Origin of the sequence: Methylacidiphilum infernorum V4, from assembly GCF_000019665.1 — a bacterium.
GTDB lineage: Bacteria > Verrucomicrobiota > Verrucomicrobiia > Methylacidiphilales > Methylacidiphilaceae > Methylacidiphilum > Methylacidiphilum infernorum.
Window position 1 is genome coordinate 690,028 of the sequence record NC_010794.1, and the last position, 230,686, is coordinate 920,713.

Here is a 230,686-nt window from a genome sequence, read left to right on the forward strand (position 1 = left end):
CGGCCACGGGAGTCGGAGGGATATTCAGGGATATTTTAACCATGGGGGCACAACCCCTCTGTTTTATGAACTCCTTGAGATTCGGAGAAATAAGGGAAGAAAAAAGTCCAGGGGCAAACCATAATGCTTTTCTTTTGCGCCACGTTGTAGCGGGCATAGCTCATTACGGCAATTGTGTGGGTGTGCCGACCGTGGGAGGAGAGCTGGCTTTCGATAAAAGCTACGAGGACAATCCTCTTGTTAATGTATTTTGTCTTGGCGTGGTGAAGACAGAGCGGATCCAGCGCGGGGTGGCTCAAGGCATAGGCAATCCTGTTTTTATTGCGGGTTCAAAAACAGGCAGAGACGGGCTAAAGGGGGCTGCTTTCGCCTCCCGGAAGCTTGAAGAAAATAAGGCTGAACAGAGGCATTCGGTGCAGATCGCCGATCCTTTCATGGGAAGGATACTGATGTCTGCCTGCTTGGAACTTTTCCAGATTCCTGGCGTAGTGGCGGGAATCCAGGATATGGGTGCTGCAGGGCTTATCTGTTCAACGTCGGAAACGGCGGCAAGAGCGAAGAGGGGCATGGAAATCAACTTGGACGAGGTCCCGGTCCGGGAGGAGGATATGAGTGCTGAAGAAATCCTTCTGTCTGAATCCCAGGAAAGAATGCTCTTGATCATCTCCAAGGATAAGGAAGAGGTGGCCAAGCGGGTCTTCGATAAATGGGCTGTGCCCTTTTGCCGGATCGGGAAAGTGATCCAGGAAGAAAAACTGCGGTTTTACCGTTGGGGAAAGCTTGCCCTGGAAATTGCTCCTGGGTTGATTGTTCACGAGGCCCCGGTATATACCCTGCCAGTCCATGAACCTTCCCAAAAAGATTCTCTTCCTTCAAGGCGGTGGCCTGAACCTAAAGATTACAAGAATCTCCTTATAGAATTTTGTTCTTTACCCCAAAATTGTTCTAGAAAGTGGATTTATAGCCAATTTGACTACATGATAGGATTACGTACTGTTGAAGATCCCGGATCGGATTGCGCCGTGATGCGTCTTTTCTTGGAGGATAAACCGATCCGGCTGGGTCTTACTCTTGATGGTAACGGCCGTTATTGCGGGATCGATCCCTACAAGGGGTCAATGATGGCTGTAGCTGAAGCGATGAGGAATCTCGCCGTTGTAGGTGCAATCCCTTTGGGTATTACCGATAATCTTAACTTTGCCGATCCCAATGATCCTTTTTCTTATTGGCAATTTAAAGAAGCGGTTAGGGGTATTGCCGAAGCCTGCCGCTTTTTTGAAATTCCCGTAACGGGAGGCAACGTCAGCTTTTATAATTTTTCCAAGCAAAGTTCCATATTGCCCACCCCTGTCATTGGGGCGGTCGGTCTTATTGAAACCGACAAAGCTTTAGCCAAGATGGCCTTTCAAAACCCCGGAGATGTGATTGTTCTATTGGGCGGTTGGGGAAATGGACTTGAAGGCTCTTTGTATCTTCAAGAATATTTTGGGGAAAGTGGCCAGAAACTTCCCCATTTTAGCTTGGAAGCAGAAAAAAAACATAACGAGTTGCTGTACTCTTTGGCTAATGAAGGCATAGCCAGCAGTATCCATGATCTTTCCGAAGGGGGGCTCGGGTTGGCGCTGGTGGAATGTAGCGTGAGCGGGGATAAAAAACTGGGCTTTTCGATCTCTTTGCCCGCGGAGTTGCGTCTTGACGAGCTCTTATTTAATGAGGCGGGTGCAAGGTCTGTTGTTTCACTCCCTGGAGAAAACCTTTCTTCCTTGCTCAAGATTGCCGAGGGCAAGGGAGTGCAAGGAATAGTTCTGGGAGAGGTGACAGAAGAGTACTTTCTTAAACTACGTCATGGAGAACAATCAATTGAAATTGATGGAGCGGAAATCGAAGAGGAATGGGAAAAGGGTCTAGAAAAAATTTTGGAAAAGGACTGATATCGATCCACTGCCCTAGCTTCCTTTCGGAATTTAGGCAAGCGGCTTAAAAAAATGAACCCAAATTCATGGAACTAGCCCCGGGAAGAAAGAAAGCTCAAGATTTGTTCGGCGAGTTTTTTCCCTATTCCCTTTACCGCCGCAATTTCTTCGACGGAAGATTTCTTGATTTTTTCTATGGAACCAAAAGCGCGAATCAAAAGCTTTTTTCGATTTTCACTTATCCCCGGGCAATCATCCAGAATACTTTCTCTCATCCTTTTCTTAAGAAGGAGCTGGTGATAAGAATTGGCCACGCGGTGCGCCTCATCTCTTATTCTTTGCAGTAGCCGCAAGGCCTTGCTCCTTTTGTCCAGAACGAGAGGATCGGGAAGAGCTTCGCGGTAGATCTCCTCGTTTTCTTTAGCCAGCCCAATGACACATAGGTCGTTTAACTGCAGGGAATGCAAGGCCTTCAGGGCGGATGAAAGTTGGCCCTTGCCCCCGTCCACGACGATTAAATCCGGCAGCCTACCCCCTTCATCGAGAACCCTTTTATACCTTCTGCGGATGACTTCTTGCATGCAAGCAAAGTCATCTTGTCCGGCAACGGTTTTTATCCGGTATCTCCTATAGGAGGACCGATCGGCCTTCCCCTCTCGGAACGTGACCATGGAAGCTACTTTGTGGGTTGAAGATATGTTGGATATATCGAAACATTCGATGAGATGGGGAACTTGGGGTAGAGCAAGAACAGCCTGGAGTTCTTCCAGGTCTTCAAGGGGAGAAGACACTTTGGGGAGTTGTTTAACAAAACGCCGAGCGGGCCTCGTCGTTTCCTCCAAGGCTTCCAAGAGATTTCTAAGTTCAGCGGCTTTCTCGAAATCCTGGGCTTGGGCAGCCTCTTCCATTTTCAGTCGTATTTCATCAATCATTTCCTTGGATTTACCCTCTAAAAAGGCACAGGCCATTTTCACCCTTTCGAGGTATTCGGCTTGACTGATCTTGGCGATGCAAGGAGCCGAGCAGTTCTTGATAATGTGATCTAAGCAATGTTTATAGTCTTTTTCAGAAGGGATAAGGGCGCTACAGGAGCGCAAGCCAAACTTTTTTTTCATGAGATTGAGGGTGGTTCTTAGGGCACTAGAACTGGCAAAGGGTCCAAAATACCTGGCATTGTCCTGTTTTTTCAGCCGCGTGACTTGGAATCTGGGGAAAGGTTCGCTCAAGTCAACTTTTACAAGCAGGAACCGTTTATCATCTCGAAAACTTACATTGTAGCGGGGTCGAAATTCCTTGATCAACCTTCCTTCCAAGAGGACAGCTTCGGCTTCAGAATGCACAACGTAATATTCGAGATCAACAGCGGCCTCGACAAGGGCATTGAGTTTTCTATCGGCTCGAAGTCTCCTGGAAGGATGAAAATACTGGCTTACCCGTTTGTGAAGATCTACGGCTTTACCCACATAGATGACGCGGTTGAACCTATCTTTGAAAAGATAAACTCCCGGCTTGTGCGGAAGATCTCGGATTTTTTCTTGCAATGACATGATCAAACTTTTAAAAAGCTCCCTTAAACAAAAAGCTTTTTTATTTTAATCTCCTCTAATTTAAGCCACTTTTAAGTAAAGATAAGTAAAGAAAGACCTATATTTTCTCTATTTGATTGTTATGATTACTTTTTTCAAAGAAAAAGATCATCTAAAGTGTCTCTTTCATACTCTTATGCATGGGATTAATCCAAAAAGACTCTTGTTTGTTCTTTTTTTACCCTTTAGCCTGTTTTTCGTTCAACTGGGGATGGCGGCGACTTCAAGTTCTGCCCGAAGCCGTCATGTTGAAGTGAGCTTGCTTTCCGAACTCGATGCGGTAAGCCCCGGGAGCCATTTTTACGTAGCTTTGCGGATGAAAATGGATGAAGGATGGCATACCTATTGGCTTAACCCTGGAGATGCAGGTTCCGCAACAAAAATTGATTGGACTCTTCCCGTGGGTGTTCATGCCGGACCGATTCAATGGCCAAGCCCTAGCGTCATATCCTTGCCTCCGCTTACAAGCTTTGGCTATGAAGGAGAATGCTGGCTCTTGATCCCGATGGATATATCCCAGGAGCAACAGCTAGGCAGTTCGGTGAACATCAAGGCTTTCGTGCAATGGGTGGAATGTGCGCAAAGCTGCCTGCCGGGAAGCGCTGAGTTGAACTTGACTTTGCCTGTTGAAAGTAGTCCCAGGGTGGATGAGTCTTTGAAAGAAGGCTTTCAGAAGGCCAAGTACGAGATTCCCCGGAGTCCGCCTGAATCGGTTAGTATCAGCTTTATGGATACGGGTAAGAACTTGATCATTTTTTTCCAGAACAAATCGGGCAAGATCCTTAATTTTGAGTCCGCCCATTTTTTCCCCTTTCAAAATGGAATCATCCAGTATTCAGCGCCCCAACAATTGCGCTTGCGGAAGGAAGGAGTATCCCTGGAGATTGCCCGTCCCAGCAACAATGCTTCGGCTTTGACCGAACCCTTAAGCGGAATATTTACGGCCAAGCTTTCGGGCTTGAAAGGGATAGAGAAAATTAACTGGGATATAAGGGCAAGAAAATATATTCCACCGAAGGTGGAGACCCAGAAGACAGGAGCTTCCCCTTATTTTAATAAGAAGTTTTTCTCCTATCTTGGGCTGAGCTTTATTGGGGGATTAATTCTCAATCTCATGCCTTGTGTTTTACCCGTTATTTCTTTAAAAGTACTTAACTTGGTGGGGGCCGCCAAGGAAGGAGGCGGTTCTTCTATTGCCCATGGATTATCCTTCGTGCTGGGGGTGTTGTTTTCTTTTTGGATCGTGGTGGGGCTGTTAATCCTTCTGCGACAAAAAGGGTTGGAGCTTGGATGGGGTTTTCAACTCCAGTCTCCTCCCTTCGTTGCTTTCATGGCTCTTTTCTTTTTCCTGATCTCCTTGAATCTTCTTGGAGTATATGAAATTGGGGTTTCCCTGGTTTCAGCCCAATCTCTTGTCGAAAAAGCCAAAGGCCTATTGGGATCCTTTCTCAATGGCATGCTTGCAACACTGGTGGCTTCCCCTTGTACCGCCCCTTTCATGGGATCAGCCGTGGGATTTGCTCTTTCTCAACCCCCCCTTGTCATCATCCTGGTCTTTAGCTCGCTCGCCTTGGGCATGGCTTTCCCGGTGTTCGTCTTGTCTATTTTCCCCGGTCTTCTCCGGCTGCTCCCCAAGCCCGGCCCGTGGATGGTCAGTTTTAAACAATTTCTTGCTTTTCCCATTCTCGGGGCGGTGATCTGGCTCATCTGGGTTTATGGCAAACTCAGGGGAGTAGATGGGGTTCTGGACATCCTGTTGGCCTTGCTCTTTGTAGGCTTGGGATCTTGGATTTATGGCAAGTTCAGCGGTCCTTTTCATCCCCTTGGCGTGCGTGTGCTCTCTATACTCTTATCCCTCGCTATCCTCTTGAGCAGTTTTTATTACGTGGTCGTGGAAATAGAAAGGTCCTTTTCCACAAAAGTGGCTAAAAAAGAGGAATGGGTTCCTTTTTCGGAAAGCAAGTTAGAAGAGTACCTACAACAGGATGTTCCCGTATTCGTTGATTTTACGGCTTCTTGGTGCCTGACCTGCCAAGTGAACAAAAAAGTAGCCTTGGAGAACCCCGAGGTGAAGAAGAAGTTCGAGGAACTCGGAGTGATAAGGATGGAGGCAGATTGGACTAATCGCGATCCGAAAATCACCGAAGCCTTGGAAAGTCTCGGTAGAAGCGGGGTTCCCACCTATGTTTTTTATGGCCTTGGTTCTGCTTCTCCACTCCTCTTGCCGGAAGTGATTACCCCAAAAATGCTTTTGGATGTATTGAACAAGATTGAGAAAGAAAAAAAACAGAAGGAAGCCCAGGCTAAAAGTGGGGAGTTTTTCCAGTAAATTCTTATGCCCAATCTCAAGGATTTCGGAGACTTTCTTCCGGGATATGGAGTGTTTGAAACCCTTAGGGTGGAAGAAGGAACCGCGTTTTTTGTCGAGGAACATTGGAAGAGCCTTCTGCAAAGCGCCAAAATGCTCGGCCTTTGCCCTCGGCAAGATTTTCGCAGGTGCGTCGGTCGTCTTCCCAAGAAGGCAACCGGAAAATGGCGGTGGATAGTGAGCGGAGGAGAAGAAAAAGATTTTTTTGATTCCCGGGCAAAAGAGCCCCAGGAGGTTTTTAGCTTGGCTGTTGCCGAGACAAGGGTGGGCTCCCGTAATTGGGACAGTCGACTCAAGACTTTAAGTTACCTTGTCCATTACCAAGCCAGGCTTTCGGTGGAGGCGGATGAAGCGGTCATTTTAAACGAGCATGGCGAAGTGGTATCGGGAGCAATGAGCAACCTTTTTTGGGTTAAAAACGCAAAGATCTATACCCCTTCTGTTGAAACAGGATGCCGTAAGGGGATAATCAGGGGATGGGTCATGTCCGAAATGGAGGTGATTGAAACAAGGATGGGACCAGAAATCCTCCAAGAAGCCGACGAGATTTTTTTGACCAATAGCTGGATAGGGATTAGACCCGTCGTGCGGTTCCAAAACAGGATCTTAGAAAAAGGGAAAATCGCAATGGAGCTGTCAAAGAAGCTTAAAGCCACCTATAGCTTATTTAAAAGTTCATCTTCGCTGGATGGAATTTCTTCCCAGATTTTTAACCAAGGGGCAGAAGAGCTGTCGGAAGGGGCCCGGTAATCCCCCCTGGGACTGAGAGAGCCTCCGGAACCGACTTTAGGAGCATTGGCTATGCAGCTCCTTTTGAATTGACTGGTACGGAAAAAACGGTCGAGAAAGACTCTCAGCCAATATTTTATCTGATCAATGGAGTATGCTTCCCTTTTCTTTTCCATTTCAGGCCACTGACCCCTATTTTTATCATGCCAAGCAGACCAACAGAGAAAAGCGGTTTTTGTGGGTAAATAGCCGTATCTCAATGTATAATAAAGATTAAAATCCTGGAGATTATAAGGGCCGATTTGTTCTTCTGAGCTTTGGAGAGGTTCTTGAGCGTTTTCCCCGGGAATAAGTTCTGGACTGATGACCGTATCAAGGATCTCATCGAGAACCTCACTCACCTTCTCGCCTAGCTCTTGGGTCTTGGAGACCCACCTAATTAGAAACTTAATCAAGGTTTTAGGAACACTGGCGTTGACATGATAATGAGCCATATGATCGCCTACCCCGTAGGTCGACCACCCGAGGGCAAGTTCACTTAAATCGCTTGTGCCCACGACCAGGGCGTTTTCAAAATTGGCGAGCCTAAAAAGATGATTCGTTCTTTCACCGGCCTGGACATTTTCGAAAGTCACATCATAGAGTTTTTCGCCCCTGGCAAAAGGATGCCCAATATCCTTAAAAAGCTGCATGCAACTGGGTCGAATATCGATAAAATATTCCCGGCATCCAGTAGCCTCGATGAGCCTGCGTGCCTGCTCGAGGGTCTTTTTAGTCGTTGCAAACCCGGGCATGGTACAGGCCAAAATATTTTGCCTGGGAAAGCCTAAAATATCCATCGCCTTGGCACAAACGATAAGGGCATGAGCCGAATCCAGCCCTCCGGATATACCGATGACCGTTTTGCGAATGGAAGTAGCCTTGAGCCTCTGGATAAGCCCCTGGGTCTGGATAGCATAAACTTCCTGGCATCTCTGGTCCCTTGTTAGTGGATCGCTGGGGACATAAGGGAACCGTTCCAGGACCCTTTCCAACAAAAGGATAGATTCCTTGTTGACATCAAGGGAAAAAGTCAAGGTTTTAAAGGAGCTGATCTCTTTTTTAAAATGGACTTTTGTTTGACCGAAACTGTTTTGTCTCATTCTATCTGCTTGGAGCCGGTCAAGATCGACGTCGGCAAAAACCAGCTGTGAATCGTAGGCAAAACGTCGGGTTTCGGCAAGCTTGGTCCCGTTTTCATAAATCAACCCTTCGCCGTCCCATGCAAGATCGGTCGTTGATTCTCCAAAGCCCGCTGCGCTGTAGATGTAGGCGGATATACACCTTCCCGACTGGCTGGCTACCAGCAGTTTCCTATAATCGCTCTTTCCAATGGTAATGTTGGAAGCTGAAAGGTTGACAAGCACGGTGGCTCCCGCCAAGGCGGCAAAAGAAGAAGGAGGTAGAGGAACCCAGAGATCTTCGCAAATTTCAATGGCCAATTTGAAAAGGGGTTGCTGCTCCCATTCAAAGATAAGGTTGGTTCCAAACGGAATCGCCTTTTGTCCCAGCAGATCGACGTATTCCTCCGTGGCCAATGCAGCTTGGCTAAACTGCCTGGACTCGTAAAACTCGCGGTAGTTAGGCAGATAACTTTTAGGGATAACCCCTAGGATTTTTCCCCGGCTGAAAAGACAGCCGCAGTTGTAAAGCAGCTGGTTAACCCTTAACGGAAGGCCTACTAGGGTGAGCAGGGAAAGGGGAGCGGTTTCTTCAAGAAGGTATTCTAAAGCCCTCAGTGAAACTTCAAGGAGAGCGGATTGGTGAAAGAGATCTTCGCAGGAATAGGCAGAGAGGCATAGCTCGGGAAAAACGACCAGGGTGGCTTTCTTATCGGCTGCTTGCCTACATAATTCGGCGATTTGGGTAGCGTTATAAAATGGATCGGCCACCTTTCCCACCGGAACTCCAACGGCAACCCGGACGAAATTGTGGGTATATAAATTAAAAAAGCTTTCTTTCCCCATTATCAAAATATTTTTCGATTATCTTAGAGGACAAAAAGAAAAGAAAAGAAAAATTGGTTAAAAAGACAAAAATTGAAGAAAAAATTTTCTTTTTTTCAATTTTTTTGGAGTTAAATCCGCTCCTTCATTCAAAACGTTAACAAAGCTGACCCGAAGCGAAGAGTTCCTGGTTTTGGTTTTTTATCCTGTCTACCCCTAGCTTTTTTTTGTCCTTCGATTGTCCCGGAGTGGGGACTACAAAACGGTCAATGGGCCTTTCTCCCCGCTTTTTCTATAAAAAGCTAAAAGGAGGGTAAAAAAAAGAGGCGCCACCGAACGCAGGGGGAAAGGGAGCATTTTGAGAAACAAAGCCAATGGGCAGTCGGGAGTGCAAAAGGAGGAACAAGGAAAAAAAGGGTGCAAGCCTATTGATAGAGTAAGATTTCAACAAGGAATGATGAATGAAAGAGAATAAAACCATGCTGTTCTTTCTTTTTTTCTTTTTTCCAATCTTGTCCCTTCCCCTTTTGGGAAAATCGCAAGCGGGGCGGCTCATTGCCCTGGTCAATAAAGAGCAATTGGACCTTTCAGACTTAAAGGAAATAAACCGGATAGTCCAGTATTATTTTTTTCAAGCCGGCCTTGAAAAGATGGGCGAAGAAACCCCTATTTTTGTTTCCCATAAAAAAAGATCGCTTTTGGGTCCTCGTCGTCCTATCCCTCCCGATTACCCTGCCAAGCTTATGTCATATGGTCATGCTCATGAGGAAACCCAATCCTATTCCTATCATTCGCCCGCTCATGCCCAAAGAGCGATCCGGAGCATCGAAGCGGAGATTAAAAGTAGGGAAAGTACTGACTGGGCGGCAATATCAGCGGGGCCATATTTTCTAACACCAACGAACTCCTCGGTCCATAGGCGCTTGACGGTGAGTTTTGATCCCCACCAAGTGGCCTGTTCTTTTCCCGAAATCCGAAAACTTTATGCCATCAATGGAAATCTCACCCGAAAAAATGCCTTGGATTATGCCGAAGGCAAAGCAGGAAAGATGGATGTCAGTTGTGTCTTCCAATCCGGTAGGCTAGTTCGGTTAACCTTTTATTAATATAAATGCTTCCGGGCAAGCTTCCGGCCAAACAGAAAGGCGCTCAAGGACAATCCATCGTTTTAAAATGCTGGATAAAGGAGGGTCAAAAAAATGAGCATTTTCTTTCCTTTTAGAAAAGAAACTTGGGTCAGAGACTTTCGGATCGACTTACTTCAATGAAAGAAAGAAAGATCGGAGCTATGCCATGAACCGGGATTTAAAGAAACTCAACGCCCTTGTGGTCAGTTGCGGGGAAATTCACGACCATGACCATTATCAAGCTTTGATTCGATCCCTTCCGGAACTTGCCCGGAATCACTTTGTTTTAACCCTGGAGTTACCCCGGGATTTTAATCCGTTGATGAGAAAATTTATCGATAAGGCCACCTCCCTTTATGAAAAAGTAGCGGCTCATGAAATCCTTCCCGAAAAAGCGGAAAGAAAGGTCGATCAGCTTGAACTGGAGTTGATCGATAAAATGGAAAAAAAATACCCCAGTTCATTAAACTGGGAGTATGGGTTTTTCAAGTCTAGGGGAAGTCATTGCAGGAAAGAAAAAGGCAAATGGGTCATGGACGATCCGGTGGAAGGGAAGATAGTTTCTTCTATCGGTCATTACACGGACATCATGAGAGAGGTGGCTCGATACAATGCCGAGCATGGAAACCGACTCGGAGTTTATGCCGTTGATATCACCACGCGGGAAATGAAAGCCCAACAAAGGAAAAAAAACCTTTTTGTAGAAATCAACCTTCCCAAGGAATGTCAAAAAGCGGTGGACGACTATTTAGCGAAAGCAAAAAAAAGCGCCTTTTTGAGGAAAATACCCAAGGAAGGGTTAAAGGCAAAGTTTTTAGAAAACATAGAAAAAGAAGGGATTCCGCTCGAAAAGGAGCAAAAAGAGATTTTATTAGGCAAGTTAGATTTTCTAGCCAGGCTGCAAAGAAAAGACAAAAGCCTTACTGTTTTGACGAAGAACCTAGACAAAACGGCATTTCGATATTTCGTTGAGAATTACCCCATAAAAGAGAAAGCGGGAGACATGAACACCCGATTGAATTCTGCTTTTCTTGACTACAGGGACCGGAGGATGGCGGGCAATGATCCGAAACCCGAAGACAGGCGGTTCGGCCCTTGTGATATAAAAAAAGTGGCTTTATCCTATCCTTATCATTATCCCGGACCTCGGATATTGCATTGGGGCGGAGCTGCACACCTTGGTGAATGGAAACGGAAAACCAACCTGCCGTTGGAATTAGGAAAAGCGGGTTTTCCCCACGGGCTAACCGCCGATGCTTACACGGTTGACATTCTCTCCCCGGAGGCTTCTCTCGATGAGAAGGGAAGATGGGAAAGGCGTTATCCAACGGACTTTGTCTTTGAGAGCCAGAAGGGTTTACTTAAGGCCGTGCAAGAGGGGATCAAAGGACAGGAAAAAACGGCCGCTGGGCATGCGACTATCTCTACCGCCGGGTCAATAACGGGAAAGCAAAAAAATAGCGAAAAACAAAGGTGATTTACCTGTACCAGGCGTACCATTCGACCTGTATTTTTTGATCGATGTGGTGAATGTTTTGCCATAGCCAGTAGGCCTGGCTGCCGAAAATCTTGTATCCTAGAGGAGAGAGCATAAAAAAGCTGTTGCATAACCACTGGAGAAAATAGGGAGAGGTAGTTTTCCCGATGCCCGGGATAACCCTGAACATCTGGCCAAGATCAAGGACGAAGGTGAAATACAAGGGTTGGTCGCTATCCCCGTTGACTATGTAATAAAACTTATCGATTTTTTCATAAGCTTGGTCGGGAAGAACGTTAAATTCAGCCTGTATTTGTGAAGTGTATCCCCCGTAAGAATGGAAAGGCTCTGAAAGCCAAACGTATTCGGCATAAGAGGAGGCATAGTGTCGAGCAAATATTTTTTTTGCTTCTTCTCGTGGATATCTTCTCATGGTTACAGGAGAGCCGTTGAACCAGCCTTTGACCCACAATGCAGGAAACTTGGGATCTTCGGGTAAAAAAAGATTGCCGACTCCGCCGAAAGGCATTGGAGGGAGCACCGAAGAGTATTTCCAGTCAAAAAAAACGTGGGGTTCTTTTATCGGAGATCCGGGCTTTTGGGTAAGGAAAAGCCGGGCATAAATGTCCACCCTCTCGTAATAAGAGGCAAAAAAATAAAAACAGAAAAGGATCGAAGGAATCGACAATAACCCCATGACTCTTAGAGTATAGGGAAAATGCTTGTGGTAAGAGAATAAAAAATTCCATCTTTCCTGTGCTGCTTGCACGGGATAGAATAAAAGGAGGTTTAAATACAACTGCATCCGCTTTTTGCGATGTAGTCTGTCCGCTAGAGATCACAGGAATGAATGAGGGGACAAGAATCTATAGGGTTTCTTTTCTTTTTTCCTTTTATAACAGTTGATCTTTTACCTATACCAGGCATACCACTGGACTCGGATTTTCTGGTCGATCCGGGGGACGTTGGTCCAGCGCCAGCTCAAGGTTGATCCCACCCGTTGGTAACCCGGGGGCTCGAGCCTGAAGAACGTCCCGTAAAGCCACTGGACGTAATAGGGGTTGGATTGCCGGCCTATGTCCGGGATCGCCATGGTGATCCCTCCAAGATCCATGGTAAAGGTCACTTCCTTTATGGGCCTGTCCAAGTCATCCCAGTTTAAAATACAGATATACTCATCGATCTTTTGAGCTCCCTCGGCGGGAAGAACGACAAACTCCGCCTGCTTGTGAAGCTCCCCATTTTCTTGGTAGCTAGAAAGCCACACGTAGCGGGAATGGCGTGAAGTTGTTCCCGTCATCCTTGATTGTGCGGCGGTGTACCTATGCATGGCGAGAGAACGGTCGTTGATCCAGGCCCTAGCCCAGAGAGCGGGATACCGGGGATCTTCGGGGATGTAGGCACGCATCCCATTATCTAAAGTGATTACTTTTTGGTCAAACCTGACATGGGCTTCAAGGGCATAAGGATAGGTTTTTGACCTGGTTAGGAACAACTTGGCATAAGTATGAGTCGATTCGATGACATGGTAGAGAAAGAAAAAAGAAAAGAGAGGAAAAAACCCAAAAACCATGGTTCTTGAAGAATGTGTATTATACCTGATTTAATTATGGGGGTCCTTGTCCACCCTTCCCCGCTAGTGCCCTGATCACGCCGCCGACCCGGCCCTGGATGTTTTCTCCCACACCACGCAGTCCCTCGATTCCTGCGCTGTGGACCCTTCCGAAATGCCCGCTAAAGCCTTCGAGGAGGGCTCCGGCCATGTCCGCAAAAGCCGAGGACCAACCGTAGGCGATCCTTACGGCCACGAGCGGAAACATGGACCCTGCGTAAATGAAAGCGGCCACGATGTTAATGCCCAGGGAATAAAGCACCCAGGCTCCCGAGGCTTGCAAAAGCCCAAGGATCGTGTAAACCACCGCACAGAGGAAAGGGGGCTGACCGCCGGAAATTGGGGATAGTTTCAATTTAATTGTCAATTTTTTTAATGGATAAGGCATAATCTTCTATTATTCATACAATAGTCCTTTCCATGGTTACCTATACCAGGCATACCACTGGACTCGGATTTTCTGGTCGATCCGGGGGACGTTGGTCCAGCGCCAGCTCACGGTTGACCCCACCCTTTGGTAACCCGGGGGTTCAAGCCTGAAGAACGTCCCGTAAAGCCACTGGACGTAATAGGGGTTGGATTGCCGGCCTATGCCCGGGATCGCCATGGTGATTCCCCCAAGATCCATGGAAAAGGTCACTTCCTTTATGGGCCTGTCCAAGTCATCCCAGTTTAAAATACAGATATACTCATCAATCTTTTGAGCTCCCTCGGCGGGAAGAACGACAAACTCCGCCTGCTTGTGAAGCTCTCCGTTTTCTTGGTAGCCATTAGAAAGCCACACGTAGCGGGAATGGCGTGAAGTACCTGACACCATCATTCTTGCTTGGGCGGCGGAATACTTATGCATGGCGAGAGAACGGCCGTTGATCCAGGCCTTTGCCCAAAGGGCGGGATACCGGGGGTCTTCGGGGATGTAGGCATGGCTTATCCTTACCCCATCGTAAAAATAATCGACCCTTTGATCAAACCCAACATGAGCTTGTAGTCCGTAGGGATATGTCTTTGCCCGTGTTAAGAACAGCTTGGCGTAAGTATGGGTCGATTCGATGAAATAATAGAGAAAGAAAAAAGAAAAGAGAGGAAGTAGCCCAAAAAGCATGGCTCCAAATAAAACTTTTTATCCTTGGTTCTAAGGTATTATATCCTTCCCCGCTAGTGCCCTGATCACGCCGCCGACCCGTCCCTGGATGTTTTCTCCCACACCACGCAGTCCCTCGATTCCGGCAGAATGGACCCTTCCGAAATGCCCGCTGAAGCCTTCGAGGAGGGCTCCGGCCATGTCCGCAAAAGCCGAGGACCAACCGTAGGCTATTCTTACGGCCACGAGCGGAAACATGGACCCTGCGTAAATGAAAGCGGCCACGATGTTAATGCCCAGGGAATAAAGCACCCAGGCTCCCGAGGCTTGCAAAAGCCCAAGGATCGTGTAGACCACCGCACAAAGGAAAGGGGGCTGACCGCCGGAAATTGGGGATAGTTTCAATTTAATTGTCAATTTTTTTAATGGATAAGGCATAATCTTCTCTTATTTATACAATAGTCCTTTCCATGGTTACCTATACCAGGCATACCACTGGACGCGGATTTTCTGGTCGATCCGGGGGACGTTGGTCCAGCGCCAGCTCAAGGTTGATCCCACCCGTTGGTAACCCGGGGGCTCGAGCCTGAAGAACGTCCCGTAAAGCCACTGGACGTAGTAGGGGTTGGATTGCCGGCCTATGCCCGGGATCGCCATGGTGATTCCCCCAAGGTCCATGGTAAAGGTCACTTCCTTTATTGGTCTATCGAGATGGTCCCAATTAAGGATGCAAACATACTCATCGATCTTTTGAGCTCCCTCGGCGGGAAGAACGACAAACTCCGCCTGCTTGTGAAGCTCTCCAGTTTCCTGGAAATCGTTGGAAAGCCACACGTAGCGGGAATGGCGTGAAGGTGTTCCTGTCATCCTTGCTTGTGCTACGGAATACTTATGCATGGTAAGGGGACGACCGTTGATCCAGGCCCTAGCCCAGAGGGCGGGATACCGGGGGTCTTCGGGGATGTAGGCATTGGAGTTCCCAGCATAAAAACAATCAACTCTTTGATCGAACCCAACGTGAGCTTCAAGGGCATAGGGATAAGTTTTTGACCTGGTTAGGAACAACTTGGCATAAGTATGAGTCGATTCGATGACATGGTAGAGAAAGAAAAAAGAAAAGAAGTGAAGGAAACATAAAAGCATTGCTTCAAATTGATCTCAAAAACAAATTTAATAACAATCTCCGATCTTCCTTGATTATTTATCAGGTCCAATCCTTCCCCGCTAGTGCCCTGATCACGCTGCCGACTCGGCCCTGGATGTTTTCTCCCACTCCACGCAGTCCCTCGATTCCTGCGCTGTGGACCCTTCCGAAATGCCCGCTAAAGCCTTCGAGGAGGGCTCCGGCCATGTCCGCAAAAGCCGAGGACCAACCGTAGGCGATCCTTACGGCTACGAGCGGAAACATGGAGCCTGCGTAAATGAAAGCGGCAACGATGTTAATGCCCAGGGAATAAAGCACCCAGGCTCCCGAGGCTTGCAAAAGCCCAAGGATCGTGTAGACCACCGCACAGAGGAAGGGGGGCTGACCGCCGGCAGCATTTGCTTGTTCTAAGCATTGTTGGATCGGTATACCTCCTAAAGCCCCGTTATTGGTAAAAATGCTTTGGAGAAAAACCTGTAGGAGGCTTGAAAAGTTCCCGATGCTGCCTCCAAAAAGATTGGAAAGACTGAGCCCGTTGATGGGCCAACCTATGGTCGCCTCGATGATCATCGGGATCATCGCTCCCAGGGTAGTGGCCCCCGCCACAAATCCCATATCCCCACTGGCACTTATGCCAAAGAGGGTATTGAAAATGATATCCGCCATCATGTAGCCCAGGCCGGCCAGGATACAGTAAAGGGTGGGGACGATGGAAACGGCGACAAGACCCATGAGCATCGGTCTCCAGAGCCCACGGAAGGAAGCAAAAAAGGTCAGGGGGACAAGGGCGATGCCGAAACCCGTTAAGGCTTGGTAAGCCGCTTCGCTTCCACCCAAGAGAACGATTTGGCTGAAGATGATGGTAAAAATTGCTCCTATGCAAAGCAGGGCAGCCGCAAGCACGAGGGCGAACACCCAGCCGATGGAAGTCATGAGGGGGACGGCCCATATCTGCATCGCGGTGATGGCCTGGGTAGCCGGTGCGGAGGGATCGGCTTTGACGACGTTCATCCAGGAAAGAAGCCCTTGGAAAGCTTGATTGAGGTACTTGTAGACCACGGGGTTGAAGATCGCCAGGTTGTTGGCCAGGCCAAACATCCGGCTTACAAATATCGGGCCAAATTTAAAGTCGGCTATGTTGCCCGGGCAGACCGCCCCGGGAGAAGCGACCACCCCCACTCCACTCGAAGGGGGAACGTGGATCCAACAGATCCACCATTGGGTCGGGGTACTGCCCATTGGGGGATCGAACGCCAAATTGGCTATCTCACGGCCCCACTGTAAGCCCCCTTGGATCAAGGCCTGCCTGCCGTAATCGATCAGGTGTTGGGGGAACTGCGCGTAGACGACGATCCAGATAATCACCGCATGAATGGTGTAATCGATCAGCTCATCGATGATCGGTCTTCCGAAAGCAACGCGGAACCCTCCCATGGCCGCAGCCATGAAAAACAGAAAAGGAGCGATCGTTACAGCGATCGCTTGGCCTTCCTGCCTTGCCTGTTGGCCAAACTGAAAAACTTTTTGGATAAGGGGTCCTAGGCTTGGATCTACCCCGGAAAGAGCCCCGTTAGGTTGGTAGGGTTGCTGTTGGCCATAGGCTAGGGGAATAAAAAATAAAAAGAAGAACAATAAGAAGAGAGCCTTTTTAGCCATGAATGAATTCCTATGTTTATTTAAATAGGCAATTTTTTTGGGGATGCCTTTACCCAAAAGGCTTCTTTTTTCTTTGATCGTGAAAAGAAAAGAATGCGCCAACGAACGCATTCCTCTGCCTGGATTTTTTATTTGTAACTCAACTAAGAAGGAGTAATTATTATAGCTGTGGATCCCTTAGAAGAAAGAGCACAGAGAGCGGCAAAGATAATTGCTTCTCCCGGTGATTATCAAGTCTGCGAAAGCTGCGGATCGATCGTGTCTAAAAAGGTCGTCTTTTGTCCAAACTGTAACGGCTACCGCTTTGATTCCTCGAGGGAAAGGGTTATAGAACAAGCTGAAATTTTGGGCAAACGGGCGCCGACTTCAATCTCTTTTGAAGATTATCTCTAGGCCCCCTGTTGCCGATATCCTGGCACAGTTATTGCTTATTCAATCCCGTTTTATGAAAAAAATCTCTTTTATTCTTTTTGTATGACTGGGTTTTTATTTTCTTGGACGCGGAGCGGTAGTTCAGACCCCTAAAGGGCAGAGATTGACCATTCTCAGCGGTATTGAAGAAGCCAAGAACATTCCACCGGGAAAAACGTTTGCGTTCATATGTGGAAAATGTAAAGGGGTTTGGATGACAAAAGTCAAAAAAGAGAGCCGTGAGCATCTTCTGTGGTTTAATCCTGACCAATCCCAGGATTGTCCCGGGTTATGCCAGGGATCGGTTCGATCCCAACAAACAAAAGATCGCAAGACCCTTTTTCTTTGCAGCCGTTGTGGAGATCAATCGGCTTTTGCTTGTTGCGGTGGTTAGCTGAAAAAACCTCTCTGCTTGGAAACACGGCAGCCGCTTTTTTTAAAGGATTTTTCCACGCCATGGAATTCCCAAGGATCCAAGATGAGCTGGAAAATCAGGAAAGTTGAAGTTTACGAAAAAGCCGAACTTTTAAAAAATCAACAATCGCCATGTAAAAAACGATGATGCCGAGGAGAACAAGAAATGGACCCAGTCCTATTTTTTCCATGCCTATGCCCAAGCTGGCTTGGATCGCTAGGCTTAAAAGGACGAAGGCGGAAGTCAGGACCATACAAGAGCTCGGCCATGAGTTCCAAAAATGGCGGCGTTCCCTTACCAGATATAGGGTGGCTTGTCCTTCCAAGGCGAGCACCAAGAAGCTCAATGACTGAAGATGGTTGGTGTCAAACCCCAGAACCTGTTTGGCAATTAAAAAAAGGCTAAAAGAAAAGGCAAGGAGCATTAAACCGATGGCACCTCCCCCGATCACTATGGATCGAATGGGCCATTTTTTAATCTTGGACGAAGGCTTGACCCGGTCGGTGACGAGGGATAAAGTCAGCACATCGTTATACAGAACGAGGATGACTCCCAGGAAAGGATTGAGCACGAAGGTTTTTCCCGCAACCAGTCCTAGTGTCATGAAAAAAGCGACTTCAATGGTCTTGACTATCTTGTTAAGAATGTAGGTCAGGATCCTTTCGAAGATGACGCGGCTGAGCATAATGGCGGGGATGATATCCATGAGGCCTGGGTTGGTAAGCACAAAACTGGCGGCCGCCTTGGCCACGTCAACCGCATTGGATACGGCAATTCCCACTTGGGCTTGACGGAGAGCGGGAGCATCATTGACTCCATCTCCGGTCATGCCCGTTACATGGTTTTTCTTTTGAAAAGCCTGGACGATCATGTACTTGTCTTCAGGGAAAACCCCCGCAATAATGTCGTACTTTTCTATTTCCTGGAGTTGTTCCGTCGAGGCGTTGGGAAGGGTAATTGAATTTTCACCGATCCCCACTTTTTTCCCGATGGATTTTGCGGTGAGTTCCTGGTCTCCCGTGACCATGACGACCTTGATCCCTAGGCTCTTGATTTTCCGAACCAACACCGGGGATTCCTCCCTTAGAGGATCGGTAAAGCTAATGAGTCCCACAAGGTTGTTGGGCTGGGAGTAACCATAGGCGACGGCAAGGACGCGGGATCCATCTGCCTCTAGTTCCTTGGCTCGATTAAATATTTCGGTGGAATAGGCGGGTATATTTTTTAAGACGGTAGAAAGAGCACCTTTGACCACCGTTACCGATTTTCCCTCTTTATCAAGGTAGAGAGCTTTGGACATTTTCGTTTTGGGATCGGCCGGGGTGTAACGTTTGAAGTTGAGGAGAAGGGCTTGGGTCGAAAGGTTGTTTTCGGCCAACTTTTTCAAGATAGCCTTATCGATTGGGTTTTCAGCGAGGGGATCAGAACATAGGGCTGCCCAGATCAAGAGCTCTTTTGGGGTGTAGGGGGAGGAGGGGATGAGATTATTGATTTCCAGCTCGTTGCGAGTTAAGGTGCCTGTTTTATCCACTAGGAGAACGTCCATGACCGATGCATCTTCCAGGGCGGAAAGTTTTGAGGTCAACACTCCCTTGGCAGCCAATTCCTTGGATCCTATCGCCGTGGCCAGGGTAAAGATTGAGGGTAGAGTTGCCGGGACGGAGGCGATGAGGATGACCAGGGCATAAGGAAGCAAAAGGGAAAAGGGAAGGACTGCAATCACGCTATAAAGGGATATGCAAGCGATGAGCAAGCTATCTATCCAGAACAGGGATTTTACAATGTCAAAGACGACTTTTTCAGCTTGACTGGGAGGGTGAGCCTTTTCAATCAAGCGAGCCGTTTTCCCTAGGTGGGTCTGGGCCCCTGTAGCGATGACTATCCCATGAGCTTGTCCGCTTTCAATAAGCCCTCCTCCAAGAAGAATTTCCCCTTCGTGGACGGTACGGGGAAAGGATTCCCCGGTAATCATCGATTCGTTGACTTCTATTTCCCCGTCGATAACCCGAAGATCGGCAGGAACGATGTCCCCACTGCGCAGCAAGACCAGGTCTCCCCTGACGATTTCCTTGGCGGAAATAGTCGTCCACGTTCCTTCTCTTAGTACCCGGCAGCGGGGAGAAAGTCGGCTGATGAGAGAGTGGAGCGCCCGCTGCGCTCGAGATTCCTGTACAAAAGAGATGATTGAAGAGCCGATGAGGAAACCGGCAATGGCTATGCCATCGTGTATTCGCTGAAGCAGGATTTCCAAGATAATGGTGATCTCGAGCATCCAGGGGATGGGGGCCCAAAACTTGGAGAGGAAAAGTAAAAGGGGATGGCGCTTTTTTTCAGGGAGGGCATTAAACCCTTCTTGAGAGAGCCTTTTTTTTGCTTCTGCCCAAGATAACCCCAATTGGAGGTTGATGTCAGTATCAGGCACGAAGACCTTCCTCGACGTGGAAAAAGGGTTCGGACAGAGAGGGATTCGAACCCTCGAGTCGGTTTCGCCGACTACACGCTCTCCAGGCGTGCCCGATCAACCACTCCGGCATCTGTCCTCGGGACTTAATTGTTATATTATAACTGGAGGTGGAAAAAACAGAAAATTTTATTTTCTTGCCCTTGCCTTCTTTACCAGCTAGGCCCCAAGGTACTCGATGGAGTGCCGTAGTAAGCATCCTGCTTTTCTAGGTACGAAGAAGGAACAAATCCCTTTTTGCCTCGAGTCGTTTCGACACGAACGAATCCTTCTCCTGTAGTTCCGAGAAGTTTTAACCGGGTTCCTTTTTCAAGATAACTGTCGGGAACTTCTTCTCCCGGACCTTGAGTATAGAATGGTGTTCTATCCTTGGTGATGAGATTATACTCGTAGCCGCCAATCGTTGAAGAGCAGGAGAGAAAAGAAAAACATAAAGAAACGAAAAAAACCCAAAGGAGGTTCGATTTTTTCATCGAATGAGTCTTTTTCTTCCCGCCAAGCACCGCCAGTTACTCCACTATAAAGGGTTACAAAAATTCTCGGGGATCGGTAATTTTGCCCGTTATGGCCGAAGAAGCCACGGTTAGGGGGGAGGCCAAGTAAACCTGTGAAGATTTGTCTCCCATCCTTCCCGGGAAATTGCGGTTTGTCGAAGAGATACATACAAGGGGCTTGTTGACCCTTCCGAAGGTATCCATGGGGCCTCCAAGACATGCTGCACAAGAAGGATTTTCGGTGATTTGAACTCCCGCCTCCCTCAACGTGTCCCAAATACTTTTGCCCTCAATCTCGATTTTATGGAGCTGGTCGACGACTTCCGGGGTAGAAGGAACGGCAAAAGTTTCTACGCTGACCGTTCGATTTTTAAGGATGGAGGCAAAAGCGATGAAATCGGACAGTTTACCCCCTGTACAGGACCCAAGATAGGCACGGTCGATTTTAACCGAACCCAGTTCTTTAGCTTTCATCCTGTTGCCGGGATTATGAGGGGCGGCAACGGTGGGTTCTACCAGGGAAAGATCGATAAAGTAAGAGGCGAAGAAATGTTGATCCTTGTCGGGATCGACCACTTCGAACTCTTTTTTGGTACCGTTTTTCAATACCTTTTGTCTTACAAAATCGATGGTTTTTTGATCAGCGGGGAAAATGCCATTTTTGGCTCCCGCTTCTATAGCCATGTTGGCTACCGTCATGCGATCTTCAATTTCCAGGGTAGAGACACCGGGTCCTTCAAACTGCATCGCCATGTAGGTAGCTCCATCGAAACCGATTTCCCCAATGATATGAAGGATCAAGTCCTTGGCCATGACCCCCTTTTGAAGTTCCCCATCGAGGTAAAACTGCAGGGTTGGGGGCACCTTGATCAGCAGCTTGCCCGTCCCCATTACAAATCCCGCGTCGGTGTTACCGATACCGGTTGCAAACTCATTGAAAGCTCCAGCCGTACAGGTGTGACTATCGGTGCCAAAAAGGACTTCTCCGGGACGCACGTGCCCTTTTTCGGGAAGGGCTGTATGGCAAACTCCGGCATATTTCGTTCCGTATTGGCGTCTGAAATACCCTTTAGCCGGATCAAACTTCCATGTTCCCCTGGGATCGTCGATGACGTCGTAGAAATAAACGATTCCCTGTTCCTCGGCAAAAGCCCTGAGAACATCAACATTGCGGTTGGATAAGGAGTCGGCGGTAAAAATGTAGTGATCGGGCATCATCACGATTTTGTAAGGATCCCATACCCGGGCCTTTTTCCCGAATTCCCTGTAGAAAACCCCAATGGTTCCCGGTCCGCATACATCATGGGTAAGGAGAATATCCGCATCAACCCAGATATTGTCTCCAGGGGAAACTCGAGATCTCTTACTGGCTTTAGCAAGTATCTTTTCTGTTAAAGTCATGACTACAATTTCTCCATTTTAGGTGTACCGTTCAACAAAAGGAACAATTTTTTTTATGCTTTTTTAAAGATCAATGCTCCAAAAGTGGGCGACGCTAACTACTCAAGTCCTGCCTTCCACGATTTGCAGGGCTTTTTCTATCAAGGGAGGAATTTGGTGGCGTGGGAGGGAAGAAGAAAAAGATTCGGTAAAAGAAGGATCTTTTAATCCATGCCCGGTAAGGGTCATAACGATGGTGGAACTTGGCCTTATCCGGTTTTCTTTGCAAGCTTTTAAAAATCCGGCAACGGATACCGCCGAGGCGGGTTCGACAAAAATACCCTCCTTATCGGCCAAAAAACGGTAGGCTTCACAGATTTCAGCATCGCTCACGGCATCAATATTGCCGGATGATTCTCTTGCCGCTGCCAATGCTCCTTTCCAACTGGCCGGGTTACCGATTCTTATGGCCGAAGCGATCGTCGTTGGGTTTTCAATGATCCTTCCTTCTACAAGAGGAGCAGCTCCCTCGGCCTGGAACCCTAGCATTTGGGGAAGTTTCTTGGACAACTTGCTTTCGTAATATTCTTTGTAGCCCTTCCAGTAAGCGGTGATGTTTCCCGCATTGCCCACGGGTAAAATATGATAGTCGGGTGCATCTCCAAGCACGTCACAGATTTCAAAGGCGGCCGTCTTTTGTCCTTCGATCCGGCTTGGGTTAACCGAATTGACGAGTTCAATTTCAGGTTTTAGTGTCGCCAACTTTATAACAAGGCGCATCGTGTCATCAAAGCTTCCTTCCACTTCCACGATTTCCGCGCCATGGACCATGGCTTGGGAAAGCTTGCCTAAAGCGATTTTTCCCCGAGGAAGAAAAACAAAGCATTTTAAATCGGCCCTTGCGGCGTAGGCTGCTGCAGAAGCTGCGGTATTGCCGGTACTGGCGCAAATCACCATCTGTTTTTTTTGTTCCAAGGCCTTGGTCATGGCCACGACCATTCCCCGATCTTTAAAGGAAGCGGTAGGATTGAGGCCTTCATACTTGAAATAGACTTTGAGGTCTTTTCCCGCAAGCCGGGATAGTTTTAGAGAAGGGATTAAAGGGGTATTCCCTTCAAGAAGGGTGATGTCGGCCGTAGTACCGCTTAAGGGAAGACGGTCGCGATAACGATTGATTATGCCTTGCCAGGACTTTAAGTTATTCTCCTTGAACATGAAAATCCTCTACCCTGTAAACGATAGGTTCACATTTAAGAAAGGGAAGCCTAGAAATTTCCAAGCAGGCTTCTTGAAAAAATTTTTCTTTCGCGTCATGGACCATTATAACCAGAGGGACCCCCTGGGCAAAACTCGAAACTTCGGGTTGGACTACTGAAGAAATACCGATATTTTTTTTACCCAAAATTTCGGCAATCGAAGCCAAAACACCGGGCTTGTCCACGACGTTCAGCCTTAAATAATATCGAGAAACAATCTCGGAAATGGGCATGACCTTGTATTCGCTCTCCGTATCGGCAAAAAAGAGCCGGGGAGCACATTCAACATAGGGATAGCGGGCAAGTTCTACCAGATCGCTGAGCACGGCACTGGCCGTGGGATCTCCTCCAGCTCCCCTTCCATAGAAGAGCTGGTCTCCCACAATATCTCCCTTGATAATGACCGCGTTGAATGACCCTGAGACTGAACTCAAGATGTGGTCTTTTTTCAGCAAGGTCGGATGGACTCGAATTTCAACCTCTTTGGAGCACTGGTGCTTTTTTATAATGGCCAACAACTTAAAAACGTAGCCCAGCTCACCGGCATATTGGATATCAAAAGGATCAACCGATTCGATCCCCTCGGTGTAAATTTCGCCTACTTTTGGCCAGAACCTGTAGGATAAGGCACAGAGAATCGCTGCTTTGTGGGCGCTGTCTTCTCCGCTTACATCCAGTTTTTCATCCGCTTCTGCATATCCCATCTCTTTTGCCTTTTTGAGTGCATCGGCATAGCTCATCCGACCGTTGGTCATTTCCGTGAGAATGTAATTGCAAGTGCCGTTGACGATTCCTGAAATCATAAGAAAGCGGTTGGCTACAAGGCCATCTTGTATAGCTTGCAGAAGGGGAATGCCACCGGCAACGCTGGCTTCAAAGAGGATTCTTCTTTTGTGCTTGGAAGCCAGGCTGGCTATCTCATGACCATGGAAAGCTAAAAGAGCTTTATTGGCTGTGACCACATCTTTGCCTTTTTGCAAGGCCTGGGTAATAATTTCATAAGGGACATCGATACCCCCGATCAGTTCGACGACGGCGTCTAGACCTGGATCGTTCACAATTTCTCTCCAATCCGTGGTGAGCCTTTCCTGGGGAACGCCTACTTTCAAGGCTTTCTGGGGTGAACGCACGGCGATTTTTTTAATTTCGATGGTTTTTCCCGACTTTTTTGTCAGTAATTCCTTGTGGGTGAGCAGGTTATGCCACACCCGGGACCCTACATTGCCAAGACCGATTAATCCCACCTTGAAAGAATTCATGAACCAGGAAAATTACTCTTATGAGTTATAGGGATCCGCCTCGGGTCGAGGACTGTCTCCGTCGTATTTTTTTTCTAATTTCTTGAGCCTTTCCCACAACTCGGGAAGCTTGTTATAAAGAACCTCCAACTTATGGGTAAGGTTGATGGGGCGGGCATGGCGGCCCGAAAGGACGGCCCGCGGGGGAACGTCTTTTGTCACCCCGGATTGGGCCGTGATGGTGGCCCCATCACCGATATGAATGTGGCCGGCAATGCCTACCTGTCCGGCTAGGGTTACATGTTCTCCTAAAGAGGTGCTGCCGGAAATCCCCGTTTGGGCGGCAATGATGGAATTTTTCCCGATGATAACATTATGGGCAATCTGGACAAGATTATCGATTTTGCAGCCTTCTTGAATCCATGTTTTGCCGAATCTTCCTCGATCCACGGTAGTGTTAGCCCCAATTTCGACATCGTCATCAATCTGGACTATCCCTACCTGGGGGATTTTTTCATGGCGGCCGTTTGTCTGTTCATAACCAAACCCGTCAGATCCGATAACAGCTCCCGGATGGAGAATCACCCGTTTACCAATCCGACTCCTTTCTCTTATGGTCACGTGGGGATAAAAAAAAGATTTCTCTCCGATGATACTTTCCCTCCCAATGAAAACGTATGCGCCTATGACACATCCATCCCCGATCTTCACCTTGTCTTCGATCACGGCATAGGGCTGGATGCTGACCTCTTTCCCTATTTCGACTTCCCGGCCTATGAGCGCCGTGGGATGAATGCCGGGTTCATAGGAAAAAGGTTGAGGACTAAACAGTGAAATGATTTGAGAAAACGCTAGGGAAGGAGAATCGACACGAATTAGGGTAATAGGGGAGGAACTTTTGTAGCTTTTTGACACCACGATGGCCGAGGCCTGGGTTTTTTCGACAGCCGCCTCATAGCGAGGATTACTCAGGAAAGTGATTTGTCCTTTTTTGGCATCCAGAATATCGGAGATGCCGGTGATTTCGATCTCAGGTTCTCCTTCGACAATGCCTCCAACAAGTGAGGCGAGCTGTTTTACCGAATAAGAGATCACTTTTTGTTCCTTCTCCAGTCGTGTAAAAGTTAGGGACTATCCCGATAAGCTTCCTTATGGAGAGGTAGATGCGGCCTTGGTCTGCGGCTTCGTTGCGTTTATTGTTCTAATGACTTCATCGGTGATGTCTTTGACATCCTGCGAATAGAGAAGAACGTTTGTTCCGCTCAAGCTTTTCCCGGACTTATCGAAGACAAGGGTAAACTTTTCGCGGCTGCTGATTTCTAAAATCGTTTTTGTTATGTCATCGATGATGCTCTGGCGTATTCTCTGTGAACGATCTTCCAGTTCCTTCGTCCGAATGTATTGAAATTCTTGGAATTTCCTCTGCATCGCTTGAAAATCTTGCGCCTTGGCCTCAAAAGCCTTTTGTTTTTCGGCTCTTGCAGCTTCCGAAAGGGTCTTGTCTTGGGCGGCATCGTGCATCTTTTTTGCCTCTTCACCGATTTTGTTCAAGTCGTTGGCCATCTCTTGGCGTTCCTTTTCAAAAGCGGCGACTTTGGATTTCATTTCGGAGTCCGCCTCCTTTGTTTTATAAAAATCGTTGAATGCTTTTTGAAGGTCGACAACGGCTATTTTTAATACCTGTTGGGCATGGAGCGAACCGATCGATAAGGCACTAATAATGCTAAAGACAAAGATAAATGGTTTCATAGGTATTTCATTCTTTATTAAAAATAGAAATGTTTTAAGTTCAATCTTGATTGATTAGCTTCGAGTTTAGATCCTTTCCCATCCTTAATTGGATCTCTTTTCTCCCTCTTTTGCAAAGCAAAGAAAAGTATAATGAATTTCAGTGATAACACAAGAAATTCCTTCTTTATCCAACCTGAAACTTTTATAGCTTCGAAGCTAGGAACAAAAGGAAAAAGTGCTTTTTTGTGGAGCGCAGCCTTTCCTAAAAACCGGCTTAAGGATAGAAAAAGGGAGGTAAGCTTTTCGCCCTTATCTTGGCCTGTAGAACTGCCGGCAGGATGGCCCCTTGGTTCTTTTTTCAATAGGGTGGTAATGACACGGCCCAAGAGGATACCCCCCCTTACGGATTTTCCTTAATCCTACTCGCATTCATCTCGAGGAGCTATGCTTTATTTCCCCTGCTTTTTATCGCTAAAGCCTGTTTTTTTGTGAAGGGCAGAAAGTCCTGGAGTACCGGCCAGTCCGCTTAGAAAGAATACCCGACGTCGAAGTAAAACCTCCCCGTTTTATTGAGCCAACTCTGCCTTAGGTAGGGAATACCGTAGTCGAGCCTTAAGGGCCCGATGGGTAAAAACAACCTTAAGCCAAAGCCATAATCGGCATCGATGTTAATCCCTTGGCCTGCTACTATGGGGGTAGGAACATATTCATTGGGACCGATGAGAGAGCCGGCATTAAACCCCATGTCATTAAAAACAGCAAATCTTACCCTGTCTACAACCGGAAAGGTAAATTCGAGATTCCAGACCGCCATGGTTTGACCGCCAACCGGAAAATCAAGGGGAAGATAGTTGGGACCTACAAGGTTATAATCAAAACCTCTCAACGAACGTGGACCGCCGACAAAGTAGCTGTCAAAAAGGGGAACGAAGCTACTTTTGCCATATTGCTGGACAAACCCGGCCGTCAGGTGATTCCACATGATTATATCCCACAAGGGAAAGTTTTCAAAATGGGATACATCTATCTGGAGTCTGTAGATATCGGTTTGCCCAAGTAGAGGACCTCCCGCACCGAGGATGTTGAAATCTAAATAGGTTCCATGCCTCGTAACAAAGACGCTATCCCGGCTGTCATAAATGAGATCCATGGTAATATCGCTTTGGGTACGCGATCCTCTATTCTGGGCAAAAACGGGGATATTCTCAATTTCCGGCAGATAGCCCCAAAGATCGTAAACATTAAAATCGTACCGGGTCGAAAGGGTGAACCACTGGTTGAGTCTCTTGGCCAGTCGCAGATCCAGTCCATACTGGGTTTCGTTAAAACCATTGTAAAACTGCAGGTAGGTCAACTGATTGAAAAAGAGGTCAAAGCCGACCATCAGAGGTTGGTCCATAAACCAAGGCTCGGTGAAGGATAACATGGCGCTTTCCATGAAAATTCCTAGCTGCAACCGAAACCTAAACTTCTGGCCGGCGCCCGTAAACGAAGGGGGATTGGCGATATCAAAGTTCCCCTGGTTGAGCTCGACAAAACCAAGAAGGCTTTCTATCGTGCTGTAGCCTAATCCAAAAGTCACATTTCCCGTTCTTTTTTCCTGGACGGAAATGACCATGTTTTTCCTGTTCGGAATGTTGGTGTCTTGAGGATTGATCTCAACCTTTTCAAAGTAGCCGAGATTTTCCAGCCTCTTCTTGCTCGCTTCTACCCGCACGCTGTCATATACATCCCCGGGCGTTACCGCCAGTTCCCGGCGAATAACCTTATCCTTGGTCTGGTTGTTGCCTTGGATTATAATTTTATCGATATAAGCCTGGCTGCCTTCGGATATTTTAAAGAGCAGGTCAATGCGGCCATTTTCAATGTTGGCCAGTCTTTCGGGTTTAATTTCGGCATCTATATAACCTTGTTTGCCGTAAAGATCCCTGATCGCCTTGATGTCGTCATCCAGACCCTTTGGAGAAAACACACTGCCTTCTTTCATTTTGATCGAGTCAAGCAGATCGCTATTGGTATGAATGAGGTTTCCCTGGAATTGGATGGTCCCCACTTTATATTGGATCCCTTCAAAAATGGTGATGGTAACGACCATTTGCTCTTTTTGTGGGGTGGAAATTTTAACATCCTTGATCTGCATGTCGATGTAACCATGATCTTGGTAAAATTCCTTGAGTTTTCTTAAATCTTCCTGGAGCTGATCTTCTTTGAAGATTCCCGACTTGTTAACAAAGGAAAGAATATTCTTCTTTTTCGTTTTGAGTTGTTTTTGCAGTTCGGCGTTGGTAAAGGCCTTGTTCCCCACGAAATTCACCATAACGATGAACTGCTTTTCTCCCTCAGAAATGGAAAAGCTGACGATGGCTCTTCCGAATTCTTCGTTAACGTCGATCTTGTAAGTGACTTGGGCATTCCCGAACCCATGATTCTGGTAGTATTCCCGGATCTTTTCCGCATCCGCCGAAACTTGAAATTCGCTTAGGGGATCTCCAATCTTCGTTTTGACTTGTTTTCTAATCCTTTCTACAGGGATCTGCTTTGCTCCTTGAATGGTAACCTCTTTGACCAAAGGTTTAGGCTGGACAATAACTATAACCTTTATCCCTTCGGCGAGCTGTTCGGTCGATATTCTCAGGTTGGTAAAAAGCCCGGTGGCATAAAGATTCCTGACATCCTCTTCTACGGTCGTTGCCGAATAAGGTTGACCAACCGTAGTATGCATGTTGGAAAGAATCATCGAACGGTTGACCGACTTCGGTCCCACATAGACGATTTCGATTTCCTTGACGGGCGGCCCTTTCTTCTGGCTTTCGGCTCCGCTTGGAGGACCGACTACCTTTTTAGGCTTTTTTTTGACCGGGATGGCTTGGGGAGGGGCTTGGATTTCTTGTTCTGGAGGTTTTTCTTCTTCAGCCGGGGGAGCTTCGGGAGGTTGGGGAGGAGCAAGACGGGGAGCAGAGGGAGTAAGTTGTTCTCCACTTTCCTGGGCAAGGTTCGAAGAACTTCGTGCTGAACTCGAAGGGGCTGTATTATCCGTGGATGGGTTGTCCGTTTTTTGGGGTTGTGTATCGATGGAGGAAGGCAAAGGAGGAAGATTGAGCCCTCCTGAAGGCGATGGGGATTGGCAAAAAGCATTTTCTAATAGAAGGATAAAAAAAGGGAAGCTGAAAATGATGAAGCAAACCCTCGAAAGCCTTAGACCAATATATTTCTCTATTCTATTTCTAGATAAAAAGAGAAAAACATTGGGTTTCACAGAGCTTTCCTTTCCCTGCTATCCCCACAAAAGCGAAAACCATAGCAAAAAGTCTTCCTGAGTTGTACTTTTTATCGAAATCCCTTAACCGCAGGGCTTCTTTAGACTTATTTTGAAGAATCTTCAGCTTTCTTTGCCTTTGTTTTCTTTGCCTGTTTCTCCTTTTTTTCTTTCTTATCTTTCTTTTTTTTGTCGCCTTTCTTGGCTTTTTCCTGGTCAGCTCCCGTGGTCGATTCTTTTTCTTTCTTAGGGAAAATCAACTCCACTTGGAGCTGGGCGAGAACTTCTGGATGAACATGGATGGGAACCACGTGAAGACCGGACTCCTTGAGTGGCCTATCGAGGGAAATTTTTTTCCGGTCTATCTCTATGCCTTCCTGAAGAAGCCTCTGGGCGATATCCTGCGTGGTGACCGCTCCGAAGACTTTGTTGGTTTCTTTTTCACCTAACAAGTTGAAGGTGAGTCGAAGAGAACCGATTTTGGAAGCCAGTTCTAAAGCTTGCTCTTTTTCTTTCTCTTCTCTTTCGGCACGTATCTTTTTCAGTCGCTCAACTTGAGCCTTTGTTGCTGATGTGGCAATAGTGGCCAGGCCACTGGGAATCAAGTAATTTCTTGCAAATCCCGCTTTGACTTTTACCAGGTCACCTTCAAAACCAAGTTTATCGAGTTTTTTATGAAGAATAACTTCTATATCCATAATTAATCCTCTTCCGATGGGAGACTTTTATTTCTTTTCCCTTCATGGGATGTCAAGACTTAAAATGGAACTTCTTCTTCGCCTTCTTGTTGCTCTTCATGAGAAGAAAAGGAAGTAGGGGACTTGGAAGGTTGGGTTTCCATTGCCGCACTTGGAGCTGATCCCTTGGCCTTCCCAAGGAATTGAATCCTGTCCGCTCTCACTTTCATGCGGGTTCTTTTTTCTCCTTCTTTTGTTTCCCACTGCTCCATTTGCAGTCTTCCCTCAACGAATATGAGAGAACCCTTTTGGAGATATTCCTTGCACGTTTCGGCCTGCCTTCCCCAAATGACCACATCGACAAAACAAACTTCATCTTTGATTTGACCATCCTGGGATCGGAACGAACTGTTTATAGCCAGGGAAATATCGCCCACGGGTGTCCCTTTTGGGGTATAACGGCATTCAGGATCCCGTGTTAAGTTACCAATGAGGAAAACCTTGTTGAGATCAGCCATAAAATTAAGTCACGATATTTTGCAGCTGGTCCTTTGGAGTAGGCTGCAGGCTCTGTTTTCTTTTAACATAAAATTGTCTGAAAACCGAAGGATTGTTCTTAAGCTTGGCCTCAAGTTCCTTAAGGGCATAAGGAGATAATTCAATTCCCATGTTGAGGTAATAGCCCGAATCGATTTTTGTAGCCACTCTTTCAAATTTTCTTTTATCCATTTTTTGGAGGCTGATGACCTTACCGCCAAGTTGGGTTATCGTTTTTTCGATCTGTTCAATCATCTCTTTGAGGGAATCTTCTTTAGCTTGAATATCGAGAATGTAAAGAGCGTCATAAGTTCTATTCATGGCGTAGTTCCCTTGCGAAAAATCTTCGACAAGTTAATTATTAATTAATACTTTTATGCACTCAATTTGTTCAATGCAATTTCAATTCCTTCTTTTTGCAAGCACTCAAAAAATTGGATAGCCTTAAGGATCATCTCTTCAACTTTATCTTTTTCTTCTTCGAGAAAGGGTTTTAGGACATAGTCCGCCAACTGTTCCCCTTCAGGTAATGGACCGATACCCAAGCGCAACCTTGGAATGTCCTCCGTATGCAACTCCTCGATTATGGACTCCAATCCCTTGTGTCCGCCCGAAGAGCCTTTCGGTCTAAACCTCAATTTTCCCAAGGGAAGAGAGATGTCATCAAGGATAACGAGGATGTCTTTGGAGCTGCATTTTTCTTTTTGTAACAAGTAAGAAAGAGCTTGACCGCTTAAATTCATATAAGTCAGGGGCAGGACAAAAACCAGCTTTTCTTTAAAAGCAACCTTTGATTTTGCTTTTTTGTCTATTTTAAAAGAAAGGTTTTGTCTTTTTACCAGCTCTTCAACAACCCTCCAGCCGATATTATGCCTCGTCTTTTCGTATTCCTGTCCCGGGTTTCCCAGACCCACCACGATATGAAACACGCCCACTATCCTTTAGCTTTAGAGAAAACGTTTATCCCTTTATTGTGAAGACTCTTCAGCTTTTGGTTTCTTTTCCTTGATGATTTCCGGTTCAGCTGTTTCAATTGGAGCGGTTTCCACTTCTTCTCCTCCCTTGGCCGCGACAAGCGAAAGAACGACTTGGTTTTTGGGATTCATAGACTCCACTCCCGGGGGCAAGGGAATATCCCCTACATGAATAGATTCTCCTGTTTTTAAATGACCGATTTCTACTTGGATAGAGTCGGGAAGATCTTTAGGAAAACAGCTTATTTTGAGCCTACGCAAAGATATATCCAAGTTGGCTGTGCCCGACTTTAAGCTTTGAGGCTCACCGAGGAAAACCAGGTCTATTTCCGCGTGGACTTTCTCATCGGCAGACAGCTCATGCAGGTCCAAATGGAGAAGCTTGTCGGTGATCGGATGCAGTTGGATTTCTTGAAGAAAAGCCAAGGTTGACTTCTTTTCTTGGTCGGCTGCGATTTCCAAGTTTAAAAGGACTTTTTCTACTCGTTTCCCATGAAAGAGATTTTTGAATTCGGTTGCCGAAATTTCCAAAGGAAGAAGCGTTTTTTTGCCGTAAAGGATAGCCGGGATATTATCCTTGGACCGAAGTTTTTTGACTGCGGATTTCCCAACTGCTTTCCTAATGCTTGCCCTCAGTGTAATAGGTTGTGCCATAGTCTTTGCCCCTTTTCCAGTGCTGCTGTGTTCTTATTTACAGGTTAAAACGTTCTTGATAAAAGCGTACAAGATAATTGTCGAATTATTCTACAATAAGTAATAAAATTTTCAAAAAAAAGCCTGTTCATTTTATTTCATTTGGCTTTGTCCCTATTCATAGCTTCTATTTTGTATAATGCAAGAGCAAATAGATAACCGGCCTAATCCTGACGCTTTGCTTGAAGTAGTACAAAAAGAGGAGGGGGAAAAAAACCGCGGGAGCTTAAAAATTTTCCTCGGTATGTGTCCCGGAGTGGGCAAAACCTATGCCATGCTCCAAGCAGCCCAGGTTGAGCTTACCAATGGCAAAGACGTGGTCATTGGATACGTGGAGACGCATGGGCGCAAAGAAACCGAGCAGTTGACTCGAGGTATTCCCATCATTCCAAGGAAAATTGTCCATTATAGAGACATGGTATTGGAAGAGATGGACCTGGATGCGATTCTGGAACGCAAACCCCAGCTTGTCATCGTCGATGAGTTAGCCCATACCAATGCTCCCGGGATGAGGCATCTGAAACGTTATCAAGATGTTCTCGAAATCCTCGATGCGGGTATCGACGTGTTTACCACCCTTAATGTTCAGCACATTGAAAGCCGGACGGATACGGTGAGTTATATCACCGGGGCCCCGATTTACGAAAAGGTTCCGGACAGCATCGTGGATATCGCTGAAATAGAACTTGTTGATCTTTCCCCGGAAGACCTTCTCAAGAGGCTTGCCGAGGGTAAGGTGTATATTCCTGATCAAGCTAGGGCGGCGGCCCTGAATTTTTTTAGGGAAGGTAATTTGAGGGCGCTGCGGGAAATCGTCTTGCGACTCGCCGCAGAAAAAGCCGGCAAAGACGTCCAGGAGTATATGCAAATAATGCATATACAAGGACCTTGGAAGATTTCACACCGCTTATTAGTGGCTATAAGCGCAAGTCCTTCATCGGAGACTTTGATCAGGTGGACAAGGAGAAATGCAGAAAGTCTAAAGTGCCCTTGGTATGCGGTCTATGTGGAAACGAGCCGAGTGTTGTCCGAGGAAGACCAACAAAGGCTTTCAAAAAACATGGAATTGGCTAAGCATCTTGGAGCCGAAATTATTACAACGGCAGACGAGGATATCGTTCGAGGCATTCTGCGGATCGCCAGGCAGTGGAATATCACGCAAATAGTCTTTGGGAAACCCCGGGGAAGAGGATTGTTGGAATGGTTTAAAAGCCGGTCCTTGCTGCACCGATTGGTGAGGGAAAGTGGACAGATAGACATCCACATCGTGGGGGAAGATGAAAAAGAGGAAAAAAGAAAAAAGCGGAAATTTCTTCTTATTCCCGAATCCGGTTTGTCCCAATATGGGCTCACCTGCTTGGTTATTTTCGTCATTACTCTTTTTTGCTTATGGGCTAACCGATGGATAGGGAGCCGGTCCATCGGAATGATTTATCTTCTTGGCATCGTGATCATTGCCCTTTTTGTGGGCAGAGGTCCTGTCATTGTAGCGGCCTTGCTGAGTGCCATAATCTGGGATTTCCTTTTTCTTTCCCCCAAGTTCTCCCTCGGAATCCAGGGGATAGAAAACAGTTTCGTGGTATTTAGCTATTTTGTCGTGGCCCTGGTTTTGGGTCAATTTATTGCAAGATTGAGAGCCCAAGAAAAAGCCGAAAGAAGAAGAGAGGCGAGGATTTCAGCCCTTTATATGCTAAGCCAGGAGCTGTCTCAAGCTGCCGGACTCGATGAAATCGTCATTAAAGTCATCGAGCAACTCTCCCACTTTTTTCAAGCCGAGGTGGCGGTCTTCCTTGTCAATCCCTACGACAATAAGCTTTCTGGCCTTCCCCATTGGGCCAGCACGCTAAAGGTTACAGAAAAAGAAGCCGGAGTAGCCGCTTGGGCCTTTGAGCATGGCAAAGCGGCGGGAAGGTTTACAGAAAACCTTCCTCTTTCCAAGGCTTATTATGTTCCCCTTTCTACCCATAAGGGTTCAGTAGGGGTCCTGGGGATCAACATCCCCGGTATACAATCCCTTTCTTTTGATCAGAAAAGTTTGATTCAAGCCTTTGCCAATCAGATTGCCCTTGTCATCGACAGGCAAAGATTAGCCGAACTGGCCGAACATGCCCGGGTTGTCGCGGAATCTGAAAGGCTTAGCCGAACGTTGCTCAATTCTATCTCTCATGAAATGAAAACACCCATTGCGGTGATTACAACCGCTATTGAGTCTTTGAGCAAGGAGGATCAATCGATAAAAACGGCGGATAGGGCTCAATTAATTGAGGAAATCCGCTCGGCTACGCTGCGGTTGAATCGGATTGTGAGAAACCTTCTTGATATGGCGAGAATCGAGTCGGGAAGATTCAAACTGAAAAAGGAATGGACCGATATCCATGACCTGTTCAATCTTTCTCTTAAAGAAACGGCAAAAGAATTGGCCGGCAGAGAAGTCAAGGTGGATATCCAGCGGGATATACCCCTAATCCGAATCGATTTTTCGCTCATGTTGGAAGCATTGAATAATTTGCTGCTTAATGCGGCCTTGCATACCCCTGCTTCTTCTCCCGTGGAATTGAGTGCGTCGGTGAAAAAAAACTCTCTTGTCATTCGGGTTGCCGACCGGGGGCCGGGAATCGATCCCGAGATTTTGAACCGAATCTTCGAGAAATTTTATCGAGGCACGGGAGCTCCTCCAGGGGGGACGGGCTTGGGCCTTTCCATAGTCAAAGGGGTGGTGGATGCTCATGGAGGCAAGGTCCTCGTTCAAAATAGGCCGGAAGGAGGAGCGGTTTTTTCCATCATTCTCCCCCTTGAGAGTGTTCCAGAAGTCCACCCGATGCCGTTGGAAGAATCCGCGAAAAAATGAAGCCCTTCTATGAACAAGGATAAACAGATTCCGCTTTCCGTCCTGGTCATTGATGATGAACCGCAGATACTCAAACTTTTAAAACTGATCCTTGAGTCAAAGGGCTATAGGGTCTTTCTGGCCTCGACGGCTAAAGAAGGGATTTTGGAAACGGCCCAAAGAAGACCTAATATTATCATCCTCGATCTTCTCTTGCCGGACATGAACGGAACGGAGGTAATCCAGAGAATAAGGGAATGGAGCCAGGTCCCGATTCTTGTGCTTTCGGCTGTCGATCAAGAAAGAGAGAAAGTCCAAGCTCTAGACAGTGGGGCCGATGATTATTTAACGAAGCCTTTTGGAGAAGAAGAGCTCATGGCCCGAATTAGGGTGCTTTTACGGAGGCTTCAGCCTCAAGCAGATCTCCAAGTTTTTCGTACGGGTGGTCTTGAGGTGGACCTGGTTAATAGGAGGGTTTTTTTTCAAAAAAAGGAAATACGGCTTACGTCGACTGAATATGGAATATTGAGACTGCTGGTTCGTCATGCAGGTAAGGTATTAACGCATCGGCAGATATTACAGGAGGTTTGGGGACCACGGGGCGTGGACCAGGTCCATTATCTGCGGGTCTATATGGCAAGGCTGAGAGAAAAGATTGAGGAAAATTCTCTTCAACCTAAACTTCTTCTCACCGAACCGGGAATCGGGTATAGACTGATGATCTTGGATCCGGATCAAAATGGCATAAAATAAGCTTGTTTAGGGCTAAAACAATGAATCTTTTAAAAGTTGAAGAAGGTGCCTGGAAAGATATTTCGGGTAGGTGGAGACAGTTGGCCGGGGGGTTTTATTCCCATGGCTGGAGCTTGGAGCTTGTTGAATCCCGTATCGACGGTCCCTTTGACTGGGCAAAAAGTTTTCATCATAACAGCCTTGAAATCTGTATTAACAATCTAGGACACGGTATCGTTTATTCCGATCATTCCCAACTGGAATTTCGCCCGGGAACCGTCGGTTTTTATGCCATTGCAAAGAAGAAGTTAAATGCGCAAAGAAGGGCTGGAGAGTACACGCAGTTTGTAACCGTAGAATGGTCAAGATCGGCCCTAGCCAAAGAACTTAAGGGCATGGAAGAATGGCTGCTTCCCCCTGTAAAAGCCTGGCTGGAGGGAAAGAGAGAGGAGCCCTTGATCGGTTCTCCCCGTCCCATTTCTCCATCCCTGAGATCACGCCTAGAAAGCCTTTTGTCTGGAAGCTTTTCTCAACCCTCCCTGGCCTTGTTTGCCCATGCCCTATCCTTGGAAGCTGCGGCAGAAGTCCTTTTTGAACCGAATCAAGCCGATGTTAAAATGTGCCCTTTTTCTCCGGCCCATAAGTTGATCGTTGAAAAGGCCAAGGAGTATCTTAAAGAACATTTTACAAGCTCCATTCGGCTTCATGACCTTGCCCGGCATGTTGGGGTCAGCCCTTCCTACTTGAGCAGGCTTTTTTCAAAAGAAACCGGGATGTCCATTTCGGACTATGTGCGCAATTTACGAATAGAAAAAGCGGCGGAACTCTTGAAAAGGGGTGACTACAATGTCACGGAAGCTGCTTTTGCCGTTGGCTACTCCAGCCTAAGTTATTTTAGCAAGGTATTCTGCCAGGTCATGGGTTGTTGTCCTTGCGTATATCCATCGCCAAAAAGACTCGTCAACAAGCGATCTACCCCTTGAGTTATCGATCAAAAGGATCCGGTCAAAACAGAAAAAAACCTAAGCGGTCAACCTTTAGAAAAGAATTTTATCCCGTCCAGGTTGCGTTTTTCGAAAAATCCCATGAAAAAATTATTTAGCTCATGCTTGTCAACCTGGCCCGGTAACGTTTTCAAGGCTCCATGAAAAAGGTGGCTCTTTTTCTTGTTTCTCTTTTTTTTTATACAGAATGTCGGCTTTATTGCCAGCCTAAAAGTTATTCCTTTGACTCTCTTCAATTAGCTGCCGAATACGATCGATTAAGCGATCCTCAATTCAATCAAGGCAGGGAGCTCGTCTCCTTGCTCAAGATTAAAAGGGCAGACCGGGTATTGGATATAGGCTGTGGCACGGGCAGGCTTGCCGCCTATGTGGCGGGCATAACAGGAAAAGAAGGAAAAGTCATAGGGATCGATCCCTCTCCTTTTAGAATTGCTATAGCCCGCCGCAGAGAAAAAAGCAATCTTCTCTTTAAGGTAGCGGGCACGGAAGAGCTTTCGTTGTTCGAGGATAATTCCTTTGATGTCGTTTACCTCAATAGTGTTTTTCACTGGATAGGCGATAGGGCCCAGGCGATGGTGGAGATCTACCGGGTACTCAAACCGGGAGGAAAATTAGGTATCGCCATGGGAGCTAAGCATCAAGATTCTCTTTTAGTTTCGATCCTCAGGCGATCGGCTCAATCGGTTTTGGGCTATATACCCAAGGAATTCGCCCTCAACGAATACCAAAGGGAAGCGGATGAAGCCTTGGAGCTTTCTAGGGAAAGCGGTTTTAAAATCCAAGAAATAAAAACTAGGCACTACGTGGATCTTTTTAGGAGCGGGGAGGAATGTATCCGTTTTTATGAAGCGAGCAGCGGGGGCAGCCTCTTAAGGGAATTTCCCGATTTTCAAAGAAAAAAGATTCTATCTCAAATCGAAGAGCGGTTGGAGAGATTAAAAACGGCCAAGGGTATTGAGATTCCCCACAACATCTTATTTCTGATCGATGAGAAACCAAAATGAAAACATTTCAACTAAAAGAAATGGGATTCAATCTTCGGCCTGCCGGCAAAAAGCCCGGATAAAACAACGCCAACAAGCTGATCTTTTGCTGAAAAAAAAGAACTCGCTCATTTTTTGACTCATTAAACAAAACAAGTTAAGCTGTTGTAAACTCAAGGGGAGCCTATCCCCTTTTTTTTGGCTCCTGTCAAAAAATAATAAAGGAGATCAATCGTGGAAAATCATTGTTGTTGTGCGCATGAAAAAGAAGCTTCCTTAAAAGTAAAAGAAGGGGAGCAAAAAAATTGTCCATCCTCTTCTGCAAACCTTGTAGACCGACTTGTCGAAGGTTGGCATGAAGCGGCATGCCAGGCTTGGGAAGAGGTTCTCAAGGAGATCCTTAAAGAAAAAATAAGGCTCAAATGGGGAGCGGAACTGGAGAGGGGAGCCCAAGCCTACGTTGAGTCGATGGACAAAAGTTGGCTGGCTAAAATTACTGCGGCGAAAGCCGAACAGGAGTTTCGCCAAGGAATGATAAAAGCTTTATTCAAGGAATAGATCCTAAGGCACAAAACAACTGAACTTCCCCTACTTGGGGTTTTTGCCTGGAGTTGGAATAAAGCAGCGAATAAAGCGGGGCTCAACCTCCGAGGATGACCACCGCGCTGCTCGCTAGCGGGGTATGCGTAAAGGATAAATAAACGGAGCTTACTCCCCTGGCCGAACAAAGCTTGAATAGATTTCCATAAAAGAGGAGTGTTGGAGGAGAATTTTTTCGGGATGCCACTTCAATATCTTTCCAATGGGCAACGGGGCTTCCCAAGGCCTTGATGGCTGCTTCCTTGGCTGCAAATCTTGCGGCAAGATGGGGGATAGGGTTGGCCATCGAAAAGCAGTAAGAGAGCTCCGCTTCTCTGTAGATTTTTTTCAAGAAATGTTCTCCAAAACGATTATAGAGAGATTCGATACGGCTATTTTCGACCAGGTCGATACCCAACCCGAGGATATTCATGGGACGGCGGCTTACTGTTTTTCCAGCAGTTGGAGCATTTTCCTAACGGCGTTTTTAAGCCCGGAAAAAAGGGCTTCGGAGATGATCGCATGGCCGATGTTCACAGTATGCAGAAAGGGAACGGAGCGAATGTAGGTTGCCAGGTTGCTGTAGTTGAGGCCATGGCCGGCATTGACTTGAAGGTTGAGATCCTTGGCCAGATAAGCGCAAAGCTTGTGTTTTTCAATTTCCTCTTCGATGCGTTTTTGTTCGGTTGCCAAAGCATATTGGCCGGTATGCAGTTCGATGCAGTGAGCTCCGGTTTGTTTTGCGGCTTTCAGTTGGATCGGATCGGGATCGATGAAAAGGCTGACCGTTATGCCGGCCTGGGAGAGCTCTTGAACTACTTTTCTGAGCGTTGATTCGTTGCGGGAGACGTCTAGTCCCCCTTCCGTCGTGATTTCTTCCCTTTTTTCAGGAACCAGGCAGACTTCATTGGGCTTAATATCGATCGCCTTTTCAACCATTTCGCTTATAGGAGCCATTTCCATGTTCAGATGTTTTACGGCTTGCCGAATAAGTCTCATATCTTCGTCTTGAATGTGCCTGCGGTCTTCCCTAAGATGAGCGGTGATAGAATGGGCGCCGGCTTCCTGAGCAATTTTTGCTGCTTGAAGAGGAGAAGGCTCGGCAAACGAAGAAAAGGGAGCATGCTTGTATCTGGCTTGTCTCAAAGTGGCCACATGATCAATGTTAAGTCCTAGACGGATCATTTTACTGTTCCTTTTTCTATTGTTGAGCAAGTTTTGGAAAGATTGAAGCGTTGAGTTATGATAAATGCAAAGGGTTGAAGTTGCAAAAGCAAGATGAGTCCATTTGATAAGTCGTTGAGAGAAATTGAGAAAGAATGGAGCCAGAGCAAGAGAAAACCTAAAGATCTTGTCTTATTTTACAAGAACTTCTTGAAAAAACAGGCTCATCATCTCCGAATGGAGTACGCCTTGGGCTTGAGCGGGAAAACAATCGCTTATCAGAGGGCCGAGCTTTTTCGAGCGGTGCTGACCCACCTGTGGACACTGGCCCTAGAGCAGGTTTTCCCTTCGACGTCTTCGAGAGATCCTTCCGTAGCTCTTTTAGCCGTTGGTGGATTTGGAAGAAAAGAGCTTTCTCCAGCCAGTGATATCGATCTTTTTTTTCTTTATGACCCCCAACAGGAGAGCGAAGAGTGTATTTTTGCTCTCATTCACCAGATTCTTTATTTTCTATGGGATATAGGGCTGGATGTGGGTCATTCGACCCACCAGCTCGAAGAGATTATCGCTTCGGCAAACAAGGACTTGCAAACTAAAACCGCACTTCTTGATGCCGACCTGGTTTGCGGCTCAAAAGTTTTATGGGAAAAGTTTAGGGATGTTTTTGAACCCTCCTGTATCCAAGGGAAGGAAAAGGAGTTTATCGAGTGGCGCCTGGAAGATTTAAAAGAACAACATCAAAAATATGGCGGTACGGTCCTTGTCCAGGAACCTAACATTAAATGGGGTTGTGGAGGCTTAAGGGATTATCAGAGCTTGTATTGGATCCTCCGAGTTAAAGAAAAAATAGATCAAAAAATAGATCAAAAAGAATATCTTCTAAAAAACCGGTGGATTGAGAGCAAGGACTGGGAAAAACTCGAAAAGGGCTATGATTTTCTTCTTCGCGTCCGGGAAGAATTGCATTACCGAGAAAAGAGAAAGTTCGATCTTTTAACCTTGGGCAACCAAGGGAAAGTCGCCACCGCCTTTGGCTATCCTCACAAAGACATCTTGAGACGCATCGAGGAGTTCATGCGGCAGTTCTATGATCATGCCCTTCAGATTTATCTTATTGCCAATACGACGGTGGAGGCTTTAGCTTATCAAAAGAAAGGATTTTTCTCTCGAGGAGGAACGAGAAAAAAAGTGGGTTCTTTTGCCATAGAAGATCATTGCCTGGAGGTAGTCAATCCGGAAAAACTCACCGAAAATCCCCTTCTTATTCTTAGGGCCTTTTCTTTTATCCAGAGGTGGGGATTAAGGATTGGACCAACTCTTAAGATGCAGATTAAAAACCGGCTCCATCTCCTAAACGCTTATTTTTTGCGTCGTAAAGATGCCAGGAATCTGGTTCGACTTATCTTTTCCCGCAAAGGACAGGTGGGAGAAATTTGCCGCCAGATGCATGAAATCGGATTACTGGGGAAGCTTTTTCCCGAATTTGCTCCGCTTAGGTGCCTTGTTCAGCACGAGTTTTTCCATCGATACACGGCTGATGAACATACCTTGCGTGCCCTTGAAGTTATCGATTCGCTCATCGGAGCAACGGAAGCCCCTTACAAAAACTTTTCTTCCCTTTTTCAGAACCTACAAAATCCTTTCATACTCTACTTGGCGATCCTCTTGCACGATACGGGGAGGGCGGGCAGCCATAAAAAGCATCATGAGGAACTCAGTGCGGTCAATGCCATGAATGTGGCCAAAAGGTTGAAGTTATCTTCCGAGGAACTTTCCCAACTTGTTTTTCTTGTCGATCAACATCTTTTAATGGGGCAGACCGCCGTGAGGCGTAATCTCGAAGAGGAAGAAACCATCTTGGAGTTCGCCCGGGTAGTCATGACCCAGGAAAGATTAGATATGCTCATGTTGCTGACCTTTGCCGACCAGGAAGGAACAGGAGAATCGAGCAACTGGTCCAGTTGGAAAAACCTCCTCTTGTGGGAGCTTTACCATCAAACCTCGCGGGCTTTATCAAACAAAGAAGAATTCATCGTGGCACGCAGGAAATCGATCGAACAGATAAAAGAAAAAGTCAAGGAAAGGCTTTCGGCAAAAATTGATCCCGAAGAAATCGATGCCCATTTTAACAACCTTCCTTTACGGTATTTTCAAGCCTTTTCCGAGGAATCGATCTCGGTTCATATCGAGGTCATCCATCATTTCTTATTGAACCAGGTTGATTCCTATTCCAATGTATTGGCGCCGGTGGTTAAGTGGATAGACCGGCCTGAATTTGATCACTCCGAGGTCATTATCGTAACTTGGGATAGGCTGGGAGTATTTTCTCGGATCTGTGGGAGTTTTGCCGTTGTCGGCCTTTCTATTTTAAGTGCGGATATTCATACCCGGACCGATGGCATCGTGCTGGACGTTTTTAAAGTCTGCACTTCAAGAAAGGAATATGCTTGCAGGGAACAGTATAAAGATAGCTTTTGCAAGGTACTCGAAGAAGCCTTTCTTGACGAAAGCTATGATATCTTTAGTCGTATCCCCAAGCCTGGGATCATGGAAAAAAAAGAATTTGAAGGAGAATTTCCGACGTCGATCCAGTTCGACCAGCAATCCTCGAAAAACTATACTATTTTAGATATTCAAACCCCGGACAAACCCGCCCTGTTGTATAGAATAGCTAATGCCCTTTTGGATTTAGGAATAGAAATCGTTTCCGCCCGTATAGCCACGGAAAAAGGGGCTGCCTTGGATACCTTTTACATTTTAAACAGCAGTGGAAATAAGGTGACAAAGGAAACCGAGATTAAAGAAATATTAAAGAACCTGCGCAAGGCCATAGGTATTTAGAATAATTATGAATTCCCCCTCAACGGGCAAATCGCCTTCTCCCCGCGGAAGAAAACGGAGAGAAATTTCCATTGAAAAGGTAAAGAAGTTGCTGACGGTTCCGGGAATTATCCGGCATTTTTTAAAAATAGCCATAGGCAGGACACAGTCGGATAGCGGCTCCTTTGTACTCTTTAATCCCAATACAGGCTTGCTTGATATAGAAGCCAGTTATGGACTGAAACATAAAGCCAAAAAAACCAAGCTCAAAGTAGGCGAGGGGATTACCGGATGGGTGGCTACTTCTGGAAAGCCCATGCGCATAGATGATGTGTCCAAGGATTGGCGTTATGTTTCGATAGATCCCAGGATTCAATCCGAACTGGCCGTTCCTATTGAATGGCAGTCGACCATTATTGGCGTGCTTAACGTCGATAGCCACGAGAAAAGCCATTATACTTTAGAACATGAAAAGGAGATGGAAGCTTTGGCTGCTGAGGCCGCACAGTGGCTGTCCTACGCTTGGGAATTTGAAAAGTTACGCCAGCAGGCTAAGCAGCTTTCCACGCTCATTGAAATTGGACGCACTATTGTTTCGCAGGAAGATCTTGAAAAAACCTTGGAAGGTGTCGTGCGCAGCGCGGTGTTGTTCATGAACGCCGATAAAGGAAAGTTATTTCTCCTGAACCCGGATAAGACCGAGCTCCATCTGATCGCCTCTTGGGATAAGAACAAAGAGAATATGAAAAGAGAAAGGATGGCGATTTCTTTGAGCGAATCCATTTTTGGAGTAGTCGTCAAAAAATGCAAGCCGCTTGCTATTCAGGATATCCACGAAGAATCCCTGATCCATTGTCCGGAATTTGCCCTTGAAAAAGAGATGGTTTCTTTTTTATCCGTCCCCCTTGTTTTTGGGAATGAATGCCAAGGGGTTCTTGCCCTGTTTACTTCTTTTCCCCACCGGTTTTCCAACAGCCAGATCCAGCTTTTACAAACCCTCGCCGATCTTTCTGGGGTTGCCCTGGCCAAAGCGAGGCTTCTTGAAAGGATCGTCCAAACAGAGGAAAACCTGAGAGAAGGAGAAAGACTCCTCTCCCTCGGCCTTTTGGCAGCAGAAATCGCCCATGAAATTAGAAATCCCCTTACCGTGATCCACATGCTTATTCATAGTTTAAAATCACGCATACAGTGTGATCCGGTTTCCCAGAAGGACTTGGAAGTCCTTGAAAAGAAGATGGTCCAGATGAATAGGATCGTGGATCAAGTCCTGGTGTTGGGGAAAGCTCCTCAACCTTTGCTGGAGTCCTTGAGGGTTGAAGAAATCATCGAAGATGTCCTTTTGTTATCCCGGCATAAACTGGCAGGTCAAAAAATTGAAGTCCAAACGGCCATCGCTCCTTCGCTTCCTAAAATAAAGGCCGAAAGAGCCCAGGTCGAGCAGGCTATCTTAAACCTTATCCTCAATGGAGTCCAAGCGATGAAAGAAGGCGGAAGACTGGAAATTTCAGCCGAAATCGAGGATAACGAAACGGAGCCTTACTTGGCCATCCGGGTTAAAGATTCAGGGCCAGGAATGTCGAAAGCCGAAATGGAGGAACTTTTCGTTCCCTTTTTAACCAGGAAAAAACAGGGGACGGGCCTGGGACTGGCGATTGTTCAAAAAATCATGGAAAACCACCGGGGAAAAGTCAAAGTCAGCTCCACTTTGGGAGAGGGGAGCACTTTTTCGCTGCTTTTCCCGCTTTTTGACTAGGAAGCTGTGACTTTAGCCCCAACGGGATTCGAACCCGTCCACCGGCCTTGAGAGGGCCGTATCCTAACCAACTAGATGATGGGGCCTATTCCTTTTATCTATCTATAGATAATAAAGATTTCAACTTTTCTCAACTGCAACCAACGGTAAAACGCCAAGTCAGCCAATCCGGTAATGTTTTTTAATTTTGCTCGTTATTTCCCACCGGCAAGACAAGCCCGCAGGGAACATCACAAGTTGGCCTTTGTTGATTTTCAGGGGTTCTTTGTTCTCTACATAAATAATGGCTTCTCCTTCAAGGATATAACAACTTTCTTTTTCCTCGTAGTGCCAATCAAAACTGGAGATGTCCTTTTCCCATAGGGGCCAATGCGCAACACCCAGCTCGGTAAGCTTGCTTGGGGAAGGATTTTTCTCCACGATAATTTCTGGGGACTTTTCATTCATAGGATGAGGGGCAAAAACAACTTCAAAGAGGGCCGAGTAATCTTTATCGCCATAACCTCTCTTTAGGGCTTGTTCTATAATCGTTTTTGAAGTTTTTAACGGTGCTGATTCTATGGAAAGTTTTTCCAGCTCTTCCAAGCATAACCGGAGATCTTTTAAAAGCAACTCTAAGGTAAAATTGGCAGAAGAGTAATCTTTTTTTAACAACCGCGGCAGTTTTTTATCGAATGTCGAACAATAAAGAGCGCTTTTCCGAAGGATGCTCATAAAAAGTTCCGGATGGATCTCTTCTTTTAAGATCAGCGAAAAGCTTAGAGAAAATCCAATGATTGAAGAGATGATCAACTGGTTTAGGGCCAGTTTCAAGGCAGCGGCTTTTTTAGGATCGGCTACGAAAAATACTTGTCCGAGTTGGGATAAAAAGTCATGCCACTTGTGGTAAAGTTCCTCGCTTGCCCCAAACATGAGGAGGAGGGTTCCCTTTTTTGCTTCATTTTTACTTCCCAGCACGGGAAGGGCTACAAAATATCCTCCCCTTTGGGTAATTTGCCTATCCAGTTCTAGGGTTTCATCGGGACTAATGGTCCCGACCTGGAAAAATGTTTTTCCTCGGAAAGAGGTTTTTTCTTCGGCTAAAGCCAGGACCTCGGCTGTGGCCTTGGCATCCGTAAGGACTAAAAAAATGCCCTCGGCCGCCTTGATGGCTTCGGCTGGAGAATTGCACAATGTCGCCCCTAGAGAGACCAGGTCTTCGGCCTTTGATCGGCTCCGATTGTAAACATAAAGAGGATTGTTCCCCAGTAATAACCTTTCTGCGATACTGTGCCCCAGCAATCCTGTTCCTAGAAGAGCAATTCGCAAGGGGTTCACAAGCCTAAATCGGGACTGACTTAAAAAACATTATAGAGTAAATGACGGGATAAAAAAGTATTTTTATTTTTTTTAACTTTCTTTACCCTATGGCCATGATCAGAACAGGAATCGGATATGACGTGCACAAGCTTGCTGCCGGCAGAAAGCTTGTCCTGGGAGGAGTCACTATTCCCTTTGAACTGGGCCTTGTGGGGCATTCCGATGGTGATGTGTTGATTCATGCCATGGCCGATGCCATCCTGGGAGCCTTGGGGAAAAGGGATATCGGTTTTTTTTTCCCCAACAGCGATCCCAGGTGGAAAGATATTTCAAGCTTGGTTTTTCTGGAGCGGATCAGCCAAATGCTTTCTGAAGAAAACGGGCACATAGAGAACATCGATTCTGTAGTCATTTGCGAAAAGCCCAAGATTGCTCCTTATATCGAGGAGATGAAAGAAAAAATCGCTTCTTCTTTAGGAGTTGACCGCTCAGTTGTGGGGATCAAGGCGACAACGAATGAAAGCCTTGGTTTTGTGGGCAGGGCCGAAGGGATCGCCGCTTTTGCAACCTGCCTGGTCAGGAAGGCCGAATAGTCCTCTTGGCTTTTAGGTCTTATCTCCTCCCCGGGAAAAAGGCTCCGGGTCAAGGGGCGGAAGTAAAAAAATCACCTTTTTTGGGCGAGGATTTCTTGGGCTTGTTCGATTTCAATAAGCACAAGCCTGTCGAGGAGTTGCAGCTCTGTCCCGGTGGCATGGCTAAGGGCAGCAAGGTAGTGATGCAGGTAACTTTCGGCGGTTAAAGCTTCGGCTGTGGATGCCAGCTTCTGAAGAGCTTCTGAGGCATCGATAAATTCCTTGTAGGATAAAAACTTCGATATTTCTTTGCTTATGAAGTTGAGGAGCCAGCCCCACATCCCGATCATCATCGGATTCTTGACTTTTCTGCGTATGTGAATAATTCCCACGGCCGCTTGCCATGACCAGTAGTGAAGATCAAAAGGCCCACCGACGGTTCTTCTCCACCATTTTCTTAGCGTCTCCTCCCTTTTATCTCTCTCGGTGAAATCAAGAATCGAAGCGGTGAGAGGATAACCATAAAGGACATCGTAGAAGCCTTTGACGATCTGATCTTCGAGGGGATAAAGATAAGGTCTCAAGGATTGGATCTTTTCCCCGTCTTTTTCACTAAACCGGCAAGCTTCGGGCATCTCTTTGAGAATTGCCTGGGTTACCGAAACGATGTCCTGGTGCACAGTTTAGCAATAGGGCAAGAAAAAAACTGTGCAAATAAGGGAAAATCCCCTATTTTACATGGGGAAAAGGGCTAATCTTAATCGGTGGTTTGGGAGAGTGGGGAGAATTTTACGGCCTTTAGTTTTTTTTGCTTTCAATAGAGGAAGTTTAAAAGAAAAAACCTGGCCCTCCACCAATGTATCCTCCTTGGATAGGATTGAATTGAGGCCAAAGATAGATGGAGCGTGCCGCAAGATAAATTTTCTTTTCCTTGCCCAGTTTCCTTACCGTAATTTTCCCATAGGCGGTGACCAGCCGACCCTCGGTATAGATGTTGGGGTCGAGAAAGTCTTTCGTGATGATCAAAATGAGCCTTTTGTTCTTGGACGAAGAACCCACGGGTTTGCCTGAATGGTTTAATTTCCTTTGTTCAATGAGCAGCTCTGTACGATCTTCCAACGGTTCGTTGGAGAGGATTTTTCCTCCGACGAGAAAGAATCGATCCGGGTATCCTTCAGGTTTTTGAAGGATGGTTTCTAAGGGAGGTTGGTTTTTATATTGGTTGAGAAGGCCCTTGGGAATGATGGAGCAGAAGCCAATGGAGCCCAAGGAAGAAAGAGCAAGAAGAAAAAGAAGATTCTTTAGCATAGTAACCCAGGAGTAAAGTTGAATGCGCAAAGAAGCTAAATGGGAATGACCGTGGCTTTTCTATTGAATTTGACTACCGTTCCCCGGGGTAAAATCGCCTTGTTGAATTGGACTTCCATCCCCTTTTTACCCTTATTTTTGAGGATCATCCCAAAAGCCCTTGTCCCCTCGGGGATTGTATAAGAGAGGATCTTGAGCGTCCTGGTGATGCGGATGGTGAGTTTTGAACCCTGTTCTTTATAGACGGCATCAGCCTTGAAAAAAGCAACCTTGACGATGCAGGGTTCATACAAGCTTAAGAGAGAGCTTTTTTTGTGTAGCGGTTCGGCCTTGCGCTCGGCAAGGGGTTGCCCGGTTGTCTTGAGTTCTTCTTTTTTAGCCTGGAGTTGAGGCGGGCTAAGCTGTTTCTTTTTTTGCTCGGCAAAGGCCTTTAATACCCTATTTTTTTCCACGGGGGTGTTCTCCAAGGCGAGGTATTTTTTCCATATCGAGCCCCAAGTCCTTACTTCCTGGACTTCGTCTTCGGCGATCTGCAGAGCTGTTCTTAAATAAGTCCCCGGGGTTTTTATGGCCCAGGGAGGATCTTCCATGTCCGCTTCGGTGGTCCAACTCCCTTGGGAGTTTTCAGAGGCCCTGACGCTCACTTTGAGCTTGATTTCTTCTCCACGTCTGAAAAGAAGCTGCTTGTTGCGGCGGTCAAAGGTCATTCCAGCTGGAAGCCCGGGAATGAACACCGTGTTTTTGACGTTTTCCCTGGCGATCGCCTGGAGATCCTTGGGGATGAGATCTAGAAATTTGAGTTCGCCTGGATCTTGAAGGATGGCCAGGGAAGTCAGGCTGTAAATGTCCATATCGCAACTGACCACGAGGTTGCATTCGATCCGCCATCCCACAGCTGTTTGCTCCTCATGGGTTTCTTCGATCTCGATCGGGGTAACATAATCAGGAAGTGCTCCTTCGACGGCCGATTCTACTTGATCCAGGGTTGGTCTTTTCTTTTCCAGGGTCAGGTAAGCATTGTGAATATCGGCAATGAAGCCAAAATGATACCTTAAAAGACTTTGTAGGGCGATAACAAAGCCAATTAAAAGAACAAGGATAAAGATTGTCGTTTTCTTCACCAGGATATCCTCTTTTAAATTAAAGGGGAAAGTGGGATGAAGGTAACGACCTTGCTTTCCTCCTTTTAATCTAGCTTTTTCTGGCCTTTCTCCAAGGGGTTATCCCGTGAAGAAGAGGAAGGGGGGCAAAACCAGTTTTTATAGATCTTGTGTCCTTCTAAAAACAACGAGTCGCCGAGTAAAAGGCGGAGGAAATAAACGATTTTTCTGCAAAAAGAAAAAAGAGTTTTTTCCTTGCTTAAGTAAAGGCAGCTTTGACAAAAAGCACGCCACTTGGGAAGGGAATAAAGCTCAAGGAGAAATTGCCGGAAGGCGATTTCTTCTTCAACCGTTTGAATTAAGCAACGAAGAGCGGCAGGGAGCTCTTCTCCCTGGAGCAAAGCCGATTTCACCTTTTCGGCAATTTCTATTTGTCCTTTATAACCTTCTTGGGTGAAGCTTAGAGAAAGCCCCCAGCCTTGGGGATGGCATCGGTAAGATCCCAAGGGGCTACGAATGACCACGAAGGGAGAAAAAGCGAGGCCAAGGGCTTGGAGAAAAAAATCCGCGTTTAATTTGTAGGATACCTTGGCCAGGGGAAAGATTTTTTGGGCAACCGACCTGTGTAAAGTGATTCCCGAGGTGGGAACGGCAAAGGAAAAGAGCAGGTCGGCTTTTGATAGGGGAAGAAGATAGGCATCTTGGGTGAGCTGCTCGAGGCTAGAAAAAGGGCTGAGTCTTAAAACGGTTCGCCACGGAGCGGGGGAATCTACCAAGAGAAGGTCGTGATAAAAACAACCGATTTTAAACTCTTTATAGATTTTCCATAAGGTGGAAAGCTTTGTCGGGTGCCAAAAATCATCTCCATCGAGAAAACAGATCAATTCTCCCTTGGATTCTTCAAAACCTCGATTAAAAGCTGATGCCTGTCCCTCGTTGGTTTTATAGACATACTTGACCAGATGGCTGTACTTCTCCCTTATTATTTGCGGAGTATCATCGGTAGAGCCATCATCGACCACGATGATTTCGTAGCTGTCTTGCGGAAAATCCTGCTGTAAAGCACTTTCTATGGCTTCCGAAATAAATTGGGAATAGTTATAGGTATCGATGAGGACTGAAAAGAGGCAAGGAGATGCGCAGGCCATGGATCTTTTCTTAGTTCATATAAGTAAAAAGAGGGTTATTTCAATTGGGTTTTTCCCCTAAGTTGAGGGCTCATTAAAGACTAGCTTGCTTGTGGCATTCTGTGGCGATGCTTTTTTTATTGTTAGCCCGATTGCTTTTGATCCTATTGTTTGTTTGTAAAAAGTTTTTTTTTATCTTCCAGAGAAGAAAGGACTTAAATAAAAATAGATCCCATTATAAACCAAGGTAGGATGAAAAATGGGCTTTTTTAGGGAAAGAAGGGAAACCTTGATGAGCCTTTCCTTTAATTATCCTTGAAGTCCAAGGGGGGGATTTCTACTTTGGATCTGCTTGGGAAACCTAAGCAAAGGATTGATTACGGGTGCTCGAATGGTGCATGCAACAAGAGTCTTCCTTTTGGCTCTCTTATATTTACCTTTAATCGGCCAATTAACAGCTAAAGAGCTGTGGATAGACTATGAACCCAAGAAAATTCTTTATGGAGGGGGAGGGGCTTCTTATAGAGAACCCAAAACAAGGTTTAAAATCTATGTCTATGGCAGTCCTTTAAAGTACACCCCTTTAGGAGTGATCGTCCATAGGGGAAGCTTTGTGGATGCTTTCCGAAGCGAGGAGGGCCTGCTTAGGGACATGATCGCTTTGGCTAAACGGTATAATGCCGATGCGCTGATTATAATCGAAAAGAACAAGCCTTTGGTCTTTGCCGTGGCCGGCTTTTGGCCGGCAGTGGCATTGCCTACGGCAGGAGGAAGTTTTATGGCCCTTGCAGTTAAAGAAAGCCGGCCTGCAATCCAAAATTTTTCCCCTAGGGCAAACCGGCAAAAAAGGAAATGAAAAGAAGTCGATAACTTTTTTTTGGTTTTCTAGTTGGCCGACCGGGGAACAGGATTGGGTGCTAATCTAGCCGTCGTCTTTCCACAGCCATCTTTGTCTCTTTAAGCGATAATCGTTTTTTTGTGGATAGATCGGTTGTATAAGGATCGTTTTTAATGATGGGTTGGTTGAAGCCTTGGGGATGATAGGACGGTTCTTCAGGGTGCATGAGGCCCGGGATCAAAGAAATAAAGCGCCAGCAATGCCGGCGGTAAAATCCTAAAACTTTTATGGAGCTTCTTCCTAAGAGAAATGATACAAAACCAATAGCGTTTCTTCGAGTTTAGTTTAAAAAAAAGAAAACATCAACCAGGGTTGAAAGTCTCTTATGCAATCTGTGTTAATTGTGATTACTCAAGGAAAAGAAGCTTTCCAGCGGGTGCATTCTCTTTTCCACATGAGCCAAGTTTTAGCCCAACAGGAAGAAACCCAAGTAGAGTTACTGTTTCTCGGTCCTGGAGTGGAGTGGCTGCGCTCCAATCAAAGGTCTTCTCCCCTTGTGGCTGAATCCCTCGATCAGTTACGCCGCACAGGAATAGATATCGTAGCCTGTGAAGTATCTCTGGAAGCTTTTGGCGTGGAAGAAAATAAGATGCTTCCGGCGAGGAAAGTTAAAGGAGCGGTAGAGATGCGCAAGCTTATAGGCCAAGGTTTTACGGTTCTTTCTTTTTAGCCAAAAGAGCGGTTAAGAAAAAAGGGGGTATTTAGCCCTGTTATTCTTTTATCATCACTTTTGTCGTTTTATTTACTTAAGGATAAAATGATAAAGCTATTCTTATTTTCATATTTATATCCTAGATCTCTTGGTTTATAGTTTTGTGTTAATGGAATAAAAGAAAACAGTATTAAAACAAAATTGCCCCAATGAACAGGAGAGAAAGCACGAAAATAAAGCCTTTAATCCCGTAAGATCTGCGCCCTCTTTCCATGCCGTAATGAACTATTGTTAAAGGATATTTTTTTTAGTAGGAATCGTTTTATAGGATATATGAGTTTGCATGGAATTAAATTTTCACAAGGATAGCCGGGACTAAAGAAAAAGAGTTTTTTCACCATGAACGGAAATGAGTTAATAGGAAACTTGAGCCAATTCCTAAAGAAAATAAGGGATATCCGGGAGGAATGGACATTAAAATGGCAATTAAAAGACCACGAAGAGCTTTGGTTTAGGGGAGAGGGGGAAAGGTATGAGACGGCCCTTGTTCCCAAAATCTATAGGGGATTGGATGAAAAGGAGTTCTCCGATGAGTGTGCGAGGAAAGATTTTTTCGATAGAGAATACTGGATGTATGAAGAGTTCCAGCGGCTTTGTTACAAGTTCATGGCGAATTGGGCCTTAGACGAGGAAAATTTTGATTGGGATACCTACATTTTGATGCAAAACCACGGTGCCCCGACCCGGATCTTGGATTGGACGGATGGGGCCTTGATTGCCCTCCATTTTGCGATCAAGGACGTTGACGCCGAGAGAAAGGAAAATGAAGGGAAAGAAGAGAAAAATCCCAGGGTTTACGTTCTTTATCCCGATAGTGAGAGGCTTCGACAAAAGACTGATGAATCTGAAGAGATACAAGAAAAGACAGTAAAAAGGTGGAAAGATTTCGTGAAAAACCATCCAGGAAGAAAGCTTAACGAGGAGGAATGGGAAGAAGCCTATCTGCCCTCTGGTGAAGAGGACAGGAAAGAGATCGACATTCCTGAGCCTCCTTTGCTGCTTTTATCTCCCCACCTTACCCCTAGGCTCGGATCCCAAAGAACCCGGATGATCCTTTTTGGAAAAGATCCCTTCTGGTTTAAAAAAAATAAAAAGGAGAGTTTTCTTAAGGAAATTGAAATCGATCGCTTGCAATGTGAAAGGCTTTTGGTAGAGCTGAAAGATTGCGGGATCACCGAGTCGGTCATCTTTCCCGACCTGGACGGACTGGGAAGGGAAATTGCCCAGTATTGGAAAGTCCTTTTTAAGGATTACAAGAGAGGGAATAGCTAGCAGGAAATGGGAAAGGAGACCAGGGGGAAGAGGAGCTGTAGGGCCAAAAAAGAAGGTTCCTTGTTTTTAAACTTGTGGGATTTCCTAGGGATTCAAAAGGGTGGGGCGATGGCTTCGTGGAATGATCCCTCGGCCTAGGCTATTTTGGTGTTGGGGCTAGGTGCGCACCCGGCGTGATTCGAACACGCGACCAACGGATTAGAAATCCGCTGCTCTATCCTCTGAGCTACGGGTGCGTATTGTCGGGTTGAAATGAGCTTTAAAATTCAATCTTAGAGAAAGATTATCTCATAAGAAAGCCTATATATCTTATTTATCTTGTAAAAAGAGTGAATAAGTTTTTTCTTTTTATTTTTTGGAAATTGTTTTTTTTCTTTATTAGAAAGAAAGCACATTCCGGTTATTAGCCAAAGGAGGATCATATTGATATATCGTGTTGGCAGCCTTTTCATTAAATTTCTGAAGGCAACGGGCGAGATCTTTTTCCTTTTGTTGGATACCCTTTATTCCTTCTTTTCTTTCCCCTTGCGATGGAGACTTTTTTTGATGCAAATTTTAACTATCGGGGCTAAGTCCCAGATAATTGTCCTTGTGACGGGGGCTTTTACGGGTGCGGTGTTTGCCGCCCAAGTGCAATTCCATTTTGGTAAGCTCGGTATGAGTTCGGCCACGGGCCCGGTGGTTACCCTGGCCATGTTGAGGGAGCTAGGCCCTGTTCTTTGTGCCTTAATGGTTTCAGGGCGGGTGGGCTCGGCGATGGCCGCTGAAATTTCGACCATGAAAGTGACCGAGCAGATCGATGCCTTGCGCTCTCTTGGGGTATATGTCACTCAATATTTGATCGTGCCCCGGTTTCTCGGGTTGGTTGTATCCATGCCTTTGCTGGTGGCTATTACTTCAGGAGTCGGAATTCTTTGCGGTTATCTCGTTTCTGTTCCCCTGCTTGGGGTAGAACCCGCTTATTACTGGGAAAATACGATCCGGTTTACTTCCCTGGATGATGTCTGGATGGGGGAATTAAAAGGGATGTTTTTTGGAGGATTAATTGTTTTAATCAGCTGTTATAGAGGACTCAACTGCCAGTTGAGCGCCGAGGGCGTAGGTATTGCAGCAACACAGGCGATGGTCTATTCTTCGATCGCCATTCTGATTTCCAATTTTTTCTTCAGTTTCCTTATGAACATCCTGTTTGCCTCGTAAAAAAAATTTATGCCGAGAAAAGAAGAGGAATTTTTAGAAAATCCCGGATTTTGGGTTGCTTTAAGAGAGGGTTTAAAGATGCTTGAAAGAAAAATATTGTTTTTAAGTTTTCGCGAAAGAAAACTGTTGGGAAGTGCAGGAAGATGTTAAAAGTCCTCAACGTAAGAAAATCTTTTAATGGAATAACGGTCCTGGATGGAGTGAACTTGGAAATTCCAGAAGGAGATCGTTTCATGATCATTGGGAGAAGCGGAGGAGGCAAAAGTGTTCTTTTGCGGATAATCGTGGGGTTGATTAAACCCGATTCGGGGGAAGTGTGGTACAAAGGGAAAAATCTTGTCAGTCTTTCCGAAAGAAAGCTTGCGCCGATACGAAGGGATATGGGAATGGTTTTTCAAAATGGAGCCCTTTTTGATTTTATGACTGTCGAAGAAAATGTGGCTTTTGCCTTGCGTGAAAAAGGGGGTATGAGTGAAAAGGAAATTAAAAAGGAAGTGGGCGAGATCTTGGAAAGACTCTTGTTAAAAGGGCAGGAGAAGAAAATGCCCTCGGAATTGAGTGGAGGAATGAAAAAAAGGGTAGCGGTAGCCCGAGCAGTAATTGCTAAGCCTAAGATCATATTTTTTGACGAACCTACGGCCGGACTGGATCCTATTGCTTCTGCCGAGCTTAACGCCCTTATTTGTTCATTAAATAAAGATTTTAATGTGACGACGGTAGTCGTCACCCATGATATGGAGGCGGTCAGGCAACTAGGAAGAACCGTTGCCATGCTCTACAACGGAAAGATTTACAGTGTGGGCAGTCCGCAGGAGTTTGAAATTTCCAGTGATCCTGTGATCCGGAATTTTGTTCATGGAATAATAGAATCTGAAGTGAGGTGTAGTTGACATGGAACCAAAAAACTTGGAAATCAAGGTGGGGCTTTTTCTCCTGATAGGCTTGGCGATTCTCGGGGGATTGATTATTTATTTTGGCCGCTACGGCGAAAAGTTTCGACCTTCTTATCAAATTACGGTTGAATTTCCCAATGCTTACGGCTTGATTAAAGGTGCGCCGGTGCAGTTTGCCGGTGCCCCCGTGGGAAGGGTTGTCAGTACTCCTAGGCAGATCCGAGAAGGAAGGGCTGTTGAGGTGGATTTAAAAATTAATGCCGATGCAAAAATTCGAAAGGATGCCCTTTTCCAAATTGTTGACGTGGGAATGCTGGGAGACAAGGCCATAGCGATAACCCCTAAGGGAACGACCGCCCCTTTTTTGAGGAATGGAGACAAGGTCCGGGGAAGCCGGGCCTCGACCCTGAGCGATGTGACAAGCCAAATTGCTCCTTTGATTAGTTCTGCCACCCAACTGCTTGAAGGAGCGGGAACGATCGTAAACCGAATCAATCAGAATGTGCTTACCGACGAAACGGCAGCTGATCTGCGGGCAACGATTAAAGAGCTTCGTATGGTTTTAACCCGCACCGATCAACTGATTGCGGATGCTCAATATGGCAAAGGCCCCCTGGCGAAACTCCTGAACGATCCCGAAATATCTGAAAATCTTTCCGCTTTTGTTTTTAATCTTCGAAAAAAAGGGATTCTCTTTTATTCCGATGTTGCGGCTAAGCAAGAAGCAAAAGGAACACCGGTCCAGCACCCGGTTATAAAAGCCAAGTTGGAAAAGAGTAAATAATAGTCAATAAGAGTAGCCTACGGTAGAACGCTATGAACGTTGCGATGGGTTCAATTCTTGTAGCTGCGGGACAGAGCCGGCGCATGGGTTTTGATAAAATATTTAAGGCTTTTTCCAACGGGTTTTGTCCTTTAGAAATCTGTCTTTGTAGGATAAGTCGATCGCCCCTAGTTGAACAGATCGTGGTCGTGGTCTCTAAAGAGAATGTTGAAAAAGCAAAAGGAAAAATTTCAACTCTCTCTTTGGATAAAGAGATAACCGTTGTTGTTGGGGGTAAAGAAAGACAGGATTCTGTATATCAAGGATTATTGGCTTTAGATCGAAAATGTCGCTATGTCATGATCCATGATTCGGCAAGACCGTTTATCAATGAAGAGCTCATTGAGAAGGTTTACCAGGCCGCCGTTGAAGTCGGGGCCGCGGTTTGCGGGAAGCCCTGTTCGGATACTCTAAAAGAGGTGGATCCCGATGCCAAGGTGCTGAGAACCTTGGATAGGAGTAAAATATGGACGGTTCAAACTCCGCAGATTTTCCGCAGGACATTACTCGAAAAAGCCTATTTAGAGCTCCATGCCCAAAGGAAGCTTGTTACCGACGATGCTTCGGCCATTGAACTTCTAGGCGAAGCGGTAAAGGTCGTCCCTTATACGGGCACAAACATAAAGATGACCTTTCCGGAAGATTGGGAAGTGGCAAACCTCCTCATCGAAAACAACAGGCTTTCCCATCAAAAGCCGTAATGCCTATCCCATGGAGGGTTTATTTTATTTCCCTATGGAGAGTATGTCGCCTTAAGAAAGGATTATACTTTCTCAGCTCTATTTTCCCTTGCTGCTGTTTTTTGTTCTTGGTTCCGTAATAACGGGAAGCGGGCTTTCCAAGTGCTTTTGCTTCCGTACATTCGAGGATAATCTGTTCTCTTGGCATCCCTTAATTATTATTTTTTGAAAAGCGAGTTGTCAATGTCCAGAATGAAAAGAAAAGAGAATCTTTTTTTATTCCTTAAAAATCGGATAATTTTTATTAATCTCTCATTATGGAAAAAGGGGATAGTATGAAAATACAGGACCATCTCCCCGTAGTTTTTTGGGATAAGGCTTCTGAAAAGCTCTTAAAGTGGAAAAACCCGGAAAATTTTACCGACAAGATCCACGATCTCAGGGTATTAGGTAAAAAATTACGCGCTTTATATTATTTTTTTCAACCCCTTCTCGGCAAGGATTTTGTAAAGGGAGAAAAGCAAAAAGTCAAAAAAGCGATGTCCGATCTTGGAGCGGTAAGGGATTCCCATGTTTTTTTAAATATCTATAGAAAAATTGAACAGCAATATCCGAGGCTTATCCTTCCCAAGTCTCTCAAGACTCTTTTGGAAAGACGGTCCCAGCAATTAGAACAAGACCCGATGCTTGGAATAGGCAAAAGCTTGGGGACTCAAAAATACTTGGCTTTAGCCATGGATAGGATCTTGGCTGCAAGAGAAAAACTGCTTAAGAAGATCGCCGCAAAACCTTTTAGCAAGCAATTGGCCTTAGACAGGATGAAAAAAGGTCTTGAGGCGGTGACGAAAACGATGAAAGAAGCGCAAAAAGAAGGATCTGCCGATTCTTTTCACCGTTGGAGGATAAAAACCAAGCGATTTTATTATCACTTGAGCCTTTGTTGGCATGGGAACGGTTCCAAGGAGTTAGAAAAAATCGTTAAAAAATTTAAACAGCTGGAGCAACATCTTGGACAGGCACACGATTTTCACCTCCTTGCCTCCTTTATAAATAGTTCTCATCCAGGGGACTTGAGGGATGGGCAAAAGGATGCCTTTAAAGAATTTCTCTTGTTGATCGGTAAGCTTCAAGAGGAGGAAGAAAAGGAGGCTCTTTGCTTGGCCAAGAAGCTCATGGACCGCGGATTGGAGGAAACGATAGAGAAAATTTTCAATCCATAGATCGGTCGGTGAGGATTTTTACCTTTTTAGCTTTTTTTATAATGATTTTTTCTTTTCCAGGCTGTGGATAAGGATAAAGAAGGTAGTTTTTTCTTAGGGATAAAAAAGAGCTTAATTCGGCATCCCACCTTTGGGCGATAGACTGGGGAGATTTATAGCGGGCCAATTCAGTGTGAATCAAGGGACTTCCATACACTTTGAAAAAGAGGTTTCTTTGTGAAAACGAGGACCTGCTGTAAGGACTAGGAGTAGCCATTTGGTTTACCCTAGAGGTAATGAAAACGCCAAGGGCGGTAAGATTTGCGGGCGTTTTGGGGTCGATCTGGAGTTCTACGCCATAAAGCCCGTTGATGATCCTGGGAACGGCGAGTACTCCGGCTAAATTCAACGCATTGATTTCACTGGCAAGTCGATATCCATCAAGACCTTTTGTCGCTACGAGCCTAAAGGCTTCGGGTGTTCCTGTTCCCAGTTCCATTCCTGCAAGGCTGCCTATGAATCCGGTTACGACATAATAAACGGGGGTATCTTCCCTGGGAATATTGGGCGAGGTAGGAATCCAACGCAAAGCGGTATCTTTCCATGTCATCGACCGGTTCCATCCCTTCAGGGGAATAACGTGCAGCTCGCAGGGATGCGATATAAATCCCCTTTCGTTAGCCATCTGGGCGATTTCTCCCACAGTCATTCCATGGACATAGGGAACGGGAATAAAACTGACAAAAGATTTCCAACTGGGGTGGACCAAGGGTCCTTCAACGCGTAGCCCGCCCAGGGGATTAGGCCTATCGAGAACGTAAAAGGGGATTCCGGCTTCTCCGCAGGCATCCATTGCACTCACCATGGTGCTGACAAAAGTATAGCTCCTGCAGCCGATATCCTGGACATCAAAGACCAGGGCATCCAGGTCCCTAAGCATAGCCGGGGTGGGTTTTCTTGTTTCCCCGTAAAGGGAATACACTTTTAACCCCGTCAACCTGTCCTTGTGGGAGGGAACATCACGGCCGGCCTTGATTTTCCCATCGATGCCATGTTCCGGAGCAAAAAGCCTGACCAGTTTTACTCCCGGTGCTCTTTGCAGTATAACCCGAGTGGCTTTGCCATGGGAATCGACTCCACTTTGATTGGTGATCAGTCCGATCCTTTTCCCCCTTAAAGGGGCGAAGTTTTCTTCTCTAAGAACGTCAATGCCCAAAAGCACTTCGGCATGGAGACAAACCACCGGACTGGCTAGAAAGATCAGGCAAAAAAAAGAAAGCCGTTTTAGGGCAGCCCTCTGCATTATCCCTATTTTTCTTGAAGCATAAAATAAAGACAAGCCCTATTTTTATGTTAGATTGAGGGATAAAACTTGAAATTTTAAAAGAGCTATTAAAAACTAACCTTCAAGCTGATCCTTTTTATATTATGGGTAGAGAAAAGGGGATGATGAACTTCACCCCCTTCAAAAAATGAACCACTTTAAAAAGAATGCTTTAAGCCGGATTATCGCCTATTTTTCGATGGAAATTGCCGTCGATGAGAGGATCCCCACCTACAGTGGAGGCTTGGGGGTTCTGGCGGGAGACACCCTGAATGCTGCGGCGGCCGTCGGATTTTCCATGGTCGGAGTCTCTCTTTTATACCGTAAGGGCTACTTCTTTCAAAGAATTGATGAAAAGGGAATCCAGAGAGAAGAACCGGTGGAATGGATCGTGGATGATTTTCTCGTAGAACAGCCCCCGCGGGTGAAAATTCGGTTAGAAAAAAGGGAAGTCACTCTTCGGGCCTGGCTTTATGAAATTAAGCACAATGATCATACAGTCCCCGTCTATTTTCTCGATACGGATTTAGCCGAGAATGACCCTTACGATAGAACTTTAAGCGGGTTTCTTTATGGGGGGGATGAGCGCTACAGGCTTTGCCAAGAAGCCGTGCTTGGTATTGGTGGGGTAAAGATGCTGCGCGCCCTGGGGTATGAAAAAATAGACAGATTTCACATGAACGAGGGTCATTCCAGTCTTCTTACCCTAGAGCTTTTACGAGAGCAGATGGCTGCAGTGGGCCATGAACAAGCCAGTTGGGAAGACATCGAAGCGGTAAGATCTCTTTGTGTTTTTACTACCCACACTCCTGTAGCTTCAGGCCATGATAAGTTTCCCCTTGGCCTTGTAAAACAGGTTCTGCCTTTTTTCCCTGTCCATGGGGAATTGCGGGATATTTTTTGTTGTGGGGATTTTCTCAACATGACCTATTTGGCCTTAAACCTTAGCCATTACATCAACGGGGTCGCCAAGAGGCACTCGGAAGTCTCTCGAATGCTTTTTTCTCATTATGAAATCGACGCCATAACCAACGGGATCCATGTTCCATCCTGGCTAAGTAGCCCCATTCAAAAGCTCTTTGATGGGTATATCCCGAGATGGAAAGAGGACATCTTTAGCATTCGTTATGCTATTTCCATCCCTTTGAAAGAGATCTGGGAAGCTCATTTGATCAATAAACGACTGTTGTTGGATTTCGTGAACCGAGAGAAAAATATGGGGATGGATATCGACAATTTTACCATCGGTTTTGCACGAAGAATGACCGCTTATAAAAGACCCGAACTGATTTTTACCCGCTTGGAAAGGTTAAATGCCATTGCCCGCTCCGTTGGTCCAATCCAGTTGATATTTGCAGGTAAGGCCCATCCCAAGGACGAGGAGGGAAAAAAGATCATTCAGAGGATTCATGCCATACGCCCTTCCCTTGTTCCTGAAATTAAACTCGTTTTTTTGGAAAACTATGATTTGGCCTTGGCCAAAAGAATCGTGGCCGGGGTTGACCTATGGCTAAATAATCCCCAACCGCCCTTCGAAGCTTCGGGAACCAGTGGAATGAAAGCGGCGATCAACGGCGTTCCTTCCTTGAGTGTGCTTGATGGGTGGTGGATAGAAGGCTGCATTGAAGGGACGACCGGTTGGTCTATTGGCATGGATGTTTTCCAACTCAAAGAAGCAAAAGAGGGGGATTACAGCAACGACCGGGATGCCATGGCCCTTTACGACAAGCTTGAAAAGGTCATCATGCCCATATTTTATAAAAATCCCGAAGCCTATGCTTTGATCATGCGCTCCTGCATTGCCATTAATGGTTCTTTTTTTAATGCCCAGCGCATGCTTATGCAATATGTGCTAAAAGCTTATTATTGATGAAAAAAAACTTGGAAGAACGGCTGAAAACGATCCCTTATAAAATCAAAGAGGGAGCAAAGGTCCATTTATCCGATTTTGATCCTGCCGATACAGGACCTTTTAAGAGCAAGGAAGAAGCATTGCCGAGGCTTGCCCAAGACATTGAAAAGATGATCGTTTTGCAGGAAAAATTCTATGCGGCCGATAGTTTTTCTTTGCTGATCGTTCTTCAAGGAATGGACTGCTCGGGAAAGGATAGCTTAATCAAGCACGTGTTGTCGGGATTGAATCCTCAAGGGGTAGAGGTTCATAGCTTTAAACAACCCACCGCGGAGGAACTGGAGCATGACTTTTTGTGGCGTTATGTAAGAAAATTGCCTTCACGGGGCCGTATCGGGATTTTTAATCGTTCTTACTATGAAGAGGTGGTGGTTACCCGGGTGCATCCGGAACTGATTAAAAAGGAAAAAATTGCCCAAGATCCTTATAAAGAAAAGTTTTGGGAGAAAAGGTACGAAGCGATAAATCGCTTTGAAAGCTATCTTGTGGAAAATGGATTTTTAATTATCAAATTTTTTCTCCACCTTTCGAAAAAAGAACAGGATAAACGGTTGGCTGAAAGAATCGAAAGGGAGGATAAACAGTGGAAAATATCTCTTTCGGACCTCTTGGAAAGAGAACATTGGCAGGAATATATTTTTGCCTACGAACGGATGCTTGCTCATACCTCGACAGAACGGAGTTCTTGGTATGTTTTGCCCGCCGACCATAAATGGTTTAGCCAACTGCTCGCTGCAAGCATCATCGTGGAAATCCTGGAGCAATTAAAGCTTGATTATCCCCGTTTGAAAGAGGAGGAAAAAGAAAAACTACGGGCTTTGTTTTACAAAAAAACCTCGTCTTAATCTTAACTCAACTCCATTTCTACCATGCAAAAATTTCGAATAGAGAGCGATTCCCTTGGTGAAGTCACTGTCCCTGCGGACAAGTACTATGGGGCACAAACGGCCAGGTCCCTTATGCATTTTGCTATTGGTGAAGACAAAATGCCCCTGGAAGTCATTAGGGCTCTAGCCTTGATCAAAAAAGCGGCCGCTATAACCAATGCCGAGCTGGGGCTTCTGCCTGAAGAGAAAAAAAAGTGGATTGTTGTGGCTTGCGATGAGATCTACCAGGGGCTTTGGGATGACCATTTTCCTCTTTATGTTTGGCAAACCGGCAGCGGGACCCAAACGAATATGAACTGCAATGAAGTGATCGCCAACCGGGCCAACGAGTTGGCGGGATTTCCCCTAGGGAGTAAAAGCCCTGTTCACCCCAATGATGATGTCAACCGCGGCCAATCTTCAAACGATGTCTTTCCCACGGCCATGCATATTGCAGCGGCCCTTTCTATCCATAACCGGCTTCTTCCCGAGATTGCAAAACTCAAGGATGCCCTTGAAAAGAAAACAAAAGAGTTTTTCCCCCTCCTTAAAATTGGTCGAACGCACCTGATGGATGCAACGCCTATTTCCTTGGGGCAGGAATTCAGTGGGTACGTTTGTCAAATTGAAATGGGCTTATCGAAGATTCAGTCCAGTTTAACCGATATCTACGGCCTGGCTATTGGGGGGACGGCCGTAGGAACCGGGATTAACGCCCATCCTCGTTTTGGAGAAAAAGTGGCCGAGAAAATAGCCCAATGGACGGGCTTTCCTTTTTATTCCGCCCAGAATAAATTCGCCTACCTGGCGGGGCATGAGCCGCTCATGGCATTGAGTTCTTCTCTCAAGGGACTGGCTGCTTCCCTTTTTAAAATTGCCTCCGATATAAGGTGGATGGGATCCGGTCCCCGGTGCGGCCTGGCAGAACTCATTCTTCCGGCCAACGAACCCGGCTCATCCATTATGCCCGGGAAAGTAAACCCGACGCAGGCAGAAGCCCTATCGATGGTTTGCCTTCAAGTGATGGGCCATGACACCGCCGTAGCCATTGCGGGTAGTCAAGGAAACTTTGAATTAAATGTTTTTAAGCCCTTGATCATATGGAACATCCTGCATTCCATCCGACTTCTTTCCGACTCGTGTAGAAACTTTAGACGATTTTGTATTGAAGGGCTCCAGGCCAACGTGAAGAAACTCAAAGAATATGTCGACCACTCCCTTATGTTGATCACGGTATTAACCCCAAAAATAGGATATGATCAGGCTGCGAAGATTGTAAAAAAAGCTTATAGCGAAGATCTTTCGTTGAAAGCGGCAGCCGTAGAATTGGGAATATTAACTCCAGATGAATATGACCGCTTTGTCCAACCCGAAAAAATGGTTGGTCTTGACTGATTCCTCAAGGCGAAACTTCTTATGAATGACTTGTCTATGCTTCCGCCAGCAGGGCAAAACTTCTGGTTTATACCCATGGAGCAGGTGGCTCTTTTTCGCCGGTTTCTCAAGGGGAAGAGGGTGGTTGTGACCAATGGCTGTTTCGATCTTTTTCATGTTGGTCATTTGACCCTTTTGAACGAGGCGAAGAAGTTGGGAGATTTTCTCTGGGTAGGTATCAATGGAGATCAATCGGTGAGGGAACTCAAAGGGGATAATCGACCCTTTTTCCCCGCCTGGGAAAGGGCGGCCATCGTCGGATCATTAAAGGGGATCGATGCGGTGACGATTTTTACCGAAAAGCGGGCTACGCGGTTTCTTTCGCTGGTCAAGCCGGCCGTTTATGTGAAGGGCGCCGATTATACCTCTCAATCCCTGGATCAAGAAGAAAAAGAAGTTCTCAGTAGCTGCCAGGCCCTTATCAAGTTCATCCCTCTTTATCCGGACAGGTCAACCTCCAGCACGGTGGAAAGAATTCGCAAAGGGAGCTTGATGGCCGAACAAAACAAGTAAAAAAAAGAATGCATTTTTTTTAGTAGAGCAATGACTCATCAGAGAAGATGGATAAACCTGGCGGTGCTGGGTTCGGGAAAAGGAAGCAATTTTTCAGCGATCGCCAAGGCCATTGCCCAGGGTGAAATAGCTGCTAAGATAGCCGTTGTGGTGTCGGACAATCCCAAGGCATTGATTTTGGAAAAAGCCCGGCAGTTGGCTATACCCGCGGTGGTATTGCCCCAGGGAAAATACAAGACTTGGCTTGAGCCTTGGATAGAGGAAGAACTGGTAAGAATCTTAAAGCAATACAATACTGAGCTGGTTGTGCTGGCGGGCTTTATGCGCGTGCTTAAGGAAACTTTTCTTGCTTCTTTCGAGGGCAAAACATTAAACATTCATCCTTCCCTTTTACCCGACTTTAAAGGAAAGGAGGCATGGAAAGCAGCATTGAAGGCAGCGGTAAAGGAAACGGGTTGTACGGTGCACTGGGTGAGCAAGGAGCTGGATGGAGGTAAAATTATTGCCCAATCCAAGGTTCCCGTTTATCCCGCAGACAGCCCTGAAGAATTGCATGCACGGATACAGCAGGCAGAACATGAGTTGTATCCTAGGGTGTTGAAAGAGATATGCTTGGATTGGATCAATCAAAAGTTGTAAGCTTTTTCTTTTGCTTGGAAGTTTTATTTTAAGATGAATGAAAGGGAACTTGACCTGTGGCAAACGGAAGTGGCAAGACAAAACGCGGCCGTTGAAGGACCACCCGAACCTTGGACGGTCAGCGGCCTGACAAAAAAGATTCGGTTCCTTTTGGAAGGAAACATTGGCGAGGTATGGGTCATCGGAGAGGTTTCTAATTTAAGAATTCCCAGCTCCGGACATTGTTACTTTACACTGAAAGATGAAACGGCGGTGATTAATGCCGTTTTTTTTAGAACTGAAGCAGAAAAACTCGACTTTCCATTGAAAGATGGGTTGTCTATCGTGGTCAGGGCTTTCCTCACGGTATATGAAAGCAGGGGGCAATATCAACTTCGCGTGGTGGAAGCCAGAAAAAAAGGGGCCGGTTCTCTTTTGGAAAAGTTCGAGGAATTGAAAAGAAAACTGGCCCAAGAAGGTCTTTTCGATCTCTCCCGCAAGAAAAAACTTCCCCTTTTCCCTGAAAAAATAGGTATTGTTACTTCCCTGAAAGGTGCCGTTATCCAGGATTTTTCCAGGATTTTACAGCGAAGGGCTCCTGGAATAACCATCTATATCCGAGACGTAAGAGTACAGGGCAACGGAGCGGCACAGGAGATCGCCAAGGCCATCGAAGAATTCGGCGAGCTGGGCCTCGTGGATATCCTAGTCGTAGCCCGAGGAGGGGGAAGCTTGGAGGATCTGTGGGCTTTTAATGAAGAGATTGTTGCACGAGCCCTTTTCCGGTGCCCTATCCCGACAGTTTCAGCCGTGGGACATGAAACGGATTTTACTATAGCCGATCTTGTCGCCGACGTCAGGGCCCCTACGCCGTCCGCTGCTGCGGAGATCGTTTCTAGAGATTGGGAAGAGTGGCGTCAAGAACTCGAGCATTTAGAGCTGAGAATGCACCGGTTTTCTCTGCAATACCTTGAAATATGGAAAGAAAGATTGGAAAAAATAAAAAAAAGTTCGAGTCTTGCCGAACCTTCTCGCTACGTGGGACTGCTGAGACAGAACGCAGACATGCTTGAGCAGGCATTGGAAAAGGCAGTTTCCCTAGCTTTAGAAAGGGCCCGAACAAAATATACCGAGCTTGAGTTGCGGTTAAAATCGTTTAACCCCCAGCTTGTGCTTGAGAGGGTTAGGGAGGAGCTCAAGCTCTGGGCTGCTAGACTGGCTTCGGTAAGTCCCCAAGTGGTTCTTGATAGGGGCTATTCAATGACTTTCGACCGGCAAGGCAGGGTATTGAAAGAGGCTGAGAAGGTTTCAAGGGGAGAACAAATTGTTGTCGTTCTCTCGAAGGGGAGTTTATGGGCTGCTGTAGAGAAAACGCAGCAAGAGAAAGAAAGAAGTTCTTTTGAGTGGAAATAAATAGGCTTTATAGTATAGGAATCCTTGACTTAAGAAAAATTCTTATATTATATTTCTAACTCTTTATTCGTAGAAACAAAAGGAATACGCTGAAAGCTTTGAATCTTTGTTTTTTGATTGGATTTGTTTAAAATATTTAAAGAAAGGCTTTGCCCATGTAGCTCAGTTGGTAGAGCACGTCCTTGGTAAGGACGGGGTCACCGGTTCAATCCCGGTCATGGGCTCATGAAGAAAACTAATGATGAATAACTGAACTAAAAAGAGGGAAGGTCAATGGCAAAGGAGGCATTTTTACGAAAAAAACCCCATATTAACGTGGGGACGATTGGTCATGTCGATCATGGTAAAACCACTTTAACTTCCGCTATAACCTATGTTTTAGCGAAAAAGGGCCTTGCGCAAAAAATGGCTTACGATCAGATCGACAAGGCTCCGGAAGAAAAAGAGCGCGGAATTACAATCAATACGGCGCATGTTGAATACGAATCGGACAAAAGGCATTATGCTCACGTCGATTGTCCGGGGCATGCCGATTACATTAAAAACATGATCACGGGGGCGGCTCAAATGGATGGGGCGATATTGGTGGTCAGTGCGGCTGATGGTCCAATGCCTCAAACGAGAGAGCATATCCTTCTTGCTCGCCAGGTTGGCGTTCCTTACATCGTCGTTTTCCTGAACAAAGTGGATATGGTTGATGATAAGGAGCTGCTTGAACTTGTGGAGCTTGAAGTTAGGGAATTGCTCAATCAATATGGCTTTCCGGGTGACAAAATCCCGATTATCAAAGGCAGTGCCCTAAAAGCCTTGGAAGGAGACCCTGAATACGAGAAAAATATCCTGGAGCTTGTCGAGGCGATGGACAATTATATTCCCATCCCGGAAAGGCCCAAAGATCAACCCTTCTTGATGCCCATCGAAGATGTATTTAACATTGAAGGACGAGGAACGGTAGTCACGGGAAGAGTTGAAAGGGGAACGCTGAAGAGAATGGAGGAGGTTGAGATTGTGGGGATCAGGCCGACGACCAAAACGGTTGTTACCGATATTGAAATGTTTAGGAAAACATTGGATACGGCCGAAGCGGGAGACAATGTTGGTCTTTTGTTACGGGGAATCAAAAAAGACGATGTCGAAAGGGGCCAAGTCGTAGCCAAGCCGGGAACGATCACTCCCCATCACAAGTTTAATGCCCAGGTTTATGTTTTGAAGAAGGAAGAAGGAGGAAGGCATACCGCGTTTTTCAACGGTTATAGGCCTCAGTTCTTCTTTAGAACCACCGATGTGACGGGAACGGTGACGTTAAAGGAAGGGGTGGAGATGGTCATGCCTGGTGACAACGTGGAATTCATGGTGGAGCTCATTTCCCCTATCGCCATGGAGAAATCCATGCGATTTGCTATCCGTGAAGGAGGGAAAACGGTGGGAGCGGGTGTTGTAACGGAGATTATCGAGTAGCTTCCCGGTTTTGAAAACGAACAACAAATTGAGTAGGGCAGTAGCTCAATTGGTAGAGTAGCGGTCTCCAAAACCGTCGGTTGGGGGTTCGAGTCCCTCCTGCCCTGGTAAATGAAAATGCCGGTTTCTTGGATTGAAATTGCTTACATCGTTTTCCTTGTTTTAAGCACGGGGCTTTTGGTATGGGTGTGGAAGAAAAAAGGCTCGTTCATCAAGGCCTTTATTGGAGAGGTAGTTGTCGAACTCAAGAAATGTTCTTGGCCTTGGGATCCCAAGGAAAAAGGGATAAGAAAATATAAAGAATTAATTGATTCTACTTTGGCTGTGACCATATATTCTATTATACTTGCAGCGGTGGTAACTTCTGCAGATTTTATATTGGTTAGATTGATAAATTTTTTAACGACGTTGCACTTTTAGTCAAAAGGCGACAAAGGAGAAGCTTTTTGGAAGGGAAGGCCGTTGGGGCTGCGGAAAGTTTTTAGGATATGATGAAAGCGGAATATTCAGACGTTGCGATGGATGAGATTACTGCAAAATCTCAGAACATGCAATGGTATGCCCTTCATGTTTTGTCGGGGCAAGAAGAAAAGGTAAAGAAAAATTTAGAAAAGAGGATCAAGACCGAGGAGATGCAGGATCTCGTCGGAGAGGTTGTCATTCCCGTGGAAAGAGTTTCAGAGGTGAGAAAAGGGAAAAGAATCGAGATAAATCGAAAGCTTTATCCTGGATATGTCTTTTTGCAAATTCAATTAAGGGATTCTTCGGGGAAGTTGATAGAAAGGGCCTGGTATTTTGTTCGAGAAACCTCCGGAGTTATCGGTTTTGCCGATGGAGATAATCCCTTGCCGATGCCTAGGGAGCAAGTGGAGGGAATGTTAAGGCAAATTCAAGAAAGAACTTCTAGTGCTCTTCCCAAGACCGTTTTTTCAGTGGGAGACCGGGTCAAAGTTGGAGACGGTCCTTTTTTGAATTCCGAGGGGGTCATAGAGGAGGTGGACTTGGAAAGAGGAAAGCTCCGAGTATCGGTCAATATTTTTGGGCGCTCGACTCCGGTTGAACTGGAATACTGGCAAGTAGAAAAAGCCAGTTAACGACGACTGCAGATAAGGAAGGTATTCATTTTCAAAGGCTCGAAATATTTATTGTAAAAGGAATAAACATGGCCAAGGAAGTTAGTGCTATCGTGCGGTTGCAAATCCCTGCAGGTCAAGCTAATCCGGCTCCACCTGTTGGTCCTGCGTTGGGCCAGCATGGGGTCAATATTATGGCTTTTTGCAAGGAATTTAATGCGGCTACCCAAAAAGAAGCGGGCAATATATTGCCCGTGGTGATAACCATTTATAAAGATAAGACTTTTACATTTGTAACGAAATCTCCTCCTGCTTCTATTCTCCTTAAAAAGGCGGCTAATATTGCCAGTGGCTCCAAGGAACCGAATCGGACGAAGGTGGGGAAGGTCACAAAAGCCCAGGTTAAAGAAATTGTAAAGATAAAGTGGAAAGATCTTAATGCCTCCACCGAAGAAGCGGCGATGAGAATGATTGAAGGGACGGCAAGAAACATGGGTATAGAGGTTGTTGAATAACTCGAGGACAAAGGTTAATGGAGAACGCGCAAATGGCAAAGAAACGAAGCAAAAGATATAGGCTTGCGGCTGAAAAAATAGATAGGAAAAAAACCTATTCTTTGACCGAGGCTTTGGAATTATTGAAAAGCATGCCTAAGGCCAAATATGACGAATCTGTCGATGTAGCCTTTCATTTGGGTGTTGATCCTAAGCAGAGCGATCAGATGGTCCGAGGAATGGTCAGCTTGCCTTACGGTTCGGGTAAAACGGTCCGAATAGCTGTATTTGCCAAGGGAACGGTTGCCGATCAAGCTAAAGAGGCGGGAGCAGATATTGTCGGTTATGAGGATCTCATTAAAAAGGTCCAAGAAGGTTATACCGATTTTGACGTGGCGATTGCTACCCCGGATGCGATGCAGGAGGTAAGGAAGCTGGGAAAAATACTTGGTCCACGGGGACTTATGCCTAATCCTAGAACGGGAACGGTTACAGAAGACGTTGTAGGAGCTATAAGGGAATTTAGGAAAGGAAGGGTTGAATTTAAAGTCGATAAAGCGGCCAATCTGCACGTGGTTGCAGGAAAAGCTTCTTTCCAAACCGAAGCATTGGAAGAGAACATAAAAGCGGTGGTGGATGCCGTGGCCAAAGCAAAACCCCAGTCCTCTAAAGGCAAATATTTTCAATCCATGGCTGTTTCACTGAGTGTATCGCCGAGCATTCGGCTCGATCCTTATTCATTGATAAAATAAAGGGTATTTCCTATGAGGATAGAAAAAGAACTGTTAAAGAATCATGTCGCTGAGGCGCTCAAGCGTTCCTATTTTATTGTTTTCATCGATTTTACGGGGCTTAAGGTTTCTGTTTTTTCTGAGCTGAGGAAAAGGTTGAAAGCGGTCAACTGCCGTTGCCTGGTTTCAAAAAATACATTGATTCGGATGGCCCTTAACGAGATCAAGCCTGAAGCGGTCCTTGCAGAAAATATCTTTAAGGGGCCCACCGCGGTTTTGACCTCGGAAGAAAAGGATGCGACAGCGGTGGCTAAAATTTTAAAGAATTTTATCGCCGAATTCCAGTTGCCCAAAATCAAATCCGCGATCATAGAAAATGCTGTTTTATATGAAACTGACTTTTTGAAATTGGCTGATCTACCCGGACTTGAAGTCTTAAGAAGCCAGGTTCTTTTAACCCTTCAATCTACGGGGACAAGACTGGTGAGATTAATAAACGAGCCCGCTTCCGCGTTGGCCCGGTTAATCGAAAAATATTCAAAAAAGGAAAATTGATTTTTCTTTCTATCCTTTCAAACGGTTGAAAAGTGACAAAAAGAACCAAGAAAGAGAATTTCTTCTCTTTAGAGATCAAAGAAAGGAAAATGCTTCGCTATTTAGTTTCATAAAGTTTTATCCTTTGTAAAGTATTTTTTTAAGAATATTCTAAAAAAATATGGAGTGGAGGATAATGATTGAATGAGGGCGAACAGCCACCTAGCCTTGGAGCCCTCCAGGGAGAATTGGCGGAGCGGGTGCCCGTCTCTAGGTGGAATACAAGGAGGTCAATATGGCTGATCTAGATTCGATTGTGGATCAATTGAGTAAACTAACGATATTGGAAGCTTCTGAACTGGTGAAGAAGCTTGAAGCAAAGTGGGGAGTCAGTGCTGCTGCTCCCGTTGCCGTGGCGGCTGCCCCGGCTGGGGCCCAACAAGGTGCTCCTCAAGCTCCGGTAGAGGAAAAAACGACCTTTGCCGTTCATTTGAAGGAGATAGGACCGAATAAAATTGCCGTAATCAAGGAAGTAAGAGCGGCTATATCGGGTCTTGGCCTGGCGGAAGCAAAGGCTCTTGTTGAAGGAGCCCCTAAGCTTCTCAAGGATGGATTATCGAAAGAGGAGGCTGAAGAGATAAAGAAAAAGATCGAAGCAGCCGGAGCAAAAGTAGAAATCAAGTAACGATGGAAGATGTTGTGGAGCTTGAAGAGATATGAACGAAAAGATACAGAGAATCAATTTTGGGAAAATTCGGGAAGGATTAAGTTTACCCAATCTTATAGAACATCAAACTAAATCTTATGCCGATTTTCTCCAACTCTCGGTAGCTCCACAGGAACGAAAAGCCGAGGGGTTGCATGGAGTTTTCCTGGAGGTTTTCCCGATCGAAAGCTACGATGGGAAAGTCAAGCTTGAATATGTCAATTATGAGATTGGCGAAAGCAAGTTTAGCCCTATCGATTGCCTTCGCGATGGAAAGACCTATGCCGCCCCTCTTTATGTTACCTTTAGGCTCAAAGATGAAGAAGGGGTCAAGGAAGAGAAAGTTTACATGGGTGAACTGCCGATGATGACGCCCCAGGGCAGCTTCATCATTAATGGGGCTGAAAGGGTGATCGTAAACCAACTCCACAGGTCCCCGGGTATCTGTTTTGAATCCTCTTTCCACAGCAATGGAAAGACGCTTTATTCCTTTCGGATTATCCCCGATAGAGGGAGTTGGCTGGAGGTTGCCTTTGATACCAACGATCTTCTCTACGTGTATTTGGATAGGAGAAAGAAGAGGAGGAAGTTCCTGATTACAACATTGCTCAGGGCCCTGGCGGCGGCTCTATCCGGTCCATCTTCTCCTTTAGGTAGCGGCGGGGATGAGGAAATTATAAGGCTTTTTTATACCGTTGAGGAACTTAATTTATCTGAAGGCATTGACGAGGACAAGGTTGCCACGAAAGTTCTCGTGAGCGAGGTCAAAGACCCTCATAATCCCGATGTGGTATTGGCTAGGGCCTATGAACCGGTCACAAGAAGCGTGGTAAGGCAGCTTTTGGACGTGGGTATCCAGTCCATCTCCGTAGTCGATGTGCAGTATGACGACACCCTCATTAAATGCCTTAAAAAGGATCCTACCAAAGATCCTGTAGAAGCTTTAAAAGAAATATACAGAAGGCTCAGGCCGGGAGATCCCCCTACGGAATCTAATGCAAAGCTCTTATTAAAAAGGCTGTTATTGGATCCAAAAAGGTACGACTTGGGAAGAGTGGGCCGGTATAAGCTGAACCAAAAATTGAACATCCAAGTGGATCCCGACATCCGTATTTTGACCTGGGAAGATCTCGTTGCGGCCACCCGTTACCTGATAAAACTAAGAAAGGGCGAGGGCATTACCGATGACATCGATCACTTGGGGAGTAGACGTGTCAGGACGGTAGGAGAACTTGTTGCCAACCAATGTCGGATGGGACTTGCTCGCACCGAGCGGCTTGTCAAAGAAAGAATGACTCTTTTTGATGTGAATACCGAGGGAATGACCCCTCAAAAACTCATTAATCCCAAGGCCCTTTCTGCAACGATAAGAGACTTTTTCGCCCGCAGCCAGCTCTCTCAGCTCATGGATCAAATCAATCCCCTTTCGGAATTGACCCACAAAAGAAGGCTTTCAGCTCTGGGACCGGGAGGGCTGTCAAGAGAAAGAGCCGGTTTTGAGGTAAGAGATGTTCACCCTTCCCATTACGGCAGGATTTGTCCCATTGAAACGCCAGAAGGGCCCAACATCGGACTGATCGCCACGATGGCTTCTTATAGCCGGTTCAACGATTACGGTATTTTGGAAACCCCCTATCGCAAGGTTCTAAACGGTAAAGTGACCAACGAAATTGTTTATTTTACAGCCGATCAAGAAGAAAACTACGTGATTGCGATGGCCAACACGGCGGTTTCCGAAGACGGAACCATATTGGATCAGCGAGTCGCCGTGAGATTCCGCCGGGAATTCATGGAAGTGGAAAGGGAAAAAGTCGAGTACATGGATGTTTCTCCCAAGCAGATAGTTTCTGTGGCTGCGGGGTTGATTCCTTTCCTTGAACATGATGATGCGAACCGAGCCCTCATGGGCTCGAATATGCAGAGACAGGCCGTTCCCCTTATTCAGCCGGAAGCTCCGATAGTCGGTACGGGGATTGAGGAAAGGGTGGCCAGGGATATTCAAGCCGTAATTGTCAGCGAGGTGGATGGAACGGTCAGCTCGGTGACGGGTAAGGAAATTATCGTGACCCCGACCGGAAGCCCGGTTGAACAGAAAAAGAAGAAAAGCAAGCAGGGATCTGAACGGGAGGGAATAGTTTACAAGCTCAACAAGTTCATGAGATCGAATGCGGGGACTTGTATTAATCAAAAACCGATTGTGAAAAAAGGCCAGGTTGTAAAAAAGGGAGACGTCCTGGCCGATGGACCGAGTACCCAGAATGGAGAACTGGCTTTGGGCAGAAACCTGCTTGTGGCCTTTATGCCCTGGAATGGGTATAACTTTGAAGATGCCATCATTGTTTCCGAAAGGGTGGTTAAGGAAGATTTGTTTACGAGCATCTATATAGATGAATTTGAGATCGTGGCCCGGGATACGAAATTGGGACCCGAGGAAATTACAAGAGATATTCCTAATGTGGGGGATGAAGCTTTAAAGAATTTAGGTCCAGACGGCATCATTCGGGTAGGGGCCGAGGTAAAGCCCGGAGATATTCTCGTGGGCAAAATTACACCCAAGAGTGAAACCGAGCTTGCCCCTGAAGAAAGACTTTTGAGGGCCATTTTTGGGGAAAAGGCCGCTGATGTAAAGGATTCTTCCTTGAGAGTACCCTCTGGTACCTATGGGATCGTCATGGACGTTCGCGTCAGTTCGGGGACTGCCCGTGTTCGAAAAGAAAAAATCAATGCTTCCGAAGCGAAACAAAAAATTAAAGAGATCGAAGAAAGATACGATCAAAAAGAGGAAGAGCTCAGGGAGGAATTGACTCAAGCCTTATCCAACATCCTTTTAAATGAGAAGATCCCCCTGGATGTGGTCAACGTTGAAACCGGGGAGATTATTATCCCGGCTAACCGGAAAATCACCAAGGTGCTGTTGAGGAAGATGGCCCAGGCTTATGACAAGATCGAGATTGACCCCAGTCCAATTCGCTCAAAGATCTTCGAAATTATTGGTAACTTTGAAGCAAAATTTGAACAACTAAGGAATGATAGGGAGCTGGAGCTTGATCAAATTGAGAGTGGAGAAGATACAGAGCCTGGAATAATCAAACAGGTCAAGGTTTTCATCGCCAATAAAAGGAAACTTTCGGTTGGGGATAAAATGGCGGGTAGGCATGGAAACAAAGGGGTTGTTTCCAAGATCGTGCCGGTTGAAGATATGCCCTATCTTCCCGATGGAACACCGGTGGATATTGTCCTCAATCCCTTGGGCGTTCCTTCTCGAATGAACGTAGGGCAGGTGCTCGAAACCCACCTGGGTATTGCGGCAAAGAAATTGGGTTTTAATGTAGCCACCCCGGTTTTTGATGGGGTTAAAGAAGAAAAGATACGGGAATTTTTGGTCAAGGCGGGGATGGATGAAGATGGCAAGAGTATTCTTTACGATGGCCGAACCGGAGAGATGTTCAACCAGAGGGTGGTCGTAGGGATGATCTACATGATGAAACTCAACCACATGGTTGCCGATAAAATCCATGCCCGGGCTGTTGGACCCTACTCGCTTGTTACCCAGCAACCCTTGGGAGGAAAGGCTCAATACGGTGGACAGCGATTTGGGGAAATGGAGGTTTGGGCAATGGAAGCCTATGGAGCGGCTTATATCCTGCAGGAGTTGTTGACCGTTAAATCGGATGATGTGCAAGGCAGAACGAGGATTTATGAAAGCATTGTTAAGGGAGAAAATTACTTGGAAACGACGACCCCGGAGTCGTTCAATGTTTTGATCAAGGAACTGCAAGGCTTATGCCTCGAGGTCAACATTGGTCAACGCTCGGATGTAATAGGACTGTCGGTAAAACCTACGACACCTAAGGCCTTGAGCGGTGGAGAAGCAGCATAAAACACTAAAGAAGGGGAAAAAGTATGGAAGCCAAAAATTTGACAGCGCGCCAAGTACTCGGTTTTCAAAAAACGATTGGATTTGATGAAGTCCGTATTTCCATTGCTTCACCTGAAACGATAGAGTCATGGAGCAAAGGTGAAGTGCGTAATCCCGAAACGATTAACTATAGGACATTCAAACCCGAAAAAGGGGGGCTTTTTTGCGAGAGAATTTTTGGACCTACCAAGGATTGGGAATGTGCTTGTGGCAAGTACAAAAGGATCAAGTACAAGGGGGTAATTTGTGACCGGTGCGGGGTAGAAGTCACCTTGTCACGCGTCAGAAGAGAACGAATGGGGCATATAAAGCTTGCGGTTCCCGTTTCTCACATCTGGTTTTTGAAGTGCATGCCTAGCCGGCTTGGTTTGATCATGGATATGACCGCCAAGGACCTGGAGCGGGTCATTTATTACGAAGACTATCTGGTTGTTGATCCGGGTAAAACCCCTTTAAGATTCAAGCAGCTTCTTTCCGAACAGGAATACCGCGATGCTTTAGCCCAATATGGAGAGGAAGCATTTGTCGCGAAGATGGGAGCGGAAGCTGTAAGGGATATATTAAAACAGATCGATCTCCAAGCCCTGGCCAACGATCTGACGGCGGCGATGGAGGGAACGAGAAGCAAGCAGCTGAAGAAGAAGTTGGCCAAGAGGCTCAAGCTTGTCCAAGGCCTTATCAATTCGGAAACCAGGCCTGAATGGATGATTTTAGAAGTACTGCCCGTGATCCCTCCCGATTTAAGACCTCTTGTTCCCTTGGAAGGGGGAAGGTTTGCCACCTCCGATCTTAATGATCTTTATAGGAGGGTGATTAACCGGAATAATCGGCTGAAGAATCTCCTGCAACTGAAGACTCCCGATGTGATTATCCGAAATGAAAAGAGAATGCTCCAGGAAGCCGTTGACGCCCTTTTAGATAACGGCAGGCATGGGAGAGCGGTAACAGGGGCGGGGAACAGGCCTTTGAAATCCTTATCGGATATGCTCCAAGGGAAAACGGGAAGATTCCGCATGAATTTGTTGGGCAAGAGAGTGGATTACAGCGGCCGGTCGGTCATAGTCATAGGGCCGGAGCTCAAACTTCATCAATGTGGTCTTCCCAAAAAAATGGCCCTGGTGCTTTTTGAGCCCTTTATGATCAGGAGGTTAAGGGAATTGGGGCATGTCCACACGGTGAGAACGGCCAAAAAGATGATTGAAAAACAGGATCCCCTTGTATGGGACGTACTTGAACAGGTAACGGCCGGTCACCTTGTGCTTTTGAATAGGGCTCCTACTTTGCACAGGCTTTCTATCCAAGCTTTTGAACCCATTTTGATTGAAGGTGATGCCATTCGCATTCATCCCTTGGTTTGTACAGCGTATAATGCGGATTTTGATGGGGACCAGATGGCGGTGCATGTTCCTCTTTCTATTGAGGCGCAATTGGAAGCAAGGCTGCTCATGCTCGCTCCCCTGAACATCTTCTCTCCCTCCAGTGGAAAGCCTATTACCACTCCCACCCAGGACATTACCCTGGGTTGTTATTACTTGACCCAGCCTCCCCTCAAGATAAAAGTCCAAGAACAGAAGCGAAAACCGTTATTTTCGGACGCCCAGGAAGTCATCTTCGCCTACAATGATGGCCTTCTGCAGATGCATGATCTTATCCTTCTTAAGAATCCCGATTATGGTCGGAGCACTGTTTTTGGAGATAAAAACAAAAAGGTGATCGAAACCACCCCGGGGAGAGTCATTTTCAACCAGATATGGCCTCCGGAGCTTGGTTTTTATAACAAGCCGGCGGGTAAAAAGCAACTCGGAGAGATCATCCTTAAGTGTTATCAAACCGTTGGCCGGGAGAAAACTGTCCAATGCCTGGATAACCTTAAAGAGTTAGGCTTTGCAGAGGCTACAAAAGCGGGGATTTCCATCGGCATCGATGATATGATCGTTCCTGCGGAGAAAACCAGGATTATCAGCAAAGCCTACGAGATGGTTAACGTGGTTGAACGTCAATACCGGTCTGGAGCGATCACCGACGGAGAAAGATACAACAAGATAGTGGATATTTGGACCCAGGCTACAGAAGAGATCTCGGGTGTAATTTACAAGTCATTGGAGAACAACTTGGGCAGGCCTGAATATAACCCCCTCTTTCTGATGGTCGATTCCGGGGCTCGGGGTAACCGCCAGCAGGTTCGCCAACTGGCGGGAATTCGAGGCCTGATGGCGAAGCCTTCCGGGGAGATTATTGAAAGGCCGATAATTTCCAACTTTAGAGAAGGCCTTTCGGTGTTGGAGTACTTTATTAGCACTCATGGGGCGAGGAAAGGACTAGCCGATACGGCTTTGAAAACGGCTGATGCGGGCTATTTGACGAGAAAACTTCATGATGTCGCCCAGGACGTGGTCATAACGATGCAAGACTGCGGAACGAACAAGGGGATCATCGTTCAAGCTATTTATGAGGGGGATGAGGAGATTGTTAAACTATCCGAGAGGATTTACGGCCGGGTATGTTGCGATGAAATTATCGATCCCATGACCGGAAGAATAGTGGTGAGGCCGGGTGAGCTCATCGACGAAAAGAAAGCCAAAGAAATAGAAGAAGCGGGAGCCGAAAAGGTAAAAATCCGTTCCGTCCTCACCTGCGAGAGCAAGTGGGGCGTATGTGCCAGCTGTTATGGCCTGAATTTGGCTACCAACAGGATGGCCAGGTTAGGAGAATCGGTGGGGGTAATTGCGGCTCAATCTATTGGAGAACCCGGTACCCAATTGACCATGCGGACATTCCATATTGGAGGCACCGCTTCCCAGGTTTTCAAACAACCCCAGATAAGGGCGCGTAACGATGGGATTGTTCAATATATCGACCTGAGAACGGTGAAAACCGTGGATAACCATTTCATTGTCTTAAGCAAGAGCGGATACCTGGCCGTTTTGGATCCATCCGGAAGGGAACTGGAAAGGCATACGGTCATAGTCGGTTCGATCATCTTGATTCCGGATGGGGAAATGGTCAAAAAAGGCCAGGTTTTCGTCCAGTGGGATCCTTACAACGTGCCTATTTTAACCGAAAAAGGAGGCATAGTTGAATTTCGGGATATTATCGAAGGGGTTACGGTTAAGAAAGAACTCGATGAAACGACAAAACAAATCAGCACGATTGTCATAGAGCATAAACATGACCTTCATCCTCAAATATTAATCCTTGACGAAAACACTCGGGAGGTGATCGCTTTTTACGGGATTCCGGCAGGAGCGAGAATCGAGGTTAAGCCAGGGGACAAGGTTGTTGCCGGTCAAAGAATCGCCCGAACACCAAGAAAAATGGTTCAAACCAAGGATATTACCGGGGGCTTGCCTCGAGTAGCAGAACTCTTTGAGGCGAGAAAACCCAAAGATTCGGCCGAAATTGCAAAGATCGACGGCATAGTGGAAGATGGAGGGATTATTCGGGGTAAAAGAAGGATCCTGATTAGGGATCCGCAGACGGGAAGCGAAGAAGAACATCTTATTCCTCTTTCAAAGCATCTCATCGTGTACAAGGGGGATGTGGTTAAAAAAGGACAGCAATTGACCGAAGGGCCTATAGTCCCCCAAGAAATTCTCGACGTTTGTGGGATCCAGGAATTGCAAGAGTACCTCCTTAACGAGGTTCAAGAGGTGTACCGATTGCAAGGGGTGGAAATTAACGATAAGCATATCGAAATCATCATTAAACAGATGCTTAAAAAGGTAAAAATCCTGGATGCGGGAGATACTTCTTTCTTGTGGGAAGAACAGGTTGATCGGCTGAAGTTTGAAGAAGAAAATAGGATCATCGAAGCAAAAGGAGGCAAACCGGCGGTAGGCATACCCGTCCTCTTGGGTATTACCAAGGCTTCCCTGGATACAGACAGCTTTATAGCCGCTGCGAGTTTCCAGGATACAACGAGGGTTTTAACCGAAGCCGCTACCTTGGGGAAGGTCGATCCTCTAAAAGGTTTTAAAGAAAACATTATTATGGGTAATTTGATCCCTTCGGGGACGGGATTTAGAACTTACAGAAATATCCGACTCGTGGAAGTGGCTCCCCCCGAGTTTAAAGAAGAGAAAAAAGAGCAAAAGATCTACGGTAATGGAGAAGAGCCCGCAAAGGAACAAAAATGGATTCCCCAGGCAGGAACCTAGTTTCCTAGTTTTTAACTCATTTGAGGCTTCCAGTTCCCTTCCGTTGGGGAGGGGATAAGAGAGCGTCTGCAACAAGGGTGCTTGCGGAGAGTTGGTCCTGGCTTGGATTAGAATGGATGGCCTAGGGAAAGTTCCGCGGCCTTAACGGTATTGGCTAAGAGCATGGCTATCGTCATGGGACCCACTCCTCCAGGATTGGGAGTGATCCAAGAAGCTATTTTTTTGATCTCGGCAAAGTCAACGTCTCCGGCGATCTTAAATCCTTGTGGGGAAGAAGGATCGGCAATGCGGCTAACCCCCACATCTACTACCACAGCCTTCGGCTTGACGAAGTCCTTGGTCACAAAATGAGCTTTACCAAGAGCAGCAACGAGAATATCGGCTTTCTGGCAGTGTTCTTTAATGTTTTGGCTTAAAGAATGAACGACGGTGACGGTGGCGTTGGCGTACTTGGATTTTTGAAGGAACAAGGCGGCCAAGGGTTTACCCACGATATTGCTTCTGCCGAGGATGACGACCTCTTTGCCTTCGGTTTCAATTTGATACCGCTTTAAAAGTTCTTGTATGCCTAAAGGAGTGCAGGGATAAAAGCAATCTTTTTCCCCCAAGAGCATTTTCCCTAAATTTAAAGGATGAAACCCGTCGATATCTTTTCGGGGATCAATGGCAAGGGCTATTTTCTTTTCGGAAAGATGCTTGGGAAGAGGAAGCTGAACGAGAATTCCATGAATGGAGGGGTCCTGGTTCAATCTATCCAGGCTCTCCAACACTTCCTGCTGGGTAACATCTTCAGGAAGGGCAATGACTTCGGATTGAATCCCCACTTCTTGGGCTTTTTTCTGTTTCATCCTCACGTAAAGTTCGGAAGGAGGATGATTGCCTACACGAATAAAAACAACGCAAGGCAAGATTCCTTTGCGGCGTAATCTCTGAACGGCTTCCCTTGTTTCCTTGTGAATCTCTTCTGCAACAAGTCTGCCGTCTAACAACTGGGCTTCTTCCATTGAACCGGCGTCCTAAGCTTAAGAGGGGTTTTTATAGATTTGCACTAGGTTAGAGTATCCTTCCTTGAAGGTAGGAAAATCAAGCCTAAAACCCATGGATTTCGCTTTTTTGTTGGAAATCCTCTTGTTGGAATAGCCTCTTTTGGGATGGGGAGGTTTTTGCCCAAGGGGAGGAAAGGGAACATTGAGGTTTTGACACAGCCAAGAGTAAAAGTCTTCTTCAAGGGTGGGCAGATCATCGGAGATGTTGAACAAGCCCGGGACAGTTAAGAAATGTTCTATAGCCCGGGCAAGATCAAACCCGTGAACCTGGTTTATCCATTTTTTCCTCGGGTCTATCCGTACCCTCCTTTCAACTAATCCGGTGATGCGGTAGGCTCTTTGTGGACCATAAATGCCTGAAGCCCTTAATACCGTGCCACCTCGCTCAAGGACCTTTTGTTCAGCTTGTTTTAAAATTACTCCAGAAGGCGTTGTTGGAATCGCGGGGGAATCTTCGTTAACCCATTCTCCTTCAACTTGACTGTAGACAGAGGTGGAAGAAACAAGAAGCAAAGGAATCCCTTTTGCGGACTCTAGCACTTGATCCAGTCCTATAGAAAAGATTTTTCCGAAGAGTCCAGCTTCCGACCGGTTAGAAGAAGCAGAAAAGACAAGGGCTGAAGCAGGAGGGAGAACCCGGGGGAACCGGTTATCGGTGATATCGGCCGCGATGGCTGGAATACCCTGCTTTTCAAGATTGATACGGCTTTCCTCGGTTTTGACTATGCCCATGACCGCCTTTTGTTGGCTTTTTAGCCTTAGAGCCAAAATCCTTCCGATATAACCACAACCGATGATGACTACGGGGAGATCCATCGCTGCTTTAAGTTGAATATAATCTCATAGGAAGGAAGAAAAAAGAGGATAGATCGCTTATTTATTCTTGTCGGTTTTCGGTTTTCTCGCTTAATTTGAAAGATTGTAATATGCGAGCGGAACGGTGGGTCGTAAAATTGGGAACGGGAGTTTTAAGCACGGCCGGAGGCTCTCTTGACCTGCATCAAGTGGAAAACTTGACCAGGCAGCTTATCGAATTAAAAAAGAAAGATATCGAGGTTATCGTCGTTAGCTCTGGAGCCATAGGTTGTGGAATGGAAATATTAGGCTATTCTAAAAGACCGGATACCATTGAGGAGCTTCAAGCCTGCTCGACGTTGGGCCAGCCTTTTCTCATGCATTATTACAAAAAGTTTTTCTCTTCTTATGGGTTTCACGTAGCCCAGATCCTTGTGACCTATTTTGACCTGGATAGCCTTTCTTTACGATCGAACATCAGGAAGCTGTTAGAATACTTGTTGCTTAAAAAGACGGTTATACCCATAATTAATGAAAACGATTGTGTGTCTTACGAAGAAATACGATTTGGAGACAATGACCGGCTGTCTTCCCACATCGCCGTGTTAACTAAGGCCGATAGGTTGGTGATCCTCTCGAATGTCTCCGGGCTCATGGACTATAGCAATGGAGAGAAGAAACCCATTCCTTTTGTCGATGAGATCGATAGTCGAATAGAAAAATTGGCGGAAGGGACCCGGAGTGAAAGGTCGGTAGGAGGGATGATTACGAAGATTGAAGCGGCTAAAATAGCGGTTTTGGCAGGAATCCAGATGCAAATTGCCGATGGAAGAGAAAAAGACGTTTTGATTCGAATTCATGAGGGAGAAACTTTAGGAACTCTTTTCAGGGTAAAAAACGATGCAAGAACTTTCGGAGCAGATTCACAGCCTTTGCCAAAAAGCCAAAGAGGCTAGCCGCAAGTTGGCGGAAGTCCCTTCCAAGACTTTTGATCAAGCTTTAATGGCTATTGGAGAAGAATTGCTGCTGCAAAAAAAGCAGGTATTGGCGGCCAACGAGCAGGATGTAGATCGTGCCAAAAACGCCGGTCTTTCGGAGGCCATGATTGACAGGCTTTATCTAGGTGAAAAAAGATTTGGAGCCCTCTTAAAGGCCTTGGAAGAAATCGTTTATTTGCCGAGCCCGCTCGGTGAGGTCATCGAGCAGTGGAAAAGGCCTAATGGGCTGTTAATTAAAAAAATCAGGGTTCCCATCGGCCTTATCGGGATTATCTATGAATCCAGGCCGAATGTTACGGTGGATTCTTCCGCATTGTGTCTCAAGTCGGGCAATGCGGTTATCCTGAGAGGAGGCAAGGAAGCCTTTAATACTAACCGTGTACTTGTCGATTCCATACGCGAGGGGCTAAAAAAAGCCAAGGTTGTGGAGGATGCGGTAGTCTTGATTCCCACCACGGACCGGCAAACCATTCCCATCCTTTGCAGCCAGAAAGGATTAATCGATCTGCTTATTCCGAGGGGAGGCAAAGGGTTGATAGAAACGGTTGTCGATCATGCCAAGGTCCCTGTAATCAAGCATTATCAAGGTATTTGTCACGTTTATGTCCACTCCAAGGCTTCTTTTGAAAAGGCCTTGCGCATCGTATTGAATGCCAAGTGTCAAAGGCCTGCTGTCTGTAACGCGATGGAAACGCTCTTAATCGACGAGGAAATTGCTCCGGATTTCCTGCCCCTGGTCGTGGAGGAACTTCAAAAAAAAGGAGTGGAAGTCAGGGGAGACGCCCGCTGCCTCAATATTGTAGGAAACCGGATTACTCCCGCCGTTGAAGAGGATTGGGCGACCGAGTATCTCGATCTTATTTTATCGGTAAAAATCGTAAAAAACTTGGACGAGGCCATCGACCATATTCATAAATATGGATCCAATCACTCCGATGCGATCGTTACCGAAGAGAGCGGTGCCGCGGAAGCTTTTTTGCATAGGGTAGATTCTGCAGCTGTCTATTGGAACGCTTCAACGCGCTTTACCGATGGCTTTGAATTTGGGTTTGGAGCGGAAATCGGAATCAGCACCGATAAGATCCACTCCCGTGGTCCCATGGGATTAAAAGAACTGACCACCTACAAGTACATTGTTTACGGAAACGGCCAGGTGCGAAGCTAAGTGTTTCTTTTCCGCAAAATGGAAGGGAAATCTTTTTTGCTGGTCCAAAAAAAGAAAGAATTTTTTAAAAGAGGTTGAACTTGAAGAACTTTATCCCTGTTTTTCCTTGCCGTTTTTCTTTTGGTTTTTGTCCTCTGTCCTTTCTTTTTCTCTAGATTCTTCTTCCTCCGACTCTTTCGTCATTGCCTCTTCTTCTTGTTCTTCGCTTTCTTCTTCCTCTTCCCACTCTTCAAAAACCATTTCTTCAGAATAAATTTCTTCTTCCTCCTCCTCTCCTTCTTTTGCAGTTTCCTCTTCTCCTTCTTCTTCCTCTTCGGCTTCCTCTTCTTCGTCCAGCATTTCTAAGACCTCATACTTCAATACGCTGGTCATCATGTCATCGAAATCTTTGAATTCAACCACCTCTTGGAGATCTTCTTCATCTAAAGCCAGGTATTTTTGCGTCGGGAAGTGATAAGCATACCAGAAAAGATTGGAATATCCCAAAATAAGATAATCTTTGTTCTGGTCGAAGGTGCCTATGGATAGGTTTTCAGAGATCAACCCGGGTATGACCTGAAATTCTTCTTTTTCATGATCCGTGGAAAAAAAAACAACACCGTTATGGGCAAGCCCATCGGCCACTTTCAAAAACTCGAGATAGTCATCGGGGATTTCAATGCCGTATTGCTCTTTTACTTGGTCTCTGTAGGCTAAAATTTTTTCTGTGGGCCTCCCTCGAAAGGGTTCAAAGCCGGCGTCCATTTCTTCTTGATTGACCATTTCCAAATATTCAAGGTATTTCATAAAAACCTTTGCTTAGCGATAAAATATGGCTTCTTTTCTTTGCTTATTTTTTTTCGGGGCTACGGGAAAGCTATTACAACCCTCCTTTTGTATTCTATTTGCTCTATCCACGATTGGCAATATAAATTTTGGGTTGTGATTGAGGGGCAGGGGTTGACCGTTAACGACGGCTCCCGGGGGCAACCATTCCTTGGCCAAGGGTCCGGCCTCTTGCGCAGCGGTGTTTCGGGCTTGAACGGCTTCGTTCTCTTCCTTGTTTTCCTTGGAATATATTCTTTGGTAAAGCTTGATGGCTTCCCGGTATCGGGCGGGAACCCGGTAGGGTTGATTTCCAAGGAGCCGGCTAAAGGCGATGATCTTGTTTTCCCAGGAGTGAGGCAGGGTCGCCTGCGGATCCAGTTTTTTGAGTTCCTCGCGGAGCTGTTCTATGGAATGGATCGGTTTTTGAACGGGAGGATAAACGGGAAACAAAGGTCTAGGGGCATAATAAGGTTGGACGACCCCGGGATTACCGTTGATTTGGGGATGAAGGAAGAGAGCATGCCAGAAATGGTGGGGATTAAATTGGTTATTGTGGGTTCTAAAAGATTGAACTAAAACGAGGTTTTCAGGATCGTTCGGCGAACGGTGATGCTTTGCTTTTACGCTTTTTTGAATGATATGGTGACAGTTATAACAGTCCCGGCTGTTTTTTTGAGACTGTCCTGGCGGTTTCAGTCTCCTGACGTTGTAAAAGGCTATAGCGTTGCGCCGAATCCCATCATCATCGACAATTGTTCCTAAATTCAGCTTGGGCACTTTGCCCTTTCTCATCATCTCTACGCCTTCTTTGCCTACGGCAAGAAGGCTAAGCGACTTGCCCACGGGGTGGTTGGCAAGGGCGGCAAGAAACTCGGGTCTTTTCTTCTCGTATTCCTTGAGTATCTTCTTGTACTCTTTGCCTTTTCTATCCAGGGGACTCACCATTGATCTTTCCAGGACAATTCCTGGAACTTCAGGATTTCCTTGAAGAATCGATTGGGGAGTGGAAAGCTTGTCCAGCTTTCTAATCATCTGGTCGACCTTGAAAAGCATCTCTTGAGAGGGGATAATATAGCCATGGGAGTTTCTGAGTAAGCTTCCTTTTTTTTTCTTGCTCATCGAAAAAAAAGGTGGGCCGACCGAAGAGAAAGAAACTCTAAAAAACTAATGGGATCGCTTTAGGCTAAAGGACCTCAGGGATCCAAGAGAAAAACGCGAGCAGGAATCCCTACTGGGTTTTCCAACCCAAGGCAACAAGAGCGATAAGAAAGAAGCCGAGCCCGACTCGGTACCAAACAAAGGGAATAAAGGTATGGGTTTGGATGTAGGAAAGAAGCCATTTTACCGAGATAAAGGCCACGACCGCCGACACGCAAAAACCGGTAGCCAACGTTAATGGGGAATCGAGAGAAGGGTTTTTTAAAAAATGAGTTTCTTCGATCCATGCAAAAAGACTGGCTGCAAACATGGTCGGTATGCCCAAAAGAAAGGCAAATTCCGTAGCCGCCGGCCGAGAAACGCCAAGAAGGACGGCCATCAATATGGTTGCCGCTGATCTTGAAAATCCGGGTAGAACCCCCGCTACCACTTGACTTGCTCCTACGGCGATCGCCGTTGGCCAACTGATTTCTTCCACAAAGGATTGTCTCTGGCTGGAAACTTTTTCAGTAAAGTAAATCCAAAAAGCACCGCCGAATATAGCTATGATAACCGGTCCAAGGTCCTTGGGAAGCTCCCAACCCATTTTTTTCACCCATAATCCGAGAATGGACGTGATGATAAAGGCCACGGAAAGTTTCAGAAAGTAGGGGAGTTTTTCCCTATCCTTCCACAAGAAAAGAAAGCTCGATAGACGTTCTTTATAGATCAAGCATACCGCAAGCACCGCTCCGAGTTGAATAAAGATGTTGAAGGTTTCAGACCTTTCCCCAAGCCAGTGTTCTGCAACGAGCAGATGACCGGTGCTCGATATGGGAAGAAATTCGCTCAGCCCCTCTATAATCCCTAAAAGAATAGTTGGCCAGAGATCGTGCATAAATAGAATGGAGTCAAATAGAGCTTAAGCTTTCTTTAGGCGGATTAAAACTTTTCTTCTGCCGTATACCGGGGTTTTAGTTGAGCAAAACCATAATCGAAGAGAAGACGGGCATCATACCATTTATCCGGACTGTGTAACAGGGTAAGATAGAGGGTATGTCCGTTTCTTTCGCAGGCTGCAGCATAAGTATGCAAGGAAATCCTGGTCCATCCGGTTTTTGCCGGTCCCATTCCCATGTAGCGACCCAGCAACCGGTTATGGTTATACATCACTCGACTAATCCCCCCGTTTTGAAAGTGAATTTTGCGGGTTTGGCAAATCTGGTTAATGGCCGGAATTTTTATCGCCGCTTGGAAAATGCGCATAAGATCCCGTGCAGTCGTGTATTGGCCCGGCTCAAAAAGGCCATGGGGATTAACAAAATGCGTGTTTACGCAGCCTAGGGACTGCGCTTTTTGATTCATTTCTTCAACGAACTTCTCCACTGAACCGCTGCAAGCCCGAGCAAGGGCTAACGCCGCATCGTTGCAGGAGCCGATTAAAAGTTCTTCAACCAGCTGGTTGACCGAGATGACTTCTCCTGCAATGAGTGGAACATGAGAAGGTTGGACAAGGGTGTCTTCTTTTTTAATTCTTACATCCCCTTTAAAACCGGTTTTTTCATAGACGAGCAAAGCGGTCATCAGCTTGGTTGTGCTGGCAGGGGCAAAGGGAACGTCATCGTTTTTGGCAAAGAGAACCTTATGGGTGGTGGCGTCGTATAACAAGACCCCACTGGCTTGAACAAGTGCAGAAACTTGTTCGTAGCTCAGGTTGCGAGGATTGCTTTCATGGGAGAGGTGCCGATGGCTTCTGGCCAAAAGGCTTGCAGAAAGGCTAAAGAATAAGACCGCGGGAAGGCCAAGCGATAAAAGCGGAAAAGGGAAAGCCCCCTTTACTCTTTGCACGAGCGATTGAAAAGGAAAAGAAATGAAAGCCCTCATAATTTACATTTTTGAACAATTATATTTATCTTGTGGCTTTACTGTCCAGAACTATTTTGAGCCGACAAACGATTGATTTTTTTTTGTACATCCCGCATCCCTATTTTCCCCTTTAAAAAAGACCGGTCTTCAGGCGATCCCAACAAGAAGCTTTCAGTTCCAGTTTGATCGATAAAAAGGCAAAAAAAACAACTCCCCTCAACTGGATAACGCTGAGAGAATGTCCCCAGTTTTTCTTTCCTTGAATTCAATCCAAAAAGTTGCTCGGCCTTCAAGTGCAAAACTCCTTAGCTTTTAAAATAACGGCTATAAACTTCCTGGATTAAAAAGGAATGCCCACTATGCCTTATATCGGAGTCTTTTTTTATGCCGGTTTTCACGCCTTCGCTTGCGGCGTTTATGCTTATTCATTTTTGCCTTGCGGCGTTTTTTAAGTGATCCCATGTGCTATAAATTTTTAGTAAATGATTTTGTTTAAAGAATATTCGATGATCCCTTCGGCTCCCATTTCTTTTAATTGAGGGGCCAGATCCCTCACCTTGCTTTCATCAAGGATCGTTTCTACGGCTACCCATTGACCATCAGCCAATGGAGAGACAGTAGGATTTCGCAGCGAGGGTAAAATCTTTAAAATAGCGCTTAAATTTTCCTTGGGAACGTTCATCTTCAGCCCGACCTTGTTTCGGGCATTTAAAGCTGATTGCAAAAGAAGGGCCATGGAGGAAAGTTTTCTTCTTTTTTCCTGGTCAGCCCAAACCTTGTGTGAACAGATGAATTGGGGAAAGCTTTCCAGGATGGTGTCAACGATCCGCAAGTGGTTGGCTCTTAACGAAGAGCCTGTTTCGGTGATATCCACGATGGCATCGACCAGTTCGGGTACTTTGACTTCGGTAGCTCCCCAAGAAAATTCAACATGGGCTTCTACACCGATTTTGTTGAGATATTGCTTAACCAGGTTAACCGCTTCAGTCGCTATCCATTTGCCTTGCAAGTCGGAGGGCTTGCGCACGGGTGAATTTTCATGAACGGCCAACACCCACTTGACGGGAGAAGAGGTGGATTTGTTGTATTTTAATTCGCAAATAATATGCACATCGGCGTTGTTTTCCAAGATCCAATCTTTACCCGTAATCCCACAGTCCAAAAAACCTTGTTCCACGTACCGCGCTATTTCTTGGGGTCTCACAAGCCTGACCTCCAGTTCGTTGTCATCTATGGCTGGCCTGTAAGCACGGTTGCTGCGCGCAACGATATAACCGGCTTTTTCAAAAAGCTCCATCGTTGCTTCTTCTAAACTGCCTTTGGGCAGTCCAATCCTCAATTTCAAACCACTCATAAACCACTCATGGGAAAGACAAAAACTCTATTCAATCTTTAATTTTTGTAAAGATATTTTTGTTTAATTTTCTAGGCAACGCCAAAAACGGGGCAAAGGGGAGGCTTGGTAGGGTTAAATACCTGCATCAGCCGGTTTCTTCGGGTTCTTCTTCCCGGGCAAGATCTTCTACAAGCAGCTTGTACACCGTGGGCAGGTCGTCAGGATGAACGCGCGTATTCCCTATGATGGTAATGAAGTTGGTGTCATTGCGCCAGCGCGGGACAAGATGCCAATGCAGGTGGTTTTCTATTCCTGCGCCGGCTGCAGCTCCGATGTTTAATCCCACGTTAAATCCATGAGGAGAAAAGACTCTTTGGATGCTTTTGCATAATCTCTTAAGGGTATATAAGCATTCTAGGATTTCTGTTTCCGTCAATTCCGTGATGCTCTTGATGATTCTATAGGGGACAACCATGCAGTGGGCGGTGTTGTAAGGATAACGGTTCAGCAAAGAAAAAGTGACTTTTCCCCGGGTTAAAACAAAATTCTTTTCATCCTCCTGACTTTGAGCGATGATTTCAAAAAGATGATCTCTTTCCGTTTCTTTTCCAAAATAGGCTTTTCTCCAAGGCGCCCAAAGATATTCCATGGCATTTAGATTTTATTCATTAATCGATGAAAGGTAAAGAGAACAAAAAGAGCCGGGTTTTTATTTTTGGAGGAGAAGATTTTTACGAAGCGCAGAAAAAAGCATTAGCCTTTGTTGAAAAATGTAAGCAACAAAACCCGAGCATAGAAATAGTGAGCCTTGCGGATGAGCCGGAAACTGCCTCTAACTCCCTTGTCCTGCTTAGGCATTTGAAGGAAGAAATCTTAACCCCTCCCCTCTTTGAAGACTTGAAACTTCTCTTTTGGAAAAATGCGCGTTTTTTAGCTGTCGGCGGCTTAGCTGAGAAAACGATAGAACAAGAGGTTGGAGAAATTTTCAAAATCCTAAGGGAAAGCCCTCCCGACTATCTCATCGTTGTTATTCTTGCCGAATCCATAGACAAAAGAAAAAAACTTTTCCAAGAGCTCAAATCGAACTTTCAGCTGGAACTTACAGATAAGCTCGATCCTTCGGATTCCTCTTCGATCATGGAGGTGATGAATAAGTTGGAAGAAAAGGGGATTGAAGGGGATGTAAACTTAGCACTCCAGCTTTTGATCGAATCGGGGTCTCAGCGTTCCCTCCTGGACATGGAAATGGAAAAGCTCTCTATCTATCTTGGAGGAAAGGGAAAAATAGACGAAAAAGCTTTATCCGACCTGTTTTGTGGGAGGAGAGAGACGGTGATATGGAGATTTTGCGATCTTGTAATGGCGGCGAAATTTGACTTGGCTTTTGTAGAACTGCAATACTTGTTGCAGGAAGGCGGTTCGGAAATAGGCATTATCCTTGCATTAGCACAAAGAATTTTTTGGGCCTGCTTAGGCTTGCTTTTAATCGAAAAGGGCTTGCTCCAATTCCAAGCAAAAGGGAAATATTCGAAACTTCATATCACCGAAGAAGGTTATTTCTTTTACCCTAAAAAGAAGACCGGGGAGGAAGTCAACCAGTGGGTTTTTGGCCGCAACCTCGAACAGGCCCAGGGCTTGGGATTGGATTTTTGGTTGTGGGCTTTTCAGCAAACCTCTGAAACTTACAGGAAACTCATTTCGAGTAGTCTTTCTTTAGAACTTAAAGCCAAAGTATTAGAAAGGCTTATCATAAAAATGAAAAACCGCTTTGACGAATTTAAAACTTGTCCTTTGCCCGGGAATTGATCCTTTTTTTTAAGAGTGCTATAAAAAAGGGGAGGAAAAATCTTTTCTATCCGGTTCAAATTGGAAATAGTAGATTTTTTATAGAGGATTAGGCTAATGGCTGCGATTAAAGAGAAAACGCAATCCGTAGATCTTTCCCTCATTATTCCCTTTCATAACGAGGCTGAAAATATTCCCGCTTTGCTTGCCGAGCTTGACCACTGCCTGGATTCTTTGGGGCTGCAGGTTGAAATCATCATGGTCAATGACGGCAGTACCGATAGTTACCCACGGCCATCCTCGACTCCGAGATTTCCCATAATATGGCTGGATCTGACGCAGAGAAGCGGACAGAGTGCAGCCATGTATTTTGGAATTAGCCAAGCTTCAGGTCGCTATGTGGCTTTTATGGATGCGGATTTGCAGAATGATCCAAGAGATCTTAAAATACTGTACTCTCAATTAAAAGCCGAAGGGCTTGACCTGATTACCGGGTTGCGTAGGGATAGGAAAGACAGCTGGTTTAGAAAGATTTCTTCCAGGATTGCCAATACCATTCGTTCCTTGCTTTTGGCGGATAACACCAAGGACACGGGCTGTTCGTTGAAAATAATGACGGTGGAATTGGCCAGGAGACTTCCCGGCTGGAACGGAATGCACCGGTTTATCCCGGCCCTGGCCCTTGCCATGGGGTTTAAGGTGGGAGAATGCCCGGTCAATCACCGTCCTAGAAGAGCCGGGAAAAGCAAGGTTGTTTCATGGAGAAGGGCGATACAAGCCACCGTTGACCTGGTTGGCATGGTCTGGCTTAGTAAAAGACAATTTAAGGGTCGACTCCATGTTCCCTCTCCGAGCGATCTGAAAAAGAATATTAATTCTTAAAACTTGCAAAAGGAGCTTTTTCCTAGGGTAAAGGTTCTAAGATCTGGCGTAATACCTGGTAAGGCATCCTCGTGCAGTCGATCTCTTTCAGTCTTTCAGAGGGAAAAAGTTCTAACAGGGGTTTTGTTTCCTTTTCATAGACCTCGAAGCGCTTTTGGATGACTTCTTCGGTGTCATCCACGCGATGATCGGAAGAGGCCCTTCCCTTAAGCCGGGCTTCCAGGATAGAACGGTCAGGACAATGGAGATGATAAACATAAAGGACTTCAACCTGCTCCGAGAGGATGTGCCATTGGCTGACATTGCGGGGAAGCCCATCCAGGACCAGGTAATCGAGCTTGGGACGAAACCTTCCCTCGGTGATCACTTTCTCCATGTAAGAGCAAAAGAGCTGGATGGTGATTTCATCCGGCACGAGCAGTCCCTTGGAGGAATATTCCAGGAATGTTTTTCCTACCGGACTTTGAGCATTGACGGAACGGAAAAGTTCTCCAGAGGAAAAGTGGAAAAAACCGGGAATTGTTCCCAATATTTTACCTTGCGTTCCCTTCCCGGAACCGGGAGCGCCTATGAGCAAAAGAGAGTTGTATTTCACCTTGGCTTTCAATCCAGTTTATTAAAATGCAAATATATAAAAAGCAAGCAATATTCAATCAAGGTTGCCAATGGCATTTTAATTAATAAACTTAAAAGAAATAATTCATGACTTTTCTCTCTAATTTTTTTTAAATTACCAGAGCGGGATACAAACATATTTTTTTGACTATGAATTTAGACTTCTTTTTATATTATCGTTTACTTTTTTGGGCGGCAGCCGTGGAGGAGGGGACGGCAAAATCGATAACCGTCTTTGATCTTCTCAAATCCGGAGGATGGGTCATCATCCCCCTTTTTTTTATCTCTTTTCTCGTAGTCGCCTTGATATTCTATTATTTTATTTCCATCCGCATTTCTGCCGTGTGGACAAAGGATCTCGACAGGAGGGTGGAAAATGCCCTCCGGAAAGGGGACTTGTCCTTGGTTTCAGAAGCAATTAAAAATCGATCTGAAGGCTGTGCCCGCCTTTTAAAAGAAGTGATCGGTTTTTTATCGAAACACAAGGATGCCGACCTTCATTCGGTCATCTCGGTATCCGAGGCTTTTGGAAGTGGGTTTGCTTCACTGCTCAACCAGCGGATCCTTTACCTGCTCGATGCGGGTGTTATTGCCCCCATGTTGGGTCTTTTTGGCACGGTGGTGGGGATTTTAAGATCATTTGGTTCGATCGCCGCCGAACCCTCTCCCATGAGGACGCTGTTGCTTGCCGGTGGGGTTTCACAAGCCCTTGTCTCTACGGCTATCGGGCTTATTGTGGGCATTACGGCCATGTTCTTCTATTCTTTCTTTAGGGGCAGGGTCCAGTATCTCATTTCTGTTTTTGAAGAGCGGTCCGCCTTATGGGTACAAGAAATTTTTCTTTTGAATAAAAAATATTTAAGTAAGTCTTCCACCGAACTGAAAGCGGTTGCTTCTTCGCCTTTTGACGAGGGCGAGGACAACGAGGAACACAAAGAATAAAAGAAAGGTCCCTTATAGCCTATGAATTTTAGAAAAAGAGTAGCCACAGAACAAATAGGATTGCAACTGGCTCCTATGATAGATGTCATCCTGTTTTTGCTTTCCTTTTTCCTGTTGACCTGGAATTTGGCTAGATACGAAGCGGATCTCGAGGTGAAAATCCCAAAGGCCAAAAACGGAGAATTGCCCAAAAGACTTCCCGGAGAAGTCATCATCAACATAACCAAGGATGGCCAAGTCAATCTCAATCGGAGGGTGGTGTCTGCGCAGGAACTGGAAGAAATCATAAAAGGGGTGATTCAACAGTACCCGGACCAGGCGATCATTATCCGTGCCGATGAAGATACCTCTTACAAAGAAGTCATCAAGGTCTTGGATGTGTGTCGTGGAGTAAACGCTTGGAACATAGCCTTTGCCACGAACCGGCCGGATATGACCTCTTCCCGATAAAGGATAAGAATGAATACTGGTTTTAAAGTCTCGGTAACTTAAAGGAATGAAGCTTAGAAAGCTGTCCAGGAACAAAAAATTGGTTATGGGTTTGTTTTTTTCTTTCACGCTTTTTCAATACCTTGGCGTAGAAAGATTGACCTGGGCTCGTTCTGAAAAAGTCAATCCGTCGATTGAAATTGTTCCTACGGCCGACCTCGAGCTGGATAGAGCGATAGCCCTCTACAGGCAGGGCAGGTATGAAGAAGCCATTCGGGTCTTTTACCGGATATTACCCCAGCTATCCCCGGGTAAAAAAACCGAAGCTCTTTTTTCAATGGCCGATTGTTATCGGCTGATAGGGAAAAAAGCTGAAGCGATCCGAATCTATCAGCTGCTGATTCAAAATGATCCCTCCAGTGCTTTCGTTCCCACAGCCTACTTTTGGGAGGGCAAGCTGTTGTCTGAACAGGGCGATTTTGCCAAAGCGGCACCAGCCCTCAAGATAGCCGTGGAAAAAGGAGATCCCCAAACCTCCCAGGCTGCAAGTTTTTTTCTCGCCTTGTGCCAGCTTCAGACGAAGGAAGAAGAAAAAGGGGTTTACAGGTTGCGGGAGCTGGTTGACAAGGCTCCGGATCTTAGAGTTGAGGCTGCCGGGGTACTTGCAACCTATTATGAATCGATTTTGGACTGGGCGCATGCTCTCGAATATTGGTCGGTGGTAGTCCGTGAGACGAAGGATCCCCTGGCGAAGTCCAAGGCTTTGGCGCGCTGCGGTTGGGCAGCTTGGAAATCGGGTCAGCCGAAAGAGGCCGAACGCTTTTTCACCCAGGCTTCCGGAGGCCCCCCCTACACGGAAGGGAACAGGCTTGCCAACAGTGGACTTTTCCAATTTTACTTGTCTCAAAAAAGATACAAGGAGGCTATCCAATTTTATGAAAAACATAGCAATGGATTTATCGAAACTGAAAAGGAAAAACTCCTGCTTGACCTGGTCAATGCCTATTTGGAAATTAAAGATTATGCCAAGGCTCTAACCCTCCTTGATTCTTTTATAGCCGAATATCCTCGATCCGCCCTTGTTGACCTGGCTGCTTACGAAAGGGTATTGGCCCATTATTATCTAGATAGGAGTTCCTTGGAAACCAATATTGAGCAGTTTTCCTTGCAATATCCTTCTTCTCCCTATCTCTATGCACTTCTTTATCTGAAAGCCGAAGATTACAATAGGACAGGGAGATTTTCACTCGCTCTTCCCCTTTGGGAAAAATTGGATTCCGTGCATTCTTCATTTGTTTCCCCGGAAGCGATTCTTATGGGCAAAGCCAATTCTAATTATGGGCTTGAAAAGTGGGCCGAGGCAGCTTCTCTCTACAAAAGTTTTTTAACTGGCTACCCGCATTCCAAGGAAGTGATCCCGGTAAAGATGCACCTTGCCAGTTGTCTTGAAAAAATGGAGGAAAAGAAAGAAGCCTTGAAATTGTGGAAAGAAGTTCTGCAGGCCCTAAACAAAACAGATCCTGAAAGAGAAACCTGTCTTGAACACGTGGGGGTTTTGGCCTTCGATCTCAAGGAAGAAAGCCTTGCGGCCGAGACCATGCTGAAGGTGCTGAACGAATACCCCCATTCTCCTTATCGAGGCATAGCGGCATGGATAGTCGGGCAGCACAAATATGAAGAAAAACAGTATGAGGCTGCCAAGGAATACTTTTCCCTGGCCCGGGAGGCTGAGCCCGAAAAACTCTATTTAGCGGCTACCTTGATGCTTGCCTGGATAGCCTATCATCAAGGAGACGTTGAAAAGCTCTGTAGTTATGTCCAGTCTTACGAGGATAATTATAAGAGTGGGGCAGAAACAATTCCCACCGAGCTTTACTACTGGATAGCTTCTCAACTTCTCAAAAAGGAAAAACGGGAGCAGGCTGCACTTTATTTTAAAAAAGTCGTTCAATCGGCTAATCCCAAGGATAAATATTACAGTTCAAGTTTATGGTTGTTGGCCGAAACGGAACGGAAGCTGATGAACTGGAAAGAAGCCAATACTTATTACCTGGAATTTCAGAAATCCGATCCGAATTCGGCGAGCAACTCCCCGGTTCTCTTGGGATTGGCCGAAACCCAGATTGCCCTGGGACAGTTTGCCGAAGCCCAGAAGAACTTGGAGGAAGTCATGCTTAAGGAACCGGAGGGAGAAAATAACGCTAAAGCACGGATGTTGATCGGGGACAGTTATCTTGCTCAAAAAAACTATAGAGAAGCGGCTAAAGCTTACACCACTTTAAGCCTTATTTATCAAGATGATCACATTACCCCAAGGGCGATGCAAAAAGCCGCCTTATCTTTTTCCAAGGCGGGAGATAACGACCAAGCCGCTTTTTGGGAAAAGAAACTGAAAGAGAAATATCCTACCTTTAAACCGGATGCTTGATGAAAACCGAGCCGTTCTCTCCCCTTTCCGTCATTTTAGACAGGAAAACACTCAGCCTGGCGGTTATTCTTTCGCTCCTCCTTCATTTAGCTTTTATAGTCACCGTCGGACCTCTCCGGATAAAAAACCTCGCGTTGGCTTCCACGGCCAAGAAATTTGACAGGAGGCTGGATCTAAAGAGAGCCGAACTTCCCGCTTCCATTTTTCAAGCTCGAGCTGATACCCAAAGCCCCTCCGTGACTCCCATTCCGGCTCTTGAAGCTCCAAAACAGATCAAAGCCATCAATCCCTTGGTCCAGGATGTTACACAAGCCAATCCCGTGAGGATACCCATGCCTTCCGTTGTCCCGGGAGGAGCTCCAGAGGTGGCCGTATTATCACCCACTCCTCCCACCGAGGTCAGTCCTTATCAAGAAGATCCCAAGTCCCATTTCCAAACCTTGATTTCTCATTTATTGACCGGTCAAACTTCTCCCGGTGTTCCGAATACAAGCAACATCCTGCCTGCCGGACTGGGGCATGACCCGATCCCTGGGGCGAGTGCACCGGGTCAAGCCGGAACCCATCCTACGGGGACCAGCGGAGGGGAAGGTATACCTGGAGTGGATGATATTCAAACCCAATTTAAAGCGGCGGCCAATTTCGATCCTCGCGTTCCCCAACCCGTTGTTTTACGCCTGCCCAGCGATATTCTTTTTGATTTTGATTCTGCAACCATAAAACCGAATGCCGAACCCCTCCTTTTCCAGGTGTTAGAAATCCTGAAAAAATACAACAGGGCTGATGTTGAGATTGGGGGACACACGGATACTTTTGGCGATGAGATGTATAACTTGCAACTCAGTGAACAAAGGGCCTTTGCGGTTCAGCAATGGCTAGAAGCCCATCTTCCTCAAGGCATGTATAACTTTCATGCTACCGGGTACGGCAAGAGCCATCCCATAGTCAATCCACGAGGTTCCATAGAAGAACAGGCGAGGAATCGTAGGGTAGAAATAGTGATTCGGGCCCTGGTAGAAGAATAGACCCCCTTTTAAATGCGAATGGACAAGCGTGGGATAGGGAGTTGTTTTCTTTTGCAAATACCCGTATAGTAGACTGTGAAAGTAAAGCTTTTTTTACTTTTTTCCATCTTTTTTTCTCTTTCTTTTTTAAGTCCCGCTTTCCCTGCTAAAAAAGGATCTTCGACTCCGTCAAACAGGGAAAAACTCTATATTTTGGCCGTTCCCGAAGCCTGGTTCAACAGGCCCCCCGAGTTCGTCTTGTCCAGGTATGATTATCTTTCTCAAAGGGATATGCTCTACCAGGAAGCTATCGCCGCTTTTAAAAGGGCTTATCCATCCCTGGAAGTAAAAAGAATAGACAAGATTACCCAAGCCCAAGAGGGTGTTCCCATTGTCAGGATAGATTTGGGCCGGTGGAGATATTCTTTTATCGGAACAAATGCCGCTACCGATATTGTCGTGCGGCTTTTTGCCGAATATTATCCTTCCAAGGGATCGAAAGGGATCCCCCTGGGTTCCTTCGGCAATCTCCAAAGGGCCCATGTATGGCTTTATGACGGTTACAGGGATTTCAACGAAGATTATCTGAATGCCATTCGACCGGCCCTGGACAAAATTGCCCATGCGGTAGGTCCCCATTTAAATAGCCAGGGGAAGTAATCGGTCGGGATTGGTCTCTTCAGCTTCATTTTTCTCCATGGGATAAATCCGTTCGGGCAACGCCAGCGGTTTATTCTTTTAATTTTTTTAATTTTATAAATAAGTTTCTCTTTATTTTTTGAGCGGAATTTTGTATATAATAGCCGCAATTTCTCGATAATACGAATAGCCGGTCGTGAAATATTTCCACCCGATTAAAGAGCTGCTTGTTGTTTTGATCTTTTGCTCCGCTTTCCTTGTCTTTTGGCTTCCTTTGTTGAAAGCCCAAGATGCAGATTTCGATGCCGGTTTTTGGACATCAAGGATCGTGGATTTTTCCGTGGTGGATTCTTCCGGCTCTACGCAGTGGATCAGGGGAATAGTCTTATCGGCGGATGGCAAAGTTCTTACCTTGTCGAATGTTTTTGATGGCAAAACGATCAAAGAAGCTAAGAGATGGGATTTTCGCCCCGTTCAATATTCCGGTTGGATAATAAGGGAACCTGAGAAAGATCTGCTTTTGATCCAGGTGGAAGGTAAATCCCTTTCGGCCTTGAGGATCGTTTCACAGGATAGCTGGCCTCAAGGAGGAGGATCGGAATTTTTCATCCCCACCCCCACTCCTGAAGAACCGAGAAAAATCGGCAAATACTCTCCTATTAAAGAAGGCTTGGAAACGGACAGGGATCACTTGTTCTTTTCAGGGGAGATTACCGGGGTATTACCGGGCAGTCCCGTCATTAACGAAAAAGAGCAAACCATAGGCATCGTGGACTGGATAGACCCACAGAAAAGACTTTTGAGAGCAAGATTGTTAAGTGGCCCGTTGGAAATTTTGGATAAAGCCGACAGGCTCATGGAGTTTGCTTTTTGGAAAGAAAATCTTGAAATGATTAGAAAAAAAGGGGAACTGGATCCCAAGCTTTCTTCTTCTCCCTACTGGGTGAACTTGTGGCAAAGTGTTCAAAAAACCGACATTGAAAAGAATGCGGACAAGCTCATAGAAGTTTTTTCAAAGTCCGATGTAGCTTGGGCTACTGCTTCTGCAAACTACTTAAGAATATCCTTGCTTGATAAAGCCGATTTTGCCATTCGAAAAGCGGCTTCATTGAATGGGGAAGCCGATTACCATTATTCCATTTTGTTCGCCCAGATCATGATCTCCCGCAAGGAATGGAACCCGGCGATAGATGCTTTGCTCAAGGCAAGAGAGGAGGGGGCCCTTTCCAAGGAAATCGCCTATCCTTTAGGGATCTGTTTATATCAAATCGGCCAATTTGAAAAAGCTGTTGAAGAGCTCAAGAGTTACGTGGAATCCCGGCCTAGGCATGTCAGCGCCTGGTTGCTGATGGGAGAAATTTTTCAGAAAATGCACCAATGGGATAGGGCTGTCAATGCTTTTATGAAGGCGGCGAGATTGAATCCCCAATCTGTAAAAGCCTGGGTCGGGATTGCCGAGTCCTATAGTGCCCTGGCTAAATGGGACCTGGCATCGGAAGCGTACACGGAGCTGAGCCTTCTTGAACCTAAAAACCCTTCTGTATGGTATAACCTGGGTTTGGTCTTGTTGAAAACTGAACAGGAAAAGTTGGCCTTGGCCTGTTTTTTGCGGGTCATAGAGTTGAATCCAGCCGACCGGGATGGATGGTTTAATTTCGGGGTATTGAGCCAGAAGTCGGGAGAAAGATTGGTTGCTCTCAATGCCTACAAAAAAGCGGTGAATATAGACCCTCGTTTTGGCATGGGATGGTTTAACTTGGGTTGTCTTTGTCAAGAACTGCATCTTTATCCCGAAGCCATTGATGCTTGGCGCAAGGCCGATGAAACCCTCCCCGGGGATATTCGACCTTTAATTAACCTGGTATTCCTGGAAAACCATATCCATGATTATGGGGAGCGGGATAGAGATTTAACAAGGTTAGAAAGCCGGGATCCTCGGCTCGCCCAGCAAATTAAATATAAGCTAGTCCATAGCAATCGGTAAATCCCAGGGGGGGCCTTGGGGATCCAAGCTCCTTGATCCATGCAAGAATAAGCTTGTGGCCATCCTCTTTCGGTTATTTTATCTTAGATACGTAATGCGTGAAAAGTGTGTCCAAGAGGATGCTTGTTTAAGAATTCATTTTTACCTGGGAATCGGCCTTCTGGTTTCTTCCTGGGTTGCAAACCGTTTGCTTGAAGGAGCTAGAACGCATTACTTTTTTTTCTTTTTATGGCTTGGCTATATCTTGACCATCGATGGAATCCTTGTTTTGAAAAGGGGGGATTCCCCACTGAGGAGGATGGGCATTTCCTACCTTTTCCTGTTTTTATTATCAATTCCATTCTGGTGGCTTTTTGAAGGAATTAACCTTCGGATGCATAATTGGGAGTATGTGGGCAGCCACCAATTTGGTCCCATAAGTTACTTTTTATTTGCCTCGTTAAGTTTTTCAACGGTCATCCCCGCGGTTTTGACGACGGCTGAATGGGTGAGGCATTGGCAGTGGGTAGATAGGCTCAAAAAAGCAAAGGCCCTTCATATTTCATCCAAGAAAGGGGTATTTGTCTTGGGCTTAATTTGCCTCCTGCTTCTGTTGAGTTTCCCAACAATCTTTTATCCCTTTTGTTGGATTTTCCTTTTTTTGCTGACCGAACCCCTCAACGCCGTTTTCAAAAAAAGAACTTTTCTTTTTGGAGATTTAAAAAGAGGAGATTGGAGAGCGGTTATTTCTCTTTGGATTGGGGTTTTGATCTGCGGGTTGTGTTGGGAATTGTGGAATTGGCAATCCGATCCCCGGTGGGTATATAACATCCCTTATTTAGGTTTTTTCCCCCTCTTTGAAATGCCCATCATGGGTTACCTGGGGTATTTGCCTTTTGCCTTGGAACTTTTTTCCCTCTCTAACCTGTTTTGGAAAGGCAAATTGCCCATAGACCTTTAGTAGGGAACCTTTTTCCTTCCCCGAGGTATAAAGCTAGGGTATATTTCAACACTTGGAGCTGATTATGAAAGCGGAGGTCTCGATTCTTATCCCCTTTGACCTGGGGTTGGAGCTCGAGTTTGGCGATGAGGAGGCCAACCGGATAGTCAAGGAAATTTCAGCGCGTACGACCCACCTGGTTTCTTTTAAGGATAAATTCTCGACGAAAGCCCAGGTGGTTACCCAGATCTACAAGTTTGGCGTGGGACTGATCGAGGTGTCCTTTCCCATTGAAGCCGACATGGCCTTTTTAACGGCGTTGGCTATAGAAGTTCGGTCGATGAAGGTAGGATCCCTCGGCATATTGGCCTGGGTAAAAACATTCGTCAGTAGTCTTATTGAACAAGCCAAGGAATTTGCCAGCTATCAGTATGTCTATCGGCTTGAAGAATTAGATCTTTTCCCCATATTTTCCTTGGAACCCGGGATCGTTACCGATGCGGAATCCTTTATAGCTCAACATTATAAAAGACTATACGGTATTGTCTCCGGCGAACCCAACTATGATAGCCTATCCCCGTTTGTCCTGGAAAAAGAAAAACTCATTAATTTTGGGTATTATGAAAACGAACTGATCTTGATCAAGAGATTTGGAGCCGTCATCTCTTCATACGAATCCCAAGTCATATTGAACATTATCCGGCTAGTTTATGCCCTTTACTGGAACTTGCGCTCCTATAATTTTTTGCTCGACAGGGAGCTTGACAAAGCCCAATCCATCCTAGCCCACTTGCCCCCATGGTACAAGTTCTGGATGATGCCCCAGCGCTACCAGAAATTTTCTGAAGAGGGGATGAATTTCGTCCAGGACAAGCTGTCGATCGTCGAATCGATCTACTCGGTCTTTGCCAATGTCCAACAGATCCTTTCGGATTGGCACCTGCGAACGATATACAAGTACGTGGAAAAAGAGTTTGACATCGATGATATCGCTTCGGCCGTGAAAACAAAGCTCGATCGGGTTGAACAATCCTACAATTCGGCAAGGGAATTTATATCCACCAATTTCTTTATCGCCGTGGAAATCGTCCTCATTTTATCTCTTGGGTGGATGATCCTCGATACGGCTTTGCTTTATATTATTTCCAGGAAATGACTTTTCCTACGCTTTTTCTTTTTCCTCGGAGGAGAATAAAATAAGAACCGGTTACTTCGATAACTCCACGCCCCAATTCAAGGATTGTAACAGGGCAAAGGCAAGCTGGTCCTCTCCCAGTACTGATATCCCGCCAAGATTCAACCGGTAAAGACCGACCCCCATGCTGGAAGAAGAGGGTGGGATTGAAGCTAACAGAAGGATGACCAATACATCAGCTCTACCCGGCACCGGGGTTTTCTTGCCCGGCACCTGGCCCTTCCTTGGGTGATCTCGGCTCCTCCTCCATCCCCGCGCTTGGACTCCGAGATTCTCATTAAGGAGGTTCTGATTGGTCCCTGTGCCGAGCCGCACATTTCTCTTGCAAATGTATGTAAACCCTTTAGCTCTAAAGGGTATACATGGCTGGAAATTCCTTTCTTGGGCCGCTTCTTTCCGTTCTGTCTAAGCCGACTTCCGGCACAGGGTGAGCTTGGTTCTTGACCTTCACTTTCATTGGCTAAAACAACCGGGAAAGAAAAGAGACTAAAAAATGAAGAGCGGGTGACGGGATTTGAACCCGCGACGTCAACCTTGGCAAGGTTGCGCTCTACCAACTGAGCTACACCCGCAGGGGAGGATACAATAAAAATATATGTATTTTTTATAAATGAGCGTAATCGGGATAAAAAGCAAGCCTTAAGTCTTTCTATCTTTTTCCTATTTTACAGATTTCTTTTGATTGGTTACCGCTAGAAAAAAATGGTAACATGAAAAGATGGTTTTTAGATGCCATTACTTGGGTTGGCAAGATCCTTTCCCCCTCCTTGTGGCCCAATGGCTCATCGCGAACTGCGGCCGAAACTGGGAGCGCTGCCCGGACTTTTCAGATTGTCTTGTCCTTGTTCCCACGGCCCTTTCCGGAAAGATGCTCATCGAGGCTTTGAAGATTTCTTTAAAACGAGGGTTTGTTCCTCCCCTCACGCTTACTCCAATGGCCCTGTTCGAAGTCCATCCCGATTCCTGGCTTGATTTTAGGAAGGTGCCGACTCGACTGGAAAGAAAGCTTCTCTGGGTCAACGTGCTTCACCGGGCCTTTCAAAACCGACTCCTTGGGCCGTGGGCCCTGGAAGGGGAAGATTTTGAAAACCTTCTTTCCTTGGCCGGGGTTCTCGTTCGTGCTCAAGATGAGCTTGCCGAAAAAGAAATGACTCTCAAGGATCTTGCTTCTATCCATGAAGAGGAGCTTTTTAAAAATCTCCAACTCCTTGAATCGATCTATTTTGAAACCTTGGAAAAGTGGGGCTTTTTGGATCCCCTCTCTCACCTCCGGTCTTTGTTGCAAGAGCCGAAACTTCCTCCGGGGATAAAAAGACTAATCGTTGCCGGCTGCCTTGATCCTCATCCCTTGGCCGTGAAATTCCTGGAAGGGTTAAAAGAGCTTCCTGCCATTGAAGTCCTTTTGCCTGGAGAAAAGAGCTGGGCCGGCCTTTTTGACGCTCAAGGCTTACCCGTTGAGGAACGGTGCAAGGAGCTTGAAATTCCTATCGATGAAGAGTTTATCCATCTGCATGGAGATGAACTGTCGATGGCCGAAGGAATCGTCAAGCTTATTTCCGGGGAAAATTACGGGGAAGCTACGACTATCGGACTTTGCCGGAGCAAAGTCGTTTCTCTCCTGGCTTGCAAGCTAAGGAGCAGCGGGATTGATTTTTTAAATTACTCGGGGATTTCTTACAAGGAAACCCCTTTTTACGATTTTTTTCTCCAATTAAGGGAACTTTTGCAAGATCCTTCTTGGACGAAATTCTCTTCATGGGCAAGGAGTCCTCTTTCTTACGAATGGATCGGGAAAAAACAAAAAGGAAAATCCGAGGAGTTTTTATCTTTTCTAGATAGGGTAGCTACGCGGTCGATCGCCCCTTCCCTAAGCGATTTTTTCGAAAGCTCTCAGCAGTCCTCCTTTGAAGTGCTTGGGCTCATCCGCTCTTTTATAGAGGATTTAAGAACCCCTCAATGGCCGAAAAGACTATTGAACTTTCTTGCCGTGGTCCTGGAAGAGAGCTCTTCTTTTGCTGGGGAAATGGTGGAGCAGTGGGCTGATTTTATTGGCAAAAGAATCGATCGGTTCTGTTCGCTTGCCTCGGTCAATGCGTTTCATGGCTGCAGCCCTTTTTTATCCTTGATGCTGGATGAGATGAATGAAGAAAGCTTTTTCTTTGAAACCGAAGGCGATCCGAAGCTCGAGCTTAAGGGTTGGCTTGAGTTGCTCTGGGATGACTCCATGCACCTGGTTCTTGCGGGATTCCAAGAGAGAGATGTGCCAAAGGCAATAGAGCCGGACTTTATTTTGACCGATGAAATAAGAAAAAAGGTCGGGTTAAAGACGGCCGAAAGACGCATGGCCAGGGATTCGCTTTTGCTTGCCTTTCTTGTGAACCGGTTAAGCAAAGGGGCTAGATTAGATGTTTTTTTGTCCAAGTTCGATCAGCAAGGAGAGTTGTTGTTGCCTTCCCGGCTGCTTTTCCGCCAAAAGGCAGAGCGGCTGGCCAGGCGCGTCGATTTTCTATTCCGTTCCTTGCCCAGCAAAACCATTCCCAAGCCGAAAACAAGCCCCTTTAAATTAAAATTACCTTCTGTCGGTTGGAAAAGCGAGGAAAGTCTCTCGGTGAGTGCCTTAAACGATTACTTGAGCTGTCCTTTTTACTTTTATTTGAAACACAGGCTAGGGTGGCAGCCTGTTGTTTTACCCCAGGGAGAACTGCTAGAAGCGGATTTTGGAAAAGTCCTTCACGAGGTGTTGGCCGTTTTCGGAGAAAATTTCAAGGGAGTTGAACTCGAAGATCCCTCCTTGATCTTTTCCTTCCTTGAAGATCAACTCGAAAAGGTCTTAACAAAAAGCTATGGGAAAGATCGGACGCTTGGCTTGCAGTTTCAGCAAAAAGCCATGTGGGCCAGGCTTAAAAGTTTTGCTTCCTTCCAGGCCCAATGGAGCAGGGAAGGATGGCGAATATGGGCGGTAGAAAAAAAATTCGAGCTGGAAATAGAAAACGTGAAAGTTCGGGGTCGGATCGACCGCATAGATAAAAAAGATGAGCAATTCTTGATCATCGATTACAAGACCACCGAGCCCAGGGAACCTTTTGGAAGCCATTTAGGCATGCCCCGGTCAACTGAGCAGTGGCCCCCCGCCGAGGCCTACTTCTCCTTCCAAGGAAAGAAGTGGCGCTGGCTTAATTTTCAACTGCCCCTTTATTACCACGGCCTAAAATCGATGGGGTTGGCTAAAAACCCCCAGGTTGGTTTTTACTTTCTTTCTCAAAAAGAAGAAGGGGAGCTTCTTAAGCGCTGGCCGGCCGAATCATCCTCCCTCCTCGAGGAGAGTCTGCCTGCAATAGCCCGAGTAATTCGAGCGATAAAGGAAAATAAATTTTGGCCTCCCAATCCGAAGGCGGAGTCGTGGCGTTATTCGCCCTGGGATTTCTGGTTTGATCGCAACCCTGCGGAGATTTTTGACCCTCCGTTTGAACTGTTTTTAAACGAAAAATGATCATAGGTCAGCCAAAAGAGACAAGGCGGTTGGTCGTCGTCGCTTCTGCCGGAGCGGGTAAAACGCACCAGCTTGTCGAAAGAGCCCTGGATTTGCTCCTCGAGGGGGTCGCTCCCCATTCTCTGTTGATCATTACTTTTACAAGGAAAGCATCCCAAGAAATCGTTGACCGGATCTTTTCAACCTTGGCCCAGCGGGTATTAGCTTCAAAAGAAAAGGTCGATCCCTCCCCGGAGGAGTCTTTGCTAAAGAGTAGGGCTTATCGGTGCTTGCAAACCCTTATCGAGGATCTTCCCTTTCTCCGTTTTGGGACGATCGATTCCTTCTTGTACCACCTGCTGCGTTATATTCCTCCGGATAAAAAGCCGACCTTCGCCCCCTTTTCTTTGCTGGATGACAAGGGAAAAAAGAGCCTCCAGCAGGAGATTGTTCGCCGTATATTAACGGCGAGGGAATTTGAGAGCCCTTTTTTGGATTCCTTTGAAATGTTCTATTGGGGGGAGGATTATAAGGTCGTCTTTCCCTTGTACTTGGCGGTGGTGGAAAAGTATTACCCGTTTTTCCCCGATTTTCCGAGCACCGATTTTTGGGGAGAGCCTGGATCGTTCCAAAAGGAAGAAGAGTTGACCAAAGAAGCGGGTTTTCTTACCCTTCTTGAACGGATCGAGTCTTTGCTCAAAACCGCGGGCATTCCCACCAAGACATGGGAAGAGCAAAAGCTTAAAATCAGTTCTTTCCCAAGACTTTATCGTAACCTTTTGGAAGCTTATGACCCCCAAACCGGCCGATGCCCCCAAATCCGCTTGGAAAGAAAAAGGTACGATTTAAATGAGGAATTGGCTTCTTCCCTAGGGATGCTCGCCCAGAAAACCATCGATTTTTTCATAGAAAAGTCCCATCGGCGGACGAAGGCGGTAGCCCAACTCCTTTCTTTTTATGACCTCCTTTATCGCAAGACCGTCGAAAGACAAGCCATTTGTAGTTTTGAAGATATTCCTAGAATCATCCTCCAAGCCGTGGATCTGAATTGTCCCCAGCCCTTCTTGTACAAGCTAGATAGAAAATGGGACCATTTGCTCATCGATGAATTCCAGGACACAAGCCTTTTGCAATGGAAGGTCATCAAGCTTTTTGTCGATGAGATCATTCAGCATGAAGATGGATCCCGATCTTTTTTCTGCGTTGGGGATCCCAAGCAGAGCATCTATGGATGGAGGGGGGCCTACAGCGGGCTTATCGATTCTCTCGAGGTGGAATACAGGATGGAAAAAAGGCAATTGAGCGGTTCCAGGAGGTCGTCCAAGGCTGTCCTGGAGCTGGTCAATAGGCTATTGGGTAACTTTGAAAAGATCGGCAAGCTTTTGCCGGAATCCTTGGAGAGGTGGAAAAAAAGGTGGGTTTACCAGGAGGCCCGGGATGAAGAGCTGGAAGGATACGGTTGTTTTTTGTGCGTGCAGCTCCCCCAGGGGGAAGCCAAGGGAGATAGCCCGGAGGAGGGGAATAACGGGGAAGAGAAGGAAACAGGGGGTAGTTTGCTGAGGTACGAGGCCATTAAAAAGCTCCTGGTCGATGAAATCAAGCCTCATCAAAGGGCTTTGAGTTGCGCGGTTCTTGTCCAAACGAACAAGGAAGCGGAAGCCATCTTTCAGTACCTGTCTTTGTGTTCGGCCCTGCGGGTTTCCTTGGAAGGGAAGATCTATCCTGGGAAAGATAACTTGATGGCCAAGCTTTTTTTTGCCCTGGTCCAGTCCTTGGCCCATCCGGCAGACTCCTTGGCTTTGGGATGGCTACAAGCTTCTCCAATTGGTTCCATTTTTAAGGATGAGCAGTGGAGAAAAGAGTTTTGGAGGGTATTTTCTCTGGCGGGATTCGAAGCTTTAGCATTCCGGTTCTTGGCCGCTCTTAAGGAAAACTCTCCCGGGGAGGACTTCCAGAATGAGAGAATGGAGATGATCTTGCAGATCTGCCGCTCTTTTGACAACACCGGGAGTAGAGACTGCGATCAATTTTTAAATTATTACAAGAACTATTCCCTACCCCTGTCTGAAGATCCTTCCTCTGTCCAAGTCAGGACGGTGCACAGCGCCAAGGGCCTTGAGTTTGACGTGGTCTTGGTGACCGAGCTTGCGGGTTCCAGGAACACGGCGATGAATCAACTCCGAGAGCTTCCCGTGGCCTATAAATCTTCTTCCAGAGACTGGAAGCTTTTTTTTCTTCCCAGAAGAGAGGTGGCCGAAAAAGTACCCCGCTTGTCTTGCTTGTACAAGGAGCTGCTGGCCGAAGAAGAGCTGGAGAAACTTTCCTTGCTTTACGTGGCCATGACGAGAGCAAGGCAGGGATTATACCTTTTGGGAGAAGTTCGCGAAAAAAAGTCCAAGCCCTCCACGCAAAAAAAATTGGTTTATTGGCAGGACTTGCTCTTCGAGGTCCTGGGGAGGGGGGAGGATACTTCCCGGTGGTTTTTCCCCGACTTTCCTTTATTGACCGTTTTTGAGACGGGAAAGAGAAGGTGGACTCCACGGCCAAGGAACGAACTGTTTAGGCGGGAAAAGTACAAAGCGATGGAAAGCCAAGATCTTCTTTTTCCCCCTAGAGCCCTCTCCCGGACTTCTTTTGTTTCTCCTTCATCGGTTGGAGTCCAAGCAGCCGAACTAGACCTTTTTTCCAGGGTAAAAGAAAAGGGGTTAGACTACGGTCTTCTCGTTCATAAGATCTTGGCTCAAGTCGAACGGTTTTCCGAAGCTATAAAAGAAAAGTTGGAAAAGAGGGCCTTGGAGTACGCAAAGGGAGATGAAGAAAAAAACCCCTTCAAAGAGGTCTTGGAATGTTTGCAGTCTGCGGCAATCAAGCCCATATTCTCTCCGGAGGAAGGGACAAAGGTCTGGATCGAACGCAGTTTTTGTGTCGAGTTAGACGGCCGGTGGTTGCGGGGAACTTTCGACAGGGTTCACATCAAGGAGGATCCAACCGGGGAGCTGATGTGTACCCTTTATGATTTCAAAACCGATTTTGTGACCGAGGATAGGAAAGAAGAACTCGCTCAAAAATACCGTTTGCAGCTTGAGTATTATCAAAAAGCCCTTTGCCGACTTCTCGGTATCCCCGCTTGGAGGGTAAAAGTTTTTATTGTCTCCTTGTCTCTAAAAGAGCTAATAGCCCTCTAAATCGTTGTTTTTTGAGTTGAGATTTAAACTTTGAAAAAGAAGTCATACACTTGGTTTATGGAGATGGGATGGACTCGTGGGCAAGGATAGAGTCCTCTTCGATCGATAAAATTTTATTTTTTTCTTTCGTGCTCCCGGTATATTGAAAGGGCGTTGTATGAAGAGAAGAGGCTTTGCAGTTTTTTATTTGACTTTGTGCTTAGGGCTATTGTTGCCGGTTTTTTCTTCTTTTGGCTTCGAAGATCCGGTTTTGCCCGATCCTCGATTAACTCCCGGCGACACCTTTGATGTGACCAAGGAAGACATCTGTGTGCCGGGGTATGCAAAGCGGGTGAGAGATGTGCCCCCTGCCCTCAAAAGAAAGGTATACCTCCGGTATGGAATCCTGAATCCTGAGCCCCACCATTACGAGATCGATCACTTGATCCCGCTGGGGCTTGGGGGATCGAACTCGATAAAAAATCTTTGGCCTCAATCGTATTGGACCTCTCCCTGGAATGCTTACCTCAAGGATAAGCTTGAATATAAACTGCACAAGTTGGTTTGCTTGGGGATCGTTGATTTAAAAGAAGCCCAACAAGCCATTGCGACCAATTGGATTGAAGCTTATAAAAAGTACATGGGCAAAAAGCTGGATAGGGATTCCATACACTAGGAATAAAAAGATTGCCTTTTTTTCGTCTTTTAGTCTATCTTGACAGCGGTTATGGGGTTGAACAGAAAACTCAGTCAAATCCTTTCGGGAAGGACGGTTGAAAAGAAGGAAATCCAACCCGCTCTCTTCAAGCTTTACTTCACCGATGGCTCTTTTCTGCAGATCAAGATAAAGGGGGCTGTTTCAGGGGAAATCCATCCGGGCCAAAAAATAGCCAAGGTCATAGAAACCGAAGAGCGCTTTGTCTTGGAGTTGATGGAAGGAGCAAGGGTAGAAGTAAGCCTAGCCGAAGCCGGGGCTTCGGTTTACCTGCGGGATAAAGAGGGACGGTTGGAATACCTGGGATGATGAACCAAGCCGGCTAGGGAATAACATCACCCTTTTCGATTGCCCGGTCTTTTTGGGTTCTTTTCCTGGCTTCTATGGCTTTCAAGACCCAAAGGGAACATTCGTACAACAGGTACATGGGAGCGGCAAGAAGAAACAAGCTGAGGGGATCCGAGGTGGGAGTAATGCAGGCGGCGGCGACCACGATGATCACGATCGCATGCCTGCGGTAACGGCTCAGGGTTGCAGACTGGAGGATGCCGAGAATACCCAGGAGAATGACCACCAGGGGAAGCTCGAAAGCGAGTCCAAATGAAATAAGCATTTGAACCACAAAATTGGAATAGTTTTGCAAGGTCCAATCCGTTTGCACTCCCATCCACTTGTTGTAGGCGGAAAAAAACTGCAAGGTTTGGGGTAAAAGAATAAAGTAGGAAAAAAGAATACCCCCGACAAAAAGGAGAGCCCCCACGCTGAATATGGGAAAGAGTAGCCTCAGTTCGGAAGGAGTAAGACCCGGGATAATGAATTGGGCCACAAAATAGAGAATGAAAGGAAGGCTTAATACCAGTCCGCCGAGCAGGCTAAGCTGGAGTTGAACGCTAAAGGGATCCACGACACCAAGTACTCTTAAGACTTTTTGAGGATCTTCTCCTGCCGATTTAAGCGGCTTAAGAAGAATTGCCATCAAGGGCTTTGTCTCGATAAAGCAGATTAAAGATCCTCCCCCTAAAGCCAGCAGGGATTTTATAATTACCCACCTTAAGTCTTCTAAGTGTTCGAGAAAAGGTTTTTCTTCATAATATTTCATGGTTGTCAAAGGACTTTTTATCAAGGTGACCCTTCCTTGGGAAAAGACGACCGCTCTGATCCTTCAAAGCTGTAAAAAGTACCGCCAAAACTGATCTTAGGCTTTCCCCTCGATACCCTCCATTTATTCGTATCCCTCAAAGAGTAGATACAGCCGCAGTAAAGTTGCTGGTAGAAATTTTCCGCTTTAGAGATCAAGATCATCCTTTCTGATCCCCCTTTTTTCCTCCAGTTATAAGTCCAGTAGGTAAGCCCATAGCGGCTAGCCGCCCTAATCCCGGCAGCGGTGACCTGGTCGAAATCTTTCCACCGGGAAATGCCCAAGCTTGTGCAGAATACCTTAAAACCCTTTTCATAGGCAAAAAGGGCCGTTCGTTCCATTCTCATGTCGAAACAAACCGTGCAGCGCTGGCCTCTTTCCGGTTCCCATTCCAGTCCCTTCACCCGCTGAAACCAATTGTCCGTATCGTAATCCCCGTCAAAGAATTCGATCCCCTTTTTCTCGGCTAAACGGATGTTTTCTTTCTTGCGGATTTCGTATTCGATGCGCGGATGAATATTGGGATTGTAAAAAAAGAGGGTAAGCTTAATGCCGGAGGAGATGATCGCTTCCATGATTTCAGCCGAACAGGGAGCACAACAGGAATGAAGCAATACTTGGTCCACCCCGCCTGGAGGGATGAGTTTTTCCCTTTTGAAAGCCAGCTCTGTCATAATCTATTAACAAATCCAGGCCGTCTTTGATTGCAACAAGAACGAAAAAATCTTTTCATTTTGGTTTAACCTTGGATTTCCTCTCTTTCAAGCTTGTCCTTCAGGTTGACGAGGGAGGGGGAAAACTCCACCGGGTAAAGGGTTTGTGCCGGCTGTAGGGTTTTGAGCTTTGAAGGCAGATTGCCTAGGCTACGAAGGGTTCTTCTTTGGATTTCCCCGAGATCTTCCTTGGGAAGGATCCTTTTGCCTTGGCGCATCACGGGTTGCAAGAGGGCTACGGCCGGATAGTTTTCTTCGGCCAAGCAAATCAGGTCCTTCTGCATTATCCCCGAGTCGTTGAAATACCTGAAGAGCTGCTTGCTTCCCGGCCAAGTGGCTTTACCGGTCGATCGTTTTCTTCTCGGTTTGCCTTCGTATTCTTGCAGCTTGTAAACACAATCCAAGTAGGGACAATCACTCGAAGTGTCTAAAGAAGTACCGATCCCAAAACCATCTATGGGAGCCCCGTTCTTGACGAGTTCCTCAAGCTTGTATTCATCGAGGCTGCCGCTGACAAAAATTTTCGTCTCCTTGAGTCCCCCCGAATCAAGAATCGATCGAACGCTTCTTGAAAGATAATCGAGATCCCCGCTATCCAACCGGACGGCTTCAATGGTAATTCCCTTTTCTCTTAGCCTTGGGGCAAGACTTAAGACATGCTTTGCCGCTCTTTCCGTATCATAAGTGTCGATGAGAAGAGTGACGTTACGCGGATTGGCCACCGCGTAGTTGTAAAAAGAAAGCTCTTCAACGTCGTGGGCCTGGATAAAAGAATGGGCCATGGTTCCGGTAACCGGGATGGAGAACATTTTCCCGGCCAGCACATTGGAAGTGGCACTAAAGCCGGCAATGAAGCTTGCCCGGGCTGCAAAAAGGGAGGCTTCGGAACCATGTGCCCTGCGCAAGCCAAATTCAACGAGTTTTTTTTCGGCTGCCGCAAGATAAAACCGGATAGCTTTTGAGGCGATTAAAGTTTGGTAGTGGATGATATTCATGAGCCTTGACTCGAGTATCTGGGCTTGGGCAATGGGAGCGGTAATTCTCAAAACGGGTTCGAAAGGGAAAAAAATCGTCCCTTCGGCCATCGCATAGATGTCGCCTTGAAAACGGAAATTCTTGAGGTAATCCAAGAAGTCTTTTTTAAATCCTTGTTGGGCAAGCCAATGGATTTCTTCCTCCTCGAAACGGGCTTCTTCGACAAAAGAAAGGAGCTGTTCCAAGCCGGCAAAGACAAGAAAATTCCTATTCTTGGGCAATTTCCTTACGAACAGCTCGAAGGTGGCCAGGCCATCCATCCGGTGGTAGTGGTAGCCTTGCATCATGGTCAGTTCGTAAAGATCGGTCAAAAGCAAGCTTTTTTCTGGACTCATGTTCTCGCTAAAATGGTTAGGGCTTTGAAATAATTTAAATCGAACCCTATATTTTTACACTGTGTTTTATTAATCAACAAGTTCATGAACAGGACGAGCGCCACCACCATGACCCAAGAAAAAACGCAAAAGGCTTTATTGGGGTGCAGGGCTAAGCTTCAGGAAGAAAAGCTCATAGGCAGAATCGTGGAAGTCCATGGTCCTGTCGTCGAAATTGAATGTGCCCTTTTGCCTCCCCTGCATCGGTGTTTAAAGACCTATTTAGATCACGAAAGCTACATTTTTGAGGTTCATCAACATCTTGACGAACATCATCTTAGGGCTATTACCCTGCATCAGGCGGCTGGATTGCGTAGGGGCATGGAAGTTTATGATACGGGACGGGTCGTTTCCATTCCCGTTTCCAAGAAATACTTGGGAAGGCTTGTCAACATATTTGGTGAACCTCTTGACGGGATGGAGCCCGTGGAGCCGGAAGGCTACAGGAGCATTTTTTCCGATCCTCCTGCCTTGGATACCACCCTTGGACCCAAATCCATCCTGGAAATAGGCATCAAAGTGATCGACCTGTTGTGTCCTTTTGTAAAAGGAGGCAAGACCGGACTTTTCGGTGGGGCCGGGGTAGGTAAAACCGTTCTCATGATGGAGTTTATGAAGGCGGTGAGCTTGATCCACCGGGGGGTTTCCGTTTTCGCCGGGGTGGGAGAGCGTATCCGGGAAGGGCATGAACTTTGGAAAGAGATGCAAAAGGCGGGGGTTATGCCCCAGACCCTTATGGCGTTTGGACAGATGGATGAATCTCCGGGAGTTCGGTTTAGGATTGGACTGACGGCTTTAAGTTATGCCGAGTTTTTTAGGGATAGCTTGCAGACGGAAATTCTTTTCTTGATGGATAATCTTTTCCGGTTCGTTCAAGCCGGCAGCGAGGTATCCGGCCTTTTAGGAAGAATGCCCGCCATGGTCGGTTACCAGCCGACGTTGCTGACCGAGGTTGCCGAGCTTCAGGATCGGATTGTATCGACAAAGTCGGGGAACATAACGGCGGTCCAGGCCGTGTACGTGCCGGCCGACGATATGACCGATCCGGCCGTTATGGCCATCCTTTCCCACCTGGATACCGTGGTTATCCTTTCCAGGTCTCAAGCTGCAAAAGGGTTTTACCCGGCTATCGATCCGCTTGTTTCGACCTGCCGGATCATGGACAAGCAATTTCTTGGGGAAAGACATTACACGATCGCTTCCGGGGTGAGAAAATACCTTTCCCGCTACAAGGAACTGGAAGATATCATCAACCTTTTAGGATTGGAAGAGTTGTCTAAAGAAGACAAGCAGATTGTCCTCAGGGCGAGGAAAATTCAGCGCTACTTGACCCAGCCTTTTTTCACGACGGCCGGACACACCGGAATTGCCGGGGTCAGTGTCCCGCTTGCCGACACCCTTGATGACTGTGAAGCTTTTCTCAACGGCGATTACGATCATCTCTCCGAAGACCAGTGTTACATGAAAGGATCGTTGAAAAACGAGTTGAGGAAAAAATGAGGTTCTTTTCGACATGACTCCCTTTGAAATGCATTTGATCGATTCCAGGGAACAGTTAAGCTTAAGCGACGTGACCCTCTTTCACGGAAGAGACCGCAGTGGGCAATTTGGGATCATGGCCAGGCATGAGCCTTTCATGACCTCTCTGCTTCTAGGCCTCTGCTGGTTTTATGTCTTGAACGATCCCGATCCTCATTACTTGGCCCTATCTGGAGGTATGCTCTACTTTAAGAAAAACGTCTTGTGGATCGTAACCCCCCATTTTTTCGTCGACAAGGATATCAAGAAGATATCTGTTAATCTTGAACAGGAGCTGAAAAAAGAAGAAGAGGAGAGAAAAGAGATGAAAGAGAGGGCAAAAAACCTTGAAAAGGAAATGCTAAAAAGAATGTGGGAAATTCAAAAGGAAGCCCCCAAGTAAAGCGTTTTATTTTATGGAAAAGGATAAAAAAAAACTGGTTGAAAAAGTCCACGAGGATGTCAACAAGATCGAAGAAGCAAAGAAATTTAAGCCTACTCTTTTATCTCAAACCGTTTTTTTGGGCACCCTTGGCGTACTGTTTATCCTTCCGGTGGTAGTCGGGGCCTACCTGGGCAGGTGGCTGGATGAAAAACTTCCCGGCTATGCCCTCCACTGGACGATTTCCTTGATTATCTTAGGGGTGATCCTGGGGGCCCTAAACGTGTATATTTTTATTCGCAACAAGATGTAAGGGAAGGCTGCCATGAGCTTTGAAAAATTTTTAACCGAATCCACCCTGACCTCTCTTTGTATCATGGCCATTTTGGTGTTGCTGTCGATGGTGTGCGTCCGTTCTTTTAAAATCGACTCCCCGAGTTATTTCCAGGTTATTATCGAAGATCTGCTCTCCTTTATCCAGCAGTCGGTCACCGAGGCTATTCCCAAGGATCCCCAAGCGGTTCTTCCCTTGATCGGCACCCTTTGGATCTATATCCTTCTCTGTAATCTTGTGGGGTTGATCCCCGGGCTGCATTCGCCTACGGCGGATCTTTCCATTACTTCGGCTTTGGCCCTCATCGTTTTTTTTGCCGTTCCCTATTACGGTATCCGGGCTGAAGGGATCCTTGCCTACCTCAAGGAATATTTCGTGCCTTTTTTCTGGTTTTTCCCTTTTCATGTGATCAGCGAAATCACCCGTACCCTGACGTTGGCCGTCCGACTCTATGGCAACATGTCGAGCATGGAAATAGGCATTGGAGTGCTGTTGGTCCTGGCGGGATTTCTTTCCCCGGTGGCTTTTTTATTGCTTCACTTCATTGAAGCCATTCTTCAGGCCTACATTTTCGGGATGTTGGCCTTGATCTATATTGCCAGCGGGATGGAAGCATTGGCAAAAAAAAGCTAAAAATGGAACCATAAAAGGAGGAATCATGACAAATATCGGTTTGTTTTCAACCTTGGTTACGGCCATGGCCGTGTTAGCGATCGGATTGGGGGTAGTGGGGCCGGGTTTAGGGATGGGTATAGCTATTGCCAAGGCCTTGGAAGCTATAGCTAGGCAGCCGGAGTTGGAGAAATCGATAACGCGCTGGCTTCTGATAGGCCTGGCGATGATCGAATCGCTGGCCATCTATGTTCTCGTTGTTGTTTTGATCGTTCTTTTCCGCAGTCCCATGCTCGAGTATTTGACCAAGTAAAGGCTCTTTCAAGGAATGAACTGGAACAAGCTGACTTTCTTTCTCCAGATTTTTAACTTCCTGGTTTTTGTCTGGCTGCTTAAGAAGTTTCTCTACAAGCCCGTTTTCGATTTGATCAAGCAAAGAAAAGAGGCCGTTGCGGGGATGTGGCAAGAAGCGGAGCGGGCAAGGCAGGAAGCCCAAAAGCTCAAGGCCGATTATGAAAATCGGCTTCTCATTTGGGAAGAAGAAAAGAAGAAAGCCCGGGAAGAACTTGAAGAGGAGCTGAGGATACAAAGGGCAAAGCTTATAGCCGAAAACCAGAAGGCTTTAGAGCTGGAAAAAGAAAGAAACCGGGTACTGGAAGAAAAGAGGAAAAAGGAGATGGAGCTTGAAGCTGAAAATAGGGCTCTTCAAGTTGGGGCGCGGTTTGTCGCCCGTTTGTTGTCGAGCCTTGCCTCCGAAGAAGTGGAAAGAAAACTCATCGGCTTATGTCTTGAAAAGCTTCGTTCTTTACCGCAGGAAACTCTTGAATTGATTCGTCGATCCATGGAAAGGGAAGGGGTAGAGAAGGGAGTTGTGAAAAGCGTTTTTCCCATCGGGGAAGAACTCCGGGAGAGACTGCGCGAGACGATCAAGCAGGTCGTTGAAAAAGAGCTAGCAATCGAGTTTGACCAAGATCCCCAGCTTTTAGCAGGAATAAGGATTATTATCGGCAGTTGGATTGCTCGAGCAAGCATTAAAGATGAACTGGAATTTTTCCTCCAGGGTAAAAAAGAGGACACCGAGGTAAGCTTATGAGCCCGATTGAAAAAGTCTCCCATTGGGTTGATCAATACCGGCTTGATCCCAAGGTAGAAGAGTTCGGCAGGGTAGTGGCCATAGGGGATGGAACGGCCTGGATAGATGGGCTGTCCATGGCCGCCATCGACGATCTGCTGGAGTGTGAAGAAGGAAGCGTGGCCCTTGTGTACAGCTTGAGCGAAAAGCTCGTTGGAGCCATCATGCTTATTCAAACAGAAAAAATCAGCTCTGGAACCCTGGTGCATAGAACGGGCCGAAGGTTGAGCGTCCCCGTTGGGGATGAGCTCCTGGGCAGGGTGATCGATCCCCTTGGCAATCCTCTCGACGGTAAAGGAGCCCTGAACTGTTCCAAGGAGCGCCTTCTGGAAGTCAAGGCTCCCGCGATAATCGACAGGGATTTTGTCAACGAGCCCCTTTATACCGGCAACAAGATCGTCGATGCGATGATCCCGATCGGTAAAGGACAAAGAGAGCTTTTAATAGGGGATAACGGGCTGGGTAAAACCACCTTCGCCCTGGATACGATCGTCAATCAAAAGGATAAAAACGTGCTTTGCATTTATTGCCTTATCGGTCAAAAGAGATCGACCGTTGTCCACGTGATCGATACTTTGAAAGCAACCGGGGCATTGGACTATACGACCGTGGTGGTAGCGGAAGCCACCTCTTTGCCCGGCCTTCAATACATCGCTCCTTTTTCTGGTTGCACTATAGCCGAGGAGTGGATGGAAAGGGGCAAGGATACCCTTGTCGTATACGATGATTTAAGCCTCCATGCCCAAACCTACAGGGAACTTTCCCTGCTCTTGCGCAGGCCCCCGGGCCGGGAAGCCTATCCCGGGGATGTGTTCTACCTCCACTCGAGGCTCCTGGAACGCTCCACCCACCTTTCCCCCTTGAAAGGGGGAGGGAGCATGACCACCCTGCCTATCGTGGAAACCCAACAGGGAGAACTGGCCGCCTACATTCCCACCAACCTCATCTCCATAACCGACGGGCAGGTTTATTTTGAACAATTTCTTTTTTCCAGCGGCTTCCTTCCCGCCATCGACGTGACCCGCTCGGTTTCAAGGATCGGGGGTGCCGCGCAACATCCGCACTTGAGAAAAGAGGCGGGAAGGATGAAACTGGATTACTTGCAGTTCTTGGAGCTGGAAGTTTTTACCCGGTTCGGGACCAAGCTGGAAGCCTCCCTGGAAAAGAAAATAGCGAGGGGAAGGGTTTTGAGAGAACTCCTCAAGCAAGAAAGACTTTCCCCCATTTCTCCCCAGCAGGAATACTGTTGGCTGATCGCCTTTAACGAAGGGCTCTTTGACGATATCCCCATGGATTGCTTGAGGGAAGTTCAAGAAGAGCTTTTAAAGAAGTTTGAAAAGAGCCCCTTAAGCCTGGATGATCCGAGGGAAAAGTGGCTCAAGGAAATCAAGGAAGCTTTTAGTACCATCCAGGAAAAAACGAACAAAAAACTTCAAAAGGTGGCATGAGCAAGCGCAGGGACCTGATCAAGTACCGGGGAGCCCTCTTGGAAATCGGCGAGATCATGAAAGCCATGAAAAACATGGCCCTTGTCGAGCAGAAGAAAATGGCCAGGTACTACGAAAGCCAAAAAAGGGCGATCGACACCCTGCAAACCATCGCCGAGGATTTTTTCCCCGCTTTTCCCGAGCTTTTACCCCAGCCGCACCGCATAGACCGTCCACTCTACATCTTGATCGGCTCTGAAAGGGGATTTTGTGGCGACTTTAATTCGACACTGGTGGGTTTTTGGGAAAACCTCGAAAACTCCGGCAATCTTGCCGATCGCTACGGGCTGATCTTGGTCGGGAACAAGCTGGAGAGCCGGGCAAGCCATCTCAAACAAATTATCCAAAGGGTCCCTGGCCCAAGCGTTGCCGAAGAAATTTACCCTTTTATCCTCGATTTTTTAGATACGGTAAGGAAAAGTCTTATCGAAGGGGAGCCTCCTACCTCCATCGCCGTGTTTTTTCACATGGCGGACAGTCTTGAAATCGAGAAAAAAACCCTTTTACCCATTCCCGTATCCGAAGAAAAAATCCGCTCCGCCAGGAAAAGGTCGGCCGTAAGCCCCTTGCTCCACCTAAGTCCAAGGGAATTTTTCGTGGACCTGGTGGACAGTTTTCTTGTCTCCGGCCTTTTTTTTGCCTTTTATTCTTCCTTGCTCGCCGAAAGCAAGATCCGGATGCAGCACATGCAATCGGCCTTGGATCAACTCGAAAAAAAGGTTCAAGAACTAAACAAGCAGGCCAACAGGCTCAGGCAGGAAGAGATCATCGAGGAAATTGAAGTGATCCTCCTGGGAAGCGAAACCTTGATGAAGAAAAGATTGCGCTAAAGAGGAAATCCCATGCTTTTTGGTTTCGAAAGCATGCTTTGAAAAGGGTAGGGAAGAAGCACCAGGCCAAGAAAGGGAAAGATCGGTATTTCTTTTGATCATCGAGGCAGAAAAAAGGACGGGGATCTTAAACAGCCCTTGCCGGGTAAAACTTTTCTTTCTTGGCTAACAAAAAATTCAATTGCTTTTCAAACTTTCTTGCCTAGGAAATGCGGATGGGTGCGGCTGCGAAACCAAATCCCGGGTCAGCCCCAATAAAAATATGAACTAACCTATACTCTTTTATTGAAAGGGTTATGTATTCGATTGCGGATCCTTTATCAATGCTGAAATCCCTTTAAAAATAAACTGCAAGTTTATATTTCTGACCAAGATAGCCAGGATCACTCAGGTAGGGCAAGGGATGCTCAAGCCGATCAGATCTTCAAAGCCGAGCTGAACAGCTTAAGCTCAAGACAAAGCCTCCTTGAGCAATGCCTAAAGGACCTGGAAATCGCAATTACGGCTAGAACTTGTGAACTTTAAGTCCAAAATCCCATTATAGGCTTACCTGGGTAACTCTCCATCCTGGTTGGTTTGGTTTGGCCGAATATTATATACCTTCTCCTTGTTGATTACCGTCCTTTTTCCACGGCCAAAACTGAAGGCTATATAGCTAGTCAAATGAAAAATAACAGGAAGGTAGCTTTTCTTGCCTTATTTTCAATTGAAAGGGTAAAGGAGCATTGGTATAAAACTCAAGACAAGCGGGGTTGAGTTCCAAGCCTTTAGCCTCCTCGAAAATACCAGCTCAAAGGCTGCTCAAGAGAAAGAGCTTTTAGCATTACGAATGAGGCCGTGAAAACCGCAAGAGAACCCTGGAATGAAAGGGGCAGCACCGACAATTCCGGTACTTCCGCCTGGAAAGCTGGTATTTCCTTCTCTAGGGTAGGGGTTGCGTTAGGCCCTGCAAGGGATTGTCTTCCCGCGGTAGATACTAGAACCACGCCTGTAGTTCCATTTGCCTTGCTTATTCCGAAGGGAATACAGAAGGTTCAAAGAAGACCTAGAAATGATCACCACTTGTTCATAGAGTTACATAACCTACCGGATTTCAGGGGCGATTTGTGGCCTAAGCTTAATTATTCAGGGAGTAGGTATAAAAGCAGCTTTTTTCTTAAAGGTTTGACAGTGAAAGTTCGATCGTCGGGCTTTAACCATTTAAAGCGGAAAACGGTTTTCATTCTTGCCAGAGAATTTCTTTTTATAAGGATAGTAAAATTATTAAATTTGTACATAAATTATCACATATAACTATGAAAGTTTTTAAAAATTAATTTAACAGTAATGGGCATATTCTTTATAGTATTGTATTTGGTATTGGCAGCAATGTTGTTATCTGTATTAAATATATTAAATATAAACATAATTATTTTATTATTTATTTTTATATTGATTTTTCTGTTATTATTATTTTTTGCTCCTTCTGTGATTGTTTTATATCTTATACACTTCACTTGGGATGAAAACTATAAAACATTTGGAAACTTGTATTTCGTCGAGAATCGTTATGCCCAAGCTCAAAAAGCTCTTTTTTCTCTTTTTTCACGGTTAAGCGGTGTTTTGATTATTCTGGGTTTTTTACCTAGGGCAATCAAGGCTTATGAACACGGGATCTCTTTTGCGCCGTTGAATATCACAGAAGATTTGTCTTTTTCGGCTGTGTTCTGGAGTACGACGATAATCAATACGGCGGTTATTCTCATTACTTATCTCTTTTATATTCACTATGTTGCAAGACAAATAGTTTTAGCGGAGGATTGGATTGAGGAAGAAAAAATAAAAATAAAAAAAATAAAAAAAATGGTGAAGAATATAGCTCAAATGAAATTACCATGGCAAAAATCAATTTTTAAAAAAATTATAATAATACCGAAACGTTTTATTAAAAATCATATAATATTAAGGATTACATTACTTGTATTTTTTTTAATAATATTATTTTCTATAACACTTTATATAATTATATTACATATCGATATTATATATTATCTTAAAAAAGAACCTATATATGCATATATTCTACTAATAATATTATTAACACCTATATCGATATCTTGTATTATATCAATATTGTATTTACCAAGAAGAAGTATTATTGTTTTGGATGGGAGTATATTACTAATATTATGTAGTTTACTCATAATACCTGATATTATTAATTCTGTTGATCAATACCCTCAGCAATACGGTGGGTTTCGACCTGAACATTACATAGCAAAATGGAAAGGGGAGGATAAGGAAAAAAGGATAAGCGTTGTCTATAAAACAGACAAGTTTCTCTTTTGCCAGCCGGAAGATGCCCAAAAGAACCCCAATTGGAAATGTTCCATACTTAGCACCGAGGGATTAGAGCGCTTGGTTCCCGATACCAAATAAAATGCTTTAAAATTAAAACCAAATCTAGATAAAAAAATAAAATAAAATTAAAACATGGATTTAAGTTTGTCTGAACGAATGCTGCGTGATAAAATAATTCAAGTCTTAAAAGATCAGGGCTTTAGGGTAAATCCGCACATACGCTTACAAGAATACAATAAAACAGCATTTCGTCTAATACAACAAAAGTCTCGGTCAGAACAATTGTTGATGCATAAAAATTTTTTAATGAAATACATTTCAAAAGTAAGGAACTACTGCAGAAATGGATGCGAAATAAATCCTGAGAAAATATCATTGGAATTAATAGAAATCAGGAAAAAATCTTTCGAGGAAACTTTGTTCAAATGGTGGAACTTGGCATGGTGGAGCATACCCTATCAACGACCCTACGGTCGACAGATGAGATTTTTATTGTGGGATACAGCCCATGATTCTCCCTTTGGCTTGATAAGTTTGCAAAGCCCGATTTTGAAAATCTCCGTTCGCGACAAGTTTCTTGATATACCTAGAGAGAATTTAGATTTATGGGTAAACATGTCGATGCAGGCGCAGAGGGTTGGTTCTCTGCCTCCCTACAATGAGTTGTTAGGCGGGAAGTTGGTTGCCATTACCCTTACATGCAACGAAATCAGGGAGGCGTACAAAAAAAAATATAAACACTCTGTAACTTTGTTGAGAAATAGAAAATTAGAACCGGATCTTTTATTTATTACTACCACTAGCGCATTTGGAAAGAGTAGCTTATACAATCGCTTGAAATATAATGGAGAAAATGTGGCGTTGTCTCTTGGTTATACGAAAGGTTCTGGAACTTTTCACATTCCAGAACAATTATACCTGGAGATATTACGATACCTATCAAAAAAAGGATATGATGTTTCTCGCGGATTTGGACATGGTCCATCAAGAAAACTCAAACTAATCAGTCTTGGATTAAGATGCCTAAAACTGCCTAAATTTGATTTCCATGGCATTAAAAGGGAATTTTTTATATTTCCATTAGTCAAGAACTTGAAGGAAGTTATCCATGAAAGCGAAAATCCAATTTGGGTTGATCGGCCATTCTGCAAGTTGGTTAATTATTGGAAGGAAAGATGGGCAATTCCACGGATGGAAAGAATACAAAAATGGAAATATTTTAATTGCAGTGAGTTTTTTGATAATATAGAAAGACAGTTGAAGGGAATGGAGGATGTATAAGGCAGAAAGAATGGATCAATCACCCTTTGCCGAGCTTCCGGCGGCTTTAGTTGAAGAAATGCTTTCAAAAAGTGAAACGATTGGTGACCGGCTTTATGATTCTTTCAAGGAAATTAGAAATAGGAAGTTAGACTATCGACAGCAATTGCAAAATAGAAACTTCTTAAAATTAGAGACTGAAGTAGGGTATCCGGGAATACCAACGACATGTGGCATTGACGGTTCTTATGGGGTTGAGAAGCTTTTAGCGGCCGATTTTGCCGCTTGTGCGGCAGTCGCGGTTGAAGGATTAATTCCCCCTTCTGAAAAAAAATACTGGGAAAAACCTCATCACAGGGTGTTTATTCATCCTGAAAAGCATGATCCGGACACCGGTGTGATGATTAGGAGCGTAATGATGGAGATGGAAGTGGAACTTGCTGCCAAGGCTCCCCATGACGTGGTTTTTCTAGACGGTTCTCTTACAACTCCACTAATTTATTTAAATCAAGCAGTCAACAGACTCTTCGAATTGGAAGATAAAGAAAGTGAAACTGGCGCAAAACTCATAGAAAAATTTGAAGGGTTTCTTAAAGACTATAAGACCATACTTGAATCATCAAGAACTGACAAGTTGTGGGTAAGTTTGCCAAAGTATACTTCAAGGAGAGAGCTGGGTAAAATATTCAATTGGCCGTCTCATTACGACGACCGTGCCATGCTGACTCATGTTTTATCCCCCGGTGAATTTACAGTTCCCGTCCAGCTTGAAAAGCCGAAACAGCCCTGGCACTTAAAAACTCCTAATAATGACGGGAAACTTGAAAAACTTAAAGATGAGGTTATATCCGCTGTTCAGAGGATTCATGTCATGTATTATAAGCCTCATCCTTGGACACCGGTCTTTAGGATAGAAATGAGCTCATCCATTGCCACAAACTCTTCTAGAATAGCGGTATTGCTTCAAGCTATCAAGTTTCAATCTGGAACTCCCGGGATCATAGAACCATATCCTATCTACATTGCGGATAGAATTGTCAAACACCTAGGTAAAGCTATCCCAGCGTTTAGACAAATTGCTTCAAGAAGAATGGTAGAATTGCATGATGGAGATATTGGAGATATTGTTTTTACCATGCACGGATATAGAACTGAAAGTGAAAAATAAAACATGAATGTCGATCAAAATAAAGATATCGAACAACTCATCGACAATACCGAGCGTATTGGAACGATAGGTTCCCCTTCTTCCACAAGCGAGCTTTCAATAGATATTCTCGGAACGGCTGTTAGTAAAAAATTAGTAGGAGAACTCGCTTGTTTTAGGTTTTCCCAAGATGAGAAATCTCACATTGCCCTGGGTCAAATCACAGAAGTCCAGCTAAAAAACATTTGGCTTGAAGATCCGACGATGAGATCTCTGGCCAGGCAAAGGGGAAATGTAAACCCGATAAGCGGACAGCAGGACACCCATCTGGGTGAAATGACAGTCAGTGCCGTATTTAGTAAAGATGGATATAAGTTTGAACCAAGCATGCTTGGCACTGTTCCTGCAACTGGAACTCCGATTCATCTGGCAACAGATCAAGTCATGAACACTCTGTTAGCTCAGCATAAAGATGAAATATGGTACTTGGGACACGTGTACGGTTCAAAGCCAAAACTTCCAATGTGGTTCAAGCATTTTGGAAGCGGACCAAGAGGGGCCGGCGAGGCCTATCATATTGGGATATTTGGAAAAAACGGATCTGGAAAATCAACTCTGGCTGCAATGATGCTTGTAGCTTATGCTAGGCACCCCGAAATGGCCATATTTATTATTGATCCCCAAGGTCAATTCTCTAAACATGCAAAAGGACAGACTAATACAGAGGGATTTCAGTTGGGGCTAAACACTCTTCTTCGCAATTTCAATAAAAAAGTAATAATCAAGAGCGTTAAGGAATTGATATTGGATAGATGGGATCTTTTTTGTGAAATTCTTATCGAATCTCGTTTTTTTGAATTGCTTTCAATATCAGAAGGAGATTACAGAAGAATAGCCGCTGAAAGAATCACAGATGAACTGAAGAAAAAAAATATTAAATTAAAAGATTTATATCAACCAAGTTCCTTTGACTCAGCATGGAAGGTTCTTGGCGATCCAAATGTACAGATGCAGATTTATAAAACAAAAGAATCAAGGGAAAGATTTCAAACACTTTACAAGGAATCTGACAAAAATGAATTTTACAACAAATATTGGAAGCCCGTGACTGAATTATTTAATAAAGATCGAGAGAATACCATGGCCATTAAGGATCTTATAAAATTAGCGTTTAGTGTGGATGGAGGCTTCCCTGCCACAAATAACTGCCGGCCTGTAGTAATTATAGATTTATATTTATCGAAGGAAGAAGCTAATGTTTCTGGATTATACTGGAATGATACTATCCAGGCGTTAGTGATAAAAAGGCTACTTGATGAAATCATTTACTCGGCTGAGCGGGCTTACCATAATAACAAGCTTTTAAATACTCTTGTTGTATTTGATGAAGCTCAAAAATTTGCTCCAAGAGAAGGATTTAACTGGGCCAGTAACAAAGTGATTGAAAAACTGGAAAGGGTTAGGCAACAACTACTTGATGCAATAAGAACCACGAGAAAATACGGTCTTGGATGGATGTTCATTAGCCAGACGCTATCGAGCTTGCATAAAGATATTATTAGCCAAATTAGGATCTTTTTCTTTGGTTTTGGTCTTGCTCTAGGTACAGAATTTATGTCTTTAAAAGAAATCGCTGGCGGCGAATCCAATGCTCTTAAACTTTATCAATCCTTTCGCGACCCTCACTGTGCATTCGAAGTTAGCTCAAAGCAATATTCTTTTATGACAGTTGGTCCAGTTTCTCCTCTATCCTTTTCTGGAACACCTCTCTTTTTCACTGCATTTAATAAACCCGAAGAATTTATAAGTGAAAATGGATTAAATCGACAATTTGATCGAGATAAAAATGCATCTAATGAATTATTTTTAGATTTTAATGTTAATTAACTTTCATTAAATAATAGTTTTATAAATATTCTTCTTATTAGATTTATATTTTTACGGATAATTTTCTATTGTGCTTGATCAAGTCTGTAGTTTAAGAATATTGAAAAATCGGGCTTAGAGCAAGAGAGATTTACGACCAATATTTCAATTTTAAAAATGCACATGGACAAATATAGCCCTGTAAATAGATAATGCATAGTTAGTAAAATGCCAAATGATAGAAATTTTAAAATATAAACACTTCTTGTTTTGACTATAAATTTGCAAGACAAGCTAAATGTTATATCCTTATCTTTCAATTCATATAGAAAGGAAAAAAAATGTTTAAAAAATAAAACAGATGTGAACTCTGGATTTAAAAAAGGAATTTTGCGAGGAGACGGCTTATGATAAGAAAAAGTTTAGTTCTAATTTGAAGGCCCTTGTATTTACATTTAGATAAAGATTCTAAATTTTCGGTATTGTGGATAAATCAATGACTTGTGGATTTTATCAATCAAGATATTTTTTTCTTTTAGTCTAAACGAAATCAAAACCATTACTGTATCTGCATTCATAACAGTAGCAAGATTCTGAAATCATTCCAAATGACAAAAATCGTTCTAAATGACGGAAATATAATCGGAAGATTGCGATTTTTTCTATCTCAGAATTTAATACTTTTGGAATTCCATGTGCTACAATCTTGGGTTTGTGTTTCCAAATACTGTTATCCAAGATGTAAGCTAAAAATCGATTGAGATATCATATATATAATTAATAACAGGTAAATCTAAAACTATGATTCTGCAATACCATAGAATTAATAACAAAAATAAACCTTGTAGTACAGAAGATTATATTTTTGGATAGCAGATATTATAAATCCTTATGATGTTGCATGAAGACCTATTTGTTCTTATCCATGGATTTCTTAATACATGCATTATCTTGGATTTGGAAAGGGTTTAATGTAAATATCTTAAGCAATGCCTAAAATTATTGATTATTTTGATTTTCTAGAAATAGACTTCAAAAACATGAGATGTTGACAGGGGAATAACCGCTCTTGGCACTGAAACCGATTGGACTTAAATGGTTTTTCGTTGAAAACCTGGTTAGCGAGGGAAGAGGGATGTTATCCAAGCTGTTAAAAGCTTTAAGGTATTCCTCGAGGTTGAAGGGTTAACAGCATCCAAAGAGACTAAGGGCTGGCTGGACATTTTCCTTTCAGGATCCTAAATGAACTTTGGGTTGGAAGGTAGGCCTTGGAGATAGCATTTTAAGAGGTGGAAAACAAGACAAAAAGAGAAAATTCAACCAGTTTTGTAACGGCTAAGGCTCTCTCTATCCTTTTTATAGACAATTGAAAGGGGAGATCTGTTAGGAAGGAGAAGAGAAAAGGAAAGCTGGTTTTCCTAAACATGATGATTAGGAAGGCAGAAAGTTTAGCAACCGAAAAGTTCTAAATGTGCTCCAAGTTGTTTATGGGCTTTTTTATGGTTGTATAAAAAAAATCTTATCTTCTTGCCTTGAGGTTTAATCATACCCGATTTGGAGAGGGTTGCCTTTTCAACATCATGCGGGGTTGCCAATTTAAAATGAAGGTTGTGACGGAAACAACCGAGCTACTGAAGTGATTTTTTTGGTAAAGGAAAGGAATAAAGGAAAGGAATGGGGAGTTTACTGGCTATAGAAGGATTGCTGGCATAATGATGTCAACGGGAAGAATTGGAAAGGGGACCTCAAGAAAACTGGCATTTCTAGAGGGATGAAGATATCTAAACTGAATAGGGAATTTTTTCATGCCAAGCGGAGCATTCAAGAGGGCGGAATAAGGTTTTTTTCGTTTAGATTTGACCTGCTGAAGAAGCATAGTTTGCTCTAAAGATAATTGAGCTTCAAGATGGACTATTGGGACAAGGAGGAATGGAGGAAGTGTATTGTCTTAGCCCTTATTGAATATGAACAGGAAAGGAAATCTAACTTTGTAGCCGTTTGCCTTCTAGAGGATAGGAAACAACAAAAAGAAGCTAACCTTAGTCGTTCCTTATTCTGATCTTGGATGGATAGATGAAACAACCAGGTGCGGGATTGGGAAAGAAACCAGGAGAAGAGGTCACTTTTTTCCGGATGGATAAATACTAAAGTCTCATTTTTCTTTCAATTTATCGGTGCTTTTTGGCACCATGTTCGCTTTTTTTGTGAAGTAATCCTTGATGAAGGCAAGAGAAACCTACCTGATCAACATTTCCGTAGGGTAATCCTTGGCTATCCTTTCATCTGTGCAAAAAAAACTAGCACTTCTCCATTTATTTTAAAATCGATCCGTTACCATTGTAAAGCCAAGGGTTGTGCCGAAAAATTATATCAGGATAGAAGATCTCCTCCTCCAGGGCAATTCATCCGTGCTCTTTGGCAAAATTGGGGAAGAAAAGAGGTCAGGTTGTCATGAAAGAAAAAAGGCTTCCATATTTAAGCTTGACGATCTTCAACTTATCTCTTATTTCTGCAAGTTTGCCCTTAGTTTCCTTCATCTTATCCAATGGATTTTTTCTTTCCCTACCCTGTGGATCACTTCATCGGATTGGGATCGAAGTTCTTGAGAGAGAGCAGATCGAATAGGAAAAAAAAGGAAAGATAAAAAGAAAAAGCTTTTCAGTCCTTTGCAGAAGGATTGGGTTTATTGCCAAATTCAACAAAAGAAGGAGACACAAGCAAATGGGTGTTTAGTTGGAGAGTGGGGAATTGATTAACGAATCCTCCAGTTCCTCGAGCAGGTCTCGATAGAGGGTGCCAGGTGGTTTGACAGAATTTTTCAGGAACTTCTTAATGACCTTCTTGATCGGATCACGCCCTAGAAAGCACTCCCCTGGTACTGGGGGATTTTCAGGATCCAGCTTGGCATTGACTTTCTCTCCCCAAATTTTTGCCTTTTTGAAGTCTCGAACGGCTTCTTCAATTTCCTTTTGTTTGAGGAGAGCATGGGTGTTGATATTACGATACTGGGCTAGATTTCGATTTTTGTCGGAATAATTGTAAAACAAATCTTTCAAATATGATAGTTCTTGTATTTTAAAATCCGATAGTTCTTGTTTATTAAATAAATCATCCCATAAATTTAAATATTTAATGCCACCAACTCTTACTTTAATTCCATTAGGAGTTGTTTCTAAATTTTCATTTTTTTCAATTTCTCGAAATTTGGTGCTGTACTCCTTAATATACTCAGGCGTTGACTCGGTGAATTCGATGAAATCTTTTTCAATATTATATTTAATACTATATTTAGAGGAGTTTCTTTCAGCCCATTCTTTGATGGCATCGCGGTAGGCAACATCGAGGAAGGTTAAACTTCCATTTATGGCTTCAAGCCAGTGGCCGGTAAGAAGTGCGGTTTCAACACGGATAGCTACTAGTAGGCAGCTCGCTTTTTTTATGTGTTCTAATAATGCATTGAATGCAGGAAAACCCCGTTCTTTTGTGCTGGGATTGCCGTTAATGAGCTGTGCTGCCAAGCGTAACCGCTTTACCCAGGATTCGGCCTGTGAATCTATAGGATTCAGCTTGGGGGAGAAAGCAGAAGCGATGGCGGAGGCATCCAGGAGGGCACCGCGGCGAACCTGTTGCAGACATTCGCGGCGAACCCGAACGACATCGATAGGGCTTGGAGTTTGAACAGGGCCAACAAGCTCCCGCTCGGTTTTTTTTAGGATTTGAACACGATCCCCGGCAAGAAGAAAGGCCAACTCTTTGATTAATTCTCTGACCTTGGGAATGCCGCCGGTATCGCAGACGAACAACTGGCTATTGGTATTGGGTTTGTAAAAATTCCAGATGGACTGTCTGATTCGCTCGGCAACTTGGGGATTAATCTCGCTACTTTCTTTTTCCAAATTTTCATTATCCTTGAGATAGTTTTCTTGATGGATATTCTCTTCTTTAACTCCTTTTCGAATGAGCCACTGCTTAAAGAAACGGGAAAAGGCAACAGGCTCTTGGTATTCATTTTTACGATCAGTGCCAAGCAACAAAACGGTTAGCATGCGTGGATCAATCTTTCGGTCTTTTCCCTTAGTTTTAGAAGTTTCGGAAGAAGGGCTATTTTCCGACCCAGGGACACCACTCGAAAGTAATGGGGCAATGAGTGGAGTGGTCTTTGGTAAAACGATCAAGAGCTGTCCATTCGTGCCTCTTTTGGGGCGGAGAGAATGGCAATCTTGCATTTTAAAAAGATTTTCTTTTATATCGCTGAAAATTTTTTCATTGATTTCCTTTTCTTTTTTTTTCAATTCTTCGTCTTCAGGCGGCCAGTCGATCACTTCGACTTGTTGTTGTTCTTTTAAAAAATCGTCGTGGAATAGGCGTGTAAGCTTTTTTTCTGGATAACCCCGAAAAAGTTTGCCGGTTTGGGGGTCCTCCAAAAGGATTTGGAGATCTGAAATACCGTAGGTCACAATGAGTAGTGGAGGTGGGGGGGATTGGTTCATAAGTTTATTTAAAGGTTGAGTTCGGAAAAAAAAAAGAAAAATTTGTTGGTTTTGACACGGATCGAATTTTAAAAGTAGCTCCTTCAGCTCCTTGAAATTTTTCCCGGTTGACCAGCCCATGTGGCTGTGTAACATTCCCCCACATCGGTAGGGAAGTGCCGGCTCTGATCTTCTCGGTTCTACTGCCCGGAATGGGAGTTGGTGATCCTCCCGCGTAGGGGGCTATCTCCCCTGACCGCTTACTGACCGCCGCTTGGTTTGAAGCCACAATCCCAAGGTGGTTGCGGTATTTTTTGCCCCAAGTCCTTTCCAGCTTTTTTTAAAGCTTTATGGGCTGCCTCAGCAAATTACTGCTCAATTTCTTCTCCTGGTCGAGCTGTAGGCTACTTCAATTTGTCTTTTTCCTGCAAGTGGCATCACCGAGCCAAATCCGAGCACTGCCGACTAAACCTTGGGGCTTGCCATAACCGAGTTTATATGAACATATCCAGGGGAAGAGGGCTAAGATCAATGAATTTTTCAAAAAGTCATGAACCGACTCCGGATAAAGCTCCCCCTAGTTCCCATTTCTTCAAGCTATCAAAGCTCAAGTTCATGTGCAAACCGCTATCAGCTTTAAAGAGAAAGCTTTTAACGGCGTCCTGTGCTCTTGCGTTGTCCATTTCCTCGATTCCCTTTTAAAGGTCTATGCTTTTTTTGCACTCGGAGTGGTGAGGGTAGTATTTTCAAGCTATCCATAGCATCGTCCAGTAGCTTCTACGGATATGGTGAGTAGTTGGGAATGGATATCCTGTTTAATGGAAAACTCGATGACGCATGGATGCGGATGGTCTAGGATGCGGTGGGGAATACCTTAAATATCCTTATCTTTTTGCTCTTTTTTCACGAAATGTTCTTCCGAGACTTTTGCCTACAAAGATTCCCCATGCTCAAGATGGGACAAGGGATTTATAGTCAGGATAACTTTACAAGGATACTCCTTGAGATCGGATACCAGAAGAACCCGAGGGGAAGGCCTTCCAGGGCAGTGAGCCAAGCTCTCCCTGGCCTGAACAGTGGCCAAAAACCCAATCTTCAGTTGCCGCCTCAGGCTTCACTGAGCCAATCTGCACGACCGCTACCGGATCCGCCAAGGCGGACATGACCACGCTACCGCTTGCGTGGCATAGCCTGGCCAGCTCACCTTGCTACTGCGTATAACGCTTCGGGTCAACCACGCAGCTATGCTACCCCGTATTGACGAACACCCATAAAGGGCCTCCATCGTAAAGACCGGCTAGACCTAGTCCTAGGTAGCCTAAGCCCAGTGCACTGGGATACATCATCAACAGTACCAGGTGGGGAACCTGACGGCCACGAGTTTCAAGCCCAGTGCACTGGGATACATCATCAACAGATTGGAGAGTAATAAAGACGGATAAGTTTGGGTTTCAAGCCCAGTGCACTGGGATACATCATCAACTGTATCCCTTGCAATCCATTGCTTGTCAAGGACATTTTTTTGCGTTATTGGCAACCTCGGAATGAATCGAGTCGGATTGGTAAAATTGGGGGGAGGTTCTGAATCCAGGGATCGAATTCCCAATAGTTCTTAAGTTTATGGAGGAAAGTCCCCGCCAGCTTCCTTGGTCCAACCCTGTGGAATTGGACGCCAGTCCGAAAGGGTCCCCTCGAGGACAGCTTTTTTGTAGCTATCGACCAGCCGTCGTATCCGGGAATGGAGCATGCTACCCCCAATGCCGCGGCAAGCCTTCACAGATCCGGGTCAACGATTGGACGAAAGGCCCTCCCAACTCAGTTTCACCCGGTGTGACCGGGACCCGAGGGGAAGGCTTTCCAGGGCAGTGAGCCAAGCACTCTCAGGCCTGAAAAAAGGCCAAAAACCCAATCTTCAGTCGCCGCCTCAGACTTCACTGAGCCAATCTGCACGATCGCTACCGGATCCACCAATGCGGCCATCACCACATTGCCGCTTGCAAAGCGTAGCCCGGTAAAGACCGGCTAGTCCTAGGTAGCCTAGGCCCAGTGCACTGGGATATATCACCAACTCTTCGTCTTTACAATTAATAAGATGAGAAACTATCTTTGACGCACCTTTGTAGACCGGAAAGCTGGTGGTGTCTATCATGACCGCGTCTTTTGGCTTAAAAAGATACGACAACTCGTCTCTTTTTTCCACATTGTTGGCCTCGCCGTCGAGTTTCCTCCTCGACTTTCTTGTCTCAAGATTAGCGTCGAGAAAGAACTTGAACCTTGCTTCGAGGAACATTACTGAGCCGATTTCTCTGCCCTCGACAACAATTGGATACTTCGATGCCGGTTCCCTCTATACTGGAAGAAGCAGTATCCTGACCTCGGGGTAGGCCGCGATCGTTGGGACTGCAAAGTTCACCTTGGGTGACCTCAAGTTGGCCTTGTCTTCAAGGTCGACGCCGTCGATCTCGACATTAAACACCTTGATCGAGTCCTATTTCTTCAGCTTCAAGACAAACTTCATATTCCCGCACGCCTCGATTACGGCCCACTTGTTCCGCCAGTTCACACAGTCATCAAGCAACTTTTGCGTGACCGACCTGTAGAGCAAACTGGTGCTGAAGTAGGCAAAGCCAGTTATCTTTGCCACTTCCCCCACGACGGTGCTCTTCCCAGATGCCGTGGTCCCGTCGATGGTCACTATTAATTTTGCCACGATTAATAATGCGTAGATTAATAACACCGCAGTAATGAATCATGAAAGAAGTGAAAAAGAACGACGATAAGAATAAGACAAAAGATACGGTTTACAAAGGGAAGACCGCTAAGAACGGCAAGCCGGTTGTCACGGTGACAGAAAACGGGAAGACAAAGTTCTTCCCTATGTACAACAACGAATTCGACCTGCCGCCAGGCGGGTCATTCGCCTGGAGATATGGCGGGACCGCTCCCTGGAGGCTGTCTTACTCGATTCTGAGGCACCACACGGACGAGAAGCAGGAAAAGTATGGAAAACTCTGTCTGGGTTTTCTTTAAGAAGTTATAGCACACATGGAATTCAACAAGCAATGGACATTTAAAGGATCGCAGGTGAAGGGAAGCAATAGAAAAGATAGAATCTTCCGGAAAAGAGCTTTAGTTCAAATTCTTGAAAATCGCGTTTTTTTTCTGGCAGGATGAATCTGTTGACTGGGTTCAGACTGCAACAAATGTCGTCTCCTTTGGAGGCTTTTTTTGTATCTTTTCTTTTTAGGGATCTCAAGTCGGGCGCGAACAAAAGGATAGGGATCTTAAGTCAGACATGAATGCGAGGTTTTCCGAGCAGGGTAACTGTTTTGCGAAAATTCTGCTACTTCATCGATACTTTTTCCAAGTTCGACAGCTTTTGCCCACTTGGAAGGCTAGTGATGGTTTGGATATACCATTTTCCGCATCTTTTCCCACTTGTCCGGCTCGTTTTCAACGAAGTGTCGGACAGCCTTGGCGAAGAGCTTGGATCTTCTGTCCGCCATAGTTATGTCGTTCTTGCCGATGGTAGCGGAAACTTCCACGGCCAGGCACACCAGGTCCCCGGTTTTCTTGTCGAAACCGAAGGCGAATATGTCCGCCTTCCCCACGTCGTTGCTTTCGGCTTTTGTCAAAACGCCTTTATCTTCCGCAGCCGATATAATATGGCACACAAAGTCTTTGTCTAGGACCTTCAAGTCCAGTATGTCCTCTTTTAAGGAGAAGGGGAGCTGGTCTTTCGCCTTAGACTCCAGGACGACGTCGTCAATTTCTTCAATTGCTTTCGCAACCAAGTCCAGCTTGCTGTTGCTGGCTCTCTGGTCAATGCTGATCAGAGTAGCAACGAGATGAACGTCTTCCAGTCTCTTGTCTATCTTCTCCAGTCTCCCGTCTATTCTCTCTGGTCTCATATCTGTCCTAGCCACATGTTCAGACAGTTCTCTAACAACCCTAGTCAGCTCTCCTATCATCCTGTCGGTATCGGCTTGCCGTTCAGCAAGTTCTCTGACGGCTCCGGTCAGCTCTCCTAACATTCTGTCGGTATTGGCTTGCCGCTCGGCAAGTTCCCTGACAACCCCAGTCAGCTCCCTGACAACCCTAGTCAGCTCCCCAACAGATGCACCCAAGTCTTCGGTCCTGTTTTCTAGTCTTTCTTGCCCGGCGGCAAGTTTGCGAAGCGTCTCTTCAAGTTTCTCTTCCATGGTTGCCTCCTCTTGATCGTGTATCGCTTGCACGCGCTCTCTGCTCTTTATCCGCCTCCGCGTTGAATCCAGGGCTCGCTTCCGAGCATGAATCCGAAACTCATCCTAAAGTCCCGTTAGTACTCTCGGAGGTAGGCGGCAGTATGTCTTTCTTTTTACGATACGATGAAATGTGTTGATTGTCTACGATGTCGAGCTTAAACCAGAATATAGAATCCACTGTATCTATTAAATGCCGGTCTTTTCCTGGTTGAGAGCCGACATGAACGCGCGTTTCGCCGAGCAGGGCAAAAGGATCGAGTTTATAGAAAAGATCTTGGCCAAGGCGGTCCAGATCGATGTGAAGTCAGCAGAATGATTAAGCCAAAACGGGATACTTAAGTTCCGGCAGAATTTAAGATACCAATTTATTTATTTTCCCCTGACCCGGGCGGCTTAAACATAGCATGCCACCGGGCCACGCAGTGGGGGAAGATTATCTCAAGACAAACGCGAACAAGAGGACAGAGATATTAAGTCATCAATTGTCTCCACAACCAAGTCCAACTTGCTGTTGCCGGCTCTCTGGTCAATGCTAATCAGAGTAGCAACGAGATGAATGTCTTCCAGTCTTTTTTCTATTCTCTCTAGTCTCATGTCGGTCCTGGCCGCATGTTCGGACAGTTCTCTAACAACCCTAGTCAGCTCTCCTATCATCCTGTCGGTGTTGGCTTGTCGTTCGGCAAGTTCTCCGACGGCCCGGGTCAGTTCCCTGACAGCCGACGCCATGTCTTCGAATCTTCTCTCTGTCTTTGCCGACAGCTCTTCGACAGCCGCAGCCAAGATTTCCGTCTTGTTTTCTAGTCTTTCTTGCCCGGCGGCAAGTTTGCGAAGCGTCTCTTCAAGCTTCTCTTCCATGATTGCCTCTTCTTGCGTGCTTGGTGCAGACGCGTTCCAGCTTCTTTATCCGCCGCCGCGTCGGCTCCGGGATTCTCTTCCGCGTTTGATTCCGAAGCTCTTCTCCGAGCAGTCTCGGGCAGTGGCGGGAGTTTGTCGTTCTTTTTACGATACAATGAAATGCGTTGATTGTCTACGATGTCGAGTATGAAACCGGAACTTGTCGTCTACTGTATCTATTCAAGCCCGGTCTCTTCCTGTGGGCTTCGAAAGTCCGCCGCCAGCAAGGGGCATTATTCCTCATCTCCCAAACCCCGCAGAAACTCTTTTCGTATGTTCCTGACCATTTTCATCGTGGTTTCGTCATAATTGTGAAGTTTCAAGCCCAGTGCACTGGGATACATCATCAACCCAGGTCCAAACCTAGATGAGCAGAATTATATGTTTCAAGCCCAGTGCACTGGGATACATCATCAACAGTATACGAAATAGAATACTTAGGAGAAAAAGTTTCAAGCCCAGTGCACTGGGATACATCATCAACTTGGAAGAACAGGCGTTTTTACTACAAAAAGTTTCAAGCCCAGTGCACTGGGATACATCATCAACTGTATCCCTCGCAACCCATTGCTTGTCAAGGACATTTTTTTGCGTTATTGGCAACCTCGGAATGAATCGAGTCGAATTTTGCAAAATTGGGGCGAGGTTCTGAATCCAGGGATCGAATTTCCAATAGTTCTTGCGTTCATGGAGGAAAGTCCCCGCCGACTTCCTTGGTCCAACCTTGTGGAATTGGGCGCCAGTCCGAAAGAGTTCCCTCGAGGACAGCTTTTTTGTAGCTATCGACCAGCCGTCGTATCCGGGAATGGAGCATGCTGCCCCCATGCCGCGGCAAGCCTTCACAGTTCCAGCTAAACGATTGGACGAAATGCCCTCCCAACTCAGTTTCACCCGGAGTGACCGGAACCCGAGGGGAAGGCTTTCCAGGGCCGTGAGCCAAGCTCTCCCAGTCCTGAAAAAAGGCCAAAAACCCAATCTTCAGTTGCCGCCTCAGACTTCACTGAGCCAATCTGCACGATCGCTACCGGATCCGCCAAGGCGGCCATCACCACATTGCCGCTTGCGCAGCGTAGCCCGACCAGCTCACCTTGCAACTGCGTATAACGCTTCGGGTCAAGCACGCAGCTATGCTATACCACGTATTGACGAACACCCATGAGGGGACCTCTATCTTAAAGACCGGCTAGTCCTAGTCCTAGGTAGCCTAGGCCCAGTGCACTGGGATACATCATCAACCCAACCCGCCCTCCTGGGCAATTCCTGGGAGTTTCAAGCCCAGTGCACTGGGATACATCATCAACATCTGGAGAAATCTGAAGCGTTAAGCAGGATAAGTTTCAAGCCCAGTGCACTGGGATATATCATCAACTGAACAGGAAGAAATTACAATTCCCGCAGAAAGTTTCAAGCCCAGTGCACTGGGATACATCATCAACTGATGCTACAAGGATAATGACACCTCAATTTAGGTTTCAAGCCCAGTGCACTGGGATATATCATCCACTGTATCCCTTGCAAGCCATTGCTTGTCAAGGACATTTTTTTGCGTTATTGGCAACCTCGGAATGAATCGAGTCGGATTTGCAAAATTACGGCGAGGTTCTGAATACGGGGATCGAATTCCCAATAGTTCTTGCGTTCATGGAAGAAAGTCCCTGCCGGCTTCCTTGGTCCAACGCTGTGGAATTGGACGCCAGTCCGAAAGTGTTCCCTCGAGGACAGCTTTTTTGTAGCTATCGACCAGCCATCGTATCCGGGAATGGAGCATGGTACCCCCATGCCGCGGCAAGCCTTCACAGATCTAGCTAAACGATTGGACAAAACGCCATCCCAACTTAGTTTCACCCGGAGTGACCGGGACCCGAGGGGAAGGCTTTCCAGGGCAGTGAGCCAAGCTCTCCCAGGCCTGAACAGTGGCCAAAAACCCAATCTTCAGTCGCCGCCTTAGGCTTCACTGAGCCAATCTGCACGATCGCTACCGGATCCGCCAAGGCGGCCATGACCACGTTGCCGCTTGCGCAGCGTAGCCCGGCCAGCTCACCTTGCAACTGCATATAACGCTTAGGGTCAAGAACGCAGCTAAAAAGGCTTTTCTGCAGGCGTTGGCCGTAGCGGGAAATGCAGCGTTCCACCATAGCCCGCTCCCTATTGTCGCTCAAGTCGTATGCTACCCCGTATTGACGAACACCCATGAGGGGACCTCTATCTTAAAGACCGGCTAGTTTTAGTCCTAGGTAGCCTAGGCCCAGTGCACTGGGATATATCACCAACTTCCTGAGCCAGCCGACGCTTTCGCTTCGTTTTGTTTCAAGCCCAGTGCACTGGGATATATCACCAACCAAAGGCCTGGTAAAAGTAAAAGAAGTAGAAGAGTTTCAAGCCCAGTGCACTGGGATATATCATCAACTAGAAAAGCTAAAGAAAAATGGGGAACAATTTGTTTCAAGCCCAGTGCACTGGGATATATCATCAACTGTATCCCTCGCAAGCCATTGCTTGTCAAGGACATTTTTTTGCGTTATTGGCAACCTCGGAATGAATCGAGTCGGATTGGTAAAATTGGGGGGAGGTTCCGAATACGGGGATCGAATTCCCAGTAGTTCTTGCGTTCATGGAGGAAAGTCCCCGTCAGCTTCCTTGGTCCAACCCTGTGGAATTGGACGCCAGCCCCGAAAGTGTTCGCTCGAGGACAACTTTTTGTAGCTATCGACAAGCCGTCGTATCCGGGAATGGAGCATGCTACCCCCATGCCGCGGCAAGCCTTCACAGATCCAGCTAAACGATTGGACGAAACGCCCTATCAACTTAGTTTCACCCGGAGTGACCTGGACCCGAGGGGAAGGCTTTCCAGGGCAGTGAGCCAAGCTCTCCCAGTCCTGAAAAAAGGCCAAAAACCCAATCTTCAGTTACCACCTCAGACTTCACTGAGCCAATCTGTACGATCGCTACCGGATCCGCCAAGGCGGCCATCACCACGCTACCGCTTGTGCAGCGTAGCCCGGCCAGCTCACCTTGCAACTGCATATAACGCTTCGGGTCAAGCACGCAGCTAAAAAGGCTTTTCTGCAGACGTTGGCCGTAGCGGGAAATGCAGCGTTCCACCATAGCCCGCTCCCTATTGTCGCTCAAGTCGTATGCTACCCAGTATTGACGAACACCCATGAGGGGACCTCCATCTTAAAGACCGGCTAGTCCTAGGTAGCCTAGGCTCAGTGCACTGGGATATATTATCAACTCGAGCAACACTCCATTGGTTCGCCTCCGTGGGTTTCAAGCCCAGTGCACTGGGATATATCATCAACTTCTTGCTCCGGATGAAGAGACCACTTTTTCGGGTTTCAAGCCCAGTGCACTGGGATACATCATCAACTTTTATCCCTGAGGAAGTGGACTCCGTGGTAGTTTCAAGCCCAGTGCACTGGGATACATCATCAACAAATATATGACGATGAATGCAAATGCAAATGGGGTTTCAAGCCCAGTGCACTGGGATACATCATCAACTTTTATAGCCTAGTCCCAACCGGAGCTCTCCGTTTCAAGCCCAGTGCACTGGGATACATCATCAACAAATATATGACGATGAATGCAAATGCAAATGGGGTTTCAAGCCCAGTGCACTGGGATACATCATCAACTTTTATAGCCTAGTCCCAACCGGAGCTCTCCGTTTCAAGCCCAGTGCACTGGGATACATCATCAACTGTATCCCTCGCAACCCATTGCTTGTCAAGGACATTTTTTTGCGTTATTGGCAACCTCGGAATGAATAGAGTCGGATTTGCAAAATTGCGGCGAGGTTCTGAATCCAGGGATCGAATTTCCAATAGATATTGCGTTCATGGAGGAAAGTCCCCGCCGACTTCCTTGGTCCAACCCTGTGGAATTGGACGCCAGTCCGAAAGTGTTCCCTCGAGGACAGCTTTTTTGTAGCTATCGACCAGCCGTCGTATCCGGGAATGGAGCATGCTACCCCCATGCCGCGGCAAGCCTTCACAGATCCGGGTAAACGATTGGACGAAACGCCGGCGTGCTTCCGGTCTCAACCACAGAAGACCGTCTTGGAAGACAAAATCTTTTGGTTGGATCATCTTGAGATGAATCAAACGGATCACCAACCGATCGACCTCGGGCCGGAAGATTTCCACCAGGTCGCTGACGAGCGCTTCGTGCCGCCCGTTAGCCTCGTGGAGGACACCAAGGTAAGGATCAAGTCCAGCTAAGCGGACGGCAACCCCTAGCCGATGCCGGAGAAGGGCATACCCATAGTTGAGGGCTAGGTTGACCGGATCCTGGGTTTGCCCGTGCGTGCGACGCTCTTCAAAGCCTCCCAGTTGGTTGACCTGTTGGGCGAACCATCGCCAGTAGTGTCGGCTGGCCCATCCTTCCCAGCCGCGCACGGCGGGCAGTTGCCGGGCATGAACGAGGCCGACGCAGGCTCTCTTGAACCTGACCAGGAGCTTGTGGTCGTCCGGGCGGTAACGTTGGCGCACAATGTGGGCATACCGGCCAGCTTGGCGGAAATGAGCCTGGCGGCGAGCTGGACGCGGCCGGGCTCGTCAAGGCTTTGCCATGCGGAGTGATGGGCGGCGAGGGTGCGATAGCGATTGGCCTCTGCTGAGGGACCGAGGATGTGGATCGGGGTTCGTCCCGGAAGAGCCAAAAGAACGGGGATATCCAACTCGGCACAGGCTTGCAACAGTGCGGTGCTGACTTGACAAGCCGAATGGAGCTCAATGTTAGAGATGCGCAAGAGAGGAAGAAGCTTGATGGACTCGTCTGCGGATGTTTCCACCACCAAGTTGGCATTGGATAGGCTCAGGCGGCAGCCATGGAGATGGACATCGAGCACAAAAGGACGTCGCAGTTGAAGAGGTGCGGGATCGTTTTGTCCGGGGACCACAACTTCAGCCGATCGTAGCTCCAGTCGTCCATGAGAAAAAGAAAGTCGTTCACCCAGTCCCACGGCAGCAAAGAGTGCCAGCCAGGGTTTCCATGCTGGAAGCTCAGGCCCGAAAAGGCGCAAAGGGCCAATGCAACCGTGGAGAAACATGGGATTTCCCCGTTGTGAAGAGGAGCGATGGGCGGTACGCCAATACTGCCAAGAGGTGGTGTCAAGCTCGGGCGGGGGCGGGAGTTGCCCCTCGGTGCCGAAGAGCTTGCGCAGCCGGCTTTGGCATAGGCGCAGAAACCCTTCGCCATCGAGGGCTGTGCGGGGTGTACCCGGGCGGTGTGGAAGGGGGACGGGGGTAAGGAAATCCAAGGCTAAAGCAGGGGAAGGTTCTTTGGTTGGAGATGGGGGCTTGGCTACTCGCCAGGGGCTTACCTTTAAAAGGTCGAAGTTTTGTCCCCTTTCGGTAAAGCGGGCATAGAGTTGCTCAATCCATGCTTGAATCGAGGATGTGCCCAGGCCGAAAAGCTGGACGGTTATCGGGATACGGCTACCTGTCTCCCAGCCCATGGCTTCGACCTTGACACCGGGCCACCACCAGAGTTGCTTGACGGTAGAAGGGTCGAGGTGGGCGGATTCGAATACTCCCTTAAGAAGAGCTTCTAGTACGGCCAAGGGATGTGCTCGGCGCGGTGGAGAGTGGGCTCGCAGCACAAGATCGATCTCCAACCAAGAGAGCTGATAAAGACGATCGACGCAAAGAGGTTGGATCATTCCAGCTTGGTAGGCTGTATGAAATGTTTTTCGAGTTTTTCGAGTAAATTCCAGTCAAGCTTGGCCGGTTGGGTCGATTCTGCGGGCAAGCCCTGGATGGTGCTCTTGACCGGGATGCAGTTAAGGAAGGCAACATTGGCCTGGGGGTAAATGAACACGGAGAACTTTGGTTTTGATTTAAGCCGATGCGATTCTCCCAGGGCTCCATTTCCCGGTAGAGCCCGAAGGCTTGTTCAATGCCATCCGGGTAAAGGAGAGCATGGATCTTGCAGTTGCGGGAATCAGCCGGCCTTTTAGAAACAAACGGGAATTCCAAGGATGAAGGTTTATCCTGGTAAAAGTTACACGGCAAAGTAAAGATCGACGGCATCCCGATTTCATTATTTCAAGCTTTAAGCCGGGACTCCCCACTTGGATTTAGCAGGCATGCAAGTTCATCACCCTCTTTTCTCTTCAAGGAGCTGTTTCTCCAGGGTCTTTCAACCTTGTCCACCTGAGGGGAATTGTTGACATGCAAAGAACCTTCTTTTGGATCATATACGCAAGATCAGCTATTAGCCGACTATTTATGGAATCGTTGAAGGCGGGATCGAAAAGGTCCGGGGTAGCGTTTATGGTTTCGAACCGGAGTTGGGTAAGGAGCTCATTTTCAACGGACATGGCTACACAAGAAGGAAGCCTGCGATCCGAAGGTGGTTCAATAAATCTTTTGTGAGCTGATGCGGTCCAGTCCCAGGATAGCCCTACCCGTGCCGCGGCCGGCGAGGAGACATTTTGAGCCACAAGTTCACTTTCAGCTTCTTTCTTTTGCCGTTCTCTTCGACATAAACCTAACAAAAACCCTGCTCATAGATACCGCAATACTTTCTCATCGCTCCTCAAGCCTCCACGGCCTGTTCCGCCTCATGGATTGGTTCATCCTCCTGGATTGACAAGACGGGGAACGCCCAGCGCAAATACGGCGCTTGGCGCATATGTCCTGCTTGCGTGGAGTCCCAGATGAGAACCCAGCATGTATTGACTCCAACATTTAAAATGCGCTGACCAAACAACAGCCCCATATACACATAGCCGCCGCCGCGTATTTTGCCTTCGCTTATTTTTTCGCGTATTTTTCCCAGCACATCGTCAATGAATCGCTCCCAGACGCTTTCTATGTCCTGGTTCTTGTCTTTGCATGTCATACTCCAGCGTTCCCAGCCGCGTTCGGTCTTGATTCCCGCCTTGAACACTGCCGCGTCGGACGATTGCCATGCCGATTCATATTCTTCGTCGCTCCACACATTTGACGACCACTCAGGGCGTATACACCACCATACATTTCCAGGAGGCTTCCCAACCGGTTTCGGTTCCAGCCACAGGTCCGGGTTTACCAGAACTGATCCATTGGGGAATTTGAAGATTTTTTCAGAATTCGGTCCCAGCCACTGGTACGGGTTTACCTGCCCCCACCTAGGAGGAATCAACCCAGGAGGAATAGGAGGTATAGGCAGACCAGTCACGCGATGCCAGTTGTGGCTTTCCGAAGAGATCATTAGATACAGAACGAGTGCAAAGACAATCATCATTTTTACTCCTCGTCAAACGTGTCAGGGTAGTACTTCCATTTCATTTCGATTTTCGGTTTTTCCAAGACCCATCCCGCCACGCCTCCAGTTATGCCATCGCTTCGCCCCGCTTTAAAAAACCCCGAAGCACCAGCAAAGAAACCCCTTGACCTAGGGGTTGCCATTTATAAGGAGCTGTGCTGACCGGCATTGCGGTTCTATCCAGGCTTTGGCCTTGGGTTCAAGACGAAAGGGAGAAGCGATGCGAGGGCATCGAGGAGGGTTCCGAGGCGGTTCAGTTGTCGGCATTCTCGATGCACCCCCAGGAAGCAAGCGGAGGTGAATTGGATGAGATCAACGGTGCTGAGCCCTGTTCTAACCAGTTTTTGGACGAGATTCCCGGCAAGGAACAGGGAGATCTCTTTGAAATTGCGAGGAACAACCGGATATCGGGTTTGTAATGTTGACAAGAAAATAGGTCGATCCGAATGAATATATGGGGGAGCAATGGGACGAATTGCAATCTTCAACGGATCCTCATCCCTGAGATCGGCCTTTTCATGGACATTCTTTTCTTTGGCTTTCTTGCGAATGAGCCGCTGCTTGAAAAAGCGACAGGAGGCAATGGGCTGTTGTGTGTTGTAGTCGCGATGGGTGCTAGGCATCAAAACGGAGAGCAAGGATGGATCAAACTGTAAGGGCAGGCTACCCCTGTCGGGACTCAAGGGGGAGGGCCTGCTTCCAGGACTAGGCGTACCTTTTGAGGAGCATTTTGACTATTGCGGGACCGATCTTGGGAAAAACGAGCTGGCAGTGGACTTGCCGCTTACAGTCGGCATTGGCCTGTCCATTCCAGAGCTTCAAGCGGTTCCCGTCTCGGTCGTTGAAAGTATCCTTCAGTTGAGTGCTAAGCATCTCCCTGGGCGATTCGATGGCTCCGGCCTGCCGTTTAAGCAACCGTGGATAAAACGGCACGCTACTTTCTTCTCCGGCAAGGCTTGTCTGTGGCTGCCGGTTTGTGGATCGCGCAAAGGGATTTGCAGGTCGGTAATCCCGAAAAGGAGGATCTGGTGGTGGCTCACGGTACTATCGTAAGAAGAGACTCCCGCATAAAAGATAAAAGAGGGGTGGGTGTTTAGCCCATGGATCTCATTTTTTAAGTGTAGCCCTCGAGCAGGTCATTGAAATTTACTCGAGCGCCGCGCCGGGCGGCGGCCTGCCAGCTTCTCAGCTTTGCGTGGAACCGGTAGATCGTGCCATATAGGGTAGGGTAGCTGGCACGACCGGTTGTGGACCACTGCTTGGTTTTGAGCCAGCATTCCAAGTTGGCAGCGGTATTACTCTGCCATGTCTTTTGCAGCTTTTCTTTAAGGGCCTTAAGGCTGGTCTCGAGTAGGCGATCCCAAGCCTCTTCACCCGCTCGAGCTTCTTTCCATTCCAATCTGTCGTTTTCCTGCCAGCGGGCGGCATCGAGCCGAATGCGAACGCTGCCCAGGCCCAGGGGCTTACCATAACCCAACTTGTGGGCATATCCTTGGGAATAAGGGGTAAGCCCAAAGGTTTTTTCAAGGAGGCCTGGGTCGAGCACGGCCAAAACTGCACCCAGTTCCCATGGTCGCAGGCTGTCAAAACGCAGGGTGGCACGGAATCTGGTCCCCGGCTTGGACAGGTAGCACACGACGGTCCCCCGTTCCTTCGAGTTGTCTTTTTCCTCGGTTTTCTTGTAAAGGTCCATGTTTGTTCTCGCATCGGGCTGGTGGCGGTAGTATTTTCTGCCGGCAAGCTCTCCTCCGGGATCGTCGGGCAGGTCACCGTAGGTAGTAAGCTTGTTTGGAAGATGAACCTGTTTGAGATAGAACTCGACGGCACTTGGACGCGGCTGTCCGAGGATGTGTAGGGCAATCTCCCTACCTCCTTCAACGAAACGTTCTTCGAGGCTTTTGCCCTCTGTTACTTCAATGGCGGTGTTAAAAGCAATCCGTCCCGCAAGCCTTTGGTAGCTCTCTTTGGCCATCGAAGAAAGTTCCTTCTGTTTATTGTCAATGGAATAGCCAAAAAAGAGCCGGGCTGCAGTCAGTTGCTTTGGGGCACCCTTTTTGTCAAATGTTTCCTGTGGGTGAAATCCCAGTTCGGGCCTCAATTCCTTATTTTCCCCAATGGAGTTTTTGTAGCAAACGCTGCTTGTGTAAGCCCAGCGGTAGTAGAAATGATGGCCCATGCTCAAGATGCGAAAGGGGGGATTCCCAGGCTTCCTCTCTAGGTTTTCGATCTCGATATAGATAAGCTGCTTTTCCTTTAGCTCGGAGTGATTCTGTATGGCTTCTTTTACTTCTTTTACTTTATCTTTAATCTCGTTTAGCAGCGGATGGCCTGGGCTTAAATGGCCGGTCTTTTCATCGGCAAGGATTTCCTGGGTTTCGTAGTAATCCTTTAAGACTTTTGAGGGAAGAGATTGGCTATCAGCTCGGTTAAAATCACTGGTGTGAACCAAGACATAACGATAGATTTCATTACTCGGCCTGAAAGCCTTGGCTAGGAGGCCTTCCCCGTCGATTCCTCCCGAATAGAAAAAAAGGTAATGATCGAGATTTTTTCCTCCTTCAGAGCTTTTTTCCAGTACCATGCATCGTGAGGTACGGGTAGGGGTAAATTTTATTCCGGGGAAATATCCTTGAAGCAGCTTGCCAACCTTTTCATCGGGCTTGGGAATGGCTGAATTCCGAACGAAGGTAACGCGGGTGTCATCCGGCAAAACCTTCAGCTCGATCTCGGCGTTTTCGTCCTTTCCCTTGACAGAGCTGATTACTGCGGGACGCGATTGGTATTTTTGACCGAAACCGAGGTTGGGCCGGAAGGTATAGCGGTGGTCGCCAACCCTTTCCATCGGTGCGTGCAAGAGGCTTGAGAGGGCTGCACGGAACATCCCCTTGAGGCTTGTTCCGGCGATGAGAACACGGCCGTCCTCCAGCATTTGAGGGAAAAGTACGCTTTGCTTTTCATTGATTTTGTACTGTTGGTTACCGACGAGCAGAGGGGTAAGGGCTTCCAAGGTGAGGAGGATTTCACCGCTCAGGCGATCTTCCCCGCTGCTGCCGTCGCGCCACATGGGAACATCGCAGATCGATTTTTGAACTTCTATGGGTAAGAAACCGTAGGGAAGGGAATTCATAGGCTTATCATCGTTCTATAAATCCAGTGTCCAAGCCACTCGCCTACCTTTTAGAAAGAAGTGTTTTATGGAAAGGGGTTCGCGTAAGAGATGGTCAGGCGACAAGCCGAAACGGCCTATGTCTTGCCAGCAATAAACCTCCGTGGTTTTGCACTCCAACCCGTCGATCTGTTGGACATTTTCCGGAGAATCCAATGGAAGGAGACTCCATGTTATTTTTTGGGCGGGTAACCGGCTCAAGGGTTGAGCATCGTAGAAATGATGCCAGCGATTCGGTTCGTAGAGGGTGGCTGCAAGCAGCGGCAGATCGTCCAGTCCATCCGGCAGTCTTCGAACGAGGGGGTAAAGCCACCGCAGCCGACCCCAGAGAAAGCTGCCGTCACACTCGAGAAGCCAAGCACGGGGTTCGAGAGAGATCCAAGAGGGATCGTTGCCCGAGATATGTTGACGGAGCAAGCCAATGGTCAGCCGCCCGGCAAGGTCTTGACGGAGCAGGTAAAGCCGCTGTCCATTCATGGTGTTTTTGGGATAATACGGGTGTTGGTTGAATCCTCATCCCGGTCCAGGGTCCAGCGGATATGACCGTGTCCCCGCCAGGACCCTCCTCCGAGAGGCAGGTGGCCATCACCTAAGCACTGGAGCATCTTGACCAAGGGATCAGCCAGTTTTTCCGCCTCTTGTTGTTTTGCTGCGGTGATTTCGGCCCTCCATCGGAAACGGCCATGGGCGATGCAGAGCCGGTCGAACTTGGATGCACCGTAGACACCACCGCTGAATTCATCTATGGACAGCTGCTGCTGCCAAAGAAGTTTCCAGTCCTCGTTATCCAAAATCCCATCCGATATACTTAGGGAACCGGCTTGTTGGGTGGTACCAAAGAGTTTCTCGACCAGCTCTTTCCCTGCGTTCCCTTCTTGCAAGGCTTGGCAGTAACGTTCGAGACCTGCCCTCCAAACGCCCCGGATGCTGGCAGCTGGGATGTAGGGAACAAGACCTCCTCCAGGGGTGGGCATGGCGGTGATGACGAAGTCCGGATCGAAATCTTCTTTCTTGAAGTGGATCTCCTCTTCTTTCTTGAAGTGGATCTCCGAGGGCGGGATTGGCGGGATTACCCGATTAAAAAACTCATTGGCTTGGAGCTGGAGGCGGGCATGCCCCCCGATGGAGAGGGTGTCCAGGCCGTATCCCTTGCCGAAATCGTCGGCTCGTTCCCCTACCTCGATCGTTCCGGAGAAAACGACATATCCACGCGGAGCTTGCTTCGACACAGGCTGCGTAGTGCGCAAAAAACTGTCCAGATCGAGCAAGGGTATATTGTTATCTTGGAAAAATTGTCTCAAGGCCTCTCCTCTTTGCCCCGTCGCAAAGGCATTGGGCCAAAGGCGGACATGCCGACTATCGAGTCGGACGATGGCGATCTTTTCCAAATGGGCCCAGCCGTAGCCGTGTCGGCTCCCACGTCCGATACGCGCACCGCCCTTTTTACTCCAAGTCGCCAGCACTTCCGCGGCCATTCCTTCAAGTTGTGCAAAATCACATTCATCGGAAGGAGCGATCTCAAGCAAGAAATCCCAAGAGGTTCCCTCTGGTAGCGCCTCAATGCTAAATAGGCAGTTCTCCCGTGCGGCCAGGGTGCGCCGGTCTATGCTGACATGCTGGAAGAAGACCGTTTGGGCATGCATTTGAAGCAGATGGGCATGGGCAAACCTCCAGGCCGAGGCAGTCGCCTTTTGATCGCCTTTGCCGGTGGGTGTTTCGAGGGTGATTGCAGAAGGTAGCTTGGGGAAAAGGGCACGTGCCTGGGCAATAAAACATCCAGCAAGGGTGCTTCCCCGCAAAATCGGCCGACCGAGACCGTCACGAGCAAGGGGTAGATTTGCAAACCCGTGAGGATTATTCCCCCCCACCGAGAGAGCACTGTCTTGGACAAGGTGGGCAAAAACCAGGGTTCGATAGGGTTTCATCCGCAAGGCTCCTCCTTCGATTTTTTGCCCGACAAAAACCAACGGACGAAGTAATCCAGAAAGGTCTTGGCATCGGTCAGCGGCAGACTCGATACCTGGCTTTGCAGCTTAGGAAATTCCCGGTGTTCGACAATCTCTTTCCACGCCTTGCCTCCGAGACGTTTTGAGGCGTCTTTGAGCGAGTCGAAAATCTTGTCGATTTCCTCTTTGGTGGAGGCTGCCTGGATGGCGGCACGAAATTCGCCCCATTGGCTTGGACTGGGTTGGGACTTTATCTTGTCGAACTTATAGTACCATTCTTGGGCTTTCCTGCAGAGCTTCTCTTCGTTGTCATAGAATGCATGTTCAGGGGCACTGGTAGAGACTTCTGTCTCGGAAGACAGACGGCATTGCGGCTCGGGCAAAAAGTCGATCCGGAAACGGCCGAAACCTTCCTCAGGACACTCGCCTAGGGCAAGGTACTCGGCAAGTCTCTGCCGAAGTTCAGTTGCTCCTTCTCCTTCGATCCAGACCACCGAGCCGGCTTTAATTGAGAGTTGGGCAAGGCGTGGAAGTCCCGTGGCGGCGTTGAAGCCCAACAGTTCGCGGCTTTCGCTAAAACTTTTCCTCGTTATGAGCCGATCGGCAGGGAACCCGACAAGATCGGCAATGGTCTTCGCCTCGAGCCGTTCGACGAAGTTGCCTAGGGAGTCCCGTGCGATGAGGTCGCTTTCCAAAAGTAGCGTAAAACCCTCGGAAACCAATTTGCTGCCATGCGTTGCCGGGGGTAGCCACGTTGCGGAGACAAGTTCAAGGGGACGACCGCCTCGGCCAACCCGCAGCCAGCAACGGGCCACAACTTGGAGTGCTTCTTTGAGGATCTCGATCTGCCGCGGCTCGGTGAGGAGGATGTCCGCCAAAAAGTGTGTCCCTTCGGCGATTTCCTCCATGCTAAAAAGGGCTTGTTCTGTTTTATTGTACTCGCTGGGCACGCGTGTATGAAGCCTTTCTAGGATTTGGGGCCTGTAGCGTTGCCAACGACTGTCCTTGGGACTCTTCCTAAAGAGGAATTCCTCTTCCTTGGGACGGTCGAGATTTTCTTGGTCCTGGGGTTGTTGGAGGATCAGGTCTTTTTCCCCCCGGTCGCCTAGAAAATCTCCCCGCTGCGATGTGGCCCACCAGGGTAGATCCGAGCTTGGAGCCTTGGCCTTCGGTGTGCCGATGGACAAAGGTATGGGTAAAACCTCAAATTGCTCGAACCCCTCGCATCCCACCGACTGCGGTAGGGGTAGGGCATCGCCCCAGGACAAGGTGTCAGCGAGGAGTCCCTGTGCCAATTGGGCTTTCCCGTTTTGCAGGCAATTTGCCACGAAAGCCCCGCGCAAGGTACGGCCGCGGATAAAACTTAAGCTGGCGATGAGATTGCCCGGATGCCCGGTTAGAGGCAAACAGATCGGATCGAGATTGCGTAGCAGCAAGCGCAAGCGGCAAGGAGTCCCGGATGCCTTTTCTCTTGGAACAGGCGTGGCATGCGGAGCTTGCTCGGTCCAACTCCAGCGGATTCGACCGTTGCCGCGCTGACGACCGCTACCCAGCGAATCGGTACGGGCGACGATCGCCTTGAAGAGCTCAAGCAATTGCGTTTCCCCATCGGGCAACATCGCTTCCATCCTGAACCGGCTACCTGCCGGGATATACTCAAAGAAACGGAGAGATCCCTCATCTGCCGTCCCACTACGAGGAGAAATACGGGTGCTCCCCCAGATAAGAGCTTTGGGCACCTGTTGAGCATCGCAATACGCCCCGGTCAATTGAAGCTTTCCCTGTTTTTTGCCTGCACAGCCAAACAGCTCATCGATCTGTTGGCACGAGATAGACTGCGGATCGAAACGATGCCATTCCAATGCAGCACTGCGCATCACCCCCTTGATATGGCTAGAGGGTAAAACGGGCCGACCAAGCCGGTCTCGGACCTGCAAGGCATCGATATCTCCCCATCCGATCCCTGCTCCGATGTGGAGATCTTCTAAAAGTTCAATCTCTAGCGTAAAACGGCTCATGCTTTTTTTCTTTAAGTCATCGGGTTACTTCCGTAGGATTTCGTAGATCTCCACTATGTCGGGCACGAAGGAAAAGAGATAGGTTTGGACAAATGGCCTCAACTCCCCTTCCAAAAGCTTGCCCATTTCTTCAGGTAGCTCCGCCCAGGCTAGCTCGGCTACTGTCCGTCCAATGCGCATTTTCTCAACCAACTGGCGCAACTGGGAACGGGACAGCTCTTGAGATTCCTTGATCTTATACTTGATCTTATCCACGGACTCAAGCAGCGTGCAAAGGCCTTTTTCACCCAGGATCGGGTAGGGCTTGTTGCTGAGCACGGTGTTGCCAACGAGGCTATCGGCACGCCTCTCGGCAATCGGGTCATTGACCCAGGAATTGGTAGTCAGGTGCCAATCCACTACAGAACGTACTTCTGGTTTTGCCCGGTAAAGCCGTTTGGCGCTGTCGGCAAGAGAAACGGCCATCTCATGAAGCCGATAAAAAGGGAATTTCGACTTGGCAAATGTCACCCCGGTACCGATGGTTAGGGGTTCTCCATCACAGAGGGGTAAGTCCGAGAGTTTCCGGGCATAAGCAGTAACAAACGGGAGTGCATAGGTAGCTGCACAGACCAACAACAGGTCGTCTCCCCCCAACATTAACAGTTGATACTTATTGGGATCCTTATCTGGATCCTTGCCAAAGACCTCGCTAAGCGACTGGGTCAGTGCTTTCCTGACCGCAACGCGCATGCTAAGAAAAAACTCTTCCCCATGTGCTTCGCTTGCCAGGCTGCCATCCCGGTCGACGTCCCCGAGATGGCGTTTCCACTGTTGGTAGCGGTTCCCGATTCCGTTGCCGTCTGCGTAGATGAGCGCAATATAACCGCGATTGTCCTCAAGATCCTCAAGACTTTTCGGCTGTTTATCGGGAGTAGGAGTAGGAATCAACCGCTCCTTTTCCAAGAGGCCGATCAAGTCCGCAGGGTTTTCGCGATAGCTCCTTCCTCTTTCCTCCAACTCTTTTTCTTCATCGCTGAGAAATTGTTCCTGTTGTTGTTCCTGTTGTTGTTTCTGTTGTACCTTTGGTGCAGCAGGTCGGTTGCCTAGATGGTGACTGACCTGGAATGCAGGATGTTGGAAAAGGCTCGTTCCAAGGGATGGCCCCGGTTCCTTTTGCCCCTCGATCCAGGCATCCACCATGATCCCAGGCAATTTGGTGCCGATAAGATTGTATGCCTTTTCCAAGAAGGAGCGGGCCGTATTTTCCGAAGGGAATGTTGCAATGAAGTGTCCGCCATCACGCACAAGCACACCGGTCCGCTTGTAGAGAAGCCGTGGGTCATCCGCAAGAAGTTCATCTCTTGAGGATGATTTGTTTAACGGATCGTCGCTTTTCCTTTCGGGAAGTTTTTCGGCGATTGTTGGGTCCGCCTTGGCCCCGCAGTTTTTGGCTAAATCAGGGAGATGAACCCGGATCGTCTGTCCTAGGATCGAATTTGCCCCCAACATGGCCCTCAACCGCGGCGAAGCAAACAGGTAGGCCTGGATGCGCTTGAATTCGAGTTCGAGCTTGACTAGTTTAGATGCTGAAGGACAATCACTCAAGGTTCAAATTTCTCAAGGTTGAAGTTTTAAGCCGTTACCACAGTTGGATACCTTCCACTGCCTTCTCCATTCAGGTATAAACGGGTTGTCTTTCCGCAGAAAGCCTAATCATCCTAATAATCCTGGAATCATTTGGTCACCATAGCCTGCGAAATGCTAGAATGAAATACAAATCGCCTGTCCGGTTTTTTCCTCGTCCGACCGTGAATTATCTTCACTGTTCCTGAAAACGGGCTCATGCATGCATGAGCCTAAGTAAGCCCGTGCTCTTTGCCGTAGTTTTGTTTTCATAATCCGGGTTGGCTTTTCTTGGTCTATTGAAACGAAAACAATGGGTTACTGCCCTTGTCTTTCGACGCGACACAGCTTTTCATCGATAAAGCATACCCAACAAGGAAAATCCATGCCCAGGAGGGTTTATTCTGCTTGTTCATATCCACTTTTGTGGGTCGTGACCGGTTGGAGGACTTTCTTTCATTTTCGAAAAATCCCCAATGAAAATGGAGAGCTTTTAAAATGCAAGCTTCCGCCATTGCTTTATATTAGACCGAATACAAAGCATTTTTAAAAAAGTAAAAAAAGCAATTACTTTAATCTGCAAGCTTAGTAATTCTTTAGGTAAAATCAACCAAAATTTTAACAATTCAGTATTCTCTTGGCCATACCAGGTTGTATGAAGCATAAATTTATTATTCTACTCTTAAGATAAAGATAAGAACAGAGGGCATGGAGCCAGGGAGAGAAGGGATAGGGGATTGGACATAGAATGGCGTGCTCAAAAGATACGGATCCGTTCCGGATTCATCGTTTTTTGTTCCTTATAGTGCCGTTAAACTGTTTTTCGTAGAAGACAGGCCGGGGATCCCTCCTGGAGTCTTGCTCGATGTCGTCCTGGGGGAGACCTCCATCCGTGGGCGACAGGGTGAAGACGCGTCGGAGGCAGGGTGACTTCTGGTATTCCCGGCCATCAAGTATCTTCCGGGTTGATCGAATAGGTTGTTCCGGTCTTGGGGCCTGATGTTTAATTTCGTTGAGCTAGAGAGGAAAGCGGGTTTGTTCCTATAGAAAAGGAACTCATTGTGATGCTTCCCAACGGCAAGCAAGAGGTTTTTTTTTCAGTTCGATAAAACCCTTAAGGATCACGAAATTTGATCCTGGTCCTGGATTGGGGCATTCCAGGAAGATGGCTCATCCAAAAGTGCCCCATTTCGGTTCTTGGATATCCGGATAGATACTTTTTGAAGAGGAGCAAGCCGAGGGTTCCAGATGGTCGTTAGCCTGATGCAGAGACGGAGAGGCTTTAGCTTGGCCGAATAGAAAAGATTTAAGGCTATGCTCGCTTTTACCGAAAAGATAAAAGAAAAGGGAGTTGAGTTGATGTAGGCCGAGGAGTTGCACCGTCTTGGCCTTTCCCTCCGTTCCTGGCTTTTCGGAATGCTTTCCGAATCCAAAGAAAATTACACAACATTTCCATCTTGTGCAGTGGGCTAAATAGGCAATTTGCACAGGAAGCAATAGGCGGTTGTACCGGGGTGAAGTTCCTCATCCAAGGAAGCGGTTGAGATAAGGCAAAAAGCTAGGGGAAGGGGCTCGACTGCATTGGCTCTGCCCCTCTAAGAGCAAGAAAAAGCGGCCGGGATGAGGGTGGTGTTCTGGCAACTTCTCTTTTCTCTAGGCAATAGCCTGGATGAGGAGAGGGAGCCGGCATTTCGGGAGTCGAGAGTGGTTTCTAGGGGTCTTAAACCGGCCTTCTTTCTGAAAAAGGCTTTCGCTTATGATCGACTTTGGGTTCATTGGCTTAAAAAAACCCGATGAGAAGGATAGGATTAGACCGATTCGGCTGAGCTCATTTTTAGGAACAGTTCCTTGAGCTGTTGGGCTTTTGCGCCGTAGCTTTCCCTGTCTTTCCAGCCGAGGTTCGGCCGTAGGATTTCCAGGGGAATGTCTTCCAGGGATTGGGGAACAAGAAGCTCAAAGTATTGTTCCTTGGAAAACTCGGCCTTGGCCAGCTTTCCATCGAGGATGGAACGGACGATTTGGCGGGTCATCTCAAGGGGAATTCTTCGGCCTATCCCGTATTCGCCGCCTGTCCACCCTGTATTGACAAGCCAGATATCCGGTTTATGCTTCTTGATTTTTTCCTTGAACAGCCGGGCGTAAACTCGGGGTGCAAGGGGAAGAAAGGGAGAGCCAAAACAGGGGCTGAAAACGGCCGTGGGTGTTTTTATCCCCGTTTCGGTCCCGGCGATCTTGGAGGTGTAACCCAACAGGAAATAGGAAACGGCTTGGTCGGTCGTAAGTTTGGCAACGGCCGGAAGTAGTCCAAAGGCATCGCAACAGAGCATGATGATGTTTTTGGGATGGCCTGCACACTGGGAAGGCCACGACCGAGGGATATAATCTATGGGGAAAGCCGCACGGGTATTTTCGGTTAGGGAGCTGTCATTAAAGTCGATCTCCCTTGTCTTGGGATCGATAATGACGTTTTCCAGCAAGGTCCCAAAACGCAAGGCACTCCTATAAATTTCAGGCTCTCTTTCTTCGCTTATGCCGATAATCTTGGCATAGCATCCTCCTTCAAAGTTAAAAATACCCTTTTCATCCCACCCATGCTCGTCATCCCCGATCAGTCTCCTTGTCGGGTCGATCGAGAGGGTGGTTTTACCCGTTCCGGACAGCCCAAAAAAAACGGCCGTATCCTCGGCGTTGCTTCCGAGATTGGCCGAGCAGTGCATGGGAAATACCCCTTTTTGGGGAAGAAGAAAGTTCAGCAAGCTAAAAACGGATTTCTTGATTTCACCGGCATATCCCGTTCCCCCGATCAGGATTAATTTTTCGCTGAAGTTAATGATGATGAAAGCACCCGAATGGGTGTGATCAACTTCGGGATCGGCCCTGAAACCGGGGGCGTGGATGAGAATATAGTCAGCGAGCAAGGGTTCTTTTTTTTCTCCTTTCTTTTCCGTTCGAAACAGCGTTCTTGCAAAAAGGGAATAGACGGGCTGTTCGGATAGGACCCAGAGGTTGACCCGGTGATGGCTATCCGCGCACACATGGCATCTTTGGACAAAAAGGTCGCGGTTTTGCAAATAGAGGAAGAGTTTTTCCTTGAGACGGCTGAAGGCAAAAGGATCAAACGGTTTGTTGATTTTGCCCCAGTCCACGGAACCTTCCGTTATTTTATCTTTAACGATGAATTTATCTTCGGGAGATCTTCCCCTGTATTGGCCGGTGTGGAAAACGAGGGAGCCGGATTGGGAAAGCAAAGCTTCGTGTCTTCGGATGGCATGTTCGTATAGGGCGGCCGGGGTAAGATCCAAGTAGAGCTGATCGATGTTTTTTAATCCCATTTGTTGAAGGAATCCTTCGATAGTCATGCCTGCATTTTGTAAGAAGAAGGGTTGATTTGAAAGAGTATTTCTTTTTTTTTATAATAAATAGCGTTCCCTAACGATCTGATCCGGTTTTTTTCGAGGGTGCTTCTTTTTTTGAATTTTTGAATTTCAAGAGCGGAATTTGAAAAAGGAGGCATTTCTTTGAAAATCGCCCAGGTTGCTCCTTTATACGAAAGGGTTCCTCCAAAACTTTATGGAGGGACAGAAAGAGTCATTCATTATCTTACCGAGGAGTTGGTTGCCCAAGGCCACGAAGTCACCCTTTTTGCCAGCGGAGATTCCCTGACAAAAGGTAGGCTCATCGCTCCCATAGAGGAATCGTTGCGACTGCAAAAACAGAAGAAAGATCCCTTGGTTTATCACATCATCATGCTCGAAAAGCTCTTTCAGTGCATGGAACAGTTCGATATCATCCATTACCACATCGATTTTCTCCATTTCCCCTTTTCAAACCGCTGTACAAGAAAGCACCTGACAACCCTTCATGGAAGGCTCGATCTTCCCGACCTGGACATTCTTTACAGGCACTTCGATCGGATCCCCGTTGTTTCGATTTCCTATTCCCAGCGTTCCTATTTGCCCTGGATCAATTGGGTGGGAACGGTTTACCATGGTGTTCCTGAAGATCTCTACGCCTTTTACCCGGAAAGAGGAAAGTACCTGGCTTTTGTGGGCAGGATTTCCCCGGAAAAAGGGGTGGATAGGGCGATTGAAATAGCCAAGTTGACGGGGATGGATCTAAAAATTGCGGCCAAGGTGGACGAAGTGGACAAGGAATATTTTCGGGAAATCATCTTGCCCCTTTTTAAAAAAGCTCCCGTGGAATTCATAGGAGAGATCGGGGACGAAGAAAAAAAGAGGTTCTTGGGAGAAGCCTATGCCCTTTTATTTCCCGTGAACTGGCCTGAACCCTTCGGACTTGTTATGATCGAATCGATGGCGTGTGGAACACCCGTCATAGGATGGAGAAAAGGGTCGGTCCCGGAGATTGTTGTTGATGGCAAAACCGGTTACATTATCGATTCAATTGGAGAAGGGGTAAAAAAATTAAGGCAAATCGATCGGATCGACAGAAAAGATTGCCTAAAACATGTGTTAAATCACTTTACAGCGAGCAAAATGGCACAATCTTACTTATCGATATACAGTAAACTTCTTTATGGATAAGGCTTTAGGTTTAAACGAGGGAAGGGATTTTATCCAAATCGGCGATACTTATTACGTAAGGGTCTGTTCGCCTTTTGCGGACGATCGAACGCGTGTTTTAAAACATAATGAGACCTTTGGGGTTTTTGACCGGAGGGGAGATATCCAACCCTTGGGATTAGGAGACCAAGGGATTTATTACAGGGGAACAAGGCATCTCAACGAAAGTGTGCTCTTTATTGAAAAAAGCTTGCCCCTTTTCCTCAGTTCCACGGTTCGAGAAGACAACGGGCTTTTTAGCATCGATCTTACCAACCCGGAAATAGAAAAAGAGGGAAAGATCATCCGCCAGCAGACCCTGCTCATTATCCGGTCGAAATTCATTTGGGAATCCTGTCTTTACGAGGAGATTTCCGTTTGCAATTACGGCGAAGGACCTGTCCAGGTTGTCCTTTTATACAAGTTCAACGCGGATTTTGTCGATCTTTTTGAAGTCAGGGGAAGCAAGAGAAAAAAAAGGGGAAATTTAATGGAACCCCTTGTCGAAAAGGATGCTGTTCTCTTTCAATACCTGGGGTTGGATGGAATACTGAGGAAGACGCGCCTTTTTTTCGATCCTCAACCCTTAAAGATCAGTTCAAATTCCGCTGCCCTTTGCCTTGATCTTGTACCCAGGAAGGAAAAGATCATCCATCTCTACGTGGAATGTTACCAGAGCGATGAAAAAAGAATGTTTCCCTCGTTTTTAAGCCATGAAGAAGCTTCCCTGAGATCCACTCACGTTTATATGGAATCGGAAAAGAGATGGGGCAGGATATGGACCTCCAACAGCCAGTTTAATAGTTGGATCAATCGATCAAAATCGGATCTTTTGATGCTCATCTCCGAAACCCCCTATGGCCCTTTTCCCTATGCCGGGGTTCCTTGGTTCTGCACCCCTTTTGGCAGGGATGGGATTATAACGACCTTGGAGTGTTTGTGGCTTGCCCCGGAACTGGGCAAGGGAGTGTTGTCTTTTCTTGCAGCCAACCAAGCCAAGGACTTTTCCGAGGAGGCGGATGCCGAACCGGGAAAGATTCTCCATGAAAGCAGGGAAGGAGAGATGGCGAACCTTGGGGAAATCCCCTTCAGAAAGTATTACGGGAGCATCGATGCCACCTGTCTTTTCCTTATTTTGGCCGCCGAATATTACAAGCGGACGGTGGATAGAAAATTCATCGAAGAGATCTGGCCGAATATCGAGCTGGCTCTCCTCTGGATAGATCGTTACGGGGATATCGACGGGGATGGTTTTGTGGAATACCGCAGGAAAAGTTCGAGGGGACTGACGAACCAGGGTTGGAAGGATTCCTTTGATTCGATTTTTCACAAAGATGGATCCTTCCCCGTCGGTCCCATTGCCCTTTGCGAAGTGCAGGGATTTGTCTTTGCCGCAAAAAAGAAAATTGCCGACCTTGCGGCTGTCCTCGGTCTTCATTCGCTTCACGACAGGCTTCTCAAAGAGGCCGAAATACTCAAAGAGAAGTTCGAAAAAGAATTTTGGGTGGATGAACTCTCCTCTTATGCCTTGGCCTTGGACGGAAGAAAAGAAAAATGCAAGGTCCTTGCCTCCAATGCTGGACTTTGTCTTTATACGGGCATTGCCCATCCCCAGAGGGCCGAGCAAATCGGCAATCTCCTCATGAGCGAGAAATTTTTTACAGGTTGGGGCATTAGGACGGTGGCAGCGGGGGAGGCTCGTTTTAATCCTATTTCCTATCATAATGGTTCGGTATGGCCTTTTGACACCGCTTTTATTGCAGCCGGGCTGATGTCTTATGGGATGAAAGAAATGGGGATGAAGCTTTTCAAGGGCCTTTTCGAAGCTTCCCTTTTTTTCGATCTCCAGCGTCTCCCCGAGCTTTTCGGGGGATTGGCAAGAAGGGGAGATGAAGGTCCAACCTTGTACCCGGTAGCCTGCTCCCCCCATGCCTGGTCAAGTGGAGCCGTTTTTATCCTTTTGCAATCGGCCATGGGTTTAAAAATCGATGCGACTAAAAATGAAATTGTATTTGATGAACCCCGTCTGCCCGATTTCCTGGATAAAGTCGTCATCCAAGACCTGAAGGCAAGGGATTGGAAAATCGACATTGAACTTACCCGTTATCCCCATAATGTCGGAGTTCGACTTCTCAAGAAAGAAGGCGATATTAAGTTAATCGTGATCGATTGATCCTTAAACGATGCAATATGCTGGATAAAGCACAACAGTTAGCCCGGGAATGGGCCCATGCGCCGAGGTGGAAGGGGATAATAAGGGAATATTCGCCGGAAGATGTAATCAGGCTATCCGGCTCGATGGCCATCGAACATACCTTGGCTAAGCAGGGTTCTGTATTGCTTTGGGAGCTGTTGCAGCGGCAAGAGCCGGTTTTTGCCCTTGGAGCCTTGACAGGGATGCAAGCTGTCCAGATGGTCAGGGCCGGTTTTAAGGCTATTTATTGTTCGGGTTGGCAGGTTGCCGCGGATGCCAACGAAGCGGGGGAAATGTACCCGGATTTTTCCCTTTACCCTTCCAATTCGATGCCCCTGCTCGTCAAAAGGATCAATGCCTCCCTGCGGAGGGCCGATGCCATAGATTTTGCCGAATCAAAAAGAGCCCTCCATTACTTTGTGCCTATTATCGTGGATGGCGAAGCGGGTTTTGGAGGTATACTCAACGTCTTTGAACTGACCAAGTGGTTGATCGAAGCGGGAGTTGCCGGGGTCCATTTTGAAGACCAGCACCCCTCGGCCAAGAAATGCGGGCATATGCGTGGCAAAGTCTTGCTTTCTATAAAGGAAGCGATCGACAAGCTTAAAGCAGCCCGGCTGGCTGCCGACATATCCGGGGTGCCTACCCTCATCATAGCCAGGACGGATGCCGATGGGGCATCCTTTTTATCGGCCTTGGAAGAAGACCAAAGGGATAGGCAATTTATCGAGAGAAGGACAGAGGAGGGACTCTATGCGATAAAGGGAGGAGTAGATCTGGCCATAGCCCGCGCTTTGGCCTATGCTCCCTATGCGGATATAATTTGGTATGAAAGTTCCAAGCCCGATCTTTCAAGGGCCGGCCGTTTTGCTCAAGCCCTTCATCGGGCTTTTCCGGGAAAGCTTCTTGCTTATAACTGTTCCTCTTCTTTTTATTGGAAAGAAGAGATGAAAGAGGAACAGCTGCGTAATTTTCAAAAAGAGCTTTTTTCCCTGGGCTATAAGTTACAGGTTATAAGCTTGGCGGGTTTCCATGCATTGTGTTATGGTAGCTTTAAATTGGCTCATGCCTGTGCGGAGCAGGGATTGTTGGCTTATGCTGAGTTTCAAGAAAAGGAGAGGGGGGCGGCCACGCAGGGCTTCAGCGCCTTTAACCATCAACAGGAAGTAGGGGCAGCTTACTTTGAGCGCGTTTATGAAACTATCATGGGAAGAAAAGAGAGATAACCGATGAGCATTTATTCAACCCCTTCGGGCATAACGATTATAGGCTCTTATAACAAGGAATGGGAGAAGGTTCTAAGTTACGAGGCTTTACGTTTTATCGGCTCCCTTCACCGGCAGTTTAACGGACTTCTTTTGGAACTCTTGGAAAGAAGAAAGAAAACGCAGCGGTCTTTAAACGAAGGCGCCTCTTTAGGATTTCTTTCCGGTAGCCTGTCTATTCGCGAAGAAAAATGGGAAGTTTCAGCCCCTCCCCCTGTTTTGAGAGAAAGAAAGGTAGAAGTAATCACCGGGGCAGAGGATCAAATCCCTTCTGGCGGTGATTGGAAAGAGGCTTCAGGGATTATTGTCGATTTAGAAGATGGCCTATCTCCCACCTGGAAAAATGTGATCCAAAGCCAACTCAATTTATACAATCTTTTGAGAGAAGAGAAGGCCGGAGGGGATGGCGATCTTCCTGTCCTTCATTTAAGACCAAGGGGAATCCATCTTTTTGAAAAACATGTTCATGTCGATGGTGAACCCATCGGGGCATGCTTTTTTGATTTCGGCCTCTATTTTTTTCATAATGCGAAGATCCTTGCGGAAAGACAAGGAGGGCCTTTTTTTTATATTCCAAAAATAGAAAACCAATACGAAGCGGAGTTTTGGAAAACCCTTTTTGCTTTTGCCGAGAATGCCTTTTCTTTACATCCTGGGACGATAAGAGCCACGATTATCCTTGAAACGATTACAGCGGCCTTTGAAATAGAGGAGATCCTTTACAACTTGAAGAACTACGTGGCGGCAATGGTCTTCGAGCCCAGGGATTACGTCTTTAGCGTGATAAGGAAACTAAGGAACCAGAGGATAGCACTCCTTCCCGATAGGTCTGAAATTACTATTGAAGCGCCTTTCCTGAAAGCTTCCTTGGATCTTTTGGCACAGAGCTGCCATAAGAGAGGGACCTTGGCCCTCTTTGAACTTGTGCCGCTTATGGCCTCTCTTGATGAGCGGGACAACCTGGAAATTTTCAATAAAATCAGGGAGGAACAACTCCGAGCCAGTTCCCTGGGTGTCGATGGATACATTGTTGCTCATCCCCGGCTCATTCCCGTTGTCAAGGCCGAAATTAAGGACTCGATCGAGCGCCGCCCCGCAGAGGCGCACTCCTACGGAGAGAAATCCATAGATTGTGCCAGGGACTTGCTCAACTTTAAAATCGGTGGAGAAATCACCGAATCGGGGGTAAGAAACAATCTGAGTTTAGTTTTGCGTTACCTTTCTTCATGGTTTTCGGGCAAAGGTGCAGTGGAGATCTCCAATGTGAAGGAGGATGGTTCTTCTGCTGAAGTAGCCCGCAGCCAGCTTTGGCAATGGATTCATCTTGGAGCTGAAATGGATTCGAAGATCCCTCTAGACAAAGAGATTTTCCTTTCTTGGAAAACGGAAGAAAAAGAACTTCTTAGCCCTCTTCCTTTTTTGGACAAGGCGGACAAGATCCTTGAAGAGGTCGTTTTGAGCAGAGACTTTATCGATTTTCTTACCCTTCTAGCCTATGAACAGCTCCAGGATTGAAAGAAGGGGCTTAAAATCTTGGGAGGTGTTGATGGGAGGAGGGGTGGACGGCCGACTTTTGCTGCAAAACCATTCCTAAAACGGTATTCGGCATTGGGTGGAAGGAGAAAAATTTTTAATCCTTGAGTTCTTTAATTATTCCCAAAGTAAAGAGGGTAACGAAGAAAACGATCAAAAACTCGATTTTTTCATGAACCAGGTAATGGAGGGTCACGATAGCCGAGGGAACAAGAATAGGAGGCAAGAGTTGGGGAGGGATGGCTTTTGGGGCAAATTTCTTGGCAAGGAGAAGCAAGAGGGAAACTCCCGCTAAAAGGCCGACCCAACGATAATCTTCAGGCAGGGGTTTCCAGAAAAGCATGCCTAGAAGACCGCATAGGCCGAAAAAAGAAAATAGGAAAAGGCTGAGGATATCGGGTTTTGTTTTTAGTTTTCTCCATTTGAAAAGGGAAACCGCGTAGTAAGAAGCCACGGCACTGCCGATCAACAGAAGTACAATGCAGATAAGCCCTTGGAATGTGCTTCTTGTGTATAAATCCTTCTCGGAAGGATTGACTACCTGGAGAAAAAAGAGGGCCAACAAATGCATCATCATTTTCAAAACCTATAAATTTTCCATTTTGAGCTGAAGGAAGCCTCCATGATCATTTCTAGTTTAAAAATATCGAAAAAACAAGGGTTCTCAAGATTGTAAGATCGGTTTCTTTGCCATTCCCCCAAAATGAAGCCGCCCGACGGCTGAGGCCCTCCTGCTTGGCTAAATTCTCCAGAAGTGGATCATTTTCGTTAATTTAGCTTTGAGTAAAAACCACGAATGTATTAGAGAATTTCACTACATTGCTATTAATTAGGGATAAGCGGATAAAAAGTATGCCCAAACAAAGCGAGTTGATAAGGTCTCTTTTGGCCCTGTTTGATGAAAAAAAAATGATCTATGATCCAGAGAGGCTTACCGCCTATGAGTGTGATGGGCTCACCGCTTTTCGAGCTTTGCCCCTGGCCGTCTTGATCCCAGACAGTATCGAGGAGATTCTTGCCGTAGTGGAGGTTTGTAACCGCTATCAGGTTCCCCTCGTTGTCAGGGGAGGAGGAACGGGGCTTTCAGGAGGGGCAACCCCGATCGAAGGAGCCTTGGTGCTTAGCCTTGCTAGGCTTAACCGGGTATTGGAAATCGATCCTCAAAATCGAACGGCAAGGGTAGAGCCGGGGGTGACCAATATTCGGGTCAGCCAAGAAGCAGCTCCTTACGGGCTCTATTATTCTCCCGATCCTTCCTCCCAGCTGGCGTGCACGATTGGAGGAAATATTGCCGAGAATGCGGGAGGAATACATTGTTTAAAGTACGGGTTGACGGTCAACAACGTGCTCGGACTGAAATTGATCACGATGGAAGGAGAAATATTATCCATTGGAGGAAAAGCAGCAGAGAGTCCAGGCTACGATCTTTTGCCCTTGATAGTCGGCTCGGAAGGGTTGCTTGGAATAATTGTCGAGGCGACTTTGCGCCTGCTTCCCAAGCCGGAGTCTGCCCGGCTTGTTGTAGGTTGTTTTGACGCCGTAGCCAAGGCAGCCCAAACCGTCAGCCTTGTCCTTTCTTCGGGAATCATTCCCGCCGGGCTTGAAATGATGGATAAGCTTGTCCTCGATGCGGTTCAGTCTTTTGTTCCTGAAACTCTCCCGAGTTCAGCTCAAGCCGTCCTTCTTTGCGAGCTCGACGGGATGGTCGAAGAGGTTGAAGAGCAGAGCCTACGGGTTAAGCATATAATGACTAAGGCGGGAGCCGATGAAATCATTGTTTCTGGAGATGACGCCCAGAGAATGCGCCTTTGGAAGTGCAGGAAATCAGCCTTTCCGGCAATGGGTAGAATTTCACCCGATTATTATTGCATGGACGGGACAATCCCGAGAAAAAAACTGGGTTACTTGCTGGGAAAGATCGCAGAACTGTCCGATCAATATAATCTTAAGGTGGGAAACGTGTTTCATGCGGGCGACGGCAATCTCCATCCCCTTATTCTCTATGATCAGAGCATCCCCGGGGAGCTGGAAAAAGTGGAGAGTATGGGTGAAAAGATCCTGGAGCTTTGCGTTCAGGTTGGAGGATCCATAACGGGAGAACACGGGGTGGGGTTAGAAAAGCTGGGCCCGATGTGTTCCCAATTTTCCGCGGAAGAAATTGCACAGTTCCAGAGAGTAAAAAAGGCTTTCGATCCCCATTGCTTGCTGAACCCCGGCAAAGCGATCCCCACCCTTCATCGCTGCGCGGAATGGGGAAAGATGCATGTCCATGGGGGAAAAGATCCTTTCCCCGGTTTGGAAAGGTTTTAAGCCAATGAATAGGATGAATTCTTCCCTGTTGGTGCCGGAGCCAAGGACGGTAGAGATCGTTGATAAAGCAAGGGAATTGATCGGCTTAAAAAGGAAGATAAAAATCGTCGGGGGAGGGACAAAAGGCCGGTTGGGCAGAAAAGTGGAGGGCGAACTTCTCGATGTATCCGCTAACAAGGGCATCATTGAATACGATCCTGCTGAACTTTTCGTCACGGTTAAAAACGGGACTTCCGTGGCCTACCTCGAAGAAGTTCTCAAGCAGCAGGGACAATTTCTGCCTTTTGAACCTCCGCATTTAGGAAAGGAAGCCACGGTGGGCGGAGTGGTTGCCTGTGGGCTCTCCGGGCCTTCCAGGCCTTACTGGGGATCGCTCAAGGATTATCTTTTAGCAGTTAAAATCATCAATGGATTAGGCCAGGTGTTGAACTTTGGGAGTAAGGTCATTAAAAATGTAGCCGGTTTTGACCTGTTCAGGCTTATAGCCGGATCCCAAGGAACGCTGGGCATTATCCTGGAACTTACCTTTAAAGTCCTTCCCTTGCCGGAGAGTTCGATAACCGTTGTCCTGGAAAAAGGGGCAGGGGAAGCGGTAGGTTTTTTTTCCAACCTTTGGGCTCGACCCCTTCCCCTCTCGGCCGGGTGCTTTCATGAGGGAAAACTCTTTGTTCGATTTTCAGGATATGAAAAGTCGGTCAAAAGGGCGGTAAAAGAAATCGGAGGGGAGCTTTTAGACAATCCTGATCAATTCTGGCTCTCGGTAAAAGAAAGAACGCATCCTTTTTTTACCTCTTCGGAAAGATTATGGCGGTTTGTTCTTCCTCCCTCTACGGCCCTGCCTCCTTGGGATGGAGAGTGGTTCATCGATTGGGGAGGGGCCCAGAGATGGTGGAGAGGAAAGGGACAAAAGCCTGAAGAAATGTTTTCTTGGGCCATCCAATCCGGGGGATTCGGCTGGCTTTACGAGCAAGAGGAACTGGTCAGCTCTCCCTTGCCCTCGGCTCTCATGCACAGGCAAAAAAGACTAAAAGAAGCTTTTGATCCCCTTGGACTTTTAAATCCCGGAAGGATTTACGGGGAGTTTTGAAAAAAAAGAAAGTTAGGTTTTCATGGACACGCGGTTGGAAGAAAAGTTTAAAAAAGAGCCTTTGGCCATCGAGGCTCGAAAGCTGATCAAGGCTTGTGTTCATTGCGGTTATTGCAATGCAAGCTGTCCTACCTACCAGCTTTTAGGTGATGAATTGGATGGACCCCGAGGCCGGATCTATTTAATGAAATCTTTCTTGGAAGGCAGGCTAAGTGCAGAAAAAGTAAAGATGCATTTAGACCGCTGCTTGCTTTGCCAAGGTTGTGAAACGGCCTGTCCTTCAAGCGTCGAATATGGAAAGCTCGCGATTTTAGGCAAAGAAATCATTGAACAGAGCCTAAAACGCTCCTTCTTGGAAAGGCTGCTTTTCAATTTTCTGCTCCATGGCATTGCCGATAGGGAGAAGTTTTATTTTTTTTTAAGGATCTTCAATCTCCTGCGACCCCTTTTGCCCGGTGCCTTACGCCGTAAGCTTCCCCCCCTTTCAAAAGAAAAGGTGCGCCTTGAAAAATGGGCGAGGAAGGGGAGGGTAAGTCAAAGACGGCTGATCCTGTTTAAAGGTTGTGTTGAACCCGTGCTTTATCCTTCCGTGTTGAGGGCTGCGCGACACCTTTTCGGCAGGCTTGATATCGATCTTGTGGATATACCCAAAGAAGGGTGTTGTGGAGCCTTGGCTTATCATTTACCCAATAGGAAAAAAGCGGTTGCCCAGGCAAAAAAGAATATCGATCTATGGATTAAGCCCCTGCAGGATGGGGTGGAAGGCATCGTGGTTTGTTCTTCTGCCTGCTGCCAAATGATTAAAGAGTATGGTTCATTGCTTAAGGATGACAAAGAATATGGACAGAAGGCTTTGAAAATAGCGAGCAGGACTTTCGATCCTGTTGAAATTTTGGAAAAAGGGGATAGGCGACTTTTTTTGTTAGCCCCCGGCCTTGGAGCGGTAGCCTATCACAGTCCCTGTACTTCCCAACATGGCTTGAAAGGGCAGGGGAGGGTCGAAGCTTTTTTAAAGGCGCTCAACATTAAGCTATCCCCTATTGCCGATAGCCAGATGTGTTGTGGTTCGGCAGGACTGTACTCTTTAGTTCAGAAAGACATTTCCCAGAAGATCCTTGAATTGAAAATGAAAAACCTCCTGGGTGGAAACCCGTCGGTTATCCTTACGGCTAACGTGGGGTGTCGGTTACAGTTAGAACAACTTTCTCCTATTCCTGTCCTGCACTGGTTGGAGTACGTAGAGCGATTAATGCAAGAGGACTGCTGCCCGTAATCTTCTTACCAGAATACGTATTTAACACCCGCAACCCCGATGTACTGGAAGAAATTGCTCAAAGCAAAACTCGCTTTGGCAGCCGAGCTGGTCATGATGTCGAACCTCTCCACATTTTTAAAAATAGAAACGGAACTATCAAAGTAGATGAATTTGCCTTCGATAAAGATACTGAGATGATCGGTAAGATAATATTCAGCACCCAAGATTTCGGCTAATACAAAGGCTCCCGTTGTGCTTGAGTGGGTGACATCGGCTGCTCCCGCCGGAGCAAGACCCGTGATATTGGAAGCGGTGACGATTCCTCCTCCAACGCCAAATCCGATGTAAGGGGCAAAACGGTAAGGGGTAATAAGCTTGGTGATGTCATTGATGGTCATAATCCCTACGTTAAGTTGCATGTCCGGGCTCACGCTCTTCCCGTGAAATACGGGACCTGAGAAAGATCCGATATACCCGTTCATGGGGTTGGAATAACCCGCATAAAAGCCGTCAAATTCAACAGCTTCGGTAATCCTGTAGGGGGAGCGGCCGATTTTCCATCCCTTGAACTGGTAGCCCGCTTTTAATCCTCCAATTCCACCCCAGCTTCCTCCATAATTTCCCATGCCGATGTTACCCTGCGTATCGGTATAATTCCAACGGTCTGAATCGAGGTATCCGCCCCCTCCATAAAGGGCGGCATAAACCCCGCCGTGGTAATGAAAATCTTGATCGAGAGAAAAATTTTTCAATGATTTTGTAAGCTGCTCTTTTGCTCGAGCATCGGTATTTTCTACGGCTACGCTATCGTCATCCTTGAAATTGGCTGCCGAGTAAGCGGTGGTCCACAGGGGAGCAATAAGGAGGAAGACAAAAGAAAACAAAACTCTTTTTTGAATCATCTAAGTACCTTGTTATGAATGAGGATCTCTTTTTTTTGCCAAAAATTGAAATGATAGTCAAAATAAAATATTAAAAAAGTTAATGATTTATTCATGATTTTCTTTTCTTTCTAACGGTAGGGGTTGGGGCAGGCGGTTTTTGTAAAGGTTGGCTTCAATGACCTTTTGAATCAACTGGTCGGCTCCATCAAGTTCCCTTTCATAAACGTGAGCCTCGTATTTTTCTTTGGGAAACTTGACAAGTGAACTCAAAATATGCTCGCCTTTTTTGCCTACATGGGTGACGGCTATAACAGAAAGGCCGGGCCTGAGGGGATGTTTTTTTAATTCTTCGCTGGAGAGCCTTATCCTTACGGGGACCCTTTCGACGATATGAATGTAGTTGCCTGTAGCATTTTCAGGAGGAAGCAGGGCAAAGGCGCTTCCCGTTCCGGGATGCAATCCTTCGACTTGACCGTGGTAGATAAGCCTTCTTCCGTAATAATCCACGGTTATGGTAACGGGTTGGCCCGGACGAATTTTTTTCATTTCTCTTTCCCTGTAGTTTGCTTCTACCCAGAGGTAGTCGAGGGGAACAACAGAAAGCAGGTAAGTATCCGGACGCACTTCATCCCCGGGTTGGACTTTCCTGTTGGCAATATAACCTGTAACGGGAGCATAAACTTCCCTACGGACATAATCAAGGTAAGCATTTTTTAATTCGCTTGCCGCCTGCTTGACGAGGGGATGATCTTCGATCTTGGTGTTGAATATTTGTGATTCGGCGTCGTTTAAAGAAGCCTGGTCTTGATTGACTTGGGCTTCCAGTTCCCTGACTTGTTGTTCGGTGTCGTCGACCAGTTGTTCGGAAACAGCTCCATAGGATACAACGCTTTTGTAGCGTGCCAGATCATGTTTTAGCCTATCTAACCTGGCTATTTCGGCAAGCAGCCGATTCCTGTTCACTTGAACTTGGAAAAAAAGGTCTTCTACCCTTCTCACCGTTTCTCCCAGGTTGGCTTCGGCTCGTTCCAAGGCAACACGGGAATCCAGCCGATCTAACCTCACCAGGACATCTCCCTGGTGAACGAGCTGGGTGTTTTCATAAAGAACCTCGGTCACGACCCCGCTGACTTGTGACTTCAAGGGAACGAGGTTGCCTATAACATAGGCATCGTTGGTAATGACATAGCGGCTAAAGATAAAAAGCCAGAGAAGAAAATAAAGGGCCCCCAAAAAAAGGATGGCCAGAGACACAAGAACAAGCCTCCTGTTGCGAATGACCCTCCTGCGGTATTTGGGGGGAGTGGAAGCAACAATAGATCGGTTTAAAAGCCTCACCCATTTTTTCCATTGACTGCCCCTCTTTTCTCTCTTTTCTTCGGATTCATTCAATGGAGTCATATCCTCCTCCTAAAGCTAAGAAAAGCCCGACCGCAGCCTCTAAATGTTCGGCCGTTCTACCGCTTAATGTTATTTGAGACTGGATCAATGTATATTGCAAATCCAACAGGTCGGTTTTCGTATTGATCCCAGCCGAGAAAAGCCTGGCTGAAAGTTCAGCGTTGGATTTAGCGGCATGGGTTGATTGCTCCTGGGATTCAAGGTTTTTATCCGTTTCCTTCCAGACGGCTAAGGCATCGGCTACTTGCTGAAAGGCCGATAGAAGGGTGCTATTGTAATTTTCGACGGCGATATTGTATTCTTCCTGGGCAACGACGAGTTCGGCACTGAGCCTTCCCCCGGTAAAGATCGGTAAGTTCCAGGCAGGACCGGCAATATACAAAAGGGGCAAGGCGGGATTAAGAAATAGGGTGGCGAAATTCAAGGTTTCGAAACCGACTAAGCTGACCAGGTCAAGGTTAGGATAGAATGCCGTCTTGGTCACTTTAACTTGGTGGGCCAAGGCTTCGGCCCTCCACTTACTTACAGCCACGTCAGGTCTTCTTCCGAGGAGATCCAGGGGGAGGCTTTGGGGTAAAGGAAACCTTTTGGGAAAGTGGGGTTCTTTGGCCAAAATCGTTTTACCCCAATCGGGACTTTGGCCTGCAAGCCTGGCAATTTCATCGCGAAGGATCTTTGTCTCTCTTTCCAGGCTATTGACTTGCTGGGTGACGGTTTGCAACCTCTGTTCAATAGTATGAACGGGAAGGAGGTTTTCAATACCACTCTTTTTTCTCATCTGCACCAGCTTTAAGAGTTCTTGCATGATCTGTTGACCGCTGCGGGCAAGCTCTAGCTCTTCTTCAGCCGAAGCCAATCGAATGTAGCGACTTGCCAAGGTCGTGCTTAAAAAGAGCCTGGACAGGGCAAATTCGGCCTCTGTTGCCCTGGCCATTCCAATGGCTGCCCGGACTCGGGCTTTATCTTCTCCCCACAGATCGAGATGGTAGTTGGCAAGGGCGGGAATCACGCTCCAGAAAAAGAAGCTGTTGTCCCCAAAAGGACCAAAAAAGCTGCTTCCCGGAAGTTGAAGAACTCCGAAGGGAACGGGAAAAAGAAACTGGGTGGAATAAAAGGAGGGCAGGTAGCGGCTCCGGGCCCCTGCAGCCACTGCCCACGCCTGGTGGATTCTTGCCAAGGAGGCTTTCAAGTCCGGGTTTTTCCCCAGGGCTATAGTGATAATCCGGTTCATTTCGGGGGAGTGAAACCCTTCCCACCAGTTATTCAAGGGCCATTTTTTGACGATCTTTTCAGAAGAAGGGTCAAATTCCGTGGAGAGGGTTTGCTTGATTTGGGGTGGTTCTATGGGTGTGGATATGCGGGTGTCCTTAGGCAATGTCGCACACCCGCACAGAAATAGGGTTACCCCAAGTAGGATTAAAAGAATCCATGAAGAAAAAGCTCTATCCTTTACCGATCTTTCAATGACAAGATAAATCATTTTATTTTATCAGCTTATAAAATACTTACATTTTGTTAACTTTTTAGACAGCCATTATAGAAAGGTTAAGAAAATTTTTCTTTATTCCTTTTTCCCAGCGAGGGGAACCAAACGAGCAGGGCCATAAAGAAAAATATCCAACTGCAGAGCCGGTAGGTGTCGTCCAGAGCAAGGATAACGGAATGGTTGGCAGCTTGTTCTACAAGCTTGGATTGGATTTGTAGATCCGTAAGACCTAGCCCTCTCAAGGAATCAATGAGCTGCATACTTTCAGGGTTTTGCCCGGAAAATGATTCGACGAGTCTTGTCTGTTGAAAATCTCTCCTGTGTTCCATGACCATTGTCCCTAGCAGTCCCCCGCCCCAGGTAAGAAAATAGGTCCGTAAAAGAATCCCTGTATTGACCGCCGATTCCTGGTTTTTTCGGGATAGTCTATGGATAGCCATCGCATTTAATGGAGGGATCAGTCCTACATAGGCCCCGTTTAGTACCTGGCTCAGGAGGACGTATTGGTTAAAAAACTGGTCAAAAAAAGCCCTTTTTCTAAAAAAATCGTAGTATCCGGTCCAATAGCAAAAAATACCCAGGATGGCTAAGAGAAGAGAAGCAAGCAGCCGAGGATCCATTCTAGGAGATAGGAAGACGGAGGCGGGATAAAGAAAGGGCAGGAAAAAAAGGAGGGGGGCCATGGCTAAACCCGCTTGGAAAGAGGAAAAATTGGTCGCACTTTTTAAAAGTTGCAAGTTAAAAACCAGGGTTGAAAAAAGCCCGTAAACGAGGGCAAAGGAGATAGGAGCCACGATCACGGAAACGACAAAGGTTGGTTTTAAAAAAAGTTTGACATTCACAAAAGGTTTTTTTTCGCCTGTTTCCCATACGATGAAGTAGACGAGTGAAATGGTCCCAAAAATAAAAAGGAGGTCAATGAAAGTGGAATTATACCAGTCTTCATCCTGGCCTCGAGTGACGAGGGTTTGAAAACAGAGGGCGGAAAAGAAAAGGAGCATAAATCCAACCCAGTCAAAGGAGACTTTTTCTCTCTTATGCTCGGGAGGTTTTTCAGGAAGAAAAAGCATAATCCAGCTTGCAATGAGCCCACAGAAAAGATGCAGGGAAAAACTCGTAAGGAAATAGGCCCTCCAACCGAAATTTTCATTGATGAAACCTCCTAGTACGGGGCCGAAACCGAAAACAGACACCTGAAGAAAACCGAAGTAGGCGCTAACAAACGGCCAGCGGTTGATGGGATAGTAGTCAAGGAGATTGAGTTGGCATAGCGTCATGGTGCTTCCTCCTGAAATGCCCAAAAGAAGCCTATAGAAAAGAGATAGATAGTAGTCAGTGCTTACGGCAACAACAAAATCAAAAAGGGCAAAAAAGCAGATGGCCCAAAGTAGGGATCTAACCCTTCCTAAGGCCCGATCAAGCCATGGCCCTATAAACAGACCAAAAGCTTGACCCGCAAAATAAATCGTGGATATCCAGGAAGCGTGACTGGGACTTACTCCCAAATCTCCTGCCGGGTAGAGGTTAAAAGTGGCGTAAGCAGGAGGGCTATAAGTTCCCAGGAGAAATTCGATACTGAGCACCGCTTGTAATAGAATAAGAAAAAAGGGACGGACTTTCTTTTGGGGTTCTAAAGGCATTTTTCTCTATCACATTCAAATGACAATTTCCCTAAAAACTAAAGCTTATAATTTAGATTATTAATTTTTTTTCAAAATATAAAGCAATTTATAAGAGAAATTTTATCGTTCCTCTGGAAATACTATTAATAATATCAATGCAAATTTATTTTTTCTTATTTTTTCGATAACAAAAAAGAGTTGTTTTCAAAAGGATGGAAAATAGGTTTTATCCTTTAGCTTTTTAAATAGGTATAAGGAATATTAATAAAGGGCAACGCGTCATTATATTCATATTTATATTGGAATGATAAATATATTTTATGAATAAACCTCATGCGGTGGCTTCACGGAGAAATTTGTCGCAAAAGTTTCCTTTTGCCTTTGTCTTGCTGCATTTTGTCTTGGCTGCTGAATTTTTATTGGCGGTTTACAGCTCTTCAAGCTATGCGGTCATGAACAGGCATGCCGTGGGTGAACTGGGACAAAGTCCGAGTCATGCCACCTGGACTTCGACGATTTTCTTTGTAGGAAGGGCATTGGGCATGTTTCTAAGCCCATGGCTTTCCCAAGCATGGGGTAGGGTTCGGTCTCTTTTGAGTGCGGTCGTCGTTCTGATCGTGTGTAATTTTATCCTGGCCTATACGGGGGACTTTTACCTTTTCCTTGGCATGAGGTTGCCCTTGGGATTGGCTGCAGGAGCCGTAATGATGCTTTGTCAATACGTGCTCATGGATTTCTACCCAGTAAATAAATGGCCTTTTGTGACCACTCTCTTTGGGTTCCTGCTCATGACTACTTTTGGTTTGGGACCGACTGTTGGAGGTTTAATGCAGGAACTCCACTGGAACTGGAGAGATTATTTTACCGCCAATTTCGCATTGCATGGGCTGTGTTTAATGTTCCTCTGGGTTTTCCTCGGGAAAAGAGAGGAAAAAATCAGCCATGTTCATTTCGATGGGGTTGGTTTTTTATTGATCACCCTTTGTTTTTTTTCCTTTCAAACCCTTGCTTCCCGGGGGCAAGACGAAGACTGGTATAATTCTTTGTTTATAAATGTCCTTTTTTTCTTGGGCGTTGTTTCTTTGATCTTTTTTTTCATTTGGGAATTAGCAGAAAAAGATCCCTTTTTTAACGTGCGTCTTTTTTTGATTCCTAATTTCTTGATTGCAAACTTAATCGGCCCCCTTTCTTTTGGAGCTCTTTACGGAGCCTTTTCTATCCTCATTGGGGCTCTTCAACAAGTAGGTTACAGCTCTTTTCTTTCCACCTTAGCTCTGCCTCCGATGCTTTTGGTTCTTCCCTTTCTTTACCCTTTGTCTATCTACTTGTCGAATCGTTCCGATCCCAGGCCCATAGCAAGCTTTTGTTTTGGATTACTTGCCCTTTTTTGTTACATGACGAGCACCTACGATTTTTTTAACCGGCGGTCATTTTTTGTCCAATCCGTTTTGCTTTCCCAGATCTTTTTGGGAGGGATGGTGGGCATCCTTCCCCCCCTTAACCGCATCTGTATTGAAGGACTTTCGCCTCGCCATCAGCAAATGGCCATTAACTGCGGTATTCTTCTTAGAACTTTTTCTTTTACCGTGGGTTCTGGACTTCTGGGCACACTTCTTGAACACCGCAGCGTCTTTCAACTGCGCCGATTGGTAGAAACCCGCAGTATGTTCGATCCTCAAGTTGTAGAGTTCCTGCAAAAACTCAGGGATTTGGGACTGGATTCTTTGCAAGCATTAAAAGTCTATGCAGAGACAGTCATCCAACGAAGCTATATCCTGGCAGTGGATGATACCTTTCGGTTCTGTGCGGTTCTTTATTTAATCATAACCTTTTGGATATGGGCTACGAAAATTAAAAAATTAAGAAAGGAAAGCTCATGAAGAGAAGTTTTCCTACTGCTCCGCCGCCGGGTTAGACCATGTCCAATTTTTTATCTCGGGCATGTCATCGAGATGCGTCCGGACAAAGGTCGAGTGTTCGACGATCTTCTGTTCAAAGAAACCGATTAATTCTTCGGCTTTGCTTCGAAGATGGGGAATCCCCTTGAGAGCATACTTGATGGCGTCAATAGCCAAATTGTATCGACTCATCTTGTTTAATATAACCATGTCGAAAGATGTAGTGGTTGTCCCTTCTTCTTGGTAGCCACGAACGTGAAATCTGCCGGGATTGGGCCTTCCATGAACAAGATCGTGAACCATCCGGGGATACCCATGAAATGCGAAAAGTACGGGTTGAGAAGCGCTAAAGAGATTAATGAAATTGATATCATCCATTCCATGGGGATGGTAGGCTGGGGGAGAAAGGGTCATGAGGTCAACGACATTCACGACTCTTACCTTGAGCTCGGGAAAATGCTTTTGCAAAAGCCAAGAAGCAGCAACGGTTTCGAGGGTAGGGACATCCCCGGCACATCCGAGGATAATGTCTGGATTGCCCCTGTCATTGCTTGCCCACGACCATAGAGAAGCTCCCCGGGCGCAATGGGCCCGAGCCTCGTTCATGTCTAACCAGTCCAGGGAAGGTTGTTTTTCGGCGATGACCAGGTTAATATAGTTTCTGCTTCTTAGGCAGTGATCCATCACGGCGAGCAGGGTATTGGTATCGGCAGGGAGATATATCCTGATTACATGGCCCTTTTTGTTGATCAGGGTATCGATAAATCCCGGTCCCTGGTGAGTATAACCATCATATTCCTGCCGCCAAACGTGGGAAGACAAAAGATAGTTTAAGGAAGCTATGGGCTTTCTCCAAGGAATCTCTCGGTAGAGTTTTAGCCATTTGGCATGCTGGCTGGCCATGGAATCGAGGATCATGGCAAAAGCTTCGTAAGAGACTAACAAGCCATGTCCTCCGCTGAGCAGATAGCCCTCAAGCCATCCTTGACAGCAGTGTTCACTCAAAATTTCCATTACTCTTCCATCTGGAGAAAGATGGTCATCCTCTGGATACGTCTTGGAAACAAAACAGCGGTTTGTTACCTCGAATACCGCGGAGAGCCGGTTGGAATCGGTTTCATCGGGACAAAATAGGCGGAAGTTGTTGGGATTTCTCCGCATCACGTCACGAATGTATTTTCCCAAGACATGGGTGGGTTCAGAAAAGGAGCTCCCCGGTTGCTTGACGGGCACCCTGTATTCGGTGAAATCGGGCAACGCCAAGTCTACGAGCAAGCCACCTCCATTAGCATAGGGATTTGATCCCATCCGAAGGGTTCCTTTTGGGGCGAGGGCTTGCAGATCCTCTCTGAGCTTTCCTTTTTCATCAAAAAGCTTTTCAGGATGGTAACTTTTGAGCCAAGATTCGAGAATTTTTAAATGTTCAGGATTTTCTCGCACGTCCATGAGCGGGCTCCTATGAGAACGGTAGGTGCCTTCGATCCGTACTCCATCTACTTCTTTTGGTCCCGTCCATCCGTCGGGAGTCCTGAATATGATGATGGGCCATTTGGGCTTACCCTTCAGCCTCTTTTCCTTGGCTTCGTTTTGGATTTGTCGAATGGCCAAGTAAGCTTTATCGAGAACCTGGGCTAGCTCTGTGTGGACCTTGTAGGGATCACTGCCGCAAACAAAGAAAGGCTCGTATCCTAAACCGGAAAAATAGAGGGCTATATCTTGATCCTCCATCCTTCCAAAAAGGGTTGGACCCGAGAGTTTACCGTCATTGACGTGGAAAAAGGGAAGGACGGCTCCATCCCTGGAAGGATTCAGAAAATTGATCGATTGCCAGCTTGCGGCTAGGGGTCCCGTCTCCGCTTCCCCATCGCTTACCACTGCAGCAACAATAAGCTCTGGATGATCAAAGGCCGCTCCAAAGGCGTGCAGAAGAGAATAACCCAACTCCCCTCCTTCATGGATCGATCCGGGTGTCATCGCGCTCACGTGGCTGGGAACCCCTCCAGGAGACGAGAATTGCCTGCAAAAGAGGGTAAGCCCATCGATATCCTGGGTTATTTCCGGGTAAAATTCCGTATAGGTCCCTTCCAGGTAGAGATTGGCGAGTATTGCCGATGAACAATGGCCGGGACCGGTTATGAAAAGGAATTGGGAGTTGGTTTTCTGGATTAACCGGTTGAGCTGGACGTAAATGAGATTAAGACCGGGAGCAGATCCCCAATGTCCACGGATCCGGGGTTTAAGGTGTTCGGATTTTAAAGGGACGCGCAAAAGGGGGTTTTCTTTTAAATAAAATTGGGCTGCTGAAAGATAGTTTGCCGCATTCCAATACTCCACGTAGAGATCGATGTTTTCCAGCTCAGCGCTCATGGGATGCCTCCTTGTCTTCGGTGTTCTTGCCTCGAATTTGTTTTTGAATGTCCCCAAGAAATAAACAGGAAGAAAAAGTCGAAAGTTTCTTGAGGCCAAACCTTAAAGCTGAAGGTCATTTCTCCAGCCATTTTTTATGACTCTCCTTTCTTGGGTGTGGGCTGATTACTTGTTTTTTTTCTTTTAGGCTTTTTCTTGGCAGCTGTTTCTTTCTCTTTCTTTTCCTTTTGAGTGGAAGAAGAAGTCCTATTCTTGTTGTTTGCCCCGGCAGGGAATTCAAAGCCAAGCTTTCCTTTATCTTTTAAAACGAGATAGGCAGAAAAGTTTTTTTTCTTTTTTTTGGACCGGAAGTGGGTAAGCAAAGAAGTCTTTTTTTCAAGGAGAAGCTTTTTCATCTCTTCTCTTGAAATCTCCTGTTCTAAAATCTTTTTGTTTACTTTAAAAGGGCATTTGTGGCTGTTTTGATCGGAAAAATAATTCAAGCAGGCGTAGTATTCCTTGGCTTCGAGAACAGGGGAGTTGTCTATGGGGCAAGAACCAAGAGATTCCTCGGAAAGGATCTGTTTATCTTCTCCTTGGGATTCATCTTTTTCAAACTCGAAACGGAGGGTTCCCCTCTCATCTTCCAGTTTTAGGGTTGCCGTGAAGGGTTGACCTTTTTTGTTATAAAATCCTTTCAAGGGCCCGATCGTTCTTTGACTGATCAATTTTTCCAGTTCATCGGGAAATAACGGTCTACCCGCAATGTATTTATTAACATGAAAAGAGCCATCCGGGGCTTGATACTCGTAGAGAGTTTCTTCAATAGCTTTACCTTGGGGGGTAAACAAGGGAAGAGCCTTTTTCACGTTGGCGATTGATCCCAAGGCCTTGGCTTTATCCACGATTGAAGCCGTGAGTTGGTAGATCTCCTCCATGAATTTTTCCTGGGAATATTTCTCTTTTTCCATCATTTGAAGCTTAAATTCCCATTCCCCGGTGAGTTCTGCAGATCTTAGAGTTTGGATTTGGGCTGCAGAAAGCAGTTCTATAAGGGCAAAGGCCTTAGGAGTGGCAACCAGGGCCTTGCCGTCTTGCCTTCTTATGTAGCCATCTTCTATGAGTCCCTCGATAATTCCGGCTCTTGTTGCCGGCGTCCCTAACCCTTTCTTGGCCATCGCTTCTCTGAGTGTTTCATCCTCGACGAGCTTGCCTGCACTTTCCATGGCCGAAAGGAGTGTCGCTTCGGTAAAATGAGCAGGAGGTTTAGTTTCCTTGGCGATTTTTTCCATCGCCAGGTTAAGCACTTTTTCTCCCTGTTCTATGGGACAAAGGACGTCTTCTTCCGTGTTTTGGGCAGGATTGGAATCCCTGTACACTTTTAACCATCCTGCCGACTTGAGTATTTTGCCTTCAGTCCTAAAGCTTTCCTCTTCGACAACCGTTATCCTTTTGGTGATTTCCCACTGGGCTGGAGGATAAAAGGTGGCCAAGAATCTCCGGACGATTAATTGGTAGATTTTTTCCTCGTTAGCATTGAGGGTAGTCGGCTTGTGCGTCGTAGGAATGATGGCAAAATGATCGGAAACTTTCTGGTTATTGAAAATCTTGTTGGCGGGCTGAACCCAATTTTGGGAAAGAATTTCCCGGGCGAAAGTCTCGAAGGGACCATGGGAAAGGTTTTTCAGGACTTCCTTGACTCTAGGGACATAGTCCTCGGGGAGAAACTTCGAATCGGTTCGTGGATAGGTGATCAGTTTGTGATTTTCGTATAAGGATTGTACAATCTGCAAAGTTCTTTGAGCACTGAAACCAAAACGGTTGTTGGCTTCTCTTTGCAAGCTGGTCAGATCGTAGAGAAGGGGAGGGGATTGCTGGGAAACTTTTTTTTCTTCGGTGACTATCCCTTCTTTGTTCAAGCATTTTTCAATGATACTTTGGCATTGATCCTCATTTTCTATCCGTTCGGGATGGTTATCTTCTCCTTCATGTTGGGAATTCCTTGAGAACCACTTCGCCTTGTACTCTCCCTGCTTGGATCTAAAGGTGGCCAGGATTTCCCAGTATGGTTTTGGTTGGAAAGAGAGGATTTCTTTGTCTCTTTCGACAACGAGTGCCAGTGTTGGAGTTTGAACCCTCCCTACGGAAGTGAGTCTAAAGCCCTTGGAGTTGGAGTGAAGAGCTGTGAGGGCCCTTGTCCCATTGATCCCGATAAGCCAATCACTTTCAGACCTGGAGACCGCAGCACAAGCCAATCCTTCTACTTCTCTAAGCGGTCTTAAATTTTTAAAAGCCTCTATAATGGCATCCTTGGTCATGGATTGTAGCCAGAGTCTTTGGATAGGCTTATTGACTTGTGCAAAACGGATGAGATAGCGAAAAACCAGTTCTCCTTCTCTTCCAGCATCACAGGCATTGATAATAAGGTCGACGTCTTCTCTGTGGAGCAGTGAAAGGAGGAGATTGAGCCTGTCCTTGTGTTTTTGAATAGGTTTTAAAGAAAAGGAAGAAGGCAGTATGGGGAGGTTGGATAAAGACCACTGCCTATGACGGCTGTCCATTTCAGCGGGAAGACAGAGCTCGACGACGTGACCTACCGCCGAGCTGATGATCATCCGGTCATTTTCATAAATGTCTTTTCTTCCCTTAGGAAAACCTCCTAAGGCTTCGGCTATATCTTGAGCTACACTCGGTTTTTCAGCAATCACTAATGTTTTGCCCATGGAGAATTACACCATTATCATCTATGTTTATGCTACTGTTGATTGCAAAAGTATTTTTATCAAGTTGATCCATCGACCCCAAGGCCTCTGGCAATCTCGTGTTGATTTTTTTTTAAGTTTTCTAGATCTTGGCATAACGGTTTCCGGGAAGCTGTTGGACGATTTTTTTCATCTCTAAGCGAATGAGAAGGGGACAAAGCACAGAGACGGCCAAATCCGTTTTTTCTGCAAGTTCATCTAACGACATTTCTTGGTCATTTAAAGCTTCATAAACCAAACGCTCATCCTTGGAAAGCTCTATCGCTATTGGGGTTTGATCCTTTCTGTTCATCTTTTTTGAGTCAACTTTGACCTTGGGATGCAAGTAGTGGATTTCTTCTAGGATGTCCTGCAACTGGTCAACGAGCTTTGCCCCTTGTTTAATGAGCTGATTGGGGCCAAAGGAACAGGGATTATCGATTCTTCCGGGAACGGCAAAAACAAGCCTTCCTTGTTCAAGGGCCAGTTGAGCCGTCAAAAGAGCTCCACTTCCTTGAGCTGCTTCTACAATAACCACTCCGACAGACAGTCCGCTTATTATTCTATTTCTCAGCGGAAAAGTAAAACGGGTTGGAGCTGTTCCCATTGGAAATTCACTTATAAGAAGGCCTTGGGCCGATATTCTTTCTGAAAGTTCATAATTTTGCGCAGGATAACAGTGGTCGATACCCGATCCCAGGACAGCCCATGTGGTTCCATTGGCGGCAAGGGCTCCGAGATGGGCTTGGGTATCTATGCCTAGGGCAAAGCCGGAAATAACGGGAAACCCGGCATAGGCTATCTGGTAAGCCAGTTTTCTTGCCGTTTGTATTCCATAAGGGGTAGGATTTCTCGTCCCGACTAGAGCAATGGCATTTTGCCAATGTTTCGGAATTTTTCCTTTTATAAAAAGCAAGAGGGGAGGAGAGTCGATTTCCCGGAGTAAAGGAGGATAAAACTCCTCTTCATAACAAACGATATCGATTTGCTGCTTGAGACAAAGATTAATCTGCTGGTCGATCCAGGTTTTCTCTTCTGGCTTGAAGATTTTCTCGATCATTTTTGTGGGTAGCCCACATCGTTCAGATATGTTCCTTGGGGAAGACTGGAAAACATTTTCGATGTTTCCCAAGGCCTTGATCATTTTTAGGGCTGTTTTTGATCCTATGCTTGCTGCCTGTAAAAGCCGGAGGTATAATCGTATTTTTGATACGTCCATAAAGGCCGATAGTTCTAGGTTAGGCAAGAACCTCTTTCAAGATCCAATCGATATCCTCTTTTGTTATGTCCTTACTGGTTATAGGTAGGCCGATTTTTTGAAGAAGTATCCAACTGATTGTTCCCCTCTCTCTTTTTTTGTCCAATTGAAGGGCTTCGAGCACATCTTTTTTGGAGAGACCCCTGGCTTTGAGCGGAAGAGAATAGAGTTGTAAAATTTTTTTCAATCTTTGGGTGGATTCATCGGGGAAAGACAGCAGGCGGTTAGAAAGCAGGCAGCTGGCGTGCATCCCAATAGCTACGGCTTCTCCATGGAGGAGATCTTTGTAACCGTTGGCTGCCTCAAGAGCGTGACCAAGGGTATGACCAAAATTGAGAATAGCCCTTCGGCCGGTCTGTTCCCGTTCATCTTCGCCTACGACCTCCGCTTTTATCTCGACGCTCCTTTTTATGAGGTAGAGCAAGTCGGATTGCTCTTTTTTTTCAATTTCGTCCAGCAGCTTTTGATCGCTGATCATGCCATACTTGATGATTTCGGCCATGCCTGCACTGATGAGCCTAGGGGAAAGGGTAGCTAAAACTTCCGGATCGATCCATACTTCAAGAGGTTGATAGAAAGAACCGACGAGATTTTTCCCTTGGGGGAGATTGATTCCCGTTTTGCCCCCGATGGAACTATCAACCATGGACAGGAGGGTGGTGGGAACGAGAACATAAGATATACCTCTTAGAAAGATCGAAGCGGCGAATCCGGCTACATCCCCCAAGACACCTCCGCCTACGGCGATAATCGTACTTTTCCGATCGAGTTTCATTTCGGCTAGGGCCGTAACGATTGTTTCAAGAGTTTTGAAGCTTTTTGAGCCCTCTCCAGAGGGTATAGCTAAAGCTTGGGGTTCGAAATCATGGGCTTTTAAAGAATCGATCAGTGTCGTGGCGTAAGTTTCAACGGCTTGATCAAACAAAAGAGCTATTTTTTTTTCTAGCTTGAGTTGTCGGGCAAGACTTCCGCCTTCCTGCAATAATCCTTTGCCTATACGTACAAAGTAATTTCTGCTTGGTGTAGAAACTTTTATGTTCATTCTTGCAGCGTTCATGATGAGCGTTCGTTTTTTCTCCTCGAGTAGGAGTTGTATTGTGGTTTCTTTAATTCCAGGTTTATCGATCCGGGGGTAAACAGGGAGAAAAGCTTTTCCATAAAAGGAATGGAAAGCTTGACAAAAAATTCTCTACCCACTTCGATGTTGCAAATGATCCCCTCGTTTTTAACGTAGCGAAAAACGACAGGGATGTCGCCACGGTTTTCCAGGAAAAGCTCGTAGAGTTTTTTCCATGGATCAGCTCCCCCCTGTCCTTCTTTTACGGTTATAACAAGAGATGTCGGTAAGCTTTGCAGGGCTTCTTCAATGGTGTAAAGATGTTCAGATCGGATCGAAACCGCATTTTCCCTACAGCTGAGTTGTCCATCCACGACAAAGGCTGTTGTTGTCCAGTGATCGATCAAGGAACTCGACAGATTATCCTTAAAAAGGATGACTTCGATGTGACCCGTTTGGTCTTCGAGAATCAGTTTAAAATACGGCTTTTTGGATTTCTGGGATGTTTTCTTTTCAATATGGGTGATCATCCCGGGGACATAAAGCCGGCTATTATCGGCAAGCTCTTTTAAGGAGGAGATAGGCTCGTTTTGAAAAAGCCTTATCCACGACATCCATTCATCCAAGGGATGACTGCTGAGGTAAGTTCCTAAGAGTTCTTTTTCCCAGTGAAGACGGATGTTCAATGGGTAGTCTTCACCTTTTGCGCTGGACTGCCGATCGGTAGGATCAATGAAATTATGCTCTTCAAAAAGGTTTTGTTGACCGCTTAATCTTTCCTTTGAGGTTATGCTTCCTGCGGATAAAGCTGCAGGCAAACTCTCTAACAATTCCTTTCGACTTCTCCCGAGGCTGTCACAAGCCCCCGACTTAATTAAACTCTCTAGGATTTTTTTGTTTAAAGTTCGACCGCTTATCCTTAAGCATAAATCAAAGAGAGAATGGTAGGAGCCCCTTTTTTTCCTCGATTCAACTATGGCCTCAGCGGCTGCTTCTCCGACATTTTTGATAGCCGATAGTCCCCACCGGATGGAGCCGCCTTCGACCGAAAAACGGACTTCACTTTTGGAAATATCCGGAGGCAATACCCCGATGCCCATTCTCCGGCATTCGGATACAAGCAGTTCTATTTTTTCCGTGTCCCCGGATTCATAGGAAAGAAGTGTACACAGGTAAAAAACCGGGTAATTGGCTTTTAAATAGGCGGTAACATAAGCAAGATAGCCGTAACAGGCGCTATGGGCTTTATTAAAACCGTAGCCAGCAAACTTTTCTAGGGTTTCAAAAATCTGAATCGCTTTTTCTTCGGGAATATTGTTTTTTTCCTTGCAACCTTTGATAAACTGGTCCCTTTGCTTGCGCATCTCTTCAGGCTTTTTCTTCCCCATAGCTCTCCTGAGCAGGTCGGATTCTCCCAGGGAATACCCTGCAAGAACGTTGGCTGCTTGCATAACCTGTTCTTGGTAAATCATCACCCCGTACGTATCTTTGAGAATGGGTTCTAGAAGAGGATGATCATAGGTAATGGGCACTTTTCCTAGTTTCCTATCCGCATAGGCCGGGATGTTTTCCATTGGTCCCGGTCTGTAAAGGGCTACTAAAGCGATAATGTCTTCAATGTTCCCGGGCTTGAGCTTTTTGACGAGCTCCACCATGCCCGAAGATTCCAGTTGAAATACTCCAATGGTTTGTCCTCGCCCCAAAAGCTCGTAAGTGTTCTTGTCATCAAGGGGAAATTGTTTGGGATCGAGAAGTATATTTTCTTTTTCTTTTATCAAGGCTAAACATTCAGAAATAACGGTCAGGGTTTTGAGTCCCAAAAAATCCATTTTGAGTAGCCCTATTTCGGCAATAGGTTCCATGGACCACTGGGTTACGATCTCGTTATGTTCACCCCGGGACAGGGGAATGAAATCAAGCAGGTCTCCTTCTGAAATCACGACTCCGGCAGCATGAACTCCGGCTTGTCTTGTTAACCCTTCAAGCTTGGTAGCTATGGTCAGAACTTCCCTGCTTTGAGGATCGTTTTCCCAAAGTTGATCGAGCTGTGGATTCAGTTCTCTTGCTCTCTCCAAGGTCAATTGAGGATCAGGAGGGATCATTTTGGCTATCCGATCGGCTTCTTGGTAACTCATCCCAAGAACTCGGGCTACATCCCTGACAGCCATTTTTGCCCCCAGTGTGCCAAAGGTGATGATTTGGGCCACGGAACGCTCTCCATATTTTTTCCTTACATAATCGATGACCTGCGATCTTCGGTTATAACAAAAGTCAATATCGATATCCGGGGGAGAAACTCTTTGAGGATTTAAGAATCTTTCGAAAACCAAGCCATATTTGATTGGATCAATATCGGTTATTCCTAGAACATAGGCGGTTAGACTCCCTGCAGCACTCCCTCTACCTGGACCGACGGGTATGCCTTCTTTTTTTGCATAATGGATGAAATCCCAAACGATGAGGAAATAACTCGAAAAACCCGTTTGCTCGATGACAGAAAGCTCGTATTCCAACCTTTCTTTTATCTGCTCACTGATATTGTCGTACCTTTTCTGGAGACCTTCATAACAGAGCGTTCTTAAATATTCTCCGTGGGTTTTATAAGGAGATGGAAGGGTATAAGAAGGAAAATGGTTTTTGCCCAGTTCTATAGTTACATCACAGAGGCGGGCGATATTCGCGGTATTTTCCACAGCTTGAGGAAATTCATTGAACAACTCGGCCATTTGTTGAGGAGTCTTGAAGTAAAACTCGGGGCATGGATACTTTTTTCTCTTGGGATCATGGATTTGGCTTGCCGTCCCTATGCAGAGTAAAACGTCGTGAAACTGGGCATCCTCTTGTTCTACGTAATGAACGTCGTTGGTGGCCACCAAAGGCAGGCCAAGACTTTGGGCGAAATCGGCAAGCACCTCTCTTATTTCTTTTTCTTCCTTTAGGCCGTGATTTTGTATTTCAAGATAAAAACAGTTGGGATCAAATAACCGGCTCAGTTCTTCGGCCAATTTCTTTGCTCCCTTCAGATCTCCTTCAAGTATTTTTTGGGGAATCTCTCCGTTCATGCATCCGCTTGTGCCGATTAACCCGGCCTTGTGTTCTTTGAGCAGTTCAAGGTCTATTCTAGGCTTGTAATAAAATCCCTCTAGGTGAGCTTTGGAGATGAGCTTCAAAAGGTTCTTATAACCTTGGTTGTTTTTGGCGAGCAGGGTCATGTGATAGATGTGGGACCTGCTTCCTTTCCTGTCAAACCGGCTTCCCGATGTGATATAAGCCTCGCATCCGATAATGGGCTTGATGTTTTGACTCACACAAGCCTTGTAAAAATCAATTGTTCCATAAAGATTGCCGTGATCGGTCAGGGCCACGGCAGGCATGCCCAGCTGTTTGGCTTTACTGACAACGTCTTTAATCCGCGCTGATGCGTCAAGAAGACTGTATTCAGAATGGAGATGGAGATGAACAAAGTTGCCGTTCATGAGTATCTATCGAATTTTGTTTTAATGACAAGATGCTTGGGAAGTTCCTCAAGAAAACGGGATGGGAAGTAAGTCGACTGGCGGTTGTTGAAAGACCTCCTTGCAGGGTAGCAAAGAAAGAGTCGATCTTTTGCCCGGGTAGCGGCAACGTAAAACAATCTTCTTTCTTCTTCGAGCAGGGTGGGATGGTTTAAAGAATAATTGGAAGGGAAGAGCCCTTCACAGAGCATGATTATAAATACGACTTTCCATTCCAAACCCTTAGCCTGGTGAATGGTACTGAGCCGTACTCCTCCCCGTTGCTCCTGGACCGTATCTACGCCTGTAAGTAAAGAAATTTGCGCAAGGAAATCTTCTGTCGAATTATACAAGGAGGCAAAATTGATGAGTTCTTCGATATCTTCGAGCCTCCTTTGATAGCATTCGTAAAGCATTTTTAAATGATCGGCATAAACTCCGTGAAGGATTCTTTCAAGTTGCTTGGAAGGTTGATGGGCATATCCTGGAGAAGAAAGTTCCTTATGGATATCGAGCCAACTCATCCAGGATTTTTCCGCTGCCTTGGGCGGACGAAGCTTTTCTATTGACCCTGAAGAAGCAAGGTATTCAGCCCATAATTGGGATAGGGTTTTGGGGCCGATCCCGTTAAACATTTTGACAATTCTCTTGAAGGCAGTTTCATCGTAGGGGTTGATGAAAAAACGCAAGAAAGCACAGATATCCTTGATATGGGCTTGTTCGAAGAAGCGGATGCCGCTGGTAATTTCGAACGGGATTTTTCTTCGGGTCAGTTCAAGTTGCATTTCTAGGGCATGGAAATGGGCCCTATAAAGGATAGCCATTTCCTTGGCTTCTATCCCCTGCTTTCTGAAATCTTCGATGAATTCGGCAATAACTTGAGATTGGACGGCAGTTGAATAGCAGAGGAGGAGCTGGGGTTTGATTTCTTGAAGGCTTTTCCTTGCGGCTCTTAATTCCTTGGGAAACTGAAATTGATTTCCTTCGATTGCTGCATTAGCTAGAGCTAAAATCTCGGGCGTGCTCCGGTAGTTTGTCTTTATGTTTATGACTACTGTTGAAGGATATCTCTTTGGAAAGTTAAGCATGTTTTCAATTTCCGCTCCTCTCCATGAATAGATACTTTGGGCATCATCACCCACTACCATGACCCGCTGAGAACTCTGGCCGAGCAGGTCGATAAAATCTGCTTGGATGCGGCTTGTGTCCTGGTATTCGTCGACGAGAATATATTCGAAATAGCTTTGATAAAACTTAAGGATGTTCTCTTTTTCTTGAAAAAGTTTTACCGTGTAAAATAAAAGATCATCATAATCAAAAACCAGTAATTTTTTTTTACGTTCCCTGTAAAAATACTCTAGTTTGGTTATTTCGTCGCTGAAGATGGCAAGATGAGAAAATGATTCTTCAAGGGTTTTCCAAATGGGCTTTACTTTGTTTACGACGAGAGAAAAGACTTCTAGTAAAGCTTCGGGGGAGGGGAAAAGCTTGTTGCCCCTTTTAAGATTGAGCTCTTCGATACACCCTGTAAGCAGCTGGATCGAATCCTCTCGATCGATGATTGTAAAATTTTGCTCAAAGCCGATCGTTTTTGCATGGTTTCTTAAAATTTTATGGCAAAGATGATGAAAAGTCCCTCCCCAAATCTGAGAGGTATCCGTATTGACCAATCGATCTACGCGGTTGAGCATCTCCCGGGCGGCCTTGTTGGTGAAGGTAGCCAAAAGTATGCGTCCGGGGTTAATGCCTTTTTCAATAAGGTATGCAACGCGGTAGGTCAAAGTGCGCGTTTTACCGCTACCCGCTCCGGCGATAACAAGGATTGGTCCCAAGGGGGCGGTCACGGCCTTTTTTTGTTCTTCGTTGAGCTCTACTTCGTAACGGTTCATTGTCGTTTCTTTGGGATGGCTGATTTTATAAAATAAAATATTTCCGTGGAATATGCTTGCAGAAAATCTTCAACGTCATTTTTCAAATGCGTCTTTAGCTGTTCAAGCCAAGTTTTTTAGAGACAAGACAAAACTCTGGATCAATGCGAAGGGGAGTCTTTTTTAAGCTGAACAAAGCTCTTCACAAAGAGCTTACATGCTGAATCGAGGACCTAAGTAAAGCTCCCGGGTTACAGGGTCGTTGATTAAAAATTCGCTTGTACCATGGCTCATGACTTTACCTTCATAAATGAGATAGGCCCGGTCAACGATGGAAAGGGTTTCTCTGACGTTATGATCCGTTATGAGCACGCTTACTCCCCTTTCTTTTAAACTCAGAACAAGTTGTTGGAGATCGTAAACGGCCAAAGGATCGACCCCGCTAAAAGGTTCGTCCAAGAGCAGGATTGATGGAGAAGTGGTTAAAGCCCTTGCGATGGACAGCCTTCTTTTTTCTCCACCGCTTAAAGACATGGCCAAGGTTTTTTTTACTTTTTCCAACCCGAAATCATGAATGAGGGTTTCGAGCCGCCGCAATCTTTCTTCTTTAGAAATATCAAGAAATTCGAGAATAGCCATGAGGTTTTCTTCAACCGTGAGTTTTCTAAACACCGAATCTTCTTGGGGCAGATAGCCAAGTCCTTTCCGGGCCCTTTTATACATAGGCATGGTTGTCACATCCTCGTTGTCGAGATACACTTTTCCCTTGGTGGGCATAACAAGACCGACGAGCATGTAAAAGGTGGTCGTTTTCCCCGCCCCGTTTGGCCCTAGGAGTCCAACGATTTCTCCTCTATTCACTACCAGGTCTATACCGTTGACCACTTTTCTTCCTCCATATTCCTTAACCAGTTGGATAGACCTGATGAGGGCTTCTTTAGTCGGCTCTTTTGGAGGGGGGCCCTTTGAAATGAGTTGTTTTGTAGAAGATGGGGAAGGGAGTTGAAAAGAGGGGGAAGAAGAGGAGGAGAAAGAACGGGCGGGGAGTTGTGTTTTTTGTTTGAAGTTTTTCAACGCCTCGCTTAGGGAAGAACGAGAAGGACCTGGGTCGGTTTCCCTCCCGTTTTTCCCCGAGAATTCACTTGAAGAAGAGCCCCCGCCATTAAATTTTGTATTCATTTTAGGCTTTATTTACCCGTTGGCACTTATTAAATAATACTTTTTGAAAACATTTTTTGCTCAAAAATAGTCTTTGTTCAATAAAAGTAATACAATTTATCTTTTTTAATCGAAAATATTAAAGGAGTATTTTAAATGGAAATGATAAAGCCCAAAGAAGGTCTTTTTGTCGTCCATCTTTTTTTTGCTGTTGATCATTGGAAAAGGAAAGACCGATCTGATGACGTCCATTTCAAAAAGGAAGTGAATTTTCTTGTCGATCATATTAGAAACGAGCCGGGGTTCCAAATCGCTACCTTATGCATGCTTTGTCGTTGCGACATCGGTTTTATGATCTTAGGCCCAGAATTGCACCAGTTGCAGGGATTTGAAAAGGAGCTGGTAAGAAAATTCAGCAGGGAGGGATGGAACCTTCATTTTTCTTTTTTTTCTATGACCGAGAAATCCGAGTACACCACGACAAAGGAGGAATTTGAACAGGAATTGATCTCCGCAGGGATAGGTCCTGAAAGCGTAGAATTTAAAGAAAAGATGAGTTCGTTTGAGAAAAACAGGGAATACTACACGACCGTTAGGCTCTACCCGACATTACCCGATTACCCCTTTTTTTCTTTTTATCCTATGAGAAAAAAAAGAGAAAGCGGCCAGAATTGGTATGCTCTCGGATTTAAAGAAAGAAAAGAGTTGATGAAAGGGCATGCGGCGGTGGGCAGAAGATATAGTGGAAAAGTTGTCCAGTATATTTCAGGTTCTACAGGGTTGGATGATTGGGAATGGGCTGTGAGCTTATATGCGAAAGACCCCTATGATATTAAATCAATCGTTTACGAAATGCGGTTTGATCCTGTAAGTGCTCATTTTGCCGAATTTGGTCCTTTTTATTGCGGGTTGCAGCTTCCTTTGAACAAGGCATTGGAAAGAGTCCTCGGTGCCTAGGGGAAAGATAGCCGCTAACCAGAAGCAAATAGATCTTGGAGCTTGTGAGCGAACAAAAAGTCATTCTCTACGTTAAAGAAGGCTGTCCTTGGTGTGAAGAGGCCGAAGAACTCTTAAGGCAACTTCACATATCCTATGAACGCATCGACGTATTAAAGGATAGGGCGGCTTACCAAAGAATGAAAAAGATTTCCGGACAATCCCGAGCCCCGACCATGGAGTGGGGGAATGAAATTTTAGCGGATTTTGGGGGTAAAGAACTTTTAGAATTTTTAAAGAGAAAAAAACTTCTCCTTTAAAAACGATAAGGGAGATCGGCTTTAAGGAGTTACAGCTATCACCCGACCCAAACCGTGGTGTGCCGATCTTATTTTTAGCCGGGATGCAACAAGGTTTTTGCCTTGAGTTTTTCTTTTCCTCGTTAAGGGATCCCCATCTTGGACAACTCGACTTTTTCCGGGGCTACCCAAGATTAATGGACTTTTGTAGAGGCGAGCAAAAAAAGGAGCCTTTAGAATAGGGTTCATTTGAACAATCGATCGATAAAAGAGAAAATCAAAAAGCTTGCTGTTGTCCAAGGAACTTCACGATAAGGGGAAAAGAGAAATAACCCCCCTTGAGTTTAGCCCGCCAGGAAAAAGTAAAGGCTAATCCGTTTCTTTAACAGAAAGAATGGCTTCTCCTCGCTTGATTTTTTCAAGTTCTTCTTTGATCGCTTTTTTCTGTTCGGCAGAAAGGTAATCGATGAAAAGCTTTCCTTGCAGATGATCAAATTCATGCTGGATGGCAACGGAAAGAAAACCTCCCGCTTCGAAATACCAGGGACGGCCCTCCAAGTCAAAGGTTTTGACCTTTACCCGCTTTGAACGCGGCACATCTATTCTTAGGCCGGGGAAACTTAAACATCCTTCGTTGCTTATTTCTTTGGATTGAGTATAACTCAAGGTCGGATTGATGAGAAAAAGGGGCATGTGTTCTTCCACCATAGCGGGTTTACCCCCGATAAGCAGGGATGAGGATAGCTTAGAACCACTCACATCGATTACGGCTAATTGAAGGTTTAGCCCGACTTGTTGGGCGGCTAAACCCACTCCTTTGTAGTAGGCCATTGTTTCAAGCATGTCTTGGACCAGCCGTTTTAACCGGTCATCGAAAGAATCTATAGGCATCCCTTTTTTTCTGAGGATGGGGTTATCGTAAAGAACCAACTTTAATATCATAAAAGCTAAAGATAGGATTGCGTTTAAGGTTTTTTGTCTTCTTCTGCTGTAAATGTAGGTAAGTTTGGTATTCCTGCAAATTTTACCGCATCCATAACCTGGATGATGATTTCAAAGGGAGCATTTTTACTCGCCTTTAAAGCAATCTTAGTATCGGGGTTTTCCGATATTGTTTTCTTTAAAATCTCTCCAAGCTTATCGGGTTCTACCGGGTTGTTGTCTAGGAAGATCTTTTTATCTTCCGTAACGAAAATAATTTTTGGAAGATCCGACCGGATGGGCTTTGAACGGACGGACTTGGGGAGCTCTATTTTTACTGCAGGCTCTTCTCTTTGGAACGTGGTGGTGACTACAAAAAAGAGCAAGACTATAGAGAGGATATCAATTAGAGAAACAAGATTAATTAAGGGCCTTCGATTGCTTTTAGGCTTAAATTCCATAACAGTTGGCTTTCTTCAAGGCTTTAGAAGAGGCAATCTTTTAATCGTGGACTAATAGTTAACATCTTCCGGAGCCGGGGCTTCAGTATAAATTTTGGCAAGAAACTCTGAACAGAGAGTTTCCATTTCAACCGCGTAAGCTTCTACCTTTCGCGTAAAAAGACTATGAGCGATGAGACAGGGGACGGCTATGCCCAGGCCCGCAAAGGTGGTATGAAGGGCTTCGGAGATCCCGTGAGCTATCGCTGCCCCTTGGGTGGCCATCCCATGAACTCCCACGTTGCCGAAGATGGTAATGAGTCCAGAGAGTGTTCCGAGCAAGCCGAGCAGTGGGCCGATGCCTACAATAATTTCAAGAATGACTAACCCCTTTTCCAGTTGGGCTATTTCGGCACGTGCCTTTACTTGCAAAGCTTCTGAATTTTCATATTTTGACCAAGACATGTTTTGAAGACAGAGATAAACGAGCCGACTCAAGGGAGACTTCTGATCCTGGCAGAGTTTTTCAATAGGTTCAGGATTTTCCCCCCAACCCAATTCTTCAATGGCCTTCACCAGTTTTTTGGGGATAATTTTAGACCTTCTTAAAGAAAAGGACCTTTCCAGGATAATGGCCAGGCCCACAATAGAACAAAGAATAACCGGATAGATGAATAAACCACTGCCTTCTACAAAGTTCTTTATCGCAAAATATGAAGGAAGCTGGTTCCAGTTGATACTAGCAAGGGTAACCATAGTGCCTATCCTTATACTGACTTAATTTAAAAAAAATACCATTGTTCTTCTATTAGTAAATGGTAAAGGTTATTTCTTCCCAAAACCCGTTTCCAATTTGTCCTTTCATTTCTTCTGAAAAAGGCCCGAAAGGCGCCGAAAGCCTGATGGAATCAAGAGAAATTGATCGCAACACCTCGGTTATTCCTTCTTCATTTATTACCTGTATGCTGCTCACCGTCCCATCAGACTGGACGTAGAACCTTATTCTTACGGAGCCAATGGCCAGCAGCCCCATGCTTTGTTCCACCTCTAAATACCACCTTGATCCGATGGCCCGATAGAGCCTTGCCTTATATCGGCCGAGTTCGGTTTCTCGGGCTGAGGGAGAAACAGGACCTAGTTCGGCCGTTCTTCCTCCTGCAATTTGCATGCGATGTCTTTCAAAAGATTCGGGAGAAGGAGGTGGAGCTGGAGGAGGAGAAGGTTGAGATACCGGCTCGAGACGATCCGAGGCAGTTGCAGCGTTGTTTTGGGTAGGAGATTGAGAAGAACTATTGTTTGTGGCTTCTTTTCCTTCCTTCTGCGACGGTGCCTTGGGCGATTTGTTTTGAAAAGGCATGAGGGGATCTCCATTGGGATCTTCTTTTTTCAGGTATTCTTCCGTGGGATTGTTAATCTCTTTTAGGAGTTTTTCTAGCGCCTTTGCAGGGTTTTCTTCCTTGGAATTTTCATCCCTTGTTGTTTTGGAAGGCTCTTTGACAGTTTCTTTTGGCTGTGGATTTTCTTTTGTTTCCTCTGTTTTACTTTGTTTTTGAACTGCAGTCTTTGGAGTTAGAGTGGGAGTGGGAGGTTTTTGATTTTCGTTTTCCATCTTTCTTAAAGCAGACTGTCTTTGGGCTGGAGTGGACTTTCCACTGGGCCTTGGGGGAGAGGGCCTTGAAGAGGGAACATCGATGTAACTCATGGAAGAGCGGGGATCTCCAGAAAGCTGAGGAAGAGGAGAGTTCTCTTTTTGGGGAGTCTCTTGGCTTCTTAAAGTGGTCGATCTATCCGATTGAAGAAGAGCGTTGGGATCGGGATGATCGGTCTTTTGCCATTCTTCAGTGGGAATAAAGCTTTCAGGTTGGACCATTTCAAGCATTGTTAAAGTGGGCGGAGGAGGATCATGGGGCGTTGCTGCGGGGAAGAACCGATGCAGGACTCCCGATCCAAGAAAAAGGGTAAAGGCCAAGTGAATGACAAAGGATATAAAGAGAAAACCTCTTAAATTCGATTTTTGTTTAGTCACAATGAATAGATTTTTCTTAAAACATAAAAAATATTTTGCACAACCAAACAGAAAAGGCAAAGTATAAACGGTTTTATTCGATAGATGTTAAACGAGGATTTGACAAATAGGCTTTTCAAAAGTTACTCTAAAACCAGCGAGGAGTTCTAGCAATGGATGGTGAGCAAAAAAACATTAAGAGTGAAAAGATTACTGTAGAAAGAAAGAACTTCTTCTTTGATCTGAAAGAGAATGGGAGGGGAAGGTTTCTTCGAATTACCGAAGATGTGAGAGGAAGAAGGGATGCAATTATTATTCCTGCCCCTGGGTTGGAAGAATTCAGAAAGGCGCTCGATGCTATGATCGATGCTTGTAAAGATTCCTCCAATGCGACGGTTTGATGGATTGAGTTGGCAAGGGAAGCTTTAAAATTAGGCTTTCTTGGCCAATTTTGCATGAAAGAGAAATTATTTTTTTGGTTTTTCTATCTTTAAGGAGAAAAACCAAGGGAAGAGTTTGCCGAAAAGAGTGTATAATAGAGGATAGCGAAATGGTTATGACCGGAGGAAAGGATAATGACAGCAAGAATGATGCCAAAATGACGGTACTTAAGAATAGTGAGAAACCGGTTGCTTTGAAACCGGATATTTTTCAAAGCTTAACTAGCCAACTTAAAGATTATCTTGCTTGGATAGATAGGGAAATTTTGAACCAAGCGGAGGAATTTGATGCGGGCATTGTGCCTCTTTTCCGTTATGTTCTCGCATCCGAAGGCAAAAGGATTAGACCTCTTCTTGTGTTGCTTTCTGCAAAGGGAAGCGGAGGCATAGGAGAAAATCATCTTTATCTGGCGGTCGTCGTCGAGATGATCCACTTGGCTACACTCGTTCACGATGATATCCTTGATGGAGCCTCCATGCGCAGGGGGATTCCTTCTGTGACATCAAGGTGGGGTTCCGAAATTTCAGTTCTTCTGGGAGATAATTTGTTTGCACAAGCTTTGAAGGTTTGCTGTCGGCTCCATCCTGATATTATTCAAAGTGTGGCCAACGGAGTGTGCGTGGTTTGCAGTGGAGAAATCCTGCAAACCCGGAGAAGATTTGATTGGAATTTGTTGGAAGAGGAATATTTAAAAATTATCCAGATGAAAACAGGGGAGCTTTTCCGCATTCCCTGTGAACTTGCTGCAAGACTTAATTCTGCTTCTAGAACCGTATCCGAGGCTCTAGGAAGGTTTGGTCAAGCTTTAGGCTCTTCCTATCAAATCTACGATGACTGTTTGGATCTTTTTGGCAGTGAAGAAAATGTAGGGAAGACGCTGGGGACGGATTTGGGAGGGGGAAAACTCACTTTGCCTATCCTTTATCTTTATCAACAGGGCTCGGAAGAAATAAAGAGAACATTGGTGGAAATTTTCGAAAATGGCGTATCTGCTGACTGGAAAAAAATACAATTTTGGATTGTTAAAGAAGGAATTCTTAAAAAAACATTTCAAACCGCGATGAGTTTCTTGGAAAAAGGGGAAAAGGAACTGGCTCTTTTGCCGGAGAGCGACGAAAAAGATTGCTTGCTCGACGTGGGCAAAATTCTGGCCAACCATCTATTGGAGCTTGTAAAGGAGAATTCGGTTCTATAAAGTCATTCCCTTTCTTTTTAACTTTCTAACCCGGACGTGGAGGGTCAAATGAAAAGGACGTTTCAACCTTCGAAAAGGACGAGAAAAAGGCAATATGGTTTTTTAAGCCGTACGCGGACAAGCAATGGACGGCTGATATTAAAAAGAAGAAGAAAAAAGGGGAGGTGGCGCTTGGTTCCAAAAAATACCGATAGGAAATTTGATCGTCATACCCCTTCATGATTACAGTACCCTGATCTTATCTGATGAAATGGCTTTTAGAAATCCGGCGGTTTTGAACAACAAGTTTTCCCGTAAACTTATTGCTAAAAAGAAAAAGGAAATAGCGCTTTTTTTCTCCAAGGGAAAAAAGTTTTCCTCCTCTTTTTTTATCCTTTTTCTTTTGTCCACGGAGTATCAATCCTTCCCCAAAGTCTTTTTTGCCGTCTCTAAGAAAGTGAATAGAGCCTGCCAAAGGAACTTGATCAAGAGGAGAATGAGGGAGATTTTTAGGCAGCATCCTTTTTTTAAACTTTCTCCTTTTGCCTTTGGTTGGATCGCCAAGGAAAAAGCCTTGAAAGCCCCTTTTGAGGAATTGAAAACAGATATGATCAAATTGGGTGAGAAAGCGATGCAGGGGGATAAACTTAAAATATGAAAAAAGTTGTTTTTTTTCTTTTAGATTTTTATAGGTACGGCTTGAGTTCCTTTCGCCAGACATTGGGGATGTATGGGGTATGCCGGTATTATCCAACCTGTTCGCAGTATTGCCGGGAAGCGGTTCAAAAACATGGCATCATCCATGGCTTGTATCTTTGCTTGCGGAGGTTGATGAGGTGTCATCCCTGGGGGGCAGCAGGCTGGGATCCTGTTCCGGAAAAATCGAACTTGGGGATAAAAAGGACAAAAAAAGCGGATCATCCTTTGAAAAAGAAAGTTTCATTGATGAGGGTAATGCATTTATTTTTTAAATAGAAAACTCTTTTCTCAACAATGTCTTGCGAACAAACAAATCTTTGGAGTTTTTAGACGGTAACATTCATATCTAGTGGTTATGGATAAAAAAGGTTGGATAGGTTTTGGAATTTCCCTCGTTTTACTTTTGGCATGGCAGATTTACGTGGAATATCGCTATGTCAGGCAACAGCCTAGTCCAGTTGAACAAACACCCTCAGCCCTACCTAACTCCTCCGAGGAAACTGCTTCCGGCCAACAGCCATTAAATAATCAACAAGAGAATCAAACCCTTGGTCCGCTAGAAAGCTTTGAGAAATCTCCAGATCTTGGTAAAGAAATAGTCCATTACCTCGAAAATGATAAAATTCGTGTAGCCTTCACTTCCTGGGGAGGGGCTATTCAAAATATAGAGCTTAAAGAACACTTTTTTCGGGGACCGAAAGGCAAAGAAAATATCCTGCTTAATCGATTTGATGAGGAACCTCTACTTAACCTTTCCGGTTGGGATTCCAAGTATAACCTCAGCGGCTATCAATCTGAAAGCAAAGAAGGGAAAATTTTCTTTCGAAGGGATCTTCCAGGCGGAGTAACGGTAGAAAGAATTTTTTCCTTAGGTCAAGACTATCAAGTTATAATGGAACAACGGCTCATTAATAGATCCTCTTTGCCGGTAACCCTTCCCAGCTATAGAGTAAACATGGGATTGGCCTCCCCTATTCACATCAAGGAGGCGATTCAAAATCTGGCTGTCAATTGGCTTACATTGAAAGGTTCTCGATTTGGACGCATCGGGCTTCCCGATTTTAATGCTGCTGGGTTTTTGGGGCTGTTTTACTGGCGAGGGCCTCGGACGGTCATTAGTAGCCCCAATGAACCTTTGCGATGGGTTGCTGTAAAAAACCAATATTTTGCCATCGTGGTTTCTCCCCCTTCAACGCTTCCTCCTATTCAAATTGAAGCCGTCCCGGTTGAACTTTCTCAATTTCCTCTCGAACAAAGTAGCCAAGCTCAAGTCCCTGTAGGCATTAAAGCTTGGGCGTATTTTCCTGAGCTTTCCCTTCAGCCAAATTCTATCCTGAGTGTTCAGTTCAAGACTTATGGAGGACCTAAAGAATATGCCCGTCTCAAAAAGCTCGGCGATCACATCGACAGGGTAATGGAATACGGGATGTGGGGATGGGTGGTTAAGCCATTGGTATGGTGCATGGTTCATTTCCATTCTTTCATTCCTAATTATGGCCTAGATATCATTTTATTCACCTTGCTTCTTAAGGGGATATTTTGGCCCTTGCAGTCTAAAGCCAACCGGAATATGAAGGCGATGCAGGCCCTTTCTCCAAAACTCAAGGAACTTCAAGCCCGCTACAAGGATCAACCGGATAAGATGCAAGCAGAAATGATGAAACTCTACCGGGAATATGGAGTAAATCCTCTCGGCGGCTGCTTGCCTATGCTCGTTCAAATTCCTATTTTTATCGGCTTTTACACGATGCTTCAAGGTTCCGTCGAGTTAAGAAATCAATCGTTTTTATGGATTAGGGATTTGACCAAACCTGATACTATTTTCCACATTCCCACTCTCGGTCTCGATATTAATCCCTTACCCTTGATCATGGTTGGAACACAAATTCTCTTGTCCCGCATGACTCCGCAAGCTTCAGATAATCCTCAACTGAAGGTTTTTCAATGGATGCCCGTTTTCTTTCTGGTTTTTTTCTATAACTTTGCTTCGGCGCTTTCCCTTTACTGGACGGTTAATAACTTGGTCACTATCGTGCAAACTTATCGAAACTTGAAAAAACCTCTTCCCGTCTTGCATCGAGTGAAAAAGCAGAAGCCTTCTCATAAAATTTCGATGATAAAACGATGATGAAATAAAGTTCTTTTTTCGTTGTGAATGGGGCCTCATGGAAAAAATAGAAACGGATTATCTGGTCATTGGAGGTGGTATTGCAGGTCTGTTTTTTGCCCTGGAAGCATCTCGATTTGGCCAGGTAGCTGTTTTGCTTAAGAATACATTCAATACTTCCAGTTCATGGTATGCCCAGGGTGGCATTTCCTGTGTCGGTTCTTCCGAAGATACATTTGAGTCTCATATCTCTGACACTCTCAAAGCCGGTGATGGTTTGTGTGATGCCCAGGTAGTGAAGTCTTTTGTTGAGGAAGCACCACAGCGGATTAACGACTTAATCCGTTATGGAGTACCCTTTAGCAAGGATGAAAAGGGAAATTATGACTTAGGGCTAGAAGCCGGTCATTCTCATCGAAGAATATATCATGTCAAAGACCATACGGGGATGGCTATCATCGAGACATTAAAGAAAGAAGTGTTACAAAGAAGTCGGATAACCCTATGGGAAAATCACTTGGCTGTCGATCTTATTATTTCCCAAAATGGATGTTTTGGAGCCTACGTTTACGACAAAGAAACGAACCGTTTGAAAGCCTTTCTCTCTGCCCATACTCTTTTATCTACAGGTGGGTGTGGCGCCCTTTATCTCCATACCACAAACCCTTCCAGTGCGACGGGCGATGGAATTGCGATGGCCTATAGGGCAGGGGCCATTCTTAAAAACATGGAAATGATTCAATTTCATCCCACCTGTTTTTTTCAATTAACTACTCAAAAGTTTTTAATCAGTGAAGCGGTTCGTGGAGAAGGAGCAAAAATTATTAATCCCGATGGAAAAAGTTTTTTACAAGCCTTTGATCCTAGGGCGGAACTTGCCCCCCGGGATATTGTAAGCCGGGCCATTTTCATGGAAATGAAAGCTCATCATTATCCTTATGTCTTCCTCGATATAAGGGGACGGCAAAGAAAATGGCTTGAAGAAAGATTTCCCTACATTTTTTCCTTTTGTTTAAGCCAGGGAATAGATATGTCAAAAGATCTTGTGCCTGTCGCTCCCGCCGCTCATTATCAATGTGGCGGAGTGGCGACCGATGCTTGGGGCAGAACTTCTATTCCAGGGCTATGGGCTGCTGGAGAGGTTGCTTGTACAGGTTTTCATGGAGCCAATAGGCTGGCGAGTAATTCCTTATTAGAAGCCGTTATTGTTGCGGGAAGGGCGGCTAGGCTTTCAGCTGAGGAAAAACGGAGTTATTCTTCCAGGGATCTTTTCAATATAAAAGAAAAGGATTTGGTGTTAGAACGGGATTGCAAAAGAGACGCTGAAATTAAAAAAGCAATAGCTAAAATAAGGGAGGTTATGTGGGAGAATGTAGGCATAGTGCGGTGTGTTCCCGGTCTTAAGAAAGCGCAAAAAGAAATTGAATTTCTAATCGACTTTTTAAAGAGCCAAAAAAAAGAAGAAGCGATGTCGCTGCTCCAACTTGAAGCACAAAATATAGCCTTGACGGCTTCAATAGTTGTTGAAAGTGCTTTACGCAGAAAAGAAAGCAGGGGGGCCCATTGGGTAAGCGACTACCCGCAGAAGCAGGATGTTCCCAAGGACACCCTTATTTCTTTTGCTTCTTCTTCAGTATGATTCTAAAAAAAACAAAGGACAACCAGAATAAGAACCGATTTATTTATGCTGAAAATAAAATACTTATTTATGCTTATAATAAAATAAGGCGAAGGATTAATCCTCATTGACTATTTTAAAGAAGCAATTTAAGATTTTGAATATGGATGGGAAGGTTAAGCGGAAGGTCGTAATCCCTACAAGGAATGCCGAAGCGGCGCGATTGGTCGAAAAAGTTTTCAAATGCAAGTGGACGGTATCCGTATTGGAATTGATTGGCCAAGGAATCTATAGGCCTGGTCAAATGAAAAAAAACATTCCTGGTATTACTACCAAGGTTCTCAGTGATCTTTTAAAAAAGCTCTGCCAGTGGGGCATTATTGAAAGAATTATTTATCCTGTAGTTCCTCCAAAAGTAGAATACCAAATGACGTTGTTCGGGAAAAAATTTATGAAAGTTTTAAAAAGCGTGGAGGAACTTCAGCAAGAAATAGATTTTAACCAAGCCCGAGGTGTTGTTGTTGAGGAAGAGGATTCATTCTGCACTTTTCATAACGGGGCTAAATGAGTTCAATAATTAAATTGATCGAATCTAAAGCCATCTTCCCCTCGCTTTTCCTTTAGGTGGAGCTCTGGGTTGCTATAGAGGAAAAGATCCTTCTAGGGTTTACAAAACTTTCCCATTTCCTTGTTGGAGGGGTTTGAACAGTTGATTCATGATTTGATCTTTTTCAATCTTTCTTGTACTTTTTAGCTCACATTGGCCGTCTTGAAAGGCCCTGCGGCGAGTTCCGCCGGAAGGCATGCCTGTGGAGAGGAAGGCTCTGGCCTGACGCGCACGCGCCGGCCCCGTGCGCCTCAATGAGTAAGTCTGTCAGCTTTGCCCCTGTTTGGGCAGCAGTGAGTAAGCCTGACGGAACGGTATTGGGACCCTGTCCTGGTGAAAAACCTTTTTTTAGCCTGCTTGATGAGGGCTTGCTTGATGAATGAGCAGGCATGAGGACTAATCAAGATTAGATCATAGCCAATGCCTGCTCAAAGCTTTTTTTACCTGACCAAAATTTGTTCTCCATGACCCATCTTGGGATCCGCATCTTTAGTGAACATGATTATAGCGATAGCTCCGGATAATGCTTGTTTCATGGAGTGGGTAACGATCGCATTGGCTCCTTCAACCGGTGAAATCAAATCAAAAATAGCCCCATCCCCGGGCCCCACAGTAAAAGATTGTAGGCCATACAAAACATTTTTAGGATTGCCTCCTACATAGACCCGATCCCAAATGCCCGCTATGGGATGAAAGGAGGCAAATTCATTGGGACCGGCATTGACAAAATAAATGCGCACTCTTTCACCCGGCTTTGCCTGGAGCCATGTCGTCGCCCTCTCATCGTGAACAGGATCGTATTTAAACTTGCAAAAATTGAAAGCAGCGAATTCCCATTTACCCTCCATCAAGCTTTTTTCGTCATCGGGGTTGGAATAGATTTCTGATTGCACAAGGACGTATTCTCTATCCGCTTTAGGCATCGCCTTGGAGTCCTTTGGATCTACAATGATCACTCCAAACATTCCCCTTGCTATGTGTTGGACCATCGGATCGGCTCCACAATGATAAAAGAAGACCCCCGGGTAATTGGCTTTAAAGGTGTAATGCTTGGTCTCCCCGGGTCTTATTTGGCCAAAGTCCTTGGCTGCGTCGAGCTGGGCTGCATGAAAGTCCATGGCATGAGACTTTTTATTGGTTATTTCATTGACAAGGGTAAAATCGACAACATCTCCTTCTGTCACCCTTACCAGGGGACCTGGAACTTGGCCGTTAAATGTCCATGCCAGGTATTTTGTCCCCTTGTTGTCGATGACTAACTCGGCTTCTTTGCCATGAAACTCGATTGTAACGGTTTTAGCTGTTCCAACCGAGCTGATACCTATCCAGAGCATGGGTATGACCATCAACACTCTCATTTTTATTTTCATGATTTTCCTCTCCTTTTTTATGATTTGTTCTTAGCTTCCATCCCACAATTGCAGATGTGGCGAAGATAGTCTTTTAATTCCAAAATTTCCTCTTGAGTGAGCACTTTTCCCCATGCGGGCATCAGTATCGATTTTTGGACGGAAATGCCTCCATTGGTAATGGCTTTTATTATTTCATCGTCTGGAATTTTTCCCATTTCTTTAGGATCGGTATGATCTCGGGGTTGAACGGTCATGAATTTGGCATTAATGCCGGTGCCGTTTCTTTGCAATCCATGGCATTGCACGCAATAGGTATTGTAGATCTTCTCAATTTTTGCCCATTTTTGTTCTTCTGCCTGTGCCCAAAGAGGGAGGAATAGGGCTAAAAGGCATGCAAAGAGGATTGGACCGCTATAAAGCGGTCGTATCCAAGCCAAGCAAGAAAAACTGCAGGATTTCTTTGTCATTTTCCCTCCTTTTTTTGTGAAGATTCCCGCAGGCTCATTAGATAAGAAGTAAGCCGCTGAAGATCCGCTTCTGCTAAATCCAGCTTGGGCATCCATATGTGGGGTTCGAATTTTTGGGGATCTTGTATGAAGGAATAAACAAAGTCTGCTTGCAGTCTGTCCCCTGCATTATACAATTGGGGTCCTGACAGCCCTCCTCCTCCTTCTTTTGTAGCGTGGCAGGACGAACAGCCCCGTAATTTTCCAAAGAACATGGCTCCTATAGTTGGATTAATGGGTTCATTTTTAAACTGACCTGCAGTCACTAGTCCCTCGGGTTTAAGGCTCATTAAAGTGTTCGCTACAGCTTCCGCTTCTTTTGCGGAGAGCTTTGGATGGGGACTAAGTGTAGCAGGATCGATTTCATCGCCTTTAGGAGTGGCTTTAATATGTTTGAAATAAAATTCCCCAGCAGGACGGATAACGGTTGGTTGCTCAAGCCACTTGATGAGCCAATCTTTTTGGAATTTGAGCCCCGCATAATAGAGATCAGGTCCTTTTCTATTCCATAGCCTTTCTAAAGAGCTGTCGGCAGGTCGAGTTAATGCATGGCAGCTTGCGCATTGCCTTTGGAGAATTTCCATGCCCTCGTCTGCAAAAAGCTTGTCAAGGCAAAGCAAAAGCGACAAGATAAATAAGTAAAAGAGTTTCATCTTCTTATTGGGGAGCAGGTTCACCTTTGAACAGGGGATTTATAAAGAGGCCGTAAGGCTTTTTGATCGATTCTTCATAAAAAAAATCGGGGGCATATTTTTTATCTTTCCAGTCATACCAGGAATCGTTTTTTTCAACTTCCTCATACTCTATAACCGTCATTATTCCTCCCATGGGATTTCCCCCATTGGTCGTATGAACGTCCACGTGATCATGAACCATCCATCGACCGGGATTGTCGGCAAGCATAAAGAGATCGTATCTTTCTCCAGGAGAAATCAGTAGAGTATCCGCTTCTATGGGATTGGGTAAGAAATGACCATCTTTGCATCCAATCAAGAACACATGCCCATGAATGTGAAGGGAATGAACCGTGTCGCTTGTGGCAAAAATCCTCAAGCGTATGAAATCCCCTTTTTTGACGCGAATGGGTTGGGTTTCCGGATAACTTCTACCGTTAATTGTAAAATAATCTTCTATGTCTCCAGGAATCCCTCCGTATCCGGGTTTTCTTGCCCACTGTGAGGGCCAACTGCTGAGCATGAGGATGTAATCTTTAGTTACCTTTTTTTCTAAGGGATGGGCTTTAGGAGGATCAACGATTAAAGGTCCCCACATGCCCCTCATCGATACATGCTCGTTGACATTGACATGACAGTGATACCAGTATGTTCCCGCAGGGACGGCTTTAAAATGATAGGTAAAAGTATCACCGGGCTTTATCTCAGGCTGGGTCGTATTGGGTACCCCGTCCATTTGCCAGGTTCCTGTTTGAAGAATCCCATGCCAATGGATAGTATGGGGAAGGGTTGTGAGATTGGTGACTTTAACCGTTACATCATCGCCATATTTAACATGAATAAGAGGACCGGGGACCTGGCCGTTAAAAGCAAAAGTATGGAATTTTTGATCTTTAACGAGCGTGATGATTGTATCTTCTATGGTCAGTTCAAAATTTCGGGATTCGCAAAGGAGAGAATTTCTGAATAAAAAAAGGAACCAAAGAGTAAGGAGAAAAGCCGAAGAAGTTTTAAAAAACCGATTTAACCTTAGCTTCAAATTCATCAAGAGATAAAAGCCTTATCCCGCCAAAAATAACAAGTAGGCACAATTGAGAATAAAAGTTACTTTTTGGTTTTATTTGTTGATAATCAAAGAAATATTTTTTTATTCGAAGAAAAGCTCAAGGCTTCTAACCGAAAGCTAGGGAATAAAAAAAAATCTATCCGGGTTGGATCACGAAGCCGTTTATCCTGGGGAGTATTGAAAGAGAGATCCATGATCGTGGTCCTTGAAAGGGAATGGGAAAATAATTTTTTAGAGAAATAGCGTTACCGGTTTTAGCCTGAAAGCCAGGCTTAGTAGTGGTAGGAGAAATCAATTTTTACCCAGGACATTCTCCCCAGGTTAAGTCCTTCTATGCGTCCTTCTCCTTGGCTTGCTTGAACTGGAAGAGGAGTCCCCAAGGCCGAATCATTTTTATAAGTTGACCGGGGATGGTTTTTCTCATCAAGAGGCCAGGGCAAGGTTTTGAAAAGAGAAGTTTCTGTTTCTAACCGGAGAGAAAAATAGGGAGGGAGAACCGGGGCTAGGGGGGGATCCCATGTCCATAACCTGTTCGAATAAAAGACAAGGCTCGGTTCTGTATAGCCCCAAGCACAGTTTTGGGAAGCAAGGGGCATATTTTTGAAAAGAGGGGCTATTTTGACGGTCAAGGAAAGACAGCGGAGATCTTTGGCTAGGAAATTCAATACATAGATTAAAGCGATGTAGTTCGTAGCCATCATGAGAAAGGGAGCAGTTCTTGAAGAGAGGTTATGGCCGTAGAGCATCATAGCCCCTCCAAAAAGGCATAAAAGAAGGATAACGAGACCTATGGAAAGAAGAACGTTCTTGAGGGGATGGTTTAGGATGATCCCGTAAAAGGGGTAAAGGGAAACAAGGAACAGGGAAAAGAGAAAAAATACGACAAGAAGCAAAAGGGCAAAGAGAAGGGAAAATTTCGTTTTTTTTGCCTCGTTTATTCCTTGGCCGGTCACAAGGAAATAAGCAGGAAAGCCGGGCATGATATAATGGGGTAATTCTGTAGCATAGAAAGAGAAAATGATTATGGGAGCAAGAAACCAGGAAAGGAAAAAGGCGTTCTCCATAGACCATTTTTTCCTCAAGGTTTCAATGAAAAGGCCGAAGAATGCTGAAGAAGGGAAAAGACTTAAAAAAGGAGAGATGAAATAATAGAAAGGAATAAACGGCCTGTTGTCGAAGGCTTCCATTCCCCTTCGGATGACGTGTTCACCAATCCCTATTTTCCAAAAAAGCCCTTTTGTTTCGATCAATGCGGGTAGCGCCCACAAGCTTATGATAGATAGGCATAATAAAAGCCCGGGAATAAGATGGAGAGAAGGAATAGCCTTTTGTTTTCTCCAAAAAACAAATCGGAAAAGAATAAACGTAAAAAGGGGAATGAGCCAACTTATAGGTCCTTTAGCAAGAAAACCCAGGGCCAAGGAAATCCAGAAAATCGAGAACCAGAACCACGATTTTTGATTAAGGAGGTTCAAAAAAGCCCATTGGGCAGTTGTAACGAAAAGAGTCATAGCCATATCGGCTGTTGCCAATCTTCCATGGAGAAGGGTTTGAAGCGAAAAGCAGAAGCTTATGGGGACAATTAAACGCACGGAAGGAGAATAACGATAGGCAATGCAGTAAAGAATAACGGCAAGGATTGAGCAAGAGAGGATAGAAGGAAGCCTTGCAGAGAATTCATTTATTCCCAATAATTTATAACTTAAAACCATGAGCCAATATATAAGAGGGGGTTTGTCCAGCCTAAATTCACCGTTGAAAAAGGGTACAACAAAGTTTTTCCGTTCCATCATTTCCCTTGCAGCCTGTGCAAACCGGGGTTCGTCACGATCTATGAGGGGAAGAGAAAAAGAACCTGCTGAGAGGAGAACAAAGGAGAAGAGAAAAACGAAAAGAAGAGGGAAAAAAGGGCTGAACTTCGTGTTGGTTAGACGGAGAAGGTTCTTGGTCTTGTCAAAATTTTGTGGTTTTTGAGGAAATTTTTTTTTAAAGGGACTGTTGATTGAATCCATCAGAGAAAGAGTTATGTTTAAAGAAACAAGCATACAAAAGAATGATCTTCTAACAAGGTTTATTGAAGAATTTAAAGTGAAGGTTTGAATAACTTCCCAAGAAAAGTATATTCTTTGGAAGATGTATTTTCTTTTTTAAAAAAATATTGTTGACTTAAAAAAGAGACTGAATAGGATAAATTCCCTGCGATAAAGCAGATAAAAATTTGTTCTTTGAAAATTTTGGTCGCCGGAAAACAGGATTGAGTTGTGCAGAACCTTATTTAAGGTTATGCAGTAGTTTTGTGGCCCTTGTTCTACTTCTGTAGAACAACGAGCCAAGAATCTTTCTCTTTACGGAGAGTTTGATTCTGGCTCAGAGCGAACGCTGGCGGCGTGGATAAGACATGCAAGTCGAACGCAGCTTGTCCCTTGGCAACAAGGGGCAAGTTCAGTGGCGAACGGGTGAGTAACACGTGGGAACTTGCCCTGAAGTGGGGAATAGCCCATCGAAAGGTGGGGTAATTCCGCATGTGGTCGAAAGATCAAAGTAGGGGACCTGAAAAGGCCTTACGCTTCAGGAGAGGCCCGCGGCCCATCAGCTAGTTGGTGAGGTAATGGCCCACCAAGGCTAAGACGGGTAGCTGGCCTGAGAGGGTGGTCAGCCACACTGGGACTGAGACACGGCCCAGACACCTACGGGTGGCAGCAGTCGAGAATTTTTCACAATGGGCGAAAGCCTGATGGAGCGACGCCGCGTGGAGGATGAAGGCCTTCGGGTTGTAAACTCCTGTCACCCTGGACCAAGGCTTTTAGGTTGAATAAACCTGGAAGCTTGATTGTACAGGGAGAGGAAGGGACGGCAAACTCTGTGCCAGCAGCCGCGGTAATACAGAGGTCCCGAGCGTTGCTCGGATTTACTGGGCGTAAAGGGTGTGTAGGAGGTTAGATAAGTCAGATGTGAAATCCCTTTGCTCAACGAAGGAACTGCATTTGATACTGTCTAGCTAGAGGACCGGAGGGGGAAGCGGAACTCTCGGTGTAGCGGTGAAATGCGTGGATATCGAGAGGAACACCGGTGGCGAAGGCGGCTTCCTGGACGGTACCTGACTCTGATACACGAAAGCTAGGGGAGCGAACGGGATTAGATACCCCGGTAGTCCTAGCCGTAAACGGTGTGCGTTAGGCGTTGGCGGAATCGACCCCGCCAGTGCCGTAGCTAACGCGTTAAACGCACCGCCTGAGGAGTACGGCCGCAAGGCTAAAACTCAAAGAAATTGACGGGGGCCCGCACAAGCGGTGGAGCATGTGGCTTAATTCGATGCAACGCGAAGAACCTTACCAGGCCTTGACATGCCGTGTTCAGTTACCGAAAGGTAATGGCCCGCAAGGGCGAACGGCACAGGTGCTGCATGGCTGTCGTCAGCTCGTGTCGTGAGATGTTGGGTTAAGTCCCGCAACGAGCGCAACCCCTATGTCCAGTTGCCGAAAGGCTCTCTGAACAGACTGCCTCGTACAACGGGGAGGAAGGTGGGGACGACGTCAAGTCAGGATGGCCCTTATGGCCTGGGCTGCACACGTGTTACAATGCCCGGTACAGAGGGAAGCAAGACCGCGAGGTGGAGCAAATCCCAAAAACCGGGCCCAGTTCAGATCGAAGGCTGCAACTCGCCTTCGTGAAGCCGGAATCGCTAGTAATGGCGCATCAGCTACGGCGCCGTGAATACGTTCCCGGGCCTTGTACACACCGCCCGTCACATCCTGAAAGCTGGTTGTACCCGAAGCCAATCGTAAGATTGTCGAAGGTATGGCTAGTGATTGGGATGAAGTCGTAACAAGGTAGCCGTAGGGGAACCTGCGGCTGGATCACCTCCTTTCTAAGGAGTAAGGCAACGGTATCTTTAGAGATTATCGTTGCTTAGGTCGATTACCTGTCTGGATATGTATTTAAACAGGCAGGTAAACCTTATGAGGTTTATAAGCTGCGGCCTTAGGTAAGGATTCTGCACAATTCAGTTCTGTTGAACTGGCGACCACAGCCCTCAAATAACTCTATTGGATCAGCCTATTGAGAAATAACGACTCGGTTCGGTTTTAAGAATCAATAGAGAGAAAGGGCGGCTAAAATCTCTATCAGGCAAAAGAGAATGGAAAGACTACACAGGGCTTGATTTAAGCTGAACACGATAATCCTCCTGATTGTCGGGGGCATAGCTCAGTTGGTAGAGCGGCAGCTTTGCAAGCTGTAGGTCAGGGGTTCGAATCCCCTTGCCTCCAGGTCATTATGGATTGTAGTGTAGGGAGTTGATTGGGCCTGTAGCTCAGTTGGTCAGAGCATGCGCTTGATAAGCGCAGGGTCACTGGTTCGAGCCCAGTCAGGCCCAGGTAGTCCGTATAAATGATTTCCTTTTTCCCTGGTTGAGACAGTTTTGCCCTCCGTTAAAGGAATGAACGGGAATTGATTTTGAGGGTTGCTTGTTCTTTGAAAACTGCAGGTGATTGAGAGTAAAATATTTTAGAGTACTTAAAGAGGGTTACAAGTAAGAAAGGGCACAGGGTGGATGCCTTGGCGCTAGGAGGCGATGAAGGACGTGGCTACCTGCGATAAGCCTCGGGGAGTGGGAAGCACGCTTTGATCCGGGGATTTCCGAATGGGGTAACCTGGTACGAGTAATGTCGTACCCTACCGGGTTGAATTCATAGACCTGGTTAGGCGAAACCCGCTGAAGTGAAACATCTCAGTAAGCGGAGGAAAAGAAAGCGAATGCGATTCCGTTAGTAGTGGCGAGCGAAAGCGGAACAGCCCAAACCAGGCAGCTTGCTGCCTGGGGTTGTAGGACCTCCAAATAGATAGTTGCAGAGCTAGGAGAAGCGGATGGAAAGTCGCCCCAAAGAAGGTGAGAGGCCTGTATCTTAAAGCTTATGCAACGTCTGGGGGTATCCTGAGTAACGCGATGCACGGGAAACTTCGCGTGAATCTACGCGGACCACCGCGTAAGGCTAAATACTACCTAGCGACCGATAGTGAACCAGTACCGTGAGGGAAAGGTGAAAAGAACCCCGATGAGGGGAGTGAAATAGAACCTGAAACCGTGTGCCTACAAGGTGTCAGAGCCCGAAAGGGTGATGGCGTGCCTTTTGCTTAATGAGTCTGCGAGTTATTGTCTGTGGCAAGTCTAAGTCCCTTTGGGACGGAGGCGAAGCGAAAGCGAGTCTGAATAGGGCGTCACAGCTGCAGGCAATAGACCCGAAGGGGAGGTGATCTACCCATGGCCAGGATGAAGTCATCTTAACCGATGATGGAGGTCCGAACGGGTGACGGTTGAAAACGTCTCCGATGAGCTGTGGGTAGGAGCGAAAGACTAATCAAACCCCCTGATAGCTGGTTCTCCTCGAAATAGATTTAGGTCTAGCCTCATGTGCTGACTTGTGGGGGTAAAGCACTGAATGGACTAGGGCCCTTACCGGGGTACCGAATCCAATCAAACTCTGAATACCACAGGGTGGAACATGGGAGTAAGACGGTGGGGGATAAGCTTCATCGTCGAGAGGGAAACAACCCAGATCGCCAGCTAAGGTGCCAAAATGCAACTAAGTGGAAAGGATGTGAAATTTCTTAGACAGTGAGGATGTTGGCTTAGAGGCAGCCACCATTTAAACAGTGCGTAATAGCTGACTCACCGAGAAATTTCGCGCCGAAAATGATTGGCGATAAAGTTGCATACCGAAGCTGCGGGTGTCTTAATGACACGGTAGAGGAGCGTTCCAAAAACTGTGAAGCGTGAGGGTAACCGAGCGTGGAGTTTTTGGAAGTGAGAATGCAGACATGAGTAACGATAAGGCCGGTGAAAATCCGGCCCGCCGTAAACCCAAGGTTTCCTGGGGAAGGTTCGTCCTCCCAGGGTTAGTCGGGGACTAAGTTGAGGCCGAAGGGCGTAAACGATGTCAAGCTGGTTAATATTCCAGCACCACCGACATTTAACCGGAAGGGACGCATTCCAGGAGAAAGGCGAGGTGCTGAAAGTCCTTGTCCCGCAAGGGGACCTGAAGGAGAAATCCCGAGGGGATCTTTCAAATGGGATGCCAAGAAAAGCTTCCGGGTAGACTAAGGTGCCCGTACCGGAAACCGACACAGGTGGGTGGGTAGAATATACTCAGGCGCGTGAGTGAAATCTCTTTAAGGAACTCGGCAAATTAGCCCCGTAACTTCGGGAGAAGGGGTGCCTTCCGCAAGGGAGGTCGCAGTGAAAAGCGCCAACCGACTGTTTAACAAAAACACAGCTCTCTGCAAAGTCGTGAAGACGACGTATAGGGAGTGACACGTGACCAATGCTGGAAGATTAAGGGGAGAAGTTAGCCCTAAAGGCGAAGCTTTGAACCCAAGTCCCAGCGAATGTCGGCCGTAACTATGACGGTCCTAAGGTAGCGAAATTCCTTGTCGGGTAAGTTCCGACCTGCACGAATCGTGTAACGAGTTGGCGACTGTCTCGAAGAGATGCTCAGTGAAATTATAGTGGCGGTGAAGATGCCGCCTACCCACAGTAGGACGGAAAGACCCCGTGCACCTTTACTGTACGCTGTTACTGGACTTCTGTTATAGTTGCTTAGCGTAAGTGGGAGACTGTGAGGCTTCCTTTTCGGAGGAAGCGGAGTCGCCAATGAAACACCACTCTTCTGTAGCGGGAGTTCTAACCAAAGTCTCTGAACCGAGATTTGGGACAATGGCAGCTGGTCAGTTTGACTGGGGCGGTCTCCTCCTAAAGGGTAACGGAGGAGTTCTTAAGGTTCCCTCAGCACGGTTGGCAATCGTGCGTCGAGCGCATGGGTAGAAGGGAGCTTAACTGTGAGACCGACGGGTCGAACAGGTACGAAAGTAGGACCAAGTGATCCGGTGGTTGAATGTGGAATCGCCATCGCTCATCGGACAAAAGGTACGCCGGGGATAACAGGCTGATCGAGCCCAAGAGTCCATATCGACGGCTCGGTTTGGCACCTCGATGTCGGCTCATCGCATCCTGGGGCTGGAGAAGGTCCCAAGGGTCCGTCTGTTCGCCGGTTAAAGCGGTACGCGAGCTGGGTTCAGAACGTCGTGAGACAGTTCGGTCCTTATCCACTGTGGGCGTTGGAGATTTGAGGGGTTCACTCCCTAGTACGAGAGGACCGGGAGTGACGGACCGCTGGTGTGCCGGTTGTGCCGTCAGGCGCAGCGCCGGGTAGCTATGTCCGGAAAGGATAAGCGCTGAAAGCATCTAAGCGCCAAGCCATTCCCAAGATGAAATCTCCCCACCAGGGCCGTGGTAGACTACCACGTTGATAGGCCGCGCGTGTAAGTGCAGTAATGCATGTAGCGGAGCGGTACTAATAGCCCGATCGGCTTGTAATTCTCTTAGTGCTTGGATCTTTTATTCTCAATTTGCCTGCAGTTTTCAAAGAACGATTTTGAGAATTTGTGGTCACTAGACCTGTTGTTTTTTTTCAAAGAAGATATAAAAGCAACAGGTCTGGTGACCATAGAGACATGGAACCACCCGTTCCCATCCCGAACACGGAAGTGAAACGTGTCTTCGCCGATGGTAGTGTACCGATAGGGTACGTGAGAGTAGGGCGTTGCCAGAATCATACCCCCCCTGTTTGCCCAAGGGCCAATAGGGGGGGATTTTAATTATTGTTTGTCGTTTTTTTCTTTTCCTCTGTTTTTGAGATTTTGTCCTCGGGAAGGTATTTGGCTACCCACCACCTGGATTTTCCTCCTCCAGAGGATGCCAGGGCTGCTGCAGCCACTGCACCCATAGCTATGGGTCCTGCAGCAGCAGAGCTATATTGAGCGGCAATCCACATCACGTTTCCTGCCGCTCCTCCAATAGCACCTGTAACTCCGCCGGGGGTTAGCCCAAAAGTTTGGTACTCCAAAAGGGCATCTCCACCCATTTTTTTTGCTATCTTTGCGGCATTTTTTTCTATGCTTCCTTTTCGAAGGCCGCTGCGGCTATCATGAATCACGCCGATAATTTTATAAGGGCGATCAGGATTTCCATCAGTCCACACCTCAATACCATTGACCTTGTGAATTGCTCCTCCTTTACCCACCGTTTTAGCCCCATCTTCAAAGGGAATATAAGTGGTTTTAGAGCATCCCAAGAAAGCAAAAAGACCCAGTAAAAAAAGTGGCCAAAGAAAAAGGACTTGGAGGATGAGAAAGTCTATCTTATGCTTGTTACTCATAAAAAACTACGGCTTTTTTAACGGTTCTTCTTTGGGTATTCTCACTGTTGAGGACTTTTTTTCTTCGGGTAAATATTTTATAACCCACCAGCGGGATTGCCCGCTTTGGGCTCCTGCAAGTCCAGCAGAAGCTGGTCCGGTAAAGGCCAACCATGAACTCATGGTTGGCCCAAAAGTCGAAGGCATCTGATCGGCATTAGAGGCAAAGCCGCTTGCCGAAGCGGCCAAGTTGTTCACAGCGACGGCATAAGCTTGGTATTCAATCACACCATCGGCTCCATGCTGTTTGGCTTTTTTGACCACGCTTTTAAGAACACCCGAAGAAAAAAGACCACTGCGGTTGTCATGAATAACTCCAATGACCGTGTATTTTTTTTTGGGTAATCCATCGCTCCATACATCTATCCCATCGATAACGCGTTTTGCTGCCCCTTTGCCGGTCTGGGTATTTTTCCCCTGGTAAGGATAAAAATGGGTATGTGTGCAGGAACAGAAAAATAAAAGGAAAGAAAAAAAGAGGAGATGTCCTTGTAAAATTATTTTAGCCAAGCCATTCCATTTCTTTCTTGTCATTTTTAGAACAATATTTCATATATTGTAGTTTCCATTAAAAAAAGAAATAATCTAATTAATTAGTCTTTCTTAAAAAAGGGAAGACAAGGTATAAAAGGAAAATATTTTTTTTTTTCATTTCGTGAAGAAAAAAGGAACCCATGGATTATCCATGTAAATAATATAAGGAGTTTCTCATGAAAAAAGTTCCAATAACGGTTGCTTATGGTGATGGTATTGGTCCGGAAATTATGGATGCGACCTTAAAAGTCATCCTGGAAGCTGGAGCAGAACTCGAAATCGAAAAGATCGAAATTGGTTTTAAGGTTTATTCAATGGGAAACCCTTCTGGGATAGAGCCTTCTTCATGGGAAAGTTTAAAGCGGACGAAAGTTTTTTTAAAAGCTCCTATAACAACTCCCCAGGGCGGAGGATTCAAAAGCCTGAACGTAACTGTCCGCAAAGCCTTGGGGCTTTATGCCAATATAAGACCCTGTATATCCTATGCTCCGTTTATCCATACAAAACATCCAGGGATTGATCTTGTCATTATTCGAGAAAATGAAGAAGATCTTTATGGAGGAATAGAACACAGGCAGGGGGTAGATTCTTTCCAAGCCTTAAAAATAATGACCAGGCAGGGGACGGAAAGAATTATCCGTTACGCCTTTGAATATGCACGCTGTTATGGAAGGAAAAAGGTGAGTTCCTTTACCAAGGATAACATACTCAAAATTACCGATGGGATGTTTCACAAGGTATTTGAGGAAGTCGCCAAAGAATACCCTCAAATTGAAAAGGAACATTGGATCATTGATATCGGTTCGGCTAAACTTGCAGACAACCCCCAATCTTTTGATGTCCTTGTTCTTGCCAATCTTTACGGAGACATTCTTTCTGATGTTGCCGTGCAGATTGCCGGTTCAGTTGGTCTCGGGGCTTCCGCCAATATTGGACATGAGTATTCCATGTTTGAAGCCATCCATGGTTCGGCCCCTCGGCGGGCGGGTCAGAATGTGGCTAACCCTTCTGGACTCCTATTAGCTGCCGTGCAAATGCTTATCCACATAGGACAAAATGCCGTTGCAGATAGAGTCTACAATGCATGGTTAAAAACTATTGAAGAAGGGATCCATACTTATGACATTTTCCGTGAAGGAGTAAGCAAAGTAAAAGTGGGAACCAGGGAATTCGCCCGGCATGTGATTAAAAACTTGGGAAAAATGCCAGAAATTTTAAAACCCTTTTGTTCATCCCGCTTTCAAGATAAACCCAGAACCGATTTCCACATTGTCCTTCCTCAAGAACAGAAAGAATTGGTTGGGGTAGATGTATTTATTGATTTTCAGGATTCTCCCCAAGAATTAGCTCGCCGGCTCCAAGGCTGCGAACATCGTTTCAAGCTTGAGATGATCGCAAACCGGGGCATGGCTGTTTGGCCTTTTTCTCATGGAGAGTCTCTCCTTGCAGGACCGTTTCAATGCCGTTTTGTTTGCACGGAAAGAGAAAAGGATATAAAAGTTAACCATGGCGATATCGTTCGGCTTTTGGATGTTATTCAACAAAGAGGATTAGAGTTCACAAAAACAGAATTATTGTATAGTTTTAATGGGGTGGAGGGATATTCTAAAGGACAGGGAGAATAAAAAGAAAAGAGGAGCGTATTGCCCGGTGGTGTAATGGTAGCACAGAGGTCTTTGGAGCCTTTAGTCATGGTTCGAATCCATGCCGGGCAGCCAGTAACACCCTTTTTGGAATACAGGGTTTGAACAGTTGATTAATTAGTCGATCTTTTTTGATCTTTCTTTTATATTTTAATACGTATCGGCCGCCCTAAACGGCCCTGCGGCGGGTTCCGCAGGAAGGCAGGCCTGTGGAGAGGAAGGATATGGCTTGGGTCACACAAGGCCTGGCGGCATCCGCCTCAAGGAAGCAGGAAGTCAGCTTTGTTCCTGTTTGAGCAGCAGTGAGCAAGTCTGACGGAATGGGTGATTGACTTGGAAGAGAAAAAGGAGCTAAATTCTGGCATTGAACATCATCCGCATTAAAGCATGATGGTGATTGTGGAAAGTGCGATGTGCACAGGCAAGGCGGCGAACGCTCAAGGACAGGGAATGGAAGTGCCTGCAATGCGGGTCGCACCACGGCCGTGACCTGAACTCTGCGCGTAACCAAAAGCGGCTGGCGACCGCAACCGCCCTACCCGTGGCGCGTCCGTAGCAAGCAACTGTAGCGTTGCCTTCGGAATCGCTCCGGGTATAGCCGGGAAACTGACACCTGTCAGATGCGAATGGGGTCGGTAAAACCCGTCGGGACAAGAAGAAAATTGTGCGTATATGAACGCACGTTTTTGATAGGAGCATTTTTCCCCTGGCCTTTAAGCAGGCCAGTGTAAATGAAGATAAAAAGTGAACCTTGGATTATCGACCAGCCTTTTTTGTGATGTTCCCCTTACCGAGTCTCTACCCCTCATTGCTAGAGGAGGATTCAAAGCCGTTGAGATCTGGGCTTCTCCTGATTCATCCTGTCGCTATACCCATTTTGATTTCCAAAATACAAACGAAGTAAAACAGATTAAACGGCAACTTTCTTCCCTGGGATTGAAAGCTGTAAGTTTGCATAGTCCCTTTTATCCCTCTTTCGATCTTTCTCATCCCGACCGACTGATCCAGGAAGCATCCCTAAACATCACTTTATCGGCGGCAGCCGCTCTTAAAGAATTAGAAGGAAATATCCTGGTGGTTCATCCTTCAGGCATTGAATGCGATCGAGTTCTTGACCTGGAAGAAAGAAAGGAAAGATTGAACCGGATTGAGAAAAGTATCAGTCTTATTTATCAGCACACGGCTAAACTAGGATTGGTCTTAGCCTTAGAAACACTTTTACCTTCCTTTCTTGGCTCGGATTTAGTCTTCCTTTATCAGCTTGTTTCCCAATATCCACCCAGCGTGGGAATATGTTTTGATACAGGTCATGTTTATTTACGATACAAGGATAATTTCATCAATCGGTATAGACAGATCGCAAGGAAAGTGGTAGCCCTTCATGTCCAGGACACCCTTGGAGAACATGATGATCACCTGCCTCCGGCAAAGGGTGTCATTTGCTGGAAAGATTTTGTAAAAGCCTTGAAAGAATCGAATTTTCAATCAACATTCCTATTAGAAATAAGCAGCCAATGGATAAAGGGTAACGATCCTTACATTTTCCTAAGGAACCTCTACGATCACTGCTTGGAGATTCTTAGTTCGACATAAACTTTGAGAAAAACAGTACCGGAGAAAAGATTTATCCCTTTATTCACAAGGGTCTATTCCGCAGCCGCTTTTAATGTTGGTTTTCTCGGTTTAGACAAAAAAAGAAATCAGCAGTTAACTGGATCGGCTAACGGCCGAAAGCTGGGTGTCTATGGCTTTAACAAGGATAGGACTGAGGTGCCATTCTTTCCCATGGGTATGAATAATGGTCCCATCATAAGCTTGTTGGAAAACCCGGCCGTTTTTAAATTTTACCTGTATGGTTACATGGACTTCAGCTTCTTCTTGAGAAGTCCAAGGATTGATTGAAGGCATATCGACGTAATTAACGACGACTTGATGACCGGTAATATTGAGTTTTTTAGTATTTTCGGGATTAAAAAGATCCTGTTCAAAAGCTGTGCGTGCATTCTTTTTCCCTGGACCTGTAACCGAGCCGTATTGCCACAGATAGACGGCTTGATCACATCCTCCAAGAACCATTATCAAGGGAAGCAATAGCACCCCTGCAACGAACAAAAAATATCGCTGGTGTGTAAATAGTGGTCTCATGCTAAAAAGTAATCTTAAGAGTGTTTATTCATGAAATATAACCAAAAAAAAAGCAAAAAGTTAAAGCTAGGTTTCTCTCTATTCGTCAATAAGAAATCATTTCCTCGATTCTAGGCATTTAAGCACGACGATCTTTGAGCTTGTTTAATAAATTGCCCTATTTTTTTTAGTTTTGAACCAAATTCGGGTTCTTTAAGATAATCCATTAGGGGCTTGTCTAACCGATCTCTCCAATTATCTTTTGGGTTTGATCCCGGATGGTTAAATTGAAGTTCTATACCCAAAAGATCATTTATAGAAAAAACCACAAGCCAACAGGGGCTGTTGAGAAGCACTTCAACAAATCTAAGATGCACCCGTTCATCAAAATAATCAGGGAGTTCAGAAGGGGGAAAGCCGATAAAAAGGGCGATGCGGCCCAGTTCGCGCATCTCTTCGCCATGGGGGTTTTGAGCTGCCTTTTGAACAAGGAAGTTATATCGACTGGCTAAAGAAGGATGATCGTGTGTGCCGTAAGTAGCAACGGTAAGGAAAGGATAATCCTTGACCGGCCGGTAAGAAAGATCGGGTTTTCTTTCAAACATGGGAATAGTAAAACCGGGAATGCCCATTGCTTGGAGAACGGGTCTTACGTAGCCGGGAACAAGGCCAAGATCCTCGGCAACAACAACTTCATTTTTTGCCGTTTCGAGGATGACTTTTAAGATCTTTTCTCCTTGAATTTTGTTAACGAGAGCCGATTCTTCTGGCTCATCCGGCCCGGGAAAGAATCGGGGTGTAAGGCCTCCTGTTTTGGCTTTCACTTCTTCCATATCCAGGTGGAGAAATTCATTATTTTGTTCAGGAAGCCATGGGAAGGCATAGATTCTGAAAAAGCCTAAAACATGGTCTATGCGAAAGGCATGGAAAATTTTTGTAGTCCATATAATTCTTCGTCTCCACCATCTGAAGGATTCCGCTTCATGATTTTCCCAGCGATACAAGGGAAATCCCCAATTTTGTCCCCATCTTTTTACAAATTCATCACCCTGGAAAAAAGTTTCCGGAGGTGCTCCACAGCTCCATTGGCAATCAAAAAGTTCTTGGTTGGCCCAAACATCGGAACTATACCTGTTAATACCAAAGGGAATATCCCCCATGAGTTTGACCATCTTCGCTTCCGCGTATCTTCTTACGTTTTTCCACTGTTTGTAAGCTATCCATTGAATAAAAGCATAAAAGCGCCGCTTTTCCAGAATGCGGTTTTTATCCTTTTGCCTTTTAAACCAACTCAGAGCATTATTGTAATTTTGAATTTCTTCCGGCCAATCGTTCCACCGCGTATTGCCGTCATTGGCTTCTACAAGAAACCTGAAAAGAGTGTATTTCGAAAGCCAATCTTTGTTATTTTTACAAAAAAGAGCAAAATCCTTTCTTTGAGAGGGAGAAGAAGAAAGTGTGAACCGAGAATAGGCTTTTTCTAAAAGTTTTTTCTTAATGGATTTAACGAGCCGGTAATCGATCAACCTCTCTTTGAATGCAAGTTTTTCGGATTCCGTAAGCTTGAGATCTTCTTCTAAAAGCCCAGGAATAGCGTCGGGCTCGAGGGTGAGAAGCATAGGATCGTAAGCGATGGAACTCATGGCATTGTAGGGACTGTTGTCTTCGCTTGTCTCGTTTATGGGCAGTACTTGGAGATAGTTGATATGGAGGGAGTGGCAAAAATCGATCGTAGAGAGGACGGCTTTGGTATCGCCAATGCCCAAATCGTTTTTTCTTCTTAAAGCAAAGACAGGAGCCAAAATGCCGGTCTCTTTTTCGTTTTTTATTATCCGATGCATAACAAGGGTTGAGCTCAATAGAGGGATGGAAAATAAAAATTAAGGTTTAGTCAAATTTGCTTGATATCTTACTCTTCTTGGCGGCCGTAAACAAAAGAATTTGCAAGGGTAGTATTTCATGGTTTTTTTAATCGGCAAAATTTTAGCCCGGACAATCTTAAGCCAGGGGGAAGATTTTTAGAGAGCAGTAAAAATTTGAAATTTTTTCCCATGAAGAGGGGGTGTGAAAGCATAAAAAATTTTCTTATCCAGCTTTCTCTACGAGGATCTTTTAGGAGAAAAAGAGGATCCATGGAGTGCATTTGGTCTAACCATCCCATGAAAAAATGATGCTGATCCAGCCATCCGATAGCTTCCATTCCACTCTCTTCGGCTGCTTTCACAACAAGGCTGAAGTTCAGATGGGCGGTAATGTCACTGATTCCAGGAAAGAGTAGGGGATCTGAAAAAACTTTATGGTCCTTGTAACAACGAAGAGTGCCTTTCGAACGCCAGGGAGCAAAATATTCTCCTTCGGACAAGCCATAGTCTATGATGAAGAACAAGGAGGAGTCTAGTTTTGTACCGGCTTGAAAAATCCATTTCCATGCCTCGGTATGGATTTCAGTGGTATATCCGTCAATTTCAGGCAGAGCTATTTTATGAACAAGATCTTCAAGCAGGCTTCCCTTGGTAATAGGCAAATCCACAAAGCAGAGTTTGTTTTCTTTGTTGCTATACAGGTATTGCTCCATCCATTGGCCATGACGAAAGGTGATGCGCTTAAAAGGGAGGCTGTCTAGGAATTCATTGGCTATCAGGATAACCGGAGAGGATAAAGTCGGTAGGTCTTCCCATCCCAAAAACCAATGAAAACGGTGGGTTTTTCCCATGCGTTTTTGAATTTCTTTTCTTTGTTCTTCTTGATTTTCGGCAAAAGGCTCAAGAAAGAGATAGGATAAGTTTTTCGATAAACCGGGTTCGTTTTTATCCAGCCAATCAACAATATCACAGGCAAGCTCCCCGCCTCCCGCTCCTGCCTCCAGAATCCATAGCGAACCGTTCATTTCCAGTTGCTTCCAGACTTCGCAGCATTGCCTAGCAAGACACTCGCCAAAAAGAGAACCTACAGAAACACTCGTGAAAAAATCCCCATTTTTGCCTATTTTTTTTTGTGTGCCCCTTGAATAATACCCAAATTGGGGATGGCCTTGATGCATCGACATGTAGGCATCAAAAGGAATAGGTCCTTTTTGATCGATAAGGTAAAACAGTTCCTTTAAAAGTGGAGATTCTACCCTATTTGCATTGATCATCGTTATTAGAAAAGAAGGGTTTTCCCCGAGCTCCGAATTTTTTCTATTACAGGGCTTTTAATATTCTATAAAATCTCCGGATGGCTTGAAAGCCCATCTTGTATTCCAATCTTAACCTTTCAAACTGTTTGAGAAGGAACACGGTATCATCATTGAAAAGGAGATCATTATGGGAATATTCACAAGGCCTTATCAATCCCATCCGTAGGTATATAGCGATAATTTCTGTGTCTATCCCCGTTTCTCTTGATAAGGTTTCAAGAGAATAAACCCTTATTTTTCCTTCTCCTGCCACAAGGATAGAAAGGGCTTGATTATTTTCTTTTTCTTGGACTTTCATTTTCTCTTTATTTCCGTTTCCTTTGGCTTAATTGTTCCCAAAGTTTTTTTTCTTCAGAGCTTACAGCTTGAGGCACGTTTATAGAAACGACAGCATAGAGATCTCCCCTTGTTTTTCCGTCCCTGTAAGGCAGACCTAGGCCTTTAAGTCTCAATTTGGTTCCCGATTTACACCCAGGGGGTATTTTCAAGTTGACATGACCCTCTAAGGTTGGAATCTGGGCTGTTGACCCTAGCGCTGCGTCCCAAGGAGGAATTTCTAAGTCATAATAAAGATCTTTTCCTTCGACTCTGAAAAAGGGATGCTTGGCATATTTGACTTTTAAAAATAAATCTCCAGCCTTTCCATAAGCTGAAGGCTCTCCTAACCCAGCAAGCCGGATTCTTTGTCCTTCTTCTATCCCGATGGGAATCGTTATTTGATAAGTATCTTTGCGATTTCCCCCGTTCGTTGGTCGAGATACGGTGATTTGACGCACTGACCCGTGAAGGACTTCGTCGAGATTGACCAAAATTTCAGCAGTCAGATCCCTTCCCCTCTGTTTTTTTACAGCATCCTGGCCGTTTTTATGGAAAAGATTGGAGAAGAGCCCACCGTGCTCTGCAAAAAACATCTCAAAGAAATCGCTAAAGCCTGTTCCTCCAAATTGGGTGGCATAACCTTCCTGTTGTTCCCAACCTTGAGAAGGTGTCCAGAATGGAGGAACGAATTCTTCTTGTGTACTATCCCAAGAAGAAAACATCTGGTCATATTTTTGTCTTTTTTCAGGATCGCTAAGGACTTCGTAAGCTTCGTTTATATCTTTAAATTTCTCTTCAGCGGCTTTTTTATCTTTAGCCACGTCGGGATGGTAGATGCGGGCAAGGCGCCTAAAAGCTGCACGGATTTCTTCTTGGGTTGCATTCTTATCCACTCCCAATATTTCGTAATAATTTCTGAACTTCATAAATATAAATAAGTTGAAGAGAGCTTTAAGTGTATTTAAAAATATGCCGGAGTATTCCCTTGAGCAAGTAGTTCATGATTGGTCTCTAATTGGAGAGTATGGGAAAGATCTCGTTGATGTAGATGCTACACTGGGATCTGGCCAAGCCTTTTCTTGGCAAAGAATAGCCAAAGGCTCGTGGATAGGACAAGTGGGGGCGGATCCTTATGCCCTGATTCCCGGTGAAAAAAACCTTAATGTTTACAGTCCACGGGGATCTTTTTGTGCTTTTCAAGAGTATTTCCAAACGGAATTCGATCTTGAAAAAGTATTCCAAAGTTTTCCCCCAGGAGATTTAGTTTTGGAACGGGCTCGGTGTTCTTGTCCTCGATTAAGGATATTAAAGCAAGACCCCTGGGAAACCCTGGTCTGTTTTCTCTCTTCTTCTGCAAAGCCCATAGTTCAGATCCGTAAAATCTGTGGGCGGCTACGGGCTTTTTATGGAAAAGAAATCTATCCTCGATTTTTTTCTTTTCCTTCGGCTGAAGACATTATAGTCAAGGGTCCGGAGGGATTAAAACAAGCAAGGCTTGGTTTCCGGGCAAATTTTATCTGGAAAGTATCGACAATCCTTTCAAAGTTAAAACCCAATTTATTGCTTGAACTTAAAGATGCTCCTACAGGAGATATTAGGCAGATCCTTATGGAATTGCCTGGGGTGGGAAGAAAAATCGCCGATTGCGTCCTGCTTTTCGGATATGGTAGATTAGAGGTCTTCCCTATAGACAGGTGGATGGAAAGAGTGTTACGGACTTTCTATTCTCCCTTGTTAAAAAGAGCGCAACCCTCTCATAAAGAACTTCTTGAATTTTCCTCAACCTATTTTGGTCCCTTTGCCGGCTATGCCCAGCAATATCTTTTTTATTGGGCCAGAACGGCCTTCTGGAAAAAAGGGGGACTTTGGGAATACCATGAAAGGGATGGGGCTAAAATATGAGTTTTGGTCCTTGAGCCTCAAGCTTTACAAAGGAACCGGCAGAAGAAAATGAAGCTTTGACTCCATTAATTTTCTGCTTGGGATTTCATGGCTTTCATGAAATTGGTTCCCAGTGTCCATAAAGGACCCGGGAATTTTTTCAATTCAGCTAGAACCTCGTCTAAAGAAGAGATAAAATAGTTGATTTCCTCATCTCCAATGATCAGGGGAGGTAAGCATTTGACTATATCTTGGTTGTTTGCCGCCACCTGGCTCAGTATCCTATGCTTGGCCATGAGGGCGGAAACGATCAACTGGGGGAAAAGCCCTTTATCCATGGCATGGATGGTCTTCCAAGCCATTTTCCCTGTTATGGATTTTGGTTCTCCAAATTCAATGCCGATCATCAGTCCCTTGACCCGGACTTCTTTTATCCATTCGTATTTTTTTTGTAGGCCGATTAAAGCGGTTTCAATTTTTTCACCGCAGTTTTTGGCATTTTCAACGAGCTTGTTTTCTTCAAGGATAGATAAGGTTGCTAGGCCACAGGCACAGGCGAGGTTGTTTCGACCAAAAGTCGATGAGTGCACGATGCACCGGTCGAGCCGATTGAAGACCTTTTGATAGATTTCTCTTCGGGTGATAATGGCTCCGCAAGGGACGTAGCCCCCGCTCAGCGCTTTAGCCAATGTCACTATATCGGGCTCAATATGCCAATGTTCGAATCCAAACCATTTGCCCGTTCTGCCAAGCCCTGTTTGAACTTCATCACAGATAAGCAAAGTGCCGAATTTTCTGCATAATTTTTGAGCTTCTATAAAATAATCATCTTGAGGAAAATGAACTCCCTTTCCTTGTACGGGCTCGAAAAGGAAAGCGGCTACATCCCCTTTTTTTAGCTCATGTTCTAGGCCGTTTAAATCGCCCATGGCAACATGCTCGCAACCGGGAAGAAAGGGACCAAAACCCTCGTGAAAATAGGGATTTGCAGAAACGGACAGCGAACCCATGCTTAATCCATGAAAAGAATTATCCAAGGAAAGAATGCGGGGGCGCCTTGTGGCTGCCCTTGCAAATTTTATGGCTCCTTCAACGGCCTCGGTTCCACTATTGCAGATGAAGACGGCGTTAAGATGGGGCTGGCCGCAGTTCAAAAATCTTTTTACAAGGGCCTCCGCAAGGAGTCCGCTTAAAAGAGCTGAATCCATCTGCACCATATTGGGCAGATCCATATCGAGCACATCTTCGATGACTTTTTTAACCGACTGGTTATTTCTTCCAACGGCAAAGACCCCAAACCCTCCAAGAAAGTCCAGGTACTTGTTTCCTTCTTTGTCATAAAGGTAAGCTCCTTTTGCCCTTGTATAGACTTTATCAAAACCTATGATTTTTTGAACCTGCACAAGGGTTCTATTCACATATTGGTGGTGGAGAGAATAATTTTCTCCCATTCGTGATTCTATAAGTTTCTTTATATCCATTATCTTTATTCCCCTATCATCGAATTATTATTTTTTATTATCTTAATTAGAAATTAAAAAATAGAGAGATTTTTTATATCCTGTTTCTTAAACGAAAAAAGAAGATTTCCCTTCTTTTTGACTATTGAAGTAAGGATTGGTTTCTTTTTCTTTTAAAATCGTGGTTGAGGGACCGTGTCCGGGATACACCAGGGTTTGATCGGGAAGGGAAAACAGGTAGTTTTTGATGCCTTCGACAAGAGAGGCGGTGCTGCCCCCGGGCAAATCTGTTCTACCAATAGAACCTGAGAATAGGATATCTCCACAGAATACGGCATGCAAACGGGAGACGTAAAAAGCAACACTGCCGGGACTATGTCCGGGGATATGGAAGAGGATAAATTCTATTCCGCTGCATCCCCAATGGATGCTGCTTCCCGCAAGGACCGGCAGGGGGATAATTTCTTTTGGAGCGGGAATGACGATCTTCAAACCCATGTAAGCAACCCCTCCTGAATTATACAACAGGTTATAATCAGCGGGGTGAATGTAGACCGGACATTGAAAAGTTTTTTCTATGAGGTGGGCTTCCCATATGTGATCAAAATGCCCATGGGTAAGTAACAGGGCATCAACTTCGATTTTTCTTTGAACAAGAAAAGAGGTGATTCCTTGAGGAGCATCGATACAAACATAAGATTTTTTTCCGGCTATAAGATAAGCGTTAGTCTGGAGATCTCCTCCAGTATAGATTATGGGTTCTCTCATAATGATTTTATCGGTGTGCCATGCTTATTTTGGCGTTGTTTATTTCTTCAGCATAGGTTTTTGCAGGATTTTCACCAAAAACATCCACTTCGTTTCGATGAAGTCCATTTTTAAAATCTACAGAATAAAGTCCGAATCTTGGAGAGAAAGATCCCCATTCATAATTGTCAACCAGGGACCAATAAAGATAGCCAAAAAGGGGGGATCCTTCAGCCCGAAGTTTTTGTACTGTTCGAACATGAGCTCGAATATAATGACTCCTTAAAACGGAGTCTCTTCTTTTCTCCATTGTTCCCATGGGGGTATAGCGATAAGCTAGGCCATTCTCTGAAATCAAAAGAGCCAATCGATAATGAGCGAGTTGACGGGTAATGAAAACCAACCCTTCAGGCAACATCTTCCAATCCCACCATTTGCTTGTAAAAGCTTCCAAGAGCCATTCATGAAAGGCTTTGTTGCGTTTTGGCAGTTCGTCATTCCACCTGGGCCACCTCAGGGCGTGTTCGACAAAGGGATCATAGTAATCGAAAGCGATGAAGTCAAAAGGTCTTTGTTTTGAATGATAAATGACCTCGAGCAATTCTTTCCAAGAGCTTTCAAAAGAGCAAGCATAGGCAAGAAAATGCTGGGCTTTTTTAAGGATAATTCCCAGGATTTTGCGAACGGTCGATATGGATGAAAACCGACATTGATTAAAGGCCGTGTCTAACTGCCTTGCTCTATCCCAAAGATAAGAAAAAAGTTTTTGTTTTTTGATTCCGAAATGGGAAGCATGAAGAAGATCTAACCAAGCCAGATCCAACCAGTAAAGGTTACTCGCATAGTTGTTGAAACTGACATAGGGTTTTAATCCATAGGATTTATAGAGGGAATGAATGAGGAAGTAAGCTTTTGTGTGCGCTTCAAGGAGGTGGATAAGGCAAAGGGTTGCGGCATGGATTCCTCGGTTTGATCCGGAAGGAAAATAACCGTAAAGATAGTGGCAGGTTGCGAGCATGTTGGGTTCGTTAACCGTCAAAAAGATTTGAGGAGGCTCGCATTGGAAATCTTTGGGTAAATGTTCAAGAAGAAATTTTAAACTGTAACCTACATATTGGATGTAATGATCTATAGTAGCGCGATGAAGCCAGGCATCGAGCCCTAGCCATGCAGGATGGGTAAAATGGTGGAGAGTGATGATCGGTTCCATGCCCAGAGCCCTACAAGAAGCAATAATCTTGCAGTATCTCATCAGCGCTTTCGTGTCGAAAGGGGGAGGACTGGGCAAGGGCTTCTCTGGATGTGGCAACGTGTAGGTTGGCTGTATTCGACTCCAACACAAACCAAGGCGGAATGCATTAAGACCAAGATTACTTGCTCTTTTTAGGTCTTCTTCTGCAAGATTCCAAAAATTGCAGCTTTTCCCCGATGGTTCGACCAACTGTTCTTTTTCAGCCCAAGCCCAGTTATTAAGAGGTTCTCCCTCCCCATTCAGCCCTCCTTCATGTTGATACGGAGATGTGGCCACTCCCCATAAAAACTCATCGTGAGGGAGTTTCAAAATAGCTTGGTTTTCTTTATCTATAAGGTTAGGTTTCGAGTTTTTGAATCCCTTGCGCATTATAACCTCCGCTTATGGAAAATGCATGTTAGAGCCGTAAAAAGGGACAAAAAGGGTTGTAGATGGAAAAAAAGATCATGTCCTTTCCTTCTGCTCAGGGTTTAAGCATACAGGCATGGGAGGATTGAGTTCATCATCCAACAGGATTTGAACGATTTTGTAAGCGGCATCGGGTTTGCTGTGCTTAAAAGCATTTTTGCGCATTTGTTGTAAAATTTGAGGATGGGTAAGTAGATAATTTACCTTGTAAGCTAAAGTTGTAAATTCATTACATTTTATGGCCACTCCTTTTTCCAGCAGAAAATCACTATTAAATTCTTCTTGGCCGGGAATAGGGGCGATAATGATCATGGGCAGCCCCATGGCCATGGCTTCCGAAGCGGTAAGTCCTCCGGGTTTGCCTATCAAGATATCTGCAGCATCCATGAGTTTGTGTATTTCGGTGCTGAAGCCGTAAACTCGAATAGCATGGTTGGAGAGTTTTGGAATTTGTTTGCGGATTTTTTCTTCCATTTGGACATTTTTCCCACAAACCACAACAATTTGAAGGGAGATTTTTAACGATTCAAGAGATTCAAGAATAATTTCTGCGGGACTCACCCCAAGAGCGCCCGCTGAAACTAATATAACCGGAACGTCGGGATCAAAACCCATGTTTTTTTTCATTTCCTTTTTGTTTTTCGACGGCTTGAAGAGGGGATCTATAGGTATGCCGCTGAATACAATTCTTTCTGCCGGAATGCCTAGATTGACAAGATGGATTCGGCTTTCTTCATTGGCAACAAAATACCTATGAAATACTCGGCAGAGCCACATAGCATGGCAATGGAAATCGGTTACAACAATGGATAACCGGCAATCTATTTTCTTTTGAGAAATTAAATAAGAAATAATCTCAGCGGGAAGAAAGTGAGTACAAACGGTGACCTGGGGACGGTAGGCGGAAATAAAGTCTATAAGGGGTTGAGTATTGAGCCGGTCGAGCATAAGTCTCATTTTGTCCGTTTTCCAGGGCTCGTCCGTCGTCCGATACCACCAGCCGAGAAAAGATGGAGCGGTATCTACAAGCTGGATATAAAGCTTAGAGTAAAAATCTCTGAATATCTTGTTTGTAAATTTCAGGGCATCGACGCATTCAACCTGTCCTACTCGACTATCTTCCAGAAAGACTTTCTCCAACGCTTCAGCCGCACGAATATGTCCGGTGCCAGCACTGGTCGAAAGAATCAATACCCTTATTTTCTCCGGCATTTTTACTTTCCCTCGAAAAAATTGACATTGCTCTTATTTTTTCTGTTGTTGGTCTTGGGGAGCTTGACTGGTTCTCAATAGAATAACACGGCTATGGCCGTCGACGAACATTTGGTTTGAGTTGCGAAAAATAGTAATCACATTTCCGGTTACGTGATCTTTGTTTTCTTCGATAACCTCGGGATTTCCCGTTAATATCAATTTATCTTCAGCAACAATATATTCCATTTGGGCAGCTTTCGCCGTTCTTTTTTCTTGGACAAGCAGAGCTTCTCCTTTGGCAATGAGCCTCTTTATTTCTGAACCACTTTCATCAAAAAAAACGGTCATTTCGTTAGATCTCATTTTAAAATTGTTGGCAATGGTTATGACGTTTCCACTAAAGAATCCTTGGTGGATATTTTGATCCAGTTTGAAGGTATTAGAAGTGACCACGGTAGCATCTGGATTCGTGAGAAGTTCGGGGGGATTTTCTTCCGGAAATTGACCGAATAAATTGAATCCGAAAAGAAGGTAATAGGAAATTAAAAATTTTCTTATGACCCTTTTCATTTTAATGTTGGGTTTCAATGTTGTTGCGCAGGAGAGGAAGTTCCCCTGTGCGGAGAGAAGGAGTAGAGGGATGAGGGCTTTGCCGCCTCTCTTTATGGGGGGATGATTTCCCCAAGGGAAGGCTGTAAAGGACCATGCGCACGTTTTCTCGAAAAATTCCTTTCCTGTTGTCTATTTCCCAGTCCATGATCTTCGAGGTAAGCTTTAAGTCTTTTCTTTCGATTTCCGCTCCATTTTTGGTAGAAAGCCTGTTGTCTAGTTTCCAGAGATCGCACCGAGGAGAGAGAATGGTGGTAGTCGGTTGGTCGTTGTCAAAGAGCTCGATTTTCATCTTTCTGATTTCAATTCTATTTACACTGACTGCAACCGCTTCTTCACCCTGTATGGTTGCCTGTAACTTTCCATTGGCATTTCTTTGAGGTAAAACGAAATTTTTCACTACCGCTCCTAACGGCAAGGAAGGAGAGTCGGCATAAACGCTAAAAGTGAAGAGTAAAGGGAAAATAAAGCAGTACAATAAAAGGCTAGGAAGTAGCTTCATGTATTTTTAAAAGGCATTCCAGCATGGGATCGACTTTATCCAAGGGGATCATTGTTGAAGAATCTGAAAGGGCGTTTTCAGGGCAAGGATGAGTTTCAAAAAAAAGCCCGTCTATTCCTACCGCAACGGCGGCTCGGGCCAAGGGAAAGGCAAGAGAACTGTCTCCTCCCGTCACTCTTCCCAGTGCTGAGGGTCTCTGAACCGAATGGGTAGCGTCAAAGATTACCTTATGTTGTCGAGACCGCATGAGGTAAATCGCCCTCATATCGACAATCAGGTCGTGATATCCAAAACAACTTCCCCGCTCGGTAAAAAAATAATGATGGCATCCAACCCGCTTGAGCTTTTCAGCGATCAAGTCCACGTCTTCAGGGGCCAAAAATTGTCCTTTTTTGACATTTACAGCCTTGCCGCTTTCTCCGCAAGCAAGAATAAGGTCTGTCTGTCGGCATAAAAAAGCAGGGATTTGAACAAGGTCAACGACTTGCGCTACGGGTTTTACCTGGTCTGCCGAGTGCACATCAGTGGTTAAAGCACACCCTGTTTTTTCTTTTATCTTGGTCAATATTCTCAAGCCTTCTTTCAGTCCTGGACCGCGAAAAGAATCGATTGAACTGCGGTTTGCCTTATCGAAAGAGGATTTGAAATAAAAAGGGATCTGGTGCTTGCTCGTAATTTTTTTAAGTTCTAAAGCAATATCAATGACCAGCTCTAGCGATTCGATTACACAGGGACCGGCGATGAGAAAAAAGGGCTTTTTAATGTTCATAAAAATTTTTCCATGCGGCCGTCAACGTTTTTGGTAACGGTGCTCCAGGGAAGCTTTAAGGAAAGCGACGAATAAAGGATGGGGGAAATTAGGCCTTGACTGGAATTCGGGATGAAACTGGCAACCTAAAAACCAGGGGTGATTTTCTAGTTCAACGAGTTCTACCAGTTCTCCTTGTTCGGTAGTTCCAGAAACTTTCAAGCCAAATTTTTCAAGAATGGGTTTATAGGAATTATTGACCTCATAGCGGTGCCGGTGGCGTTCTTTTGAACTCTCTCTCCCATAAGCCTCGTAAGCCTTGGTATGTGGAATAAGTTTACATAACAAGCTGCCCAACCGCATTGAGCCACCAAGTTGAGAAAGATTCTTTTGTTCTTCTAGCAAGCAAATAACTGGATGGACAGTTTTGGGCTCAAATTCCGTACTATGAGCATCGCTCAGCCCAACAACATTCCTGCTAAACTCAATGATTGCGGTTTGCATTCCTAAACACAATCCAAGATAGGGGATCTTATTGACTCTTGCATATTTGGCCGTTTCTATTTTGCCTTCAATACCCCGGCTCCCAAAACCCCCCGGCACCAGTATGCCATCTACACCTTGGAGAAGGGACTCCGCCCCTTTGGCTTCGATCTCTTCAGCATCTACTTTTTTGACTTCCACTCCACACGAGAGAAAGGCTCCAGCATGAGTTAATGCCTCATAGATGCTTTTATAAGCATCTTGGTGCCCAATGTATTTTCCAACCACAGCGATGCTCAGCCGATGGGAGGGATGGATGATTTTTTCGACAAAACTTTTCCAGTCGGAAAGATCAGCTTCTGGAAGCTCTAATTTAAGATGTCTACATACCAGCTCATCAAGTTTTTCTTTTTGCAACATGAGTGGAACCTCATAGATGGTATGTTGAACATCCAGCTCTTCAATCACCCCTTCTATAGGAACGTTGCAATAGAGAGAAAGCTTGGCTCTAACTTCATTGGTAAGGGGATGATCTGAACGACAAACAAGGACATGCGGCTGTATGCCTATTTCTCTGAGTTTGGCCACACTTTGTTGTGTAGGCTTGGTCTTTAATTCACCCGCCGACTTGATAAAGGGAACGTAGGTTACATGGACAAAGAGTGCTCTTTCAGGGCCTACTTCTAAAGCCATTTGTCTTATTGCTTCAAGAAAAGGAAGCCCTTCTATGTCTCCTGTTGTGCCCCCAATTTCCGTGATGAGAACGTCACAGCCACTGCTTTGTGCGACGCGCATAATCCGACTTTTTATCTCGTTTGTCACATGAGGAATGACCTGGACTGTCTTACCTAAGTATTTCCCTTGCCGTTCCTGTTGAATGACCGCCTCGTATATCTGGCCTGTGGTGGTGTTATTAATTTTTGAAAGCTTTACACGGGTAAACCTTTCGTAATGTCCAAGATCGAGATCGGTTTCAGCCCCATCTTCTAGTACGTAGACCTCTCCATGCTGGTAAGGATTCATCGTCCCAGGGTCAACGTTAAGATAGGGATCGAGCTTTTGTAATGAAATTTTAAGACCCCTTCTTTCCAAGAGCGTGCCCAAAGCGGCTGCGGTGATCCCTTTACCCAAGGAACTAATAACACCGCCTGTAACGAATATGTACCTCATGATGGTTCTTTCATTAGTTTTAATTTTTGCTCGGCTTTTGACAAGTCCCCCGGGCAATCAATAGCAAGCGTTTGATAGGGAGTGGAAATGACTTTTATGGGAATTCGGTTTTCTAAAGCTCTAAGTTGTTCCAACGATTCCACTTGTTCTAAAATTCCACAGGGTAAGGATACAAATTTTTGTAAAGCCCAGGAGCAAAAAGCGTATATCCCTACATGTGCCTGAATAGAATAATTCAAGTTTTTATTTTTTAGAAAGGGTATATGAGACCTGCTAAAATAAAGAGCAAAACCGTCTAAATCGCAAACGACTTTTACGACGTTGGGATCGTTTTCTTCAGAACGATCCTGTATTTTTCGGGATAATGTCGCAATGGGAGCGCTATCCATGGCATCGAGGAGTCTATCAATTTCTTTTCCCGGTAAAAAGGGTTCATCCCCTTGAAAATTGACGAAGGTGTCAGCCTGATAAAGGGTGGCGACCTCGGCAACGCGATCTGTACCAGAAGGATGACTGGGCTTGGTCATGACCACCTCTGCCCCAAATTTTTTTACCGCATCGGCAATTCTCTTGTCATCCGTCGCTATAACTACTTTGCTTGCTTTTTCACATTCCATGGCTCTTTCCCAAGCCCACTGGATTAAGGGCTTACCACCAAGCATGGCCAATGGCTTTCCCGGAAACCGGCTTGATCCCCACCGTGCCGGGATGACTATGATGCTCGTCATGGATAATTAATATCAAATTGATCGGGTTCGTCTATGCTAAAAAAAGCCTTCAAGAGCTTATCGGTTTAAGGGGGCAAGGATCGTTTCTATCGCTTCGAACAAGGAACCGGCTATGAAAGTAGCCAGTCTTCTTGAAATGAAAGCATCAAGGTCTTTCCTTCCCCAATCGATGAAAATAGTTTTACATCCCCCGTTTCTTCCACACAACACATCGGCCAGCCTGTCCCCGATAAAAAAAGATTTTTTAAGGTCGAGGTTATATTCTTGTGCGGCAGTCCATAGCATTGTCGGTTGAGGTTTCCTATCCCAATTGATTTCTTGGGAAGGCCCTTCAAAAGAGAGATAGATTTTTTCAAAAAAAGTTCTTCCCAGCTTTTCAAGCAGAATTCTATTGACTTTTGCAACATCTGTAGGGGTCAAGAGCCCTCGAGCTACCCCAGATTGGTTGGAAACAATGAAAAGAAGAAAGCCCGCCTTTTTTAGCCTGGACATGTATTCTTTTGTTCCCGGGGGGACTTCAATGAGTTCTTCATTTTTTAAATAGGGAATATTTTTGATGAGCGTGTCATCTCGGTCAAAGAAAACTGCCCTATACATAGATTAAGAAAACCATGGATCGCAATAGGATAAAAGGCTTCTTTTAAGTTCTAAAGGGCTACATGTTGCCGTTCCTAGCTTACCGACAACAATGCCTGCACCGTGATTGGCAATCAGTGCTGCCTCATATCCGGAGAAACCGCAAGATAGGGCTAAAGAAAAGAGGCTTATGGCTGTGTCTCCAGCACCGGAAACGTCGAAAACTTCCCTACAGACCGAAGAGATCTTTTTGGTTTTCCCATCTCTTTCGAGCAGAAGCATGCCTTCTTCTCCCAAGGTGACAAGAATATAAGTGCAATCCCATTTATCTCGCAACACCATGGCTGCTTCGGTAACCTTTTGCAGATCCTCTTCATGAATATCAGGAAAACCGGCCAGTGCTATGGCTTCTTTTTTATTGGGTTTAACCAGGGTGACTCCTTTCCAATCGAGCCGATTGTTTGAATGAGGATCGACAGCTACAATTTTACCTTGAGCACGCTTAAGAATAAAGTCGATTAAGGCTTGATCGAGCAATCCCTTGGCATAATCTTCAATGATTATTAGGTCCTTGGAAGCAATTTCTTTTTCAAGATAAAAAAGAACCTCTTTTTTTATGCCCTCAGGGATAGGTTCTTTGGTTTCTCTATCCACCCTGACAACCTGTTGTTGCCTGCCAAAGATCCGAGTTTTTTGGGTTGTTGGCCTGTTGGGCACGGTAAGAATGCCTTGGGTGTTGCATCCAAACTTTTCAAGAATTTCCGACAATTTTCTTCCCGCTTCATCTTTGCCGATAACCCCTAAAATGGATACCTCTTTTGTAAACTCAAGCAAATTCCTAGCCACATTAGCTGCTCCACCGGGAAAATAGGAATATTTTTGCACTTCGACAACGGGAACGGGAGCTTCAGGGGAAAGCCTGGTGACTTTTCCCCAGAGGAACTCGTCCAGCATAAGATCGCCTATCACCAATACTTTGAGGTTTTTAAATCGCTCTAAAAAGTGATCTATGTATTCAGAGGAAAAGATCATAACAAGGGAGATCGTAGAAAAGGATATGTTTTGGAAAGCCAAAAGTCATTTTTTATCGTATATTCCTTGGCTGTTCATTGCTGGAACTTATAAATTTTTATAACTAGATGAATACGGAAGAAAAAGAAAAAAAACTTTTAAAAAAAAGGATAGGCTTTTTAGGTCCGGAAGCTACTTTTTCGCACCTGGTCGTTAAAAAGAGATTTCCCAAGGACCTCCATCAATCCCTTGATTCGATAGAAGCCATTATCGATTTTGTTAAAGAACATACCGAGGATGAAGAAAGAATCGGCTTGATACCCATCGAAAATTCCACTGGGGGGATGATTCTCGAATCAGTGGATCTCCTTTTAGAAGAAGATTTTCATCTCTACATCCAGGAAGAGCTTTCGTTAAACGTTGAGCTAGCCTTAATTGGGAGAAAAGGGGAAGAGATTAAAGAGATATTTTCCCATCCTACCCCGCTATTCTATTGCAGGAAATGGCTTAAAGCAAGATATCCCCTGGCTAAAGTCATAAGGACCTCAAGCACTTCGGAGGCAGCCCAAATCGTTTCCCAAACTCCTGATTCAGCAGCGCTGTCGACTCGCCTTGCTTCAGAAATTTATAAGCTGGACATTTTGGAATTTCCCGTGCTCGAGGGAAGTCTCAATCTCACCCAATTCTTTGTATTGGGGCGGTCCCCCTATTTAGGAGATACCGCGGAAACAACCCTTGTTTTTTCTGTAAAAGATGAACCCGGTAGTTTGTGTTCTTTTTTGGAGCCTTTTAGAGATGAGAAGTTGAATATTAAAAGAATCGTTTCTCGCCCCATCCCCGGCAAATTAAACACCTATCTGTTCCTTTTTTCGATACAAGCCGGGAAGGAGTCTTTACGGTTGGAAAACGCTTTACGGAAAGCACAAAGGTATTCTCTTTGGCTTAAATCTTTGGGTTCCTATCCGGTGAGAGAAACCTTCAATGTATGAAAGATTTTGAAAGGGGACTACCACCATCCTTCTCCCCAGCCCGTCGTCCAGGGCTCGAATCCTACGGGCTCCCACAAGTTTTCCAGGATAGATCGCGTGGGAATTTTTTGTGCATAGGCAGGAAGAGATTCCTTGGGCCAGAGAAAAAATTCTTCTCCCTCTACAATGAGAAAATGGGAACTGTCCATTTTCATTTTGAAGGGAGAAACGACTTGGCCGCTGATCGTGATCATTTTGCCCGTGGAGTAAACCTTGGGATCAAGCTTTCCTTTATACCAGAAATAAAATTTACCTTGAGAAGGAGATTTCATGATCGGTTTGTCTGTTGCCCGGTCTAATGGTTTTTGAATGATGAGCATCAAGCTTTCTCCTTCCTGGGTCATGCACCGTTGGATTATCCCTCCTAAAAGAACGTGTTGCCCAATAAAGGCACTTGGTCTTGTAGCCAGGAGGGAAAAAGAAGGCTGTTTTTTGGCTTTAAACCGTTGTGAGCTTGTAATGGGACTAATGGAACAACCCATTGCAGCATTCAGAAATAGAAACAGAAGCAAGATTTTCTTCGTCATAGAATCCGGCGCCCTCAAATTCAATTTGACAACGATTAACAATTTCCTTGTTTTGAAAAAAGCTAGCAAAATGTTTTAAAAAAGAAAAAAGAATAGGAAATGTTAAAAGTAGCTCTTATTCAAAGTTATGGGGCTTGCGACCCAAAAGAAGGACTTAATAAACAGATAGAATTGATCTATAAAGCCAAAGAGCAAGGAGCTCAAATTGTCTGTACCCAGGAACTTTTTAGGACCCGTTATTTTTGTAATCGGATCGATCCCCGTTTCTTTGAATGGGCAGAAGAAATTAATGGTCCTACTTTTCAGAGCTTTATAGAAATTGCCCACAAGCTTAACATTGTGTTGATCGGTTCTATCTTTGAAAAAAGAACCCCCGGCTTATACCACAACACCGCTATAGTGATCGATGCGGATGGAAAGTACTTGGGTTGTTATAGAAAGGCCCACATTCCTGATGACCCGGGGTATTTTGAAAAATATTATTTTACCCCTGGAGAAATGGAATTTCCTGTCTTTCAGACCCGTTTTGCCAAGATTGGGGTCTTGATTTGCTGGGACCAGTGGTTCCCTGAGCCGGCAAGAATTCTTGCATTAAGGGGAGCACAGATTATTTTTTATCCTACGGCTATAGGATGGCTTTTGGAAGAAAAACAATCCTTTGGTCAGG

202 protein-coding genes, 9 tRNA genes, 3 rRNA genes, 2 pseudogenes and 1 CRISPR repeat array (2 of these 217 running past the window's edge) are annotated in these 230,686 nt (G+C 45.9%); of the genes and pseudogenes, 104 read left to right on the forward strand and 112 right to left on the reverse strand.

Annotated elements, in window-relative coordinates; genetic code table 11:
* A protein-coding gene (gene purL, locus MINF_RS03220; RefSeq protein WP_012463058.1) for a phosphoribosylformylglycinamidine synthase subunit PurL crosses the window boundary here: on the forward strand, positions 1 to 1,931 show its 3' portion. Its footprint begins 358 nt before the window's first position; 1,931 of the gene's 2,289 nt are visible here — the last part of the coding sequence; its start codon lies beyond the left edge, outside the window; the stop codon is at positions 1,929 to 1,931.
* A 74-nt stretch (positions 1,932 to 2,005) separates the two neighbouring features.
* On the opposite strand, the gene MINF_RS03225 is transcribed toward purL, so the two are convergent.
* On the reverse strand, positions 2,006 to 3,460 hold the full coding sequence (locus MINF_RS03225) for an excinuclease ABC subunit UvrC (RefSeq protein WP_048810099.1): 1,455 nt from the start codon (positions 3,458 to 3,460) through the stop codon (positions 2,006 to 2,008).
* A 121-nt stretch (positions 3,461 to 3,581) separates the two neighbouring features.
* On the opposite strand from MINF_RS03225, the gene MINF_RS03230 reads away from it, so the two are divergent.
* Both MINF_RS03230 and MINF_RS03235 read left to right on the forward strand, forming a co-directional pair.
* Positions 3,582 to 5,828 carry a protein-disulfide reductase DsbD family protein gene (locus MINF_RS03230; RefSeq protein ID WP_238523537.1) on the forward strand — a complete coding sequence of 749 codons (2,247 nt, stop codon included), beginning with the start codon at positions 3,582 to 3,584 and terminating at the stop codon, positions 5,826 to 5,828.
* Positions 5,829 to 5,834: 6 nt separating this feature from the next.
* Positions 5,835 to 6,617, forward strand: coding sequence for an aminotransferase class IV (locus tag MINF_RS03235; RefSeq protein ID WP_012463061.1), 783 nt, complete (start codon positions 5,835 to 5,837; stop codon positions 6,615 to 6,617).
* On the opposite strand, the gene MINF_RS03240 is transcribed toward MINF_RS03235, so the two are convergent.
* On the reverse strand, positions 6,524 to 8,602 hold the full coding sequence (locus MINF_RS03240; RefSeq protein ID WP_048810100.1) for an NAD(+) synthase: 2,079 nt from the start codon (positions 8,600 to 8,602) through the stop codon (positions 6,524 to 6,526). The two genes, MINF_RS03235 and MINF_RS03240, sit on opposite strands and share 94 nt — an antisense overlap.
* Positions 8,603 to 9,042: 440 nt before the next feature.
* Here MINF_RS03240 and MINF_RS03250 point away from each other — a divergent pair, with 440 nt between their 5' ends.
* Both MINF_RS03250 and MINF_RS03255 read left to right on the forward strand, forming a co-directional pair.
* Positions 9,043 to 9,687: a hypothetical protein gene (locus MINF_RS03250; RefSeq protein ID WP_148205112.1), complete on the forward strand. Its 645-nt coding sequence runs from the start codon at positions 9,043 to 9,045 to the stop codon at positions 9,685 to 9,687.
* Positions 9,688 to 9,874: 187 nt separating this feature from the next.
* Positions 9,875 to 11,185, forward strand: a complete 1,311-nt coding sequence (locus MINF_RS03255; RefSeq protein WP_012463067.1) for a hypothetical protein — start codon at positions 9,875 to 9,877, stop codon at positions 11,183 to 11,185.
* Between the two features lies 1 nt (position 11,186).
* On the opposite strand, the gene MINF_RS03260 is transcribed toward MINF_RS03255, so the two are convergent.
* The 7 genes from MINF_RS03260 to MINF_RS11670 all read right to left on the reverse strand — a co-directional run bounded on the left by MINF_RS03260 (position 11,187) and on the right by MINF_RS11670 (position 16,678).
* Entirely contained in the window at positions 11,187 to 11,990 is an 804-nt protein-coding gene (locus MINF_RS03260; protein ID WP_012463068.1) for a hypothetical protein, read from the reverse strand.
* Between the two features lie 105 nt (positions 11,991 to 12,095).
* Complete coding sequence (locus MINF_RS03265) at positions 12,096 to 12,758, reverse strand: hypothetical protein (RefSeq protein WP_012463069.1); 663 nt, start codon at positions 12,756 to 12,758, stop codon at positions 12,096 to 12,098.
* Positions 12,759 to 12,792: 34 nt separating this feature from the next.
* A complete protein-coding gene (locus MINF_RS03270; protein ID WP_012463070.1) occupies positions 12,793 to 13,185 on the reverse strand; it encodes a hypothetical protein in 393 nt (130 codons plus the stop codon).
* A 36-nt stretch (positions 13,186 to 13,221) separates the two neighbouring features.
* Positions 13,222 to 13,899: a hypothetical protein gene (locus MINF_RS03275; RefSeq protein WP_012463071.1), complete on the reverse strand. Its 678-nt coding sequence runs from the start codon at positions 13,897 to 13,899 to the stop codon at positions 13,222 to 13,224.
* A 30-nt stretch (positions 13,900 to 13,929) separates the two neighbouring features.
* On the reverse strand, positions 13,930 to 14,316 hold the full coding sequence (locus tag MINF_RS03280) for a hypothetical protein (protein WP_012463072.1): 387 nt from the start codon (positions 14,314 to 14,316) through the stop codon (positions 13,930 to 13,932).
* 36 nt (positions 14,317 to 14,352) lie between these two features.
* The gene (locus MINF_RS03285) at positions 14,353 to 15,021 is read right to left on the reverse strand and encodes a hypothetical protein (RefSeq protein WP_012463073.1); all 669 of its coding nucleotides are present in this window, start codon (positions 15,019 to 15,021) and stop codon (positions 14,353 to 14,355) included.
* Positions 15,022 to 15,082: 61 nt separating this feature from the next.
* Complete coding sequence (locus MINF_RS11670) at positions 15,083 to 16,678, reverse strand: hypothetical protein (RefSeq protein WP_238523538.1); 1,596 nt, start codon at positions 16,676 to 16,678, stop codon at positions 15,083 to 15,085.
* Positions 16,679 to 16,846: 168 nt separating this feature from the next.
* On the opposite strand from MINF_RS11670, the gene MINF_RS03295 reads away from it, so the two are divergent.
* Entirely contained in the window at positions 16,847 to 17,071 is a 225-nt protein-coding gene (locus MINF_RS03295; protein WP_012463076.1) for a hypothetical protein, read from the forward strand.
* Between the two features lie 257 nt (positions 17,072 to 17,328).
* Positions 17,329 to 17,487 (forward strand): hypothetical protein, encoded by a 159-nt coding sequence (locus tag MINF_RS11380; protein WP_187146967.1) that lies wholly within the window; start codon positions 17,329 to 17,331, stop codon positions 17,485 to 17,487.
* Between the two features lie 93 nt (positions 17,488 to 17,580).
* Here MINF_RS11380 and MINF_RS03310 read toward each other — a convergent pair whose 3' ends face one another.
* The 14 genes from MINF_RS03310 to MINF_RS03380 form a co-directional block, all read right to left on the reverse strand.
* Positions 17,581 to 19,926 carry an HAD-IC family P-type ATPase gene (locus tag MINF_RS03310; protein WP_012463080.1) on the reverse strand — a complete coding sequence of 782 codons (2,346 nt, stop codon included), beginning with the start codon at positions 19,924 to 19,926 and terminating at the stop codon, positions 17,581 to 17,583.
* 30 nt (positions 19,927 to 19,956) lie between these two features.
* Positions 19,957 to 20,044: transfer RNA gene (locus tag MINF_RS03315), tRNA-Ser, on the reverse strand.
* A 73-nt stretch (positions 20,045 to 20,117) separates the two neighbouring features.
* On the reverse strand, positions 20,118 to 20,438 hold the full coding sequence (locus MINF_RS03320) for an SH3 domain-containing protein (RefSeq protein WP_187146968.1): 321 nt from the start codon (positions 20,436 to 20,438) through the stop codon (positions 20,118 to 20,120).
* Between the two features lie 54 nt (positions 20,439 to 20,492).
* A complete protein-coding gene (locus tag MINF_RS03325; RefSeq protein WP_012463082.1) occupies positions 20,493 to 21,860 on the reverse strand; it encodes a 3-isopropylmalate dehydratase large subunit in 1,368 nt (455 codons plus the stop codon).
* Positions 21,861 to 21,962: 102 nt separating this feature from the next.
* Entirely contained in the window at positions 21,963 to 23,054 is a 1,092-nt protein-coding gene (thrC, locus tag MINF_RS03330) for a threonine synthase (protein WP_012463083.1), read from the reverse strand.
* Complete coding sequence (locus tag MINF_RS03335; RefSeq protein ID WP_012463084.1) at positions 23,038 to 24,354, reverse strand: homoserine dehydrogenase; 1,317 nt, start codon at positions 24,352 to 24,354, stop codon at positions 23,038 to 23,040. Before MINF_RS03335 ends, thrC begins: the two co-directional genes overlap by 17 nt.
* 18 nt (positions 24,355 to 24,372) lie before the next feature.
* Positions 24,373 to 25,428 carry a UDP-3-O-(3-hydroxymyristoyl)glucosamine N-acyltransferase gene (lpxD, locus tag MINF_RS03340; protein WP_012463085.1) on the reverse strand — a complete coding sequence of 352 codons (1,056 nt, stop codon included), beginning with the start codon at positions 25,426 to 25,428 and terminating at the stop codon, positions 24,373 to 24,375.
* Between the two features lie 54 nt (positions 25,429 to 25,482).
* Positions 25,483 to 26,082, reverse strand: coding sequence for an OmpH family outer membrane protein (locus MINF_RS03345; protein WP_012463086.1), 600 nt, complete (start codon positions 26,080 to 26,082; stop codon positions 25,483 to 25,485).
* Between the two features lie 508 nt (positions 26,083 to 26,590).
* A complete protein-coding gene (gene bamA / locus MINF_RS03355; protein WP_048810106.1) occupies positions 26,591 to 29,320 on the reverse strand; it encodes an outer membrane protein assembly factor BamA in 2,730 nt (909 codons plus the stop codon).
* Positions 29,321 to 29,427: 107 nt separating this feature from the next.
* The gene (gene rplI, locus MINF_RS03360; RefSeq protein ID WP_012463090.1) at positions 29,428 to 30,018 is read right to left on the reverse strand and encodes a 50S ribosomal protein L9; all 591 of its coding nucleotides are present in this window, start codon (positions 30,016 to 30,018) and stop codon (positions 29,428 to 29,430) included.
* A 59-nt stretch (positions 30,019 to 30,077) separates the two neighbouring features.
* Positions 30,078 to 30,515 carry a single-stranded DNA-binding protein gene (locus MINF_RS03365; protein ID WP_012463091.1) on the reverse strand — a complete coding sequence of 146 codons (438 nt, stop codon included), beginning with the start codon at positions 30,513 to 30,515 and terminating at the stop codon, positions 30,078 to 30,080.
* A 4-nt stretch (positions 30,516 to 30,519) separates the two neighbouring features.
* Complete coding sequence (rpsF, locus tag MINF_RS03370; RefSeq protein WP_012463092.1) at positions 30,520 to 30,855, reverse strand: 30S ribosomal protein S6; 336 nt, start codon at positions 30,853 to 30,855, stop codon at positions 30,520 to 30,522.
* A gap of 53 nt (positions 30,856 to 30,908) precedes the next feature.
* Positions 30,909 to 31,469, reverse strand: coding sequence for an aminoacyl-tRNA hydrolase (pth, locus tag MINF_RS03375; protein ID WP_012463093.1), 561 nt, complete (start codon positions 31,467 to 31,469; stop codon positions 30,909 to 30,911).
* A 33-nt stretch (positions 31,470 to 31,502) separates the two neighbouring features.
* A complete protein-coding gene (locus MINF_RS03380; protein WP_012463094.1) occupies positions 31,503 to 32,162 on the reverse strand; it encodes a 50S ribosomal protein L25 in 660 nt (219 codons plus the stop codon).
* 178 nt (positions 32,163 to 32,340) lie between these two features.
* Between MINF_RS03380 and MINF_RS03385 the strand changes: the two genes are divergently transcribed.
* The 5 genes from MINF_RS03385 (at position 32,341) to MINF_RS03405 (ending at position 38,305) form a co-directional block, all read left to right on the forward strand.
* Positions 32,341 to 35,049: a sensor histidine kinase gene (locus MINF_RS03385; RefSeq protein WP_012463095.1), complete on the forward strand. Its 2,709-nt coding sequence runs from the start codon at positions 32,341 to 32,343 to the stop codon at positions 35,047 to 35,049.
* Positions 35,050 to 35,058: 9 nt separating this feature from the next.
* Positions 35,059 to 35,781, forward strand: a complete 723-nt coding sequence (locus MINF_RS03390) for a response regulator (RefSeq protein WP_012463096.1) — start codon at positions 35,059 to 35,061, stop codon at positions 35,779 to 35,781.
* A gap of 20 nt (positions 35,782 to 35,801) precedes the next feature.
* Positions 35,802 to 36,743: an AraC family transcriptional regulator gene (locus MINF_RS03395; protein WP_048810107.1), complete on the forward strand. Its 942-nt coding sequence runs from the start codon at positions 35,802 to 35,804 to the stop codon at positions 36,741 to 36,743.
* A gap of 161 nt (positions 36,744 to 36,904) precedes the next feature.
* Positions 36,905 to 37,768: a class I SAM-dependent methyltransferase gene (locus MINF_RS10850; RefSeq protein ID WP_012463099.1), complete on the forward strand. Its 864-nt coding sequence runs from the start codon at positions 36,905 to 36,907 to the stop codon at positions 37,766 to 37,768.
* Positions 37,769 to 37,981: 213 nt separating this feature from the next.
* Positions 37,982 to 38,305, forward strand: coding sequence for a hypothetical protein (locus tag MINF_RS03405; RefSeq protein WP_012463101.1), 324 nt, complete (start codon positions 37,982 to 37,984; stop codon positions 38,303 to 38,305).
* Positions 38,306 to 38,387: 82 nt separating this feature from the next.
* Here MINF_RS03405 and acpS read toward each other — a convergent pair whose 3' ends face one another.
* Positions 38,388 to 38,759, reverse strand: a complete 372-nt coding sequence (gene acpS, locus MINF_RS03410) for a holo-ACP synthase (protein ID WP_012463102.1) — start codon at positions 38,757 to 38,759, stop codon at positions 38,388 to 38,390.
* Between the two features lie 11 nt (positions 38,760 to 38,770).
* Positions 38,771 to 39,511: a pyridoxine 5'-phosphate synthase gene (locus MINF_RS03415; protein ID WP_048810108.1), complete on the reverse strand. Its 741-nt coding sequence runs from the start codon at positions 39,509 to 39,511 to the stop codon at positions 38,771 to 38,773.
* 93 nt (positions 39,512 to 39,604) lie between these two features.
* On the opposite strand from MINF_RS03415, the gene glnD reads away from it, so the two are divergent.
* Positions 39,605 to 42,331, forward strand: a complete 2,727-nt coding sequence (gene glnD / locus MINF_RS03420; protein ID WP_012463104.1) for a [protein-PII] uridylyltransferase — start codon at positions 39,605 to 39,607, stop codon at positions 42,329 to 42,331.
* Positions 42,332 to 42,338: 7 nt separating this feature from the next.
* On the forward strand, positions 42,339 to 44,063 hold the full coding sequence (locus MINF_RS03425; protein ID WP_048810109.1) for a GAF domain-containing protein: 1,725 nt from the start codon (positions 42,339 to 42,341) through the stop codon (positions 44,061 to 44,063).
* A 13-nt stretch (positions 44,064 to 44,076) separates the two neighbouring features.
* Here MINF_RS03425 and MINF_RS03430 read toward each other — a convergent pair.
* Both MINF_RS03430 and MINF_RS03435 read right to left on the reverse strand, forming a co-directional pair.
* Positions 44,077 to 44,149 (reverse strand) — tRNA-Glu (locus tag MINF_RS03430).
* Between the two features lie 73 nt (positions 44,150 to 44,222).
* Complete coding sequence (locus MINF_RS03435; protein ID WP_012463107.1) at positions 44,223 to 45,380, reverse strand: NAD(P)-binding domain-containing protein; 1,158 nt, start codon at positions 45,378 to 45,380, stop codon at positions 44,223 to 44,225.
* Positions 45,381 to 45,475: 95 nt separating this feature from the next.
* Here MINF_RS03435 and ispF point away from each other — a divergent pair, with 95 nt between their 5' ends.
* Positions 45,476 to 45,955 (forward strand): 2-C-methyl-D-erythritol 2,4-cyclodiphosphate synthase, encoded by a 480-nt coding sequence (ispF, locus tag MINF_RS03440; RefSeq protein ID WP_048810451.1) that lies wholly within the window; start codon positions 45,476 to 45,478, stop codon positions 45,953 to 45,955.
* A 71-nt stretch (positions 45,956 to 46,026) separates the two neighbouring features.
* Here ispF and MINF_RS03445 read toward each other — a convergent pair whose 3' ends face one another.
* The 4 genes from MINF_RS03445 to MINF_RS03460 form a co-directional block, all read right to left on the reverse strand.
* The gene (locus MINF_RS03445) at positions 46,027 to 46,614 is read right to left on the reverse strand and encodes a protoglobin domain-containing protein (RefSeq protein WP_012463109.1); all 588 of its coding nucleotides are present in this window, start codon (positions 46,612 to 46,614) and stop codon (positions 46,027 to 46,029) included.
* A gap of 148 nt (positions 46,615 to 46,762) precedes the next feature.
* Positions 46,763 to 47,242, reverse strand: a complete 480-nt coding sequence (locus MINF_RS03450) for a Slp family lipoprotein (protein WP_148205115.1) — start codon at positions 47,240 to 47,242, stop codon at positions 46,763 to 46,765.
* A 35-nt stretch (positions 47,243 to 47,277) separates the two neighbouring features.
* On the reverse strand, positions 47,278 to 48,363 hold the full coding sequence (locus MINF_RS03455; RefSeq protein ID WP_012463111.1) for a hypothetical protein: 1,086 nt from the start codon (positions 48,361 to 48,363) through the stop codon (positions 47,278 to 47,280).
* A gap of 65 nt (positions 48,364 to 48,428) precedes the next feature.
* Positions 48,429 to 49,490: a glycosyltransferase family 2 protein gene (locus MINF_RS03460; protein ID WP_048810110.1), complete on the reverse strand. Its 1,062-nt coding sequence runs from the start codon at positions 49,488 to 49,490 to the stop codon at positions 48,429 to 48,431.
* A 397-nt stretch (positions 49,491 to 49,887) separates the two neighbouring features.
* Between MINF_RS03460 and MINF_RS03465 the strand changes: the two genes are divergently transcribed.
* The 3 genes from MINF_RS03465 to MINF_RS03475 all read left to right on the forward strand — a co-directional run bounded on the left by MINF_RS03465 (position 49,888) and on the right by MINF_RS03475 (position 52,351).
* On the forward strand, positions 49,888 to 50,325 hold the full coding sequence (locus MINF_RS03465; protein ID WP_148205117.1) for a hypothetical protein: 438 nt from the start codon (positions 49,888 to 49,890) through the stop codon (positions 50,323 to 50,325).
* Between the two features lie 367 nt (positions 50,326 to 50,692).
* Positions 50,693 to 51,037 carry a DsrE family protein gene (locus tag MINF_RS03470; RefSeq protein WP_012463116.1) on the forward strand — a complete coding sequence of 115 codons (345 nt, stop codon included), beginning with the start codon at positions 50,693 to 50,695 and terminating at the stop codon, positions 51,035 to 51,037.
* A 381-nt stretch (positions 51,038 to 51,418) separates the two neighbouring features.
* Positions 51,419 to 52,351: an FRG domain-containing protein gene (locus MINF_RS03475; RefSeq protein WP_012463117.1), complete on the forward strand. Its 933-nt coding sequence runs from the start codon at positions 51,419 to 51,421 to the stop codon at positions 52,349 to 52,351.
* 163 nt (positions 52,352 to 52,514) lie between these two features.
* Here MINF_RS03475 and MINF_RS03480 read toward each other — a convergent pair.
* Positions 52,515 to 52,587 (reverse strand) — tRNA-Arg (locus tag MINF_RS03480).
* A gap of 187 nt (positions 52,588 to 52,774) precedes the next feature.
* Between MINF_RS03480 and MINF_RS03485 the strand changes: the two genes are divergently transcribed.
* From MINF_RS03485 to ispD, 4 genes are all read left to right on the forward strand, one after another.
* A complete protein-coding gene (locus MINF_RS03485; RefSeq protein WP_012463120.1) occupies positions 52,775 to 53,551 on the forward strand; it encodes an MlaE family ABC transporter permease in 777 nt (258 codons plus the stop codon).
* A 143-nt stretch (positions 53,552 to 53,694) separates the two neighbouring features.
* Positions 53,695 to 54,441: an ABC transporter ATP-binding protein gene (locus tag MINF_RS03490; RefSeq protein WP_012463122.1), complete on the forward strand. Its 747-nt coding sequence runs from the start codon at positions 53,695 to 53,697 to the stop codon at positions 54,439 to 54,441.
* A 1-nt stretch (position 54,442) separates the two neighbouring features.
* The gene (locus tag MINF_RS03495) at positions 54,443 to 55,228 is read left to right on the forward strand and encodes an MlaD family protein (protein ID WP_012463123.1); all 786 of its coding nucleotides are present in this window, start codon (positions 54,443 to 54,445) and stop codon (positions 55,226 to 55,228) included.
* Positions 55,229 to 55,260: 32 nt separating this feature from the next.
* Positions 55,261 to 55,968, forward strand: a complete 708-nt coding sequence (gene ispD, locus MINF_RS03500; protein WP_012463124.1) for a 2-C-methyl-D-erythritol 4-phosphate cytidylyltransferase — start codon at positions 55,261 to 55,263, stop codon at positions 55,966 to 55,968.
* Positions 55,969 to 55,987: 19 nt separating this feature from the next.
* Here ispD and rpmG read toward each other — a convergent pair whose 3' ends face one another.
* Positions 55,988 to 56,155, reverse strand: coding sequence for a 50S ribosomal protein L33 (gene rpmG / locus MINF_RS03505; protein ID WP_012463125.1), 168 nt, complete (start codon positions 56,153 to 56,155; stop codon positions 55,988 to 55,990).
* Positions 56,156 to 56,282: 127 nt separating this feature from the next.
* Between rpmG and MINF_RS03510 the strand changes: the two genes are divergently transcribed.
* A complete protein-coding gene (locus MINF_RS03510) occupies positions 56,283 to 57,167 on the forward strand; it encodes a CHAD domain-containing protein (protein WP_238523539.1) in 885 nt (294 codons plus the stop codon).
* Here MINF_RS03510 and MINF_RS03515 read toward each other — a convergent pair.
* Positions 57,157 to 58,485 (reverse strand): exo-beta-N-acetylmuramidase NamZ family protein, encoded by a 1,329-nt coding sequence (locus tag MINF_RS03515; RefSeq protein ID WP_012463127.1) that lies wholly within the window; start codon positions 58,483 to 58,485, stop codon positions 57,157 to 57,159. The two genes, MINF_RS03510 and MINF_RS03515, sit on opposite strands and share 11 nt — an antisense overlap.
* Before the next feature lie 133 nt (positions 58,486 to 58,618).
* Here MINF_RS03515 and glgP point away from each other — a divergent pair, with 133 nt between their 5' ends.
* From glgP to rpoC, 17 genes are all read left to right on the forward strand, one after another.
* A complete protein-coding gene (gene glgP / locus MINF_RS03520) occupies positions 58,619 to 60,340 on the forward strand; it encodes an alpha-glucan family phosphorylase (RefSeq protein WP_012463128.1) in 1,722 nt (573 codons plus the stop codon).
* Positions 60,340 to 61,227, forward strand: a complete 888-nt coding sequence (locus MINF_RS03525; protein WP_048810112.1) for a PPK2 family polyphosphate kinase — start codon at positions 60,340 to 60,342, stop codon at positions 61,225 to 61,227. Before glgP ends, MINF_RS03525 begins: the two co-directional genes overlap by 1 nt.
* Before the next feature lie 24 nt (positions 61,228 to 61,251).
* Complete coding sequence (gene fumC / locus MINF_RS03530; protein ID WP_012463130.1) at positions 61,252 to 62,643, forward strand: class II fumarate hydratase; 1,392 nt, start codon at positions 61,252 to 61,254, stop codon at positions 62,641 to 62,643.
* Between the two features lie 21 nt (positions 62,644 to 62,664).
* A complete protein-coding gene (locus MINF_RS03535; protein ID WP_012463131.1) occupies positions 62,665 to 63,195 on the forward strand; it encodes an adenylyltransferase/cytidyltransferase family protein in 531 nt (176 codons plus the stop codon).
* Positions 63,196 to 63,225: 30 nt separating this feature from the next.
* Positions 63,226 to 63,834, forward strand: coding sequence for a phosphoribosylglycinamide formyltransferase (purN, locus tag MINF_RS03540; RefSeq protein WP_012463132.1), 609 nt, complete (start codon positions 63,226 to 63,228; stop codon positions 63,832 to 63,834).
* A gap of 33 nt (positions 63,835 to 63,867) precedes the next feature.
* Positions 63,868 to 65,226: an exodeoxyribonuclease VII large subunit gene (xseA, locus tag MINF_RS03545; RefSeq protein WP_012463133.1), complete on the forward strand. Its 1,359-nt coding sequence runs from the start codon at positions 63,868 to 63,870 to the stop codon at positions 65,224 to 65,226.
* A gap of 151 nt (positions 65,227 to 65,377) precedes the next feature.
* Positions 65,378 to 65,450, forward strand: a tRNA-Thr gene (locus MINF_RS03550).
* Positions 65,451 to 65,499: 49 nt separating this feature from the next.
* Entirely contained in the window at positions 65,500 to 66,684 is a 1,185-nt protein-coding gene (gene tuf, locus MINF_RS03555) for an elongation factor Tu (RefSeq protein WP_012463134.1), read from the forward strand.
* Between the two features lie 34 nt (positions 66,685 to 66,718).
* Positions 66,719 to 66,791, forward strand: a tRNA-Trp gene (locus MINF_RS03560).
* Between the two features lie 10 nt (positions 66,792 to 66,801).
* Positions 66,802 to 67,104 carry a preprotein translocase subunit SecE gene (gene secE, locus MINF_RS03565; RefSeq protein ID WP_148205118.1) on the forward strand — a complete coding sequence of 101 codons (303 nt, stop codon included), beginning with the start codon at positions 66,802 to 66,804 and terminating at the stop codon, positions 67,102 to 67,104.
* A gap of 71 nt (positions 67,105 to 67,175) precedes the next feature.
* Complete coding sequence (gene nusG / locus MINF_RS03570; RefSeq protein WP_148205302.1) at positions 67,176 to 67,778, forward strand: transcription termination/antitermination protein NusG; 603 nt, start codon at positions 67,176 to 67,178, stop codon at positions 67,776 to 67,778.
* A 68-nt stretch (positions 67,779 to 67,846) separates the two neighbouring features.
* Complete coding sequence (gene rplK / locus MINF_RS03575; RefSeq protein WP_012463137.1) at positions 67,847 to 68,272, forward strand: 50S ribosomal protein L11; 426 nt, start codon at positions 67,847 to 67,849, stop codon at positions 68,270 to 68,272.
* A gap of 17 nt (positions 68,273 to 68,289) precedes the next feature.
* Positions 68,290 to 69,003, forward strand: a complete 714-nt coding sequence (rplA, locus tag MINF_RS03580) for a 50S ribosomal protein L1 (RefSeq protein WP_012463138.1) — start codon at positions 68,290 to 68,292, stop codon at positions 69,001 to 69,003.
* A 12-nt stretch (positions 69,004 to 69,015) separates the two neighbouring features.
* Complete coding sequence (gene rplJ, locus MINF_RS03585; RefSeq protein WP_012463139.1) at positions 69,016 to 69,537, forward strand: 50S ribosomal protein L10; 522 nt, start codon at positions 69,016 to 69,018, stop codon at positions 69,535 to 69,537.
* Positions 69,538 to 69,811: 274 nt separating this feature from the next.
* Positions 69,812 to 70,201, forward strand: a complete 390-nt coding sequence (rplL, locus tag MINF_RS03590) for a 50S ribosomal protein L7/L12 (protein ID WP_048810453.1) — start codon at positions 69,812 to 69,814, stop codon at positions 70,199 to 70,201.
* A 31-nt stretch (positions 70,202 to 70,232) separates the two neighbouring features.
* Positions 70,233 to 74,102 (forward strand): DNA-directed RNA polymerase subunit beta, encoded by a 3,870-nt coding sequence (gene rpoB, locus MINF_RS03595; protein WP_012463141.1) that lies wholly within the window; start codon positions 70,233 to 70,235, stop codon positions 74,100 to 74,102.
* A gap of 23 nt (positions 74,103 to 74,125) precedes the next feature.
* On the forward strand, positions 74,126 to 78,298 hold the full coding sequence (rpoC, locus tag MINF_RS03600; RefSeq protein ID WP_012463142.1) for a DNA-directed RNA polymerase subunit beta': 4,173 nt from the start codon (positions 74,126 to 74,128) through the stop codon (positions 78,296 to 78,298).
* A 107-nt stretch (positions 78,299 to 78,405) separates the two neighbouring features.
* Here rpoC and MINF_RS03605 read toward each other — a convergent pair whose 3' ends face one another.
* Together MINF_RS03605 and MINF_RS03610 are read right to left on the reverse strand one after the other, a co-directional pair.
* A complete protein-coding gene (locus MINF_RS03605) occupies positions 78,406 to 79,302 on the reverse strand; it encodes a bifunctional 5,10-methylenetetrahydrofolate dehydrogenase/5,10-methenyltetrahydrofolate cyclohydrolase (protein WP_012463143.1) in 897 nt (298 codons plus the stop codon).
* An 18-nt stretch (positions 79,303 to 79,320) separates the two neighbouring features.
* A complete protein-coding gene (locus tag MINF_RS03610; protein WP_012463144.1) occupies positions 79,321 to 80,160 on the reverse strand; it encodes an NAD-binding protein in 840 nt (279 codons plus the stop codon).
* Between the two features lie 110 nt (positions 80,161 to 80,270).
* Here MINF_RS03610 and proB point away from each other — a divergent pair, with 110 nt between their 5' ends.
* Positions 80,271 to 81,095, forward strand: a complete 825-nt coding sequence (gene proB / locus MINF_RS03615) for a glutamate 5-kinase (RefSeq protein ID WP_048810114.1) — start codon at positions 80,271 to 80,273, stop codon at positions 81,093 to 81,095.
* Entirely contained in the window at positions 81,040 to 82,302 is a 1,263-nt protein-coding gene (locus MINF_RS03620) for a glutamate-5-semialdehyde dehydrogenase (RefSeq protein ID WP_012463146.1), read from the forward strand. The genes proB and MINF_RS03620 overlap by 56 nt, the downstream gene beginning before the upstream one ends.
* 90 nt (positions 82,303 to 82,392) lie before the next feature.
* Here MINF_RS03620 and MINF_RS11385 read toward each other — a convergent pair whose 3' ends face one another.
* The 6 genes from MINF_RS11385 to MINF_RS03655 form a co-directional block, all read right to left on the reverse strand.
* Positions 82,393 to 83,088, reverse strand: coding sequence for an SMI1/KNR4 family protein (locus MINF_RS11385; RefSeq protein ID WP_012463147.1), 696 nt, complete (start codon positions 83,086 to 83,088; stop codon positions 82,393 to 82,395).
* Between the two features lie 12 nt (positions 83,089 to 83,100).
* Positions 83,101 to 84,228 carry a hypothetical protein gene (locus MINF_RS03630; protein WP_012463148.1) on the reverse strand — a complete coding sequence of 376 codons (1,128 nt, stop codon included), beginning with the start codon at positions 84,226 to 84,228 and terminating at the stop codon, positions 83,101 to 83,103.
* Positions 84,229 to 84,337: 109 nt separating this feature from the next.
* Positions 84,338 to 85,144 carry an undecaprenyl-diphosphate phosphatase gene (locus tag MINF_RS03635; protein WP_012463149.1) on the reverse strand — a complete coding sequence of 269 codons (807 nt, stop codon included), beginning with the start codon at positions 85,142 to 85,144 and terminating at the stop codon, positions 84,338 to 84,340.
* A gap of 44 nt (positions 85,145 to 85,188) precedes the next feature.
* Positions 85,189 to 86,130, reverse strand: a complete 942-nt coding sequence (locus MINF_RS03640) for a D-alanyl-D-alanine carboxypeptidase family protein (protein ID WP_238523540.1) — start codon at positions 86,128 to 86,130, stop codon at positions 85,189 to 85,191.
* 457 nt (positions 86,131 to 86,587) lie between these two features.
* On the reverse strand, positions 86,588 to 87,466 hold the full coding sequence (gene hisG / locus MINF_RS03650) for an ATP phosphoribosyltransferase (protein ID WP_012463155.1): 879 nt from the start codon (positions 87,464 to 87,466) through the stop codon (positions 86,588 to 86,590).
* A 127-nt stretch (positions 87,467 to 87,593) separates the two neighbouring features.
* A complete protein-coding gene (locus MINF_RS03655; RefSeq protein ID WP_012463156.1) occupies positions 87,594 to 88,097 on the reverse strand; it encodes an HIT family protein in 504 nt (167 codons plus the stop codon).
* Between the two features lie 26 nt (positions 88,098 to 88,123).
* Here MINF_RS03655 and holA point away from each other — a divergent pair, with 26 nt between their 5' ends.
* Together holA and MINF_RS03665 are read left to right on the forward strand one after the other, a co-directional pair.
* Complete coding sequence (gene holA / locus MINF_RS03660; protein ID WP_012463157.1) at positions 88,124 to 89,254, forward strand: DNA polymerase III subunit delta; 1,131 nt, start codon at positions 88,124 to 88,126, stop codon at positions 89,252 to 89,254.
* A gap of 96 nt (positions 89,255 to 89,350) precedes the next feature.
* On the forward strand, positions 89,351 to 90,115 hold the full coding sequence (locus MINF_RS03665) for a glycosyltransferase family 2 protein (protein ID WP_012463158.1): 765 nt from the start codon (positions 89,351 to 89,353) through the stop codon (positions 90,113 to 90,115).
* A gap of 22 nt (positions 90,116 to 90,137) precedes the next feature.
* Here the strand turns inward: MINF_RS03665 and MINF_RS03670 are convergent, their stop codons facing one another.
* Positions 90,138 to 90,722 (reverse strand): adenylate kinase family protein, encoded by a 585-nt coding sequence (locus MINF_RS03670; RefSeq protein ID WP_012463159.1) that lies wholly within the window; start codon positions 90,720 to 90,722, stop codon positions 90,138 to 90,140.
* Positions 90,723 to 90,880: 158 nt separating this feature from the next.
* On the opposite strand from MINF_RS03670, the gene MINF_RS03675 reads away from it, so the two are divergent.
* The 8 genes from MINF_RS03675 (at position 90,881) to MINF_RS03710 (ending at position 100,231) form a co-directional block, all read left to right on the forward strand.
* Positions 90,881 to 91,672, forward strand: coding sequence for a MotA/TolQ/ExbB proton channel family protein (locus MINF_RS03675; RefSeq protein ID WP_048810116.1), 792 nt, complete (start codon positions 90,881 to 90,883; stop codon positions 91,670 to 91,672).
* Between the two features lie 21 nt (positions 91,673 to 91,693).
* Positions 91,694 to 92,122, forward strand: coding sequence for an ExbD/TolR family protein (locus MINF_RS03680; RefSeq protein ID WP_012463161.1), 429 nt, complete (start codon positions 91,694 to 91,696; stop codon positions 92,120 to 92,122).
* Between the two features lie 46 nt (positions 92,123 to 92,168).
* On the forward strand, positions 92,169 to 94,529 hold the full coding sequence (locus MINF_RS03685; RefSeq protein WP_048810117.1) for a tetratricopeptide repeat protein: 2,361 nt from the start codon (positions 92,169 to 92,171) through the stop codon (positions 94,527 to 94,529).
* Positions 94,529 to 95,554 (forward strand): OmpA family protein, encoded by a 1,026-nt coding sequence (locus tag MINF_RS03690; RefSeq protein WP_148205120.1) that lies wholly within the window; start codon positions 94,529 to 94,531, stop codon positions 95,552 to 95,554. Before MINF_RS03685 ends, MINF_RS03690 begins: the two co-directional genes overlap by 1 nt.
* A 75-nt stretch (positions 95,555 to 95,629) precedes the next feature.
* Positions 95,630 to 96,193 (forward strand): hypothetical protein, encoded by a 564-nt coding sequence (locus MINF_RS03695; protein ID WP_012463164.1) that lies wholly within the window; start codon positions 95,630 to 95,632, stop codon positions 96,191 to 96,193.
* Between the two features lie 175 nt (positions 96,194 to 96,368).
* On the forward strand, positions 96,369 to 98,156 hold the full coding sequence (locus MINF_RS03700; protein WP_012463165.1) for a tetratricopeptide repeat protein: 1,788 nt from the start codon (positions 96,369 to 96,371) through the stop codon (positions 98,154 to 98,156).
* Positions 98,157 to 98,250: 94 nt separating this feature from the next.
* Complete coding sequence (locus MINF_RS03705) at positions 98,251 to 99,096, forward strand: hypothetical protein (RefSeq protein WP_048810455.1); 846 nt, start codon at positions 98,251 to 98,253, stop codon at positions 99,094 to 99,096.
* 64 nt (positions 99,097 to 99,160) lie between these two features.
* Positions 99,161 to 100,231 (forward strand): hypothetical protein, encoded by a 1,071-nt coding sequence (locus tag MINF_RS03710; protein WP_048810118.1) that lies wholly within the window; start codon positions 99,161 to 99,163, stop codon positions 100,229 to 100,231.
* 51 nt (positions 100,232 to 100,282) lie between these two features.
* On the opposite strand, the gene MINF_RS03715 is transcribed toward MINF_RS03710, so the two are convergent.
* Positions 100,283 to 100,483, reverse strand: coding sequence for a hypothetical protein (locus MINF_RS03715; protein WP_148205121.1), 201 nt, complete (start codon positions 100,481 to 100,483; stop codon positions 100,283 to 100,285).
* Positions 100,484 to 100,769: 286 nt separating this feature from the next.
* Positions 100,770 to 100,842 (reverse strand) — tRNA-Gly (locus MINF_RS03720).
* 146 nt (positions 100,843 to 100,988) lie between these two features.
* Here MINF_RS03720 and MINF_RS03725 point away from each other — a divergent pair.
* The 4 genes from MINF_RS03725 (at position 100,989) to MINF_RS03740 (ending at position 107,927) form a co-directional block, all read left to right on the forward strand.
* A complete protein-coding gene (locus tag MINF_RS03725; RefSeq protein WP_012463169.1) occupies positions 100,989 to 103,760 on the forward strand; it encodes a PD-(D/E)XK nuclease family protein in 2,772 nt (923 codons plus the stop codon).
* On the forward strand, positions 103,757 to 106,924 hold the full coding sequence (locus MINF_RS03730) for a UvrD-helicase domain-containing protein (RefSeq protein ID WP_012463170.1): 3,168 nt from the start codon (positions 103,757 to 103,759) through the stop codon (positions 106,922 to 106,924). Before MINF_RS03725 ends, MINF_RS03730 begins: the two co-directional genes overlap by 4 nt.
* A gap of 157 nt (positions 106,925 to 107,081) precedes the next feature.
* The gene (locus MINF_RS03735) at positions 107,082 to 107,579 is read left to right on the forward strand and encodes an HNH endonuclease (RefSeq protein ID WP_048810120.1); all 498 of its coding nucleotides are present in this window, start codon (positions 107,082 to 107,084) and stop codon (positions 107,577 to 107,579) included.
* Between the two features lie 51 nt (positions 107,580 to 107,630).
* Entirely contained in the window at positions 107,631 to 107,927 is a 297-nt protein-coding gene (locus MINF_RS03740) for a hypothetical protein (RefSeq protein ID WP_148205122.1), read from the forward strand.
* Positions 107,928 to 107,940: 13 nt separating this feature from the next.
* On the opposite strand, the gene tatC is transcribed toward MINF_RS03740, so the two are convergent.
* The 3 genes from tatC to MINF_RS03755 all read right to left on the reverse strand — a co-directional run bounded on the left by tatC (position 107,941) and on the right by MINF_RS03755 (position 110,839).
* A complete protein-coding gene (tatC, locus tag MINF_RS03745; RefSeq protein WP_048810121.1) occupies positions 107,941 to 108,717 on the reverse strand; it encodes a twin-arginine translocase subunit TatC in 777 nt (258 codons plus the stop codon).
* Between the two features lie 20 nt (positions 108,718 to 108,737).
* Positions 108,738 to 109,430, reverse strand: a complete 693-nt coding sequence (locus tag MINF_RS03750) for an epoxyqueuosine reductase QueH (RefSeq protein WP_012463174.1) — start codon at positions 109,428 to 109,430, stop codon at positions 108,738 to 108,740.
* 65 nt (positions 109,431 to 109,495) lie between these two features.
* A complete protein-coding gene (locus MINF_RS03755; RefSeq protein WP_012463175.1) occupies positions 109,496 to 110,839 on the reverse strand; it encodes a nicotinate phosphoribosyltransferase in 1,344 nt (447 codons plus the stop codon).
* A gap of 84 nt (positions 110,840 to 110,923) precedes the next feature.
* Here MINF_RS03755 and atpD point away from each other — a divergent pair, with 84 nt between their 5' ends.
* The 13 genes from atpD to MINF_RS11140 all read left to right on the forward strand — a co-directional run bounded on the left by atpD (position 110,924) and on the right by MINF_RS11140 (position 126,392).
* Positions 110,924 to 112,378 carry a F0F1 ATP synthase subunit beta gene (gene atpD, locus MINF_RS03760; protein ID WP_012463176.1) on the forward strand — a complete coding sequence of 485 codons (1,455 nt, stop codon included), beginning with the start codon at positions 110,924 to 110,926 and terminating at the stop codon, positions 112,376 to 112,378.
* Positions 112,379 to 112,391: 13 nt separating this feature from the next.
* Complete coding sequence (locus MINF_RS03765; RefSeq protein WP_012463177.1) at positions 112,392 to 112,799, forward strand: F0F1 ATP synthase subunit epsilon; 408 nt, start codon at positions 112,392 to 112,394, stop codon at positions 112,797 to 112,799.
* A gap of 13 nt (positions 112,800 to 112,812) precedes the next feature.
* Positions 112,813 to 113,091, forward strand: coding sequence for an AtpZ/AtpI family protein (locus MINF_RS03770; protein ID WP_012463178.1), 279 nt, complete (start codon positions 112,813 to 112,815; stop codon positions 113,089 to 113,091).
* Positions 113,092 to 113,103: 12 nt separating this feature from the next.
* Positions 113,104 to 113,745, forward strand: coding sequence for a F0F1 ATP synthase subunit A (locus MINF_RS03775; protein WP_012463179.1), 642 nt, complete (start codon positions 113,104 to 113,106; stop codon positions 113,743 to 113,745).
* Positions 113,746 to 113,770: 25 nt separating this feature from the next.
* Positions 113,771 to 114,037 (forward strand): ATP synthase F0 subunit C, encoded by a 267-nt coding sequence (gene atpE, locus MINF_RS03780; RefSeq protein WP_012463180.1) that lies wholly within the window; start codon positions 113,771 to 113,773, stop codon positions 114,035 to 114,037.
* Between the two features lie 15 nt (positions 114,038 to 114,052).
* Positions 114,053 to 114,817 carry a F0F1 ATP synthase subunit delta gene (locus tag MINF_RS03785; RefSeq protein WP_079200413.1) on the forward strand — a complete coding sequence of 255 codons (765 nt, stop codon included), beginning with the start codon at positions 114,053 to 114,055 and terminating at the stop codon, positions 114,815 to 114,817.
* On the forward strand, positions 114,814 to 116,304 hold the full coding sequence (locus MINF_RS03790) for a F0F1 ATP synthase subunit alpha (RefSeq protein ID WP_012463182.1): 1,491 nt from the start codon (positions 114,814 to 114,816) through the stop codon (positions 116,302 to 116,304). Before MINF_RS03785 ends, MINF_RS03790 begins: the two co-directional genes overlap by 4 nt.
* The gene (locus tag MINF_RS03795; protein ID WP_012463183.1) at positions 116,301 to 117,173 is read left to right on the forward strand and encodes a F0F1 ATP synthase subunit gamma; all 873 of its coding nucleotides are present in this window, start codon (positions 116,301 to 116,303) and stop codon (positions 117,171 to 117,173) included. Before MINF_RS03790 ends, MINF_RS03795 begins: the two co-directional genes overlap by 4 nt.
* Before the next feature lie 1,326 nt (positions 117,174 to 118,499).
* A complete protein-coding gene (locus MINF_RS03810) occupies positions 118,500 to 119,591 on the forward strand; it encodes a hypothetical protein (protein WP_012463186.1) in 1,092 nt (363 codons plus the stop codon).
* Positions 119,592 to 119,669: 78 nt separating this feature from the next.
* Complete coding sequence (locus MINF_RS03815) at positions 119,670 to 120,794, forward strand: Druantia anti-phage system protein DruA (RefSeq protein WP_390176032.1); 1,125 nt, start codon at positions 119,670 to 119,672, stop codon at positions 120,792 to 120,794.
* Entirely contained in the window at positions 120,787 to 121,941 is a 1,155-nt protein-coding gene (locus MINF_RS03820; RefSeq protein ID WP_012463188.1) for a DNA double-strand break repair nuclease NurA, read from the forward strand. Before MINF_RS03815 ends, MINF_RS03820 begins: the two co-directional genes overlap by 8 nt.
* A 3-nt stretch (positions 121,942 to 121,944) precedes the next feature.
* Positions 121,945 to 123,807, forward strand: a complete 1,863-nt coding sequence (locus tag MINF_RS03825) for an ATP-binding protein (RefSeq protein ID WP_012463189.1) — start codon at positions 121,945 to 121,947, stop codon at positions 123,805 to 123,807.
* Positions 123,808 to 126,140: 2,333 nt separating this feature from the next.
* Positions 126,141 to 126,392, forward strand: coding sequence for a hypothetical protein (locus tag MINF_RS11140; protein WP_148205123.1), 252 nt, complete (start codon positions 126,141 to 126,143; stop codon positions 126,390 to 126,392).
* A 123-nt stretch (positions 126,393 to 126,515) separates the two neighbouring features.
* On the opposite strand, the gene MINF_RS03840 is transcribed toward MINF_RS11140, so the two are convergent.
* From MINF_RS03840 to MINF_RS03860, 6 genes and pseudogenes are all read right to left on the reverse strand, one after another.
* A complete protein-coding gene (locus tag MINF_RS03840) occupies positions 126,516 to 128,243 on the reverse strand; it encodes a hypothetical protein (RefSeq protein ID WP_148205124.1) in 1,728 nt (575 codons plus the stop codon).
* A gap of 560 nt (positions 128,244 to 128,803) precedes the next feature.
* Positions 128,804 to 128,938 (reverse strand): hypothetical protein, encoded by a 135-nt coding sequence (locus MINF_RS11820; protein WP_274377019.1) that lies wholly within the window; start codon positions 128,936 to 128,938, stop codon positions 128,804 to 128,806.
* A gap of 303 nt (positions 128,939 to 129,241) precedes the next feature.
* Positions 129,242 to 129,418, reverse strand: coding sequence for a hypothetical protein (locus MINF_RS11390; protein ID WP_238523541.1), 177 nt, complete (start codon positions 129,416 to 129,418; stop codon positions 129,242 to 129,244).
* Positions 129,419 to 130,179: 761 nt separating this feature from the next.
* Positions 130,180 to 130,404, reverse strand: a complete 225-nt coding sequence (locus tag MINF_RS11675; protein ID WP_238523542.1) for a hypothetical protein — start codon at positions 130,402 to 130,404, stop codon at positions 130,180 to 130,182.
* Between the two features lie 18 nt (positions 130,405 to 130,422).
* A pseudogene (locus tag MINF_RS11940) lies at positions 130,423 to 130,578 on the reverse strand ((d)CMP kinase); the annotation flags it as partial.
* Positions 130,579 to 130,743: 165 nt separating this feature from the next.
* Positions 130,744 to 130,965, reverse strand: a complete 222-nt coding sequence (locus MINF_RS03860) for a (d)CMP kinase (RefSeq protein ID WP_187146970.1) — start codon at positions 130,963 to 130,965, stop codon at positions 130,744 to 130,746.
* A 41-nt stretch (positions 130,966 to 131,006) separates the two neighbouring features.
* On the opposite strand from MINF_RS03860, the gene MINF_RS03865 reads away from it, so the two are divergent.
* Positions 131,007 to 131,285: a DUF6166 domain-containing protein gene (locus MINF_RS03865; RefSeq protein WP_048810128.1), complete on the forward strand. Its 279-nt coding sequence runs from the start codon at positions 131,007 to 131,009 to the stop codon at positions 131,283 to 131,285.
* A gap of 365 nt (positions 131,286 to 131,650) precedes the next feature.
* Here MINF_RS03865 and MINF_RS03870 read toward each other — a convergent pair whose 3' ends face one another.
* Positions 131,651 to 132,457, reverse strand: a complete 807-nt coding sequence (locus MINF_RS03870; RefSeq protein WP_148205125.1) for a hypothetical protein — start codon at positions 132,455 to 132,457, stop codon at positions 131,651 to 131,653.
* Between the two features lie 232 nt (positions 132,458 to 132,689).
* On the opposite strand from MINF_RS03870, the gene MINF_RS11825 reads away from it, so the two are divergent.
* Complete coding sequence (locus tag MINF_RS11825; RefSeq protein ID WP_012463202.1) at positions 132,690 to 132,815, forward strand: hypothetical protein; 126 nt, start codon at positions 132,690 to 132,692, stop codon at positions 132,813 to 132,815.
* A gap of 122 nt (positions 132,816 to 132,937) precedes the next feature.
* On the opposite strand, the gene MINF_RS03875 is transcribed toward MINF_RS11825, so the two are convergent.
* From MINF_RS03875 to MINF_RS03915, 10 genes and pseudogenes are all read right to left on the reverse strand, one after another.
* Positions 132,938 to 133,354, reverse strand: coding sequence for a hypothetical protein (locus tag MINF_RS03875; RefSeq protein WP_012463203.1), 417 nt, complete (start codon positions 133,352 to 133,354; stop codon positions 132,938 to 132,940).
* A gap of 926 nt (positions 133,355 to 134,280) precedes the next feature.
* Positions 134,281 to 134,487 (reverse strand): hypothetical protein, encoded by a 207-nt coding sequence (locus tag MINF_RS10925; RefSeq protein WP_238523543.1) that lies wholly within the window; start codon positions 134,485 to 134,487, stop codon positions 134,281 to 134,283.
* A 747-nt stretch (positions 134,488 to 135,234) separates the two neighbouring features.
* On the reverse strand, positions 135,235 to 135,585 hold the full coding sequence (gene cas2 / locus MINF_RS10930) for a CRISPR-associated endonuclease Cas2 (protein ID WP_012463205.1): 351 nt from the start codon (positions 135,583 to 135,585) through the stop codon (positions 135,235 to 135,237).
* Between the two features lie 71 nt (positions 135,586 to 135,656).
* Positions 135,657 to 135,902, reverse strand: a complete 246-nt coding sequence (locus tag MINF_RS12020) for a hypothetical protein (protein WP_449288788.1) — start codon at positions 135,900 to 135,902, stop codon at positions 135,657 to 135,659.
* Between the two features lie 302 nt (positions 135,903 to 136,204).
* On the reverse strand, positions 136,205 to 136,555 hold the full coding sequence (gene cas2, locus MINF_RS10935) for a CRISPR-associated endonuclease Cas2 (protein ID WP_012463206.1): 351 nt from the start codon (positions 136,553 to 136,555) through the stop codon (positions 136,205 to 136,207).
* 105 nt (positions 136,556 to 136,660) lie between these two features.
* Positions 136,661 to 137,097: direct repeats of the CRISPR family, unit length 35 nt; unit sequence GTTTCAAGCCCAGTGCACTGGGATACATCATCAAC.
* A 135-nt stretch (positions 137,098 to 137,232) separates the two neighbouring features.
* Positions 137,233 to 137,886 carry a CRISPR-associated endonuclease Cas1 gene (cas1, locus tag MINF_RS11830; RefSeq protein ID WP_012463207.1) on the reverse strand — a complete coding sequence of 218 codons (654 nt, stop codon included), beginning with the start codon at positions 137,884 to 137,886 and terminating at the stop codon, positions 137,233 to 137,235.
* Positions 137,874 to 139,058, reverse strand: a pseudogene (locus tag MINF_RS11895) (CRISPR-associated endonuclease Cas1); the annotation flags it as partial. The pseudogene MINF_RS11895 and the gene cas1, both read right to left, overlap by 13 nt.
* Positions 139,055 to 139,216, reverse strand: coding sequence for a hypothetical protein (locus tag MINF_RS11395; RefSeq protein WP_187146971.1), 162 nt, complete (start codon positions 139,214 to 139,216; stop codon positions 139,055 to 139,057). The gene MINF_RS11395 and the pseudogene MINF_RS11895, both read right to left, overlap by 4 nt.
* A 295-nt stretch (positions 139,217 to 139,511) precedes the next feature.
* Entirely contained in the window at positions 139,512 to 139,841 is a 330-nt protein-coding gene (locus MINF_RS03910; protein WP_148205126.1) for a hypothetical protein, read from the reverse strand.
* A 95-nt stretch (positions 139,842 to 139,936) separates the two neighbouring features.
* Positions 139,937 to 140,626 carry a hypothetical protein gene (locus MINF_RS03915; protein ID WP_012463211.1) on the reverse strand — a complete coding sequence of 230 codons (690 nt, stop codon included), beginning with the start codon at positions 140,624 to 140,626 and terminating at the stop codon, positions 139,937 to 139,939.
* A gap of 176 nt (positions 140,627 to 140,802) precedes the next feature.
* On the opposite strand from MINF_RS03915, the gene MINF_RS03920 reads away from it, so the two are divergent.
* Together MINF_RS03920 and MINF_RS03925 are read left to right on the forward strand one after the other, a co-directional pair.
* A complete protein-coding gene (locus tag MINF_RS03920; RefSeq protein ID WP_048810135.1) occupies positions 140,803 to 141,066 on the forward strand; it encodes a hypothetical protein in 264 nt (87 codons plus the stop codon).
* A 27-nt stretch (positions 141,067 to 141,093) separates the two neighbouring features.
* A complete protein-coding gene (locus MINF_RS03925) occupies positions 141,094 to 141,303 on the forward strand; it encodes a hypothetical protein (protein ID WP_048810136.1) in 210 nt (69 codons plus the stop codon).
* A gap of 49 nt (positions 141,304 to 141,352) precedes the next feature.
* On the opposite strand, the gene MINF_RS03930 is transcribed toward MINF_RS03925, so the two are convergent.
* From MINF_RS03930 to pckA, 7 genes are all read right to left on the reverse strand, one after another.
* Entirely contained in the window at positions 141,353 to 141,580 is a 228-nt protein-coding gene (locus tag MINF_RS03930; RefSeq protein ID WP_012463214.1) for a hypothetical protein, read from the reverse strand.
* Positions 141,581 to 141,761: 181 nt separating this feature from the next.
* A complete protein-coding gene (locus MINF_RS03940) occupies positions 141,762 to 143,774 on the reverse strand; it encodes a TIGR03986 family type III CRISPR-associated RAMP protein (RefSeq protein WP_012463215.1) in 2,013 nt (670 codons plus the stop codon).
* 15 nt (positions 143,775 to 143,789) lie between these two features.
* On the reverse strand, positions 143,790 to 144,290 hold the full coding sequence (locus tag MINF_RS03945; protein WP_012463216.1) for a hypothetical protein: 501 nt from the start codon (positions 144,288 to 144,290) through the stop codon (positions 143,790 to 143,792).
* Positions 144,287 to 145,738 (reverse strand): RAMP superfamily CRISPR-associated protein, encoded by a 1,452-nt coding sequence (locus MINF_RS03950; protein WP_048810139.1) that lies wholly within the window; start codon positions 145,736 to 145,738, stop codon positions 144,287 to 144,289. Before MINF_RS03950 ends, MINF_RS03945 begins: the two co-directional genes overlap by 4 nt.
* Positions 145,735 to 147,777 carry an RAMP superfamily CRISPR-associated protein gene (locus MINF_RS03955; RefSeq protein ID WP_012463218.1) on the reverse strand — a complete coding sequence of 681 codons (2,043 nt, stop codon included), beginning with the start codon at positions 147,775 to 147,777 and terminating at the stop codon, positions 145,735 to 145,737. Before MINF_RS03955 ends, MINF_RS03950 begins: the two co-directional genes overlap by 4 nt.
* A gap of 24 nt (positions 147,778 to 147,801) precedes the next feature.
* Positions 147,802 to 149,364 (reverse strand): Cas10/Cmr2 second palm domain-containing protein, encoded by a 1,563-nt coding sequence (locus tag MINF_RS03960; protein WP_012463219.1) that lies wholly within the window; start codon positions 149,362 to 149,364, stop codon positions 147,802 to 147,804.
* A gap of 1,826 nt (positions 149,365 to 151,190) precedes the next feature.
* On the reverse strand, positions 151,191 to 152,741 hold the full coding sequence (gene pckA, locus MINF_RS03975; protein ID WP_012463224.1) for a phosphoenolpyruvate carboxykinase (ATP): 1,551 nt from the start codon (positions 152,739 to 152,741) through the stop codon (positions 151,191 to 151,193).
* Positions 152,742 to 152,900: 159 nt separating this feature from the next.
* On the opposite strand from pckA, the gene MINF_RS03980 reads away from it, so the two are divergent.
* The 4 genes from MINF_RS03980 to MINF_RS03995 are packed head-to-tail and all read left to right on the forward strand — an operon-like array spanning position 152,901 to position 158,918.
* Entirely contained in the window at positions 152,901 to 153,926 is a 1,026-nt protein-coding gene (locus MINF_RS03980) for a glycosyltransferase family 4 protein (RefSeq protein ID WP_012463226.1), read from the forward strand.
* Positions 153,919 to 156,117: an amylo-alpha-1,6-glucosidase gene (locus MINF_RS03985; RefSeq protein ID WP_012463227.1), complete on the forward strand. Its 2,199-nt coding sequence runs from the start codon at positions 153,919 to 153,921 to the stop codon at positions 156,115 to 156,117. The genes MINF_RS03980 and MINF_RS03985 overlap by 8 nt, the downstream gene beginning before the upstream one ends.
* Positions 156,118 to 156,134: 17 nt before the next feature.
* Complete coding sequence (gene aceA / locus MINF_RS03990; protein ID WP_048810457.1) at positions 156,135 to 157,364, forward strand: isocitrate lyase; 1,230 nt, start codon at positions 156,135 to 156,137, stop codon at positions 157,362 to 157,364.
* Between the two features lie 3 nt (positions 157,365 to 157,367).
* Positions 157,368 to 158,918 carry a malate synthase gene (locus MINF_RS03995; RefSeq protein ID WP_012463229.1) on the forward strand — a complete coding sequence of 517 codons (1,551 nt, stop codon included), beginning with the start codon at positions 157,368 to 157,370 and terminating at the stop codon, positions 158,916 to 158,918.
* A 115-nt stretch (positions 158,919 to 159,033) separates the two neighbouring features.
* Here MINF_RS03995 and MINF_RS04000 read toward each other — a convergent pair whose 3' ends face one another.
* Positions 159,034 to 159,513, reverse strand: a complete 480-nt coding sequence (locus MINF_RS04000) for a hypothetical protein (RefSeq protein ID WP_238523544.1) — start codon at positions 159,511 to 159,513, stop codon at positions 159,034 to 159,036.
* 275 nt (positions 159,514 to 159,788) lie between these two features.
* On the opposite strand from MINF_RS04000, the gene MINF_RS04005 reads away from it, so the two are divergent.
* The 3 genes from MINF_RS04005 to glcF are packed head-to-tail and all read left to right on the forward strand — an operon-like array spanning position 159,789 to position 163,606.
* Positions 159,789 to 161,246, forward strand: coding sequence for an FAD-linked oxidase C-terminal domain-containing protein (locus tag MINF_RS04005; protein WP_048810142.1), 1,458 nt, complete (start codon positions 159,789 to 159,791; stop codon positions 161,244 to 161,246).
* A 4-nt stretch (positions 161,247 to 161,250) separates the two neighbouring features.
* Positions 161,251 to 162,333 carry a glycolate oxidase subunit GlcE gene (glcE, locus tag MINF_RS04010; RefSeq protein WP_238523545.1) on the forward strand — a complete coding sequence of 361 codons (1,083 nt, stop codon included), beginning with the start codon at positions 161,251 to 161,253 and terminating at the stop codon, positions 162,331 to 162,333.
* A gap of 22 nt (positions 162,334 to 162,355) precedes the next feature.
* The gene (gene glcF, locus MINF_RS04015) at positions 162,356 to 163,606 is read left to right on the forward strand and encodes a glycolate oxidase subunit GlcF (protein WP_012463234.1); all 1,251 of its coding nucleotides are present in this window, start codon (positions 162,356 to 162,358) and stop codon (positions 163,604 to 163,606) included.
* A 5-nt stretch (positions 163,607 to 163,611) separates the two neighbouring features.
* Here the strand turns inward: glcF and MINF_RS04020 are convergent, their stop codons facing one another.
* The 4 genes from MINF_RS04020 to MINF_RS04035 all read right to left on the reverse strand — a co-directional run bounded on the left by MINF_RS04020 (position 163,612) and on the right by MINF_RS04035 (position 168,999).
* A complete protein-coding gene (locus tag MINF_RS04020; RefSeq protein WP_012463235.1) occupies positions 163,612 to 164,490 on the reverse strand; it encodes a hypothetical protein in 879 nt (292 codons plus the stop codon).
* Between the two features lie 87 nt (positions 164,491 to 164,577).
* A complete protein-coding gene (locus tag MINF_RS04025) occupies positions 164,578 to 165,873 on the reverse strand; it encodes an efflux RND transporter periplasmic adaptor subunit (RefSeq protein WP_012463236.1) in 1,296 nt (431 codons plus the stop codon).
* Complete coding sequence (locus MINF_RS04030; RefSeq protein ID WP_012463237.1) at positions 165,857 to 167,353, reverse strand: efflux transporter outer membrane subunit; 1,497 nt, start codon at positions 167,351 to 167,353, stop codon at positions 165,857 to 165,859. Before MINF_RS04030 ends, MINF_RS04025 begins: the two co-directional genes overlap by 17 nt.
* Before the next feature lie 65 nt (positions 167,354 to 167,418).
* Positions 167,419 to 168,999, reverse strand: a complete 1,581-nt coding sequence (locus tag MINF_RS04035; RefSeq protein ID WP_012463238.1) for an MFS transporter — start codon at positions 168,997 to 168,999, stop codon at positions 167,419 to 167,421.
* 302 nt (positions 169,000 to 169,301) lie between these two features.
* On the opposite strand from MINF_RS04035, the gene MINF_RS04040 reads away from it, so the two are divergent.
* A complete protein-coding gene (locus MINF_RS04040; protein WP_012463239.1) occupies positions 169,302 to 170,861 on the forward strand; it encodes an MFS transporter in 1,560 nt (519 codons plus the stop codon).
* A 12-nt stretch (positions 170,862 to 170,873) separates the two neighbouring features.
* Here MINF_RS04040 and MINF_RS04045 read toward each other — a convergent pair whose 3' ends face one another.
* From MINF_RS04045 to lptB, 7 genes are all read right to left on the reverse strand, one after another.
* A complete protein-coding gene (locus MINF_RS04045) occupies positions 170,874 to 173,246 on the reverse strand; it encodes a phosphoketolase family protein (protein ID WP_012463240.1) in 2,373 nt (790 codons plus the stop codon).
* A 134-nt stretch (positions 173,247 to 173,380) separates the two neighbouring features.
* Positions 173,381 to 175,948: a DNA topoisomerase III gene (locus MINF_RS04050; protein ID WP_012463242.1), complete on the reverse strand. Its 2,568-nt coding sequence runs from the start codon at positions 175,946 to 175,948 to the stop codon at positions 173,381 to 173,383.
* A gap of 121 nt (positions 175,949 to 176,069) precedes the next feature.
* Positions 176,070 to 177,185, reverse strand: a complete 1,116-nt coding sequence (gene dprA / locus MINF_RS04055; RefSeq protein WP_148205127.1) for a DNA-processing protein DprA — start codon at positions 177,183 to 177,185, stop codon at positions 176,070 to 176,072.
* 19 nt (positions 177,186 to 177,204) lie between these two features.
* Positions 177,205 to 178,281: a 3-dehydroquinate synthase gene (gene aroB, locus MINF_RS04060; protein ID WP_012463244.1), complete on the reverse strand. Its 1,077-nt coding sequence runs from the start codon at positions 178,279 to 178,281 to the stop codon at positions 177,205 to 177,207.
* Positions 178,278 to 181,757 carry a DNA polymerase III subunit alpha gene (locus MINF_RS04065; protein WP_012463245.1) on the reverse strand — a complete coding sequence of 1,160 codons (3,480 nt, stop codon included), beginning with the start codon at positions 181,755 to 181,757 and terminating at the stop codon, positions 178,278 to 178,280. Before MINF_RS04065 ends, aroB begins: the two co-directional genes overlap by 4 nt.
* Positions 181,754 to 183,664: an ATP-dependent helicase gene (locus MINF_RS04070; protein ID WP_012463246.1), complete on the reverse strand. Its 1,911-nt coding sequence runs from the start codon at positions 183,662 to 183,664 to the stop codon at positions 181,754 to 181,756. Before MINF_RS04070 ends, MINF_RS04065 begins: the two co-directional genes overlap by 4 nt.
* Positions 183,665 to 183,856: 192 nt before the next feature.
* Positions 183,857 to 184,822: an LPS export ABC transporter ATP-binding protein gene (gene lptB, locus MINF_RS04075; RefSeq protein WP_202943645.1), complete on the reverse strand. Its 966-nt coding sequence runs from the start codon at positions 184,820 to 184,822 to the stop codon at positions 183,857 to 183,859.
* A gap of 135 nt (positions 184,823 to 184,957) precedes the next feature.
* Here lptB and MINF_RS04080 point away from each other — a divergent pair, with 135 nt between their 5' ends.
* A complete protein-coding gene (locus tag MINF_RS04080) occupies positions 184,958 to 185,758 on the forward strand; it encodes a chlorite dismutase family protein (protein WP_012463251.1) in 801 nt (266 codons plus the stop codon).
* Positions 185,759 to 185,802: 44 nt separating this feature from the next.
* Positions 185,803 to 186,057 carry a glutaredoxin family protein gene (locus MINF_RS04085; RefSeq protein ID WP_148205128.1) on the forward strand — a complete coding sequence of 85 codons (255 nt, stop codon included), beginning with the start codon at positions 185,803 to 185,805 and terminating at the stop codon, positions 186,055 to 186,057.
* A gap of 348 nt (positions 186,058 to 186,405) precedes the next feature.
* Here MINF_RS04085 and def read toward each other — a convergent pair whose 3' ends face one another.
* The 4 genes from def to MINF_RS04110 are packed head-to-tail and all read right to left on the reverse strand — an operon-like array spanning position 186,406 to position 189,423.
* The gene (gene def, locus MINF_RS04095) at positions 186,406 to 186,978 is read right to left on the reverse strand and encodes a peptide deformylase (RefSeq protein ID WP_012463254.1); all 573 of its coding nucleotides are present in this window, start codon (positions 186,976 to 186,978) and stop codon (positions 186,406 to 186,408) included.
* A 23-nt stretch (positions 186,979 to 187,001) separates the two neighbouring features.
* The gene (locus MINF_RS04100) at positions 187,002 to 187,418 is read right to left on the reverse strand and encodes an ExbD/TolR family protein (protein ID WP_012463255.1); all 417 of its coding nucleotides are present in this window, start codon (positions 187,416 to 187,418) and stop codon (positions 187,002 to 187,004) included.
* Between the two features lie 51 nt (positions 187,419 to 187,469).
* Positions 187,470 to 188,153: a MotA/TolQ/ExbB proton channel family protein gene (locus tag MINF_RS04105; RefSeq protein WP_012463256.1), complete on the reverse strand. Its 684-nt coding sequence runs from the start codon at positions 188,151 to 188,153 to the stop codon at positions 187,470 to 187,472.
* A gap of 52 nt (positions 188,154 to 188,205) precedes the next feature.
* Positions 188,206 to 189,423 carry a hypothetical protein gene (locus tag MINF_RS04110; RefSeq protein ID WP_148205129.1) on the reverse strand — a complete coding sequence of 406 codons (1,218 nt, stop codon included), beginning with the start codon at positions 189,421 to 189,423 and terminating at the stop codon, positions 188,206 to 188,208.
* A 152-nt stretch (positions 189,424 to 189,575) separates the two neighbouring features.
* Here MINF_RS04110 and MINF_RS04115 point away from each other — a divergent pair, with 152 nt between their 5' ends.
* The 9 genes from MINF_RS04115 to MINF_RS11840 all read left to right on the forward strand — a co-directional run bounded on the left by MINF_RS04115 (position 189,576) and on the right by MINF_RS11840 (position 196,431).
* The gene (locus tag MINF_RS04115) at positions 189,576 to 189,803 is read left to right on the forward strand and encodes a PUR family DNA/RNA-binding protein (RefSeq protein ID WP_012463258.1); all 228 of its coding nucleotides are present in this window, start codon (positions 189,576 to 189,578) and stop codon (positions 189,801 to 189,803) included.
* Positions 189,804 to 189,952: 149 nt separating this feature from the next.
* Positions 189,953 to 191,038 carry a polyprenyl synthetase family protein gene (locus MINF_RS04120; protein ID WP_238523547.1) on the forward strand — a complete coding sequence of 362 codons (1,086 nt, stop codon included), beginning with the start codon at positions 189,953 to 189,955 and terminating at the stop codon, positions 191,036 to 191,038.
* Between the two features lie 48 nt (positions 191,039 to 191,086).
* Positions 191,087 to 191,260 (forward strand): 50S ribosomal protein L34, encoded by a 174-nt coding sequence (gene rpmH / locus MINF_RS10945; RefSeq protein ID WP_079200464.1) that lies wholly within the window; start codon positions 191,087 to 191,089, stop codon positions 191,258 to 191,260.
* The gene (gene rnpA, locus MINF_RS04125; protein WP_012463261.1) at positions 191,238 to 191,675 is read left to right on the forward strand and encodes a ribonuclease P protein component; all 438 of its coding nucleotides are present in this window, start codon (positions 191,238 to 191,240) and stop codon (positions 191,673 to 191,675) included. Before rpmH ends, rnpA begins: the two co-directional genes overlap by 23 nt.
* Positions 191,672 to 191,992: a membrane protein insertion efficiency factor YidD gene (gene yidD / locus MINF_RS04130; RefSeq protein WP_012463262.1), complete on the forward strand. Its 321-nt coding sequence runs from the start codon at positions 191,672 to 191,674 to the stop codon at positions 191,990 to 191,992. Before rnpA ends, yidD begins: the two co-directional genes overlap by 4 nt.
* A 79-nt stretch (positions 191,993 to 192,071) precedes the next feature.
* Entirely contained in the window at positions 192,072 to 193,844 is a 1,773-nt protein-coding gene (gene yidC, locus MINF_RS04135) for a membrane protein insertase YidC (RefSeq protein ID WP_048810143.1), read from the forward strand.
* A gap of 37 nt (positions 193,845 to 193,881) precedes the next feature.
* Positions 193,882 to 195,462 (forward strand): L-aspartate oxidase, encoded by a 1,581-nt coding sequence (gene nadB, locus MINF_RS04140; RefSeq protein ID WP_012463264.1) that lies wholly within the window; start codon positions 193,882 to 193,884, stop codon positions 195,460 to 195,462.
* A 142-nt stretch (positions 195,463 to 195,604) separates the two neighbouring features.
* Positions 195,605 to 196,009, forward strand: a complete 405-nt coding sequence (locus MINF_RS04145) for a winged helix-turn-helix transcriptional regulator (RefSeq protein WP_048810460.1) — start codon at positions 195,605 to 195,607, stop codon at positions 196,007 to 196,009.
* A 293-nt stretch (positions 196,010 to 196,302) separates the two neighbouring features.
* The gene (locus MINF_RS11840) at positions 196,303 to 196,431 is read left to right on the forward strand and encodes a hypothetical protein (protein ID WP_274377020.1); all 129 of its coding nucleotides are present in this window, start codon (positions 196,303 to 196,305) and stop codon (positions 196,429 to 196,431) included.
* 57 nt (positions 196,432 to 196,488) lie between these two features.
* Here the strand turns inward: MINF_RS11840 and MINF_RS04150 are convergent, their stop codons facing one another.
* From MINF_RS04150 to MINF_RS04175, 5 genes are all read right to left on the reverse strand, one after another.
* Positions 196,489 to 197,418: a multicopper oxidase domain-containing protein gene (locus MINF_RS04150; protein ID WP_012463266.1), complete on the reverse strand. Its 930-nt coding sequence runs from the start codon at positions 197,416 to 197,418 to the stop codon at positions 196,489 to 196,491.
* Between the two features lie 17 nt (positions 197,419 to 197,435).
* Positions 197,436 to 197,867, reverse strand: a complete 432-nt coding sequence (locus tag MINF_RS04155) for a c-type cytochrome (RefSeq protein ID WP_012463267.1) — start codon at positions 197,865 to 197,867, stop codon at positions 197,436 to 197,438.
* Complete coding sequence (locus tag MINF_RS04160) at positions 197,864 to 198,559, reverse strand: c-type cytochrome (protein WP_052292026.1); 696 nt, start codon at positions 198,557 to 198,559, stop codon at positions 197,864 to 197,866. Before MINF_RS04160 ends, MINF_RS04155 begins: the two co-directional genes overlap by 4 nt.
* A gap of 4 nt (positions 198,560 to 198,563) precedes the next feature.
* Positions 198,564 to 199,625 carry a multicopper oxidase domain-containing protein gene (locus MINF_RS04165; RefSeq protein WP_048810144.1) on the reverse strand — a complete coding sequence of 354 codons (1,062 nt, stop codon included), beginning with the start codon at positions 199,623 to 199,625 and terminating at the stop codon, positions 198,564 to 198,566.
* 293 nt (positions 199,626 to 199,918) lie between these two features.
* Positions 199,919 to 201,691 (reverse strand): ArnT family glycosyltransferase, encoded by a 1,773-nt coding sequence (locus tag MINF_RS04175; protein WP_238523549.1) that lies wholly within the window; start codon positions 201,689 to 201,691, stop codon positions 199,919 to 199,921.
* A gap of 299 nt (positions 201,692 to 201,990) precedes the next feature.
* Here MINF_RS04175 and MINF_RS04180 point away from each other — a divergent pair.
* From MINF_RS04180 to rrf, 5 genes are all read left to right on the forward strand, one after another.
* Positions 201,991 to 203,514, forward strand: a 16S ribosomal RNA gene (locus MINF_RS04180).
* Positions 203,515 to 203,841: 327 nt separating this feature from the next.
* Positions 203,842 to 203,914, forward strand: a tRNA-Ala gene (locus MINF_RS04185).
* Between the two features lie 33 nt (positions 203,915 to 203,947).
* A tRNA-Ile gene (locus MINF_RS04190) sits at positions 203,948 to 204,021 on the forward strand.
* A 150-nt stretch (positions 204,022 to 204,171) separates the two neighbouring features.
* Positions 204,172 to 207,020, forward strand: a 23S ribosomal RNA gene (locus MINF_RS04195).
* A 117-nt stretch (positions 207,021 to 207,137) separates the two neighbouring features.
* Positions 207,138 to 207,253, forward strand: a 5S ribosomal RNA gene (gene rrf / locus MINF_RS04200).
* Together the 16S, 23S and 5S rRNA genes with 2 tRNA genes alongside form the textbook arrangement of a ribosomal RNA operon.
* Positions 207,254 to 207,295: 42 nt before the next feature.
* On the opposite strand, the gene MINF_RS04205 is transcribed toward rrf, so the two are convergent.
* Entirely contained in the window at positions 207,296 to 207,859 is a 564-nt protein-coding gene (locus MINF_RS04205) for a hypothetical protein (protein WP_079200416.1), read from the reverse strand.
* 6 nt (positions 207,860 to 207,865) lie between these two features.
* Positions 207,866 to 208,432: a hypothetical protein gene (locus tag MINF_RS04210; protein WP_187146972.1), complete on the reverse strand. Its 567-nt coding sequence runs from the start codon at positions 208,430 to 208,432 to the stop codon at positions 207,866 to 207,868.
* A 176-nt stretch (positions 208,433 to 208,608) separates the two neighbouring features.
* Between MINF_RS04210 and MINF_RS04215 the strand changes: the two genes are divergently transcribed.
* From MINF_RS04215 to MINF_RS04225, 4 genes are all read left to right on the forward strand, one after another.
* Positions 208,609 to 210,057 carry an NADP-dependent isocitrate dehydrogenase gene (locus tag MINF_RS04215; protein ID WP_012463276.1) on the forward strand — a complete coding sequence of 483 codons (1,449 nt, stop codon included), beginning with the start codon at positions 208,609 to 208,611 and terminating at the stop codon, positions 210,055 to 210,057.
* 19 nt (positions 210,058 to 210,076) lie between these two features.
* Positions 210,077 to 210,150, forward strand: a tRNA-Gln gene (locus MINF_RS04220).
* A gap of 331 nt (positions 210,151 to 210,481) precedes the next feature.
* Positions 210,482 to 210,631 (forward strand): zinc ribbon domain-containing protein, encoded by a 150-nt coding sequence (locus MINF_RS11945; RefSeq protein ID WP_187146973.1) that lies wholly within the window; start codon positions 210,482 to 210,484, stop codon positions 210,629 to 210,631.
* A gap of 188 nt (positions 210,632 to 210,819) precedes the next feature.
* Complete coding sequence (locus MINF_RS04225; RefSeq protein ID WP_012463277.1) at positions 210,820 to 211,668, forward strand: sugar phosphate isomerase/epimerase family protein; 849 nt, start codon at positions 210,820 to 210,822, stop codon at positions 211,666 to 211,668.
* A 114-nt stretch (positions 211,669 to 211,782) separates the two neighbouring features.
* On the opposite strand, the gene MINF_RS04230 is transcribed toward MINF_RS04225, so the two are convergent.
* The 5 genes from MINF_RS04230 to MINF_RS04250 form a co-directional block, all read right to left on the reverse strand.
* On the reverse strand, positions 211,783 to 212,220 hold the full coding sequence (locus tag MINF_RS04230) for a hypothetical protein (protein WP_012463278.1): 438 nt from the start codon (positions 212,218 to 212,220) through the stop codon (positions 211,783 to 211,785).
* A gap of 110 nt (positions 212,221 to 212,330) precedes the next feature.
* The gene (locus tag MINF_RS04235; protein WP_238523550.1) at positions 212,331 to 214,001 is read right to left on the reverse strand and encodes a 4-alpha-glucanotransferase; all 1,671 of its coding nucleotides are present in this window, start codon (positions 213,999 to 214,001) and stop codon (positions 212,331 to 212,333) included.
* A 155-nt stretch (positions 214,002 to 214,156) separates the two neighbouring features.
* The gene (locus tag MINF_RS04240) at positions 214,157 to 215,335 is read right to left on the reverse strand and encodes a class I SAM-dependent methyltransferase (RefSeq protein WP_012463280.1); all 1,179 of its coding nucleotides are present in this window, start codon (positions 215,333 to 215,335) and stop codon (positions 214,157 to 214,159) included.
* A 46-nt stretch (positions 215,336 to 215,381) separates the two neighbouring features.
* Positions 215,382 to 215,675 carry a MerR family transcriptional regulator gene (locus MINF_RS04245; protein ID WP_012463281.1) on the reverse strand — a complete coding sequence of 98 codons (294 nt, stop codon included), beginning with the start codon at positions 215,673 to 215,675 and terminating at the stop codon, positions 215,382 to 215,384.
* 7 nt (positions 215,676 to 215,682) lie between these two features.
* Positions 215,683 to 216,621: a DnaJ C-terminal domain-containing protein gene (locus MINF_RS04250; RefSeq protein ID WP_012463282.1), complete on the reverse strand. Its 939-nt coding sequence runs from the start codon at positions 216,619 to 216,621 to the stop codon at positions 215,683 to 215,685.
* A 43-nt stretch (positions 216,622 to 216,664) separates the two neighbouring features.
* Between MINF_RS04250 and MINF_RS04255 the strand changes: the two genes are divergently transcribed.
* The gene (locus tag MINF_RS04255) at positions 216,665 to 217,597 is read left to right on the forward strand and encodes a DNA glycosylase (protein WP_148205131.1); all 933 of its coding nucleotides are present in this window, start codon (positions 216,665 to 216,667) and stop codon (positions 217,595 to 217,597) included.
* A 65-nt stretch (positions 217,598 to 217,662) separates the two neighbouring features.
* Here the strand turns inward: MINF_RS04255 and MINF_RS04260 are convergent, their stop codons facing one another.
* The 11 genes from MINF_RS04260 to MINF_RS04310 form a co-directional block, all read right to left on the reverse strand.
* A complete protein-coding gene (locus tag MINF_RS04260) occupies positions 217,663 to 219,057 on the reverse strand; it encodes an aspartate aminotransferase family protein (protein ID WP_012463284.1) in 1,395 nt (464 codons plus the stop codon).
* A gap of 87 nt (positions 219,058 to 219,144) precedes the next feature.
* The gene (locus MINF_RS04265) at positions 219,145 to 219,804 is read right to left on the reverse strand and encodes an MBL fold metallo-hydrolase (protein WP_012463285.1); all 660 of its coding nucleotides are present in this window, start codon (positions 219,802 to 219,804) and stop codon (positions 219,145 to 219,147) included.
* 7 nt (positions 219,805 to 219,811) lie between these two features.
* Entirely contained in the window at positions 219,812 to 221,404 is a 1,593-nt protein-coding gene (locus MINF_RS04270) for a glycoside hydrolase family 1 protein (RefSeq protein ID WP_148205132.1), read from the reverse strand.
* Positions 221,405 to 221,479: 75 nt separating this feature from the next.
* Positions 221,480 to 222,655, reverse strand: a complete 1,176-nt coding sequence (locus MINF_RS04275; protein ID WP_012463288.1) for an MGDG synthase family glycosyltransferase — start codon at positions 222,653 to 222,655, stop codon at positions 221,480 to 221,482.
* A 33-nt stretch (positions 222,656 to 222,688) separates the two neighbouring features.
* A complete protein-coding gene (locus MINF_RS04280) occupies positions 222,689 to 223,207 on the reverse strand; it encodes an LptA/OstA family protein (RefSeq protein ID WP_238523551.1) in 519 nt (172 codons plus the stop codon).
* Position 223,208: 1 nt separating this feature from the next.
* Complete coding sequence (locus MINF_RS04285) at positions 223,209 to 223,748, reverse strand: hypothetical protein (RefSeq protein ID WP_012463290.1); 540 nt, start codon at positions 223,746 to 223,748, stop codon at positions 223,209 to 223,211.
* A complete protein-coding gene (gene kdsA / locus MINF_RS04290; protein ID WP_012463291.1) occupies positions 223,732 to 224,517 on the reverse strand; it encodes a 3-deoxy-8-phosphooctulonate synthase in 786 nt (261 codons plus the stop codon). Before kdsA ends, MINF_RS04285 begins: the two co-directional genes overlap by 17 nt.
* Positions 224,518 to 224,538: 21 nt before the next feature.
* Positions 224,539 to 226,149: a CTP synthase gene (locus MINF_RS04295; protein WP_012463292.1), complete on the reverse strand. Its 1,611-nt coding sequence runs from the start codon at positions 226,147 to 226,149 to the stop codon at positions 224,539 to 224,541.
* Positions 226,146 to 226,877: a 3-deoxy-manno-octulosonate cytidylyltransferase gene (gene kdsB, locus MINF_RS04300; RefSeq protein WP_048810146.1), complete on the reverse strand. Its 732-nt coding sequence runs from the start codon at positions 226,875 to 226,877 to the stop codon at positions 226,146 to 226,148. The genes MINF_RS04295 and kdsB overlap by 4 nt, the downstream gene beginning before the upstream one ends.
* Positions 226,878 to 226,934: 57 nt before the next feature.
* Positions 226,935 to 227,474: a D-glycero-alpha-D-manno-heptose-1,7-bisphosphate 7-phosphatase gene (locus MINF_RS04305; protein ID WP_012463295.1), complete on the reverse strand. Its 540-nt coding sequence runs from the start codon at positions 227,472 to 227,474 to the stop codon at positions 226,935 to 226,937.
* A gap of 3 nt (positions 227,475 to 227,477) precedes the next feature.
* A complete protein-coding gene (locus tag MINF_RS04310; RefSeq protein ID WP_012463296.1) occupies positions 227,478 to 228,485 on the reverse strand; it encodes a bifunctional heptose 7-phosphate kinase/heptose 1-phosphate adenyltransferase in 1,008 nt (335 codons plus the stop codon).
* A gap of 107 nt (positions 228,486 to 228,592) precedes the next feature.
* Here MINF_RS04310 and MINF_RS04315 point away from each other — a divergent pair, with 107 nt between their 5' ends.
* A complete protein-coding gene (locus MINF_RS04315) occupies positions 228,593 to 229,453 on the forward strand; it encodes a prephenate dehydratase (RefSeq protein ID WP_012463298.1) in 861 nt (286 codons plus the stop codon).
* Positions 229,454 to 229,470: 17 nt separating this feature from the next.
* On the opposite strand, the gene MINF_RS04320 is transcribed toward MINF_RS04315, so the two are convergent.
* Positions 229,471 to 230,019 carry a Slp family lipoprotein gene (locus MINF_RS04320; RefSeq protein ID WP_148205133.1) on the reverse strand — a complete coding sequence of 183 codons (549 nt, stop codon included), beginning with the start codon at positions 230,017 to 230,019 and terminating at the stop codon, positions 229,471 to 229,473.
* A 99-nt stretch (positions 230,020 to 230,118) separates the two neighbouring features.
* Here MINF_RS04320 and MINF_RS04325 point away from each other — a divergent pair, with 99 nt between their 5' ends.
* Positions 230,119 to 230,686: the 5' portion of a carbon-nitrogen hydrolase gene (locus tag MINF_RS04325; RefSeq protein WP_012463300.1), read on the forward strand. It continues 302 nt past the right edge of the window; the window shows 568 of its 870 coding nt (coding positions 1–568); it begins with the start codon at positions 230,119 to 230,121; its stop codon lies beyond the right edge, outside the window.

Bases quoted from the DNA above. Each gene is read 5' to 3' on its own strand.
- MINF_RS03915 (WP_012463211.1), bottom strand. From the start codon at position 140,626: ATGATGATTGTCTTTGCACTCGTTCTGTATCTAATGATCTCTTCGGAA.
- MINF_RS04210 (WP_187146972.1), bottom strand. From the start codon at position 208,432: ATGACAAGAAAGAAATGGAATGGCTTGGCTAAAATAATTTTACAAGGA.
- glcF (WP_012463234.1), top strand. From the start codon at position 162,356: ATGGACACGCGGTTGGAAGAAAAGTTTAAAAAAGAGCCTTTGGCCATC.
- MINF_RS04155 (WP_012463267.1), bottom strand. From the start codon at position 197,867: ATGACAAAGAAATCCTGCAGTTTTTCTTGCTTGGCTTGGATACGACCG.
- MINF_RS03535 (WP_012463131.1), top strand. From the start codon at position 62,665: ATGAATGACTTGTCTATGCTTCCGCCAGCAGGGCAAAACTTCTGGTTT.
- MINF_RS03725 (WP_012463169.1), top strand. From the start codon at position 100,989: ATGGTTTTTAGATGCCATTACTTGGGTTGGCAAGATCCTTTCCCCCTC.
- MINF_RS03755 (WP_012463175.1), bottom strand. From the start codon at position 110,839: ATGAGTCCAGAAAAAAGCTTGCTTTTGACCGATCTTTACGAACTGACC.
- MINF_RS04160 (WP_052292026.1), bottom strand. From the start codon at position 198,559: ATGAAACTCTTTTACTTATTTATCTTGTCGCTTTTGCTTTGCCTTGAC.
- MINF_RS03240 (WP_048810100.1), bottom strand. From the start codon at position 8,602: ATGGGGAAAGAAAGCTTTTTTAATTTATATACCCACAATTTCGTCCGG.
- glcE (WP_238523545.1), top strand. From the start codon at position 161,251: ATGAATAGGATGAATTCTTCCCTGTTGGTGCCGGAGCCAAGGACGGTA.
- MINF_RS04205 (WP_079200416.1), bottom strand. From the start codon at position 207,859: ATGAGTAACAAGCATAAGATAGACTTTCTCATCCTCCAAGTCCTTTTT.
- MINF_RS03710 (WP_048810118.1), top strand. From the start codon at position 99,161: ATGAAAGCGGAGGTCTCGATTCTTATCCCCTTTGACCTGGGGTTGGAG.
- MINF_RS03690 (WP_148205120.1), top strand. From the start codon at position 94,529: ATGAAAACCGAGCCGTTCTCTCCCCTTTCCGTCATTTTAGACAGGAAA.
- MINF_RS03740 (WP_148205122.1), top strand. From the start codon at position 107,631: ATGGGGTTGAACAGAAAACTCAGTCAAATCCTTTCGGGAAGGACGGTT.
- MINF_RS03260 (WP_012463068.1), bottom strand. From the start codon at position 11,990: ATGCAGTTGTATTTAAACCTCCTTTTATTCTATCCCGTGCAAGCAGCA.
- MINF_RS04165 (WP_048810144.1), bottom strand. From the start codon at position 199,625: ATGAATTTGAAGCTAAGGTTAAATCGGTTTTTTAAAACTTCTTCGGCT.
- MINF_RS03345 (WP_012463086.1), bottom strand. From the start codon at position 26,082: ATGAAACCATTTATCTTTGTCTTTAGCATTATTAGTGCCTTATCGATC.
- tatC (WP_048810121.1), bottom strand. From the start codon at position 108,717: ATGAAATATTATGAAGAAAAACCTTTTCTCGAACACTTAGAAGACTTA.
- rplA (WP_012463138.1), top strand. From the start codon at position 68,290: ATGGAGAACGCGCAAATGGCAAAGAAACGAAGCAAAAGATATAGGCTT.
- proB (WP_048810114.1), top strand. From the start codon at position 80,271: ATGCGAGCGGAACGGTGGGTCGTAAAATTGGGAACGGGAGTTTTAAGC.
- MINF_RS03510 (WP_238523539.1), top strand. From the start codon at position 56,283: ATGAAAATACAGGACCATCTCCCCGTAGTTTTTTGGGATAAGGCTTCT.
- rpmG (WP_012463125.1), bottom strand. From the start codon at position 56,155: ATGCCAAGAGAACAGATTATCCTCGAATGTACGGAAGCAAAAGCACTT.
- pckA (WP_012463224.1), bottom strand. From the start codon at position 152,741: ATGACTATCGAAGGATTCCTTCAACAAATGGGATTAAAAAACATCGAT.
- MINF_RS03825 (WP_012463189.1), top strand. From the start codon at position 121,945: ATGAATGTCGATCAAAATAAAGATATCGAACAACTCATCGACAATACC.
- MINF_RS04065 (WP_012463245.1), bottom strand. From the start codon at position 181,757: ATGAACGGCAACTTTGTTCATCTCCATCTCCATTCTGAATACAGTCTT.
- MINF_RS03640 (WP_238523540.1), bottom strand. From the start codon at position 86,130: ATGAGGGCTTTCATTTCTTTTCCTTTTCAATCGCTCGTGCAAAGAGTA.
- MINF_RS04050 (WP_012463242.1), bottom strand. From the start codon at position 175,948: ATGGGCAAAACATTAGTGATTGCTGAAAAACCGAGTGTAGCTCAAGAT.
- MINF_RS04265 (WP_012463285.1), bottom strand. From the start codon at position 219,804: ATGAGAGAACCCATAATCTATACTGGAGGAGATCTCCAGACTAACGCT.
- cas2 (WP_012463205.1), bottom strand. From the start codon at position 135,585: ATGGGTGTTCGTCAATACGGGGTAGCATACGACTTGAGCGACAATAGG.
- MINF_RS03730 (WP_012463170.1), top strand. From the start codon at position 103,757: ATGATCATAGGTCAGCCAAAAGAGACAAGGCGGTTGGTCGTCGTCGCT.
- MINF_RS03680 (WP_012463161.1), top strand. From the start codon at position 91,694: ATGAATTTTAGAAAAAGAGTAGCCACAGAACAAATAGGATTGCAACTG.
- MINF_RS03525 (WP_048810112.1), top strand. From the start codon at position 60,340: ATGAAAAAAAACTTGGAAGAACGGCTGAAAACGATCCCTTATAAAATC.
- MINF_RS03685 (WP_048810117.1), top strand. From the start codon at position 92,169: ATGAAGCTTAGAAAGCTGTCCAGGAACAAAAAATTGGTTATGGGTTTG.
- MINF_RS03470 (WP_012463116.1), top strand. From the start codon at position 50,693: ATGCAATCTGTGTTAATTGTGATTACTCAAGGAAAAGAAGCTTTCCAG.
- MINF_RS03875 (WP_012463203.1), bottom strand. From the start codon at position 133,354: ATGGAAGAGAAGCTTGAAGAGACGCTTCGCAAACTTGCCGCCGGGCAA.
- MINF_RS04150 (WP_012463266.1), bottom strand. From the start codon at position 197,418: ATGAAAATAAAAATGAGAGTGTTGATGGTCATACCCATGCTCTGGATA.
- purN (WP_012463132.1), top strand. From the start codon at position 63,226: ATGACTCATCAGAGAAGATGGATAAACCTGGCGGTGCTGGGTTCGGGA.
- MINF_RS03230 (WP_238523537.1), top strand. From the start codon at position 3,582: ATGATTACTTTTTTCAAAGAAAAAGATCATCTAAAGTGTCTCTTTCAT.
- MINF_RS11675 (WP_238523542.1), bottom strand. From the start codon at position 130,404: ATGATAGACACCACCAGCTTTCCGGTCTACAAAGGTGCGTCAAAGATA.
- MINF_RS03950 (WP_048810139.1), bottom strand. From the start codon at position 145,738: ATGAAACCCTATCGAACCCTGGTTTTTGCCCACCTTGTCCAAGACAGT.
- MINF_RS03865 (WP_048810128.1), top strand. From the start codon at position 131,007: ATGAAAGAAGTGAAAAAGAACGACGATAAGAATAAGACAAAAGATACG.
- MINF_RS04100 (WP_012463255.1), bottom strand. From the start codon at position 187,418: ATGGAATTTAAGCCTAAAAGCAATCGAAGGCCCTTAATTAATCTTGTT.
- ispF (WP_048810451.1), top strand. From the start codon at position 45,476: ATGATCAGAACAGGAATCGGATATGACGTGCACAAGCTTGCTGCCGGC.
- MINF_RS03250 (WP_148205112.1), top strand. From the start codon at position 9,043: ATGAAAGAGAATAAAACCATGCTGTTCTTTCTTTTTTTCTTTTTTCCA.
- MINF_RS03320 (WP_187146968.1), bottom strand. From the start codon at position 20,438: ATGAAAAAATCGAACCTCCTTTGGGTTTTTTTCGTTTCTTTATGTTTT.
- MINF_RS03395 (WP_048810107.1), top strand. From the start codon at position 35,802: ATGAATCTTTTAAAAGTTGAAGAAGGTGCCTGGAAAGATATTTCGGGT.
- MINF_RS03770 (WP_012463178.1), top strand. From the start codon at position 112,813: ATGGAAAAGGATAAAAAAAAACTGGTTGAAAAAGTCCACGAGGATGTC.
- MINF_RS03765 (WP_012463177.1), top strand. From the start codon at position 112,392: ATGACTCCCTTTGAAATGCATTTGATCGATTCCAGGGAACAGTTAAGC.
- MINF_RS04215 (WP_012463276.1), top strand. From the start codon at position 208,609: ATGAAAAAAGTTCCAATAACGGTTGCTTATGGTGATGGTATTGGTCCG.
- MINF_RS03605 (WP_012463143.1), bottom strand. From the start codon at position 79,302: ATGGAAGAAGCCCAGTTGTTAGACGGCAGACTTGTTGCAGAAGAGATT.
- MINF_RS03815 (WP_390176032.1), top strand. From the start codon at position 119,670: ATGCTGCGTGATAAAATAATTCAAGTCTTAAAAGATCAGGGCTTTAGG.
- MINF_RS11825 (WP_012463202.1), top strand. From the start codon at position 132,690: ATGCCGGTCTTTTCCTGGTTGAGAGCCGACATGAACGCGCGTTTCGCC.
- MINF_RS04020 (WP_012463235.1), bottom strand. From the start codon at position 164,490: ATGATTCAAAAAAGAGTTTTGTTTTCTTTTGTCTTCCTCCTTATTGCT.
- MINF_RS03390 (WP_012463096.1), top strand. From the start codon at position 35,059: ATGAACAAGGATAAACAGATTCCGCTTTCCGTCCTGGTCATTGATGAT.
- MINF_RS03460 (WP_048810110.1), bottom strand. From the start codon at position 49,490: ATGGCCTGCGCATCTCCTTGCCTCTTTTCAGTCCTCATCGATACCTAT.
- MINF_RS03705 (WP_048810455.1), top strand. From the start codon at position 98,251: ATGCGTGAAAAGTGTGTCCAAGAGGATGCTTGTTTAAGAATTCATTTT.
- MINF_RS04105 (WP_012463256.1), bottom strand. From the start codon at position 188,153: ATGGTTACCCTTGCTAGTATCAACTGGAACCAGCTTCCTTCATATTTT.
- MINF_RS04260 (WP_012463284.1), bottom strand. From the start codon at position 219,057: ATGGATATAAAGAAACTTATAGAATCACGAATGGGAGAAAATTATTCT.
- MINF_RS03380 (WP_012463094.1), bottom strand. From the start codon at position 32,162: ATGGCACAACCTATTACACTGAGGGCAAGCATTAGGAAAGCAGTTGGG.
- MINF_RS03940 (WP_012463215.1), bottom strand. From the start codon at position 143,774: ATGAATTCCCTTCCCTACGGTTTCTTACCCATAGAAGTTCAAAAATCG.
- kdsA (WP_012463291.1), bottom strand. From the start codon at position 224,517: ATGAACATTAAAAAGCCCTTTTTTCTCATCGCCGGTCCCTGTGTAATC.
- MINF_RS04045 (WP_012463240.1), bottom strand. From the start codon at position 173,246: ATGAGCGCTGAGCTGGAAAACATCGATCTCTACGTGGAGTATTGGAAT.
- dprA (WP_148205127.1), bottom strand. From the start codon at position 177,185: ATGGACGTATCAAAAATACGATTATACCTCCGGCTTTTACAGGCAGCA.
- def (WP_012463254.1), bottom strand. From the start codon at position 186,978: ATGATATTAAAGTTGGTTCTTTACGATAACCCCATCCTCAGAAAAAAA.
- MINF_RS03675 (WP_048810116.1), top strand. From the start codon at position 90,881: ATGAATTTAGACTTCTTTTTATATTATCGTTTACTTTTTTGGGCGGCA.
- MINF_RS04030 (WP_012463237.1), bottom strand. From the start codon at position 167,353: ATGATTTATCTTGTCATTGAAAGATCGGTAAAGGATAGAGCTTTTTCT.
- MINF_RS04080 (WP_012463251.1), top strand. From the start codon at position 184,958: ATGGAAATGATAAAGCCCAAAGAAGGTCTTTTTGTCGTCCATCTTTTT.
- MINF_RS12020 (WP_449288788.1), bottom strand. From the start codon at position 135,902: ATGTCCTTGACAAGCAATGGCTTGCGAGGGATACAGTTGATGATATAT.
- MINF_RS04305 (WP_012463295.1), bottom strand. From the start codon at position 227,474: ATGTATAGGGCAGTTTTCTTTGACCGAGATGACACGCTCATCAAAAAT.
- xseA (WP_012463133.1), top strand. From the start codon at position 63,868: ATGAATGAAAGGGAACTTGACCTGTGGCAAACGGAAGTGGCAAGACAA.
- MINF_RS10850 (WP_012463099.1), top strand. From the start codon at position 36,905: ATGAAAAAGGTGGCTCTTTTTCTTGTTTCTCTTTTTTTTTATACAGAA.
- atpE (WP_012463180.1), top strand. From the start codon at position 113,771: ATGACAAATATCGGTTTGTTTTCAACCTTGGTTACGGCCATGGCCGTG.
- secE (WP_148205118.1), top strand. From the start codon at position 66,802: ATGCCGGTTTCTTGGATTGAAATTGCTTACATCGTTTTCCTTGTTTTA.
- MINF_RS03495 (WP_012463123.1), top strand. From the start codon at position 54,443: ATGGAACCAAAAAACTTGGAAATCAAGGTGGGGCTTTTTCTCCTGATA.
- MINF_RS03255 (WP_012463067.1), top strand. From the start codon at position 9,875: ATGAACCGGGATTTAAAGAAACTCAACGCCCTTGTGGTCAGTTGCGGG.
- MINF_RS04295 (WP_012463292.1), bottom strand. From the start codon at position 226,149: ATGAGGTACATATTCGTTACAGGCGGTGTTATTAGTTCCTTGGGTAAA.
- MINF_RS04255 (WP_148205131.1), top strand. From the start codon at position 216,665: ATGCCGGAGTATTCCCTTGAGCAAGTAGTTCATGATTGGTCTCTAATT.
- MINF_RS03385 (WP_012463095.1), top strand. From the start codon at position 32,341: ATGCAAGAGCAAATAGATAACCGGCCTAATCCTGACGCTTTGCTTGAA.
- MINF_RS03955 (WP_012463218.1), bottom strand. From the start codon at position 147,777: ATGAGCCGTTTTACGCTAGAGATTGAACTTTTAGAAGATCTCCACATC.
- MINF_RS04245 (WP_012463281.1), bottom strand. From the start codon at position 215,675: ATGAAAGTCCAAGAAAAAGAAAATAATCAAGCCCTTTCTATCCTTGTG.
- rpsF (WP_012463092.1), bottom strand. From the start codon at position 30,855: ATGAATAGAACTTATGACGCTCTTTACATTCTCGATATTCAAGCTAAA.
- MINF_RS03335 (WP_012463084.1), bottom strand. From the start codon at position 24,354: ATGAATTCTTTCAAGGTGGGATTAATCGGTCTTGGCAATGTAGGGTCC.
- MINF_RS03820 (WP_012463188.1), top strand. From the start codon at position 120,787: ATGTATAAGGCAGAAAGAATGGATCAATCACCCTTTGCCGAGCTTCCG.
- MINF_RS03785 (WP_079200413.1), top strand. From the start codon at position 114,053: ATGAACTGGAACAAGCTGACTTTCTTTCTCCAGATTTTTAACTTCCTG.
- MINF_RS03985 (WP_012463227.1), top strand. From the start codon at position 153,919: ATGGATAAGGCTTTAGGTTTAAACGAGGGAAGGGATTTTATCCAAATC.
- rplI (WP_012463090.1), bottom strand. From the start codon at position 30,018: ATGGATATAGAAGTTATTCTTCATAAAAAACTCGATAAACTTGGTTTT.
- rplJ (WP_012463139.1), top strand. From the start codon at position 69,016: ATGAGGATAGAAAAAGAACTGTTAAAGAATCATGTCGCTGAGGCGCTC.
- MINF_RS03635 (WP_012463149.1), bottom strand. From the start codon at position 85,144: ATGCACGATCTCTGGCCAACTATTCTTTTAGGGATTATAGAGGGGCTG.
- MINF_RS11385 (WP_012463147.1), bottom strand. From the start codon at position 83,088: ATGAAATACCTTGAATATTTGGAAATGGTCAATCAAGAAGAAATGGAC.
- aceA (WP_048810457.1), top strand. From the start codon at position 156,135: ATGCTGGATAAAGCACAACAGTTAGCCCGGGAATGGGCCCATGCGCCG.
- yidC (WP_048810143.1), top strand. From the start codon at position 192,072: ATGGATAAAAAAGGTTGGATAGGTTTTGGAATTTCCCTCGTTTTACTT.
- MINF_RS04240 (WP_012463280.1), bottom strand. From the start codon at position 215,335: ATGATCAATGCAAATAGGGTAGAATCTCCACTTTTAAAGGAACTGTTT.
- MINF_RS11390 (WP_238523541.1), bottom strand. From the start codon at position 129,418: ATGTCCGCCTTGGCGGATCCGGTAGCGGTCGTGCAGATTGGCTCAGTG.
- MINF_RS11820 (WP_274377019.1), bottom strand. From the start codon at position 128,938: ATGGACAACGCAAGAGCACAGGACGCCGTTAAAAGCTTTCTCTTTAAA.
- MINF_RS03790 (WP_012463182.1), top strand. From the start codon at position 114,814: ATGAGCCCGATTGAAAAAGTCTCCCATTGGGTTGATCAATACCGGCTT.
- MINF_RS03475 (WP_012463117.1), top strand. From the start codon at position 51,419: ATGAACGGAAATGAGTTAATAGGAAACTTGAGCCAATTCCTAAAGAAA.
- MINF_RS03665 (WP_012463158.1), top strand. From the start codon at position 89,351: ATGGCTGCGATTAAAGAGAAAACGCAATCCGTAGATCTTTCCCTCATT.
- cas2 (WP_012463206.1), bottom strand. From the start codon at position 136,555: ATGGGTGTTCGTCAATACTGGGTAGCATACGACTTGAGCGACAATAGG.
- MINF_RS03995 (WP_012463229.1), top strand. From the start codon at position 157,368: ATGAGCATTTATTCAACCCCTTCGGGCATAACGATTATAGGCTCTTAT.
- kdsB (WP_048810146.1), bottom strand. From the start codon at position 226,877: ATGACGAGCATCATAGTCATCCCGGCACGGTGGGGATCAAGCCGGTTT.
- nadB (WP_012463264.1), top strand. From the start codon at position 193,882: ATGGAAAAAATAGAAACGGATTATCTGGTCATTGGAGGTGGTATTGCA.
- MINF_RS03620 (WP_012463146.1), top strand. From the start codon at position 81,040: ATGCAAGAACTTTCGGAGCAGATTCACAGCCTTTGCCAAAAAGCCAAA.
- MINF_RS04175 (WP_238523549.1), bottom strand. From the start codon at position 201,691: ATGCTTGTTTCTTTAAACATAACTCTTTCTCTGATGGATTCAATCAAC.
- MINF_RS04275 (WP_012463288.1), bottom strand. From the start codon at position 222,655: ATGCCGGAGAAAATAAGGGTATTGATTCTTTCGACCAGTGCTGGCACC.
- MINF_RS04250 (WP_012463282.1), bottom strand. From the start codon at position 216,621: ATGAAGTTCAGAAATTATTACGAAATATTGGGAGTGGATAAGAATGCA.
- atpD (WP_012463176.1), top strand. From the start codon at position 110,924: ATGAACAGGACGAGCGCCACCACCATGACCCAAGAAAAAACGCAAAAG.
- MINF_RS04145 (WP_048810460.1), top strand. From the start codon at position 195,605: ATGGATGGGAAGGTTAAGCGGAAGGTCGTAATCCCTACAAGGAATGCC.
- rplK (WP_012463137.1), top strand. From the start codon at position 67,847: ATGGCCAAGGAAGTTAGTGCTATCGTGCGGTTGCAAATCCCTGCAGGT.
- MINF_RS11840 (WP_274377020.1), top strand. From the start codon at position 196,303: ATGAGTAAGTCTGTCAGCTTTGCCCCTGTTTGGGCAGCAGTGAGTAAG.
- MINF_RS03415 (WP_048810108.1), bottom strand. From the start codon at position 39,511: ATGATCCGTCTAGGACTTAACATTGATCATGTGGCCACTTTGAGACAA.
- MINF_RS04070 (WP_012463246.1), bottom strand. From the start codon at position 183,664: ATGAACCGTTACGAAGTAGAGCTCAACGAAGAACAAAAAAAGGCCGTG.
- yidD (WP_012463262.1), top strand. From the start codon at position 191,672: ATGAAAAAAGTTGTTTTTTTTCTTTTAGATTTTTATAGGTACGGCTTG.
- MINF_RS03630 (WP_012463148.1), bottom strand. From the start codon at position 84,228: ATGAGCAAGAAAAAAAAAGGAAGCTTACTCAGAAACTCCCATGGCTAT.
- MINF_RS03750 (WP_012463174.1), bottom strand. From the start codon at position 109,430: ATGACAGAGCTGGCTTTCAAAAGGGAAAAACTCATCCCTCCAGGCGGG.
- MINF_RS11670 (WP_238523538.1), bottom strand. From the start codon at position 16,678: ATGGCTAAAAAGGCTCTCTTCTTATTGTTCTTCTTTTTATTTTTTATT.
- MINF_RS03810 (WP_012463186.1), top strand. From the start codon at position 118,500: ATGGGCATATTCTTTATAGTATTGTATTTGGTATTGGCAGCAATGTTG.
- MINF_RS04230 (WP_012463278.1), bottom strand. From the start codon at position 212,220: ATGAGACCACTATTTACACACCAGCGATATTTTTTGTTCGTTGCAGGG.
- glnD (WP_012463104.1), top strand. From the start codon at position 39,605: ATGAGTCCATTTGATAAGTCGTTGAGAGAAATTGAGAAAGAATGGAGC.
- MINF_RS03945 (WP_012463216.1), bottom strand. From the start codon at position 144,290: ATGAATGGACAGCGGCTTTACCTGCTCCGTCAAGACCTTGCCGGGCGG.
- MINF_RS03610 (WP_012463144.1), bottom strand. From the start codon at position 80,160: ATGGATCTCCCCGTAGTCATCATCGGTTGTGGTTATATCGGAAGGATT.
- rpmH (WP_079200464.1), top strand. From the start codon at position 191,087: ATGAAAAGGACGTTTCAACCTTCGAAAAGGACGAGAAAAAGGCAATAT.
- MINF_RS04120 (WP_238523547.1), top strand. From the start codon at position 189,953: ATGGTTATGACCGGAGGAAAGGATAATGACAGCAAGAATGATGCCAAA.
- MINF_RS03450 (WP_148205115.1), bottom strand. From the start codon at position 47,242: ATGCTAAAGAATCTTCTTTTTCTTCTTGCTCTTTCTTCCTTGGGCTCC.
- rpoB (WP_012463141.1), top strand. From the start codon at position 70,233: ATGAACGAAAAGATACAGAGAATCAATTTTGGGAAAATTCGGGAAGGA.
- MINF_RS03655 (WP_012463156.1), bottom strand. From the start codon at position 88,097: ATGGAATATCTTTGGGCGCCTTGGAGAAAAGCCTATTTTGGAAAAGAA.
- MINF_RS03925 (WP_048810136.1), top strand. From the start codon at position 141,094: ATGAATATATGGGGGAGCAATGGGACGAATTGCAATCTTCAACGGATC.
- MINF_RS03795 (WP_012463183.1), top strand. From the start codon at position 116,301: ATGAGCAAGCGCAGGGACCTGATCAAGTACCGGGGAGCCCTCTTGGAA.
- ispD (WP_012463124.1), top strand. From the start codon at position 55,261: ATGAACGTTGCGATGGGTTCAATTCTTGTAGCTGCGGGACAGAGCCGG.
- MINF_RS03285 (WP_012463073.1), bottom strand. From the start codon at position 15,021: ATGCTTTTATGTTTCCTTCACTTCTTTTCTTTTTTCTTTCTCTACCAT.
- MINF_RS04315 (WP_012463298.1), top strand. From the start codon at position 228,593: ATGAATACGGAAGAAAAAGAAAAAAAACTTTTAAAAAAAAGGATAGGC.
- nusG (WP_148205302.1), top strand. From the start codon at position 67,176: ATGAAAGCGGAATATTCAGACGTTGCGATGGATGAGATTACTGCAAAA.
- MINF_RS04285 (WP_012463290.1), bottom strand. From the start codon at position 223,748: ATGAAGCTACTTCCTAGCCTTTTATTGTACTGCTTTATTTTCCCTTTA.
- MINF_RS03270 (WP_012463070.1), bottom strand. From the start codon at position 13,185: ATGCCTTATCCATTAAAAAAATTGACAATTAAATTGAAACTATCCCCA.
- MINF_RS03325 (WP_012463082.1), bottom strand. From the start codon at position 21,860: ATGACTTTAACAGAAAAGATACTTGCTAAAGCCAGTAAGAGATCTCGA.
- MINF_RS03280 (WP_012463072.1), bottom strand. From the start codon at position 14,316: ATGCCTTATCCATTAAAAAAATTGACAATTAAATTGAAACTATCCCCA.
- MINF_RS03235 (WP_012463061.1), top strand. From the start codon at position 5,835: ATGCCCAATCTCAAGGATTTCGGAGACTTTCTTCCGGGATATGGAGTG.
- thrC (WP_012463083.1), bottom strand. From the start codon at position 23,054: ATGTTCAAGGAGAATAACTTAAAGTCCTGGCAAGGCATAATCAATCGT.
- MINF_RS03265 (WP_012463069.1), bottom strand. From the start codon at position 12,758: ATGGTTTTTGGGTTTTTTCCTCTCTTTTCTTTTTTCTTTCTCTACCAT.
- MINF_RS04320 (WP_148205133.1), bottom strand. From the start codon at position 230,019: ATGACGAAGAAAATCTTGCTTCTGTTTCTATTTCTGAATGCTGCAATG.
- MINF_RS04035 (WP_012463238.1), bottom strand. From the start codon at position 168,999: ATGCCTTTAGAACCCCAAAAGAAAGTCCGTCCCTTTTTTCTTATTCTA.
- holA (WP_012463157.1), top strand. From the start codon at position 88,124: ATGAAAGGTAAAGAGAACAAAAAGAGCCGGGTTTTTATTTTTGGAGGA.
- MINF_RS04280 (WP_238523551.1), bottom strand. From the start codon at position 223,207: ATGAAAAGGGTCATAAGAAAATTTTTAATTTCCTATTACCTTCTTTTC.
- MINF_RS04005 (WP_048810142.1), top strand. From the start codon at position 159,789: ATGCCCAAACAAAGCGAGTTGATAAGGTCTCTTTTGGCCCTGTTTGAT.
- aroB (WP_012463244.1), bottom strand. From the start codon at position 178,281: ATGAACGCTGCAAGAATGAACATAAAAGTTTCTACACCAAGCAGAAAT.
- MINF_RS03225 (WP_048810099.1), bottom strand. From the start codon at position 3,460: ATGTCATTGCAAGAAAAAATCCGAGATCTTCCGCACAAGCCGGGAGTT.
- MINF_RS03490 (WP_012463122.1), top strand. From the start codon at position 53,695: ATGTTAAAAGTCCTCAACGTAAGAAAATCTTTTAATGGAATAACGGTC.
- MINF_RS04270 (WP_148205132.1), bottom strand. From the start codon at position 221,404: ATGCGCAAGGGATTCAAAAACTCGAAACCTAACCTTATAGATAAAGAA.
- glgP (WP_012463128.1), top strand. From the start codon at position 58,619: ATGAACCACTTTAAAAAGAATGCTTTAAGCCGGATTATCGCCTATTTT.
- MINF_RS04115 (WP_012463258.1), top strand. From the start codon at position 189,576: ATGGATGGTGAGCAAAAAAACATTAAGAGTGAAAAGATTACTGTAGAA.
- rplL (WP_048810453.1), top strand. From the start codon at position 69,812: ATGGCTGATCTAGATTCGATTGTGGATCAATTGAGTAAACTAACGATA.
- MINF_RS03275 (WP_012463071.1), bottom strand. From the start codon at position 13,899: ATGCTTTTTGGGCTACTTCCTCTCTTTTCTTTTTTCTTTCTCTATTAT.
- MINF_RS03425 (WP_048810109.1), top strand. From the start codon at position 42,339: ATGAATTCCCCCTCAACGGGCAAATCGCCTTCTCCCCGCGGAAGAAAA.
- hisG (WP_012463155.1), bottom strand. From the start codon at position 87,466: ATGAGTGGTTTGAAATTGAGGATTGGACTGCCCAAAGGCAGTTTAGAA.
- MINF_RS04000 (WP_238523544.1), bottom strand. From the start codon at position 159,513: ATGATGATGCATTTGTTGGCCCTCTTTTTTCTCCAGGTAGTCAATCCT.
- MINF_RS03870 (WP_148205125.1), bottom strand. From the start codon at position 132,457: ATGGAAGAGAAACTTGAAGAGACGCTTCGCAAACTTGCCGCCGGGCAA.
- tuf (WP_012463134.1), top strand. From the start codon at position 65,500: ATGGCAAAGGAGGCATTTTTACGAAAAAAACCCCATATTAACGTGGGG.
- lptB (WP_202943645.1), bottom strand. From the start codon at position 184,822: ATGAATACAAAATTTAATGGCGGGGGCTCTTCTTCAAGTGAATTCTCG.
- MINF_RS04040 (WP_012463239.1), top strand. From the start codon at position 169,302: ATGAATAAACCTCATGCGGTGGCTTCACGGAGAAATTTGTCGCAAAAG.
- MINF_RS03365 (WP_012463091.1), bottom strand. From the start codon at position 30,515: ATGGCTGATCTCAACAAGGTTTTCCTCATTGGTAACTTAACACGGGAT.
- rpoC (WP_012463142.1), top strand. From the start codon at position 74,126: ATGGAAGCCAAAAATTTGACAGCGCGCCAAGTACTCGGTTTTCAAAAA.
- MINF_RS03775 (WP_012463179.1), top strand. From the start codon at position 113,104: ATGAGCTTTGAAAAATTTTTAACCGAATCCACCCTGACCTCTCTTTGT.
- acpS (WP_012463102.1), bottom strand. From the start codon at position 38,759: ATGAATATCCTCGGGTTGGGTATCGACCTGGTCGAAAATAGCCGTATC.
- fumC (WP_012463130.1), top strand. From the start codon at position 61,252: ATGCAAAAATTTCGAATAGAGAGCGATTCCCTTGGTGAAGTCACTGTC.
- MINF_RS04025 (WP_012463236.1), bottom strand. From the start codon at position 165,873: ATGACTCCATTGAATGAATCCGAAGAAAAGAGAGAAAAGAGGGGCAGT.
- MINF_RS04310 (WP_012463296.1), bottom strand. From the start codon at position 228,485: ATGATCTTTTCCTCTGAATACATAGATCACTTTTTAGAGCGATTTAAA.
- MINF_RS03735 (WP_048810120.1), top strand. From the start codon at position 107,082: ATGAAGAGAAGAGGCTTTGCAGTTTTTTATTTGACTTTGTGCTTAGGG.